The 230,686-nt window shown below is 66.5% G+C and carries 184 protein-coding genes, 3 pseudogenes and 1 riboswitch (2 of these 188 only partly in view); of the genes and pseudogenes, 104 read left to right on the top strand and 83 right to left on the bottom strand.

Features of this window, described 5'->3' with window-relative positions; genetic code table 11:
* Together ACZ9C1_RS07105 and ACZ9C1_RS07100 are read left to right on the top strand one after the other, a co-directional pair.
* Positions 1–618, top strand: partial view of an AraC family transcriptional regulator gene (locus tag ACZ9C1_RS07105; RefSeq protein ID WP_258600696.1) — the 3' portion only. 150 nt of this gene lie to the left of the window's left edge; only the last 618 of its 768 coding nucleotides appear in the window; its start codon lies off the left edge, out of view; its stop codon occupies positions 616–618.
* Between the two features lie 79 nt (positions 619–697).
* Positions 698–1,447 carry a FadR/GntR family transcriptional regulator gene (locus ACZ9C1_RS07100; protein ID WP_110704040.1) on the top strand — a complete coding sequence of 250 codons (750 nt, stop codon included), beginning with the start codon at positions 698–700 and terminating at the stop codon, positions 1,445–1,447.
* A gap of 50 nt (positions 1,448–1,497) precedes the next feature.
* Here ACZ9C1_RS07100 and ACZ9C1_RS07095 read toward each other — a convergent pair whose 3' ends face one another.
* The 5 genes from ACZ9C1_RS07095 to ACZ9C1_RS07075 form a co-directional block, all read right to left on the bottom strand.
* Positions 1,498–3,078 carry an aldehyde dehydrogenase (NADP(+)) gene (locus ACZ9C1_RS07095; RefSeq protein ID WP_476253806.1) on the bottom strand — a complete coding sequence of 527 codons (1,581 nt, stop codon included), beginning with the start codon at positions 3,076–3,078 and terminating at the stop codon, positions 1,498–1,500.
* 122 nt (positions 3,079–3,200) lie between these two features.
* Complete coding sequence (gene garD, locus ACZ9C1_RS07090; RefSeq protein ID WP_277504461.1) at positions 3,201–4,754, bottom strand: galactarate dehydratase; 1,554 nt, start codon at positions 4,752–4,754, stop codon at positions 3,201–3,203.
* Between the two features lie 73 nt (positions 4,755–4,827).
* Positions 4,828–6,177, bottom strand: coding sequence for an MFS transporter (locus ACZ9C1_RS07085; protein WP_457378941.1), 1,350 nt, complete (start codon positions 6,175–6,177; stop codon positions 4,828–4,830).
* Between the two features lie 102 nt (positions 6,178–6,279).
* Positions 6,280–7,191, bottom strand: a complete 912-nt coding sequence (kdgD, locus tag ACZ9C1_RS07080) for a 5-dehydro-4-deoxyglucarate dehydratase (RefSeq protein ID WP_476253805.1) — start codon at positions 7,189–7,191, stop codon at positions 6,280–6,282.
* A 380-nt stretch (positions 7,192–7,571) separates the two neighbouring features.
* On the bottom strand, positions 7,572–8,381 hold the full coding sequence (locus ACZ9C1_RS07075; RefSeq protein ID WP_457378943.1) for a gamma-glutamyl-gamma-aminobutyrate hydrolase family protein: 810 nt from the start codon (positions 8,379–8,381) through the stop codon (positions 7,572–7,574).
* Between the two features lie 1,701 nt (positions 8,382–10,082).
* Between ACZ9C1_RS07075 and ACZ9C1_RS07070 the strand changes: the two are divergent.
* The 10 genes and pseudogenes from ACZ9C1_RS07070 to ACZ9C1_RS07025 form a co-directional block, all read left to right on the top strand.
* Positions 10,083–10,485 (top strand): annotated as a pseudogene (locus ACZ9C1_RS07070) (transposase); the annotation flags it as partial.
* Between the two features lie 280 nt (positions 10,486–10,765).
* The gene (locus tag ACZ9C1_RS07065; protein ID WP_277505622.1) at positions 10,766–12,316 is read left to right on the top strand and encodes a ShlB/FhaC/HecB family hemolysin secretion/activation protein; all 1,551 of its coding nucleotides are present in this window, start codon (positions 10,766–10,768) and stop codon (positions 12,314–12,316) included.
* Between the two features lie 40 nt (positions 12,317–12,356).
* Entirely contained in the window at positions 12,357–14,159 is a 1,803-nt protein-coding gene (locus ACZ9C1_RS07060; RefSeq protein WP_476253804.1) for a DUF2341 domain-containing protein, read from the top strand.
* Positions 14,160–14,169: 10 nt separating this feature from the next.
* The gene (locus ACZ9C1_RS07055) at positions 14,170–14,595 is read left to right on the top strand and encodes an ExbD/TolR family protein (protein ID WP_046855393.1); all 426 of its coding nucleotides are present in this window, start codon (positions 14,170–14,172) and stop codon (positions 14,593–14,595) included.
* 8 nt (positions 14,596–14,603) lie between these two features.
* Positions 14,604–15,278 carry an energy transducer TonB family protein gene (locus ACZ9C1_RS07050; protein ID WP_046855394.1) on the top strand — a complete coding sequence of 225 codons (675 nt, stop codon included), beginning with the start codon at positions 14,604–14,606 and terminating at the stop codon, positions 15,276–15,278.
* A gap of 38 nt (positions 15,279–15,316) precedes the next feature.
* Entirely contained in the window at positions 15,317–17,014 is a 1,698-nt protein-coding gene (locus ACZ9C1_RS07045) for a putative porin (protein WP_214501748.1), read from the top strand.
* Between the two features lie 15 nt (positions 17,015–17,029).
* The gene (locus ACZ9C1_RS07040) at positions 17,030–17,677 is read left to right on the top strand and encodes a DNA repair protein (protein WP_277504452.1); all 648 of its coding nucleotides are present in this window, start codon (positions 17,030–17,032) and stop codon (positions 17,675–17,677) included.
* A 28-nt stretch (positions 17,678–17,705) separates the two neighbouring features.
* On the top strand, positions 17,706–18,182 hold the full coding sequence (locus ACZ9C1_RS07035; protein WP_038706233.1) for a YbjN domain-containing protein: 477 nt from the start codon (positions 17,706–17,708) through the stop codon (positions 18,180–18,182).
* Positions 18,179–19,135, top strand: a complete 957-nt coding sequence (locus ACZ9C1_RS07030; RefSeq protein WP_476253803.1) for a peptidylprolyl isomerase — start codon at positions 18,179–18,181, stop codon at positions 19,133–19,135. The genes ACZ9C1_RS07035 and ACZ9C1_RS07030 overlap by 4 nt, the downstream gene beginning before the upstream one ends.
* A 99-nt stretch (positions 19,136–19,234) precedes the next feature.
* Complete coding sequence (locus tag ACZ9C1_RS07025) at positions 19,235–20,155, top strand: LysR substrate-binding domain-containing protein (protein WP_476253802.1); 921 nt, start codon at positions 19,235–19,237, stop codon at positions 20,153–20,155.
* Positions 20,156–20,168: 13 nt separating this feature from the next.
* On the opposite strand, the gene alkB is transcribed toward ACZ9C1_RS07025, so the two are convergent.
* Together alkB and ACZ9C1_RS07015 are read right to left on the bottom strand one after the other, a co-directional pair.
* The gene (gene alkB, locus ACZ9C1_RS07020; protein WP_198755586.1) at positions 20,169–20,813 is read right to left on the bottom strand and encodes a DNA oxidative demethylase AlkB; all 645 of its coding nucleotides are present in this window, start codon (positions 20,811–20,813) and stop codon (positions 20,169–20,171) included.
* Between the two features lie 81 nt (positions 20,814–20,894).
* Positions 20,895–22,985: a TonB-dependent siderophore receptor gene (locus ACZ9C1_RS07015; RefSeq protein ID WP_277504446.1), complete on the bottom strand. Its 2,091-nt coding sequence runs from the start codon at positions 22,983–22,985 to the stop codon at positions 20,895–20,897.
* Between the two features lie 133 nt (positions 22,986–23,118).
* Between ACZ9C1_RS07015 and ykgO the strand changes: the two genes are divergently transcribed.
* On the top strand, positions 23,119–23,265 hold the full coding sequence (gene ykgO, locus ACZ9C1_RS07010) for a type B 50S ribosomal protein L36 (protein WP_023632134.1): 147 nt from the start codon (positions 23,119–23,121) through the stop codon (positions 23,263–23,265).
* Between the two features lie 50 nt (positions 23,266–23,315).
* Here the strand turns inward: ykgO and ACZ9C1_RS07005 are convergent, their stop codons facing one another.
* The 3 genes from ACZ9C1_RS07005 to ACZ9C1_RS06995 form a co-directional block, all read right to left on the bottom strand.
* The gene (locus ACZ9C1_RS07005) at positions 23,316–24,770 is read right to left on the bottom strand and encodes a PepSY domain-containing protein (protein ID WP_476254562.1); all 1,455 of its coding nucleotides are present in this window, start codon (positions 24,768–24,770) and stop codon (positions 23,316–23,318) included.
* A 5-nt stretch (positions 24,771–24,775) separates the two neighbouring features.
* The gene (locus ACZ9C1_RS07000) at positions 24,776–26,926 is read right to left on the bottom strand and encodes a TonB-dependent receptor (protein WP_476253801.1); all 2,151 of its coding nucleotides are present in this window, start codon (positions 26,924–26,926) and stop codon (positions 24,776–24,778) included.
* Between the two features lie 71 nt (positions 26,927–26,997).
* The gene (locus ACZ9C1_RS06995) at positions 26,998–27,387 is read right to left on the bottom strand and encodes a DUF2946 family protein (protein WP_102685002.1); all 390 of its coding nucleotides are present in this window, start codon (positions 27,385–27,387) and stop codon (positions 26,998–27,000) included.
* Positions 27,388–27,530: 143 nt separating this feature from the next.
* Positions 27,531–27,734, top strand: a riboswitch (cobalamin riboswitch).
* 90 nt (positions 27,735–27,824) lie between these two features.
* On the opposite strand from ACZ9C1_RS06995, the gene ACZ9C1_RS06990 reads away from it, so the two are divergent.
* Genes ACZ9C1_RS06990 through ACZ9C1_RS06980 form a run of 3 tightly spaced genes read left to right on the top strand, consistent with a single transcriptional unit; the run spans position 27,825 to position 31,436 of the window.
* Positions 27,825–29,780 carry a TonB-dependent receptor plug domain-containing protein gene (locus ACZ9C1_RS06990; RefSeq protein ID WP_476253800.1) on the top strand — a complete coding sequence of 652 codons (1,956 nt, stop codon included), beginning with the start codon at positions 27,825–27,827 and terminating at the stop codon, positions 29,778–29,780.
* Positions 29,781–29,791: 11 nt separating this feature from the next.
* The gene (locus tag ACZ9C1_RS06985) at positions 29,792–30,520 is read left to right on the top strand and encodes a (2Fe-2S) ferredoxin domain-containing protein (protein WP_476253799.1); all 729 of its coding nucleotides are present in this window, start codon (positions 29,792–29,794) and stop codon (positions 30,518–30,520) included.
* On the top strand, positions 30,513–31,436 hold the full coding sequence (locus ACZ9C1_RS06980) for an ABC transporter substrate-binding protein (RefSeq protein WP_476253798.1): 924 nt from the start codon (positions 30,513–30,515) through the stop codon (positions 31,434–31,436). The genes ACZ9C1_RS06985 and ACZ9C1_RS06980 overlap by 8 nt, the downstream gene beginning before the upstream one ends.
* A gap of 45 nt (positions 31,437–31,481) precedes the next feature.
* On the opposite strand, the gene ACZ9C1_RS06975 is transcribed toward ACZ9C1_RS06980, so the two are convergent.
* The gene (locus ACZ9C1_RS06975) at positions 31,482–32,840 is read right to left on the bottom strand and encodes an 8-oxoguanine deaminase (protein WP_102684998.1); all 1,359 of its coding nucleotides are present in this window, start codon (positions 32,838–32,840) and stop codon (positions 31,482–31,484) included.
* 569 nt (positions 32,841–33,409) lie between these two features.
* Between ACZ9C1_RS06975 and ACZ9C1_RS06970 the strand changes: the two genes are divergently transcribed.
* Positions 33,410–36,286 carry an HD domain-containing phosphohydrolase gene (locus ACZ9C1_RS06970; RefSeq protein WP_457377696.1) on the top strand — a complete coding sequence of 959 codons (2,877 nt, stop codon included), beginning with the start codon at positions 33,410–33,412 and terminating at the stop codon, positions 36,284–36,286.
* A gap of 32 nt (positions 36,287–36,318) precedes the next feature.
* Positions 36,319–36,849, top strand: a complete 531-nt coding sequence (locus ACZ9C1_RS06965; protein WP_102684996.1) for an MgtC/SapB family protein — start codon at positions 36,319–36,321, stop codon at positions 36,847–36,849.
* Positions 36,850–37,387: 538 nt separating this feature from the next.
* Here ACZ9C1_RS06965 and ACZ9C1_RS06960 read toward each other — a convergent pair.
* The 3 genes from ACZ9C1_RS06960 to ACZ9C1_RS06950 form a co-directional block, all read right to left on the bottom strand.
* Positions 37,388–38,287, bottom strand: a complete 900-nt coding sequence (locus ACZ9C1_RS06960) for a hydroxymethylglutaryl-CoA lyase (RefSeq protein WP_139670579.1) — start codon at positions 38,285–38,287, stop codon at positions 37,388–37,390.
* 20 nt (positions 38,288–38,307) lie between these two features.
* Complete coding sequence (locus ACZ9C1_RS06955) at positions 38,308–38,709, bottom strand: MerR family transcriptional regulator (RefSeq protein ID WP_023631568.1); 402 nt, start codon at positions 38,707–38,709, stop codon at positions 38,308–38,310.
* 83 nt (positions 38,710–38,792) lie between these two features.
* Complete coding sequence (locus ACZ9C1_RS06950; RefSeq protein WP_476253797.1) at positions 38,793–39,665, bottom strand: helix-turn-helix domain-containing protein; 873 nt, start codon at positions 39,663–39,665, stop codon at positions 38,793–38,795.
* Between the two features lie 171 nt (positions 39,666–39,836).
* Here ACZ9C1_RS06950 and pobA point away from each other — a divergent pair, with 171 nt between their 5' ends.
* Positions 39,837–41,024, top strand: coding sequence for a 4-hydroxybenzoate 3-monooxygenase (pobA, locus tag ACZ9C1_RS06945; protein ID WP_102684993.1), 1,188 nt, complete (start codon positions 39,837–39,839; stop codon positions 41,022–41,024).
* 8 nt (positions 41,025–41,032) lie between these two features.
* Here pobA and ACZ9C1_RS06940 read toward each other — a convergent pair whose 3' ends face one another.
* Positions 41,033–41,695, bottom strand: a complete 663-nt coding sequence (locus tag ACZ9C1_RS06940; RefSeq protein ID WP_457377693.1) for an ankyrin repeat domain-containing protein — start codon at positions 41,693–41,695, stop codon at positions 41,033–41,035.
* 157 nt (positions 41,696–41,852) lie between these two features.
* Between ACZ9C1_RS06940 and ACZ9C1_RS06935 the strand changes: the two genes are divergently transcribed.
* Entirely contained in the window at positions 41,853–42,734 is an 882-nt protein-coding gene (locus ACZ9C1_RS06935) for a LysR substrate-binding domain-containing protein (RefSeq protein WP_023631572.1), read from the top strand.
* A gap of 12 nt (positions 42,735–42,746) precedes the next feature.
* On the opposite strand, the gene ACZ9C1_RS06930 is transcribed toward ACZ9C1_RS06935, so the two are convergent.
* From ACZ9C1_RS06930 to ACZ9C1_RS06900, 7 genes are all read right to left on the bottom strand, one after another.
* Entirely contained in the window at positions 42,747–43,475 is a 729-nt protein-coding gene (locus ACZ9C1_RS06930; RefSeq protein ID WP_476253796.1) for a DUF899 domain-containing protein, read from the bottom strand.
* Between the two features lie 1,001 nt (positions 43,476–44,476).
* A complete protein-coding gene (locus ACZ9C1_RS06925; RefSeq protein ID WP_476253795.1) occupies positions 44,477–45,259 on the bottom strand; it encodes an amino acid ABC transporter ATP-binding protein in 783 nt (260 codons plus the stop codon).
* Between the two features lie 23 nt (positions 45,260–45,282).
* Entirely contained in the window at positions 45,283–46,527 is a 1,245-nt protein-coding gene (locus ACZ9C1_RS06920) for an NAD(P)/FAD-dependent oxidoreductase (protein WP_258600738.1), read from the bottom strand.
* Between the two features lie 16 nt (positions 46,528–46,543).
* Entirely contained in the window at positions 46,544–47,254 is a 711-nt protein-coding gene (locus tag ACZ9C1_RS06915) for an ABC transporter permease (RefSeq protein ID WP_102685465.1), read from the bottom strand.
* Positions 47,251–47,970 carry an ABC transporter permease gene (locus tag ACZ9C1_RS06910; protein WP_102685466.1) on the bottom strand — a complete coding sequence of 240 codons (720 nt, stop codon included), beginning with the start codon at positions 47,968–47,970 and terminating at the stop codon, positions 47,251–47,253. Before ACZ9C1_RS06910 ends, ACZ9C1_RS06915 begins: the two co-directional genes overlap by 4 nt.
* 101 nt (positions 47,971–48,071) lie before the next feature.
* Positions 48,072–48,824, bottom strand: a complete 753-nt coding sequence (locus ACZ9C1_RS06905) for a transporter substrate-binding domain-containing protein (protein ID WP_023632571.1) — start codon at positions 48,822–48,824, stop codon at positions 48,072–48,074.
* Between the two features lie 26 nt (positions 48,825–48,850).
* Positions 48,851–49,723: a MurR/RpiR family transcriptional regulator gene (locus ACZ9C1_RS06900; RefSeq protein WP_102685467.1), complete on the bottom strand. Its 873-nt coding sequence runs from the start codon at positions 49,721–49,723 to the stop codon at positions 48,851–48,853.
* A 143-nt stretch (positions 49,724–49,866) separates the two neighbouring features.
* On the opposite strand from ACZ9C1_RS06900, the gene ACZ9C1_RS06895 reads away from it, so the two are divergent.
* The 5 genes from ACZ9C1_RS06895 to ACZ9C1_RS06875 all read left to right on the top strand — a co-directional run bounded on the left by ACZ9C1_RS06895 (position 49,867) and on the right by ACZ9C1_RS06875 (position 94,465).
* Positions 49,867–50,892, top strand: a complete 1,026-nt coding sequence (locus ACZ9C1_RS06895; protein WP_110701411.1) for an Ldh family oxidoreductase — start codon at positions 49,867–49,869, stop codon at positions 50,890–50,892.
* Between the two features lie 326 nt (positions 50,893–51,218).
* Positions 51,219–76,664, top strand: a complete 25,446-nt coding sequence (locus ACZ9C1_RS06890; protein ID WP_476253794.1) for a non-ribosomal peptide synthase/polyketide synthase — start codon at positions 51,219–51,221, stop codon at positions 76,662–76,664.
* Positions 76,661–91,195, top strand: coding sequence for an amino acid adenylation domain-containing protein (locus ACZ9C1_RS06885; protein ID WP_476253793.1), 14,535 nt, complete (start codon positions 76,661–76,663; stop codon positions 91,193–91,195). The genes ACZ9C1_RS06890 and ACZ9C1_RS06885 overlap by 4 nt, the downstream gene beginning before the upstream one ends.
* A 109-nt stretch (positions 91,196–91,304) precedes the next feature.
* Positions 91,305–92,459, top strand: a complete 1,155-nt coding sequence (gene macA / locus ACZ9C1_RS06880) for a macrolide transporter subunit MacA (RefSeq protein ID WP_110701405.1) — start codon at positions 91,305–91,307, stop codon at positions 92,457–92,459.
* Between the two features lie 2 nt (positions 92,460–92,461).
* Positions 92,462–94,465: a MacB family efflux pump subunit gene (locus ACZ9C1_RS06875; RefSeq protein ID WP_198754343.1), complete on the top strand. Its 2,004-nt coding sequence runs from the start codon at positions 92,462–92,464 to the stop codon at positions 94,463–94,465.
* Positions 94,466–94,536: 71 nt separating this feature from the next.
* Here the strand turns inward: ACZ9C1_RS06875 and ACZ9C1_RS06870 are convergent, their stop codons facing one another.
* Positions 94,537–95,184, bottom strand: a complete 648-nt coding sequence (locus ACZ9C1_RS06870; RefSeq protein ID WP_434729391.1) for a helix-turn-helix transcriptional regulator — start codon at positions 95,182–95,184, stop codon at positions 94,537–94,539.
* Positions 95,185–95,408: 224 nt separating this feature from the next.
* Between ACZ9C1_RS06870 and hisN the strand changes: the two genes are divergently transcribed.
* Together hisN and ACZ9C1_RS06860 are read left to right on the top strand one after the other, a co-directional pair.
* Positions 95,409–96,200, top strand: a complete 792-nt coding sequence (hisN, locus tag ACZ9C1_RS06865; RefSeq protein ID WP_476253792.1) for a histidinol-phosphatase — start codon at positions 95,409–95,411, stop codon at positions 96,198–96,200.
* Positions 96,201–96,224: 24 nt separating this feature from the next.
* Complete coding sequence (locus ACZ9C1_RS06860; protein WP_476253791.1) at positions 96,225–97,271, top strand: metal-dependent hydrolase; 1,047 nt, start codon at positions 96,225–96,227, stop codon at positions 97,269–97,271.
* An 80-nt stretch (positions 97,272–97,351) separates the two neighbouring features.
* Here the strand turns inward: ACZ9C1_RS06860 and ACZ9C1_RS06855 are convergent, their stop codons facing one another.
* On the bottom strand, positions 97,352–97,534 hold the full coding sequence (locus ACZ9C1_RS06855; RefSeq protein WP_102683888.1) for a hypothetical protein: 183 nt from the start codon (positions 97,532–97,534) through the stop codon (positions 97,352–97,354).
* Positions 97,535–97,635: 101 nt separating this feature from the next.
* Complete coding sequence (locus tag ACZ9C1_RS06850; RefSeq protein WP_038706052.1) at positions 97,636–97,977, bottom strand: hypothetical protein; 342 nt, start codon at positions 97,975–97,977, stop codon at positions 97,636–97,638.
* A 161-nt stretch (positions 97,978–98,138) separates the two neighbouring features.
* Between ACZ9C1_RS06850 and ACZ9C1_RS06845 the strand changes: the two genes are divergently transcribed.
* Positions 98,139–98,960 (top strand): shikimate 5-dehydrogenase, encoded by an 822-nt coding sequence (locus ACZ9C1_RS06845; protein WP_111532764.1) that lies wholly within the window; start codon positions 98,139–98,141, stop codon positions 98,958–98,960.
* A gap of 108 nt (positions 98,961–99,068) precedes the next feature.
* Here ACZ9C1_RS06845 and ACZ9C1_RS06840 read toward each other — a convergent pair whose 3' ends face one another.
* The 3 genes from ACZ9C1_RS06840 to ACZ9C1_RS06830 form a co-directional block, all read right to left on the bottom strand.
* The gene (locus ACZ9C1_RS06840) at positions 99,069–99,314 is read right to left on the bottom strand and encodes a hypothetical protein (protein ID WP_046855428.1); all 246 of its coding nucleotides are present in this window, start codon (positions 99,312–99,314) and stop codon (positions 99,069–99,071) included.
* A 96-nt stretch (positions 99,315–99,410) separates the two neighbouring features.
* Complete coding sequence (gene gloA, locus ACZ9C1_RS06835) at positions 99,411–99,938, bottom strand: lactoylglutathione lyase (protein WP_023630254.1); 528 nt, start codon at positions 99,936–99,938, stop codon at positions 99,411–99,413.
* 206 nt (positions 99,939–100,144) lie between these two features.
* Positions 100,145–100,501: a histone-like nucleoid-structuring protein, MvaT/MvaU family gene (locus tag ACZ9C1_RS06830; RefSeq protein WP_046855429.1), complete on the bottom strand. Its 357-nt coding sequence runs from the start codon at positions 100,499–100,501 to the stop codon at positions 100,145–100,147.
* 346 nt (positions 100,502–100,847) lie between these two features.
* On the opposite strand from ACZ9C1_RS06830, the gene ACZ9C1_RS06825 reads away from it, so the two are divergent.
* The gene (locus tag ACZ9C1_RS06825) at positions 100,848–102,137 is read left to right on the top strand and encodes an OprD family porin (protein ID WP_476253790.1); all 1,290 of its coding nucleotides are present in this window, start codon (positions 100,848–100,850) and stop codon (positions 102,135–102,137) included.
* A gap of 64 nt (positions 102,138–102,201) precedes the next feature.
* A complete protein-coding gene (gene cobF / locus ACZ9C1_RS06820) occupies positions 102,202–102,951 on the top strand; it encodes a precorrin-6A synthase (deacetylating) (RefSeq protein ID WP_457377682.1) in 750 nt (249 codons plus the stop codon).
* Between the two features lie 69 nt (positions 102,952–103,020).
* Here cobF and ACZ9C1_RS06815 read toward each other — a convergent pair whose 3' ends face one another.
* Positions 103,021–103,326 (bottom strand): hypothetical protein, encoded by a 306-nt coding sequence (locus ACZ9C1_RS06815; RefSeq protein ID WP_139671325.1) that lies wholly within the window; start codon positions 103,324–103,326, stop codon positions 103,021–103,023.
* 161 nt (positions 103,327–103,487) lie between these two features.
* Between ACZ9C1_RS06815 and ACZ9C1_RS06810 the strand changes: the two genes are divergently transcribed.
* The 3 genes from ACZ9C1_RS06810 to ACZ9C1_RS06800 are packed head-to-tail and all read left to right on the top strand — an operon-like array spanning position 103,488 to position 105,609.
* Positions 103,488–104,132: a secretin and TonB N-terminal domain-containing protein gene (locus tag ACZ9C1_RS06810; RefSeq protein ID WP_476253789.1), complete on the top strand. Its 645-nt coding sequence runs from the start codon at positions 103,488–103,490 to the stop codon at positions 104,130–104,132.
* Positions 104,129–104,671 carry an RNA polymerase sigma factor gene (locus ACZ9C1_RS06805; RefSeq protein ID WP_102683893.1) on the top strand — a complete coding sequence of 181 codons (543 nt, stop codon included), beginning with the start codon at positions 104,129–104,131 and terminating at the stop codon, positions 104,669–104,671. Before ACZ9C1_RS06810 ends, ACZ9C1_RS06805 begins: the two co-directional genes overlap by 4 nt.
* Before the next feature lie 29 nt (positions 104,672–104,700).
* Positions 104,701–105,609, top strand: coding sequence for a FecR family protein (locus ACZ9C1_RS06800; RefSeq protein ID WP_476253788.1), 909 nt, complete (start codon positions 104,701–104,703; stop codon positions 105,607–105,609).
* Here the strand turns inward: ACZ9C1_RS06800 and ACZ9C1_RS06795 are convergent.
* On the bottom strand, positions 105,602–106,195 hold the full coding sequence (locus ACZ9C1_RS06795) for a type II secretion system protein GspJ (RefSeq protein WP_476253787.1): 594 nt from the start codon (positions 106,193–106,195) through the stop codon (positions 105,602–105,604). The genes ACZ9C1_RS06800 and ACZ9C1_RS06795 overlap by 8 nt on opposite strands.
* Positions 106,192–106,626, bottom strand: coding sequence for a GspH/FimT family pseudopilin (locus ACZ9C1_RS06790; RefSeq protein WP_457377679.1), 435 nt, complete (start codon positions 106,624–106,626; stop codon positions 106,192–106,194). Before ACZ9C1_RS06790 ends, ACZ9C1_RS06795 begins: the two co-directional genes overlap by 4 nt.
* Positions 106,627–106,742: 116 nt before the next feature.
* On the opposite strand from ACZ9C1_RS06790, the gene ACZ9C1_RS06785 reads away from it, so the two are divergent.
* Positions 106,743–107,183: a type II secretion system protein N gene (locus tag ACZ9C1_RS06785; protein ID WP_476253786.1), complete on the top strand. Its 441-nt coding sequence runs from the start codon at positions 106,743–106,745 to the stop codon at positions 107,181–107,183.
* Here ACZ9C1_RS06785 and ACZ9C1_RS06780 read toward each other — a convergent pair.
* Complete coding sequence (locus ACZ9C1_RS06780; protein WP_139671307.1) at positions 107,165–107,644, bottom strand: GNAT family N-acetyltransferase; 480 nt, start codon at positions 107,642–107,644, stop codon at positions 107,165–107,167. The two genes, ACZ9C1_RS06785 and ACZ9C1_RS06780, sit on opposite strands and share 19 nt — an antisense overlap.
* A 187-nt stretch (positions 107,645–107,831) precedes the next feature.
* Here ACZ9C1_RS06780 and ACZ9C1_RS06775 point away from each other — a divergent pair, with 187 nt between their 5' ends.
* The 5 genes from ACZ9C1_RS06775 (at position 107,832) to ACZ9C1_RS06755 (ending at position 112,978) form a co-directional block, all read left to right on the top strand.
* Positions 107,832–108,302 (top strand): REP-associated tyrosine transposase, encoded by a 471-nt coding sequence (locus ACZ9C1_RS06775; RefSeq protein ID WP_139671304.1) that lies wholly within the window; start codon positions 107,832–107,834, stop codon positions 108,300–108,302.
* A 408-nt stretch (positions 108,303–108,710) separates the two neighbouring features.
* Positions 108,711–109,331 (top strand): LysE family translocator, encoded by a 621-nt coding sequence (locus tag ACZ9C1_RS06770; RefSeq protein WP_476253785.1) that lies wholly within the window; start codon positions 108,711–108,713, stop codon positions 109,329–109,331.
* A gap of 18 nt (positions 109,332–109,349) precedes the next feature.
* Positions 109,350–110,222, top strand: a complete 873-nt coding sequence (locus ACZ9C1_RS06765) for an alpha/beta fold hydrolase (RefSeq protein WP_476253784.1) — start codon at positions 109,350–109,352, stop codon at positions 110,220–110,222.
* Between the two features lie 121 nt (positions 110,223–110,343).
* Positions 110,344–111,480, top strand: coding sequence for an HlyD family secretion protein (locus ACZ9C1_RS06760; protein WP_476253783.1), 1,137 nt, complete (start codon positions 110,344–110,346; stop codon positions 111,478–111,480).
* Positions 111,470–112,978 (top strand): MDR family MFS transporter, encoded by a 1,509-nt coding sequence (locus tag ACZ9C1_RS06755; RefSeq protein ID WP_139671295.1) that lies wholly within the window; start codon positions 111,470–111,472, stop codon positions 112,976–112,978. Before ACZ9C1_RS06760 ends, ACZ9C1_RS06755 begins: the two co-directional genes overlap by 11 nt.
* Before the next feature lie 3 nt (positions 112,979–112,981).
* On the opposite strand, the gene ACZ9C1_RS06750 is transcribed toward ACZ9C1_RS06755, so the two are convergent.
* Together ACZ9C1_RS06750 and ACZ9C1_RS06745 are read right to left on the bottom strand one after the other, a co-directional pair.
* Entirely contained in the window at positions 112,982–113,587 is a 606-nt protein-coding gene (locus ACZ9C1_RS06750) for an START domain-containing protein (protein WP_102683900.1), read from the bottom strand.
* Between the two features lie 80 nt (positions 113,588–113,667).
* Positions 113,668–114,504 carry a bifunctional allantoicase/(S)-ureidoglycine aminohydrolase gene (locus ACZ9C1_RS06745; protein ID WP_046855442.1) on the bottom strand — a complete coding sequence of 279 codons (837 nt, stop codon included), beginning with the start codon at positions 114,502–114,504 and terminating at the stop codon, positions 113,668–113,670.
* A gap of 235 nt (positions 114,505–114,739) precedes the next feature.
* On the opposite strand from ACZ9C1_RS06745, the gene ACZ9C1_RS06740 reads away from it, so the two are divergent.
* Positions 114,740–115,648, top strand: coding sequence for an NHL repeat-containing protein (locus tag ACZ9C1_RS06740; RefSeq protein WP_277504375.1), 909 nt, complete (start codon positions 114,740–114,742; stop codon positions 115,646–115,648).
* 184 nt (positions 115,649–115,832) lie between these two features.
* Complete coding sequence (locus ACZ9C1_RS06735) at positions 115,833–117,404, top strand: TerC family protein (RefSeq protein WP_277504374.1); 1,572 nt, start codon at positions 115,833–115,835, stop codon at positions 117,402–117,404.
* Here ACZ9C1_RS06735 and rarD read toward each other — a convergent pair.
* Both rarD and ACZ9C1_RS06725 read right to left on the bottom strand, forming a co-directional pair.
* On the bottom strand, positions 117,367–118,254 hold the full coding sequence (rarD, locus tag ACZ9C1_RS06730) for an EamA family transporter RarD (RefSeq protein WP_110699269.1): 888 nt from the start codon (positions 118,252–118,254) through the stop codon (positions 117,367–117,369). The genes ACZ9C1_RS06735 and rarD overlap by 38 nt on opposite strands.
* Positions 118,255–118,288: 34 nt before the next feature.
* A complete protein-coding gene (locus ACZ9C1_RS06725) occupies positions 118,289–119,875 on the bottom strand; it encodes an EAL domain-containing protein (protein WP_277504370.1) in 1,587 nt (528 codons plus the stop codon).
* Positions 119,876–120,187: 312 nt separating this feature from the next.
* On the opposite strand from ACZ9C1_RS06725, the gene hppD reads away from it, so the two are divergent.
* The gene (gene hppD, locus ACZ9C1_RS06720) at positions 120,188–121,264 is read left to right on the top strand and encodes a 4-hydroxyphenylpyruvate dioxygenase (protein ID WP_457377675.1); all 1,077 of its coding nucleotides are present in this window, start codon (positions 120,188–120,190) and stop codon (positions 121,262–121,264) included.
* Positions 121,265–121,354: 90 nt separating this feature from the next.
* On the opposite strand, the gene ACZ9C1_RS06715 is transcribed toward hppD, so the two are convergent.
* The gene (locus ACZ9C1_RS06715; protein WP_457377674.1) at positions 121,355–122,044 is read right to left on the bottom strand and encodes a type 1 glutamine amidotransferase domain-containing protein; all 690 of its coding nucleotides are present in this window, start codon (positions 122,042–122,044) and stop codon (positions 121,355–121,357) included.
* 145 nt (positions 122,045–122,189) lie between these two features.
* Here ACZ9C1_RS06715 and ACZ9C1_RS06710 point away from each other — a divergent pair, with 145 nt between their 5' ends.
* Positions 122,190–122,639 carry a nucleoside deaminase gene (locus ACZ9C1_RS06710; protein WP_457377673.1) on the top strand — a complete coding sequence of 150 codons (450 nt, stop codon included), beginning with the start codon at positions 122,190–122,192 and terminating at the stop codon, positions 122,637–122,639.
* Positions 122,640–122,712: 73 nt separating this feature from the next.
* Positions 122,713–124,692, top strand: coding sequence for an ATP-binding protein (locus tag ACZ9C1_RS06705; protein WP_476254561.1), 1,980 nt, complete (start codon positions 122,713–122,715; stop codon positions 124,690–124,692).
* 9 nt (positions 124,693–124,701) lie between these two features.
* On the opposite strand, the gene ACZ9C1_RS06700 is transcribed toward ACZ9C1_RS06705, so the two are convergent.
* Positions 124,702–125,757 (bottom strand): HEAT repeat domain-containing protein, encoded by a 1,056-nt coding sequence (locus ACZ9C1_RS06700; protein ID WP_457377672.1) that lies wholly within the window; start codon positions 125,755–125,757, stop codon positions 124,702–124,704.
* 231 nt (positions 125,758–125,988) lie between these two features.
* On the opposite strand from ACZ9C1_RS06700, the gene ACZ9C1_RS06695 reads away from it, so the two are divergent.
* From ACZ9C1_RS06695 to ACZ9C1_RS06655, 9 genes are all read left to right on the top strand, one after another.
* Entirely contained in the window at positions 125,989–127,185 is a 1,197-nt protein-coding gene (locus tag ACZ9C1_RS06695) for an amino acid aminotransferase (RefSeq protein WP_139671268.1), read from the top strand.
* 304 nt (positions 127,186–127,489) lie between these two features.
* Positions 127,490–128,770 (top strand): serine/threonine transporter, encoded by a 1,281-nt coding sequence (locus tag ACZ9C1_RS06690; protein ID WP_023631759.1) that lies wholly within the window; start codon positions 127,490–127,492, stop codon positions 128,768–128,770.
* A gap of 165 nt (positions 128,771–128,935) precedes the next feature.
* A complete protein-coding gene (gene tpx, locus ACZ9C1_RS06685) occupies positions 128,936–129,436 on the top strand; it encodes a thiol peroxidase (protein WP_028692156.1) in 501 nt (166 codons plus the stop codon).
* Between the two features lie 202 nt (positions 129,437–129,638).
* A complete protein-coding gene (locus ACZ9C1_RS06680) occupies positions 129,639–130,919 on the top strand; it encodes an MdtA/MuxA family multidrug efflux RND transporter periplasmic adaptor subunit (protein ID WP_457377670.1) in 1,281 nt (426 codons plus the stop codon).
* On the top strand, positions 130,916–134,014 hold the full coding sequence (locus tag ACZ9C1_RS06675; protein ID WP_111532355.1) for an MdtB/MuxB family multidrug efflux RND transporter permease subunit: 3,099 nt from the start codon (positions 130,916–130,918) through the stop codon (positions 134,012–134,014). Before ACZ9C1_RS06680 ends, ACZ9C1_RS06675 begins: the two co-directional genes overlap by 4 nt.
* The gene (locus ACZ9C1_RS06670; RefSeq protein WP_476253782.1) at positions 134,011–137,121 is read left to right on the top strand and encodes a multidrug efflux RND transporter permease subunit; all 3,111 of its coding nucleotides are present in this window, start codon (positions 134,011–134,013) and stop codon (positions 137,119–137,121) included. The genes ACZ9C1_RS06675 and ACZ9C1_RS06670 overlap by 4 nt, the downstream gene beginning before the upstream one ends.
* Positions 137,118–138,602 (top strand): efflux transporter outer membrane subunit, encoded by a 1,485-nt coding sequence (locus tag ACZ9C1_RS06665; RefSeq protein ID WP_102683915.1) that lies wholly within the window; start codon positions 137,118–137,120, stop codon positions 138,600–138,602. Before ACZ9C1_RS06670 ends, ACZ9C1_RS06665 begins: the two co-directional genes overlap by 4 nt.
* A gap of 136 nt (positions 138,603–138,738) precedes the next feature.
* Positions 138,739–139,548 (top strand): substrate-binding periplasmic protein, encoded by an 810-nt coding sequence (locus tag ACZ9C1_RS06660; RefSeq protein ID WP_110699243.1) that lies wholly within the window; start codon positions 138,739–138,741, stop codon positions 139,546–139,548.
* A gap of 116 nt (positions 139,549–139,664) precedes the next feature.
* Positions 139,665–140,345 (top strand): alpha/beta hydrolase, encoded by a 681-nt coding sequence (locus ACZ9C1_RS06655; RefSeq protein ID WP_139671258.1) that lies wholly within the window; start codon positions 139,665–139,667, stop codon positions 140,343–140,345.
* Position 140,346: 1 nt separating this feature from the next.
* Here ACZ9C1_RS06655 and ACZ9C1_RS06650 read toward each other — a convergent pair whose 3' ends face one another.
* A complete protein-coding gene (locus ACZ9C1_RS06650) occupies positions 140,347–140,628 on the bottom strand; it encodes a hypothetical protein (RefSeq protein WP_046855739.1) in 282 nt (93 codons plus the stop codon).
* Positions 140,629–140,948: 320 nt separating this feature from the next.
* Here ACZ9C1_RS06650 and ACZ9C1_RS06645 point away from each other — a divergent pair, with 320 nt between their 5' ends.
* A complete protein-coding gene (locus tag ACZ9C1_RS06645; protein WP_476253781.1) occupies positions 140,949–143,036 on the top strand; it encodes a putative bifunctional diguanylate cyclase/phosphodiesterase in 2,088 nt (695 codons plus the stop codon).
* On the opposite strand, the gene ACZ9C1_RS06640 is transcribed toward ACZ9C1_RS06645, so the two are convergent.
* A complete protein-coding gene (locus ACZ9C1_RS06640; RefSeq protein ID WP_110699237.1) occupies positions 143,033–143,296 on the bottom strand; it encodes a DUF1652 domain-containing protein in 264 nt (87 codons plus the stop codon). The genes ACZ9C1_RS06645 and ACZ9C1_RS06640 overlap by 4 nt on opposite strands.
* A 291-nt stretch (positions 143,297–143,587) precedes the next feature.
* On the opposite strand from ACZ9C1_RS06640, the gene ACZ9C1_RS06635 reads away from it, so the two are divergent.
* Positions 143,588–144,817: a pyridoxal phosphate-dependent aminotransferase gene (locus ACZ9C1_RS06635; RefSeq protein ID WP_198754329.1), complete on the top strand. Its 1,230-nt coding sequence runs from the start codon at positions 143,588–143,590 to the stop codon at positions 144,815–144,817.
* On the opposite strand, the gene ACZ9C1_RS06630 is transcribed toward ACZ9C1_RS06635, so the two are convergent.
* Positions 144,734–145,390, bottom strand: coding sequence for a DUF1345 domain-containing protein (locus ACZ9C1_RS06630; protein ID WP_102683921.1), 657 nt, complete (start codon positions 145,388–145,390; stop codon positions 144,734–144,736). The two genes, ACZ9C1_RS06635 and ACZ9C1_RS06630, sit on opposite strands and share 84 nt — an antisense overlap.
* Positions 145,391–145,459: 69 nt before the next feature.
* Positions 145,460–146,641, bottom strand: a complete 1,182-nt coding sequence (locus ACZ9C1_RS06625; RefSeq protein ID WP_476253780.1) for an NnrS family protein — start codon at positions 146,639–146,641, stop codon at positions 145,460–145,462.
* Positions 146,642–146,854: 213 nt separating this feature from the next.
* Here ACZ9C1_RS06625 and ACZ9C1_RS06620 point away from each other — a divergent pair, with 213 nt between their 5' ends.
* Entirely contained in the window at positions 146,855–147,769 is a 915-nt protein-coding gene (locus tag ACZ9C1_RS06620; RefSeq protein ID WP_277504355.1) for a site-specific integrase, read from the top strand.
* Positions 147,770–147,792: 23 nt separating this feature from the next.
* Here the strand turns inward: ACZ9C1_RS06620 and ACZ9C1_RS06615 are convergent, their stop codons facing one another.
* Both ACZ9C1_RS06615 and gspG read right to left on the bottom strand, forming a co-directional pair.
* Positions 147,793–148,971, bottom strand: coding sequence for a type II secretion system F family protein (locus tag ACZ9C1_RS06615; RefSeq protein ID WP_476253779.1), 1,179 nt, complete (start codon positions 148,969–148,971; stop codon positions 147,793–147,795).
* Positions 148,972–148,982: 11 nt separating this feature from the next.
* Entirely contained in the window at positions 148,983–149,408 is a 426-nt protein-coding gene (gspG, locus tag ACZ9C1_RS06610; protein ID WP_102683924.1) for a type II secretion system major pseudopilin GspG, read from the bottom strand.
* A 186-nt stretch (positions 149,409–149,594) separates the two neighbouring features.
* Between gspG and ACZ9C1_RS06605 the strand changes: the two genes are divergently transcribed.
* From ACZ9C1_RS06605 to ACZ9C1_RS06590, 4 genes are all read left to right on the top strand, one after another.
* Positions 149,595–150,194, top strand: coding sequence for a lytic transglycosylase domain-containing protein (locus ACZ9C1_RS06605; protein WP_277504352.1), 600 nt, complete (start codon positions 149,595–149,597; stop codon positions 150,192–150,194).
* Positions 150,195–150,344: 150 nt separating this feature from the next.
* Complete coding sequence (locus tag ACZ9C1_RS06600; protein ID WP_476253778.1) at positions 150,345–151,790, top strand: ATP-binding protein; 1,446 nt, start codon at positions 150,345–150,347, stop codon at positions 151,788–151,790.
* Positions 151,791–152,083: 293 nt separating this feature from the next.
* On the top strand, positions 152,084–153,577 hold the full coding sequence (locus ACZ9C1_RS06595; protein WP_102685490.1) for a sensor histidine kinase: 1,494 nt from the start codon (positions 152,084–152,086) through the stop codon (positions 153,575–153,577).
* On the top strand, positions 153,546–154,973 hold the full coding sequence (locus ACZ9C1_RS06590; protein WP_476253777.1) for a sigma-54-dependent transcriptional regulator: 1,428 nt from the start codon (positions 153,546–153,548) through the stop codon (positions 154,971–154,973). The genes ACZ9C1_RS06595 and ACZ9C1_RS06590 overlap by 32 nt, the downstream gene beginning before the upstream one ends.
* Positions 154,974–155,141: 168 nt before the next feature.
* Here ACZ9C1_RS06590 and ACZ9C1_RS06585 read toward each other — a convergent pair whose 3' ends face one another.
* From ACZ9C1_RS06585 to ACZ9C1_RS06575, 3 genes are all read right to left on the bottom strand, one after another.
* Entirely contained in the window at positions 155,142–155,441 is a 300-nt protein-coding gene (locus tag ACZ9C1_RS06585) for a hypothetical protein (protein ID WP_258701546.1), read from the bottom strand.
* Positions 155,442–155,549: 108 nt separating this feature from the next.
* Complete coding sequence (locus ACZ9C1_RS06580; RefSeq protein WP_476253776.1) at positions 155,550–156,902, bottom strand: GntP family permease; 1,353 nt, start codon at positions 156,900–156,902, stop codon at positions 155,550–155,552.
* 114 nt (positions 156,903–157,016) lie between these two features.
* Positions 157,017–157,556, bottom strand: coding sequence for a gluconokinase (locus tag ACZ9C1_RS06575; protein WP_102685267.1), 540 nt, complete (start codon positions 157,554–157,556; stop codon positions 157,017–157,019).
* Between the two features lie 207 nt (positions 157,557–157,763).
* Here ACZ9C1_RS06575 and gntR point away from each other — a divergent pair, with 207 nt between their 5' ends.
* A complete protein-coding gene (gntR, locus tag ACZ9C1_RS06570) occupies positions 157,764–158,783 on the top strand; it encodes an HTH-type transcriptional regulator GntR (RefSeq protein ID WP_102685268.1) in 1,020 nt (339 codons plus the stop codon).
* Positions 158,784–158,895: 112 nt separating this feature from the next.
* Here the strand turns inward: gntR and ACZ9C1_RS06565 are convergent, their stop codons facing one another.
* Positions 158,896–159,786 (bottom strand): bile acid:sodium symporter family protein, encoded by an 891-nt coding sequence (locus ACZ9C1_RS06565; RefSeq protein WP_367858549.1) that lies wholly within the window; start codon positions 159,784–159,786, stop codon positions 158,896–158,898.
* Between the two features lie 173 nt (positions 159,787–159,959).
* Here ACZ9C1_RS06565 and ACZ9C1_RS06560 point away from each other — a divergent pair, with 173 nt between their 5' ends.
* Positions 159,960–160,838 carry a Dyp-type peroxidase gene (locus tag ACZ9C1_RS06560; protein ID WP_102685271.1) on the top strand — a complete coding sequence of 293 codons (879 nt, stop codon included), beginning with the start codon at positions 159,960–159,962 and terminating at the stop codon, positions 160,836–160,838.
* Between the two features lie 350 nt (positions 160,839–161,188).
* On the opposite strand, the gene ACZ9C1_RS06555 is transcribed toward ACZ9C1_RS06560, so the two are convergent.
* The 6 genes from ACZ9C1_RS06555 to ACZ9C1_RS06530 all read right to left on the bottom strand — a co-directional run bounded on the left by ACZ9C1_RS06555 (position 161,189) and on the right by ACZ9C1_RS06530 (position 167,239).
* Complete coding sequence (locus ACZ9C1_RS06555; protein WP_476254560.1) at positions 161,189–162,475, bottom strand: alginate export family protein; 1,287 nt, start codon at positions 162,473–162,475, stop codon at positions 161,189–161,191.
* A 168-nt stretch (positions 162,476–162,643) separates the two neighbouring features.
* On the bottom strand, positions 162,644–163,411 hold the full coding sequence (locus ACZ9C1_RS06550; protein WP_476253775.1) for an SDR family oxidoreductase: 768 nt from the start codon (positions 163,409–163,411) through the stop codon (positions 162,644–162,646).
* Positions 163,408–164,199, bottom strand: coding sequence for an SDR family NAD(P)-dependent oxidoreductase (locus ACZ9C1_RS06545; protein WP_476253774.1), 792 nt, complete (start codon positions 164,197–164,199; stop codon positions 163,408–163,410). Before ACZ9C1_RS06545 ends, ACZ9C1_RS06550 begins: the two co-directional genes overlap by 4 nt.
* A complete protein-coding gene (locus ACZ9C1_RS06540) occupies positions 164,196–165,014 on the bottom strand; it encodes a molybdenum cofactor biosynthesis F family protein (protein WP_277504337.1) in 819 nt (272 codons plus the stop codon). The genes ACZ9C1_RS06545 and ACZ9C1_RS06540 overlap by 4 nt, the downstream gene beginning before the upstream one ends.
* Before the next feature lie 75 nt (positions 165,015–165,089).
* Positions 165,090–165,749 (bottom strand): helix-turn-helix transcriptional regulator, encoded by a 660-nt coding sequence (locus ACZ9C1_RS06535; protein WP_102685275.1) that lies wholly within the window; start codon positions 165,747–165,749, stop codon positions 165,090–165,092.
* 2 nt (positions 165,750–165,751) lie between these two features.
* Entirely contained in the window at positions 165,752–167,239 is a 1,488-nt protein-coding gene (locus ACZ9C1_RS06530) for an aldehyde dehydrogenase family protein (RefSeq protein WP_476253773.1), read from the bottom strand.
* 243 nt (positions 167,240–167,482) lie between these two features.
* On the opposite strand from ACZ9C1_RS06530, the gene ACZ9C1_RS06525 reads away from it, so the two are divergent.
* From ACZ9C1_RS06525 to feaR, 5 genes and pseudogenes are all read left to right on the top strand, one after another.
* On the top strand, positions 167,483–168,652 hold the full coding sequence (locus ACZ9C1_RS06525; RefSeq protein WP_277504334.1) for a p-hydroxyphenylacetate 3-hydroxylase oxygenase component: 1,170 nt from the start codon (positions 167,483–167,485) through the stop codon (positions 168,650–168,652).
* A gap of 74 nt (positions 168,653–168,726) precedes the next feature.
* Positions 168,727–169,209 (top strand): annotated as a pseudogene (locus ACZ9C1_RS06520) (flavin reductase family protein); the annotation flags it as partial.
* Positions 169,210–169,645: 436 nt separating this feature from the next.
* The gene (locus ACZ9C1_RS06515; RefSeq protein ID WP_476253772.1) at positions 169,646–171,145 is read left to right on the top strand and encodes an APC family permease; all 1,500 of its coding nucleotides are present in this window, start codon (positions 169,646–169,648) and stop codon (positions 171,143–171,145) included.
* Positions 171,126–171,689 carry a DUF3156 family protein gene (locus tag ACZ9C1_RS06510; protein ID WP_476253771.1) on the top strand — a complete coding sequence of 188 codons (564 nt, stop codon included), beginning with the start codon at positions 171,126–171,128 and terminating at the stop codon, positions 171,687–171,689. Before ACZ9C1_RS06515 ends, ACZ9C1_RS06510 begins: the two co-directional genes overlap by 20 nt.
* A gap of 172 nt (positions 171,690–171,861) precedes the next feature.
* A complete protein-coding gene (gene feaR, locus ACZ9C1_RS06505; RefSeq protein WP_431197027.1) occupies positions 171,862–172,827 on the top strand; it encodes a transcriptional regulator FeaR in 966 nt (321 codons plus the stop codon).
* A 73-nt stretch (positions 172,828–172,900) separates the two neighbouring features.
* Here the strand turns inward: feaR and ACZ9C1_RS06500 are convergent, their stop codons facing one another.
* The 7 genes from ACZ9C1_RS06500 to ACZ9C1_RS06470 form a co-directional block, all read right to left on the bottom strand.
* On the bottom strand, positions 172,901–173,266 hold the full coding sequence (locus ACZ9C1_RS06500; protein WP_023631207.1) for a cupin domain-containing protein: 366 nt from the start codon (positions 173,264–173,266) through the stop codon (positions 172,901–172,903).
* A gap of 30 nt (positions 173,267–173,296) precedes the next feature.
* On the bottom strand, positions 173,297–174,595 hold the full coding sequence (locus ACZ9C1_RS06495; RefSeq protein WP_476253770.1) for an NAD(P)/FAD-dependent oxidoreductase: 1,299 nt from the start codon (positions 174,593–174,595) through the stop codon (positions 173,297–173,299).
* A 392-nt stretch (positions 174,596–174,987) separates the two neighbouring features.
* A complete protein-coding gene (gene cprA / locus ACZ9C1_RS06490; RefSeq protein ID WP_277504328.1) occupies positions 174,988–176,145 on the bottom strand; it encodes a cationic peptide resistance protein CprA in 1,158 nt (385 codons plus the stop codon).
* A gap of 365 nt (positions 176,146–176,510) precedes the next feature.
* Complete coding sequence (gene pdeM / locus ACZ9C1_RS06485; RefSeq protein ID WP_102685247.1) at positions 176,511–177,191, bottom strand: ligase-associated DNA damage response endonuclease PdeM; 681 nt, start codon at positions 177,189–177,191, stop codon at positions 176,511–176,513.
* A gap of 4 nt (positions 177,192–177,195) precedes the next feature.
* Complete coding sequence (locus ACZ9C1_RS06480) at positions 177,196–179,790, bottom strand: ligase-associated DNA damage response DEXH box helicase (RefSeq protein ID WP_476253769.1); 2,595 nt, start codon at positions 179,788–179,790, stop codon at positions 177,196–177,198.
* Positions 179,790–181,445 carry an ATP-dependent DNA ligase gene (locus tag ACZ9C1_RS06475; RefSeq protein ID WP_476253768.1) on the bottom strand — a complete coding sequence of 552 codons (1,656 nt, stop codon included), beginning with the start codon at positions 181,443–181,445 and terminating at the stop codon, positions 179,790–179,792. The genes ACZ9C1_RS06480 and ACZ9C1_RS06475 overlap by 1 nt, the downstream gene beginning before the upstream one ends.
* Positions 181,445–182,455: a ligase-associated DNA damage response exonuclease gene (locus ACZ9C1_RS06470; protein ID WP_277504321.1), complete on the bottom strand. Its 1,011-nt coding sequence runs from the start codon at positions 182,453–182,455 to the stop codon at positions 181,445–181,447. The genes ACZ9C1_RS06475 and ACZ9C1_RS06470 overlap by 1 nt, the downstream gene beginning before the upstream one ends.
* A gap of 173 nt (positions 182,456–182,628) precedes the next feature.
* Between ACZ9C1_RS06470 and ACZ9C1_RS06465 the strand changes: the two genes are divergently transcribed.
* Both ACZ9C1_RS06465 and ACZ9C1_RS06460 read left to right on the top strand, forming a co-directional pair.
* Complete coding sequence (locus ACZ9C1_RS06465; RefSeq protein ID WP_102685251.1) at positions 182,629–183,093, top strand: hemerythrin domain-containing protein; 465 nt, start codon at positions 182,629–182,631, stop codon at positions 183,091–183,093.
* A 45-nt stretch (positions 183,094–183,138) separates the two neighbouring features.
* Positions 183,139–183,288: a hypothetical protein gene (locus ACZ9C1_RS06460; protein ID WP_277504297.1), complete on the top strand. Its 150-nt coding sequence runs from the start codon at positions 183,139–183,141 to the stop codon at positions 183,286–183,288.
* Between the two features lie 21 nt (positions 183,289–183,309).
* Here the strand turns inward: ACZ9C1_RS06460 and ACZ9C1_RS06455 are convergent, their stop codons facing one another.
* On the bottom strand, positions 183,310–184,140 hold the full coding sequence (locus ACZ9C1_RS06455) for an alpha/beta fold hydrolase (RefSeq protein WP_476253767.1): 831 nt from the start codon (positions 184,138–184,140) through the stop codon (positions 183,310–183,312).
* A gap of 121 nt (positions 184,141–184,261) precedes the next feature.
* Here ACZ9C1_RS06455 and ACZ9C1_RS06450 point away from each other — a divergent pair, with 121 nt between their 5' ends.
* Positions 184,262–184,705: a MerR family transcriptional regulator gene (locus ACZ9C1_RS06450; protein ID WP_476253766.1), complete on the top strand. Its 444-nt coding sequence runs from the start codon at positions 184,262–184,264 to the stop codon at positions 184,703–184,705.
* A gap of 32 nt (positions 184,706–184,737) precedes the next feature.
* Here ACZ9C1_RS06450 and ACZ9C1_RS06445 read toward each other — a convergent pair whose 3' ends face one another.
* The gene (locus ACZ9C1_RS06445; protein WP_457377712.1) at positions 184,738–185,688 is read right to left on the bottom strand and encodes an acetoacetate decarboxylase (ADC); all 951 of its coding nucleotides are present in this window, start codon (positions 185,686–185,688) and stop codon (positions 184,738–184,740) included.
* Positions 185,689–185,885: 197 nt separating this feature from the next.
* Between ACZ9C1_RS06445 and ACZ9C1_RS06440 the strand changes: the two genes are divergently transcribed.
* From ACZ9C1_RS06440 to katB, 3 genes are all read left to right on the top strand, one after another.
* On the top strand, positions 185,886–187,112 hold the full coding sequence (locus ACZ9C1_RS06440) for an NADH:flavin oxidoreductase/NADH oxidase family protein (RefSeq protein WP_476253765.1): 1,227 nt from the start codon (positions 185,886–185,888) through the stop codon (positions 187,110–187,112).
* A 46-nt stretch (positions 187,113–187,158) separates the two neighbouring features.
* Positions 187,159–187,572: an alternative ribosome rescue aminoacyl-tRNA hydrolase ArfB gene (gene arfB, locus ACZ9C1_RS06435; protein ID WP_102685255.1), complete on the top strand. Its 414-nt coding sequence runs from the start codon at positions 187,159–187,161 to the stop codon at positions 187,570–187,572.
* A 164-nt stretch (positions 187,573–187,736) separates the two neighbouring features.
* The gene (katB, locus tag ACZ9C1_RS06430) at positions 187,737–189,278 is read left to right on the top strand and encodes a catalase KatB (protein ID WP_476253764.1); all 1,542 of its coding nucleotides are present in this window, start codon (positions 187,737–187,739) and stop codon (positions 189,276–189,278) included.
* A 127-nt stretch (positions 189,279–189,405) separates the two neighbouring features.
* On the opposite strand, the gene ACZ9C1_RS06425 is transcribed toward katB, so the two are convergent.
* From ACZ9C1_RS06425 to ACZ9C1_RS06400, 6 genes are all read right to left on the bottom strand, one after another.
* Entirely contained in the window at positions 189,406–190,311 is a 906-nt protein-coding gene (locus ACZ9C1_RS06425; RefSeq protein ID WP_476253763.1) for a MurR/RpiR family transcriptional regulator, read from the bottom strand.
* 81 nt (positions 190,312–190,392) lie between these two features.
* Positions 190,393–191,157, bottom strand: a complete 765-nt coding sequence (locus tag ACZ9C1_RS06420; protein WP_102685258.1) for an ABC transporter ATP-binding protein — start codon at positions 191,155–191,157, stop codon at positions 190,393–190,395.
* Positions 191,158–191,176: 19 nt separating this feature from the next.
* Positions 191,177–192,289 (bottom strand): succinylglutamate desuccinylase/aspartoacylase family protein, encoded by a 1,113-nt coding sequence (locus ACZ9C1_RS06415; RefSeq protein ID WP_476253762.1) that lies wholly within the window; start codon positions 192,287–192,289, stop codon positions 191,177–191,179.
* 9 nt (positions 192,290–192,298) lie between these two features.
* Positions 192,299–192,997 (bottom strand): ABC transporter permease, encoded by a 699-nt coding sequence (locus ACZ9C1_RS06410; protein WP_102685260.1) that lies wholly within the window; start codon positions 192,995–192,997, stop codon positions 192,299–192,301.
* Positions 192,998–193,009: 12 nt separating this feature from the next.
* Complete coding sequence (locus ACZ9C1_RS06405) at positions 193,010–193,699, bottom strand: ABC transporter permease (protein WP_102685261.1); 690 nt, start codon at positions 193,697–193,699, stop codon at positions 193,010–193,012.
* A gap of 24 nt (positions 193,700–193,723) precedes the next feature.
* Positions 193,724–194,500 carry an ABC transporter substrate-binding protein gene (locus ACZ9C1_RS06400; RefSeq protein WP_102685262.1) on the bottom strand — a complete coding sequence of 259 codons (777 nt, stop codon included), beginning with the start codon at positions 194,498–194,500 and terminating at the stop codon, positions 193,724–193,726.
* Positions 194,501–195,145: 645 nt separating this feature from the next.
* On the opposite strand from ACZ9C1_RS06400, the gene ACZ9C1_RS06395 reads away from it, so the two are divergent.
* The 19 genes from ACZ9C1_RS06395 (at position 195,146) to ACZ9C1_RS06305 (ending at position 210,661) form a co-directional block, all read left to right on the top strand.
* Positions 195,146–197,125: a cytochrome D1 domain-containing protein gene (locus ACZ9C1_RS06395; protein ID WP_277505614.1), complete on the top strand. Its 1,980-nt coding sequence runs from the start codon at positions 195,146–195,148 to the stop codon at positions 197,123–197,125.
* The gene (locus tag ACZ9C1_RS06390; protein ID WP_139671166.1) at positions 197,122–197,775 is read left to right on the top strand and encodes an SCO family protein; all 654 of its coding nucleotides are present in this window, start codon (positions 197,122–197,124) and stop codon (positions 197,773–197,775) included. Before ACZ9C1_RS06395 ends, ACZ9C1_RS06390 begins: the two co-directional genes overlap by 4 nt.
* Positions 197,772–198,428 carry an SCO family protein gene (locus tag ACZ9C1_RS06385; RefSeq protein WP_277504278.1) on the top strand — a complete coding sequence of 219 codons (657 nt, stop codon included), beginning with the start codon at positions 197,772–197,774 and terminating at the stop codon, positions 198,426–198,428. The genes ACZ9C1_RS06390 and ACZ9C1_RS06385 overlap by 4 nt, the downstream gene beginning before the upstream one ends.
* A 4-nt stretch (positions 198,429–198,432) precedes the next feature.
* Positions 198,433–199,944 (top strand): cytochrome c/ABC transporter substrate-binding protein, encoded by a 1,512-nt coding sequence (locus ACZ9C1_RS06380; RefSeq protein WP_476253761.1) that lies wholly within the window; start codon positions 198,433–198,435, stop codon positions 199,942–199,944.
* 19 nt (positions 199,945–199,963) lie between these two features.
* Positions 199,964–200,605, top strand: coding sequence for a SurA N-terminal domain-containing protein (locus tag ACZ9C1_RS06375; RefSeq protein WP_476253760.1), 642 nt, complete (start codon positions 199,964–199,966; stop codon positions 200,603–200,605).
* A gap of 238 nt (positions 200,606–200,843) precedes the next feature.
* Positions 200,844–201,377 (top strand): response regulator, encoded by a 534-nt coding sequence (locus ACZ9C1_RS06370; protein WP_476253759.1) that lies wholly within the window; start codon positions 200,844–200,846, stop codon positions 201,375–201,377.
* Positions 201,378–201,431: 54 nt separating this feature from the next.
* Positions 201,432–203,120, top strand: a complete 1,689-nt coding sequence (locus tag ACZ9C1_RS06365) for a GspE/PulE family protein (RefSeq protein ID WP_476253758.1) — start codon at positions 201,432–201,434, stop codon at positions 203,118–203,120.
* The gene (locus ACZ9C1_RS06360; RefSeq protein WP_139671151.1) at positions 203,101–203,883 is read left to right on the top strand and encodes a hypothetical protein; all 783 of its coding nucleotides are present in this window, start codon (positions 203,101–203,103) and stop codon (positions 203,881–203,883) included. Before ACZ9C1_RS06365 ends, ACZ9C1_RS06360 begins: the two co-directional genes overlap by 20 nt.
* 1 nt (position 203,884) lies before the next feature.
* On the top strand, positions 203,885–204,427 hold the full coding sequence (locus ACZ9C1_RS06355; RefSeq protein ID WP_110704238.1) for a pilus assembly protein: 543 nt from the start codon (positions 203,885–203,887) through the stop codon (positions 204,425–204,427).
* The gene (pilO, locus tag ACZ9C1_RS06350; RefSeq protein WP_198754290.1) at positions 204,414–204,965 is read left to right on the top strand and encodes a type 4a pilus biogenesis protein PilO; all 552 of its coding nucleotides are present in this window, start codon (positions 204,414–204,416) and stop codon (positions 204,963–204,965) included. Before ACZ9C1_RS06355 ends, pilO begins: the two co-directional genes overlap by 14 nt.
* Complete coding sequence (locus ACZ9C1_RS06345) at positions 204,965–205,468, top strand: hypothetical protein (protein ID WP_102685108.1); 504 nt, start codon at positions 204,965–204,967, stop codon at positions 205,466–205,468. Before pilO ends, ACZ9C1_RS06345 begins: the two co-directional genes overlap by 1 nt.
* Positions 205,465–207,342, top strand: coding sequence for a secretin N-terminal domain-containing protein (locus tag ACZ9C1_RS06340; RefSeq protein ID WP_046855690.1), 1,878 nt, complete (start codon positions 205,465–205,467; stop codon positions 207,340–207,342). The genes ACZ9C1_RS06345 and ACZ9C1_RS06340 overlap by 4 nt, the downstream gene beginning before the upstream one ends.
* Positions 207,339–207,812, top strand: a complete 474-nt coding sequence (locus tag ACZ9C1_RS06335; RefSeq protein WP_258600835.1) for a type II secretion system protein — start codon at positions 207,339–207,341, stop codon at positions 207,810–207,812. The genes ACZ9C1_RS06340 and ACZ9C1_RS06335 overlap by 4 nt, the downstream gene beginning before the upstream one ends.
* Positions 207,813–207,817: 5 nt before the next feature.
* On the top strand, positions 207,818–208,192 hold the full coding sequence (locus ACZ9C1_RS06330; RefSeq protein WP_277504265.1) for a type II secretion system protein: 375 nt from the start codon (positions 207,818–207,820) through the stop codon (positions 208,190–208,192).
* Positions 208,167–208,688 (top strand): type II secretion system protein, encoded by a 522-nt coding sequence (locus ACZ9C1_RS06325; protein WP_102685111.1) that lies wholly within the window; start codon positions 208,167–208,169, stop codon positions 208,686–208,688. Before ACZ9C1_RS06330 ends, ACZ9C1_RS06325 begins: the two co-directional genes overlap by 26 nt.
* Positions 208,685–209,080 (top strand): curli production assembly/transport protein CsgE, encoded by a 396-nt coding sequence (gene csgE, locus ACZ9C1_RS06320; protein WP_102685112.1) that lies wholly within the window; start codon positions 208,685–208,687, stop codon positions 209,078–209,080. Before ACZ9C1_RS06325 ends, csgE begins: the two co-directional genes overlap by 4 nt.
* Positions 209,077–209,496, top strand: coding sequence for a curli assembly protein CsgF (locus ACZ9C1_RS06315; protein ID WP_023632251.1), 420 nt, complete (start codon positions 209,077–209,079; stop codon positions 209,494–209,496). Before csgE ends, ACZ9C1_RS06315 begins: the two co-directional genes overlap by 4 nt.
* Before the next feature lie 32 nt (positions 209,497–209,528).
* Entirely contained in the window at positions 209,529–210,380 is an 852-nt protein-coding gene (locus ACZ9C1_RS06310) for a CsgG/HfaB family protein (RefSeq protein WP_102685113.1), read from the top strand.
* A 113-nt stretch (positions 210,381–210,493) separates the two neighbouring features.
* Entirely contained in the window at positions 210,494–210,661 is a 168-nt protein-coding gene (locus tag ACZ9C1_RS06305) for a DUF6021 family protein (RefSeq protein ID WP_173862475.1), read from the top strand.
* 1 nt (position 210,662) lies between these two features.
* Here ACZ9C1_RS06305 and ACZ9C1_RS06300 read toward each other — a convergent pair whose 3' ends face one another.
* A complete protein-coding gene (locus tag ACZ9C1_RS06300; RefSeq protein WP_476253757.1) occupies positions 210,663–211,046 on the bottom strand; it encodes a winged helix-turn-helix transcriptional regulator in 384 nt (127 codons plus the stop codon).
* A gap of 129 nt (positions 211,047–211,175) precedes the next feature.
* Between ACZ9C1_RS06300 and ACZ9C1_RS06295 the strand changes: the two genes are divergently transcribed.
* Positions 211,176–211,730 carry an ester cyclase gene (locus ACZ9C1_RS06295; RefSeq protein ID WP_110704254.1) on the top strand — a complete coding sequence of 185 codons (555 nt, stop codon included), beginning with the start codon at positions 211,176–211,178 and terminating at the stop codon, positions 211,728–211,730.
* 118 nt (positions 211,731–211,848) lie between these two features.
* Here the strand turns inward: ACZ9C1_RS06295 and ACZ9C1_RS06290 are convergent, their stop codons facing one another.
* Positions 211,849–212,823 (bottom strand): polysaccharide deacetylase family protein, encoded by a 975-nt coding sequence (locus ACZ9C1_RS06290; RefSeq protein ID WP_214501645.1) that lies wholly within the window; start codon positions 212,821–212,823, stop codon positions 211,849–211,851.
* Positions 212,824–212,927: 104 nt separating this feature from the next.
* On the opposite strand from ACZ9C1_RS06290, the gene ACZ9C1_RS06285 reads away from it, so the two are divergent.
* The gene (locus ACZ9C1_RS06285) at positions 212,928–213,806 is read left to right on the top strand and encodes a LysR family transcriptional regulator (RefSeq protein WP_102685117.1); all 879 of its coding nucleotides are present in this window, start codon (positions 212,928–212,930) and stop codon (positions 213,804–213,806) included.
* A 190-nt stretch (positions 213,807–213,996) separates the two neighbouring features.
* On the opposite strand, the gene ACZ9C1_RS06280 is transcribed toward ACZ9C1_RS06285, so the two are convergent.
* Positions 213,997–214,248: a hypothetical protein gene (locus ACZ9C1_RS06280; protein ID WP_102685118.1), complete on the bottom strand. Its 252-nt coding sequence runs from the start codon at positions 214,246–214,248 to the stop codon at positions 213,997–213,999.
* A 28-nt stretch (positions 214,249–214,276) separates the two neighbouring features.
* Positions 214,277–214,777 carry a DUF4142 domain-containing protein gene (locus ACZ9C1_RS06275; RefSeq protein ID WP_023631357.1) on the bottom strand — a complete coding sequence of 167 codons (501 nt, stop codon included), beginning with the start codon at positions 214,775–214,777 and terminating at the stop codon, positions 214,277–214,279.
* Between the two features lie 144 nt (positions 214,778–214,921).
* Here ACZ9C1_RS06275 and ACZ9C1_RS06270 point away from each other — a divergent pair, with 144 nt between their 5' ends.
* From ACZ9C1_RS06270 to ACZ9C1_RS06255, 4 genes are read left to right on the top strand one after another with little or no spacing between them, the layout of a single operon-like run.
* Complete coding sequence (locus tag ACZ9C1_RS06270; protein ID WP_139671128.1) at positions 214,922–215,164, top strand: hypothetical protein; 243 nt, start codon at positions 214,922–214,924, stop codon at positions 215,162–215,164.
* Positions 215,161–215,370 carry an endonuclease/exonuclease/phosphatase family protein gene (locus ACZ9C1_RS06265; protein ID WP_476253756.1) on the top strand — a complete coding sequence of 70 codons (210 nt, stop codon included), beginning with the start codon at positions 215,161–215,163 and terminating at the stop codon, positions 215,368–215,370. Before ACZ9C1_RS06270 ends, ACZ9C1_RS06265 begins: the two co-directional genes overlap by 4 nt.
* Complete coding sequence (xth, locus tag ACZ9C1_RS06260; protein ID WP_476253755.1) at positions 215,300–216,118, top strand: exodeoxyribonuclease III; 819 nt, start codon at positions 215,300–215,302, stop codon at positions 216,116–216,118. The genes ACZ9C1_RS06265 and xth overlap by 71 nt, the downstream gene beginning before the upstream one ends.
* Before the next feature lie 43 nt (positions 216,119–216,161).
* On the top strand, positions 216,162–217,730 hold the full coding sequence (locus ACZ9C1_RS06255) for a sensor domain-containing diguanylate cyclase (RefSeq protein WP_476253754.1): 1,569 nt from the start codon (positions 216,162–216,164) through the stop codon (positions 217,728–217,730).
* A gap of 142 nt (positions 217,731–217,872) precedes the next feature.
* Here the strand turns inward: ACZ9C1_RS06255 and ACZ9C1_RS06250 are convergent, their stop codons facing one another.
* From ACZ9C1_RS06250 to ACZ9C1_RS06215, 8 genes are all read right to left on the bottom strand, one after another.
* Positions 217,873–218,832, bottom strand: a complete 960-nt coding sequence (locus ACZ9C1_RS06250; protein WP_476253753.1) for a ribonuclease Z — start codon at positions 218,830–218,832, stop codon at positions 217,873–217,875.
* A gap of 135 nt (positions 218,833–218,967) precedes the next feature.
* The gene (gene hpaI, locus ACZ9C1_RS06245; protein WP_476253752.1) at positions 218,968–219,768 is read right to left on the bottom strand and encodes a 4-hydroxy-2-oxoheptanedioate aldolase; all 801 of its coding nucleotides are present in this window, start codon (positions 219,766–219,768) and stop codon (positions 218,968–218,970) included.
* Between the two features lie 9 nt (positions 219,769–219,777).
* On the bottom strand, positions 219,778–220,581 hold the full coding sequence (gene hpaH, locus ACZ9C1_RS06240; RefSeq protein ID WP_198754282.1) for a 2-oxo-hept-4-ene-1,7-dioate hydratase: 804 nt from the start codon (positions 220,579–220,581) through the stop codon (positions 219,778–219,780).
* 7 nt (positions 220,582–220,588) lie between these two features.
* On the bottom strand, positions 220,589–220,999 hold the full coding sequence (locus tag ACZ9C1_RS06235; RefSeq protein WP_102685125.1) for a 5-carboxymethyl-2-hydroxymuconate Delta-isomerase: 411 nt from the start codon (positions 220,997–220,999) through the stop codon (positions 220,589–220,591).
* Positions 221,000–221,010: 11 nt separating this feature from the next.
* The gene (gene hpaD / locus ACZ9C1_RS06230; RefSeq protein WP_476253751.1) at positions 221,011–221,934 is read right to left on the bottom strand and encodes a 3,4-dihydroxyphenylacetate 2,3-dioxygenase; all 924 of its coding nucleotides are present in this window, start codon (positions 221,932–221,934) and stop codon (positions 221,011–221,013) included.
* Positions 221,935–222,075: 141 nt separating this feature from the next.
* Entirely contained in the window at positions 222,076–223,536 is a 1,461-nt protein-coding gene (hpaE, locus tag ACZ9C1_RS06225; RefSeq protein ID WP_476253750.1) for a 5-carboxymethyl-2-hydroxymuconate semialdehyde dehydrogenase, read from the bottom strand.
* Positions 223,533–224,312 carry a fumarylacetoacetate hydrolase family protein gene (locus tag ACZ9C1_RS06220; protein WP_476253749.1) on the bottom strand — a complete coding sequence of 260 codons (780 nt, stop codon included), beginning with the start codon at positions 224,310–224,312 and terminating at the stop codon, positions 223,533–223,535. The genes hpaE and ACZ9C1_RS06220 overlap by 4 nt, the downstream gene beginning before the upstream one ends.
* Positions 224,309–224,983, bottom strand: coding sequence for a fumarylacetoacetate hydrolase family protein (locus ACZ9C1_RS06215; RefSeq protein ID WP_476253748.1), 675 nt, complete (start codon positions 224,981–224,983; stop codon positions 224,309–224,311). Before ACZ9C1_RS06215 ends, ACZ9C1_RS06220 begins: the two co-directional genes overlap by 4 nt.
* A gap of 164 nt (positions 224,984–225,147) precedes the next feature.
* Between ACZ9C1_RS06215 and hpaA the strand changes: the two genes are divergently transcribed.
* Together hpaA and hpaR are read left to right on the top strand one after the other, a co-directional pair.
* Positions 225,148–226,050: a 4-hydroxyphenylacetate catabolism regulatory protein HpaA gene (gene hpaA, locus ACZ9C1_RS06210; protein WP_198754279.1), complete on the top strand. Its 903-nt coding sequence runs from the start codon at positions 225,148–225,150 to the stop codon at positions 226,048–226,050.
* A gap of 169 nt (positions 226,051–226,219) precedes the next feature.
* Complete coding sequence (hpaR, locus tag ACZ9C1_RS06205) at positions 226,220–226,642, top strand: homoprotocatechuate degradation operon regulator HpaR (RefSeq protein WP_023632900.1); 423 nt, start codon at positions 226,220–226,222, stop codon at positions 226,640–226,642.
* Between the two features lie 119 nt (positions 226,643–226,761).
* On the opposite strand, the gene ACZ9C1_RS06200 is transcribed toward hpaR, so the two are convergent.
* Together ACZ9C1_RS06200 and ACZ9C1_RS06195 are read right to left on the bottom strand one after the other, a co-directional pair.
* Entirely contained in the window at positions 226,762–227,358 is a 597-nt protein-coding gene (locus tag ACZ9C1_RS06200) for a TetR/AcrR family transcriptional regulator (RefSeq protein WP_457377638.1), read from the bottom strand.
* Between the two features lie 5 nt (positions 227,359–227,363).
* A complete protein-coding gene (locus tag ACZ9C1_RS06195) occupies positions 227,364–228,572 on the bottom strand; it encodes a multidrug effflux MFS transporter (protein WP_102685339.1) in 1,209 nt (402 codons plus the stop codon).
* 339 nt (positions 228,573–228,911) lie between these two features.
* Here ACZ9C1_RS06195 and ACZ9C1_RS06190 point away from each other — a divergent pair.
* The 4 genes and pseudogenes from ACZ9C1_RS06190 to ACZ9C1_RS06175 all read left to right on the top strand — a co-directional run.
* Positions 228,912–229,034 (top strand): annotated as a pseudogene (locus ACZ9C1_RS06190) (con-10 family general stress protein); the annotation flags it as partial.
* A 59-nt stretch (positions 229,035–229,093) separates the two neighbouring features.
* Entirely contained in the window at positions 229,094–229,273 is a 180-nt protein-coding gene (locus ACZ9C1_RS06185; protein WP_102685338.1) for a hypothetical protein, read from the top strand.
* Positions 229,274–229,297: 24 nt separating this feature from the next.
* Positions 229,298–230,623 carry an iron-containing redox enzyme family protein gene (locus ACZ9C1_RS06180; protein WP_476254559.1) on the top strand — a complete coding sequence of 442 codons (1,326 nt, stop codon included), beginning with the start codon at positions 229,298–229,300 and terminating at the stop codon, positions 230,621–230,623.
* On the top strand, positions 230,623–230,686 hold the beginning of the coding sequence (locus ACZ9C1_RS06175) for a methyltransferase (RefSeq protein WP_476253747.1). Its footprint extends 893 nt past the window's final position; only the first 64 of its 957 coding nucleotides appear in the window; it begins with the start codon at positions 230,623–230,625; the stop codon falls past the right edge of the window. The genes ACZ9C1_RS06180 and ACZ9C1_RS06175 overlap by 1 nt, the downstream gene beginning before the upstream one ends.

Below are 230,686 nucleotides of genomic sequence, written 5' to 3'. Positions count from 1 at the left end.
ACCGACGATGGCGCCTGGGTCATTCCACCCGGCAGCGGCGTGTGGATTCCTCCCGGCAAGCCGCATCAGGTGCGCATGCGCGGCGTGAGTACCCGCAGCCTGTACATCGAGCCGACAGCGCTGCCCCGCCCGAGCCGGCTATGCGAGGCATTGCGTGTCGAGCCGCTGCTGCACCAGCTGTTGCTGGCCAGCGCCGAGGTGCCGGCCCTGCATGATGAGGCGGGGCGCGACGGCCTGCTGCTGGGGCTGCTGCTGCACGAGCTGGGCCAGGCCGAGCGCCTGCCGCTGTTCGCGCCGATGCCGACGGAGCCACGTTTGGCGGCCCTGTGCCAGGCGTTCCTGGCGCAGCCGTTGATCCATGCCCGCGCCGAGGCCTGGGCGCGTCAACTCAACTGCAGCCCGCGCACCTTCAGCCGGCGTTTTCGCGAGCAGACCGGGCTGTCGTTCGGCCAATGGCGCCAGCAGGCCTGCCTGATGGCGGCGGTGACACGCCTGGCGGCGGGCGAGGCGGTGACGGCCATCGCCCTGGACCTGGGCTACGAGAGCCCCAGCGCATTTTCCAGCCTGTACCGCAAGGTCATGGGCCACACGCCCTCGACGGCGCGGCAGGGCGCATGAAAACCCGCCCGGACGTATGTGATCGTACAACTGCTTGCGCTATCATCCCGCCTGTCTTCCACAACCAGACAGACAGGGCATGACAGAGCAGCAGGTACAGGCACGGACCCGGCGCAAGCCACGCAGTCTGGCCCAGGAACTGGTCACGGTGCTGACCGAGCGCATTCGCAGCGGCCAGCTCAAGCGCGGCGACAAGCTGCCCACCGAATCGCAGATCATGGCCGAGGAAGGGGTCAGCCGCACCGTGGTGCGTGAGGCGATCTCGCGGCTGCAGGCCGCGGGCCAGGTCGAGACCCGCCACGGTATCGGCACCTTTGTGCTGGACGCCCCAAGCACCGGGGGTTTTCGTATCGACCCGGCGACCATCGTCACCCTGCGCGAGGTGCTGGCGGTGCTGGAGTTGCGCATTGCCCTGGAGATCGAGTCGGCGGGCCTCGCGGCCGAGCGTCGCAGCGACGAGCAACTGGCCGGCATGCGCGCCGCGCTGGACGAGCTCAACGAGGGCGCGGCCCATGCCTCCGATGCGGTGTCGGCGGACTTCCAGTTCCACCTGCGCATCGCCCAGGCCAGCGGCAATCACTACTTTGCCGACATCATCAATCACCTGGGCACCAGCATCATCCCGCGTACCCGGCTCAACTCGGCGCGCCTGGCCCATGACGACCAGGCGCATTACATGAGCCGGTTGATGCACGAGCACGAAGCGATCTACGAGGCTATCGCCCGACGCGACAGCGAAGGCGCCAAGATGGCCATGCGCATGCACTTGAGCAACAGCCGCGAACGCCTGCGCCAGGCCCATGAAGAGGCCGAGGCGCAAAGGGACTGATCACCTTGGTAGGGGCTGCGTAGCAGCCCCAAGTGACGCTTTCAGGGCGCTCAAATCGCCTGATCGGACCACTGCCCATTCACCAGGCGCCGCACGCCCAGCGGGTTGCCGTCACGCAACGCCTCCGGCAGCAAAGCCTGCGGGTAGTTCTGGTAGCACACCGGCCGCAGGAAGCGATCGATCGCCAGCGTTCCCACCGAAGTGCCACGGGCATCCGAGGTCGCCGGGTAAGGCCCGCCATGGACCATGGCGTCGCACACCTCGACCCCGGTCGGGTAGCCATTGACCAGGATGCGCCCGACCTTCTCTTCGAGCAGAGGCACCAGCCAGGCAAAGGCTTCGAGATCCTCCGGCTCGCCGATCAACGTGGCGGTGAGCTGGCCGCGCAGGCCGAGCAGGGCGGCGCGCAACTGTGCCTCGTCGGCAACCTCCACGGCCACCGTGGCCGGGCCGAACACCTCCTCCTGCAGCAGCGGGTCGGCCTCTGCCAGCAGGCGGGCATCGGCCTTGAACAGCTGGGCGCGGGCCTGATCGCCTTGCTGCGGCTGGCCCGCCAGATGCTGGATGCCGGCGTGGGCCTGCAGATGCTCCAGGCCGCCGACATAACTGCGCAGGCCGCCGGCATTGAGCAACGTCTGCCCGGCCTGCTGATCCAGGTGTCGGCCCAACTCGCCCAGCAGTTGGCTGAAGCCTGGGGACTGCAAGCCGATCACCATCCCGGGATTGGTGCAAAACTGGCCGGCGCCCAGGCACACCGAGCCTGCCAGTTCGCGGGCGATGGCCTCGCCGCGCTTGGCCAGGGCGCCGGGCAGGACGATCACCGGGTTGATGCTGGACATCTCGGCGAACACCGGAATCGGTTGCGGCCGCTCGGCGGCCATGCGGCACAGCGAGTCGCCGCCCTTCAGCGAGCCGGTGAAGCCGACGGCCTGGATGGCCGGGTGCTTGACCAGCCATTCGCCGACACCACCGCCGAACACCATGTTGAACACGCCCTTGGGCATGCCGGTGCGGTCGGCGGCGCGCAGGATGGCGCAGGCCACCAGGTCGGCGGTGGCCATATGGCCGCTGTGGGCCTTGAACACCACCGGGCAGCCGGCGGCCAGGGCCGCGGCAGTGTCGCCACCGGCGGTGGAGAAGGCCAGCGGGAAGTTGCTGGCACCGAACACCGCCACCGGGCCGACCCCGATGCGCATCTGGCGGATGTCCACCCGTGGCAGCGGCTGACGCTCGGGCAGCGCCAGGTCGATGCGCGCGCCGAGGTAGTCGCCGCGACGCAGCACCTGGGCGAACAGGCGCATCTGGCCGCTGGTGCGGCCGCGCTCGCCCTGGATGCGCGCGGCGGGCAGGGCGGTTTCACGGCAGACGATGGCGACGAAGTGGTCGTCGAGTTCGTCCAGTTCGGCGGCGATGGCTTCGAGGAACTCGGCGCGGCGGGCCGGGGGCAGTTGGCGGAACGCGCTGAAGGCGTCGGCGGCGGCGCGGGCGGCACGGTCGACTTCGCCCTCGGTGGCCTGGGCGAAGCTGTAGGGCAGGGCTTCGCCGCTGGTGGCGTCGAGGCTGTGCAGGCGTTGCGGGCCAAGGGCGCTGCGCTGGCCGGCGATGAAGTTGTGGCCGAGGATTTCGGGCATGGAATGCTCCTGTAGATGAATGGCTGGGTTCAGGGCACTGGGCGAGTGCTACGCACTCGTTTCGCCGGCAAGCCGGCTCCCATAGGGGGCGTGTTGTCGGCGAAGGGCCCAGGCACGCTTCGTCAGGTGATGGGGGCCGGATTGAACAGGGTGATGTCGTTGTGCAGCTGGTGTTGTTCGGCCCAGGTCTGCCTGCGGCCACTGGCCACGTCCAGGTAGTAATGGAACAGCTCCCAGCCCAGCTCCTCGATGCTCGCCCGGCCGCTGGCGATGCGCCCGGCGTCGATGTCGATGAGGTCCGGCCAGCGCTGGGCCAGCTCGCTGCGGGTGCACACCTTGACCACCGGCGCCATGGCCAGGCCATAGGGCGTGCCGCGACCAGTGGTGAACACATGCAGGTTCATCCCGGCCGCCAGCTGCAAGGTGCCGCAGACGAAGTCGCTGGCCGGGGTGGCGCAGAAGATCAGGCCCTTGCGCGTTACCCGCTCGCCGGGCCCGAGCACGCCCTGGATCGCGCCGCTGCCGGACTTGATGATCGAGCCCAGGGCTTTTTCGACGATGTTGGACAAGCCGCCTTTCTTGTTGCCCGGCGTGGTGTTGGCGCTGCGATCAGCGGCGCCCTGCTGCAGGTAGCGGTCGTACCAGTCCATTTCGCGCACCAATGCTTCGGCGACCTCCGGCGTTTCGGCGCGGGAGGTGAGCATGTAGATGGCGTCGCGCACCTCGGTAACTTCCGAGAACAGCACCGTCGCGCCGGCGCGCACCAGCAGGTCGGCGGCATAGCCCAGCGCCGGGTTGGCGGTGATGCCGGAGAAGGCGTCGCTGCCGCCGCACTGCATGCCGAGGATCAGTTCGCTGGCCGGCACGCTCTCGCGGCGGCGCTGGTCGAGCTTTTTCAGGCGGGTCTCGGCCAGGGCCATGATCTGCTCGATCATCTCGCCAAAGCCCAGCGTCGCATCCTGCAGGCGGTACAGCCACGGCTCGCTGAGGTCCACAGACGGATCGCCGTCGTGCATCACCTGGCCGGCCTGGAGCTTTTCGCAGCCCAGGCTGATGACCAGCGCCTCGCCGCCTAGGTTGGGGTTGCGCGCCAGGTTGCGCACGGTGCGGATCGGGATGTAGGCGTCGCGGGCGTTGATCGCCACGCCGCAGCCGTAGCTGTGGGTGAGGGCGACCACATCGTCGACATTGGGGTAGCGGGGCAGCAGTTCGGCGCGGATACGCTTGACCGCGTGGTCGAGCACGCCGGTCACGCACTGCACGGTGGTGGTGATGCCGAGGATATTGCGGGTGCCGACGCTGCCGTCGGCGTTGCGGTAGCCCTCGAAGGTGAAGCCGTCGAGTGGCGGCAGGGCGGCGGGCACGGCGTCGCAGCGTGGCAGGCTGGCAAGCTCGGGCGCGGCCGGCATCGCCAGTTGATCTTCCTTGACCCAACTGCCCTGGCGCAGGTCGGCCAGGGCATGGCCGATGACCTGGCCATAGCGGCGCACCGCCTCGCCCTTGCGGATGTCCACGGTGGCAACCTTGTGGCTCTGCGGCACGCCCTCGACCAGGGTCAGGCCATCGGCAAAGCGCGCGCCTTCGCCCAGGCCGCCGTCGTTGACCACCACCACGACGTTGTCGTCGGGGTGCAGGCGCACGTAGCGGGGCGACTCGGAATGTTCGATCAACTGCATGGTCAGGCCCTTCTTGTCTTGTCTCTCAGGCGTGGTGCTGTCGCCAGCGCCGTTGGGCGCCGACGTGTCCGGCTTACTGGCGGGCCAGTTCGGCGTCGGGCGTAGGTTCGCGCTTGGGCGGCTCCTTGAGCTCGATGCGCTTGATCGGGCCGACGATCACCAGGTAGCTGAACACTGCCACCAGGGCGTTGGCGCCCACATACACCAGGGCCCATTTGAACGAACCGGTGGCGCTGATGATGTAGCCAATGACGATCGGCGTGGTGATCGAGGCGATGTTGCCGAAGGTGTTGAACAGCCCGCCCGACAGGCCGGCGATCTGCTTGGGCGAGGTGTCGGCGACCACCGCCCAGCCCAGGGCGCCGATGCCCTTGCCGAAGAACGCCAGGGTCATGAAGCCGACCACCATCCACTCGGCCTCGACGTAGTTGCAGAACACCATGGTGGTCGACAGCAGCAGGCCGCAGACGATCGGCAGCTTGCGCGAGAAGGTCAACGAGTTGCCGCGGCGCAGCAGCCAGTCCGACAGCACCCCGCCCAGCACCCCGCCGATGAAGCCGCATACCGCTGGCAACGAAGCGATGAAGCCGGCCTTGAGGATGGTCATGCCGCGCTCCTGCACCAGGTACACCGGGAACCAGGTGAGGAAGAAGTAGGTGATGGCGTTGATGCAGTACTGGCCGAGGTAGACGCCCAGCAGCATGCGGCTGGTCAGCAGCTGCTTGATGTAGCCCCATTTCGGGCCGTCGCCGCCGCGTTTCTGGTCCATGTCCACCAGGCCGCCGTTCTGTTCGATGTGCTCGAGCTCACTGCTGCTGATGCGTGGGTGCTGGCGCGGGTTGTAGAGGGTCTTCATCCACACCGCCGAAAACACGATACCCAGTACGCCCATGACCACGAACACATGTTCCCAGCCGAAGGTGAAGACGATCCAGCCCATGATCGGGGCGAACAGCGCGGTGGCGAAGTACTGCGCCGAGTTGAAGATCGCCGAGGCGGTGCCGCGCTCCTGGGTGGGGAACCAGGCCGCGACGATCCGCGCGTTGCCGGGGAACGACGGCGCTTCGGCGAAGCCCACCAGGAAGCGCAGGGTGAACAGCGTGACCACCGCCCAGGCCACCGGCAGCCCGCCGACGAAGCCCTGCAGCAGGGTGAACAGCGACCAGGTGAAGATGCTGAAGGCGTAGACGTTCTTCGAGCCGAAGCGGTCGAGCAGCCAGCCGCCGGGGATCTGCCCGGCCACATAGGCCCAGCCGAAGGCGGAGAAGATGTAGCCGAGGGTAACCGCGTCGATGCCCAGGTCTTTCTGCAGGCTGGAACCGGCGATGGCGATGGTGGCGCGGTCGGCGTAGTTGATGGTGGTCACCAGGAACAGCATCAACAGGATCAGGTAGCGTACATGCGTCTTTTGCGTCGCTTGCATGCTGGTTACTCCCACTCGTTATTTTTATACGGGGATCGGTTGTCGGCCGGAGCGAGTCGAACCTGCTCCGGCGGCGGCATTGGCAGGCCGCGGGGCGCTCGCTTATTGCGGGCCCATCTTGTCCATCAGCGCGGCGAGCATCTCGTACTCCTGCGCGGTGAGGTCGGTCAGCGGCGTGCGCACAGGGCCCGCGTCGTAACCGGCGAGCTTCGCCCCGGCCTTGACGATGCTCACGGCGTAACCGGCCTTGCGGTTGCGGATGTCCAGGTACGGCAGGAAGAAGTCGTCGATCAGCTTGGCCACGGTGGCGTGATCGTCGCGGGCGATGGCGTGGTAGAAGTCCATCGCGGTCTTGGGCACGAAGTTGAACACCGCCGACGAGTACACCGGCACGCCGAGCGCCTTGTACGCCGCAGCATACACCTCGGCGGTGGGCAGGCCACCCAGGTAGCTGAAACGATCGCCCAGGCGGCGACGAATCGACACCATCAGCTCGATGTCGCCCAGACCGTCCTTGTAGCCGATCAGGTTCGGGCAGCGCTCGGCCAGGCGTTCCAGCAGGTCGGCGTTCAGCCGGCAGACGTTGCGGTTGTATACCACCACGCCGATGTTAACTGCCTTGCACACCGCCTCGACATGGGCGGCGACGCCGTCCTGGCTGGCTTCGGTGAGGTAGTGGGGCAGCAGCAGCAGGCCCTTGGCGCCCAGGCGTTCAGCCTCTTTGGCGTATTCGATGGCCTGGCGGGTCGAGCCGCCGACGCCAGCGAGGATCGGTACCGAGGTGGCGCAGGTGTCGACGGCAGTCTTGATCACCTGGCTGTACTCGCTGGCGGCCAGGGAGAAGAACTCGCCGGTGCCACCGGCGGCGAACAGCGCGCTGGCGCCATACGGGGCGAGCCATTCCAGGCGTTTGACATAGCCTGCGGGGTTGAAGTCGCCGGCCGCGTCGAAGTCGGTGACGGGGAACGACAGCAGGCCGTGGGAGAGGATGGATTGCAGTTCTTTTGGGGTCATTGTTGTAGGCATCCTGTGGCGCTTGGAAGGAGGAGGTACCAAGGTGAGAGGTAAGTTATCGTACAACTATTGAGATGACTAGACCCTGGACACGGAATTTTTTGGACGCACGGGACGGATGACCTCATCGCGGATGAATCCGCTCCTACAGGATCGCGCGAATCTGTAGGAGCGGATTCATCCGCGATGAGGCCAATGCAGGCGAGACGACTTTTTCAAGTCATCGTATCTCTTAAGGGAAGGAAAAAAGATCGCGGAGACAGGCACAAGCCCGCCGCCCGCTTCCACGGGAGGTGTTCTGGGACCAGCAGAGGGTGACCGTGGGAAACGGGGGCGACCTTGCGCCGCCCCGCGATCAAAGCTAACGAAGCTTCAGAGGGTCAGGCGGCCTGGTTGCGCTTGACCTGGGACTTGCGGACCTGGGCGCGGCAGGCGTCGCCGAAGGCCTGGAACATCTTGATCGAGTCGGGGTTCTTCGCCGCCTGCCACTCCGGGTGCCACTGCACCGCGAACAGGAAGGGCGAGATGCTCGGGGCGTGGATCGCCTCGACCAGGCCATCCTCGGCATGGGCGATCGGCTCGAGGCCGGCACCCAGGTTGCGCAGGCCCTGGCCGTGCAGCGAGTTGACGCGAATTTCGTCGCTACCTAGGGTGTCGCGCAGCCAGCTGCCCGGCTTGATCTTCACTCCGTGCACCTGGGCGTACTGGACCTCGACCGGATCTTCCGGGTTTTCCCGGTGGTCGTTGAAGCCTGGCTCGGCGTAGACCTTCTGGTAGATGTCGCCACCGAGGGCCACGTTGATTTCCTGCATGCCGCGGCAGATGCCGAAGATCGGCAGGCCACGCTTGATCGCCGCTTTGACCAGCGGGATATCGAACAGGTCGCGGTCCTTGTCCTGGCCCTTGCCGGGGGTCTGGTTGTCCTGGCCGTAGAGGGCCGGGTCGATGTTGCTGCCGGCACCGGTCAGGTACACGCCGTCGGCCATGTCCAGGTAGGTCTCGAGGTCTTCGACGCCGCAGCAGGTGGGCACCAGGACCGGGACACAACCGGAGAACTCGACCAGCGGGGAAATATATTTGTGGGTCATGACCTGATAGTCATGGCCTTTGCGCTCTTGGCTGCCCATGGTCATCAGGACGACGGGTTTGCGCAGGGAAGGTTGCTTGTTGCCAATGTTGCTGTTGGACATATGTCACCTTGAGACAGGTCATGCCTGTCGTTGTTGTGCAGGCGCACGGCCGGGGCCTTGAGTGCTGCCTGAAGCCCCGAGCACTGCCGGCTCGCCCTGCAGGCGATGTCGGTCGGGGCCTGACTCATAGCTTGCCAGAGCCGTTCGATATGTCAAACGAGTGACGAAGCCCCAAGCCGCCATTTTACGGGGGCTGTAGGCCGTCGGAGCCTTGAGTGACAAGGGTTTGGCGCAAGCGAGGTCAATAATATTTAACGACGCAGTCGGCTCTTTGCACCAATGCAATGTCATGCAGGCATGCTCCGCAAGATCATTACGTCCAGTCCAGCCCAAGTCCAGCCCCAACCCAGCTTTTGCCTTTGCCCTTGCTGTTGCTTCTAAGCGCGCGATAGTTCAGGCGACACAAATTGCGACTTCAGGAGGCCGAACGGAGGGCTTGCGCAGGGAGGTGACGGGCATGGATGCCCGTCAAGCGCCGATTAGGCCATGGATGGCCCGTCGGCGCGTCCACCCGGAGCGAGCCCGGAGTGAGGGGACCCCGGAGCGAAGCGTAGGGGCCGGATGAATGGAGCCGAACGGTTTTGCCTCCTTTTCCCAAGAGAAAAGGAGGTCGCCGTAAAGGCGAAAAGGTGAGTATGCGTCGACATGGCGAATGAATGCGCATATAAACTTTTAAAACACACGCTGTGTATGTCAAAGTCAAAGTCAAAGTCAAAGTCAAAGTCAAAGTCAAAGTCAAAGTCAAATGCGATCGGCGTGGGTTTTCACAGTTTTAAGCGCATTCATTTGCTATAATGACGCATAGTCACCTTTTCGCCCTTACGGCGAGTCACTTTTTGTCAAACGCGACAAAAAGTAACCAAAAAACGCTGCGCTCCATTCATCCGGCCCTCCGCTTCGCTCCGGGTCCCCTCACTCCGGCCTTGCTCCCGGGAGGACCGCGCTGAACGCCCCATCCTGGGGCGCAGCGCTTGACGGGCATCCATGCCCGTCACCTCCCTCCGCAAGACCTCCGTTCGGCCTCCTGAAGTCGCGAAGTTACGGGCGGCGCCTGGACTAACGCAGCTAGTCGCTAGTTGCCATCGTGGGAACTCTAGATCAACATCGCGGGGCAAGCCCGCTCCCACGATAGTTTGACTACGTTGTTCAACGTGGGAGCGGGCTTGCCCCGCGATGGTGTAATGAAGAACAACACTTCATCCACTAATAATCCAAAATGTCTGCTCTTGATCTTGCTTCTAAGCGCGCGGTAGTTCAGGCGACACAAATTGCGACTTCAGGAGGCCGAGTGGAGTTCTTGCGTAGTGGGGCGACGGCCATGGATGGCCGTCGAGCGCTGCGCCCCAGGATGGGGCGTACAGCGCGGTACCCACGGGAGCAAGAACGGAGCGAGGGAACCCCGTAGCGAAGCGTAGGGGCCGTATGAACGGAGCCGAACGGTTTTGCCTACTTTTGTCAAGACAAAAGTAGGTCGCCGTAAGGGCGAAAAGGTGACTAAATGTCGACATCTTCTACGAATGCGCAAACAAACATCAAAACAATCACTTCCGACCCCAACCCCCTCGAAACCACCCCCTCTGATGAACCTTTCATGACAAAACTTCGGTAGCAATCCGCCACCCCCGTCAAAGCCATGGACACCAACAAGGCACCTGGCCATCAGGCCGATGAAGCCTTGAGAACCGGCCTGGGAGCGGGGCAATGGGCACTATGGAACGCTACACGAAAGTGGGAATGCAGGAGCTCGACCAGCGTCTGGCCAAGATCGTCGAGGCCGCCCGCAAGCAGCCCGTCTCGGTCTACCGCTACGGCGCCCCCTGGGTATGGATCGTCTCCCAGGACGACTGGCAGGGCGCCCTGCGCGAGGTGGCCAGCTGCGTGCCGCCCGGCCATTCGCTGGCGCTGCTCAAGCCGCGCATAGAGGCATTGCTGGACGCGCACCAGCCCGCGCTGGCGCTGCTGGCCGAACAGCAGGGCATGATCATCGCCCCGCGCACGCTGATGCATGTGCTGCTGCTGCAGCTGCTGTATTCGGTGCCCAGCGAAAAGCAGCTCTACGAACAGCTCAACTACAACCTGCTGTTCCGCTGGTTCACCGGCCTGGAGCTGAAATCGCGGGTGTGGAACTTCAGCCTGTTCAGCCATGACCTCGGCGTGCTGCTGGGCAGCGCCATGGCCGTTTCGCTGCTGCAGCGCATGGTCGACGAAGTGCTCGGCGCGAGCCTGCAGGCCATGCCCGAGTTCAGCCTCAACCTGGCCCTGTTGCACAGCTGGCTGGCCCGCCACCAAGGTCAGGCCGCACCCAGCGACAACCACTAGCAAACCAACGAATTCCTGGCGCTCAAGGGGGCGGTGTGGAGCATTTTTTCTTCAAGCGATGCGGCATGGGCGCAGGGGCGCTGCTGTGCCTGCTGGCGGTCGAGGTGGCCGCGAACGAGGCGCAGCGCCGGGTCGAGATCAACGAATACGTGGTGCGCGGCAACACCGTGCTCGACGCCCAGGCCATCGAAGAGGCGGTCTATCCCTACCTGGGGCCGGACAAGACCCTGGCCGACCTCGAAGGCGCCCGCGAGGCGTTGCAGAAAAGCTATCAGGCCCGGGGCTACCAGTCGGTGTTCGTCGAGCTGCCCGAGCAGAAGGTCGAAGGCGGCGTGGTCTACCTGCAGGTGAGCGAAACCAAGGTCGGGCGGGTACGGGTGGTGGGTGCCAAGCATTACTCGCCGCTGGAGATCCGTGAACAGGTGCCGGCGTTGGAGGAGGGCAAGGTCCCCGATTTCGCCCAGGTACAGAACGAGCTGGCCACGCTCAATCGTGCCCCGGGGCGGCAGGTCATGCCACTGGTGCGCGAAGGCCAGCGCCCGGGCACCATGGACGTCGACCTGCAGGTCGAGGACAAGCAACCCTGGAACCTGAGCCTGGGCCTGAACAACGACCACAGCGCCGATACCGAGAAGCTGCGCAGTGTCGTCAGCCTGGGCTACAACAACCTCTGGCAGGCCGGCCACAGCGTCTCGCTGACCTGGTTCACCGCGCCCCAGGACCGTGACAACGCCGAGGTCTGGTCCGGGTCCTACGCCGCGCCGCTGAACGAGCGCTGGACCGTGCAGTTCTCCGGCTACCACTCCGACAGCAACGTCGCCACGGTGGGCGGTACCAATGTGTTGGGCAAGGGCCATTCCTACGGCGTTTCGGCGATCTATAACCTGCCGGGCGTCGGCGCCTGGGCCAACGCCCTGTCGATCGGCGTGGACTTCAAGGACTTCGACGAACAGGTCGGCCTGGGCGGCAGCAGCGACAAGGTCCCGCTCAAGTACGCCCCGATCACCCTGGGCTATACCGGCTACCGCTTCACCGAACAGGACCAGCTGAGCCTCGGCCTGAGCCTGGTGGCCGGGACGCGCAGCCTGCTGGGCTATGGCAGCGACGATTCCGAGTTCGATTACAAGCGCTACCGCGCCGACTCCAGCTTCGCCGCGCTCAAGGGCGACGGCAGCTACACCTTCGACTTCGCCGGCGCCTGGCAGAGCGCCTCCAAGCTGGCCTTCCAGCTGGCCTCGGGGCCGTTGGTGTCGAACGAACAGTTTGCCGCCGGTGGCGCCACCTCGGTGCGCGGCTATCTCGCCGCCGAACGCACCGGGGACGACGGCCTGCTGTTCTCCCAGGAACTGCGCACCCCCTCCATTGGCCGCTACGTCGGCAGCTACATCAGCGACTGGCGCTTCTACCTGTTCGCCGAGGGTGCCCAGTTGCGCCTGCAGGACGCACTGCCCGAGCAGGACGACAGCTACAGCCTGGCCAGCGTCGGCGTCGGCACCCGCGCCACGCTCAACGACTGGTTGTCCGGCAGCCTCGACTGGGCCGTGCCGCTCAAGGACGGCCCCAACACCGACAAGAACGCTTCCCGCGTGCACTTCAGCGTGCAGGCGACTTTCTGAACGATTGACCTACTGACCGGCATCGGCCTGGAGACCTCTCATGCAACGCCTGATATTGACCTTGCTGCTGTGCCTGGGCTTCGCCCTGCCGGGCAGCGCCAGTGCCTGGTGGCAGGACGACTGGATGTACCGCAAGCAGATCGCCGTGGACACCACGCCCCAGGGCGCCGGCCTGACCCAGGCGCTGGGCCGCACCGCGCTGCTGGTGCGCCTGCACACCGGCAACTTCAGCTTCGACGGCGTCAGCGAAACCGGCGCGGACATCCGCTTCGTCGCTGCCGACGACAAGACCGTGCTCAACCACCATGTCGAGCAGTTCGATCCACTGATGGGCATGGCGCTGATCTGGGTCGACGTGCCGCGTATCGAGCCTGGCCAGCGCCAGGACCTGTGGATGTACTACGGCAACCCCAAGGCCCAGGCACCCGCCGGCCAGCCGAGCTTCGACGCCGACTACACCGCGCTCTACCACTTCGACGGTGCCACCGCCCGTGACGCCAGTCCTTACGGTAACCAGCTGCAAGGACCAACGGTCAGTGTCGATGGTGTGATTGGCCGGGCCATCCAGCTCGGGGGACAAGCCTTGCAACTGCCCGCCAGCGCCTCGCTGCAACTGCCGGCGGGCGCGGCGTTCAGCTTCAGCACCTGGCTGCGCCAGGACCAGGCGGTGGGTGAGCAACTGCTGCTGGCACGCCGCGAGGCCGGCCACAGCCTGCTGCTCGGCCTGGCCGAAGGCGTGCCCTTCATCGAGGTGGACGGCCAGCGTGCCGCCGCCAATCAGGCGCTCGGCGCCGGCCAATGGCAGCATCTGGCGCTGGTGGGCGAGGGCAACCTCACGCTGCTGCTCGAAGGCCAGCCGGTCGCGCGACTGGCCGCGAGCCTGGCGGCCTTCAGCGGCGCCATCGGCATCGGTGGCGACCTGCCCGCGGCCGAGGGCGAGGCCGCCGGCCACTACGCGACCTTTGTCGGCGCCCTGGACGAGCTGCGTGTTTCCCGCGTCGCCCGCAGCCAGGCCAGCCTGCAGGCCGACGTGCTGGCCCAGGGTGCCGAGTCGCGCCTGGTGGTCTATGGCGTCGACGAGGAACAATCCGGCTTCGGCTTCGGTGGCCTGGGCTTCCTGCTCAAGGCGGTGCCGGTGGACGCCTGGGTAATCATCGCTGTCCTGGTGCTGATGATGGTGCAGTCGTGGGTGATCATGCTGCGCAAGCAGCGCACGCTCAACCGCGTCACCGCCGCCAATACGCGCTTTCGCGAGCGCTTCGCCACGGTCGGCACGCGCCTCGAGCAGTTCGCCGACGATCAGGACCTGCATAAGCAACTGACTGACTCCTCGCTGTGGCGCCTGTACCTGGTGGCGGTGCAGGAAATCCGCACCCGCCGCGCCCAGGGCGCCGACACCCGTGAAGTGTCCGCGGCCACCATCGAGGCCATCCGCTGCTCCATGGACGGCGTGCGCACCCGCGAGAACCAGGCGCTGTCGGCGAAACTGTCGACCCTGTCCAACGCCATCGCCGGCGGCCCCTATATCGGCCTGCTGGGCACGGTGCTGGGGATCATGGTGGTGTTCCTCGGCACTGCCATGGCCGGCGACGTCAACATCAACGCCATCGCCCCGGGCATGGCCGCGGCGCTGCTGGCCACCGCCATGGGCCTGTTCGTCGCCATCCCCGCGCTGTTCGGCTACAACCGCCTGACCACGCGCAACCGCGAAGTCAGCGCTGACATGCGGGTGTTCGTCGACGAGTTCATCACCCGTCTGGCCGAGCTGCACGGCGAGGGCCAGGCCGGTGAAGCGGCGCTGCGTCCGGCCGGGCGCAGCGTCAACCCGTCGATCCCGGCGTGAGGAGGCAGCCATGGCATCCGTGAACAACGCCCAAGACGACGACGCCGACGCCGCGGTCGATAGCATCAACATCACCCCGCTGGTGGATGTGCTGATGGTGGTGCTGGTGATGTTCATCCTCACCGCCACCGCGCAGGTCTCCGGGATCCAGGTGCAACTGCCCAAGGCCAGCGCCACGGTGTCGCTGGCCCAGCCCAAGACCAAGGCGATCTCGATCAACGATGCCGGCCAGGTATTCCTCGACGCCTACCCGGTGACGCTGCAGGAGCTGGAGGACCGCCTGCGCAGCGAAAAGGCGCGCAGCCCGGATTTCCCGTTGATCGTGCGCGGTGACGCGGGTGTGCAGTACCAGAAAGTGGTCGAGGTGCTCGACCTGCTGCGCCGTCTCGAACTGGCCCAGGTCGGGCTGGTCACCGGCAAGCCGAACCAGGGGTGAGGGCAGGCATGGAACCTAAAGCCAACTTCCGCCGCCTGCTGACCTGGGCCGTGCTCGCCGTCGCTGGCGCGGGCCTGGCCTGGCTGCTGTGGCAGTGGGCCAACGACATGGCCGGGGTGCGCCGCGAGGCGCCCAAGGTGCCGGCGATCATCCCGCTGCCGCCGCCTCCACCGCCGCCCCCGCCCGAGCCGCCCAAGGAGCCTGAACCGCCGGTCGAGGAAAAGATCGTCGAGCCGCAGCCGGTGCCTGAGGCCGAGGAGGTCAAGCCCGCCGAGGACGCGCCGGACCCGGCCCAGGACCTGGCCGACCCCATGCAGATGGACGGCGACGCCCAAGCGGGCGGCGACAGCTTCAACGTCGGTGCTGGCAAGGGCGGCGGCATGGCCGGTGGCGGCGGTGGCGGCCTGGGCAGCGGCACCTACAGCCAGTACCTGGCCTATGCCTTCCAGCGCCTGCTGCGCGACAACCCCGAGCTGCGCAACCTGGTGTTCAACCTGCAGGCCGAGATCTGGCTCAGCGCCGCCGGCGAGATCACCCGGGTCGAGCTGCTGCGCGGCAGCGGCGAGCCGGAGGTGGACGCCCAGGTGCTCGCCGCCCTGCGCGGCGCCCGCGCCCTCGACCAGCGCCCGCCCGCCAACCTGACTTTGCCGGTGAAGATCGCCCTGCAGGGGCGCCGGCCATGAACAACGAAGCACGACTGACCCACAGGAGCTGCAAACCCATGAAGTGCCCAGTCAACCGATTGACCCTGGCGCTCGGCCTGCTGGCCGCCGCCACCGCGGTCGGTCCGGCCGTCGCCCACGCCGCGCCGTCGGAGAACGCGACCGTCAACCTGATCCGCCTGCTGGTGGAGCAGGGCGTGCTCAAGCAGGACAAGGCCGATGCGCTGATCGCCCAGGCCGAGCGCGAGGCCCAGCAGGCGCGGGCTGTCAGCGCCGCGCCGATCGTCGCCCAGGCCCCCGCGGCCAACGGCGAAGTGCGCGTGCAGTATGTGCCGGCCATCGTCCGTCAGCAGATCCGCGACGAGATCAAGGCCGAGGTGATGAACACCGCCAAGCAGGAAAACTGGGCCGCGCCCAACACTTTCCCCGACTGGGCCTCGCGCATCAGCTTCGACGGCGACCTGCGCCTGCGCTACGAATCGCGCGGCTACGCCGATGGCAACAGCAACGAGATCGTCGACTTCGCCAAGCTCAACGACAAGGGCCCGTACGATGTCAACGCCAACAGCGGCTCGACCCTGCCGCCGCTGCTTAACACCCGCGAGGACCGCGACAGCCTCCTGCGCCTGCGCGCGCGCTTCGGCCTCAAGGCCCAGCTGGCGGACAACTGGGTGGCCGGCATCCGCGTCGCCACCGGCTCCAACAACAACCCGGTGTCGACCACCCAGAACCTCGGTGGCGGCTTCGGCAAGAAGGACATCTGGCTCGACCAGGGCTATGTCACCTGGACGCCCAGCGAGCGACTGACGTTGACCGGCGGGCGCATCGCCAATCCGTTCATGTCCACCGACATCCTCTATTCCCACGACCTCAACTTCGATGGCGTGGCGGCGATCTTCGACCAGCCGCTGAACCGCGACCTCAGCCTGTTCGGCACCGTCGGCGCGTTCCCTGTGCAGTACAGCGACGACAGCGCCAGCAGCAACGGCCTGGACAAGGAGGACAGCGACAACAAGTGGCTGTACGGCGCGCAGCTGGGCGCGAAATGGGCGCTCAACGACCATCACCGCCTCAAGGGCGCGATGGCCTACTACCGCTTCGACGACATCGCCGGCGAGCGCTCCAGCCCCTGTGCGCCCTGGGATGGCCAGCCGGCCTGCGACAGCGACGAGACCCGCCCGACCTTCATGCAGAAGGGCAACACGGTGTTCCTGCTGCGCGACATCACGCCCAATCCGGCCAACCCGGCGGCCACGCCGCAGCCGCAGTTCGTCGGCATCGCCTCGGAGTTCGAACTGCTCGACCTGAACCTGGTGTGGGATGCCGACCTGCCCCATGACTTCAAGCTGCGCAGCCAGGCCGACTACATCCACAACCTGGCCTACGACGAGGGCGACATGCGCAAGCGTTCGGCCGGCCAGCTGGCCAACAACATCGACGAGAACGGCAACATCAAGAGCGGCGGCGACGCCTGGATGTTGCAGTTCACCCTGGGCAACGCCCTGGACATGCGCAAGGCCGGCGACTGGAACCTGTTCGCCGGCTACAAGCGCATCGAGCCTGACGCACTGCCGGACGGGTTCAACGACTCGAGCTTCCACCTCGGCGGCACCAACGCCAAGGGCTATTTCCTCGGTGGCAACTACGGCCTGGCCGACAACGTCTACGCTACAGCCCGTTGGTTGAGCAGCGAGGCAGTCTACGGCGCGCCGTTTGACATCGATGTGCTACAACTTGAAGTCAACACGCGGTTCTAGGGAAGGAGCACGGGCATGAACAAGGGAGTCTATCGCCATCGTTGCGCCTGGTTGATGCTGGCGCTGGGCGCAAGCCTGGCCGCCTCGGCGTCGGCCGAAACCCTCGAAGAGCGCCTGCGCACCCAGCTGCGCAGCACCACGCAACAGCTGCAGGCCCTGCAGAGCGAGCAGGCCCAGGCCAGCGCCGCCCGCCAGGCGGCGGAACAGCAACGCGACGCGGCCCTGGGCCAGGTGCGCGAGCTGACCGCGCAACTGGCCAAGGCGCGCGGCCAGGGCGAACAGCTCGCCGGCCAGCAGCAGGCCGTGCACAGCCAGGCCCAGGCGCTGGTGGCCAGCAGCAACGAACAACTGCACAAGTACAAGCAGGCCTATGACGAACTGCTGGGCATGGCGCGCGCCAAGGAAAGCGAGCGTGCCGGCCTGCAGGCACAACTGGCCGAGCGCGATGGCCAGGTGCAGCAGTGCCAGGCGCGCAACCAGCAGATGTACGGGGTGGCCAAGGAGATGCTGGCCGCCTTTGAGAAGGTCGATATCGCCGATGTGATGAAGATGCGCCAGCCCTTTGCCGGCTCGGCCCGGGTCCGCTTCGAGGAGCTGGCCCAGGCCTATGGCGACAGACTCTACGAAAGCCAGTTCGACGCCCCTACGGGCGTGACCCAGTGACGTTTTCTCAACGCAAGGAAGTAAGCACATGACCGAAGTCACCCTGATCGAAACCGTTAGCGCCGACTCCCTGACCAAGCTGCTGCAGGATGCCGGCTGCCGGGTCAATCGCACCGAGCAGAATGCCGTGGTGCAGTTGCTCAGCGCCAGCCAGGGCGTGGGTTACGCCGTACGTTTCGGCAACCGGGCGCTGAACCAGGAAGGCGAGTTCCTCGATTTCACCTTCAGTTGCGCGCTGCGTATCCAGGGCGAGCTGCCCGCGGGCCTGGCCGAGCGCTGGAACGCCACCCGGCGTTTCGCCCGCCTGTCGGTACAGGGCGAGTTCCTGGTAATGGAGAAGGACGTGGTGGTTGCCGACGGCGTCAGCGAGAAGCACCTGCTTGGCAGCCTGTTGCTGTGGGATCGCCTGCTGCAGGAATTCATCGTCTACCTGCGTGACTACAGCCGCAATGTCGCCGAAACGGCGCCCGAGCAGGTGGCCAGCGATGCGGTGAGCGCTTCGTGACGGCGCGAACCCTGTGGGCCGGCGCTGGCGCGCTGGCCGTTGTCGCGGTGGCAGTCGCCCTGGCATTGCGCCCGGGCGACGAGCCGGTGGCAGCGGCGCGCCCGGCTTCGCCCGCTACCCTGGTGGCCACCGACAACGGCCCGGTGCTGGCGCGCCTTGGCGAGCAACAGGTGGGCAGCGGCGAGCTCAAGGCGCTGTTCGCCCAGTTGCCCGAAGAGGCCCGCGCCAGCCTGCGCGGCGACCGACCGGCACTGGAGGCCTGGATCCGCGCCCGCTTGGCGGAAAAGGCCCTGTACCAGCAGGCCGAGGCGCAAGGCTGGCTGCAGCGTCCGGAGATCCAGGTGCAGACCCGCGCGGCCACCGAGCAAATTGTCCTGCGCGACTACCTCGACTCGGTGAGCAAGGTGTCCGATGACTACCCCACCGAGGCCGAGCTCAAGCAGGCCTACGAGGCAGGCAAGGCTGGTTTGCAACTGCCGGCACGCTATCGCCTGAGCCAGATCTTCCTGCGGGTGGAAAACCCCAAGGATGACGAGGCCGTGCGCAAGCAGGCCCAGGCCCTTGCCAAGCAGGCCCAGGCCGCGGATGCGGACTTTGGCGCATTGGCCCGCGAGCATTCGCAGGATGCCGGCACCGCCGCCAACGGCGGGGATACCGGCCTGCAGGCCTTGGCGCAACTGTTGCCGGAGGTGCGCGGGGTGGTGCCGAAACTCAAGGTGGGCAGCGTCAGCGAACCGGTGCAGAGCGCGGCGGGCTATCACATCATCAAGCTGGTGGAACAGCAGCCGGCCCGGGCGGCGACCTTCGACGAGGTGGCCCCGCGCCTGCGCCAGGTGCTGCGTGCCCAGCGCCAGGATCAGGTGGCCAAGGCCTATGTCGAGGGCATGTTCGACACTGCCACCCTCAGCATCGACGGCGCGGCGCTCAACCAGGTGCTGGAAAGCAGCCGCTAGTCGCCTACAACCATGGAAGAAGCGGGCCTGCCAAGGCGGGCCTGCGGGAGGCGAGGGATGCCTATCGATCTGTCCCGGGGGCGAGCCCCGGATACCAGCGTGCCCGTCGTTCGCCCCCAGGTGCCGCTGGCCCTGGACGAACAGACCCTGAACTGTTTTCTGGTCACCGCGCGCTGCGGTTGTTTCATGCAGGCGGCGCGGCGGCTCAACCTGAAGCCTGTGGCCTTGCGAAAACGCCTGGCGGCGCTGGAGGCACGCCTGGGCTACAGCCTGTTCGTCAACCGCAACAACAACCCGGTGCTCAGCCAGCAGGGCGAGCGCCTGCAGCAGGTGCTCCAGGCCCGCGAACCGGTGGTGCCAGCGCCGCGGGAAGCCAGCGCCAGTGTGCGCCTGGCCGTGGCCGAACCACTGCTGCAGGACCTGCTGGGCCGCAACCTGATCAACTTCGTGCGCCAGCATGCCGGCATGCGCCTGGAGGTGGCCACGCTCGATGGCCGCCAGGTACCCGAGCAGGCCGCGGATGTGGCGTTATGGCTGGGCGACCTTGACCAGGGCGCCCGCAGCGGCTGTTTTGCCGACACCACCGCCGAAGCCCTGGCCACCCTCGAATACCTGCCGCATATCGCCAAGCGTTATGCCCGCGAGGCCAACCGCCCGACCAGCCTGGCGCACCTGCAGGACTACATGCTGGTGCAATGGCAAGGCGAGGTCGGCGTGCAGGCGTTGACGCCCTGGCAGACGCTGTTGAGCACCCGCTCGGCCGGCGTGACGCAGATCCAGGACTACGAGATGTACTGCCAGCTGATCAAGTGCAGCGCCAGTGTCGGTTTGCTGCCGCACTACGCGGCGCATCTGGATCGTGGCCTGCTGGCCTTGCCGGGGTTGTTCCGCGAGCCGATGCGCCGGCGCGTGTGGCTGGCGGTCGATGAGCGCACCGAAGCCGACCCGTTGGTGCAGGTGATGGTCGGGGCGATCCGCGCCGCGTTCGAGGAACGCCGGGAATGGTTTGCCGGCCGTTAGGGGCAGCCTAGGGTCAGCCGGCCTTGCGCAGCGTCAGATTGATCCGCCGTTCGCCCATGCGCGGATGCACGCCAGGCTTGATCGGCAGCACGCCATGAAAGCGCAGGCGGTCCTCGCCGCCCCACACCAGCACGTCGCCGTGGTTCAGCGGTATGCGCCGGGTACGGTCCGAGCGTTGCAGCCCGCCGAACAGGAACACTGCGGGCAGGCCCAGCGAGATCGAGACGATCGGATGGGCGTAGTCCTGCTCGTCGCGGTCCTGATGCAGGCTCAGGCGGGTACCCGGCAGGTAGTGGTTGATCAGGCAGGCATCCGCCACGAAACCCTCGAACCCGGCCTGGGCGGCAGCGCGCGAGGCCAGCTCGACCAGCACCCGGGGCAGGGCAGGCCAGGGCTTGCCACTGACCGGGTCGGTGGCGGAGTAACGATAGCCGCTTGCGTCGCTGACCCAACCCAGCGCGCCGCAATTGCTCAGCGCCACGGCCATGCGCAGGCCGCCGGGGGTCTGCATGTGGCGAAACGGCGCCGCGCGCAGCACCGGGCGCAAGGCATCGAGCAGGGGCTCGAGCTCCGCCAAGGCGAAACCTGGCAGCAGCGTGGTGTGCGCGGCCAGCTGCTGGGGGTGTGCGTCGAACAGATCGAGATCGGACTGGATCATGCCAGGGGCTGCTTGGGTGGTGTCCGCACAGTGTATCGCGATGCCCCGGTGCGTGGGGCATCGCGAGCCACTGCGCCGGCCTCAGAGGCTGAGCGTCAGGCTGACACTGACATTGCGCGGCTCGCCCGGCAGCACCCATGAACTGTTGTACGAGCGCTCGTAGTACTTGCGATCGAACAGGTTGTTGAGGTTCAGACCCACAGTGACCTGCTCGCTGGCCTTGTAGTGCGCCAGCAGGTCGACCGTGCTGTACGAGGGCAGGGTGAAGGCGCTGCCGGCCTGACCGGAGCGCTCGCCGACATAGTTGAACGCCGCGCCCAGGTCCGAACCGCGCAGGGCGCCATTCTGGAACTCATACACGCCCATCACGCTGCCGCTGTTACGGGCAATGCCCAGCAGGTCGCTGCCCTTGGGCAGGCTGGCATCGCCCTTGGTGACCTCGGCATCGATGTAGGCATAGGCGCCGATCACCCGCACCGCCTCGCTGAGCTGGCCGCTGAACTGCAGGTCCAGGCCCTGGCTGCGCGCCTTGCCGGCCGCGATGCTCTCGCCCAGGGCATCGGTGGTGATGACGTTCTCCTTGTCGATATGGAACAGCGCCACCGTGGCGCCCAGGCGGCTGTCGAACAGGTCGAGCTTCAGGCCGGTCTCGTAGCCGAGGCCTTTCTCGGGCTTGTACACCTGCCCTTGGGTGCCGATGGTGTTGGGCTTGAACGACGTCGATGCGTTGGCAAACACGCCGACCTGCGGCGTCAGCTGGTACAGCAGGCCGACGCGGGGCGTGGCGACATCCTTGGCCTGGCTGTTGCTGATACCGCTGCTGCGGTTCTGCGAGGTCTGCTCGATGCGCTCCAGGCGTACCCCGACCAGCCCGCGCAGGCGCTCGCTGAAGGCGATCTGGTCCTGCAGGTTGAGGGCATGGCTTTCGGTGCGTTCGAAGAAGTCATTGGCGCGGGTGAGGGCCGGCTTGGGCTTGCCGTACACCGGGTTGCGGATGTCCAGGCCATAGCTGGCCAGGGTCGCGCTCTGCGGGTACTTCTGGCTGTTGCGGTAGTTCTCGTATTCCAGGCCGATCAGGCTCTGGTGCTGCCAGCCGAGCAGCTCGAACTGGCCGTGCAGCTCGGCTTGGGTGATGTTGTCGTTCCACTCGAAGTCGCGCTCGCGGTAGAAGCGCGTGAGCGTGTTGCCGACCAGGGCCTGGGGCTCGGAGCTGTTGCCCTTCAGTGTGCCCTGGGTGTAGTGGTTGGCCAGGCGCAGTTTCCAGTTGTCGTCGAGGAAGTGCTCCAGGGCCAGGTCGACGGTCTGGTTGTCGTTGCGGATCTTGCCGTCGTTGGGCTCGCCCATGAACGCCGAGCGCTGCACCGAGCCCATCTGGCCATTGACCGCCGGGATGCCGCGGTCGAACACCGATTCGGTGCGGGAAAACTCGGTGTCCAGCAGCAGGCGGGTGTCGGGCGACAGTTGCCAGCTCAGCGACGGGCTGACGATCCGTCGCTCGCTGTTGACGTGATCGCGGAAGCTGCCGTTGTCCTCCACCGCCAGGTTGACCCGGCCCAGCAGGTTGCCTTGGCTGTCCAGCGGCGCGTTGGCGTCCAGCGTGCCGCGGTAACGGTCCCAGCTGCCGGCGCTCAGGTTCACGGTGCTGAACGTCTCGGCCTGGGGCCGCTTGCTGACGATGTTGACCAGCCCGCCGGGGTCGCCGCGGCCATAGAGGCTCGCGGCCGGGCCCTTGAGCACCTCGATGCGCTCGATGCCGGAGGTGTCGGGCGCGCTGTAGCTGCCGCGGTTGACGGCGAAGCCGTTCTTGTACAGCTCCCCTGTGGTGAAGCCGCGCACGCTGTAGTTGAGAAAGGTCAGGCCACCGAAGTTGTTCTGCCGCGACACGCCGCCGGCAAAGTCCAGGGCGCGGTCGATGCGGGTGGTGTTGAGGTCCTTGAGTACCTGGGCCGGCACCACTTCGATGCTCTGCGGGGTGTCGCGGATATCGGTGTCGGTGCGCGTGGCGGTGGCCGAGCGGGTGGCCCGATAACCCTGGACCGGGCCGTCGGCGCGTTCTTCGAGGTAGGCGTCGGTGATCGAGGTTTCGTCCAGCACCAGGGGTTGGGCCGCAGCGAGCGGTTGACCGAACAGGCCCAGGGTCAGGCCGGCCAGAAGGGGAGCGCGAGGGTTCAAGGGGGATCTCCGTTAAATACGTAATAACATTACATTATCGTTCCAGTCATCGCCAGAAGAAGGTGTGACAGGGCGGTTGCGCGATGAGAATGATTTGCGTTAATGTTATGTTATTACGTATCTGGAGGTTTTTATGCAAGTACTGTCCTCACTCAAGCAGGCCAAGCGCCGTCATCGTGACTGCCAGGTAGTCAAGCGCCGTGGGCGGATCTATGTGATCTGCAAGTCCAATCCGCGGTTCAAGGCCAGGCAGGGCGGGGTAAAGAAAAAGCGCGGGTAGCCGGTCAATGGCAGTCAGGCGAAAGGGGCTGCTCAGCAGCCCCAATGACGCTATCGAAGCGTCCTGCGCAGGCGTCGCCAGCCCAGTACCACACCACTGAGGGCTATTACCAGGCCGCCGCTACTCAGGCTGATGATCAACCCTTCGCGCAACAGCGGCCGCGCCAGCAGCGGTTGCCAATCCCAGCTGTGCAACAGGTTGAACAACCAGCGCCCGGCACGTTGCGCCCGGTCGTGGCTGGCCACCAGCGTGCCGCTGGCAGGGTCCAGGTAGGCCCAGGTGTCCGCCGCGTCGGCGAAGCGCAGGCGCAGCACGGGCAGTGGGCGCGCCTGGGAACCGTACATGCTCTGTGGCTCGCGGGCGAAGTAGTGGAAGTCGTAGGCGCTCTGCCAGTCATCCGCCACCGTCACCCCCGGAGCCATCGCTTGCGCGGCCGCCTGCAGCCTTTCCCGGCTGAAGGTACGCGCCGGCGGGGCGTGTGCTTCAAGGATGCGGCTGTCGCCGTCGGCGCTGCGGGCCACTGCATAGGTGACGTCGGCCAGGCGTTGCCATTGCAACTCCACTGCGGTGAACCCGGTTTCGTCGCGCAAGCGGGCCAGTGCCGTGGCAATCGGCAGTTGCAGGTCGTTGGCACGCAGCGGCGCTTGTTGCAAGGCGATCTGCGAGCGGCTGTCGGTCACGCCCCAGGGGCGCATCGACATCAACCCGCTGAACACCCACAGCACCAGCATCCCACCGAACAGCAGCCCGCCGATGTGGTGCCAGCGCAACCAGCCGCCGGGGTAGGGGCTGCACGATCCGCTGCGGTAGCGTTTGCGCAGCCGCAGGCGCAGGATGCCCACCGCGATGCCCATGAGCGCCATCAGCGTGCCGAGCAGTGAAAGGCCGATCACCAGGGTGCGCCAGCCATTGTCGAAGCCCAGGCCGCCACGCAACGGATAGAGCCAGTGCAACCAGGCACCGATCCAATTCCAGGCGCGCTCGCGGCCGCTCGCATCGCGCACCACCTCGCCGGTGCGTCCGGACAGGTACAGCCAGGTGCCGGCCGCATCGTCCACTTGCACCCGGTGCAAGGGGCGATCGCTGTCCAGGGCCCGGGAGTGGGTCCACATGTCCTCGTCCAGCGTGCCCTGGTAAGCCAATGCCGCGCTGCCGGCGTACTGCCGGGCATTGGCCAGGGCCCAGGCCGCGTCGGCGTTGGCCAGGGGCTCGCCGTTGGCTGCATCGAGGGTGACGCGGCGACCGTCCGCCAGCTCCAGCAAATAGTACGGTTGCCCGCCCAGGCTGGTAAGGCGCAACGCCTTCAACGGCTGCTCAGCCCATTGCGCCGGCAACTCGGCGCAGCATCCCGCCGGCAAGGCCAGCAGGTGGGCCAGGCGCTCGGCCGTGGTCAGCTTGGGGTAGCCGACATACAGCATGACCACCCCGGAGACGAACCACAGCGCCATGAACAGGCAGGCGACGATGCCCAGCCAGCGATGCCACAGGTACAGCTGGCGCTTCAGGCCCATCAGTAGCGCCACTGCACAGCGACTTCCAGGCTGCGCGGCTCACCCAGGTAGTACTGGGTGTTGGTCTGGTGAATGAAGCGGGCGTAGACCTCGTCGGTGAGGTTGCGCAGGCGGGCGCTGAGTTGCACGTGCTGGTCCAGGTCGTGGGTCATCGACAGCCCGTAGACGGTGTACGAAGGCACCCACTGGGTGTTGGCGGTGTTGGCGTAGACCGCCGAGACGTAGCGGGCGTCGGCGCCGATCTGCCAGCCCGGCGCCAGGTCGTACGTCAGCCAGAGGTTGGCCACCCGGTCGGGGATGTTCACCGGATTCTTGCCCTTGCGCGAGTACACCACGCCGCCGATGGTCTCGTTGAACTCGTCGTATTCGGCGTTGACCCAGCTGAAGTTGCCCGCTGCCAGCAGCTTGGGCGTGACCTTGAACGACGCCGCCAGCTCGATGCCGGTGGAGGTCTGCTGGCCGGCCTGCTCGGTGGTGTTGGGCACGGTCGAGGAGGGCACCGAGATGTTCTTGCGCACGATGCGGTAGGCCGCCGCCGTGGCCGAGCCGCGCCCGTCGAGGAAGTCCACCTTGCTGCCCACTTCCACCTGCCTGCCGGTGCTCAGGTCGAAGTCGCCGACCTGGCTGAGCGAGGCGCCAGTGAGCGAGCCCCCTGGCGGCTCGGCCGAGGTGCTGTACTGGGTGTAAAGGCTGACATTGGAGGTCAGGTCGTAGACCAGCCCCAGGCGCCCGGTGAAGGCATCCCAGCGCCGATTCAGCTTGGCCCGGGTCACGTGGTCGACCACGTCGAAGTCGATATGGTCGTAGCGCAGCGCGGTGACCAGCGACAGCTGGTCGGTCAGGCGGGTACGGTTTTCGACGAAGCCCGCAGTGGTGTCGGTGGTGGTGCTGCGCCCCTTGGCGCGTGGAGCGTCCATGCCAGGGATGTCGAGGAAGTGGTCGGGCTGGAAACCGTTGGGATCGATGCTGTCGAACGCGCCCTTGGACAACGGGTAGGCGGTCTGCTGGTTGCGGTTGTAGTCCACGCCGAACGCCCAGTCGCTGGCCAGGCTGAACAGCTGGCCCTGGTGGGTCAGCTCGACGCGGTTACCGTTGACCTCCTGGTCGTGGCGCTGGCGGTAGCCGCCGGAGCGGGCGATGGCGGTGTTGCCGGGGTTGTAGCGGTACACCTCGAGGTTGCGGTAATCGCGCTGGCCGTTGTAGTGGTAGAAGGTGTTGCGCAACTGGTTGCTGTCGTCGATGCGGTAGTCGGTGATCGAGCGCAGCCAGCGGGTGCGCTGCTCGTAGCGGCCGTCCTCGACGTTGTAGTTGTCGAAACGGTGGTGCTTGTCGATGTGTAGGGTGCCGCTGGCCGGTTGCAGCACCGGCGCGCCCCAGTAGGGGCTGTCTTCCTTCTCTTCGAGGTACTCGATGGCCAGGGTGTGCGACAGCTGGTCGTTGATGTCGCTGAGCAGCGAGAAGGCCAGGTTGCCTGCCCCGTTCTCCTGGCGGTCGATATAGCCATTGGTGTTGGTGCGGCTGTAGTCGAGCCGCGCGTAGTGGCGTGGGCCGTCACCGCTGTTGAGCGCCTTGTTGAAGCCGACCGAGGTTTCCATCGTGTCGTAGCGCCCGTAGCTGACGCGGCCCTCGAAGGTGTCCTCGTCGCGGTTGGCCAGTTTGGTGATCATGTTCAGGCTGCCGCCCACGGCGCCGCTGCCGTTGAGGAACGACGACGGCCCGCCGAGCAGTTCGACACGGTCGTAGATCCATGCCCCGACCGGGCGCCCGGCGGCGCCGTACTGCAGGTTGATGCCATTGAACAACTGGCTGACCTGGGCACCGTTGAAACCACGGTACGACACGTAGCCGCCCCAGCCGGGCGGTGCCGAGGCGTTGACCCCGGGCAGGGCGTTGGCGGCGTCCTGGAAGTTACGCGCGCCGATGCGTTCCATGGTCTTGCGGTCGGCGACGCTGACCGAGGCCGGGTTTTCGCGGGCGCTGAGGTTGAGCCGCGAGCCGCTTGCGATAGGCCGGTCGAGGTCCAGGGTGGTGGCTTCTTTGGGGGCGGCGGTGGCCGTGACGTTGCTGGCGGGCAGGGTGAGGGTGTCGTCCTGCGCCCAGGCGCAGGTTGCGCTGCCAACGAGCAGCGCCAGAGTGGTCATGCGGAACATGCAAGGCTTCCTGGCTGAAATCAATGAGCGCACGCCCGCTGCCGATCAGGCAGCACGAGAGCGTGGCGATGTCAGAACGCGAGAAGCGAAGCGGGAGAGGCGCGGGGATTGACCAGGGGCCAACGCTGCTTGGGCAGGGTCGGCGCGGGTTGTCTGGGTAAGGGTTTGCTCGACTCCCCGGCGAGCAGGGCCAGCAGGCCGAAGAACACCGCCAGCAGGGTGGCGCTGAACAGGCTGGCGATCACGCAGTCGCCGCCGGCGGGCAGCACCGGGTCGGTGACGTCCTGATCGCCCTTGAACACGCCGCTGCTGTCGGCCGCGCACCAGGCGGCGTCATCCAGGCCGGCCAGGCGCAAGCCTGCCATCTGTCCATGGCCCATGGCGCACAGCAACGAGCCGAACAGGATGCTGAAATACAGCACCCAGGCGACTTGCGATCGTGTGTGGCGGGCCAGCTTCATCGGCAAAGCTCGAAGGGAATGGGAATAGATTGGGCGTGCGGATTCTACAACTTTTGACACATCTGCCTAGAGTGATTGGCAGATAAAAAACACGCGAAACGATTCACCGGCCTTTGCTTGACGCACCTTGCCCCAAGGTGTTCAGATGCCGACCGATTTCAGGTGTCCCATGCCGCCGCGCATGGGGTGAAACGGGAAACCGGTACGCGCTTCGCGCCAGTCCGGTGCTGCCCCCGCAACGGTATGCAAGTGATGCCTTCGACAGACCACTGTGGCCCGCGCGTCATGGGAAGGTGAAGACATCTTGTCTTGCGAGCCCGGAGACCGGCCTGGAATGTTGTAGGCAAACTCCTGCGGTGGGCGGGCATGGGCCGGTATTGGCGTGTGCGCGATCCGTGCTCCTGCGTGCTTCTGCGAAAGTCACTTTCGAGAAGAGCATGATTGCTGTGATTCACTCCCGACGTCGTTTCCCCAAGGCCCGGACCTTGTTCCTGGGCTGCCTGGCCAGCCCCCTGGCACTGGCCGAAAACACCCCCCTGATCCTCGACCAGCAAATCGTCGCCGCGCCGTCGGTGGAGTCGACCACGGTCGCCGCCATGGCCCAGTACGGCAGCAAGGTCGAGATCATTAGCCGCGAGCAGATCGAGCGCGCCGGCCCCGGCGCCGACATTACCCGGGTGATGCAGATGTTCATCCCCGGCTTCTATGTCGCGCCGAAGAACGGCCCGTTCGACTACGGCACCTACTCGCTGCTCGGCGGGCGCAACGACGACACCCTGATCCTGCTCGACGGTGTACGCCTGAACAACCGCCTGTACGGCGGCCTGTACCTGGACACCCTGCCGGCCAACGCGGTGGAGCGCATCGAGGTGCTCAAGGGCGGCCAGAGCCTGTTGTTCGGCACCCAGGCCGTGGCGGGAGTGATCAACATCGTCACCCGCAGCCCGCAACGCCGTCAGGCTTCAGGTGAGGTCAACCTGGGCCTGGACAGCTTCGCCGGCAGCAGCAAGGACGCCCGCGTCGAGCAGATCTTCAGCAATGGCTTCGGCGACCTGGGCCTGCTGGCCTATGTCAGTCACAACGTCTCCGACGGTTACCAGCCGTTTCGCAACCGCGACTACAGCGGCAACGTCAGCGACAAGAAGCGCGGCTACGAGGTGACCACCTTCGGCGGCAAGGCGATCCAGGCCTTCGGCGACGATGCGCGGCTGGAGCTGTTCTACCAGTACACCGACGCCAACCTCGATTTCGCCCGACCGGTGAACAATTACAAGACCACCAATGACCGCGTGCAGCAGATCGCCACGGCCACCTTCGAACAGCGCATCAGCGAACGCCTGAGCTACTTCGTCAAGGGCCACGTCAACGACTGGGACACTCGCTACACGCGCATCAACAACCGCGCCGACGGCTCCCGCGACGTGGTCAACCACAACGACTACTGGGGCTTCACCGATTGGGGCGTGCAGGCCGAGGGCAAGGCCGAACTCGACGGCGGCCACGTGCTGGTGTTCGGTTCCGACAACCAGTGGTTCAAGGGCCAGGACGACGTGCTGGTGATCGACGACAACGAGGCCCAGGCCAATGCGTTGTACGCCCAACTGCGGCCCAGGATCGAGACCTTGCCCAACTGGCACCCGAGCCTCGGCCTGCGCCACGAGGCCATGAGCGGCGGCGACAGCGCCACCGTCGGCATGCTCACCTCGCTGTACGACCTGAACGACAACTGGCAACTGCGCGGCCAGTATGGCAGCGCCTACAAGTTGCCGAACGCCGAGCAGCTGTTCGTCAACGAGCCAGGCGACGAGATCGGCAACCGCGACCTCAAGCCCGAGAAGAGCCGCAATGCCGAGCTTGGCCTGGACTACCACGGCCTGCTGCTGGAGCGTGAATTCAGCGCCAGCGTCACCGTGTTCCGCCGCAAGATCACCGACTTGATCACCCTGGACGGTAGCCAGTGGGTCAACGGCCAGGGGCAGGTACAGATGCGTGGCTTCGAGGCCGATGCGCGTATCCAGCTTGACGATCAATGGAGCCTGCAGGCCGACATGACCCGCAACCTCACCGAGTCGCGCACCGGGGCAACGATCAACGACGTGCCGAGTTTCTTCGCCCGTTCGCGGCTCGGCTACGAATCGGCAGACCGCAGGTGGGGGGCCGGGGGCGCCATTCGCTATATCCGCGACGTGGTCAGCTCCAAAGGCGTCGACTACGGCCATTACTCGGTGGTCGACGCCGATGCTTATCGCTACCTGGACGGCGCCCGCCAGCACCGGCTGAGCCTGCTGGTGGAGAACCTGTTCGACCGCGACTATGTCACCAGTCGGGCGAGTAACGTTGACAATCTCGGGCGGCCGTTCACCAGCGAACTGCGCTACACCTACACCTTCTGAGGGGCGTGAGCATGGACTACCAGCGCGTGTTGTTCGTCGGCCCCGGCCTGGGTGGCGGCTCGGCGGCGGAAGCTTTTGGCGCCGAGATTCGTGACCTGCGTGGCCACGAGGCGGGCCGGGATATCGTCGACACCCTGGAGGGGTTCGACGGGCTCTGGGCGGTGGTCCGCGAGGCCCTCGACCAGGGCGTGGAACGCCTGCTGGTGGTGGACCTGGAACCCACCTCGGACAGCGCCTACCTTGACTGGCTGCGCGATGAGCTGGGGCGCCTGGCGCAAGGTCGGGCCGGCGTCTGGGTCACGGCCCAGGCCCTGGGGCGGCGCGGCCTGGATGCGCGAGCGGCCTGTGCCAGCATCGACGAACCTGTCCGCCACCTGGCGTGCGACCAGGTCAACGCGGTGGCCAGCGACCCGGACTGGTCGCGGGTGCCCGAGCATGCCCGCCAGGTGTTCCTCTGCACCGGCCCCCGTTGCGTGCGGCGCGGCGCCTTGCCGTTGTGGAAACGCCTGCGCCGGCGGTTGCTGGAGCGTGACCTGATCGAGACCCCGGGTGGCGTGCTGCTGACCCGCACCGGTTGCCAGTTTCCCTGCAACCTGGGGCCAGTGTTGACGGTGCATCCGGACGGCTGCTGGTATCGGGTACGTGATGATCGGGAGGTGGAGGAATTGGTGGAAACGCATCTGCAGGGTGGAAGGATCGCCGAAGGACTGTTGATCAAGGGAAGGGCGTGCGATGCGTAAAGCCTGGCTACTGTCCCTCGCCTTGTGCTGTGGCGCACCAGCCCTGGCCAGCAGCTATCGCAACTGCGGGCAGGACTGGCAACGGCCCGCTGCGGCGCCTGCGCGTATCGTCGCCCTCAATCAGCACGCGGCCGACCTGCTGCTCGCCCTCGGCGCGGGTCCGTCGATGGTCGGGGTGGCCTACCTGGACGACAACGGCGCCGCCTACAAGCAGGGCCGCTACCAGGGTGTGCCAGTGATTGCCCGGGAGTATCCGGCCAGCGAAGTGTTGTACGCGCAAAGGCCGGATCTGGTGGTCGGCGGATTCGCCACGGCATTTGGCGATGGGATCACCTCGCGCAGCAGATTGGCCGGCAACGGGATTGCCACCTACCTGCTCGAGTCGGCCTGTAACGGCCACTCGCTGGACTACTACGGCCATGTCCGGCGTGACCTGACTGTGTTCGGCGAGCTGTTGGGCAGACAGGCGAGGGCGCAGGCGTTGATCGAGGCGATGGAGAACGACCTGGCGCAGGCCAGGGCGATCGCACCCAGCGGCAAGCCACTGTCGGTGTTCTACCTCGACAGCGAGGTGCGGGGGCTGGACAGCGAAGGCGGGCGCGGGTTCGTCACGCCGTTGCTGGCCGCCGCCGGGGCGCGCAATGTGCTTGCCGGGATCGACCAGTACCGCGTGACGATCAACCGCGAGGCGCTGCTGAGCAGCGACCCCGACGTGATCCTGCTGGCCGACGCCCTGTGGTCGCCGGCCAGCCGCAAGCGTCAGCTGCTGACCCGCGACCCGGTGCTCTCGAGCCTGCGGGCGGTGCGCGAGAACCGCATGATCGATATCCCGTTCACCCAGCTGATGCCCACGCCGGCCAGCGGGCGGGTGGCCCTGGAACTGGCGCAGCGGCTCAGGGGGATGGCTGTTCCATAGCAGGCCCTTGAGCTGATCGCGAAGCCTGGCGCGGGAGCGGCTGTGCTACTCGCCGCTGACCAACTGCCGCGCCAGCTGGTTGTGACGCTCCAGTACCCGCGGCAAGTCAACGGTGGCGATGCGCCCGTCCTGAACCACCACGCGCCCGTTGATCACGCTGGTGTCAACATGGGTCGGGGTGCAGAACACCAGCGCCGCCAGCGGGTCGTGGAGGGCGCCGGCATAGGCCACATGGCCAAGGTCGAAGGCGACGAAGTCGGCGACCATGCCCGGTGCCAGGGCACCGATATCGTCACGGTTGAGTACCTTGGCGCCGCCCAGGGTGGCAATTTCCAGCGCTTCGCGGGCGGTCATCGCATCCGGGCCAAAGCCGACCCGTTGCAGCAGCAAGGCCTGGCGTACCTCGCCGATCATGCTGGCGCCGTCGTTGGATGCCGAACCATCGACCCCCAGCCCCACCGGCACGCCGTGGTCGCGCATCTTGCGGATCGGCGCTATCCCTGAGGCCAGGCGCATGTTCGAGCACGGGCAGTGGGCGACCCCGGTGCCGGTGCGGGCGAACAGCTCGATGCCGTGCTGGTCGAGCTGCACGCAGTGGGCGTGCCAGACATCGTGGCCGACCCAACCCAGGTCCTCGGCGTACTCGGCCGGGGTCATGCCGAACTTCTCGCGGCTGTAGGCGATGTCGTTGACGTTCTCGGCCAGGTGGGTATGCAGCGACACGCCGTACTCCCGGGCCAGGACCGCTGCTTCGCGCATCAGGTCGCGGCTGACAGAGAACGGCGAGCAGGGCGCCACCACCACGCGCCGCATCGAGCCATGGCTGGCGTCGTGGTAATCCTCGATCAGACGCTGGGATTCCTTGAGGATGTCGCTTTCCTTTTCCACCACCGAGTCCGGCGGCAGGCCGCCCTGGCTGCGGCCGACGCTCATGCTGCCGCGAGCGGCGTGGAAGCGCATGCCGATTTCCTCGGCGGCGTGGATGCTGTCGTCGAGCTTGCAGCCGTTGGGGTAGATGTACAGGTGGTCGCTGGAGGTGGTGCAGCCCGAGAGGATCAGTTCGGCCATGGCCGTCTGGGTCGAGACCGCGATCATCTCCGGGGTCAGTCGCGCCCAGATCGGATAGAGGTTGGTCAGCCAGTTGAACAGCTCGCCGTCCTGGGCCGCCGGCACCACGCGGGTAAGGCTCTGGTACATGTGGTGGTGGGTGTTGACCAGGCCCGGGATGACCACCTTGCCGGTCATGTCGAGGATCACGTCGGCGTTTTGCGGCAGCGTTTCGCTGGGGCCGACCTGGCGGATCACGTTGTCTTCGATGTACAGGCCACCGCGTTTGATTTCACGGCGTTCGCCGTCCATGGTCACCAGCAGTTCGGCGTTCTTGACCAGTAGGGTCTTGGGCATGTGTGTCCCCTCCCGTTTGGGATGTGTTTTCTGATTGTAGAGAGGCGCCTGGTGCATGGGCCGGGCGCACCAGGGCCGTCAGGCGCCGCGGCGTGGCCGGGCGTCGATGACAGGGGCGAACGGTTCACCGCGCACGTGCGAAGGCTGCGCCATGGCGGGCGCATCGGGCAGGTGGGCAGACGGTGACAAGGCGAATGCGGCAAGCGGCATTCGGGAAGGATGCCCGGTGAAGGCGGGCGGTAGTGGATGTCGCATGGCTTGAGCCTGTCGCAATACGCAACGGCGATGACCGTTGTCGTAGGCGCGAGGCAGTGTAAACAGAATTCGCTTGTTTTGTATACGATGGATTGTTTCATCTAACCGCGCCCTGCAATCGCTCCGGAAAAGTTCATGCAGTCTTGCATGGCATCATGCCACTATCTGGCTGTCTCGCGGCCAGCGGATATCTCGGGCCAGCACGTTCGCATGGGCTGATTACACTGTGGAAATCGCCACACGGGAGTAACTGGGATGGGCTGCGCGATGATGAGGCAGATGGCTGGACGGGTGTCCGCTCGAAGTAGACGGCCATGAACAACCGTGGCCGGAGCATTTCCCTGCAGTGGCTGGTGGCATTGGCGATCATGCTGGGCATGCTGGCACTGGGCGCGGCCCTGGCCTGGCAAGGCTACCTGGGCGTGCGCCAGGCCCTGGTGGCCGCCGCCGGCGATGCCGCCCAGCAGGTCGGCCGAACTATCGACGAGCGCGCCCGGCGCCTGGTCGACCCGGTGCAGAGCAGCATTCGCCTGCTGGCCTTCAGCCCGGCGTCGGGTACGTTGGCCGAGCGCCTCGAGCAATTGCCGCAACTGGTCGAGAGCCTGCGTGCCAACCGCATGCTCAGCGCCGCCTACGTCGGTTACCCCAATGGTGAATTCCTGCTGGTCCGCCGCTTGCGCGACCCGCAGCTGTTGCAGCGTTTCGCGGCACCGGCGGACACGGCGTTCCTGGTGCAGACCGTCACCCAGGGCGCCGATGGCGCGATGCAGGGCGAGTGGCGCTTCTATGACTCGCTACTGACCCTGTTGCAGCGCCAGAGCAAGCCCGACTACCAATACGATCCACGCCAACGGCCCTGGTTCATCGAAGCCAGCGCGCAGCCCGAGACCGTACTCACTCGTCCCTACGTATTCTTTACCACCCGCGAGATCGGCCTGACCATGGCCCAGCGCAGCGCCGAGGGCACGGCGGTGATCGGCATGGATGTCTCGGTCAATGACCTGGCCAGCGAGAGCCGCGACCTGCGCATCACCGCCGGCACCGAGATCGCCGTGGTCGACGATCAGGGCAACGTAGTGGCCTACCCGGACCTGCAACGGGTTGTCGTGCGCGAGGGTGAGAGCGTGCGCCTGTCGCGCATCGGCGAGCTGGGCATCGGCAGCCTTGCGCATATCTACGCCGACATGCCCCAGGGCGCGAGCCCGCAGCCGTACCAGGTCGAGGGGCAGACCTGGTACGGCATGCGCCTGCCGCTTACCTCCATGGCCGGGCAGGACCTGCAGGTGCTGATCGCCGTGCCGGCCCACGAACTGCTGGCCGGGGCGCGCAAGGTGCTGTTCGAGCAATTGCTCTGGGCCGTAGCCGTGGCAGCTGTGTTGTTGTTGCTTGGCGGGCTACTGGGCCGACGCATCGGCCGTCCGTTGCGCCGGCTGACCGAGCAGGTGCAGGGCCTGGCCAGTTTCGATTTCAGCCGTGAGGTGGGCGTTGTCTCGCGGGTCTGCGAAGTGCGTGAGCTGAGCCGGGTGCTGAGCCGTATGTCCGGCACCATCCGCAACTTTCAGGCGATCACCCTTACGTTGAGCCGCGAGACCCAACTCGAAAGCATGCTCGACGGCGTGCTCAATCACCTGGTGGCGGCAGCGGGCGTCAGTGCCGGTGCGGTGTATCTGTACGACGACAACAGCCGGTTGCGCCTGGCCGCCGCCAGTCGCGGCCATGACTACCCCGAGGAACTGACGCTACCTGAAGGCGAGCGGCAGGACCTGGCCAGCGCGGTGACCCAAGCCCTCGCATGGCAAGGGCGCAGCCTGGCGGTGGTGCTCAATGACCGCGGCCAGGCGCTGCTCGGCATCCTGGTGCTGCAACTCGCCGATGCGAACGCGGCCGTGGGCCAACCGTTCCAGCGCTTTGTCGAGGAACTGTCCGGTGCAGCCGCCGTGGCCATCGAGACCCGTCAGCTGGTCGAGGCCCAGCAACGCCTGCTGGACGCCATGATCAAGTTGTTGGCCGACGCCATCGACGCCAAGAGCCCCTATACCGGCGGCCATTGCGAACGGGTGCCGCAACTGGCGCAGATGCTCTTGGACCAGGCCGTGCAGGCTGACAGCGGCCCCTATGCCGACTTCAGCATGAGCGAGGCCGAGCGCTACGAATTCCGCGTGGCCGCCTGGCTGCACGACTGCGGCAAGATCACCAGCCCCGAATACGTGGTGGACAAGGCGACCAAGCTCGAGACCTTGTACAACCGCATCCACGAGGTGCGCATGCGCTTCGAGGTGCTCTGGCGCGATGCCGAAATCGCCTACTGGCAAGGCGTGGCCAACGGCGATGATGAGCCGGCGCTGCGGCGCACGCTGGAGGCATGCCGGGCAACCTTGCAGGAGGACTTCGCCTTCGTCGCCAACGCCAACATCGGTGGCGAGTTCATGCAGGAGGCCGACATCGAGCGCCTGCGCACTATTGGCCAGCGCCGCTGGCGGCGGCACTTCGACAACCGCCTGGGCATCTCCCGCGACGAGGCAGCGCGGTTCACCGACACCTCGGCGGCAACCTTGCCAGTGGACGAGCCACTGCTTGCCGACCGCGATGAGCACCGGGTGCCCTGGGGCGCTCGTACGCCGCCGGTGGCCAAGGACGACCCGCGCAACCACTGGGGTTTCGACATGCGCCTGCCGGCCCATGCCAGCAACCACGGCGAGCTGTACAACCTGTCGATCCGCCGCGGCACGCTCAACGACGAAGAGCGCTTCAAGATCAACGAGCACATCGTGCAGACCATCATCATGCTCAGCGCGCTGCCGTTCCCGCGCCAGCTCAGGCGCGTGCCGTCAATCGCCGGCAACCATCACGAGAAGCTGGACGGCAGCGGCTACCCGCGCAGGCTTGGCAAGGAGGCGCTGAGCATCCCCGAGCGGGTGATGGCGATTGCCGACATCTTTGAGGCACTGACCGCGGCGGACCGGCCCTACAAGGCGCCGAAGACCCTGTCCGAGTCGGTGAAGATCCTGGTGTTCATGGCGCGGGACAAGCATGTCGACGGGCAGTTGCTGCGCTTGTTCCTGAGTAGAGGGGTGTACCGGCAATATGCCGAGCGCTTCCTGCGCCCCGAGCAGATCGACGAACTGGACGTGGCGTACTGGCTGGAGCAGTTGCAGGGTTTCACGCCTGAGCAATCCACCTACACTCCTTGAGACCTGTTCGGCGGGATCTCTGGAGACATCCGATGGAAGCATTCTGGCAAGCCTTTTTGGCGACGTTGCACACCGAATTCGCCGATGTTGCCGACGAGCGCGAGGTCTCGCGGATCCTCATCCGCCTGCTGATGGCGGCCTTGCTGGGGGCGGTGCTGGGCTTCGAGCGCGAGAGCAAGGGCAAGTCGGCCGGCGTGCGCACGCACATGCTGGTGTCCATGGGCGCGGCCTTGTTCGTCCTGGCGCCGAGCATGGCCGGGGCGGACGAGCAGGCGTTGAGCCGGGTGATCCAGGGCATCGTCGCCGGTATCGGCTTTCTCGGCGCGGGCACGATTCTCAAGGGCAACGGCCGCGACACCAGTCACGTCAAGGGCCTGACCACCGCCGCCGGGCTATGGATGACCGCCGCCATCGGCACGGCTGCAGGGATGGGGCGCGAGGCCACGGCACTGATCAGCACGGTGCTGGCGCTGTTGGTGCTGGCAAGCATGCCGTTGCTGGTGGACAAGGTCGAAGGCGAGCATGAGGACAAGCGCGAGGAGGAGGAGGGCAGGAAGCACTGAGGGGAGCCGAAGCTCCCCTCATAAGCGTTGTTGCCTGCTCTTTTCTTATTATTGGAGACTGGCCTGTTGTTGTTTTTGTCGGCTGTCGTCTCTGCACTGCGGGGCCCCCAACCGGGGCCAAGAGCAAACGTATTTTTTTGAGCGCTGACCTGCGTTCATCCAACGTGATCCAACCTTGACTGCCGCTACCTCGGAGGTAGTTTTATTGTTCTTGCCAGGTTGCGAGGCCGGAACCCCTGGAATGCACGTCGACTCCAAAAAAATCTGCTTGCTACGCCTCTGCCGTGTTGTTCTTGTTATGTCAGAGCCGTTTACTGTTGTTTTTATTGGGTATCGCGTTTTTTGTTCTTGTTATGCCAAAAGATATAGCAGGTGGCGTGCCAACTTTTACAAACCCTTTAAAATCAATGGCTTGGTGATTTTGCAGAGTGGATTGGCACGTGAAAATTTGTCGAATTGTTTCCCTGTTACCCGATTTTCTTCTGCACAGCGTGTAGGCGGTAACACTCCACCCACACCTGTGTGACAACCGTGTGACTCAGCGAATGCCGCGGGCCTTCGCCACCCGCGATCCGGTGACGCGCCCGAGCACTTCGCTGATACGCAGGCCCGCGGCGATGAGTCGGTCCAGGTCGATGCCCGTGTCGATGCCCAGCCCTTGCAGCAGGTACACCACATCCTCGCTGGCGACGTTACCGGTGGCGCCCTTGGCGTAGGGGCAGCCGCCCAGGCCGGCCACCGAGCTGTCGAACACGCTGATGCCCTCGAGCAGGCTGGCATAGACGTTGGCCAGCGCCTGGCCATAGGTGTCGTGGAAGTGCCCGGCCAGTTGCGCGCGGGGCACCTGAGCCGAGACCACCTCGAACAGGCGGCGGGTGTCACCGGCGGTGCCGGTGCCGATGGTGTCGCCCAGCGATACTTCATAGCAGCCCATGTCGTGCAGGGCCTTGGCCACTGGTGCCACCTGCTCGGCGCTGATGCGTCCCTCGTAGGGGCAGCCGAGCACGCAGGAGACATAACCGCGCACCCGCACACCCTGGCTGCGGGCGGCCTCCATGATCGGCTCGAAACGCTTGAGGCTGTCACTGATCGAGCAATTGATGTTGCGCTGGGAGAACGCTTCGGACGCCGCCGCGAACACCGCCACTTCCTTCACCCCGGCGGCCAGGGCATCCTCGAAACCGCGCAGGTTGGGCGCCAGCGCCGCATAGGTGACCCCCTCGCGCTGACGGATACCGGCGAACACTTCGCCGGAGCCGGCCATCTGCGGGACCCATTTGGGCGAGACGAAGCTGCCCACTTCTATGTAGGCGAGCCCGGCGTCGGTGAGGTCGTCCACCAGGCGCACCTTATCGGCGACGCTGATGGGCTGGGCTTCGTTCTGCAGGCCGTCGCGCGGGCCGACTTCGACCAGGCGGACATTCTTGGGCAATGACATGGCGGGCTTCCTGTGGCGGATCAACGGTGGGTGTGCGGCGGGTTCAGGGTAGCGGCCAGGGCCTGCTCGCAACGCTCCTGGGCGGTGTCCAGCTCCAGGTGCATCTGCTGGATGTCGAGCATCTGCTGTTCGAGCTGGGCGCGGCGTTCGGCGATCTTCGCCAGCATGCTGGTGAGCTGTTTCTGGTTGCCGCCGGAGGGGTCGTAGAGTTCGATCAGTTCACGGCATTCGGCCAGCGAGAAACCGATGCGCTTGCCGCGCAGGATCAGTTTGAGCGTGACCTTGTCGCGGGCCGAGTAGATGCGTTCCAGGCCGCGTCGTTCAGGGCTGAGCAGACCCTGCTCCTCATAGAAGCGGATGGCGCGGGTGGTGATGTCCAGTTCGCGGGACAGGTCGGAAATGCTGTAGGTCTGGCTGCTCATGCTTGCGCTCGGGGGAGGGAATGCGAGTAACCTAATGCCAGGTTGACGTATACGTCAAGCAAGGGCTGCGCTCGCCGGCCCGTTCAGGCATTCACGGACTTGCGGTAGGCCTTGGGCGTCTGCCCGTCGAGCCGTTTGAAGAACCGCGCAAAGTAGGTCGGGTCGCTGAACCCCAGTCTGTCGGACAACTGGCCGATGCTCATGCGCGTGTAGGCAAGATTGCGCCGTGCTTCGAGCAGCAGGCGCTGGTGGATCACCTGCAACGCCGATTGCCCGGCCAGTGCCCGGCACAGCTGGTTCAACAGCAGGCTGGTGATGCCCAGGCGCGCGGCGAAATCGTCCACGGCAAGGTGCTCGCGGTAATGCGCCTCGACCAGGCGCAGGTAACGGCCGAGCAACTGCTGGTCCCGTTCGTCCTGGCTGCGCGCTGGCAAGGCGGCTTGCTGGCGGTTGATCCACACCATCAGCGCGGTGACCAGTGCCTGCAGCATGGGGCCGCGGGCCGGGGCGCAGCCCTGGTACTCCTGCTGCAGCGTGTCGATCAGGCCGTGCAGGCGCAGGCGGTCCTTGCCCAGCGGGTAGCACCGCGCCGCCGCCAGCACGCTCAGGGGGGCGCCGAGGCGCTTTTCCAGATCGACCACCAAGGCCGTGCCGAACGTCAGCACATGCCCCTGGATATCGGCACTGAAGCGAAAACCATGGACAGTCAGCGGCGGCACCACCTGGATCGCCGCCTCGCGAATCACCCGGCGCTCGCCCTCGATCTCCACCTGCACCTCGCCGCGCTGCACATAGAGCAGCTGGAACAGTTCTGCGTGTCGGTGCGGCTTGATCTCCCAGTGGTGCAGACGGCTGCGTGCCGGGATCGACTCGCAGTGCAGCAGGTCGGTATCCGGCCAGGCACGGTGCTCGCCATACAGCTGGAACAACGGGATGCCAGGAAGGGGGCTGTGCATGGGGTGGGACCTGTCCGTTAATCGAACGAATTTCAGGAAAGTGCAGTTTTCAAAACGGATTTCGCACGTTCTGCACGTTTTTCAGCAGTAAAAATACAGGTGCAAACCCTAACAGCAGATGCGCGGCCATTGCCAGTGCAAAGCCGGCATCGTCATCGTGAGACAACAACAATGAAGACTCAGGTTGCAATCATCGGCGCCGGCCCGTCCGGCCTGCTGCTCGGCCAGCTGCTGCACAACGCCGGCATCGATACGCTGATCGTCGAGCGCCAGACCCCGGACTATGTGCTGGGGCGCATCCGTGCCGGCGTGCTCGAACAGGGCACGGTCGAGTTGCTGCGCGAAGCCGGCGTGGCCCAGCGCATGGATCGCGAAGGGTTGGTTCATGAAGGGGTCGAGTTGCTGGTCGGTGGCCATCGCCAGCGTCTTGACCTCAAGGCACTGACCGGTGGCAAGACGGTGATGGTCTACGGCCAGACCGAGGTCACCCGCGACCTGATGCAGGCTCGCGAGCAGAGTGGGGCGCCGATCATCTATGCGGCCAACAATGTCCAGCCCCATGACATCGAGGGGCCGCGGCCTTACCTGACGTTCGACAAGGACGGTCGCCAGCACCGGGTGGAGTGCGATTACATCGCCGGCTGCGATGGCTTCCATGGCGTGGCCAGGCAGAGCATCCCGGCCAGCGTGCTGAAGGTGTACGAGCGGGTCTATCCGTTCGGCTGGCTGGGACTGCTGGCCGATACCCCGCCGGTCAACCATGAGCTGATCTACGCCCATCACGAACGCGGTTTCGTGCTGTGCAGCCAGCGCTCGCAGACGCGCAGCCGCTACTACCTGCAGGTGCCACTGCAAGAGCGGGTGGAGGACTGGTCCGATGAACGCTTCTGGACCGAGCTCAAGGCGCGGCTGCCACAGGCGGTGGCCGAGCAACTGGTGACCGGGCCTGCGCTGGAGAAAAGCATCGCGCCGCTGCGCAGCCTGGTGGTCGAGCCGATGCAGCATGGCCGTCTGTTCCTGGTCGGCGACGCCGCCCACATCGTGCCGCCCACCGGCGCCAAGGGCCTGAACCTTGCGGCCTCGGACGTCAACTACCTGTACCGGATCCTGGTCAAGGTCTACCGCGAGGGGCGCACCGACCTGCTGGCGCAGTATTCGCCCATGGCGTTGCGGCGGGTATGGAAGGGCGAGCGCTTCAGTTGGTTCATGACCCAACTGCTGCATGACTTCGGCGAACACCAGGATGATTGGGACCGTAAGATGCAGGCGGCCGATCGCGAGTACTACCTGGGGTCGGCGGCGGGGCTGGCGAATATCGCCGAGAACTATGTAGGGCTGCCGTTCGAGGCTGTGGAATAACCGGCGCGTCAGCGGCGCCTGGGGCTTTCCAGCAAGGCGACCATCTCGCGATAACCGCGTTGGCGCGCATGCTCCAGCGCGGTCACGCCGTCCTTGTCGGCAATGAGCGGGTCCGCCCCGGCCGCCAGCAACTGGCGCACGATTTCCACATGCCGCGGGCCGCCATCGCCGAGGATCACCGCCTCGAGAAGCGCGGTCCAGTGCAGGCGGTTGAGGTGGTTCACATCGACACCGGCCGCGATCAGCAACTGCACGGTGCTGACATGCCCGCGTTCGGCGGCCGGGATCAGCGCGGTACCACCGTAGCGGTTGGTGCTCTTCAGGTCGGCGCCATGGGCCAGGGTCAGGCGCAGGATGTCGTCCAGCCCCCGTGCGCCCGCGTACAGGTAGGGGCTGTCGTTGATATTGTCCTTGGCGTTGACGTCCGCGCCGGCCTCGATCAGCACCTTGGCGGCTTCCACTTCATTGGCGTGGGTGGCCACCAGCAACGCGGTCTGGCCCTGGTCGTTGCGGGTATCGGCCTGCGCGCCCCGGTCGAGCAGTTGGCGCACGGCAGGGGCATCGCCGCGGCGGGCGGCATCGAGCAACGCTGTGTTCATGGCGGGGGTCTCGGCGTGGCTGGCAAGGCTGGTGGACAGGGTCAGCAGCAAGGCGGTGAGCGGCAGGCGCATGGGGGCGGCTCCTGATAGGACGAGGGTCCATGCTAGGGGGCCTGTGTTTGTAGCAGAAGTGAATAATCTGGATGGAACCCAGTGTATTTGCGCATGTTGCCGGGTATCGGTGCCCGTGGTAGAAGTCAGGCTCGTCATTCAGAAGTCGAATATCAAGATGTCTGCCAGCGTAAAACCAAATAGGGCCTTGTTCGACCTCGACCTGTTGCGCGCCATTGTCGTGGTGGCTGACTGCGGCAGTTTCACCACCGCCGCGGCGCGCCTGCATTCCACGCAGTCGACCATCAGCCAGAAGGTCCGTCGCCTCGAGGACATGGTCGGCCACCGCTTGCTGGTGCGTGGCAACCGCGATGTGCTGCCCACCGATGCCGGGCAGACCCTGCTCGGTTATGCCCGGCACATGCTGGCCCTCAACGATCAGATGCTCGAGGCGTTGGCCGGGGCCATGGTCGGGGTAACCGTGCGCCTGGGCGTGCCGGAGGATTTCGTCGGCGGGCGCACCACCAATGCGTTGTCCGCGTTCAGCCGGCAGCATCCCCAGGTCAAGCTGGAAGTCACCAGCGGGCTGTGCCGCGATCTCAGCCAGGCCTATGACAACGGCGAGCTCGACCTGGTGCTGCTCAAGCAGCGGCGCAACAGCCGCGAGGGCGTGGCCTGCTGGCCGGAGCGCCTGCAATGGATCGACAGCGCGCGCATGCCGTCCTTCGATCTCGACCCGATTCCCTTGGTGACCTTTCCGCCACGCGGGCTGTACCGCGATGACATGATCAGCGCGATCGAAGGCATGGGCCGGCGCTGGCGCATCAGCTTCACCAGCTCGAGCCTCAGCGGTATCCAGGCGGCGGTGGCCGACGGCATGGGCATCAGCCTGCTGCCGCCGCGGGCAGCGCTGCTCGAGCACCGGGTGCTGGGCATCGAGCAGGGGCTGCCGGAGGTGGACAGCTACGAAATCGTCATCGTGCACCGGCCCACGGCGGATGTGATGGTCAAGGCACTGGCCGAGGTGTTGACGGAGTTGCTGGCGGTGCAGGCGATCTGATCCCGCCGGAACTCAATCCTTGCAGCAATGCGGCTTGTCACTGGCACTTTCATAGCGATCATGATGCCGCACCCAGTCCATCGTCCCGTCCTCGTTGCGCCCGAGGGGCGCCAGGTCGAGGAAGTTGTACGCGTTGACCAGGATGTCCAGCCCGCGGGCATAGGTGGAATAGGTGTGGTACAGGCTGCCGTCGCTATCCCGGTAGAACGCGCTGAGCCCGGGCAGCTCCGTTTCGTCGCCGGTGTAGGGTTCGTAGTTGTACTGGGCGCTGCCATCGGTGGCGACAGTGACGCCGAAATCCTGGTTGAAGCGGCTGCCGTGCGAGGAGAACCATGGGAAGTGCCAGCCCATGCGCCGGCGGAACGCCTGGAACTCGGCAAAGGGCGCCCGCGAAACCGCCACCAGGGAAACATCGTGGTGGGCCAGGTGCAGGTTGGCGCCGTCGAAGTGGTCGGCCAGGAACGAGCAGCCCGGGCAGCCTTCGTGCCAGCCGTCGGCGAACATGAAGTGATAGACCAGCAACTGGCTGCGTCCGGCGAACAGCTCGCCCAGGCTTAGATCGCCGTCCGGGCCCTGGAAACGGTAGTCCGGCTCCACCGCTACCCAGGGCAGGGCGCGGCGGGCGGCGGCAAGCTCGTCGCGTTGATGGGTGAAGGCTTTCTCGTGCAGCCAGAGCTGGTGCCGGGCGGCGAGCCACTGGCTGCGGGTTGCCACGGTGTGTTTGGGAGTGGGATGGCTCATGGCGTGACTCCACGCTTGGGGGTTCATCCCGTAGTCGGGTGGCCCTTAGGTAATTCGACAGGTTTTATCCGTTATCGACGAATGGTTGATCCACTGTTTGCTCTTGCTCTTGCTCTTGCTCTTGCTCTTGCTCTTGCTCTTGCTCTTGCTCTTGCTCTTGCTCTTGCTCTTGCTCTGCTTTTGCTTCTAAGCGCGCGATAGTTCAGGCGACACAAATTGCGACTTCAGGAGGCCGAACGGAGGTCTTGCGGAGGGAGGTGACGGGCATGGATGCCCGTCAAGCGCTGCGCCCCAGGATGGGGCGTTCAGCGCGGTCCTCCCGGGAGCAAGGCCGGAGTGAGGGGACCCGGAGCGAAGCGGAGGGCCGGATGAATGGAGCGAGGATTTTTTGGTTCCTTTTTGATCCTTCAAAAAGGGACCCGCCGTAAGGGCGGAAAGGTGATTATGCGTCACCATCGTAACTGAATGCGCATATAACTTTCAAAACGCTCACTGTGTAAGTCAAATTCAAATTCAAATTCAAATTCAAATTCAAATGCGATTGGTGTGGGTTTTCACAGTTGTAAGCGCATTCATTTACTATACTGACGCATAGTCACCTTTTCGCCCTTACGGCGAGTCACTTTTTGTCAAACGCGACAAAAAGTAACCAAAAAACGCTGCGCTCCGTTCATCCGGCCCTACGCTTCGCTCCGGGTCCCCTCACTCCGGCCTTGCTCCCGGGAGGACCGCGCTGAACGCCCCATCCTGGGGCGCAGCGCTTGACGGGCATCCATGCCCGTCACCTCCCTCCGCAAGGCCTGCGTTCGGCCTCCTGAAGTCGCGAAGTTACGGGCGGCGCTTGCACTGGCGCAGCTGTCGCTAGTGAGTTTGAAACTAATCTTGAGATCAAGATCAAGATCAAGATCAAGATCAAGATCAAGATTAAAACCTCATATATTGCAACGCTGTTTTGCCGGAGGCTGACTGGGTTGCGTATATCTGCGCAGGACCACGAACCACTAATGCAGGATCTGCTTCAAAAACGCCTGTGCCCGCGCCGTCCTGGGCTGCCCGAAGAACACTTCCGGTGAAGAGTCCTCAATGATCTGCCCACCTTCGAGAAACAACACCCGCTCTGCCACCTGTCGGGCAAAGCCCATCTCGTGGGTCACGCAGAGCATGGTCATGCCGGTGCCGGCCAGTTGCACCAGCACATCCAGCACCTCGGCCACCATCTCCGGGTCGAGCGCCGAGGTCGGCTCGTCGAACAGCATGATCCTCGGCTTCATGCACAACGCCCGGGCGATCGCCACCCGCTGCTGCTGGCCGCCGGAGAGCTGGCTGGGGTACTTGTGCGCCTGGCTTTCGATACCGACCTTGCTCAGGTACGAGCGCGCCCGTTCCTCGGCGTCCCGCCGCGACAGGCCGCGCACGCTCATCGGTGCCAGCAGACAGTTGTCGAGCACGCTCATGTGCGGGAACAGGTTGAAGTGCTGGAACACCATGCCGATTTCGCTGCGCACCTGGCTGGCTTGGCGGCCAGTGCTGGCAAGGTAGGTGCCAGCCACGCGGATGCTGCCCTGCTGGGCGATCTCCAGGCGGTTGATGCAGCGGATCAGCGTCGACTTGCCCGAGCCCGACGGGCCACAGAGCACGATTCGTTCGCCCTCGCGCACCGACAGGTCGATATCGTGCAGCACATGGAACGCGCCGTAATGCTTGTTCAGGCCCTCGATACGGATCAGCTCCGGGCGCGGGTCGGGGGCAGGGTGCAGGCTGGCAAGGCTCAAGGGTGCGGTCATCTTGTTGTTCTCCCGCTCAAGGTTCAGGCGAAGCGTGCGGCGCTGTAGGGCGCAGGGTCGGTGAAGGGGCGCTCGCCGGTCATCAGCTCCGCCAGCAGGCGGCCACTGACCGGGCCCAGCGTCAGGCCATGATGGGCATGGCCGAAGTTGAACCACAGGTGCTTGTGCAGCGGCGCCGGGCCGATCACCGGGCGCATGTCTGGCAGGCAGGGGCGACGGCCCAGCCAGGGCTTGTCGTCCAGGCGCTCGCCCAGGGCCGGGAACAGCTTGCGCGCCAGGGCCTCGCAGCGGCGCAGCTGGATCTCGTTGGCCGGGGCTTCGCTGGCGGCGAACTCGATGCCGGTGGTCAGGCGCACCCCCCGGGCCATCGGCGCCAGGACATAGCCGCCCTGGGTGTCGCAGATCGAGTGACCCAGTTCGGCGCCGTCGCGGGTCGCGTAGTGCATGTGATAGCCGCGCTTGATCCCCAGCGGAAAGTGGTAGCCCAGCCGTTCATAGAGGTCGGCCGACTGCGGGCCGAGGCAGGCCACCACCTCGTCGGCCATCACCGTGCCCCGGCGGCTGTCCACCTGCCAGCCGCCCTCGACCTGGCGCAGGCTGCGCGCATCGCCGTAGAGGAACTGCCCGCCACGCTGGACGAACAGCGCGGCGTAACCACGGGTCAAGCCGCCGGGGTTGCTCACGGTCTTCGGATCGAGCCAGTGGATGCCACCGATCACCCCACCGTCCAGTTGCTGCTCGCGGGCCTGCAGTTGCTCGCGTTCGAGGATCTCGTAGCGCAGGCCGTAGCGGGCCAGGCCTTGAAGGTCGTGCTTGGCCTGGGCGAACAGCGCGGCGTCGCGGTACACCTCGATCCAACCCTTGGCTTGCACCAGCCCTTGCAGGCCGGCGGCTTCGATCAGCACATCGTGTTCCTCGACGCTGCGCTGCACCAGCGGCAGCATGTCGGCGGCGGCCTTGGCCAGGCGCCCGGGAGCGGACTGGCGCCAGTAGCTGAGCAGCCACGGTGCGGCCTTGGGCAGGTGGGCAAGGCTGTAGCGCACGTCGGGCTGGCGGTTCAGGCCATAGCGCAGCAGGGCGCTGTACTGGCGCGGGAAGGCATAGGGGATCACGCTGGAACGCTCGATCAGCCCGGCGTTGCCATGGCTGGTGCCGCTGCCTGGCTCGTCGCGGTCGATGAGGATCACCTGGCGTCCGCGGGCCTGCAGATGCAGGGCGGTACTGACGCCGACGATGCCGGCGCCCAGGACGATGGTCTGGCAATGCATGGAAGATTTCCTTCAGTCAGTTCAGGTGGCGGCCCAGGCGGGCTTCCAGGTGTTTCAAGGTGCGCCGGACCACCTCGACGATCAGCAGGTAGAGCACTGCCGCCCACAGGTAGATCTGGAAGTCGAAGCTGCGCGAGAAGGCCAGCTTGGTCACCCCCATCAAGTCGTAGATCGTCACCAGCGAGGCAATGGCGCTGGCCTTGATCATCATGATCAGCTCGTTGCCCAGCGGGCCGATGGCCACCAGCAGCGACTGTGGCAGGACCACCTTGAAGAAGGTGGTCGAGCGCTTGAGGTTGAGTGCCTTGGCCGCCTCGTACTGGCCCGGCGCGACCGCCATCAGGCTGGCGCGGAAGATCTCGGCCTGGTAGGCCGCCGTGTTGAGGGTGAAGGCGAGCAGGGCGCAGTACCAGGCCTCGCGGAAGAACCACCAGAGGCCCAGCTCCTGCCAGAAACCCTTGAGCGAACCCAGCCCGTAGTACAGCAGGAACAGCTGGGCCAGCAGCGGTGAACCGCGGAAGAAGTACACGTAGCCAGCCGCCAGGCGCCGCAGCACGCGGCTGGGTGACATGCGCGCCAGCGCCAGGAGCATGCCCAGCAGCGCGCCGAGGGTGAACGAGATCGCCACCAGCTTGGCGGTGACCAGCAGGCCATCGACGAAACGCGCGCCGTAGCGGTCCAGCAAGTCCGGGTCGAGCACGTAGGCCAGCAGTTGCTCCAGGCTCATGGGCGGGCTCCTTGCAGGTGGCGATTGCTGCGCCGCTCGAGCAGGGCAAAGACCCTGCCCGACAGCGCCGAGAACAACAGGTAGACCAGGCAGGCCACCCCGTAGAACAGCATCGGTTCCTTGGTCACGCTGACCGCCAGGTTGGTCTGGCGCATCAGGTCGATCAGCGAGATGGTCGAGACCAGCGAGGTGTCCTTGAGCAGGCTCAGCCAGTTGTTCGACAGGCCCGGCAGGGCGATGCGCGTCAGTTGCGGCAGCACCACCTTGAAAAAACCGGTGCGCTTGCCCAGGCCCAGGGCCGCGCAAGCCTCCAGTTGACCCTTGGGCAGGGTCTTGAAGGCCATCAGCCAGATCTCGCTGGAGAACGCGGCGAACACCAGGCTGAAGGCAGCCATGGCGGCGAGGAAGGTGTTGATCAGCACCTCGCCTTCATAGCCCAGCGCGGCGAGGAGCTTCTGCGCGGCGATCTGGCAGCCGTAGTAGATGATCAACAGGGTGAGCAGTTCGGGCAGGCCGCGAAACACCGTGGAGAAGGTGGTGGCCCAGGCCCGCGGCAGGCGTTTGCGCGAGCGCGCGGCGAGCGCCACCAGCAGGCCCAGTGGCAGGCCGATGGGCAGGCAGGCCAGGGCTAGCGACACGGTCACCAGCGCGCCGGCCAGCAGCGCCTGGCCCCAGCCGCCGCTGGCGAAGGAAAGCAGGGAGAGTTGATCGAGCATGGCTAACCCCCAGGAAACAGGTGCCCCGGTGGGAGCGGGCTTGTCCCGCGATGGCGTGGTTCACTGATCCGCCATCGCGCGGCAGGCCGGCCTCCACGAGATTACTGGTAGATATCGAAGGCGAAATACTTGCTCGCGATCTTCTGGTAGGTGCCATTGGCCACGATCGCCGCCAGCGCCTCGTTCAGCCGGGTGCGCAGGGCCTGGTCGTCCTTGCGCACGGCAATCGCCGCGTCGGCCTTGGTGCCGTCGACATCGCCGAGGATCTTGCAGCAGTCCTTGCCATTCTTGTTCAGCCATTCGTGCAGCGGGAACTTGTCGGCGATCACCCCGTCCAGGCGCCCGGCGGCGAGGTCGGCGTTGGCTTCGTCAAGGGTCGGGTACAGCTTCACGTCCGCGCCGGCCTTGCCGTATACGTCCTCGGCGTAGATCGCCTGGGTCGAGGCGGATTGCGCGCCGACCGTGTAGCCCTTGAAGTCGGTCTGCGCATCGCTGATCGGGCTGTCCTTGGCGACGGCCACGGTCAGTGGGGTGCGGTAGTAGTGGTCGGTGAAGGCGATCTTCCGGCGCCGTTCCTCGGTGTCGATCATCGAGGCCACCACCGCATCGTACTTGCGCGCCATCAACGCCGGAATGATGCCTTCCCAGTCCTGGGCCACCAGGGTGCACTCGACCTTCATCTGTTCGCACAGGGCATGGGTGATGTCGATGTCGAAGCCGTGCAGCTTGTTGTCGGCATCGACGTAGTTGAAGGGAGGATATGCCCCTTCAGTGGCAAAACGCAGGGTCTCGGCACTGGCGTGGCCCGCCAGCAGCAGGGCGCACGCACCCACCACAGCCATGGTTCCTTTCATCTCGCACCTCGGTCATCGCACTCTTGCTATTGTTGTTTGCCCGCCGGCCACGAGGTGTAGCCGACGAACTCGTTATGTAGAGCGGCAGTTGCTTCCAAGCGTTTTTCAACATCCGGTCCGAGCTGCTTGCAGACCTCGTTGACCATCAGGTGCACCCACGACAGCATGGTCGCGGTGGATTCCCAGAACAGGTTGAATTCGGTGGGGATGCGGAACACCTCGTCGGCTTCGGCATCAGCCCAGTCACAGAAGGTGTCGGTGACCAGGGTCACCGGAATGCCCAGCGCACGCGCCTTGTGGCACAGCTGCTGGGCGTGGCGCGAATAGCGGCGCGCCTCGAACACCACTAGCGCGCAGTCCTGCGGGCGCCCCAGCAGTACCTCGCCGAAATGCCCGGCGCTGCCATCGACCAGTTGCACGCCGTCGCGCAGGTACTGCAGCAGGTGGCTCATGCACATGGCCACGCCACGCTCGGTCTGAAAGCCGGCGACGAATACCCGGGGTTTGTCGGCCAGGCGCCGAGCGACCTGTTGCCAGGTTTCGCCGCGGCTGTACTCGTGCACGCGCACCAGCGCGGCCATCTCCAGCTCCAGGCTGCCTGAGCGCTGGTCGTCCTCGGGTTGCTGGCGAAACGCCTGCAGGCGGTCGCCGGCCAGCCACGGGCCGTCGCCCAGGTCGTTCTGCAGGTCGTGCTTGAGGGCCTTGAGGTGGGCATAGCCCAGGGCGCGGCAGAAGCGGCCGACGCTCGATTCGCTCACGCCCAGCTTGGCGGCGATGCTGGCCGAGGTCTGGAACGGCAGCTCATGGAGGTTGGCGAGCATGTAGCTGGCGATCTGGCGGCCCGAGGCGGCAGCGGTGTGCAGGCTGCTTTCCAGGCGTTGCTTGATCGATTGGCTCATGGTCGTTTCCGGCTGATTTCTGGCGTGGAAGCCAAAATGGCTGTTTTCTGTCATCAAGTCAATATTTGACAGATAGCTGTCATTGGCGGGAAAGTCTGTGCAGTTGCGCTGTAGCGATTCCAATTCCAAGAAAGGAGCTCCAGATGTCTTCACCTTCCACCGGCCCTGTCGTGCGCGTGCCTTTTACCGAACTGCGGGCGTTATTGCAGTCGATCTTCGCGCGGCATGGCTGCAGCGCGGCGGTGGCCGCCGTGCTCGCCCACAACTGCGCCAGCGCCCAGCGTGACGGTGCCCACAGCCACGGGGTGTTCCGTATTCCCGGTTATGTCTCGACCCTCGCCAGCGGTTGGGTCGATGGCCACGCCGAGCCGCAGGTAACCGACCTGGCGCCAGCTTATGTGCAGGTCGATGCCAAGGGTGGGTTTGCCCAGCCGGCCCTGGCCGCCGCCCGCGCGCTGTTGGTGGAGAAGGCGCGCACGGCCGGCATCGCGGTGCTGGCGATCCATAATTCGCACCATTTCGCCGCGCTGTGGCCGGATGTCGAGCCATTCGCCGATGAAGGCCTGGTGGCCCTGAGCGTGGTCAACAGCATGACCTGCGTGGTGCCCCATGGTGCGCGCAAGCCGTTGTTCGGCACCAACCCCATCGCCTTCGCCGCGCCTTGCGCGGGGCACGACCCGATCGTCTTCGACATGGCCACCAGTGCCATGGCCCATGGCGACGTGCAGATTGCCGCCCGGGCCGCCGAACAGCTGCCGCCGGGCATGGGCGTGGATGCCGCCGGCCAGCCGACCAACGACCCCAAGGCGATTCTCGAAGGGGGGGCCTTGCTGCCGTTCGGCGGCCACAAAGGCTCGGCGCTGTCGATGATGGTCGAACTGCTGGCGGCAGCGCTGACGGGGGGCCATTTTTCCTGGGAGTTCGACTGGTCCGGGCATCCGGGGGCAAAGACCCCATGGACCGGGCAGTTGCTGATCGTGATCGACCCCACCAAGGCGCAAGGTGAGCGTTTTGCCCAGCGCAGCCGCGAACTGGTGGAGCAGATGCAGGAAGCGGGGCTGACGCGCATGCCGGGGGAACGGCGCTACCGTGAGCGTGAAGTGGCACTGCGCGAGGGCGTGGGTTTGACCGAAGGGGAGTTGGCCGAGTTGCAAGCGCTGGCTGGCTGAACCCGCTCTTTTGTCAATCGGGGAGTCAGGCGCCTGAGCGGCCTGGCTCCCTAGTGTGGTGTTTTGCAAATACGACCAATAAATCGCGAGTGTTTTTTGCGCTCAGGCAAGGCGTCGCGACGAGTCGTAGCCCAGCTACGGCGAGGAGCGACAACGCCGCATGAGCGCAAAAAGCGCCGCGAGTTATGGTCGTTATTTGTGAAACACCACACTAGCGTTGAACCCTTCTGCTCCTGCCGTTGTCCCCCCTTCCCATGTCAGCCCGCCCCCCCGCGATCCATTAGCGTTCCGAGCATTTCCGACTGGCAAAAGCAGGATGCTTACCAATGCTCTTCAGCGAACTCATGGCAGCGCTTTCCACCCGTGCGATCCGACTCCAGCGCGAGGAGGCCGACCTGATCGTCGAGGGCGATGACGACACCCTCGATGACGCGCTGTGGGACGCATTGGCGGCGCACAAGCCAGCGCTGCTAGAGATGCTTGCGGGCCTGGAGGATGGCTGGCTGAGCCCGGCGCTGCGCATCACCCCCGACATGCTGCCCCTGGCCGGGCTCGACCAGGCCGCCATCGACCGCATCGTCGCCACGCTGCCCGGGGGCGCGGCGAATCTGCAGGACATCTACCCGTTGGCGCCGCTGCAGGAAGGCATGCTCTACCACCACCTCACGGCCGCCGAGGGTGATCCCTATGTGCTGCAGGCGCAGCTGCGTTTTGCCAGCCCGGCGCACCTGCAGGCGTTCGCCGAGGCGCTCGACTGGGTGATCCAGCGCCATGACATCCTGCGCACGGCACTGGCCTGGGAATACCTGGACCAGCCGCTGCAGGTGGTGTGGCGCAAGGCGCCCCTGGCTTGCGAGGCAGTCGCAAGCCTGGACGATGACGAGCCGCTGGAGCAATTGCGCGCCCGTTTCGACACGCGTCATTACCGCATGGACCTGGCCCAGGCCCCCTTGCTGCGGCTGGTGCATGGCCAGGATCGCGACGGCCGGGTGCTGGGCTTGCTGCTGTTTCACCACACGGTCATGGACCACACCGGCCTGGACATCGTCCGCCGCGAGATCCAAGCCTATCTCGCAGGTGATGGCGAGCGGCTGCCAGCGCCGGTGCCGTTCCGTGACCTGTTGGCCAGAAGCCGCCAGGCCCAGGACGAACAGGCCCATGAAGCATTCTTTGGCGCCATGCTGGCCGATATCGATGCGCCGACCCTGGCCTTCGGCGTCCAGGAGGTGGCCGGCCAGCCCATGGAGGAAGCACGGATCACCCTGGCGCCCGGCCTCAGCCAACGTCTGCGTGCCCAGGCCCGGTTGCTCGGGGTCAGCCCGGCCAGCATCATGCACCTGGGGCTGGCGCGCCTGCTGGGGGCGTGGTCCGGGCGCGAGTCGGTGGTGTTCGGCAGCGTGCTGCTGGGGCGCATGGCGGCGGGCGAGGGCGGCGAACACGCCCTCGGGATGTTCATCAATACCTTGCCGCTGCGGGTCGACCTGCAGGGGCAGGGTGTGCGCGATGCACTGTTGTTGACCCACCGCCAGCTGACGGCATTGCTCGGCCACGAACAGGCGCCGCTGGCCCTGGCCCAGCGTTGCAGCGGTGTGGTGGCGCCGATGCCGTTGTTCAACAGCATGCTCAACTATCGCCATAGCGCGGCGGGCGACGCCGCCGCGGTGATCGCAGTGGCGCCGGGCATCGATGTGGTCGGCACCGAAGAGCGTACCAACTACCCCTTGAACCTGGCGGTCGACGATCTGGGTGTCGACCTGCGCCTGACGGTCCAGGCCCTCGCCGAATGGGGCGCCGAGCGGCTGTGCGGGCAACTGCGGCAGGTGTTCGAGGGGCTGGTGGAAGCGCTCGAGCGCGCCCCCGACCTGCCCGTGCTGGCGCTGCCGGTGCTGACGCCCGAGGAGCGCCATCAACTGCTGACCGGCTGCAACACCACGGTCGCCGAACACGACCTCGACCTGCCGTTGCACGCGTTGTTCGAGCGCCAGGCGCTGCTGCATCCACAGGTGGTGGCCATCGAGGCGGAAGGTGAACAGCTGACCTATCGGCAGCTCAACGAACAGGCCAACCGCCTGGCCCACCATTTGATCGCCCTGGGCGTGCGCCCCGACGACCGGGTGGCGATCTGCATCGAGCGTGGCCCGTCGATGGTGGTTGGCCTGCTGGCCATCCTCAAGGCCGGTGGCGCCTATGTGCCAGTGGACCCGAGCTACCCGGCCGAGCGCATCCGCCACATGCTCGTCGACAGCGCGCCGTTGGCGGTGCTGGTGCACGCGGCCACCCGCGAGGTGCCGGGCAAACTGGCCGTGCCGCGTGTCGACCTCGACCAGGCGGGCTGGGAAAGCCTGCCGGCGACCGACCCACGGGTGGTCGGGTTGACCTCGCGCCACCTCGCCTATGTGATCTACACCTCCGGCTCCACCGGGCTGCCCAAGGGCGTGATGGTCGAGCACCGCAGCGTGGTCAACCTGGTGCACTGGAGCGCCGGGCTGTGCCCCGCGACTGCGGACGGCGCGGTGCTGCACAAGACTCCGATCAGTTTCGACGCCTCGGTGTGGGAGCTGTTCTGGCCGCTGGGCAGCGGCCTGCGCCTGGTGCTGGCGCGGCCGGACGGCCAGCGTGACGCGGACTATGTGGCGCGGCGAATCATCGAGTCCAGGGTCAGCGTGGTGCAGTTCGTGCCGGCGCTGTTGCAGCAGTTCCTCGAACAGGCGCGCAGCGCGCAGTGCAGCAGCCTCACCGACATCGTCTGCGGCGGGGGCGAGCTGACCGAAGCCCTGGTGCGCCAGGTGCGCGAGCGTCTGCCGCAGGTGCGCCTGCACAACGTCTACGGCCCCACCGAAACCACGGTCGATTGCAGCGTCTGCACCCTGGAGCCCGATCAGCCCGTGCCGGAAGGCGCGCTGCCGATCGGCCGGCCGATCGACAACACCCGCCTGTACGTACTGGACGGCGCGGACCAGCCGCTGCCCTGGGGCGTGGCCGGGCACCTGCACATCGGTGGCGTGGGCGTGGCGCGTGGCTACCTGGGCTTGGCCGGGCAACAGGCCGAGCGCTTCATCGACAGCCCGTTTGTGCGCGGCGAGCGCCTGTACCGCAGCGGTGACCTGGTGCGCCAGCGCGCCGACGGTTCGTTGCAGTTCCTCGGCCGCAATGATCACCAGATCAAGCTGCGCGGCCTGCGTATCGAACCGGGCGAGATCGAAGCCTGCCTGAACCGCGTGGACGGCGTGCGTGAGGCGCTGGTGCTGGTTCATGAACACCCGCACAGCGGCCAGCGCCTGGTGGCTTACCACACCGGCCTGGATCACGCCGCGCAGTACCTGCGCGAGCGCTTGCTGGAGCAGTTGCCCGAATACATGGTGCCAGCCTTGTTCATCCACTTGGATGACATGCCGCTGACGCCCAACGGCAAGGCCGACCGCAAGGCCCTGCCGACCCCCGAAGCGCCAGTGCGCCAGTACCAGGCGCCCCAGGGCCCGATCGAGACCGCCCTGGCTGCGATCTGGGTGGACCTGCTGGGTGTGGGGCCCGTGGGGCGTGACGACAACTTCTTCGAACTGGGCGGCCATTCGCTGCTGGCGGTCCGCCTGGTGGAGCGCATGCGCCAGCAGGCGCTGGAGGCCGATGTGCGGGTACTGTTCAGCCAGCCCACGCTGGCCGCGCTGGCGGCCTCGGTGGGGGGGCGGGCCGCTGTCGACGTGCCGGCCAACCGTATCCCGGCAGGCTGCACAAGGATCACCCCGGACCTGCTGCCCCTGGCCGACCTCGGCCAGGACGCCATCGACACGCTGGTGCGGCAGATCCCCGGTGGCGTGGCCAACGTCCAGGACATCTACGGCCTGGCCCCGCTGCAGCAGGGCATTCTTTACCATCACCTGGCCAGCGAAGGCGCCGACCCCTATGTGGTGCAGGCGCGTTTCGCCTTTGCCGGGCAGGCCGAACTGGACGCCTTCGTCGCCGCGCTGAACCAGGTCATCGCCCGTCACGACATCCTGCGCACCAGCCTGCATTGGCAGGGCCTGGACGCGGCGGTGCAGGTGGTCTGGCGCGAGGCGCCGCTGCTGCTGAGCCCGGCGCTCGAAACACCGCGCCTCGACCTGGGCCAGGCGCCGTTGCTGCGCCTGAGCAGCCAGCGCCAGGCAGGGCGGCTGGAGGCGACCCTGCTGCTGCATCATATTCTTGTCGACCACACCGCCGTGGAGCAGCTGATGCTCGAGGTGGGGGCGTTGCTGCAAGGCTCCGCAGAGCTGCCTGCCAGCATCCCGTATCGCAACTACGTGGCCCAGGCACGTCTTGGCGCGGACCCGCAGGCCGACGAGGCCCTGTTCCGCGAGCTGCTGGGCGATATCGACGAACCGACCGAGGCGTTCGGCCTGCGCGAGGCCATGGCCGACACCCATTCGGTGGGTGAAAGCCGTTGGCCCTTGGAGCCGGCGCTGGTCGCACGTCTGCGCGGGCAGGCCAGGGCGCTGGGGGTCAGTGTCGCCAGCCTGGTGCACCAGGCCTGGGGCCAGGTGCTGGCGCAGATGTCCGGGCGCGAAGAGGTGGTGTTCGGCACCGTGCTGCTCGGTCGCCTGCTGGGCGGCGAGGGTGCCGATCGGGCGTTGGGCATGTTCATCAACACCCTGCCGCTGCGGGTCAGCGTGGGCAGCGGCGGTGTGGCCGAAGGCGTGCGCCTGACCCATCAGCGCCTGGCGCGCCTGCTGGCCCATGAACAGGCCTCCCTGGCCCTGGCCCAGCGCTGCAGCGGCGTGCCGGCCTCGCAGGCGCTGTTCAGCAGCCTGCTGAACTATCGCCACAGTGCTGGCCAGCCTGCGCAGGGGCCGGTCTGGCCGGGGATCGAACTGTTGACCGCGCAGGAGCGCAGCAACTACCCGCTGGTGGTCAGTGTCGACGACTATGGGGATGATTTCCGGTTGACGGTGCAGGCCGTGGCGTCGGTCGATGGCGAGCGCGTCTGCCGCTTGCTGCAGTGGGCCTTGACGCAGTTGGTCACGGCGCTGGAGCAGACCCCGCAGGTCGCGCTGCACAGTCTGCATGGATTGCCCAGGGTCGAGCGCGACTGCGTGCGGGGTCGCTTCAATGCCACGGCACGCGACTACCCGCGCGAGCTGGCCGCCCACCGCCTGTTCGAAGCCCACGCCGCGAGCACGCCAGAGGCGCTGGCGGTGATTCACGGTGAACGCCAGTGGAGCTATGCCCAGCTCGATGACCAGGCCAATCGCCTGGCGGTCTACCTGCTCGAGCAGGGCGTGCGCGCCGGTGATCGCGTGGCCTTGTTGCTGCCACGCTCCTTCGACCTGCTGGCGGCCCAGCTGGCGGTGAGCAAGTGCGCGGCGGTGTTCGTACCGCTGGACGGCAATGCCCCGGCTGAGCGCCAGGCGTTCATGGTCGGCGACAGCGGGGCGGCGCTGCTGCTGACCCACAACGATCAGCCCGAAGTGGCGGGAGCGCGCCGGGTCGAACTCGACCGGCTCGACCTGAGCACCTATGCGGCTGCGCCGCTGGGCCTGGCGGTGGACGCCGGCAGCGCGGCGTACATCATGTACACCTCCGGCTCCACCGGCACGCCGAAGGGCGTGCAGGTGCCGCACCGGGCCATCGTGCGCCTGGTGATCAACAACGGTTTTGCCGACTTCAATAGCCAGGACCGCGTGGCGTTCGCCTCCAACCCGGCGTTCGACGCCAGCACGCTGGAAGTCTGGGCGCCGCTGCTCAACGGCGGCGCGGTGGTGGTGATCGACCAGGACCAGGTGCTGTCGCGCCAGGGCCTGCGTGAGGTGCTGCTGGAGCAGGGCGTCACGGTGCTGTGGCTGACTGCCGGGCTGTTCCACCAGTTCGCCGACGACCTGCTGCCGGCGTTCCGTGGCCTGCGTTACCTGATGGTCGGTGGCGACGTGCTGGACCCGGCGGTGATCGCCCGGGTACTGCGTGACGGCGCGCCGCAGCACCTGCTCAATGGCTACGGCCCGACCGAGGCCACCACCTTCAGCACCACCCACGAAATCACCGCGGTGGGTGAGGGCAGCATTCCCATCGGCAAACCGATCGGCAACAGCCGCTGCTATGTGCTCGATGCCCGCCAGCAACTGCTGCCGGTGGGGGCGGTGGGCGAGCTGTATATCGCCGGCGACGGCGTGGCCCTGGGTTACCTGGGCCAGCCGGAACTCACGGCCGAACGCTTCCTGCCCGACCCGTTCAATAGCGGCACGATGTACCGCAGTGGCGACCTGGTCAGCTGGCAGGCTGACGGCACCCTGCGTTACCTGGGCCGAGCCGACCAGCAAATCAAGCTGCGTGGCTTCCGTATCGAGCTGGGCGAGATCGAGGCGCGTCTAGGCGAATGCCCGGGTGTGCGTGACGCGGCGGTGATCGTGCGCGAGGACGCGCCGGGAGACAAACGCCTGGTGGCGTACTTCACCGGCGAGACCCCGGCCATCGGCGAACTGCACGAGCGCCTGCAAGGTGTGCTGCCGGACTACATGCTGCCGTCGGCTTATGTGCGACTTGAAGCCTTGCCATTGACCGCCAACGGCAAGCTCGACCGCCGCGCCTTGCCGCAGCCAGGCAGCGAGGCCGTGGTCAGCCGCGCCTTCGAGGCGCCGCAGGGCGAGGTGGAGACGGCACTGGCCGCGATCTGGGCCGAGGTGCTCAAGGTCGAGCAGGTCGGCCGCCACGACCACTTCTTCGAACTGGGCGGCCACTCGCTGCTGGCGGTGAGCCTGGTCGAGCGCATGCGCAAGGCCGGCCTGGCTGCCGACGTGCGCGTGCTGTTCGCCCAGCCGACCCTGGCCGCGCTGGCAGCGGCGGTGGGCGCTGGACGAGAGGTGGCCGTGCCCGAGAACCGTGTCCCCCACGATGCGACCCGGATCACCCCAGAGATGCTCAGCCTGATCGAACTGGACCAGGCCCGCATCGACCGCATCGTCGCCGGCGTGCCGGGCGGCGCCGCCAACGTGCAGGAGATCTACCCGCTGGCACCGTTGCAGGCGGGCATCCTTTATCACCACCTGAGCGCCGAGCAGGGCGATCCGTACCTGCTGCAGTCGCGTCTGGCCTTTGACAGCCTCGAGCGCCTGCGTAGCTGGGCAGCGGCCTTGCAACAGGTCATCGACCGCCACGACATCCTGCGCACTTCGGTGGTCTGGGAAGGCCTGGCGGAGCCGGTGCAGGTGGTCTGGCGCCAGGCCAACCTGGCGCTCAGCGAAGTCACCGGCCTGGGTGAGGAGTCCGTGATCGAGCAGTTGCTGGCGCGTTTCGATGCCCGCCAGCAGCGTCTGGACCTGACCCGGGCACCCTTGCTGCGACTGGTCTATGCCGAGGATCCGCGCCAGGGCGAGTGGGTGGCGCTGTTGCAGTTCCACCACCTGACCCTCGACCACGCCGCGATGGCCGTGGTCGGCGAGGAGATGCAGGTGCTGCTGGACGGTCGTGGTGCCACGCTGCCTGCCGCGGTGCCGTATCGCAATTATGTCGCCCAGGTCTGCCTGGGCGACGATCAGGCCAGCCATGAGGCGTTCTTCCGCGCCCAGTTGGGGGATGTCGAAGAACCGACCCTGCCCTTTGGCCTGGCCGATGTGCAGGGCGATGGCGGACGGGTCGAGCATGCCGCCCTGATGCTGCCTGAGGCCCTGGCCCAAGGCCTGCGCGAGCAGGCCCGGCAGCGTGGCGTCAGCGCCGCGAGCCTGGTGCACCTGGCCTGGGCGCGGGTGGTGGGCGTGCTGGCAGGGCGTCGCGATGTGGTGTTCGGCACCGTATTGATGGGCCGCCTGCAAGCCGGCGAGGGCGCCGACCGCGCCCTGGGCATGTTCATCAACACCCTGCCACTGCGGGTGGACACCGCGCTGCCGGTGGAGCAGGCCGTGCGCGTCACTCATCAGCGCTTGTCGGCCCTGCTCGGTCACGAGCATGCGCCCTTGGCGCTGGCCCAGCGTTGCAGCGGCGTGGCGGCTTCGGCGCCGTTGTTCAGTGCCTTGCTCAACTACCGGCACAGCGCCGAGGCGGCCCGGGACGGTGAAGGTATTTGGCAGGGTGTGCGCCTGCTGGGCGGCGAGGAGCGCAGCAACTACCCGTTGACCCTGAGCGTCGATGACCTGGGCGAGGGTTTCTCGCTGAGCGTGCTGGCCGCCGAGGGATTGCCTGCGGCGCAGGTCGGCACGTGGATGGTCAATACGCTAGGCCAACTGTTGCAGGCGCTGGAGCGGGCGCCGGGCCAGGGACTCGATCATCTGCCGATGCTGGATGACGAGGCTTTGCGCCAGGTGGTGGAGGGCTTCAACGCCACGGCCGTCAATTATCCGCAAGGGCACACCGTGCATGCGCTGGTCGAGGCCCAGGCGCCCGAGGCGCTGGCCGTGGTGCAGGGCGAGGTGAGCCTGAGCCATGGCGAGCTGAACCAGCGCGCCAATCGTCTGGCCCATTACCTGATCAAGCGTGGCGTGGTCCTGGGGGATCGCGTGGCGCTGTGCCTGCCGCGCGGTCCGCAGCGGCTGGTGGCGATGCTGGCCGTGCTCAAGGCCGGCGCGGCCTATGTGCCGGTCGATCCGGGTTATCCGGCGGAGCGTATTGCCTATCTGCTCAGTGACAGTGCGCCGACGCTGGTGCTGGTCGAATCGAGCACTGAGTCGCTGGTGGACGCGGTGGCCAAGGTCGCACTGGATGGCGATGACTGGCTGGACCAGGCCGATGACAATCCGGTTGTCCAGGGCCTGGACGAGCATCAGCTGGCCTATGTGATCTACACCTCCGGTTCCACCGGCCAGCCCAAGGGAGTAATGGTCGAGCACCGCACCCTGGCTAACTTGGTCCACTGGCATTGCCAGGCCTTCGACCTGGGCGCCGGCAGCCACACCTCCAGCGTCGCCGGCTTCGGCTTCGACGCCATGGCCTGGGAGGCCTGGCCGGCGCTGTGCGCCGGGGCGGTGCTGCACCTGCCGCCGGCGCAGATTGGCGGCGAGCACGTGGACGAACTGCTCGACTGGTGGCTGCAGCAGCCGCTGCAGGTCAGCTTCCTGCCGACCCCGGTGGCCGAGCAGGCGCTGCGCCGCGAACGCCAGCACCCGACCCTGCACACCTTGCTGGTGGGCGGCGACCGTTTGCGCCAGTTCGACCGTGATCCGGGCTTCGTGCTGGTCAACAACTACGGCCCGACCGAGACCACGGTGGTCGCGACGTCTGGTCAACTTCAGCCGGGTGGCGCGCTGCATATCGGCAAGCCGACCGCCAATACCCGCGTCTATGTGCTGGATGCGCAGCGCCAGCCGGTGCCGGTCGGCGTGACCGGCGAGCTGTACATCGGTGGCGCGCAGGTCGCCCGTGGCTACTTCAACCGCCCCGACCTCACCGCCGAGCGTTTCCTCGACGACCCGTTCGCCGCTGGCCGGATGTACCGCAGCGGCGACCTGGTGCGCTGGAACGCCGACGGCACCCTGGAGTACCAGGGGCGCAACGACGACCAAGTGAAGATCCGCGGTGTGCGGGTCGAACTGGGCGAGATCGAGGCCGCGCTCAAGGCCCAGCCGGGCATCGCCGATGCCGTGGTGCTGGTGCGCGACGAGCGCCTGCTGGCGTGGTTCACCGAAGCGGCAACGGTCGATATCGAGCGCTTGCGCGAGGGCTTGCAGGCCAGCCTGCCGGCGCATCTGCTGCCGCAAGCCTTGGTCCGCCTGGACGCACTGCCACTGACCAGCCACGGCAAGCTGGACCGCAAGGCGTTGCCGCAACCGGCCATGCTCGCCGCCCAGGACTACGTCATGCCGCAAGGTCCCGTGGAAACCGCCATCGCCGGGCTCTGGGCCGAAGTGCTGGGTATCGAGCAGGTCGGTCGCCACGACAACTTCTTCGAGCTCGGCGGCCACTCGCTGCTGGCGGTCAACCTCACCGCGCGCCTGCGCCAGGCCGGCCTGCAGGCCGACGTGCGCACCCTGTTCGGCCAGCCGACGGTGGCGGCGCTGGCGGCGACCCTGGGCCAGGGCCGCCGGGTCGAGGTCCCGGCCAACCGGATCCCGGCCGGCTGCACCCAGATCACCCCGCACATGCTGCCACTGGTGGAACTGGAACCGGCCGCCATCGAACGCATCCTCGCCACGGTGCCGGGCGGCGCGGCCAACGTGCAGGACATCTACCCGCTGGCGCCGTTGCAGGAAGGCATCCTCTACCACCACCTCAGCTCGCCGCAGCACGACCCCTATGTGCTGCAGTCGCCCATGGCCTTCGACAGCCTGGCGCGGCTCGAAGCCTTCGCCGCTGCGTTGCGCCAGGCCATCGCACGCCACGATGTGCTGCGTACCGCCGTGCTCTGGGAGGGCCTGGCGCAACCGCTGCAGGTGGTCTGGCGCGAGGCGCCGCTACTGGTCGCACCGCTCGAAGGGCAGGACCTGCAACGCCTGGACCTGAGCCAGGCACCGCTGATTCGCCTGCTGTACAGCGCCGATGCCGGCAGCCAGCGGGTCGAGGCACTGCTGCAGTTCCACCATATCGTCCTCGACCACACCGCCCTGGAGATCATCGGCGCGGAACTGCTGGGCTACCTGCAAGGCACCACGGCACCGCTGCAGGCCCCGGTGCCTTACCGCAACTACGTGGCCCAGGCGCGTCTGGGCGTCAGCCAGGCCGAGCACGAGGCGTTCTTCCGCGAGCTGCTGGGCGATATCGACGAGCCGACGCTGCCCTACGGCCTGAGCGACGTGCAGGGCGATGGCCAGGCTATCGAGGAAGCCCAGCTGTGGCTGGACGAGACCTTGGCCGCGCGCCTGCGCCAGCAGGCCCGGCAACTGGGCAGCAGCCCCGCGAGCCTGTTCCACCTGGCCTTCGCCCGCCTGCTGGCCGCCACCAGCGGCCGCGACAGCGTGGTGTTCGGCACCGTGCTGCTGGGCCGGCTGGAGGCCGGCGAGGGCGCCGAGCGGGCGCTGGGCATGTTCATCAACACCCTGCCGCTGCGCCTGGACCTGCAGGGCGCGGCCCTGCCCGAGGCGGTGCGCCATACCCAGCAGCGCCTGAGCGCCTTGCTGGTCCACGAGCATGCGTCGCTGGCCCTGGCCCAGCGTTGCAGCGGCGTACCGGCGCCGGCGCCGCTGTTCAGCGCCATGCTCAACTACCGCCACGGCCAGGAGGCCAGCGAGGCCCGGCGCCTTGACTGGCAGGGCATCGAGTTCCTCGACGGCCAGGAGCGCAGCAACTACCCGCTGAGCCTCAGCGTGGACGACATGGGCCAAGGGTTCCGCCTGGTGGCCATGACCCCGGCGACGGTTGGCGCCCAGCGGGTCTGCGGGCAGCTGCGGCAGGTACTGCTGGCGTTGGTCGAAGGCCTGGAGGCGCAAGCCGGGCAGACGGTGCTGCAACTGCCGGTGCTGCAGGACGAGGAACGCGCCTACCTGTTGCAGGGCTGCAACGCCACGGCGCGGGCCAATGATTCCGAGCAGCCGATCCAGGCGCTGTTCGAGCGGCAAGCCGCACGCGCCCCCGAAGCGATTGCCGTGCACGCTGAAGCGGGGCAACTGAGCTACCGTGAGCTCAACGCCCAGGCCAACCGCCTGGCTCACCACCTGATCGCGCTGGGTGTGAAACCCGACGACCGGGTGGCGATCTGCGTCGAGCGCGGCCTGCCGCTGCTGGTCGGCCTGCTGGCGATCCTCAAGGCCGGTGGCGCCTACGTGCCGCTCGACCCGGACTATCCGGCCGAGCGCCTCGGCCACATGCTCGCCGACAGCCAGCCGCGAGCGTTGCTGGTGCAACAGGCCACCCGCGCCCTGGTGGGTTCGTCGGCGACGTTGGTCGACCTCGATCAGCCGACGTGGGGCGACCTGCCGGACAGCAACCCGCAAGTGCCTGGCCTGACCTCGCAGCACCTGGCCTATGTGATCTACACCTCCGGCTCTACTGGCGTGCCCAAGGGGGTGATGGTCGAGCACCGCAACGTGGTCAACCTGGTGCACTGGAGCGCCGGGCTGTTCCCGAGCGAAGGCGTGGTGCTGCACAAGACCCCGGTGAGCTTCGACGCCTCGGTGTGGGAGCTGTTCTGGCCGCTGTGCACGGGCCTGCGCCTGGTGCTGGCGCGCCCGGATGGCCAGCGCGACCCGCAGTACCTGGCGGGGCTGATCGAGCGGCAGCAGGTCAAGGTGGTGCAGTTCGTGCCGGCCTTGCTGCAGCAGTTCCTCGACGAGGACGCCAGCGCCGCCTGCGCCAGCCTCACCGACATCGTCTGCGGTGGTGGCGAGCTCACCGAAGCCCTGGCCCGCCAGGTACGCGAGCGCTTGCCGCAGGTGCGCCTGCACAACGTCTATGGCCCCACCGAGACCACGGTGGATTGCAGCGTCTGGACCCTGGAAGCGCGGGATCCGTTGCCGACGGGCGCATTGCCGATTGGCCGGCCGATCGACAACACCCGCCTGTACGTCCTCGACGCCCACGACCAGCCCGTGCCGTACGGCGTTGCCGGTCAGTTGCACATCGGCGGGGCCGGGGTGACGCGGGGCTACCTGGGCTTGCCGGAGCAACAGGCCGAGCGTTTCATCGCCAGCCCGTTCGTCGACGGTGAGCGCCTGTACCGCAGTGGCGACCTGGTACGCCAGCGCCACGACGGCGTGCTGGAGTTCCTCGGCCGCACTGACCACCAGATCAAACTGCGCGGCCTGCGCATCGAACCGGGCGAGATCGAGGCCTGCCTGAACCGGATCGCGGGTGTGCGTGAAGCGCTGGTGCTGGTGCACGCGCATCCGCACAGCGGTGCGCGCCTGGTCGCCTATCACCGGGGTGAACCACAACAGGCCGACGCGCTGCGCCGGGCCTTGCTGGCACAGCTGCCGGAGTACATGGTGCCGGCGCTGTTCATCCATCTCGACAGCTGGCCACTGACCCCGAACGGCAAGCTGCAGCGCAAGGCACTGCCGCTGCCGGATCTGCAGGCGGGCGGCTACGAAGTGCCACAGGGCGACACTGAAACCCTGCTGGCCGAAATCTGGGCGCAGTTGCTGGGTGTCGAGCGGGTAGGGCGTCACGACAACTTCTTCGAACTGGGCGGCCATTCGTTGCTGGCCGTAAGCCTGACCGCGCGGCTGCGCCAGGCCGGCCTGCAAGCCGACGTGCGCACGCTGTTCGGCCAGCCGACGGTGGCGGCGCTGGCAACCACCCTGGGGCACAGCCGCCAGGTGCCGGTTGCGGCCAACCTGATCCCGGCCGATTGCACCCGTATCACCCCGGACATGCTGCCGTTGGTTGCGCTGGAGCAGGCCGCCATCGACCGTATCATCGCCACGGTGCCGGGCGGCGCGGCCAACGTGCAGGACATCTACCCGCTGGCACCGTTGCAGGAAGGCATCCTCTACCTGCACCTGAGCAGCGCGGACGCCGATCCATATGCCTTGCGCGCGCAATTGCGCTTCGACAGCCCGGCGCGCTTGCAGGCGTTCGCGCAGGCCCTGGAGCAGGTCATCGCCCGGCATGACATCCTGCGCACCGCGGTGCTCTGGGACGGCCTGGCGCAACCGGTGCAAGTGGTCTGGCGCCAGGCGCCGCTGCAACTGGCGCCGCTCGACGCGCAGCACCTGGCACGCCTGGACCTGGGCCAGGCGCCGCTGATCAGGCTGCTGCACCGCACCGTGCCGGGCAGCCAGCGGATCGAGGCGGTGCTGCAGTTCCACCATATCGTGCTCGACCACATCGCCATGCAGGCGGTGCAGGCCGAGCTGCGCGGCTATCTGTCGGGCCACGACGAGCCGCTGCCACCGTCGGTGCCGTACCGCAACTATGTGGTGCAGGCGCGCCAGGGCGTCAGCGAGGCCGAGCATGAAGCGTTCTTCCGCGCCCGCCTGGGCGATATCGACGAGCCGAGCCTGCCGTTCGGCCTGCGCGAGGTACAAGGCGAAGGGCTGGCGCTCGATGAGGCCGAGGTCGAGTTCGAGGGGGCCCGCTATGGCCGCCTGCGTGACCAGGCTCGCCAGCTGGGGGTGAGCACCGCGAGCCTGGTGCACCTGGCCTGGGCGCGCCTGCTGGGCAGTGCCTGCGGCAAGGACCAGGTGGTATTCGGTACCGTGCTGTTGGGCCGTCTGCAGGGCGGCGAGGGCAGCGAACGGGCGTTGGGCATGTTCATCAATACCTTGCCGCTGCGGGTCGACCTGGGTGAGCTCGGCGTGCGCGAAGGCGTGCTGGCCACGCACTGCGAGCTTTCGGCGCTGTTGCTCCACGAGCACGCCTCGCTGGCCCTGGCCCAGCGCTGCAGCCAGGTGGCGGCGCCGCTGCCGCTGTTCAGCGCCTTGCTCAACTACCGCCAGAGCAGCCGGGCCGCGCCGCAGGCGCAAGCCTGGGAAGGTATCGAGGCGCTGGGCAGCGAGGGGCGCACCAACTATCCGCTGAGCCTGAACGTGGATGATTTCGGCGACGGCCTGCGCCTGGGCGTGCAGGTGTCTGCCCAGGTTGGCGCGAAAAGAGTCTGCACGCAGATGCTGCAGGTACTCGACGGTCTGCTGCTGGCGCTTGAACAGCACCCCGAGGAGCAACTGCAGCGCCTGCCCGTGCTGAGCGCCGATGAACGGCGCCAGGTGCTGGGCGCTTTCAACGACACGACCCAGGCCTACGACCTCGACCAGACCCTGCACGGAATGATCGAGGCCCAGGTGCGGCGCACCCCTGATGCCGTGGCGGTAAAGGCAGAGGAGGGCGAGTTGAGCTATCGCCAGCTGGATGAACAGGCCAACCGCCTGGCCCATCACCTGATCGCCCTGGGCGTGAAACCCGACGACCGGGTGGCGATCTGCGTCGAGCGGGGCCTGGCGATGGTGGTCGGCCTGCTGGCCACCCTCAAGGCTGGTGGCGCCTATGTGCCGGTGGACCCGGAGTACCCGGCCGAGCGCATCCGGCACATGCTCGGCGACAGCGCCCCGCTGGCGGTTCTGGTGCACGCGGCCACACGCCATGTGCCGGCGGCCGGCGCGGTGCCGGTGATCGACCTCGACCTGCCGACCTGGCTGGAGCAACCGGCACAGGCGCCACAGGTGGCCGGGTTGACCCCGCGCCACCTGGCCTACGTGATCTACACCTCCGGTTCCACCGGCCTGCCCAAGGGGGTGATGAACGAGCACGCCGCAGTGGTCAACCGCCTGCTGTGGATGCAGGACGCCTATCGCCTGGGCGCTGACGACGTGGTACTGCAGAAGACCCCGTTCAGTTTCGACGTGTCGGTGTGGGAGTTCCTCTGGCCGCTGCAGACCGGGGCACGCCTGGTGATGGCGCGCCCTGGCGGGCACCGCGACCCCGAGTACCTGCGCGAGGTGATCCGCGCCGAGCAGGTCAGCACCTTGCACTTCGTGCCGTCGATGCTCGATGTGTTCCTCGCCCATGGCGATGTCCTGCCGCACCGCCTCAAGCGCGTGTTGTGCAGCGGCGAAGCCTTGCCCGGCAGCCTGGTGCGGCGCTTCCAGGCACAGCTGCCGACGGTCGAGCTGCACAACCTGTACGGCCCGACCGAAGCGGCGGTGGACGTCAGCGCCTGGCACTGTGTGACGGCGCCGGACAACACGCCGATCGGCAAGCCGATCGCCAATACCACGCTGTACGTGCTCGATGCCCACGGCCAGCCCGTGCCGCGGGGCGTGGCCGGCGAGCTGTATATCGGCGGCGTGCAGGTGGCGCGTGGCTACCTCAACCGCGAGCAACTGACTGCCGAGCGCTTCCTCGACGATCCGTTCGCCAGCCAGGCCGGTGGTCGCCTGTACCGCACGGGCGACCTGGCCCGGCATCTGCCCGACGGCAACCTGGAGTACCTCGGGCGCAACGACGACCAGGTGAAGCTGCGCGGCCTGCGCATCGAGCTGGGCGAGATCCAGGCCTGCCTGACCCGCGTCGACGGGGTCAAGGAAGCCGTGGTGCTGGCCCGCGACCAGCGCCTGCTGGCCTACTACACCGGCGCCCGGCAGGCGCCGGAGGCCTTGCGCGCGGCACTGCTCGGCCAATTGCCGGAGTTCATGGTGCCAGCCTCGTTCACCTACCTCGAGACGCTGCCGCTGAGCCCCAACGGCAAGCTGGACCGCAAGGCGCTGCCGCAGCCAGAGGCGCCGCAGCAGGTCTACGAGGCGCCGCAAGGCGAGGTCGAAACCCTGTTGGCGCAACTCTGGCGTGAGTTGCTGGGTGTCGAACCGGTCGGTCGCCACGACAACTTCTTCGAGCTCGGCGGCCACTCGCTGCTGGCCGTTACCCTGACCGCGCGCATGCGCCAGGCGGGCCTCGCGGCGGATGTGCGGGTGCTGTTCGGCCAGCCGACCCTGGCGGCGCTGGCGGCGGCGGTGGGTGGCGAAGTGGTGGTGGAGGTGCCGGCCAACCGCATTCCGGCCGATTGTCAGCGCATCACTGTCGATATGCTGCCACTGGCGAAACTGGACCAGGCGGCGCTCGACCAGGTCGTGCGGCAGATCCCCGGCGGCGCGGCAAATGTCCAGGACCTCTATGCCCTGGCGCCGTTGCAGCAGGGCATTCTCTACCACCACCTGGCCAGCGCCGAGGTCGACCCCTATGTGCTGCAACTGGGCTTCGCCTTCGCCGGCCAGGCCGAGCTGGACGCCTTCGTTTCCGCGCTGAACCAGGTCATCGCCCGTCACGACATCCTGCGCACCAGCGTGCACTGGCAGGGGCTCGATGAGGCCGTGCAGGTGGTCTGGCGCCAAGCGCGCCTGGACATCCAGCCAGCACTGGACAGCGTGCGCCTGGACCTGGGGCGCGCACCCTTGATGCACCTGAGCAGCAGTGTGGAGCATGGTCGATTGCAGGCAACCCTGCTGCTGCACCATATCCTCCTCGACCATGCCGCCATGGAGCTGCTGGTGGCGGAGGTCGGCGATGTGCTGCTGGGCCGCGAGCCTCAGGGCGACAGCGTGCCGTACCGCAACTATGTGGCCCATGCGCGACTGCGCGATGACAATCAGGCGCAGGAGGCAATGTTCCGCGAGCTGCTGGGCGATATCGACGAACCGACCGAGGTGTTCGGCCTGCGTGACGCGCTGGGCGATGGCAGCCATGTGCTCGACCATCGCCAGTACCTGGACGACAGCCTGGCGCAACGCTTGCGCGGTCAGGCGCGGGCGCTGGGGATCAGTGTCGCCAGCCTGGTGCACCAGGCCTGGGGGCAGGTGCTGGCGCAGTTGTCCGGCCGTGAAGAGGTGGTGTTCGGCACCGTGCTGCTTGGCCGCCTGCAAGGCGGCGAAGGGTCCGAACGGGCGCTGGGCATGTTCATCAACACCCTGCCGTTGCGGGTCAGCGTGGGTGACATGGACGTGGTCGCAGGCGTGCGCCTGACCCACCAGCGCCTGGCGCGCCTGCTGGCCCATGAACAGGCCTCCCTGGCCCTGGCCCAGCGCTGCAGCGGTGTTCCGGCCTCACAGGCACTGTTCACCAGCCTGCTGAACTACCGCCACAGCGCGGCTGGCGGCACGGAGCAGGCCCAGGCCTGGCAGGGGATCGAACTGCTGGCCGCCCATGAGCGCAGCAACTACCCGCTGGTGGTCAGCGTTGACGACCTGGGGGATGGGTTCGCCCTGACCGTGCAGGCGGTGTCGGCCGTGGACGGCGGCTTGGTCTGCCAGTTGTTGCAGGAGGCCCTGGCTCGCTTGGTCGAGGCATTGGCGGATACCCCGGCAATGCCACTGAGCCGGCTGCATGGCTTGCCGGAAGCCGAGCGCGAGCGGGTGCTGCGCCAATTCAACGCCGGCGGGCGCGACTACCCACGTGATCTGCCCGTGCATGTGTTGTTCGAGGCGCAGGCCAAGGCCAGCCCGGATGCGCTGGCGGTGGCCCATGGCACAAGGCGCTGGAGTTACCAGGCCCTCGACCAGCAGGCCAACCGGCTGGCCGGGTATCTGCTGGAACTGGGCGTGCGTGCCGGTGATCGCGTGGCCTTGTTGCTGCCACGCTCCTTCGACCTGCTGGCGGCCCAGCTGGCGGTGAGCAAGTGCGCGGCGGTGTTCGTGCCGCTGGACGGCAATGCCCCGGTCGAACGCCAGGCGTTCATGGTCGGCGACAGCGGGGCGGCGCTGCTGCTGACCCACAGCGACCAGCCCGAAGTGGTGGGGGCGCGCCGGGTCGAAGTCGACCGGCTCGACCTGAACACCTATGCGGCTGCGCCGCTGGGGCTGGCGGTGGAGGCCGGCAGCGCGGCGTACATCATGTACACCTCCGGTTCCACCGGCATGCCGAAAGGCGTGCAGGTGCCGCACCGGGCCATCGTGCGCCTGGTGATCAACAACGGTTTTGCCGACTTCAATAGCCAGGACCGCGTGGCGTTCGCCTCCAACCCGGCGTTCGACGCCAGCACGCTGGAAGTCTGGGCGCCGCTGCTCAACGGTGGCGCGGTGGTGGTGATCGACCAGGACCAGGTGCTGTCGCGCCAGGGCCTGCGTGAGGTGCTGCTGGAGCAGGGCGTCACGGTGCTGTGGCTGACTGCCGGGCTGTTCCACCAGTTCGCCGACGACCTGCTGCCGGCGTTCCGTGGCCTGCGTTACCTGATGGTCGGTGGCGACGTGCTGGACCCGGCGGTGATCGCCCGGGTACTGCGTGACGGCGCGCCGCAGCACCTGCTCAATGGCTACGGCCCGACCGAGGCCACCACCTTCAGCACCACCCACGAAATCACCGCGGTGGGTGAGGGCAGCATTCCCATCGGCAAACCGATCGGCAACAGCCGCTGCTACGTGCTCGATGCCCGCCAGCAACTGCTGCCGGTGGGGGCGGTGGGCGAGCTGTATATCGCCGGCGACGGCGTGGCCCTGGGTTACCTGGGCCAGCCGGAGCTGACGGCCGAGCGCTTCCTGCCGGATCCGTTCAATAGCGGCACGATGTACCGCAGCGGTGACCTGGTCAGCTGGCAGGCCGACGGCACCCTGCGTTACCTGGGCCGCGCCGACCAGCAAATCAAGCTGCGTGGCTTCCGTATCGAGCTGGGCGAGATCGAGGCGCGTCTGGGCGAATGCCCGGGTGTGCGTGACGCGGCGGTGATCGTGCGCGAAGACGTGCCGGGAGACAAACGCCTGGTGGCGTACTTCACCGGCGAGGCCCCGGCCATCGGCGAACTGCACGAGCGCCTGCAAGGTGTGCTGCCGGACTACATGCTGCCGTCGGCTTATGTACGTCTGGACGCGTTGCCCCTGACCGCCAACGGCAAGCTCGACCGCCGTGCGCTGCCGCAGCCAGGCAGCGAGGCCGTGGTCAGCCGCGCCTTCGAGGCGCCGCAGGGCGAGGTGGAGACGGCACTGGCCGCGATCTGGGCCGAGGTGCTCAAGGTCGAGCAGGTCGGTCGCCACGACCACTTCTTCGAACTGGGCGGCCACTCGCTGCTGGCGGTGAGCCTGGTCGAGCGCATGCGCAAGGCCGGCCTGGCTGCCGACGTGCGTGTGCTGTTCGCCCAGCCGACCCTGGCCGCGCTGGCGGCGGCGGTGGGCGCTGGACGAGAGGTGGCCGTACCCGAGAACCGTGTCCCCCACGATGCGACCCGGATCACCCCAGAGATGCTCAGCCTGATCGAACTGGACCAGGCCAGCATCGACCGCATCGTCGCCAGCGTGCCGGGCGGCGCCGCCAATGTGCAGGAGATCTATCCGCTGGCGCCGTTGCAGGAAGGCATCCTCTATCACCACCTGAGTGCGGAGCAGGGTGATCCCTATCTGCTGCAGACCCGCCTGGCCTTCGACAGCCTGGAGCGGCTGCAAGCCTGTGCCGGTGCCTTGCAACAGGTCATCGACCGCCACGATATCTTGCGCACTTCGGTGGTCTGGGAAGGTTTGGCGGAGCCGGTGCAGGTGGTCTGGCGCCAAGCCCGCCTGGACGTGCACGAAGTCACTGGGCTGGGCGAGGAGGCGGTGATCGAGCGCCTGCACGATCATTTCGACGCACGTTCGCAGCGCCTGGACCTGACCCAGGCGCCACTGCTGCGCCTGACCTACGCCATGGACCCGGCCGGGCAGCGCGTGGTCGCGGTGCTGCACTTCCATCATCTGGCCCTGGACCACACGGCGATGGAGGTCATTGTCCATGAAATGCAGGCGTTGCTGTCCGGGCGCCAGCACCTGCTGAGTCCTCCTGTGCCGTACCGCACCTACGTGGCCCAGGTGCGCCTGGGCGCCGCGCAGGCGGGGCACGAAACGTTCTTCCGCGACATGCTCGGCGATGTCGAGGAGCCGACCCTGCCCATGGGCCTGGCCGATGTGCAGGGCGACGGGCGTGATATCGAGGAAGCCCGCCTGCCACTGGACCCCGCCTTGTCGCGCCGGGTGCGCGAACAGGCGCGGGCGCAGGGTGTCAGTGCCGCGAGCCTGATGCACCTGGCCTGGGCCCGCGTGGTGGGCGTGCTGGCGGGGCGTCACGACGTGGTGTTCGGCACCGTGCTGATGGGCCGCCTGCAGGGCGGCGAGGGCGCCGACCGTGCGTTGGGCGTGTTCATCAATACCTTGCCGTTGCGCATCGACACGGCCAAGGGGGCCAGTGACGCGGTGCGGCTTACCCACCAGCGGCTGTCGGCGCTGCTTGGCCATGAGCACGCGTCGCTGGCCTTGGCCCAGCGTTGCAGTGGCGTGGCGGCCTCGTCGCCGTTGTTCAGTGCGTTGCTCAACTACCGTCACAGCCCGGTTGATGTGACCGCGGCTGATAGCGACAGCTTCCAGGGCATGCATCAGCTGGGCGGCGAGGAGCGCAGCAACTATCCGTTGACCCTGAGCGTGGATGACCACGGCGAAGGCTTCACCCTCAGTGTGCTGGCCCTGTTGGGTATCGGCGCCGAGCGGGTCGCGGGCTGGATGAACTCGGCGGTGGCCGGGCTGGTCCTGGCGTTGGAGCAAGATGGCGCGGTGCAGGTCGACACATTGCCCATCCTCGATCACACAGCGCAGGTCCAAGTGCTCGAAGGCTTCAATGCCACGGCTGCGAGCTACCCGAAAGGCCACACCGTGCATGCGCTGGTCGAGGCCCAGGCGCCCGAGGCGCTGGCCGTGGTACAGGGCGAGGTGAGCCTGAGCCATGGCGAGCTGAACCAGCGCGCCAATCGTCTGGCCCATTACCTGATCAAGCGTGGCGTGGTCCTGGGGGATCGCGTGGCGCTGTGCCTGCCGCGCGGTCCGCAGCGGCTGGTGGCGATGCTGGCCGTGCTCAAGGCCGGCGCGGCCTATGTGCCGGTCGATCCGGGTTATCCGGCGGAGCGTATTGCCTATCTGCTCAGTGACAGTGCGCCGACGCTGGTGCTGGTCGAATCGAGCACTGAGTCGCTGGTGGGCGAGGTGGCCAAGGTTGCGCTGGATGGCGATGACTGGGCTTATGAAGCCGACAGCAACCCCGTCGTTACCGGCCTGGACGAGCATCAGCTGGCCTATGTGATCTACACCTCCGGCTCCACCGGCCAGCCCAAGGGCGTGATGGTCGAGCACCGCACCTTGGCCAACCTGGTCCACTGGCATTGCCAGGCCTTCGACCTGGGCGCCGGCAGCCACACCTCCAGCGTCGCCGGCTTCGGCTTCGACGCCATGGCCTGGGAGGCCTGGCCGGCGCTGTGCGCCGGGGCGGTGCTGCACCTGCCGCCGGCGCACATTGGCGGCGAGCACGTGGACGAACTGCTCGACTGGTGGCTGCAGCAACCGCTGCAGGTCAGCTTCCTGCCGACCCCGGTGGCCGAGCAGGCACTGCGCCGCGAACGCCAGCACCCGACCCTGCGCACCTTGCTGGTGGGCGGCGACCGCCTGCGCCAGTTCGACCGTGATCCGGGCTTCGTGCTGGTCAACAACTACGGCCCGACCGAAACCACGGTGGTCGCGACGTCCGGTCAACTTCAGCCGGGTGGCGCGCTGCATATCGGCAAGCCGACCGCCAATACCCGCGTCTATGTGCTGGATGCGCAGCGCCAGCCGGTACCGGTCGGCGTGACCGGCGAGCTGTACATCGGTGGCGCGCAGGTGGCCCGCGGCTACTTCAACCGCCCCGACCTTACCGCCGAGCGTTTCCTCGACGACCCGTTCGCCGCTGGCCGTATGTACCGCAGCGGCGACCTGGTGCGCTGGAACGTCGACGGCACCCTGGACTACCAGGGGCGCAACGATGACCAGGTGAAGATTCGCGGTGTGCGGGTCGAACTGGGCGAGATCGAGGCCGCGCTCAAGGCCCAGCCGGGCATCGCCGATGCCGTGGTGCTGGTGCGCGACGAGCGCCTGCTGGCGTGGTTCACCGAAGCGGCAGCGGTCGATATCGAGCGCCTGCGCGAGGGCTTGCAGGCCAGCCTGCCGGCGCATCTGCTGCCGCAAGCCTTGGTTCGCCTGGACGCCCTGCCGTTGACCAGCCATGGCAAGCTGGACCGCAAGGCGCTGCCGGATCCCGATCCCTCGGCCCTGGTTCGCCACGCCTATGTCGCGCCGACCGGTGCTTCCGAGGTGGCAATAGCCGCGATCTGGGCCGAAGTGCTGGGTATCGAGCAGGTCGGTCGCCACGACAACTTCTTCGAGCTCGGCGGCCACTCGCTGCTGGCGGTCAACCTCACCGCGCGCCTGCGCCAAGCGGGTCTGCAGGCCGACGTGCGCACCCTGTTCGGCCAGCCGACAGTGGCGGCGCTGGCGGCGACCCTGGGCCAGGGCCGCCAGGTCGAGGTCCCGGCCAACCGGATCCCGGCCGGCTGCACCCGGATCACCCCGGACATGCTGCCACTGGTGGAACTGGAGCCGGCCGCCATCGAACGCATCGTCGCCACGGTGCCGGGCGGCGCGGCCAACGTGCAGGATATCTACCCGCTGGCGCCGTTGCAGGAGGGCATCCTCTACCACCACCTCAGCTCGCCGCAGCACGACCCCTACGTGCTGGCCTCGCGCATGGCGTTCGCCAGCCAAGAACGCCTGCACGCCTTCGTCGATGCCCTGGGCAAGGTGATCGCCCGCCACGACGTGCTACGCACCTCGGTGCTGTGGGACGGCCTGCCCCAGGCGGTGCAGGTGGTGTGGCGCCAGGCCGCTCTGGCGGTGTTCGAGGTGGCGGATGAAGCCGCGGTGCCGCACGCCCTGGCCCTGGAGCAGGCCCCGCTGGTGCGCCTGTACCACTGGTCGGACCCGCAAGGTCCAGGGTTGCTGGCCGCGTTGCAATTCCACCATATCGTCCTCGACCATACCGCTCTGGATGTACTGGGCCGCGAGCTGGTCGGTTACCTGCAGGGCGCAGCGGTGCCCGCCGGGCAGGGCGCGCCGTACCGCAACTACGTGGCCCAGGCGCGCCTGGGCGTCAGCCAGGCCGAGCACGAGGCATTCTTCCGCGAGCAACTGGGTGATATCGACGAGCCGACCTTGCCCTACGGCCTGGGCGACGTGCAGGTCGATGGCCAGGGCATCGAGGAGGCCCAGCTGTGGCTGGACGAGACCCTGTGCGCAGACCTGCGGCAACAGGCCCGGCGGTTGGGTGTCAGCGTCGCCAGCCTGTTCCACCTGGCCTACGCCCGCCTGCTGGCCGCCACCAGTGGCCGCGACAGCGTGGTGTTCGGCACCGTGCTGCTGGGCCGGCTGGAGGCCGGCGAGGGCGCCGAACAGGCCTTGGGCATGTTCATCAACACCCTGCCGCTGCGCCTGGACCTGCGCGCCACGACCTTGCTGGACGGCGTGCATCAGACCCAGCAGCGCCTCAGCGCCTTGCTCGCCCACGAACATGCGTCGCTGGCCCTGGCCCAGCGCTGCAGCGGCGTACCGGCGCCGGCGCCACTGTTCAGCGCGATGCTCAACTACCGTCACGGCACCCAGGCGGACGAGGCCCAGCGCCTGGCGCTGCAGGGTATCGAGACCCTGCAGAGCAACGAGCGCAGCAACTATCCGCTGAGCCTGAGCGTGGACGACATCGGTGCAGGCTTCCGTCTGGTGGCCCTGGCCCCGGCGGCGGTCGGCGCCGCGCGGGTCTGTGAGCAACTGCGGCAGGTGCTGCAGGCCATGGTCGAAGCGCTGGCATGCGAGCCACGCCAGGCGTTGCTGAAACTGCCGGTGCTGTCGCTCGATGAGCGCCGTCAGCTGGTGCACGACTGCAACCACACGGCGCGGCCTCACGAGCTGACCCAGACCCTGCAGGCGCTGTTCGAGGCCCAGGCCCTGCGTACGCCCGAGGCCGTGGCCATCTGCGCGGAGCAGGGTGAGCTGAGTTATGCCCAGCTCAATGCCGAGGCCAACCGCCTGGCCCATCACCTGATCGCGCTGGGTGTGAAACCCGACGACCGGGTGGCGATCTGCGTCGAGCGCGGCCTGCCGTTGCTGGTCGGCCTGTTGGCGATCCTCAAGGCCGGTGGCGCCTACGTGCCGCTCGACCCGGACTATCCGGCCGAGCGCCTCGGCCACATGCTCGCCGACAGCCAGCCGCGAGCGTTGCTGGTGCAACAGGCCACCCGCGCCCTGGTGGGTTCGTCGGCGACGTTGGTCGACCTCGATCAGCCGACGTGGGGCGACCTGCCGGACAGCAACCCGCAAGTGCCTGGCCTGACCTCGCAGCACCTGGCCTATGTGATCTACACCTCCGGCTCTACTGGCGTGCCCAAGGGGGTGATGGTCGAGCACCGCAACGTGGTCAACCTGGTGCACTGGAGCGCCGGGCTGTTCCCGAGCGAAGGCGCGGTGCTGCACAAGACCCCGGTGAGCTTCGACGCCTCGGTGTGGGAGCTGTTCTGGCCGCTGTGCACGGGCCTGCGCCTGGTGCTGGCGCGTCCGGATGGCCAGCGCGACCCGCAGTACCTGGCGGAGCTGATCGAGCGGCAGCAGGTCAAGGTGGTGCAGTTCGTGCCGGCCTTGCTGCAGCAGTTCCTCGACGAGGATGCCAGCGCCGCCTGCGCCAGCCTCACCGACATCGTCTGCGGTGGTGGCGAGCTCACCGAAGCCCTGGCCCGCCAGGTACGCGAGCGCTTGCCGCAGGTGCGCCTGCACAACGTCTATGGCCCCACCGAGACCACGGTGGATTGCAGCGTCTGGACCCTGGAAGCGCGGGACCCGCTGCCGTCGGGCGCATTGCCGATTGGCCGGCCGATCGACAACACCCGCCTGTACGTCCTCGACGCCCACGACCAACCGGTGCCGTTCGGCGTTGCCGGTCAGTTGCACATCGGCGGGGCCGGGGTGACGCGGGGCTACCTGGGCTTGCCGGAGCAACAGGCCGAGCGTTTCATCGCCAGCCCGTTCGTCGACGGTGAGCGCCTGTACCGCAGTGGCGATCTGGTACGCCAGCGCCATGACGGCGTACTGGAGTTCCTCGGCCGCACCGACCACCAGATCAAACTGCGCGGCCTGCGTATCGAACCGGGCGAGATCGAGGCCTGCCTCACTCGTGTGGCCGGGGTGCGCGAAGCCGTGGTGCTGGTGCACGACACCCAGCCGGCCGGCCCGCGCCTGGTGGCCTATGTCACCGGCGACGTGCCGCCGGCCGAGGCCTTGCGCGAAGCGTTGCTCGGGCAACTGCCGGAATACATGGTGCCCGCACTGTTCATTCCGCTGCCGGCCCTGCCGCTGACCGCCAACGGCAAGCTCGACCGCAAGGCGCTGCCGGCAGCTGACCTGCCGAGCCGCGACTACGAGGCGCCGGCCGGCGATACCGAACAGCTGCTGGCGCGGATCTGGAGCGAGCTGCTGGGCGTGGAGCGGGTAGGGCGCCATGACAACTTCTTCGAACTGGGTGGCCACTCGCTGCTGGCGGTGACCCTCACCTCGCGCCTGCGCGAAGCGGGCCTGGAGGCCGACGTGCGCAGCCTGTTCGAACACCCGACGCTGGCAGGCTATGCCGCCATCACAGACAGAATGGAGATCGTCCTGTGAGCATCAACGAACTACTGGCGACACTGACCGCCAACAATGTCCAGCTGGCCCTCAAGGATGGCCAGCTGGTGGTCCAGGGCAATCGCCAGGCCCTGACCGACACGGCCCTGGTGGCACGCTTGCGCGAGCACAAGCCGGCGCTGGTCGCCCTGCTGGAGCGCGGTGAATACGTGGCGGCGCGCCAGGGCAGCGTCGAAGTGCCGGAGAACCGCATCCCCGCCGATTGCGAGCGCATCACGTCCGCCATGCTCAGCCTGGCCGACCTCGACCAGGACAGCCTCGACCAGCTGGTCGCGGCCATCCCCGGCGGGGCGGCCAACGTGCAGGACATCTACCCGCTGGTGCCGCTGCAACAGGGCATGCTGTTCCACCACGCCAGTGCCGGCGAGCATGATCCCTATGTTATGCAGGCGCGCTTCGTGTTTGCCGACAGCAGCCGGGTCGAGGCCTTCGCCCAGGCGCTGCAAGGGGTGATCGAGCGGCACGACATCCTGCGCACCTCGGTGCACTGGAAAACCCTGGAAACGCCGCTGCAGGTGGTCTGGCGCAAGGCCCGGCTGCGTGTCGTGCAACTGGCTCCCGGCGCGTTGCCCGACACTGGCTTCGACCTGACCCAGGCCCCGCTGATCCGCCTGCAGTGCCAGGCGCCGGAGCCCGGCGGGCAGGTCTACGCCACCCTGCAGTTCCACCACGTGGCCATGGACCACAGCGCCCTGGAAGTGGTGCGCCACGAAATGCTCGCCTTCCTGCTCGGCGAGAGTGCCCATCTGGGCCGGCCGGTGCCGTTTCGCAACCACGTGGCCCAGGCCCTGCTGGGCGTGAGCGAGGCCGAGCACGAGGCGTTTTTCCGCGACATGCTCGGGGGCGTCGATGGGCCGACCCTGGCCTATGGCCTGGGCGATGTGCAGGGTGACGGCGCGGCGCTGGACGAGCACGCCCTGGATCTCGACCTGGCGTTGTGCCGCGACCTGCGTAGCCAGGCGCGCAGCCAGGGGGTGAGTGTCGCCAGCCTGTTCCACCTGGCCTGGGCGCGGGTGCTGGGTGGCCTGACCGGGCGCGAGCAGGTGGTGTTCGGCACCGTGCTGATGGGGCGCCTGCAAGGTGCCGAAGCCACCGACCGGGCGCTGGGCATTTTCATCAATACCTTGCCGCTGCGGGTCGACCTGGATGCCGTCGACCTGCCCACGGCGATCAAGGCTACCCACCAGCGCCTGAGCACGCTGATGCGCCACGAGCATGCGCCTCTGGCCCTGGCCCAGCGCTGCAGCGGCGTGGCGGCACCGACGCCATTGTTCAACGCCTTGCTCAACTACCGCCACAGCGCGCCCTCGGGTTCCGAGGCGGTGCGCCGGGCAGGCTGGGCAGGTATCGAGATCGTGCATGCCGCCGAGGCCACCAACTACCCGTTGACCTTGAGCGTCGACGACTTCGGCGAAGCCTTCCGCCTGACCTTGCTGGCCAGCCCCGAAGTGCCGGCGCAACGCGTCTGCGCCTATCTGGAGCAGACCCTGCGCAGCCTGCTCGCGGCCTTGGCGCAAGCTCCCGCTGTTGCCGTCCGCGCGTTGCCGATGCTGCCGGACGAAGAGCGCGAGCACATACTGGGAACTTTCAACCAGACCCCTGGCGCCACAGACACTCATGGGCCGTTGCACCGGCGCATCGAGGCCGTGGCCCAGGCCCATCCGCAGGCCCTGGCCGCCACCTGTGACGACCAGTCGCTGAGTTACCAGCAGTTGAATCGGCTCGCCAACGCCCTGGCCCATCAGCTGATAGGCCTGGGCGTGCGCCCCGACGACCGGGTGGCGGTGTTCGCCCGGCGCGGCCTGGACACCCTGGTCGGCCTGCTCGCGGTGCTCAAGGCCGGCGCCGCCTACGTGCCGGTGGACCCGGCACACCCCGACGAGCGCGTGCGTTACCTGCTGGATGACAGTGCGCCAGTGGCCGTGCTGACCCAGCAGGCGCTGCGCGGCCGCCTGGGCACAGGCGCGGTGCCGGTGCTGGCACTCGACCAGCCGGACTGGCCGGCGCGCTGTGACGATCCCCAGGTGAGCGGCCTGAGCCCGGCGCACCTGGCCTATGTGATCTATACCTCAGGCTCCACCGGCCAGCCCAAGGGGGTGATGGTCGAACACCGCAACCTGAACAACCTGGTGGACTGGCACTGCCGCGCGTTCGACCTGTGCCAGGGGCGTCACACCTCGAGCCTGGCCGGCTTCGGCTTCGACGCCATGGCCTGGGAAGTCTGGCCGGCGCTGTGCGCGGGGGCGACCCTGCACCTGGCCCCGTCCAGCGAAGGCCACGAAGACCTTGACGCGCTGCTGGCCTGGTGGCGCGCCCAGCCGCTGGATGTCAGTTTCCTGCCCACGCCGGTGGCCGAGTATGCCTTCAGCCACCAGCTCGAACACCCGACCCTGCGCACCTTGCTGATCGGCGGCGACCGCCTGCGCCAGTTCAACCGCACCCAGACCTTCGCCGTGGTCAACAACTACGGCCCCACCGAGACCACCGTGGTGGCCAGCTCCGGCGTGGTGGAGGCGGGCGGCGCCCTGCACATCGGCGGCGCCGTGGACAACGCCCGCCTGTACGTGCTCGATGCGTACCTGCAGCCCGTGCCCCTGGGTGTGCCCGGCGAGCTCTACATCGGCGGCGCCGGGGTTGCCCGCGGCTACCTGGACCGTGCGCAACTGACCCGCGAACGCTTCCTCGACGACCCGTTCAGCACGACACCCGGTGCACGCATGTACCGCACCGGCGACCTGGTGCGGTGGCTGGCCGACGGCACCCTCGATTACCTGGGCCGCAACGACGACCAGGTGAAGATTCGCGGCGTGCGCATCGAACTGGGTGAGATCGAAAGCCGCCTGAACGGCTTGCCGGGCATCGGCGAGGCGGTGGTGGTGGCCCGCGAGGACCAGCCCGGCCAACCGCGGCTGGTGGCCTACTTCACCGCCCAGGCGGGCCTGGAACCGGCCCAGCCTGAGCAACTGCGCGGGCAGTTGCTGGCCCATCTGCCGGAATACATGGTGCCGGTTGCGTATGTGTCGCTGGACGCACTGCCCCTGACTGCCAATGGCAAGCTCGACCGCCGTGCGCTGCCGGCGCCAGAACGTTCGGCCTTGTTCGAGCGCACCTACGTGGCTCCCGAAGGCGAACTGGAAGAGGCCCTGGCCCAGGTGTGGGGCGAGCTGCTGCACGTGGAGCGGGTTGGCCGGCATGACCACTTCTTCGCGCTGGGCGGGCATTCGCTGCTGGCCATGCGCATGGTTTCCCAGGTGCGGCTGCGCCTTGGCGTGGAACTGGCCCTGGCCGATCTGTTCGCCAATCCCGAGCTGGCGGCGGTGGCCCAGGTGCTGGCCGGCGCCGGGCGCAGCGAGCTGCCAGCGCTGGTCGCGGTGCCTCGGGAGCAACCCTTGCCGCTGTCGTTTGCCCAGCAGCGCCTGTGGTTCCTCGCTCAACTGGAAGGCGGCAGCCAGGCCTACAACGTGCCGCTGGCGTTGGGCCTGCGCGGAACACTGGATGCCGACGCGCTGGAGGCCGCCTTGCTGCGCATCGTCGCGCGCCACGAGAGCCTGCGCAGCCGCTTCGTGCCCTGTGGCGACAGTGCCGAGGTGATCATCGCCGCGCCCCCGCAACCCGGCTGGCTGCAGCGCCGGACGCTGGCGCCGCAGGCACTGGCCGGGCACCTGCGCGACGAGGCCTCCGCCCCCTTCGACCTGACGACGGGGCCGTTGCTGCGGGCCAGCCTGCTGCGCCTGGGTGAGGCGCACCATGTGCTGCTCCTCACCGTGCACCATATCGTCGCCGATGGCTGGTCCCTCGGCGTGCTGACCCGCGAATTGAACGCGCTGTACCCGGCGCTGCGTGAGGGCAAGGACGACCCGCTGCCGGCGCTGGCCATCCAATATGGCGACTACGCCGTGTGGCAGCGGCGCTGGCTGGCCGGTGAGCAACTGCAACGTCAGGCCGACTATTGGCGCCAGGCCCTGGACGGCGCGCCGACGCTGCTGAACCTGCCCAGCGACCGGCCACGACCGGCGCGCCAGGATTTCAGCGGCGCCAGCCTGGCGCTGCAGCTGGATGCGCGCCTGGGGGCCGGCCTGCGGGCCTTGGCCCAGCGACACCAGGTGACGCTGTACATGGTTATGCTCAGCGCCTGGGCCGCCACCCTGGCCCGGCTTTGCGGGCAGGCCGAGGTGGTGGTGGGCTGCCCGGTGGCCGGGCGCGGCCGCGCCGAACTGGAGCCGTTGGTCGGCCTGTTCGTCAATACCCTGGCCCTGCGTATCGATACCGCGGGCGCGCCGAGCACCGAGCGCCTGCTGGCGCAGGTCAAGGCCCGCCTGCTCGACGCCCAGGCGCACCAGGACCTGCCCTTCGAGCAGGTGGTGGAGATCGTCCGGCCGGCGCGCAGCCTCGGCCATACCCCGCTGTTCCAGACCACCCTCAACTGGCTGGCCACCGAGGGCGCCGCGCCGACCCTGGCGGGGCTGCAGCTGGAAGGCGTGGAACAGGTCGGCCAGGTAGCCAAGTTCGACCTGTCGCTGAGCATGGGCGAGCAGGGCGAGGCACTGGTCGGCAGCCTCGAGTACGCCACAGCGCTGTTCGATGAAAGCACCGTGCGCCGCTTCGCCGGGTATCTGGACAGCATGCTGCGCGCCATGGTGGCCAATGACCAGGCGCCGCTGGCCGAGGTCGAACTGGTGGGCGGGGCCGAGCGCAAGCGCCTGCTGGACACCTTCAATCGCAGTGCCCTGGCGTTCCCGAACGGGCAGACCGTGCATGGCCTGATCGAGGCCCAGGCGGCCCGCGCACCGCAGGCACTGGCCGCCAGCCAAGGCGACATGCCCCTCTCCTATGGCGAGCTGAACCTGCGCGCCAACGCCCTGGCCCATTACCTGATCGGGCAAGGTGTCGGCCCCGACGAGCGGGTGGCCGTGGTGGCCCGCCGAGGCCTCGACACCCTGGTGGCGTTGCTTGCGGTGCTCAAGGCCGGTGGCGCCTACGTGCCGGTGGACCCGGCGCACCCGGACGAGCGGCTGCGCTATCTGCTCGAGGACAGCGCCCCGGTGGTGGTGCTGGCGCAGCAGGCGTTGCTGGTGCGCCTTGAAGGGCTGGGCGTGGCGGCGCAGGCACTGGACAGGCCGCACTGGCCGGAGCGTGCGGACAACCCCGAGGTCGCCGGCCTGCAGGCCAGCCACCTGGCCTACGTGATCTACACCTCCGGCTCCACCGGCCAGCCCAAGGGCGTGATGGTCGAGCACCGCACCCTGGCCAACCTGGTGCACTGGCACTGCAAGGCCTTCGAGCTGGGCGCGGGGGATCACACCGCCAGCGTCGCCGGCTTCGGTTTCGACGCCATGGCCTGGGAAGTATGGCCGGCGCTGTGCGCCGGGGCGGTGCTGCACTTGCCACCAGCGCAGTTGGGCAACGAGCAGCTCGACGGTCTGCTGGCCTGGTGGCTGGAGCAACCCCTGAAGGTGGCGTTCCTGCCGACCCCGGTGGCCGAGTACGCCTTCACCCAGGGGCTGCGTCATCCGACCCTGCGCACCTTGCTGATCGGCGGCGACCGCCTGCGCCAGTTCACTAGCGACCCCGGCTTTGTCGTGGTCAACAACTACGGCCCCACTGAGGCGACCGTGGTCGCCACCTCGGGCCTGGTGCTGCCGGGCGGCGTGCTGGACATCGGCCGGCCGATCGCCAATGCCCGCGTGTACCTGCTGGATGATGCGCGGCAGCTGGTGCCGTGCGGTGTGGCCGGCGAACTCTACGTGGGCGGAGCCGGTGTGGCGCGCGGCTACCTGAACCGCGCAGACCTGAGCGCCGAGCGTTTCCTCGAAGATCCGTTCAGCGAGGTGCCCGGCGCACGCATGTACCGCACCGGCGACCTGGCGCGCTGGAATGCCGACGGCACCCTGGACTACCTGGGCCGTAACGACGACCAGGTGAAAGTGCGCGGCCTGCGCATCGAACTGGGGGAAATCGAGGCGCAGCTGCTCGCCCTGGAGGGGGTCGCCGAAGCGCTGGTGGTGGCCCGCGAGGACCAGCCCGGGCAGCCGCGGCTGGTGGCCTACTACATTGCCGGCGCCGAGGCGCAGCCGGTCGGTACCCTGCGTGCCGCGCTGCAACAACGCCTGCCGGCCTACATGGTGCCGGCGGCGTGGGTACAACTGGATGCCTGGCCACTGACCGCCAACGGCAAGGTCGACCGCCGGGCCCTGCCGTTGCCCGAGCGCGAAGCGGACAGCCAGGCCTACGAGGCCCCGGCAGGGGCCTTGGAGGTTGCCCTGGCCGAGCTGTGGTGCGAGCTGTTGCAGCTCAAGCGGGTGGGGCGTCAGGACCGCTTCTTCGAGTTGGGCGGTCATTCGCTGCTGGCCATGCGCATGGTGGGCCAGGTGCGCACGCGGCTGGGCCTGGAACTGTCGCTGGGCGAGCTGTTCGCCGACGACCGCCTGCTGACGGTGGCGGCGACCCTGGCCAAGGATCGCCACGACGTGCTGCCGGCCATCGAGCCGGCGCCGCGCGGGCAGTCCCTGCCGCTGTCGTTCGCCCAGCAACGGCTGTGGTTCCTGGCGCAGATGGACGATGCCAGCGCCGCCTACCATATTCCCCTGGGCCTGGCCTTGCGCGGCCCGCTGGACCGCGAGGCCCTGGAGCGGGCGCTGGAGCGCATCGTCGAGCGCCACGAGAGCCTGCGCAGCCACTTCACCCAGACAGGCGCCGAGGCGCGGGTACGGGTGGCGCCCGGACGGGGCGGCTTCGCCCTGGCCTGGCATGACCTGCGCGGCGCGGCGCAGCAGTTGCCCGAGCTGATGCAGGCCGAGGCGATGCTGCCATTCGACCTGGCGCACCAGCTGCCGGTGCGCGGCCGCCTGCTGTGCCTGGCGGCGGACCACCATGTGCTGTTGCTGACCTTGCACCATATCGTTGCCGACGGCTGGTCGATGGGGGTGTTCACCCAGGAGCTGGCGACGTTGTACCAGGCCTTCAGCGAAGGCCGCGACGACCCGCTGCCGGCGCTGGCGATCCAGTACGGCGACTACGCCCTGTGGCAGCGTCGCTGGCTGAGCGGTGAGGCCTTGCAGCGCCAGGGCGACTACTGGAGCCAGGCCCTGGCCGGTGCGCCGGTGCTGCTGACCCTGCCCACCGACCGGCCACGACCGGCCCGTCAGGACTACCTTGGCGACCGCGTAGAAGTGCGCCTGGATCGGCGCTTGAGCGAAGACCTGCGGGCGCTGTGCCTGCGTCATGGGGTCACCCCGTTCATGCTCTTCGCCGGCGCCTGGGCGGTGTTGCTGGCGCGCCTGTCCGGCCAGGCCGAGGTAGTGATCGGCACCCCGGTGGCCAACCGCCGGCAGGCCGAGGTCGAGGGGCTGATCGGCTTGTTCGTCAACTCCCTGGCGCTGCGCATCGATACCGCCGGCAGCCCCGATGTCGGCGCGCTGCTGGCCCGGGTCAAGGCCTGCGTGAGCCAGGCCCAGGACCATCAGGACCTGCCGTTCGAACAGGTGGTGGAACGCTTGCACCCGCCGCGCAGCCTGGCCCACACACCGCTTTACCAGGTATCGCTGGCGTGGAACGGTGTGCCGGGCGAGGCCCTGCGCCTGGGTGGGCTGCAGCTGGAGGCGCTGGGTGGCACGCAGACCTTCGCCAAGTTCGACCTGACCCTGAGCCTGGGCGAGACCGCCGACGGCTACGGCGGCGCCCTGGAGTTCGCCACCGCGCTGTTCGACCGGGCGACCATCGAGCGGCACCTGGGTTACCTGGAGCAACTACTCTGGGCGATGGCGGGCAGCGACCAGGCCGTGCCGGCGAAGGTCGAGCTGCTCGGCGCCGCCGAACGTCGCCAGGAACTGGTGGCCTGCAACGCCAGCGAGCGGATCGGCGGCCTGCAGCAACCGCTGCACGCGCTGTTCGAGGCGCAGGTGGCGCGTACGCCGCAGGCCATCGCGGTGCAGGCCGAGGACGGGCAACTGACCTACGCCGAATTGAATGCGGCGGCCAACCGCTTGGCCCACCGCCTGATCGAACAGGGCGTGGTCGCCGACAGCCGGGTCGCCGTGTGCCTGGCGCGGGGGCCACGGTTGCTGGTCGGGCTGCTGGCGGTGCTCAAGGCCGGTGGCGCCTACGTGCCGCTGGATCCGGGCTACCCGGATGAGCGCCTGGCGTACATGCTCGAAGACAGCGCGCCGCTGGCGTTGCTGGTGGATGCCGCCAGCAACCGGCGCTTCAGCGACAGCCCGGTGGCGCGGCTGGACCTCGACCAGCCGGACTGGACCGAGCAGTCGCCGGACAATCCACAGGTGCCGGGCCTTGGCGCCCGCCACCTGGCCTACGTGATCTACACCTCCGGCTCCACCGGCACGCCGAAAGGGGTGATGGTCGAGCACCGCAGCCTGTGCAACCTGGTGCACTGGAGTTCGCGGCTGATCGCCCCGAGCGCATCAGGTGCGCTGCTGCACAAGACCCCGGTGAGCTTCGATGCGTCGGTATGGGAGCTGTTCTGGCCGCTGTGTGCCGGCCTGCGCCTGGTGCTGGCGCGCCCGGATGGCCAGCGCGACCCGGACTACCTGGCGGCGCTGATCCAGCGCCAGCGGGTCAGCGTGGTGCAGTTCGTGCCCGCACTGCTGCAGCAGTTCCTCGCCCTGGAGGCCAGCGCGGCCTGCGACAGCCTCACCGATGTGGTTTGTGGCGGTGGCGAGCTGACTTCGGCGTTGCTGCGCCAGTTGCGCGAGCGCCTGCCGCAGGTTCGGCTGCACAACGTCTACGGCCCCACCGAGGCCACCGTCGACTGCTGCGTCTGGACCCTCGAGCCCCGGCAGCCCGTGCCCGAAGAGGCGCCACCGATCGGTCGGCCGATCGCCAACACCCGCCTGTATGTGCTCGACAGCAACGGCCTGCCGGTACCGCGGGGCGTGGTGGGCGAGTTGTACATCGGTGGTGTCGGCGTGGCGCGTGGCTATTTGGGCCTGCCGGCGCTGGAGGCCGAACGTTTCGGCGCCAGCCCGTTCGTGGTCGATGAGCGCCTGTACCGCAGCGGCGACCTGGTGCGCCGCCGCGCCGATGGCGAGCTGGAATTCCTTGGTCGCAACGATTTCCAGGTGAAACTGCACGGTCTGCGCATAGAGTTGGGCGAGATCGAGGCCTGCCTGGCCAGCCATCCGGGTGTGCGCGAAGTGGCGGTGCTGCTGCGCGGCGAGCGCCTGGTCGCCTGGTTCACGGCCGACGATGCGGTGCCGGGCGTGGCGGTATTGCGCAAGCATGCCCAGGCGCGCTTGCCGGACTACATGGTGCCGTCGGCCTATGTGGCATTGCCGGCCATGCCATTGACGGCCAATGGCAAGCTCGACCGCCAGCGTCTGCCCGACCCTGGTGCCGACGCGGTGCTCAGCCGTGCCTACGAGGCGCCGCAAGGCGAGGCCGAGCGCCATCTGGCGGCGCTATGGGCCGAGTTGCTCAATGTGCCGAGGGTAGGGCGCCAGGACCATTTCTTCGAGCTCGGTGGCCACTCGCTGCTGGCCGTGACCCTGATCGCCCGCTTGCGTGCCGAGGGCCTGGACGCGGACATCCGCGTGCTGTTCGCCGAACCGACCCTGGCCGCCGTGGCCGCGAGCCTGAGCCAGCATGGCGGAAGCCGGGTGCCGGCCAACCGCATCGGCAGTGATTGCCGGCGCATCACGCCGGACTTGCTGCCGTTGGTGGCGCTGGAGCAGTCGCACATCGAGCGGATCGTCGATCAGGTGCCTGGCGGTGCCGCCAATGTACAGGACATCTATCCGCTGGGGCCGTTGCAGGCGGGGATCCTCTATCACCACCTGGCCAGCGAGGGTGACGATCCCTACCTGCTGCAGGCGCGTTTCGCGGTGGCCGACCAGGCCCGGTTGGAGGCGTTGCGCCAGGCGCTGGACCAGGTAATCGCCCGGCACGACATCTTGCGCTCTTCGTTGTACTGGGAAGGTCTGGCGCAGCCGGTGCAGGTGGTATGGCGCCAGGCGGCGTTGCCCGTGCAGGAACTGGCCGCGGATGAGCCGATCAGCCTGCGCCTGGACCTGACCCGCGCGCCGCTCCTGCGCCTGGTGCACCGCCAGGACCCGAGCAGCGGGCGGATCACCGCCACCTTGCTGTTCCACCACCTGGTCATGGATCACGTGGCCCAGGACGTGTTGCGCGCCGAACTGGAGGCCTGCCTGCTCGGCGAGCAGCTGCGCTTGCCGCCGCCGGTGCCGTACCGCAACTACATCGCCCAGGTGCTGCAGGGTGCCGGCGAGGCCGAGCATGAGGCATACTTCCGCGAGCAGTTGGGTGATATCGACGAGCCGACCCTGGCCTACGGTCCGCATCCGCTGGCCCACGCCGACGCCGTGGCCGAAGCCCAGCACTGGCTGGACGACGAGCTGGCGCGGCGGGCCCGCGAACAGGCGCGGCTGCTGGGTGTGGGCGCGGCCAGCCTGATGCACCTGGCCTGGGGCCTGGTGCTGGGGCAATTGTCGGGGCGCGACAGCGTGGTGTTCGGCACCGTGCTGCTTGGTCGCCTGCAGGGCGGTGAAGGCATGGAGCGGGCCTTGGGCGTGTTCATCAACACCTTGCCGCTGCGCCTGGACGTGGGCCGCCTGCCGGTACGTGAGGCGCTGCTCGACACCCACCGCCGGCTGACCGGGCTGTTGGTGCACGAGCATGCGCAACTGGCCCTGGCGCAGCGCTGCAGTGCCTTGCCGCCCGGTGCGCCGCTGTTCAGCGCCTTGCTCAACTACCGCCACAGTGCCGCCGCGCTGGCCCATGACACTGCCAATGGGCGTGCCTGGCAGGGCATCGAGCTGCTGCATGCGCAGGAACGCAGCAACTACCCGCTGGCCCTGAGCATCGACGACCTCGGGGAGCGCTTCAGCCTGACCGCGCAGTGCGCGGCGGGCCTGGACGCCCGGCGGCTGTGCGGTTACCTCGAGCAGGCTCTCGCACACCTGGTCGAGGCCCTGGCACATGATCCCGAGCAAGGCCTGGAGCGGCTGGACATCGTGCCGGCCGAGGAGCGTCGTCGATTACTGGATTACAACGCCACGCAACGCGCCTACCCCAGGTCGGTGCCCGTGCACCGCCTGTTCGAGCAGCAGGTGGCGCGCCATCCGTTGGCGCTGGCGGCGCTGCATGACGAGCGCCAGCTCACCTACGCCGAGCTCAATGAGCAGGCCAACCGCCTGGCGCACTGGTTGATTGGCGAGGGGGTGGCGGCCGGCGATCATGTGGCGATCCTGCTGCCTCGCTCGCTGCCGTTGCTGGTCGCGCAGTTGGCCGTGCTCAAGTGTTCGGCGATCTACGTGCCGCTGGATATCAACGCCCCGGCCGAGCGCCAGGCGTTCATGGTCCAGGACTGCCAGGCCGCGGTGTTGCTGACCCTTGGCAGCCTGGCCGCGGATTGCGAGGCGCGGCGCATCGACCTGGACTGCCTGGCGCTGGACGAGCAGCCCACGCACAACCCGGGCCTGGCCCAGGAGGCCGACGCGGTGGCGTACGTGATGTACACCTCCGGCTCCACCGGCACGCCGAAAGGGGTGCGGGTGACCCATCGCGGCATCGCCCGGCTGGTGCTGAACAACGGCTATGCCGACTTCAACGCCACGGACCGTTTCGCCTTCGTCGCCAACCCGGCGTTCGACGCCGCGACCATGGATGTCTGGGGCGGCCTGCTCAACGGAGGCCAGGTGCTGGTGATCGATCACCAGACCCTGGTCGAGCCGACGCAGTTCGCCGCCGCCCTGCGCCAGGGCGGCGCCAGCGTGATGTTCGTCACCACGGCGCTGTTCAACCAGTATGTGCAACTGATCCCCGAGGCGTTGGCCGGGCTGCGCATCCTGTTGTGCGGCGGCGAGCGCGGCGAGCCCGCCAGCTTCCGCGCCTTGTTGGCCCAGGCGCCGCAGTTGCGCCTGGTGCACTGCTATGGGCCCACCGAGACCACCACCTTCGCCACCGCCAGTGCGGTGCGGGCGGTGGTCGACGGCGCCGAGCATGTGCCGATCGGCGGCCCGATCGGCAACACCACGGCCTATGTCCTCGATTGCCACGGGCGCTTGCTGCCCGAGGGCGTCACCGGCGAACTGTACATCGGCGGCGACGGCGTCGCCCTCGGCTACCTGAATCGTCCGCAGCTGACCGCCGAACGCTTCCTCGACGATCCATTCGCCGCAGGTGCCGGGGCGAGGTTGTACCGCACCGGTGACCTGGCCCGCTGGCGCGAGGATGGCCAGTTGGAATGCCTGGGCCGCACCGACGACCAGGTGAAGATCCGCGGCTTTCGCATCGAGCTGGGCGAGGTCGAGCAACACCTCACCCAGTGCCCGGGCCTGGAAGAGGCCGTGGTCATGGCCCTGCGCCTGGAGCAGGGGCCGTTGCGCCTGGTGGCGTGGTACACCCGTACCGACATGGCCCTGGACGGTGCGGCGCTGCGTGCTTTCCTGCGCGATCGGTTGCCGGAGTACATGCTGCCGGCGGCGTTCGTCGCACTTGAGGCGCTGCCGCTGACCAACAACGGCAAGGTCGATCGTCGGGCCCTGCCACTGCCGGGCGCGCAGGACCTGGCCGTGGCGGTGTTCGAGGCGGCGGTGACGCCGGTGGAGCAGGCCTTGGCGGCGCTGTGGGCGCAGGTGCTCGAGGTCGAGCGGGTCGGGCGGCATGACAGCTTCTTCGAACTGGGCGGGCATTCGCTGTCGGCGATCCGCCTGATGGGCGAGATGCGCCAGGCTGGCCTGCACATGACCCTGGCCCAGTTGTTCCAGCACCCGACCATTGCCGCCCTGGCGCCGCTGCTCGACGAGGTGGCGGCTGAGGACGAGGCGCAAGGCCTGCTCACGGTGCGTGCCGCAGGCAGCCAGCCTGCGCTGTTCCTGATCCATGAGTTCAGTGGCCTGGACCTGTATTTCCCGGTCCTGGGGCGGCATATCGAAGGTGATTTCCCTATCTATGGGCTGGCCGGCGTCGCCGTCGGGCAGGTGCAATTGAACACCATGGAGTGCCTGGCTGCGCGCCTGGTGCGGCAGATTCGCGCCGTGCAGCCACACGGGCCGTATCGCCTGGCTGGCTGGTCGTTCGGCGGTGTGCTGGCCTACGAGGTAGCGGCGCAATTGCTGGGCGCGGACGAGCCGGTGGCCTTCGTCGGCCTGATCGACACCTACGTGCCGCGCCTGAGCGACCAGGGCAAGGCGCGCTGGCAAGGGCCGCATCTGGTGCAAGCGCAGTTGCTGCTGCATTGCCGCGTGCACTGGCAGGCGCAGGGCGAGGCGGGGGCTACGCAACTGGCCGAGATCGAGGCGTTGCAGCCGGGCGCATTGCCCTTCGAGGCACTGCTTGCCCACTGCCGTGAGCGGCAGTTGCTGGTGCCCGGCCTGGCCCAGGCCAGCGATGGACAGTTGCGTCACTTCTTCGAGCGTCACCTGGCCCATGGCCATGCCCTGGCTCACTATCGCCTGGCGCCGTTGCCGGTGCCGCTGCACTTGTTCATCGCCGAACAGCGCAGCGCCGGTATCGTCACCGACAGCCCGAGCCTGGGCTGGGCCGAGGCCTTGCCTGGGCAGGAGCTGAAGTGCCTGAGCGTGCCGGGCGATCACCAGAGCATGGTGCAGGACCCGCAAGCCGCCGTGCTCGGCCAGGCCATCGCCCAGGCGATGCAGGCCGCGTCGGCGCTCGCGCCGGCGGCGCACCAGCCGCTACTGGCAATCCAGAGTGGCGTGCCGGGCCATGTGCCGGTGTTCTGCGTGCCGGGCGCCGGCGACAGCGTGACCAGCTTCATCGGCCTGGCCGAGGCGCTGGGGCCGGACTGGCCGGTGCATGGCCTGCAGGCGCGTGGCCTGGCTGCGGGTGAAGTGCCCCATTGCTCGGTCGAGGTGGCTGCGGCGTGCCATGCCCAGGCCATCGAGGCGCTGTACCCCGAAGGACCGTTGAACCTGGTCGGGCATTCGTTCGGTGGCTGGGTGGCCCATGCCATGGCGATACGCCTGCAGGCCAAGGGGCGCGAGGTGCGCTCCCTGACCCTGATCGACAGCGAGGCGCCGGGCGCGGGGGGCAGTTGCGGCAAGCCGTACACCTTTACCCAGGCCCTGCAGCGGCTTGTCGAGTCGTTGCAACTGTCCACCGGCAAGACGTTGGGCATCGAACCTGTAGCCTTCGCTGAAATCGACGATCAGGAACAGCTGCGTCAGTTGCACGCGGCGATGGTACGGGTCGGCCTGATGCCGTCGCGCTCTTCGCCGCAGGCGCTTGAGGGCGTGGTGCGAACCTTCGCCACGGCGCTGCGCACGGTGTATCGCCCCGAGGGTGGATTCGATGGTCTGGCGCGGCTGGTGCTGGTGGCCGATCCGAGCCTGGACGCGGCCGGCAACCAGGGCGAGCAACAGGTGATGGAAGACGGCTGGCGTGAATGGCTACCGCAGTTGGAGGTGTGGCAGGGGCCAGGCAACCATTTCAGCATCCTCAAGGTGCCGGATGTGTTCAGCCTGGCCGCCTGGTGGCATGACGGGCAGGCCCTGTATCACAGCAGGGTGAAGCAGTAACACCGTCGTGAGAGCGGGCTTGCAAAGTGATGGCGTCACCTTGGAGTGGCGTTATCGCGGGGCAAGCCTGCTCCCACGGGACCTCATCAGCTTCAGGAAGAACGGTTTTATGGAAAAGACGAAGTTTCGCAAGATCACCCTCGGTGTCGCCGCGGCCCTGGTCGCCGGCATCGTGCTGTACGCGGTGCAGGCCCCGGCCAAGCCGCCGCAGTACATCACCGCCACGGTCGAGCGTGGCGATATCGAAAACGCGGTGCTGGCCACCGGCACCCTGGAAGGTATCCGCCAGGTGGACGTCGGCGCCCAGGTCTCAGGGCAACTCAAGTCGCTCAAGGTGAAGCTTGGCGACAAGGTCGCCGAAGGCCAGTGGCTGGCCGAAATCGACCCGCTGGTGCCGCGCAACTCGCTGCGCCAGGCCGAGGTCGACGCCGAGAAGCTGCAGGCCGAGCGGCGCTCGGTGCAGGCCAAGCTCAAGCAGGCCAAGCGGGTCTACGAACGCTACGACGTGCTCCAGGCCGACGAGTCGATCTCGCGCCAGGACTTCGAGAACGCCGAGTCCGAGTTCGAGGTGCAACAAGCCAACCTGCGCTCGCTGGACGCGCAGATCAAGAGCGCCCAGGTGCAGATCGACACGGCCCGGGTCAACCTCGGCTACACCCGTATCGTCGCGCCGATCGATGGCCATGTGGTGGGTATCGTCACCCAGGAAGGGCAGACGGTGATCTCCAACCAGCTGGCGCCGGTAATCCTCAAGCTCGCCGACCTCGACACCATGACCATCAAGGCCCAGGTGTCCGAAGCCGATGTGATTCATATCAGCCCCGGCCAGCAGGTGTACTTCACCATCCTCGGTGACGACAAACGTTACTACGCCAAGCTGCGCGGCACCGAGCCCGCGCCGCAGAACTACCTGGAAAGCAGCGACAAGAGCGGCGGCGCCGCCAAGCAGGCCAGCGCGGTGTTCTACAACGCGTTGTTCGAGGTGCCCAACCCCGAGCACCGCCTGCGCATCTCGATGACCGCCCAGGTGCGTATCGTCCTCGACACCGCCCTGGGCGTGCTCACCGTACCGGTGGCGGCGCTGGGGCCGCGTGACGCCGACGGCAGCTTCCCGGTGCGGGTGCTCGATGGCAAGGGCTTCGCCCAGGTGCGCAAGGTCCAGGCGGGGATCAACAACAACGTCAAGGTGCAGGTCAAGGACGGCCTGGCCGAAGGCGACCGCGTGGTGATCGGCGAGCCGGTGTCGGGCGAGGCGGGGGCGTGAGCATGAACATGAACGTGGAACTGTCGCCGGCACGGGCGGTGTCGGCACTCGAGGAGCAGCCGTTGCTGCGCCTGGACGGGGTCAGCCGCAGCTTCATGGCGGGCGACCGCGAGTTCCTGGCGCTCAAGGGTATCGACCTGGAGATCCATGCCGGCGAGCTGGTGGCGATCATCGGCGCCTCGGGTTCGGGCAAGTCGACGCTGATGAACATCCTTGGTTGCCTGGACCATGCCAGCGCCGGCAGCTACCAGGTCAGCGGCCAGGAAACCCGTGATCTCGACGACGACGCCCTGGCCGCGCTGCGGCGTGACCATTTCGGTTTCATCTTCCAGCGCTACCACCTGTTGCCGCACCTGGATGCCCTGCGCAATGTCGAGATCCCGGCGGTGTACGCCGGCGTGGCGCAGGCCGGACGCCATGCCCGGGCGCGGGAGCTGCTGGGCCGCCTGGGCCTGGGCGGACACCTGGCGCACCGGCCCAGCCAGCTGTCGGGGGGCCAGCAGCAGCGGGTCAGTATCTGCCGGGCGCTGATGAACGGCGGCGAGGTGATCCTCGCCGACGAGCCGACCGGAGCGCTCGATACCGCCAGCGGCAAGGAAGTGATGAACATCCTGCTGGAACTGCACGGCGCCGGGCACACGGTGATCCTGGTGACCCACGACCCCAAGGTCGCCGCCCACGCCGAGCGGATCATCGAGGTCAGCGACGGGCAGATCGTCAGTGACCGGCGCACCCGCGCCGAGCCCACTGCACCGGCCGCCGAGGCGGCGCCCGCTCGCGAGCAGGCGCCACGGCGGCTGGTGGCCAGCCTCGGGTTGTTCCGCGAGGCCTTCAAGATGGCCTGGATCGCCCTGGTCTCGCACCGAATGCGCACCCTGCTGACCATGCTCGGGATCATCATCGGCATCACTTCGGTGGTGTCGATCTCGGCCATCGGCGAGGGCGCCAAGGGCTACGTGCTCAAGGACATCCAGGCGATCGGCAGCAACACCATCGACATCTACTCCGGCACCAGTTTCGGCGACAGCCGGGCCAAGGCCATCGAGACCCTGGTGCCGGCTGACGTGACCGCGCTCAACGAACTCTACTACGTCGACAGCGCCACCCCGGTGATCGGTCAGAGTTCGCTGGTGCGCTACCGCAACATCGACGCCGATGTGCAGCTAAACGGTGTCAGCGAGCAGTACTTCCAGGTGCGCAACATCCCCTTGGCCGCAGGGATCGTGTTCAGCGCCGATGATGCCCGGCGCCAGGCACAGGTGGTGGTGATCGACCACAACACGCGCAAGCGCCTGTTCGGCGATGGGTTCAACCCGCTTGGGCAGGTGATCCTGGTCGGCAACTTGCCGTGCACGGTGATCGGCGTGACCGCCGAGAACAAGAACCTGTTCGTCGCCGGCAACACCCTGAACGTGTGGATGCCCTACGAGACCGCCGCCGGGCGCGTGCTTGGCCAGCGCCACCTGGACAGCATCAGTGTGCGGATCAAGGACGGCATGCCGAGCAAGCGGGTGGAGGAGGAGGTCAACAAACTGATGCTGCAGCGCCACGGCACCAAGGATTTCTTCACCAACAACCTCGACAGCATCATGCAGACCGTGCAGAAGACCAGCCGCTCGCTGACCCTGCTGTTGTCGCTGATCGCAGTGATTTCGTTGGTGGTGGGGGGGATCGGGGTGATGAACATCATGCTGGTGTCGGTTACCGAGCGCACCCGCGAGATCGGCATCCGTATGGCAGTGGGGGCGCGGCAGTCGGATATCCGCCAGCAGTTCCTGGTGGAGGCGGTGATGGTCTGCCTGATCGGCGGGGTGATCGGGATCGGGTTGTCCTATGGGATCGGGTATCTGTTCGCGCTTTTCGTCAAGCAGTGGGAGATGGTGTTCTCACTGGGATCGGTGGTCACGGCGTTCGTCTGCTCGACCTTGATCGGCATCGTGTTCGGCTTCGTGCCGGCGCGCAATGCGGCGCGGCTGGACCCTATCGAGGCGTTGGCACGGGACTAGGCCTGAGCGCTCGGGATCGAGCGCCGCCTGCGCGGTGCTCGATCTTGCGTGCCTGTGGGCATGCGGTCTGGCTAGATCTCTGCATACATCCAGCGCATCAGCGAGTGGCGTCCGCTGATGCCCAGCTTGATCGCCGCCCGGCGCAGGTAACTTTCCACCGTATTGACCTTGAGCCGCAGATGCTCGGCCTGCTGCGGCGCCGTGCGCCCGGCCAGCAAGCCTTCGCACACCTGCATTTCGCGCTCGGACAGGCGGATGCCGGTCTGACGCAGGCGTTCGAGAAAACGCTGTTCGAGGCTGTCGGGGTCTGCGGGTACCGGCGCGGCAGGCTGCAGGGCATTGATGTGTTTTTCCAGCATGGGCAGCAGCAAGGGCGAAATGTCCTCCAGCCGGCTGCGATCGGTAGCTGAGAAGCCAACGCGGGTGTCGGCCCGCAATACCGTGATTTCGTAGCGGAAACCATCCTTGCGCCGGGCCAGGTGCAGGCGCGCCGGGTCGTCGAAGCCGTCACCCGTATCGCCGGCGCTGAACACCGTCTCGCTGATCAGGGTCGCGTCTGGCTGGCTGGCGCAGGCCGGGTTGATGCGCAGTTGGCGGATATGCGTGGCGTCGATGGTCAGGTGGGTCTGGATCAGGTCGTGCAGGTGCCGGGGGAAATGGCGGCTGCCGGTACTGGCTATGACTTTACCGATCTGCGGAAAAAGCAGGTGCGAATTCATCGTGTCATCCATGATAGGCGGTGGAACGGAGGCCCTTGCGCCAGCAACCAGCATCCTTGACTGTCGGCCGGGCCATCGGGGCTGCTAGCTATCCTAGTACAACGAATCAGTGACGGTTAAATGAAGCAGCGATAATGGCATAACAATATCATGGGTGACGCCGCAGGTGTGTCCGCGCACGACTCGGGTATGATGCGCATCCCATCCCACAACGAGACCGCCCCATGTCCCTGAGCGCTGAACAGATCGGCGAATTCCGCTCTTTCTCCGAGCAACTGGCCGATGCCGCCGCGGCGGCGATCCAGCCTTACTTTCGTGCCAGCCTGGATGTCGAGGACAAGGGGGGGCGCCTGTACGACCCTGTGACCATCGCCGACAAGGCCGCCGAAGAGGCCATGCGCGCGCTGATCCAGGCTCACTATCCCACCCACGGCATACTGGGTGAAGAGCAGGGCGCGGCACTGGGCAGCAGCCCGCTGACCTGGGTACTCGACCCGATCGATGGCACCCGCGCCTTCATCACCGGCCTGCCGCTGTGGGGCACGCTGATTGCTCTCAACGACGGTACCCGCCCGGTGCTCGGGGTGATGAACCAGCCGTTCACCGGCGAACGCTTCATCGGCACCCCGCACGGCGCCTGGGGCAATGGCACGGCGCTTAAGACCCGCGCCTGCGCCGACCTGGCGTCGGCCACGCTGATGTGCACCACCCCCGACATGTTCGACACCCCGGCGCGCAAGGCGGCGTTCGAGGCGGTCGCCGGCAAGGCCCGGCTGATGCGTTATGGCGGTGATTGCTATGCCTACTGCATGCTGGCGTCCGGATTCGTCGATGTGATCGTCGAGGCCAGCCTGCAGCCGTACGACGTGCAGGCGTTGATGCCGATCATCGAAGGCGCGGGTGGGGTCATCACCTCCTGGGATGGCGGCTCGGCCCAGGACGGGGGCTGCGTGGTGGCGTGTGGCGATCCGGCGCTGCATGCGCAGGTACTGGCGATGTTGCGTCACGCCATCTGATAGACCCTGCACGAGACGTTTGCCGTGGACTCAATCACCCAAGCCGTGCTCGGCGCGGCCCTGCAAGGCGCCGTACTGGGCCGTATCCAGGGCCGCCGCTCGCTGATCTACGGCGCCGCCCTGGGGACATTGCCCGACCTGGATGTGGTGATCCGCTACGCCGACCCGGTGTCGCAGATGACCTTCCACCGTGGCTTTTCCCATTCGATCTTCGTCCTGACCGGCCTGGCCCTGTTGCTTGCCTGGCTGGTCGCCTGGCGTTGGCCAGGCCGAGGCTATACCCCAGGCAGGCTGTTCCTGGCCTTCTGGCTGGCGCTGGTCACCCACCCGGTGCTCGACGCCTTCACCGTTTATGGCACCCAGCTGTTCTGGCCCCTGCACCTGACGCCGGAAAGCTGGGCGGCGGTGTTCATCATCGATCCGGTGTATACCGTGCCGTTGCTGCTGGCGGTGGGCTATGCGGCGATCAGGGGCCTGAAAGGCAGGGCGACCGCGATGCTGTGCCTGGCACTGGGATGCAGCACGCTCTACCTGGGCTTCGGCCTGGCCGGGCGCATGGCCGCCGAGCAACGTTTCCACCTGGCCTTGCAGGCGCAGGGGGTCGAGGCCAGTGAGGTCCGCGCGGTGCCCATCGCCTTCAACAGCCTGATCTGGCGGGTGCTGGCGAAAACCCCGGATGGCGGTTACTACGAGGGCGTGAGCAGCGGGTTCGATCGCGAACCTCCGGAGATGCTGCACCAGTCGCGCAATCTGGAGGCTGCCAAGGTACTGGCGGGCTCGCCACTGTACGAGCGCCTGCGCTGGTTCACCGATGACTGGCTGCGCTACGACATCATGGGTGACTCGCTGGTGGTCACCGACCTGCGCATGGGCATGCCAGGCAACTACAGTTTCCGCTTCGAAATGGCCCGGCGTGATGCCGCAGGGCAATGGACGGTGATCCAGCCCAGGGGCTGGATTGGTGGCGGTGCCGCCTCCCTGTTCGATGGCGAGCGGTTGAGCTTGATCTGGCGCCGTATCCTCGACCAGCAACCGCCACTGCCACTTGCCGTGTGGGCGGGGCATTTGTAGGTGGCTGGCTGGCGAGCAAAAAAAGCCCGCCGGGTGGCGGGCTACAAGGGCTTAGGGAGCAACACACAACAAATTCGGGGTCAGGCGACCCAGGTCTGGTCGAGCAAGCGGCCGGCCAGGGTCTCGGCGCAGCGGCGGCTGGTCAACGGGCCGCTGATGGCTTCACCGTCGCGCAGCAGGTACCAGCAGGCCAAAAGGCCCTGTTGGCGCAGGCTGCTGGGGACTGCGCTGCCGACAACGGACATGATCTGGATCGGGGCCATGGCGGATCTCCTCTCGAACATGGCCCTACCTTACCCAGGCGTCTTCAGGGTTTGAAATCAATGTCCTCGATAGTGGTCATTGCTTTTATCAACTATGCCGCTTACCAGCGCGGCGGGCCGTAGTACACCGGCGGCGGGCCATAATAGCGGCGGTAGACCGGCGGCGGGGCGGGCACATAGCGCTCGACCACATAGGGCTGGTAATACACCGGCGGTGGCGGCGCCTGCACATAGACCGGTGGCGGTGGATAGTAGGCCGGCTGGCGTTCGACGTAGACAGTGCGGTCGTGGCCGCCCGATACGGCCGCCCCGACCACCGCGCCCACCACGGCCGCGCCGATCACCGGCCCCGGGCCGTACCAGCCGCCACCATGGGCCGAGGCTTGCCCGCTGATTGCCAGCGCGCCGACCAGCAGGGCGATTCCGGGGATGAAACGCTTCATGGCGACACCTCGCAAGACAACCCCACGTTCGGGGTCTGTCTACTATGACCGCACTCTCGGTCAACCGCGCCATGGCAAAGGGTAAAGGTTGTGTAAGGGGCGACCGGCGGCGGGGTCTGGTACGCTGGCGCAATCGATTCAGCCATGACAGAGGAACCGCGATGAGCCATTCACCGAGCAGGGACACCGTGTTGTGCATTTCCCTGGCCGGGCGCCCCGGTACGTTCGGCGTGCGCTTTCACAACCATCTGTATCAGCAGTTGGGCCTGGACTATTACTACAAGGCCATGACCACCCAGGACCTGCCGGCCGCCGTGGCCGGCATCCGCGCCCTGGGTATTCGCGGTTGCGGCGTATCGATGCCCTACAAGGAAGCCTGCCTGGCGTTGGTGGACGAGGTCGACCCCTCGGCGGCGGCCATCGACTCGGTGAACACCCTGGTCAATACCGCAGGCCATCTGAAGGCCTACAACACTGACTACCTGGCGGTACGGCAGCTACTGGCCGAGCGGCGGGTCGACCCGGCGACCGGCTTCGCCCTGCGCGGCAGCGGTGGCATGGCCAAGGCGGTGGCCAGCGCGCTGCGCGACGCTGGTTTTCGCGACGGCATCATCGTCGCCCGCAACGAGCAGGCCGGGCGGCAACTGGCGGATGTTTGCGGCTACCGTTGGCTGCCTGAACTGCAGGACCGTTGCCCGCCGATGCTGATCAACGTCACGCCGATCGGCATGGCCGGGGGTCCGGAGGCCGACCAGCTGGCCTTCAGCGAAACCGCAATCGCGGCGGCCGAGCGGGTATTCGATGTGGTTGCCCTGCCTGCACGCACACCGCTGATCCGCGCCGCCGAGGCGCTGGGCAAACCGGTGATCACCGGCCTCGACGTCATCGCGCTTCAGGCGCTGGAGCAGTTCGTGTTGTACACCGGGGTCCGGCCGACAGCCGAACAGGTGGCGGCTGCCGTGGCGTATGCCCGTGAAGGATGATTGGGTATAGAAGGGCGCCGTATCGCCGGCAAGCCGGCTCCCACACTGCTCGCTTTGCCTGTGAGCGAAGCGCAATCTCTGTGGGTGCTGGCTGCTGGCGTGGGGTTATCAGAACACCCGCTGATCCTTCTCATCCAGCTGCTGGTCAACCAGCGCCCGGCCATGGGCCAGGGACACGTGCTGGGCGTTCTCCAGGTCGGCGAAGAATTTCATCGGCATCGATAGTCGCCTGCTGCTGTGGCCGGCAGGGTCGGTGATCACGCAGCCTGCAGCATAGGGCAGGGGAGAGTCGGGGTGGGGCATCACGCTGGCGGTGATGGTGTGGTCGCGGTATTCACAGTGAAGGGTTTGCATCGTCCTTACCTCGCTGTGGCTTGGAACAGGCGTTACTTCCATATACCACAGCGAGGGGCCGGGAGTTCCCGGCCCGACGAGCGCGACCGGTGGGTATCAGCCCTTGAGTTCGGTCGGCTGGATGACCTCGACCCAGTAGCCGTCCGGGTCCTTGACGAAGGCCAGGTGGTTCATGCGGCCATCCTGCAGGCGCTTCTGGAACGGGACGTCCAGCGCCTCGAAGCGGGCGCAGGCAACACGTACGTCCGGTACCGAAATGCAGATGTGGCCGAAGCCGCGCGGGTCGGTGTTGCCATTGTGGTAGGCGAACTCGGGGTCGTTCTCGGTGCCGTGGTTGTGGGTCAGCTCGAGTACGCCGGGGATCGATTTCATCCACTGATGGCGCTCGGCGTCATCGGCAGGAATCTGCGCCGGGTCGACCAGGGCCAGGAAATACAGGCTGAAAGCCGCTTCCGGGAAGTCGCGCTTGTCCACCAGGCGAAAGCCCAGCACGCGGGTGTAGAAGTCCAGGGACTTCTCGATGTCCTTGACCCGCAGCATGGTGTGGTTGAACACGAATTGGGCGGTGGCGGTGTCTGGTTGGGCGGTCACGCCGGGGAGGGTTTGCAGATCGTGCAGGCTCATGGGTACTCCGGAATCAGGGCCTTGAATAGGTTTGCCATGATACGGAAGTCAACCAGCAGCGCAAATGAAAGCGCCCCGCACGAGTGCGGGGCGCCGGAATTAGAGGCCCGCATGTGCGGGCGCGTGATGGGGTCGCTAGTCCTTTAGCTGGTTCGATACTGAGCCTGCGGGTGTGAAAAAAGTGTGAAGCAGGTGTCGAGGTTTCATCAGCGCACCCAACTTTCCACCGTCTGCGCCCCGTACTGTTCCTTCCAGGCTTTCAGCCCGCGGTGGTTGCCGCCTTTGGTCTCGATCCGCTCGCCGGTATGGGGGTTCGCGTAGACCTTCACCACCCGCGGGCGGCGTTGCTGCTTGACCGCGGCCGGGGCGCGGGTCACGGCTTTCGGGTCGAGAATGGCGATGATATCGCGCAGGCTCTTGTCATAGCTTTTCATCAGGCCGACTAGTTTCTGCTCGAATTCGATTTCGCGTTTAAGGCCGGCATCCTTTTTCAGCGCTTCCAGTTGTGCCATCTGTTCCTTGAGCGCTTTTTCGGCAGCACGAAACTCTGCAAGTCTGGACACTGTCTTCACTCCTGTAAGTCTGCCGTGGCGGGACGTGACGAACATGAAACCAGACTGAACGCCGGCCACGTGGATGGGTAAAGCTGTTCGCTAAGCGAGAGTGTAGTAGTCGCTTGCGAGTGGGTAAACAGCAAACTTTCTATCAATTACTCGGGAACTTTGCCGATTTTTTACGCGTTATTCGAAAAGACCCGGCCAACCACCTTAGACCATGGTCCCATGGCTTAGGCTAGAGCCTTTGGCGGAAAATTATGGATGATGGTCGAAGTGTATTCGTTCATCGCGTAGTGCCGGTGCAGATGACTGCCCGGATGGTTTTTCGTCTTTCTTCTGGATGTTCCTTCGCATGTTTGCCCCTTTCCCCCTCGCCCCCGGGCGCCGAGTTGCCGGCTTGTTCTTCCTGTGTGCCGGTGTCAACGCCCAGGCCGCCGGTTTTCTTGAAGACAGCAGTGCCAAGGTCGAAGCACGCAATGTCTATTTCAACCGGGACTTCCGTGACGGCCACACCAGTTCCAAGCAAGGCGCGTCGAAGCGCGAAGAGTGGGCGCAGGGCTTTATTCTCAATGTTCAGTCCGGTTATACCCAGGGACCGGTCGGGTTCGGCGTGGATGCGCTGGGGATGATTGGTTTCAAGCTCGACTCCAGTCCCGCCGACAGCAATAGCGGCCTGTTGCCGTCGTCCGGGCACGACCCGCGCCATTCCGCCGACCAGTACGCCAAGATGGGCATCGCCGGCAAGGTGAAGGTGTCCAACACGGTATTAAAGTACGGTTCGATGATGCCGGACGTGCCGCTGCTCAAGTACAACGACGGGCGCCTGCTGCCGACCATGTTCCATGGCGCCTGGTTGACCTCCGAGGAAGTGCGCGACCTCAAGTTCACCCTGGCACGCCTGAACCAGTACACCGCGCGGGACTCCACCGACCGCCAGGACATCCGCGTGCACTGCAAGAACAAGCGCTATGCCTGCGATATCGAGGCCGATCATTTCGACCTGGCCGGCGTCGACTACCGCTTCAACGACCGCGTCAGCGCGCAGTACCAGGTGTCCAAGCTGGAAAACATCTACCGCCAGCACTTCCTCGGGCTGGTCGCCAGCCAGCCGCTGGAAGTCGGCACGCTGTCGGCGGACCTGCGGGTGATCAAGAGCGACGACATCGGCAATGCCCGTGCCGGGCGCATCGACCACCGCGCCTTCAGCGGCATGCTTGGCTACAGCCTGGGTGGGCACAAGCTCAGCGCCGGCTGGCAGCGCATGTACGGCGACAGCGCCATGCCGTACCTCGACGGCACCAACCCCTACCTGGTCAACTATGCCCAGGTCAACGACTTCGCCGCCGCCCAGGAGCGCTCCTGGCAGGTGCGCTACGACTACGATTTCAAGGCTCTGGGCGTACCCGGCCTGACCTTCTTCACCCGCTACATCAATGGCGACAATGTGAAGGTCCCTGGCAGCAACGCCGAAGGCAAGGAATGGGAACGCGACAGCGAGCTGAAGTACCAGGTGCAGAGCGGCACCTTCAAGGACGTCAGCGTGCGCCTGCGCAACTCCACCTACCGCAGCAACTACGAGAAGTGGGCGCGTGACATGGACGAAACCCGGGTCATTGTCAGCTACAACTTCTCGATCCTCTGACCCGTTTTGCCAAACGACCGGTGGTCGGTCGACAATGACCACCGGCAACCAGGCAGGGCAGGCGATGAAACAGCTTCTACTGATCGGCATCGGACCGGGCGATCCTCGCCAGGTCACCTACGAGGCGGTGGAGGCGCTGCGGCGCGCCACGGTGTTCTTCGTGCTCGACAAGGGCAGCGACAAGGACGACCTGGTGCGCCTGCGCCGGGCCATCCTCGAGCGCTACCTGCCCGAGGGCAGTTACCGCCTGGTGCAGGTCGAGGACCCGCGCCGGGACGGCCAGGCGCCGGATTATGTCGGCGCCGTGCAGGACTGGCACGCCCAGCGCGCCGCATTGTACGCCCGGCTGATCGAGGATGAGCTGGGCAGCGATGATGTCGGCGCGTTCCTGCTTTGGGGCGAGCCGGCGTTGTACGACAGCACCCTGCGTATTCTCGACCTGGTCCGCGAACGCGGCCTGACGCTGGCCTTGCAGGTGATTCCCGGCATCAGCAGCATCCAGGCGCTGGCCGCCCGTCACCAGATCCCGCTCAACCGTATCGGCGAGCCGCTGACCGTGCTGCCGGGGCGACGCCTGGGCGAACAGACGCGGATCGACAATGTGCTGGTGATGCTCGATGGCCAGTGCGCGTTCGCCGCCCTGGATGATCCGCAACTGGTGATCTACTGGGGCGCCTACCTGGGCACGCCGGACGAGCTGCTGGTGAGCGGGCCGTTGCAGGCGGTGAAGGGGCGCATCCTTCAGTTGCGCGATGAGGCGCGGCGGCGCAAGGGGTGGATCATGGATACCTATCTGTTGCGCAGGGAGGGGTAGTGGTTGGTGACTGGCGGGAGAGTTGCAGCGCCTGTGAGATCAAGCGCTGTAGATCCATCGTCAGACCCATCAAGGCCGCTGTGGCAACACCGAACTGCCAAAGCTGTTGCCCATGCGCGTCGAGGTCGCTGCCGGTGTCGCCAAGCCCATCTGGTTTGGTGCCCTGCGTTGCATCTGCCTGACCGGGTCGAGCTGATCGCGCAGGCCCTTGGCGGCGCGCGGATCGGCCCCTTGCAGCTGTCGGGTCAGACAATCGTAGGCCAGTGCCCGCGATTGCCCGACCTGCACGTCGATGCAGCCCTTGGACGGTTCGGCCAGCGCCGGCAGGGCGCAGGCCAGCAGCAGCGGCAAAGTGATCAGCGACAGTCGAATCATGGTGCTTCTCCGTGCAGTCATTCCTTGCGCCAGTCTATTCGCTGCCAGCATGGGACGGGGTGAAGCTTTGATTGCCGAGGCCTGTCACCACAGCGTCATACACAGGCCCCAGGATGACGTTTCCCCCGGCGACGGCGGCCAGCAAGGAGGCCTGATCTCCCGTGCGTGCATTGCTTGTGGCCGGCGCGCTGATACTGGCCTGGCTGGTGGCGGCGCCAGGGGCGCGTGGCCAGTCGTTACTGACCTTCGACCTACCGGCGCAGGCGCTGGACCGGGCGCTGGACAGCTTCGGCCGGCAGAGTGGCCTGGCGGTGCTGGTCGACCAGGCGTTGCTCGCCGGCCAGCGCTCCAGCCCGCTGCGCGGCCGCTACACGCCGCGCGAGGGTTTGCAGCGCTTGTTGCAAGGTACCGGTCTGCAGGCGCGCCACGGCAGCGGTGGATTCACCCTGCAACCGTTGCGCCTGCGCACAACGCCCGGGCGTGGTCGGAGTGAAGGCCCGGCGTCGGGCAGTTATGCGGTGGCATTGCAACACGCGGTCGAGCGCGCCCTGTGCGCTTGGCCGTCGACCCGCCCGGGCAGCTACCGGGCGGCCGTGCAGGTCTGGATCGATGCCAGCGGGCAGCTGGTGCAGAGCCGGCTGCTGGCCTCCACGGGCGACTTTGCCCGCGATGCCGCGCTGGTCGAGCGGCTGCGGGCGGTGCGCCTGGAGCAGGCGCCGCCGACTTCACTGGCACAGCCGCTGACCCTGTTGCTGCGCCCGGAACCTATGGATTGCCCTCTTTCGCAAGGAGCTGCGGCGGCATGAACAAACCTCGGGACAGTGCGCTGGTCAAGCTGTTTCTGACCTCCTACGACACCTTCAGGGTCCGTCTGAGGCGGCGGCTCGGCTCGGACGACCTGGCCAACGACGTGCTGCAGGAAACCTACTTGCGCGTGGATCGCATGGACGCCGCGCACGACCTGCACAAGCCTGGTGCCTACCTGTACCGCATGGCCTTGAACGTTGCCGCCGACCGCCGCGAGGCCGATGCCCGGCTGCTCACCGGCGCGGAGATCGAAACGCTGCTGCAGGTGGCCGAGGACCAGGACCCGGCACGCATCGTCGGCGGTCAGCGCGAGATCCAGAGCCTGTTGGGCGCGCTCTACGAGCTGCCGGCCCGACGTCGGCGGATCTTCATCGCCGCGCGGCTGGAGGAGGCCTCGCACCAGGAAATCTCCCAGCGCTTCGGCATTTCCACACGCACCGTGGAGAAGGAACTCAAGGCGGCACTGGGGCATTGCGCGATGCGTCTGGACAGAAAAGTGTTTCAGCGCTTCGGTCCCGGCGCGGGAAAACCGTCTTGAACGATAGTCGACCTCTTCATGTGAGCATCATGCCCCAGATTCCGCCCGATCCCGACTTGCAGCGCCAGGCCCAGGGCTGGCTGTTGCGGCTGACCTCCGGCCAGGCTACCCAGGCCGATGCCCAGGCCCTGCGCCAGTGGTGTGCACGCAGCCCGGCGCACGCCGAGGCGTTCGCCCAGGCGCGTCAGCTCTGGTGTTTGCTCGGGCCAGCGGCGCAGCAAGCCAGCCAGGCGCCATCGGCGCCGCTGCTCGGGCGCCGGGCGTTGTTGGGCGGGGCGCTGGCCGCGTCACTGGCGGTGGTTGCCTGGCGTGGCGGCTGGCTGGACGAGGCCATGGCGCCGCCTGCGGCGTTCGCCACCCAGGTGGATGAGCAGCAGCGGGTCGAACTGGCGCCTGGCATCGAACTGGAACTGAACGTGCGCACACGCGTCAGCCGCGAGGCACAGGGTATCGCCCTGCTGGCAGGCGAAATCGAAGTGCAGGCCCGCCAGCCCATGCAGGTGCGGGCGCAGGAAGGGGTGATCAGTACCGAGCAGGCCCGATTCAATGTGCGCGAGGACGACGATGGCGTGTGCGTCACCTGCCTGAGTGGCGAGCTGCGCATCTTTGCCCAGGGCCGGCTCGAGGCGCTGCCGGCCGGCCGCCAGTTGCGTTATGGCGCGCAAGGCGTCGGCGTGCCCGAGGCCTTCGACATTGGCCAGGTGACGGCCTGGCGCGAGCGCATGCTGGTGTTCCGTGATGCACCATTGACCCAGGTAATCGACGAGATCAACCGCTACCGCCCCGGGCGCCTGGTACTGCTCAACCCATCACTGGGGCGCCGCAGGGTGCAGGCGCGGTTCAGTTTCGATCAGTTGCGCCAGGCCGCCGAACTGATCCGTGTCGCCTATGGCGCGCGCTGCCTGGAACTGCCCGGCGGGGTGGTGCTGGTCAGTTGAATGGCCCCAGCACCTGGCGGTAGTGTTCCTCGCCCTGGGGACCGCGCCGGTTCAGGCGCACCTCGAGCCCGACGGGGTTGTCGTCGGCCTCGCTGGCCGGGGAGCGCCAGCCGCCCTTGGCCTGCCAGGTGCGCAGGCTGAATGCGCTGACGTTGTCCAGCACCGCCACCGCGGCTTTCGGTGCGGGCAATGGGAAGCCTTCGCGCAGTGGCGCGGCGGCGCGGTACAAGGTGCTGCCGCGCACATACCAACGCACCCGCTGCAGGCCGCTGCCAGACACGGCACCGGCGCGCACCAGCTCCAGGCGCTCGGCGCGGACACGCATGGCGGGCAGCAAGGGCTTGCCCGACGGCTCGTGGCCGGGCAAGACCGGCTCGACCAGTTCCACCGTGGCACGCAAGGCCAGGTCGCGCTCCAACTGCTGCAGCACACGCATCACCGCCTGATGGTCATCGCTGGCCTGGCGCAGGTGCTGGTCGGCGCGGCTGACGCTGTCCAGGCCACGCCAGGCGATCAGGCTGACCACCGCCATCAGCAGGATGGCGATCATCACTTCGATCAGGGTAAAACCGCGTTGGCCGGTCATGGAGGGCTCACCCGCACCTGCCCGGCGGCGTTGCGCGCCAGTTCCAGCCGCAGCGTGCCGCTGTGCAGGCGCAGGGTCAGGGGGGCGCCGATCCACTCGCCATCGAGCCATACCGCGCCACGGGGCTCGGCCTGCACCTTCACCGTCTCGGCCTGCCAGCGGCGCGGCTTGAGTGGTCCCTCCGCCAGCACCTGGCCATCGGCGCGCACGAAGCGGTAGCCGTCGCGGTCGCTCTGCCAGCGCAGCGGCTGACCGTCGGCCTGGGCTTCGCTTTGCGCCAGCTCCAGCAAGCGCGCCAGGCGCTCGCCATCTGCGCGCAACTGCTTGCCCGGATCGGGGCGGATGTTCAGGCTGATGGCGGCGCTGGCGATGCCGACAATCACCAACACCACCATCAGTTCTATCAGGGTGAAACCACGTTGTCCGTTCACGGGGCGCTCCTTGTCCTGGCAAGGCAGCTTGCCCGAGCAAGATGATCGGCGTGTGAAACAAAACCGTGAGAATCACCCGGTATGCTTGGGCGCAGGCACACAAGGAGCGCGTGACCATGCGTATCGTTCGTCCCAACTTGTCACTCGGGCTGTTGTTGCAGGCGCTGGGGCTACTGGTCGCGATGGCCGGGCTGGCGACCTGGGGGCAACTGTTGTGGCCGCCAGCGGCGAGTCAGGCCACGGCCCGGGCTGCCGACACCCCGGTAGTAGCCGAAACAGCGGCCGGGCGATGGTTTGCCGATATTCCCCAGCAGGTGCAGATCCAGGTCAGCGGGGTGATGGCCGGCAGCCAAGGCGCCGTGGCCATCGTCAGCCTCGACGGCGGCCCGGCACGCGCCGTGCGCAGTGGCGAGGAGCTGGCTCGCGGGGTGCGCCTGATGGCTATCGAGGGTCGCGGCCTGGTGATCGAGCGCGGCGGCCAGCGCAGCCGCGTCGAGGTGCCGGTATTGGCCCAGACGGCGTTTCCGGGCGAGGCGCGTCAGCCCTCGGCGAACTGACGCAGGCGCTCGCCGTCGAGACGATAGCGGATCCACTCGTCCTGTGGCTCGGCGCCCAGAGACTGGTAGAAACCGATGGCCGGCTCGTTCCAGTCCAGCACGCTCCACTCCAGGCGCCCACAGCCGTTTTCCACCGCCTCCCGGGCGATATGCCGCAGCAGCTTGCGCCCCGCGCCGTCACCGCGTTGCTGCGGGGTGACGTAGAGATCCTCGAGGTAGATACCGTTGCGCCCCAGCCAGGTGGAGTAGCTGTAGAAATACACGGCGAACCCGATGGCCTGGCCGTCGCGCTCGCAAATCAGGCTACGCACCGTGCTGCCTGCGTCGAACAGGCTGTGCTCGATGTCGGCGAGGGACGCCACCACTTCGTGGCGGGCGCGCTCGTAGTCGGCCAGCTCGGTGATGAAGGCCAGGATCTGGGCGGCGTCGGCCAGCACTGCGGGGCGGATGGTCACGGACATGATGGGGCTTCCTTGTACGGGAGAGGGTGCGAAGGCGGTCAGTAGTGTCAGGGACGGCCGCCAGTTGCCTGGTAGATGATTTGCTGTGCCTCAAGTCGCCTTCGAAAAGTATTGAAAAGACTCCTCTGTCCAGTCCGTGATCGCTAGCACTATGCTGGTTCGGTGTACGCCATTCAGGACGACCCACATGCCAACCCCAAAAGGTAGCCACCTCCGTCGCGGCAGATACTCAGAGTTCGGTAGGTTCTATCTGCTGACCACAGTAACTCATCGTCGCCGACCCTTGTTCGTCGATCTCCGCCACGCGCGTACGGTAGTCAAGTATCTGCGCCTGGCTGACCAGGAAGGTAGTTGCCAGTCACTGGCCTGGGTAGTGATGCCTGACCATCTTCATTGGTTGGTTGATTTGAAAAATGTGACGCTGGGCACGTTGATGCGTTACTTCAAGGCACGATCCAGTCATGAACTGCATAAAGTTGGGCTCAGATCAACACCCGTCTGGCAAGCCGGTTATCACGATCGTGCCTTACGAAAGGAGGAAGATGTAGTCATGGTTGCAAGGTACATCATTGCTAATCCGTTGCGAGCCGGGTTAGTGGACAGGGTGGGTAGCTACCCGCACTGGGATGCGATCTGGGTAAAGGGGTGTTCGACTTGAGATTTCAGCGCCTGTGAGATCGAGCGCCGCCCGCGCGGCGCATCGCGGATGAATCCGCTCCTACATTCGTTGCAACGTGCCGAACCTGTCAGGCCATGGTTGCCAGCTTTGGCGCATGTCATGAGATGAGTGGGGCGGCGGCAATGCCCAGCGAAACATCGCGGCGAGCGCACAAGGCTAACAACCATGGCCTATCAGGCATGGTCACGTTGCAACAAATGTAGGAGCGGATTCATCCGCGATGCGCCGCGCGGGCGGCGCTCGATCTCAAGACAAACAGAGGCTTCAAGCCATACAACCAGCTCAGAAATGTGTATCCACTGAATTTCATGCAACTGTACCGGTCATTCCCCCCAGCCCTCCGCTACCGTGGCATTTCGATAATCAGAAAAGCCGGAAACTGCCGCCATGCTTGCCTCGCTCGATCTGCTCAGCGCGTTCGTCCTGTTCGCCTTCGTCTCTTCCATTACCCCCGGTCCGAACAACACCATGCTGCTGGCCTCGGGGGTCAATTTTGGCGTGCGCCGCACGATTCCCCACGCGCTGGGCATCAGCGTCGGCTTCATGGTGATGGTGCTGGCGGTTGGTCTTGGGCTTGGCGAGGTGTTCAAGGCCTGGCCACCGTTGTACAGCATCCTGCGCTACGCGGGCGCGGGCTACCTGTTGTACCTGGCCTGGAAGATTGCCACCTCAGGGCCGATGTCCGGCGACACCAATGGCAGCCGCAAACCGCTCGGATTCTGGGGAGCCGCGGCGTTCCAGTGGGTCAACCCGAAGGCCTGGGTGATGGCGATCGGGGCGATCACCACCTACACCCCGGCCCAGGGCTACGTGTTCAACGTGATCGTCATCGCCACGGTGTTCGCCCTGGTGAACCTGCCCAGCGTCGGCATCTGGGTGATGTTCGGCAGTGCCTTGCGCAACCTGCTGCGCAATCCGCGCGCGGTGGTGCTGTTCAATGTCCTGATGGCCGTGCTGCTGGTGATTTCACTGTATCCGTTGCTGTTTGTAGAATCGGCGTTTTCCTAGAACTGATGAGTGCAGTCGATGGAGTTGATTCCCTGGTCCCATGAATGCGCCGAAGGCTTCACCCTGCGCGGATGGCGCACCCCCGCCAGTGGCAGGCCGCTGCTGCATTTCCTGCATGGCAATGGCTTCTGCAGCCTGGCCTACCAGCCCATGCTGATGCGTCTGGGCGAACATTTCGACCTGTGGCTGAGCGATGTCCAGGGCCATGGCGACAGCGACCATGGTGGCGTGTTCCTTGGCTGGAACCGCACCGCAGCACTGGCGGTGGAGGCCTTCGAGGCCGGCCGCGGCGAATACGGCGACGTGCCGCGCTTTGCCTTGGGCCACAGTTTCGGCGGCGTGCTCACCGGCTTGATCCTGGCCGCCGAGCCGCAGCTGTTCCGGCGTGCGGTGTTGCTGGATCCGGTCCTGTTCAGCCGGCGCATGATCGGGGTGATGGGGGCCGCCGCCATGGTCGGCTTGCATCGGCGTCATGCCCTGGCGCGCAAGGCGGCCACCCGCCGCAGTCATTGGCCCGACCGTGAGGCGGCCCAGGCCTCGCTGCAGGGGCGCGGTATCTTCAAGGGCTGGACCGATGCGGCCTTGCAGGCCTATGTGGAGCATGCCATCGGCGATTGCGGGGAGGGAGTGGTGCTCAAGTGCCGGCCCAGCCGTGAGGTGGAGATCTTCAGCTCGTTCCCTGAGCGCATGTGGCAGCAACTGAGCCGTATCCACACGCCGACGCGGATCCTGTACGGCGAGCACACCTATCCGTTCGTGCCGCACTCGGTGCAGCGCCTGGTGGCGCTCAATGGCCAGGTGAGCGCGCAGCAGGTAGCGGGTGGGCACTGCTTCATGCAGGAAGATCCGATAACGGCCACAGAGCAGGTGGTGGCATTCTTGCAACATTGAAAGTGGTCCGCTCGGAGGGTTGATCTGCTGTCCATTTTGCGACGATCAAAAGCCTATTCGCGAGCGAATGACAATCTCAGATTCCGTACTCTGGCGCTCCCCCCATCGGATGGAGCCCAGCATGAACCAGGCGGTCAGCCCAGATCCCCAGCACACCCTCGAGCAAATCCGCGCCAGGCGCCGCCAGCGCCTGCTGCGCTTCGGCCTGGCCGGGGGCCTGGGGTTGCTGGTGGCGGCCTATGGCGCCTACTGGTGGCTCGACGGGCGTTTCCTGGAACAGACCGACGACGCCTACGTGCGCGCCGACTGGGCGCCAATCAGTGCCCGGGTCAGTGGCTACGTGGCCGAGGTGGCGGTGGCGGACAACGCCACGGTCAAGGCCGGCGACCTGTTGGTACGCCTGGACGAGCGCGATTTTCGCGACCGCCTGCGCAAGGCCGAGGCGCACTTGGCGGTCAGCGAGGCGGCGTTGCAGGTGCAGCGTATGCGCCTGCGTGCTTTCGTCGCCGAGCAAGATGAACAGACTCACGCCATCGCCCGCGCCGATGCCGAACGCGGTGGTAGCCGTGGCGAGGCGCAGCGGGCCGAGGCCGACTGGCAGCGTTACCAGCACCTGGCGCAATGGCAGGCGGTCAGTGTGCAGCGGATGGAGCAGGCCCGCGCCACCCGCATCCAGTCTCAGGCGCTGCAGCGCGCCGCCGATGCCGAACTGGCCCGCCAGCACGCACGCAAGGCCATGCTCGAGCAGCAGGGCAAGCAGCTGGAGGCCGAGTTGCTGCAGCGCCAGGCCGACCTCGACCAGGCTGCTGCCGAGGCCGACCTGGCCCGCAGCGCCCTGGCCGACACCGAAATCCGCGCGCCCTTCGATGGCGTGGTCGGCCAGCGCAAGGTGCGCCAGCAGCAGTACATCACCCCCGGCCTGCCGCTGCTGGCGGTGGTGCCGGTGGCGCAGGCGTACGTGGTGGCCAACTTCAAGGAAACCCAGCTGGCGCAGATGCGCCCCGGCCAGCCGGTGACGCTTGAGGTTGACACCTTCGGCCAGCACTGGCGCGGCACGGTGGACAGCGTATCTCCAGGCTCCGGCGCGGTGTTCGCGCTGCTGCCACCGGACAACGCCACCGGCAATTTCACCAAGATCGTCCAGCGCTTTCCGGTGCGCATCCACCTCGATCCGCAGGGCGAGGACAGCCCACGGCTGCTGCCCGGCATGTCGGTGGTCGCCACCGTCGACACCCGGCAGGCCCGCCATGAGCGCTGAGGACAAGGTCTCCCTGCGCGCCTGGGTGGCGGTGATCGGCGGCCTGTTCGGCTGTTTCATGGCTGGCATGAACGTCCATGTCACCAGCGCCGCCCTGCCTGAGATCGAGGGGGCGCTGGGGGCGAGCTTCGAGGAAGGGTCGTGGATCTCGACCGCGTACCTGGTCGCCGAGATCAGCATGATTCCGCTGACTGCCTGGCTGGTGCAGGTGTTCTCCTTGCGCCGGGTAATGCTGGTGGGCTCAGCGGTGTTCCTGGTCAGCTCGGTGAGCTGCGCCCTGGCCGGCAGCCTGGAGGCGATGATCAGCCTGAGGGTGATCCAGGGCGCCTCGGGCGCGGTGCTGATCCCGCTGTCGATGCAACTGATCATCACCGAGCTGCCGGCCAGCCGCCTGGCGCTGGGCATGGCGCTGTTCAGCCTGTCCAACAGCGTGGCCCAGGCCGCCGGGCCGTCGATCGGCGGCTGGCTCACCGACATGTACTCCTGGCGCTGGATCTTCCTGCTGCAGTTGCCGCCGGGGGTGGCGCTGCTGGCGGCGGTGGCCTGGTCGATCAAGGGCCAGGCCGGAGACCGCGGCGCTTTGCGCCAGGCCGACTGGCTGGGCATCGTGGCCATGGCGCTGGGGTTGGGGGCATTGCAGGTGGTGCTGGAGGAGGGGGGGCGCAAGGACTGGTTCGAGTCCCGCTTCATCGTCGGCTTCAGCCTCGTCGCAGTGATCGCCCTGGCGCTGTTCATCCAGCGTCAGTTGTGGGGCGCGCGGCCGTTCATCAACCTGCGGCTGCTGGGCAGCTACAATTTCGGCGTGTCGAGCCTGGCCATGGCGGTGTTCGGCGCGGCCACCTTCGGCCTGGTGTTCCTGGTGCCCAACTACCTATCGCTGGTGCAGGGCTACAGCGCCAGCGAGATCGGCAAGAGCCTGATCGCCTACGGCATGGTCCAGCTACTGCTGGCGCCGCTGCTGCCCCGGCTGATGCGCTGGCTCAACGCCAAGCTGCTGGTGGCCAGCGGCTTTGCCATCATGGCCCTGGGCTGTTGGCTGGGATCGACGCTGACAGTGGACTCGGGCAGTAATGTGATCATCCCCTCGACCGTGGTGCGCGGCATCGGCCAGCCGCTGATCATGGTGGCGCTGTCGGTCCTGGCGGTGAAAGGCTTGGACAAGGCCCAGGCCGGCTCGGCCTCGGCGCTGATCTCGATGCTGCGCAACCTCGGCGGCGCGCTGGGCACGGCGTTGCTGACGCAACTGGTGTCGCAGCGCGAGCGCTTTCATTCGGTGCGGGTCGGCGAAGGGCTGACGCTGTTCGACGGCGCGCTGCAACAGCGCCTGCCGGGCGGCATGGTCGACCCGCAGTCGCCACAGGTCATGCAGACGCTGGCGTTGATCGACCAGAGCGTGCGCGAGCAGGCGTACCTGATGGCCTATTCGGATGCGTTCTACCTGTCGTGCGTGGCGCTGCTGGCCTGCGCTGCGGCGTCGCTGCTGCTGCGCAGCCGCTGAGCTTTACGGCTGGCGTTCGGCCACGGCGCGCAGGGTGCGCAGGGTGACCATCGGCGCATCCACCACGAAACGGTTGGCCAGCCAACCCGGCACATCACCGGCCGGGTCGGCACGCAGCTGATAGGTGACTTCGGTCTCGCGCTCGCCCAAGGGGCGCATGGTCCATTCGCCGCTGAGGCGGCGCACGCGGATCAGCCCGGGCTCGGTCGGTACCCGCCCAGGCTCGGCGCTCAGATGGCGGATCAAGGTGTCGTCGTCCAGGCGCTCGGTGCGCACCTTGAGCACCATGTCTCTGGGCTTGGCTGGCCAGGGCAGGGCGGTGGTCAGGTAGACCCAGGTGGTATCGCCGTCCACTTCCAGCAGGCGCATGTCGGCGCAGGCGTACAGCCATTTGCAGGCCACGCGCAGGTTTTCCTGCAGGTCGCTCAGGGTACGGACACTGGCCTTGATCCGGGTGACGCCGCGAAACTGCTGGTAGGCCGAACCGCTGACGCTGGCCAGGTAGACGTCGATGCCATCTTCCTGGTGCGCGAGTTGCCAATCGTCTGCCCACGGCAACGCGCCCGGCAGCAGGAGCAGCAGGACAAGAAGAAGGCGATGGAAGGTCATGGCGGGAAGCCGGAAGAGGATTGTCCGCTCAGTATGGCTCAAGACTGCAGGAGCGGCGGGCTGCCGCTCCTGCAAGGTCATCAACGCTGCGGGTTGAGCGTCAGGTGCACGTGACGGTTGACGTCCTTGTACAGCAGGTAGCTGAACGGACCCGGGCCGCCGGAGTAGCAAGCTTGCGGGCAGAAGGCGCGCAGCCACATGAAGTCACCGGCCTCGACCTCGACCCAGTCCTGGTTCAGGCGGTACACCGCCTTGCCTTCCAGGACGTACAGGCCGTGTTCCATGACATGGGTCTCGGCGAACGGGATCACGCCGCCGGGCTGGAAGGTCACGATGTTCACGTGCATGTCGTGGCGCATGTCGGCCATGTCGACGAAACGGGTGGTCTTCCAGGCGCCATCGGTGCCCGGCATCTCGATGACGGTGGCGTTGTCGCGGTGGGTGACGAACGACTCGGGAACCGGCAGACCCTCGACCTTCTGGTAGTGCTTGCGCAGCCAGTGGAAGGTGACGTTGGCCTTGCTGTTGTTGCGCAGGCTCCAGTCGGCGCCGGGGGCGAGGAAGGCATAGCCGCCCGGCACGAGGGTATGGTGCTTGCCTTCGACGGTGACGTCGATCTCGCCTTCGACCACGAACAGCACCGCTTCGGCGTTCGGGTCCAGTTCAGGGCGCTCGCTGCCGCCTTCGGGAGCGACTTCGACGATGTACTGTGAGAAGGTCTCGGCGAAACCGGTCAGCGGGCGGGCGATGACCCACATGCGCATCTTGTCCCAGAACGGCAGGTGGCTGGTGACGATGTCACGCATCACGCCCTTGGGGATTACGGCATAGGCTTCGGTGAACATGGCACGGTCAGTCAGCAGCTCGGTCTGAGCCGGGTGCCCACCGTGGGGGGCGAAGTAGGAGGATTTCGACATGAACGGTCTCGACTTTGTTGTTCTCTCCCCATGCCTTGGACCACACCGGCCGGTGCGTGCAGGGGATGCCGGGACAGCATAGGGGGCGGGCGCTGTCATCCACAAATTAAATGTTGAAATACTCGGTATCCATTTGCTGAATGATGTGTGTAGGAAAATGCCTGGAAATCGTGGCATCGACATTTTTTTCACATCACCTTGCTAGCATCGCCCGCACTTTCCAGGAGCCGATTTGATGATGCATGTGCAACGCAAGCGCGGTGTCCGCCTCGCCCTGGCGGTCACCACCGGCCTGGTGGCCTGTAGCGTGGGCTTTTTCGCCTGGCAGAGCTTCTACCCGGTGCAGGCCGCCGAGGGCTGGAACGTGCAGGTGCTGCACAACTCGGTGACCCGGGCCGCTTCGCTGCTGCCTCAGGACGACGGCAGCCTGCTGGTCAGTCGCGAGCTGAACGGCGGCAAGGGCAGCATCCTGCGCATTACTGCCGAGGGGGACCGGATGGTAGTGCTCGAAGGCCTGTCCAAGCCGGACGGCATGGTCGCTGTCGACGGTGGCTGGGCGTTCAGCCAGGAGATCGGCGGGGCACCGGTCAGCGTGTCGCGCGATGGCCAGGTCAGTCAGCTGTTTGACGGCAACAACGTGCAGGGGCTGTATAACGATGGCCTGCATCTTTACGCCATCGAGGACCGCAAGGGGGATGGGCGGTTGATGCGATATGATTGGCAGAGCGGCGAGCTCGACGTGTTGCGCTCGGGACTCACCGAAACCGAGGGCCTGACCCGTTGCGCCGACGGGCGTCTGCTGTATACCGAAAAGGCCACCGGCAAGATTCGTGCGTTGAGCGAAGGCGGGAATGACCCGGTGGTGATCGAAGGTCTGCGCAACCCGACCTTCCTGCTCTGCGACCAGCGCGGGCTGTGGATCAGCGAGGATTCGACCCATCGTGCGCGGCTGTTGCGTATCGATGGTGATGGTACGCGCCACACGGTTCTCAGCTACCTGAAGGCGCCGCAGGCCATCGTCCCGGATGGCAAGGGTGGATACCTGCTCGCCGAGGGCGGCCGCGACCGGGTGCTGCGCCTGACGCCACCGGCCAACGCCAGGACTGCGCAGGCCGAAGCCTCCCCGCGGGGGCCTGAAGCCTGAGTCAAACCCTTTACAGCTTTTGTAATAGTTTTGCGCTATCGGAAAATTCTGCTTCGATTGTAGGATCGTCGTCCCTAATTGTTATCAAGGTCCCTATGAGCACCTTCGCGGAGCCCCCCAGTCCCTGGCCATCCCGGCCCTCCTTCCCCCGTCCTCGTGACGCATCCCCTGTGAGTACCCGCTAATGGAATGGCTAGCCGACCCCACGGCCTGGCTAGGCCTGCTGACGCTTATCGTCCTCGAGCTGGTGCTTGGTATCGACAACCTGGTGTTCATCGCCATCCTTGCCGACAAGCTGCCGCCGCACCAGCGCGACCGCGCCCGGGTGATCGGCCTGTCGTTGGCGCTGATCATGCGCCTTGGCCTGCTGGCCAGCATCTCGTGGATGGTGACCCTAACCGCGCCGCTGATCGAGGTGTTCGGCAAGACCTTCTCCGGCCGTGACCTGATCATGCTGTTCGGTGGTGTGTTCCTGTTGTTCAAGGCCACCATGGAACTGCACGAACGCCTCGAGGGCCATGTTGCCCAAAGCGGCGGCGTGACCCGCCATGCCGCGTTCTGGCCGATCGTGGCGCAGATTGTCGTGCTGGATGCGGTGTTCTCGCTGGATGCGGTGATCACCGCCGTGGGCATGGTCGAGCACTTGTCGGTGATGATGATCGCGGTGATCTTCTCCATCGGCATCATGATCGTCGCCAGCAAGCCGTTGACCCGTTTCGTCAACGCCCATCCGACAGTGATCATGCTGTGCCTGGGCTTCCTGATGATGATCGGCTTCAGCCTCACCGCCGAAGGCCTGGGCTTCCATATCCCCAAAGGCTACCTGTATGCGGCCATCGGCTTCTCGTTGCTGATCGAGCTGTTCAACCAGCTGGCCCGTGCCCGCCGCAAACGCAGTGTGCAGCAGCACCGGCCGCTGCGTGAACGCACCGCCCATGCCGTGCTGCGCCTGATGGGCGGGCGCCGGGTGGAGGCTGACGAGGTGGGCGAGGAAATCGCCGACCTGGTCGAGGGTGGCGAAGAACAGGTGGTGTTCGACCGCCGTGAGCGGGTGATGATCAGCGGTGTGCTGAATCTGGCCGAGCGGCCGATCCGCACGGTGATGACGGCCCGCGCCAAGGTCGATGCCATCGACCTGTCGCAGCCGGGCGAAGCCATCACCCAGGCGCTGGTCAACTCGCCGTACTCGCGCCTGCCGCTGATCCGTGACGGCCACATCGAGGAACCGCTGGGCTTCGTGCACAAAAAGGAGCTGCTCAAGGAGCTGCTGTCCGGCAGCCAGCCCGGCCTGGAAGCCCTGGCCCGTGCGCCGCTGAACCTGCTGGAGAGCTTCAGCATCCTTAACGCCCTGGAGCAGATGCGCGGGCAGTCGACGCACATCGCCTTCGTGGTCAACGAGTTCGGTGATTTCATCGGTGTGTTGACCATGACCGATATTCTCGAGTCGATTGCCGGCGAACTGCCGGACGCAAGCGAGGTGGAGGGGCCAGGTGTGATCGAGGAGGCGGACGGTTTTGTGGTCAGCGGTGCCTTGAACCTGGCCCAGGTCCAGGCGCGCACCGGCTTTGCCGCCCGTGCCACCGAGGACTACCAGACCCTGGCGGGCCTGGTGATGAGCTTGCTGGACCGCTTGCCGGTGGTGGGTGATCACCTGGCCTGGAATGGCTGGAGCATGACCGTGGTGGCGGTGGAGGAGCGCCGGGTCCGCCAGGTACGCCTTACACCGAACGCCGACGCTGGCGCAGCAGGTGCTTGAAGCCCTCGAGCACCAGTACCAGCACGGCGGCCCAGATTGGCAGGTAGGTGAGCCACTGGTCGGGGCCGATGGTCTCGCCCAGTAGCAGGGCCACGCCTACCAGCAACACCGGCTCGACGTAGCTGAGCAGGCCGAACAGGCTGAACGGCAGCAGGCGGCTGGCCAGCACGTAGGCGATCAGGGCGCAGGCGCTGATCGCCCCGAGCAGCGGGATCAGGCCGTACAAGCCTGGATGCTCGGCCAGATCGGTTGCCGACAGCGGGCCCTGGATGACGAAGTACAGGGCCCAGGGCAGTAACAGGCACATGTCGCACCACAGGCCGCCCAGGTGGTCGGTGCGGCAACGCCGCCGCAGGACGAAGTAGATCGGGTAGCCGATCATCACCAGCAGGGTTTCCCAGGCAAAACTGCCGTGCTGGTACAGCTCGTGGCCAACCCCCAGCGCGGCAAAGCTCACCGCGACCTTCTGCAGGCGCGACAGGCGCTCGCCATAGACCACGCGCCCGGTCAGCACCATGGCCAGCGGCAACAGGAAGTAGCCCATGGATACCTCCAGGCTGCGCCCGTGCAGCGGCGCCCAGAGGAACAGCCACAATTGCACGCCCATCAACCACGAGGTGCCGACCATGCCGAGCAACAGCAGCGGCGTGCGGCGCACCCGCCCGAGCAGCTCGCCGACCCGCTTCCAATCCCTGGATGCCAGCATGAACAGCGTCAGGCAGGGCAGGGTCAGCAGGGTCCGCCAGCCGAAGATCTCCTCGCCGTCCAGGGGCTTGAGGAAGGAGGTATAGAAATACATCACGGCGAACAGACAGGACGCCATGACCGACGAAATAATGCCTTTTGACACGAATGCCTCGGAAAACGGAAAGTGAGCGGGTGGATCAGCCGCGCATGATCTCAGGGGCACTGTCTTGCGGCAACTGCGGGCTGCCCGGGCGGGCGGCCAGGGCCAGCAGCAGCTCGCTGGCGGGCATGGGGCGGGCGAACAGGTACCCTTGCTGGAAGTCCACGCCATGGCGAGCCAGGTAGTCGCGCTGCACTTCGGTTTCCACGCCTTCGGCGACGATGCCCAGGGCCAGCTTGGCCGACAGTTCGATGATGGTGTCGAGAATGTGCTGCGACAGGGCGTCACCGCCGATCATGGCGACGAAACTCTGGTCGATCTTCAGGTAGTCGACGTTGAACTGGCGCAGGTAATTGAGGCTGGATTGGCCTGTGCCGAAGTCGTCCAGGGCGATCATAACGCCCATGGCGTGCAATTTCTCGAACAGGTCAAGGGTTACCGGAGTGGGCTCGATCAGCTTGCGCTCGGTCAGTTCCAGGGTCAGTACCACCCGCCCGGGCGGGAAGTGCTGGAGGAAGGTCTGGCAGTCGTCGAGCAGGCCCAGGTCGCGGCAGTGGTCGGCGGTGATGTTGATGCCGATGTGAAAACCGTCCTCGAGCAACGCCGCATGCGGTGCCAGGGCCTGGGCCGTGTGCAGCATCAAGCCGCGGGTCATGGCGACGATCTGGCCGCTGTGCTCGGCGTAGGGGATGAACAGGTCGGGGCGCACCAGTCCTTCGCGGGGGTGCTGCCAGCGCATCAGCACTTCGACCCCGGCCCAGCGGTAGTCGCCCTTGCGCACCACTGGCTGGAAGTAGGGCAGGAACTCGTCGGCCTCCAATGCCCTGGCCAGTTCGGCGCGGGGCGAGCTGGCGCGGCGGATCTGCCAGCGACAGGCGCCTCCGGCCACCGCCCCAAGCACCAGCAGCAGGCTCAACAGCGCAGGATAGCGTGAACGCATCAGCTCGCCGGGCTTGTCGGGGCCAAAGCCGCCGTGCACGCTGAACGGGTAGTGTGTGGAAGAGAACGTCACCGGCGCGCTGGCTGCAACCGGCGGCGTGCCGGCCCGCACCCGGCCGTCGGCGCCCATCCAGTGGTTGCCGACCTGTACTTGCAACTGGCCGTCCTTACCGATCAGGCGCAGGGCCGTGAGCAGGTGGCGGCCATCGACCGTGGCGATCGCCCCCTTGTCACCCTGGCTGGCGCGGTAGGCCAGCAGCGGTTGGCCTGGTGTGACGGAGTTGCCGTCCATCAGCCACAACTGACCGTCGGTATAGTTGCTGGCGTCGACCGGCTCGTCGAAATCACCAAACAACGAGGTGCAGTACAGGGTGTCACGATCGAACAGGTTGGTGGAACGCACGAAAGCATTGCGCGTGACTTCTATGCGCAACGCCAATTGCGCCTGTTCGCAGGGCTGGCCGGCCTTGGGCAGCAGGTGCCGTGCCGTGCTGGACAAGCTGTCGAGTACCGCCTCTATATGGACCACCACTTCGCGAGCCGTGACGCGACTGTCGGCGTTCAGCTCCTGTTCGATCTGCCAGCGCGTCAACGCCAGCCCGCACAGTAGCGGCAAGACACTGATCAGCCAGGGCAGCAGCGCGCGCCAGCTCCAGCGGGCAGGGCGTTTGGTGTTCAAGGGCATGCGCGGGTGGACCTTCTGCAAGGCGGTAGGTGATGCAGAGAATAGCCGTTTGTCGGAACAACCTGCGAACTAAAGCGCGACAAACAAATTTACGCACTGTAGAATCGGGTTACGAATACAACAATAAGGTTCTCCGCCTCCCGGGGAATCAAGCCCGCCGAGAATGGGTCCATATGACATACCATGGGTTCAAGCTGATCATTGGTGACTTCCTGGCCCGCAGCGTGCGCGGGATCCCGTGCTCACCACCACGCCATCTCCACATCGAAAGCCTGTAATCAACCGTTTTTCGCTGCAGATGAGGAAAAGAACATGGCAGATATCTTCGAAAACCCGATGGGCCTGGAAGGCTTCGAATTCATCGAGCTCGCCTCGCCGACCCCTGGCGTGCTGGAGCCGGTATTCCAGATTCTCGGTTTCACCAAGGTGGCTACCCACCGCTCCAAGGATGTGCACCTGTATCGCCAGGGCGGCATCAACCTGATCCTCAACAACGAACCCAAGAGCGCCGCCTCGTACTTCGCGGCCGAGCATGGTCCTTCGGTGTGCGGCATGGCATTCCGCGTGCGCAACGCCCATGAAGCCTATGCCCGCGCCCTGGAACTGGGTGCCCAGCCGGTAGAGATCGAGACCGGCCCGATGGAGCTGCGCCTGCCGGCGATCAAGGGTATCGGCGGCGCGCCACTGTACCTGATCGACCGTTACGAAGAAGGCAGCTCGATCTACGACATCGACTTCAAGTTCATCGAAGGCGTGGACCGCAACCCGGTCGGCGCGGGCCTGAAGATCATCGACCACCTCACCCACAACGTCTATCGTGGGCGCATGGCCTACTGGGCCGGCTTCTACGAGAAGCTGTTCAACTTCCGCGAGATCCGTTACTTCGACATCAAGGGCGAGTACACCGGCCTGACCTCCAAGGCCATGACCGCGCCAGACGGCATGATCCGCATCCCGCTCAACGAGGAGTCGTCCAAAGGGGCGGGGCAGATCGAAGAGTTCCTGATGCAGTTCAACGGCGAGGGCATCCAGCACGTGGCCTTCCTCACCGACGACCTGCTCAAGACCTGGGACGCGCTCAAGGGCTTCGGCATGCGTTTCATGACCGCGCCGCCGCAGACCTACTACGAGATGCTCGAGGAGCGCCTGCCAGGGCATGGCGAGCCGGTCGATCAGTTGCAGGCCCGCGGCATCCTGCTGGACGGCGCCTCCGAGGCTGGCGACAAGCGCCTGCTGCTGCAGATATTCTCGGAGACCCTGCTGGGCCCGGTGTTCTTCGAGTTCATTCAGCGCAAGGGTGACGACGGCTTCGGTGAAGGCAACTTCAAGGCGCTGTTCGAGTCGATCGAGCGTGACCAGGTGCGTCGTGGCGTGTTGAGCACCGAGTAATCCGTCGAGCACACACTCGCGGGGCAAGCCCGCTCCCGCGCCGGAAGGTGGCGGGAGCGGGCTTGCCCCGCGCTGCGTTGTGGCGAACGTTTACTGCTGCCTGTTCAGGTAGCCGATCACCGCTTGGGCTACCTCGGCGCTGGAGGCCGGATTCTGTCCGGTGATCAAGCTGCCGTCCTCCACTACATGAGCTGCCCACGGGTCGTCTGCCTTGCTGTACTCGCCACCGCGAGCGCCCAGTTCGTTCTCGGTGAGGAACGGCACCACCTTGTCCAGCTCAGCCAGTTTTTCCTCGGTATTGGAAAAGCCGGTAACCTTGCGCCCCTTGAGCAGCAAGCTGTTGTCGCTGAGCTTGATATTGAGCAGGCCCACCACCCCATGGCACACCGCGGCGACCGCGCCGCCGTGCTCATGGATGCGCCGTGCCAGCTCCTGCAATGGCTGATTGTCGGGAAAGTCCCACATCACCCCGTGGCCACCGGTGTAGTAGATCGCGCTGTACTGGTCGGCCTTGACCTGGCCAGGGCTCAAGGTGGCGCCAAGGCGGTTCATGAACGCTTTGTCGTTGTACCATTGCCAGTCCAGGTCAGGCGCCATCTGCAGGCTGTGTGGGTCGATCGGTACATAGCCGCCCGCCGGGCTGACATAGTCGACGGTAAAACCCGCTTTTTGCACTGCGTCGACAAAGTGCACGGCCTCGCCCAGCCACAATCCTGTGGCGCGGTTGATATCGGGGTACTTGGCGGTATTGGTCAGCACGACCAGGAGCTTCTTGTTCATGTGCGCATGCCCGTCGAATCCATGGGAAAACGTTTGGCCAGCAAGATCAAAAGCCATTTGAGCATAGCCCCCACCACGCAATGCGCCATGGGCACGGGCGCTGTGCTAGGCTGCTGCAAAAGTGGACGCACTACCGGGAGACGCCATGGAACAGGACACTTCCAGATTTATGCAAGCCGCCATCGACGAGGCCCGCAAGGGGCTCGAGGAAGGCGGCATTCCGATTGGCTCGGTACTGGTGCACGAGGGCAGGATCATCGGCCGTGGCCACAATCGCCGCGTGCAGCAGGGCAGCGCCATCCTGCATGGTGAAATGGATGCACTGGAGAATGCCGGCCGACAGCCGGCCCGGGTTTACCAGCAGGCCACCCTCTATACCACCTTGTCGCCCTGTGCCATGTGCAGTGGCGCAATCCTGCTGTATGGCATCAAGCATGTGATTATCGGCGAGAACTTCACCTTCATGGGCGAAGAGCAGTTGCTCGGCGACCGGGGCGTGCGTCTGGAGGTGCATGACGATGAAACCTGCAAGGCGCTGATGCGCCAGTTCATCGACGCCAACCCAGAACTGTGGAACGAAGATATTGGCCACTGACCTGACCACCCGGGGCGCGGAGGTCCAGGTCATTCATCTGGCACCGCCATCATCCTCTCTGGTCGAGGAGGGCATGCCCATCGCCGGCTTTGACTGGAGCGCGACGCCTTTGGGGGCGTTGACCTCCTGGCCGCCCACCCTGCGGATCGCCGTCGACATGGTACTGATGTCACCGTTTCCCTGTGCGTTGGTCTGGGGGGCGGCCCTGACAGTCATACACAACGATGCCTACCAGGCCCTGCTGGGCGGTGCTGTCGACCACCAGGGGCGTGCCTTCGACGCGCTCTGGGAGCAATCCTGGGAGAGCATGGGGGCAACCGTCTTCAAGGTGTTGCAGGGGCAGGGTAGTCTAATCGAGGATGCCCCATTGCTGGTGAATCGAGAGGGTATCGCGGCGACCGCGTGGGTCACTGGCTGCTTCTCGCCCATCCGCGACGATCAGGGCGTGGTTGCCGGGTTCCTCCACGCGCTGATAGAGACCACTGCCAGTGTCGGGGCCAGCCACGAATGGCGCGAGCTGGCGCAGTCCTTCGAAGCGCGCCTGGTGCAGTACCTGGCCGATCCAGAACATACCTGGCAGTTGTCGCCCGATGTGATGCTGATGCTCGAGGCCGATCTGCGCGTGCGCACAGCCAACCCTGCCTGGGATCGGCTTCTGGGCTGGGGTGAGGCTGCGCAGTTGCAAGTCACCCTGCTCGAGTTGTTCCATCCCGCGGACCGTACCGAAGCGCAGCTGGCGCTGATGGCGCTTGTCCAGGGGCGCGGCGCGCCGCCCTTCGAGGGGCGGGTTCGCCATAGCGACGGCCATTACTGCTGGTTCCGTTGGGTCGGCAACGCTAATCAGGCATTGCCGACGCTGGTGGGGAGGGACATCACCGAGGACCGCAATGCGGTCCAGCGCCTGGCCGAGGCGGCAGTGCGCGACAGCCAGCGCATGGAGGGTGTTGTAAAGGTGGCGGGCGGGTTGGCGCACGAAATGAACAACGTACTGTCCGGCGTCGGTAGCAGCCTGGAATTGCTCGAGCGACGCCTCGCCCAAGGGCGGATGGACCGCGTGGAAGAGTATGTGCGGATGGCCCGGGAATGCGCCCAGCGAGCCATCGGCCTGACCCAGAACCTGCTGGCCTTTGCGCGTAGCCAACCCTTGGCGCCCAATCCACTGAACATCAACCACCTGCTGCAGGACGCGGAGCCGATACTGCGTCAGACCCTGGGCTGTGAGATAGACCTGAACATGCAGCTGGATGTGGCGCCCTGGCCTTTACAGGTCGACCCGGATACGTTGCGCAGCGCCCTCCTGCATCTGTGCGGCAACGCACGCGATGCCTGCCTGGGCAAGGGCAGGCTGACGATCCGCACCGCCAACGAACGGATGGCACTGCCCTGCGAGGGGGCGGCAGCCTTGCTGCCGGGGGACTATGTCATGCTGCAGGTCGAGGACGATGGCCATGGCATGAGTCGCGAGGACCTGGCAAGGGTATTTGAACCGTTCTTCACCACCAAGCCCCTGGGGCAGGGGGCAGGCCTGGGGCTGCCCATGGTGCATGGCTTCGTGCAGCAGTCGGGCGGCCAGATGTGGATTGAGTCGACGATCGACCAGGGTACCCGGGTCGTGATGATGTTCCCACGCTACCAGGGAATATTGCCGGAGAGTCCCGCTCGGGATGCACTGCCGCGACAGGTCCAGGGTGAACGATTGTTGCTGGTCGATGATGAAGAAAACCTGCGTGGCCTGATAGAGGAGGCGCTGGTCGATTGCGGCTTCGAGGTGTGTGCCGTGCCCGATGCCAACAGCGCGCTGGGGCAGTTCAGGCATGCAGGGCCGTTTGATCTGGTGATCACCGATATCGGTCTGCCGGGGGGCTTCAGCGGCCGCCAGGTGGCCAAGGCGCTGCGCATGATCGAGCCCGAACAGAAGATCCTGTTCATCACTGGCTTCACCGCTGATCCGGTGGAGCAGGCCCTGCTCGACCAGCCGGGCACGGCATTGATGTTCAAGCCGTTCTCGCTGCAGAAGCTGGTGGTGCAGATTCAGCACATGCTGCAGGCCTGAGGCCGGTGATCACAGCCCCTGCTGCAGGAAAGGGTCGTCCGGGTTCTGCCGCTCCAGCTCGGCCAGCAGGACCTGGACATTCTGCAATTGGCCGGTTTCCTTCCAGTACTCGATCAGCAGTACCCGCACCCGGCGATTGGCCGGTTGGCGGTTGAGCACGGTTTCCAGCTGCTTTTGCGCGGCATCGAGCTGTTCCAGCTGGTGCAGGGTGATGGCCAGGGTGTAGCGATAATCGTTGTTTTCCGGTTCCAGCTCGACAGCCCGCGAGAGGGCGAGCAGGGCGTATTCCTGCTGCTCATGGCGGGTCAGCCACAGGCCCAGTTCGTATTGCAGGAACGCCGAGTCCGGGCGCAGTGCCAGGGCCTTGGCGAGCACCTCGCGGGAGGCGTCGTGCTGGCCCTGTTGCTCCAGCAGGCGGACCTGGGTGGCCAGGGTGTCCAGGCCTTCAGGGGCCAAGGCCAGGCTGCGCTGCAGGGCCCGGGAGGCTGCCTCGTAGGCTTGTTCATGCATGTATAGTCGGGCCAGGTGCAACTGGGCGGCGGCGTCGTCGGGCTGTTGTTCCAGGGTCTGCTCGTACTGCTCCAGGGTATCCTGCAAGGGGCCGAAGTACAGGCCGATGGCGTCGGGGTCGAGACCCAGCAGGGCGTCCACCGCGGCGAAGCGCACGCTTTGCTCGTCATCTTCCAGCAATGGACCCAGCACCAGGCTGCGCTGGGCCGCCGGCAACAGCCGGCGGATACTGGTGATAGCGGCGCGGCGTACCAGCGGGTCGGCGTGCTCAAGGTCCTGGCTGGCCAGTTTCAACGCCTGTGGCGAGGGGTAGTTGGGCAGTTCGGCATGCAGCGCGGCGCGACGGATGGGGGGCAGGTCGTCGCGTTGCAACTGCTGGTACAACACCCGCGCAGCGCCCGGCAGGCCATCGTGTGCCTGGCGCAGGGCCTTGGCGTAGCTGTGGGGCGGCAGGCTGGGCGGTGCGGGCTGGCGGTCACGCCACAGGTAACCGATCGCCGCGGGCAGCACGAGTAACAGCAACAGGGCGATCAGGAGAGGGCGACGTCTGGGCATCTCGCGGTCCGGGGTGGCATTACGGCAGAGCTTGGGGCAGGCAGGTGGCAAATGCAACGACCAGGGTGCGATCCTGGGGCCGCGCCGCGTGGCAAAATCCGTGTGCTGCGGGTTCGGCCTTGCAAACCTGCAGGGTCTCCTTGCACATCGGTGATGTTCCTCGTGGCGCTCTGCGGTTATCCTCGCCTGAGCCTTTCCTGAACTGTCCTGATCTCCAAGGAGCTGCACGCTGTGTTCAAACATGTCGATGCCTATGCCGGCGACCCGATCCTCTCGCTGATGGAAACCTTCAAGGCCGACCCGCGCGCCGCCAAGGTCAACCTGAGTATCGGTCTGTACTACGACGAAGCCGGCGTGGTGCCGCAGCTGGCGGCGGTGGCTGAGGTGGAGAAACGCCTGGCCGGCCAGCCCCATGAAGCCTCGCTGTACCTGCCGATGGAAGGCCTGGCCGCTTACCGCCAGGCGATCCAGGCCTTGCTGTTCGGCGCCGAGCACCCGGCCGTCGCCGCTGGTCGCGTGGCCACCGTGCAGACCGTCGGCGGCTCGGGCGCGCTGAAAGTCGGTGCCGACTTCCTCAAGCGTTACTTCCCAGGCTCCGAGGTCTGGGTGAGCAACCCGACCTGGGACAACCACCGGGCAATCTTCGAAGGTGCAGGTTTCAAGGTGCACACCTACCCGTACTTCGACCCGGACACCCGTGGCGTCGACTTCGCCGGCATGCTGGCCAGCCTGCAGGCCTTGCCGCAGAACAGCGTGGTCCTGCTGCATCCGTGCTGCCACAACCCCACCGGCGTTGACCTGGACCAGCAGCAGTGGCAACAGGTGGTCGAAGTGGTCAAGGCGCGCCAGTTGATCCCCTTCCTCGATATCGCCTACCAGGGCTTCGGCGAAGGCCTGGTCGAAGACGCTTATGCGATCCGCGAAATGGCCCGTGCCGGCGTGCCTTGCCTGGTCAGCAACTCGTTCTCGAAGATCTTCTCGCTGTACGGCGAGCGGGTAGGGGGCTTGTCGGTGGTCTGCGACGATGCCGCCACCGCTTCCAGCGTGCTTGGCCAGCTCAAGGCCACCGTGCGCCGCAACTACTCCAGCCCACCCGCTTTCGGCGCCCAGCTGGTGGCCGGCGTGCTGGGTGACGCCGCGCTCAACGCCCAATGGGCCGCGGAAGTTGAAGCAATGCGCAAGCGCATCCTCGACATGCGCCAGGGGCTGGTCGACCTGCTCGGCGAGCTGCTGCCAGGCCAGGACTTCCAGTTCTTCCTGCGCCAGCGCGGCATGTTCAGCTATACCGGCTTCAGCGTGGAACAGGTGCGTCGCCTGCGTGACGAGTTCGGCGTGTACCTGATCGACAGTGGTCGGGTGTGCATGTCCGGCCTGCGCCCGGCCAACCTGCGCCAGGTGGCCGAGGCGTTTGCCGCCGTTCAGCGGTAACCTGCCTGGGGCCGCTTTGCGGCCCTTTCGCCGGCGCCGGCTCCCACCCCTATCGCCTGCATTGCCTCTTTGAGTCCCTGTGAGGTCCGGCTTGCGGTGGCGACAAACCGCGGCGAAAGGGCTGCGTAGCCCCATCCAGCACAACCTGCTTGTAAAGACAAGTGCAACCGTCCCTCGGGCGGGGCTTCCCCAAGTGCAACCTTTGCATGCACAATCGCGTCCCTCTTCCCCGGTTGAGTTGGGCGAATCGTCTATTTCGCCATTCTCAGCCTGTTGCAGTCTTGCGAGTGGAGCTTCACCCGGAATGAATGAGCAGGCCCCAAGCGTTGAACAACGCTTTGTAGAATCGACCCCCGCCACCCTCGGTAGCTGGTCGCGTCAAGACACCACCTGGATGCTGGGCCTGTTCGGCACGGCCATCGGCGCCGGAACCCTGTTCCTGCCCATCAACGCCGGCCTTGGCGGTTTCTGGCCGCTGCTGGTCCTGGCCTTGCTGGCCTTCCCCATGACCTACTTCGCCCACCGCGGGCTGACCCGTTTCGTGCTCTCGGGCAGCAAGGGCGGCGATATCACCGACGTGGTCGAGGAGCATTTCGGCATCACCGCCGGTGCGCTGATCACTGTCCTGTACTTCTTCGCCATCTTCCCGATCCTGCTGATCTACAGCGTGGCGCTGACCAACACCGTCAGCAGCTTCATGGAGCACCAACTGCATATCGCGCCGCCGCCGCGGGCGATCCTGTCGTTCGTGCTGATCCTCGGCCTGCTGGCCATCGTGCGCTGCGGCGAACAGGCCACGGTCAAGGTCATGAGCCTGCTGGTGTATCCGTTCATCGTCGCCCTGGCGCTGCTGGCCCTGTACCTGGTGCCGCACTGGACCGGTGGTATCCTCGACACTGCCACCCAGGTGCCGTCCGGCTCGGCCTTCCTGCACACCGTGTGGCTGGCCATTCCGGTGATGGTGTTCTCGTTCAACCATTCGCCGATCATCTCGGCCTTTGCCGTTGATCAGAAGCGCCGCTACGCCGAGCACGCCGACGAGCGCAGTGGTCAGATCCTGCGACGCGCCCATCTGCTGATGGTACTGATGGTGCTGTTCTTCGTGTTCAGCTGCGTGCTGACCCTGAGCAGCGCCCAGCTGGCTGAAGCCAAGGCGCAGAACCTGTCGATCCTGTCCTACCTGGCCAACCACTTCGAGCAGCCGGCCATCGCTTTCGCCGCTCCGCTGATCGCCTTCATCGCCATCGCCAAGTCGTTCCTGGGCCACTACATTGGTGCCAGCGAAGGCCTCAAGGGCATGATCGTCAAGACCGGCATGCGTCCGGGCGCCAAGGCCCTGGACCGCATCGTTGCCGCGCTGATGCTGGTGGTGTGCTGGATCGTCGCCACCCTCAACCCGAGCATCCTCGGCATGATCGAATCCCTCGGCGGCCCGATCATCGCGGTACTGCTGTTCCTGATGCCGATGTACGCCATCCGCCGCGTGCCGTCGATGCGCAAGTACAGTGGTGCGCTGTCCAACGTGTTTGTGGTGGTAGTCGGCCTGGTGGCCTTGACTTCGGTGGTGTACGGCCTGCTGGCCTGAATGCTCGCCACGTAGGAAAAGCGCCCGGGCCGACGCCAGTCACCCGGGCGTTTGTCTACAGGAATTGGCCGAACGTAGGACAATTTCATCTTTGCCCATAGGCACTTGCGCTGCTTCATGCTTAACTCTGAATCCTTTTCAAACCCCCGCATAAGGATTTCCGCCATGGCTCAAGTGACTCTCAAAGGCAACCCGGTTCAGGTCAGCGGTGAACTGCCAAAGCAAGGCGCCGCGGCACCTGCCTTCTCCCTGGTCGCTGGCGATCTGTCGAACAAGTCGCTTGCCGACTTCGCCGGCAAGCGCAAGGTGCTGAACATTTTCCCAAGCGTCGACACCCCGACCTGCGCCACCTCGGTGCGCAAGTTCAACGCCCAGGCCAATGACGTGGCCAACACCGTGGTGCTGTGCATCTCCGCCGACCTGCCGTTCGCCCAGGCGCGCTTCTGCGGTGCTGAAGGCCTGGAGAACGTGAAGAACCTGTCGACCCTGCGTGGCCGCGAGTTCCTGGAAAACTACGGCGTGGCCATCGCCGATGGCCCGCTGGCCGGCTTGGCCGCCCGCGCCGTGGTGGTGCTGGACGAAAACGACAAGGTGCTGCACAGCGAGCTGGTGGGCGAAATCGCCGACGAGCCGAACTACGAGGCGGCGCTGGCTGTCTTGAAGTAAGTGTTCGCCGGCTTGCCGGCGAACCAGGTAACACCCGGTAACGGCCTGGACCCTGTTCCAGGCCGTTTTCATTTAAAGTTCACGCCTTTGCCAACGTCAGCCGAAGGTAAAGCACTGGTAAAGCCCCTTTGCTAAAACGATGCCAGTGCTTATCGTTCACGCTCTCCACGCCGTCATTCTCTGAACAAGGTTCGTTCGACCCATGCAAGCCTCCAATTCCCGTTCCCCTCGTCGCTGGCTGTTCGGCCTGCTGATCCTGCTGCTGGTGGCCCTGCTGGCCTGGTGGCTGTGGCCCGCAACGACCGCCCATAAAGAGGGTGAAGGGCATCGCCCGGGCAAAGGCATGGGTGGGCGGCCGGGTTTCGGCGCCTCCACCGAAGCGGTGCCGGTGCGCGTCGAGCCTGCGCGGGTGGGTGACTTCCCGCTTTACTACAAGGCCCTTGGCACCGTGACCGCGACCAACACGGTCAATGTGCGCAGCCGGGTGGCTGGCGAGCTGGTGAAGATTCATTTCAAGGAGGGCCAGCAGGTCAAGGCCGGCGACCTGCTCGCCGAGATCGACCCGCGCAGCTACCGTATCGCCCTGCAGCAGGCCGAAGGCACCTTGGCGCAGAACCAGGCTCAACTGAAGAACGCCCAGGTCGACCTGGCTCGTTATAAAGGCCTGTATGCCGAAGACAGCATCGCCAAGCAGACCCTGGACACCGCCGAGGCACAGGTCGGGCAATTTCAAGGGCTGGTCAAGACCAACCAGGCGCAGGTCAACGACGCGCGCCTGAACCTGGAGTTCACCCAGATCCGTGCGCCGATCAGCGGTCGCCTGGGCCTGCGCCAGCTGGACGTGGGCAACCTGGTCGCCGCCAACGACACCACGGCGCTGGTGGTCATCACCCAGACCGAGCCGATCAGTGTCGCCTTCACGTTGCCGGAAACCCAGCTCGACACCGTGCTCGCCCGCTACCGCAGTGGCGCCAGCCTGCCGGTGGAAGCCTGGGATCGTGGCGACCAGAAGCTGCAGTCCACCGGCGTGCTGGGCAGCCTCGACAACCAGATCGACACCGCCACCGGCACCCTGAAGTTCAAGGGCACCTTCCAGAACGCCGACCATGCCCTGTTCCCCAACCAGTTCGTCAATGTGCGCCTGCTGGCCGACACCCTGAAGCAGGTGGTACTGGCCCCGGCCGCGGCCATCCAGTTCGGCAATGACGGCACCTTCGCCTATGTGGTCAACGCCGAGAGCACGATCAACATCCGCCCGCTCAAGGTCGGAGCCAGTGATGGCGAGAATAGTGTGATCGTCGAGGGCCTGGCCGCCGGTGACCGCCTGGTGCTGGAAGGCACCGACCGCCTGCGCGAAGGCTCCAAGGTCGAGGTGGTCGAAGACAGCTCGCAAGTGCCGACCACCCCCGGCCAGCACCTGCAGGGGCAGGGCGCCAAAGGCTCGGCGCAGACTGGTGAACCAGGCTCCAAGGCGGGCGCATGAACCTCTCGCGCCTGTTCATCCTGCGGCCGGTCGCCACCACGCTGAGCATGCTGGCCATCGTCCTGGCCGGCCTGATCGCCTACAAACTGCTGCCGGTGGCGGCCTTGCCCCAGGTCGATTACCCGACCATCCGCGTCATGACCCTGTACCCCGGCGCCAGCCCCCAGGTCATGACCAGCGCCGTCACCGCACCCTTGGAGCGTCAGTTCGGGCAGATGCCGGGCCTCGAGCAGATGGCCTCGACCAGCTCCGGCGGCGCCTCGGTGCTGACCCTGCGCTTCAACCTCGACATGAACATGGATGTCGCCGAACAGCAGGTACAGGCCGCGATCAACGCCGCCAGCAACCTGCTGCCCAGCGACCTGCCGGCGCCGCCGGTGTACAACAAGGTCAACCCGGCCGACACGCCGGTGCTGACCCTGGCCATTTCCTCCAAGACCATGCCACTGCCCAAGCTCAACGACCTGGTCGATACCCGCGTGGCGCAGAAGATCGCGCAGATCAGCGGCGTCGGCATGGTCAGTATCGCCGGTGGCCAGCGCCAGGCCGTGCGGATCAAGGTCAACGTCGACGCGCTGGCCGCCAACGGCCTTAACCTGGACGACGTGCGCACCCTGATCGGCGCCTCCAACGTCAACCAGCCCAAGGGCAACTTCGACGGCCCGACCCGGGTGTCGATGCTCGACGCCAACGACCAGCTGCGCTCGCCGGCCGAATACGCCAATCTCATCCTCAAGTACAACAATGGCGCGCCGCTGCGCCTGAAGGACGTCGCCGAGATCGTCGACGGCGCCGAGAACGAGCGCCTGGCCGCCTGGGCCAACCAGAACGAGGCGGTGCTGCTGAACATCCAGCGCCAGCCCGGCGCCAACGTCATCGAGGTGGTCGACCGGATCAAGGAGCTGCTGCCGTCGATCACCGACAACCTGCCGGCGGGCCTCGACGTCAGCGTGCTCACCGACCGTACCCAGACCATCCGCGCCGCCGTGCGCGACGTGCAGCACGAGTTGCTGTTCGCCATTGCCCTGGTGGTGATGGTGACCTTCCTGTTCCTGCGCCGGGTCTCGGCCACGATCATCCCGTCGATCGCCGTGCCGCTGTCGCTGATCGGCACCTTCGGGGTGATGTACCTGGCCGGCTTCTCGGTCAATAACCTCACGCTGATGGCCCTGACCATCGCCACCGGTTTCGTGGTGGACGATGCCATTGTCATGCTGGAGAACATCTCCCGGCATATAGAAGAGGGCGAGACACCGCTGCAAGCCGCGCTCAAGGGCGCGAAACAGATCGGTTTTACCTTGATATCGCTGACCTTCTCGCTGATCGCGGTATTGATCCCGCTGCTGTTCATGGCCGACGTGGTCGGGCGGCTGTTCCGCGAGTTCGCCATCACCCTGGCGGTGGCCATCCTGATTTCCCTGGTGGTGTCACTGACCTTGACGCCGATGATGTGCGCCCGGCTGCTCAAGCGCGAGCCCGAGGAGGAGGAGCAGGGCCGCTTCTACCGTGCCAGCGGCGCCTGGATCGACTGGCTGATCAAGCACTACGCCAGTGCCCTGACCTGGGTGCTCAAGCGCCAGCCGTTGACGCTGCTGGTGGCCGTGGCAACCCTGGCGCTGACCGTTGTGCTCTACCTGATGGTGCCCAAGGGCTTCTTCCCGGCCCAGGACACCGGGGTGATCCAGGGTATTTCCGAGGCACCGCAGTCGACTTCGTTCGCCGCCATGAGTCAACGCCAGCAGGCCCTGACCGAGGTAATCCTGCAGGACCCGGCAGTGCAGAGCCTGTCTTCGTACATCGGTGTGGATGGTGACAACGCCACCCTCAACAGCGGCCGCCTGCTGATCAACCTCAAGCCCCATGGCGAGCGCGACGTGACGGCAGCCGAGGTGATCAGTCGGTTGCAGCCGCAGCTCGACAAGCTGGTCGGCATCCGCCTGTTCATGCAGCCGGTGCAGGACCTGAGCATCGAGGATCGGGTCAGCCGCACCCAGTACCAGTTCAGCCTCAGCTCGCCGGATGCCGACATGCTCGCCGAGTGGAGCGGCAAGCTGGTGCAGGCACTGAAGGACCGCCCGGAGCTGCAGGACGTGGCCAGCGATCTGCAGGACAAGGGCCTGCAGGTGTACCTGGTGATCGACCGCGACATGGCCAGCCGCCTCGGCATCACCGTGGCGCAGATCACCAACGCCCTGTACGACGCCTTCGGCCAGCGGCAGATCTCGACCATCTACACCCAGGCCAGCCAGTACCGCGTGGTGCTGCAGTCCCAGACCGCGGCCAGCCTCGGCCCGCAGGCCCTGGAAGCGGTCCACGTCAAGGCCGCCGACGGCGGCCAGGTGCGCCTGTCGGCCCTGGCGCGCATCGAGCAGCGCCAGGCCCAGCTGGCCATCTCGCACATCGGCCAGTTCCCGGCGGTGATGATGTCGTTCAACCTGGCCCATGGCGCGTCCCTGGGCGAGGCGGTCAAGGTGATCGAGCAGGTGCAGCAGGACATCGGCATGCCGATCGGCGTGCAGACCCGTTTCCAGGGCGCCGCCGAGGCGTTCCAGGCCTCGCTTTCGAGTACCTTGCTGCTGATCCTTGCCGCCGTGGTGACCATGTACATCGTGCTCGGCGTGCTCTACGAGAGCTACATCCACCCGGTGACCATCCTCTCGACGTTGCCTTCGGCGGCGGTAGGGGCGTTGCTTGCGCTGCTGCTGAGCGGCAACGACCTGGGCATGATCGCCATTATCGGCATCATCCTGCTGATCGGCATCGTCAAGAAGAACGCGATCATGATGATCGACTTCGCCCTCGAGGCCGAGCGTCATCAGGGCATGAGCCCGAATGATGCGATCTACCAGGCTGCGCTGCTGCGCTTCCGGCCGATCCTGATGACCACCCTGGCTGCGCTGTTCGGCGCGGTGCCGCTGATGCTCGCCACCGGTTCCGGCGCCGAGCTGCGCCAGCCGCTAGGTCTGGTGATGGTCGGCGGCCTGTTGGTGAGTCAGGTGCTGACCCTGTTCACCACGCCGGTCATCTACCTGTACTTTGACCGCCTGGCACGTCGCTGGCGCCCGGTTGACGATGCGCGGCAGGCCGAAGCATGAACCTGTCCGGACCGTTCATTCGCCGGCCAGTGGCCACCATGCTGCTGAGCCTGGCGATCATGTTGCTGGGTGGGGTGAGTTTTGGCCTGCTGCCGGTGTCGCCGCTGCCGCAGATGGATTTCCCGGTGATCGTGGTGCAGGCCAGCCTGCCTGGGGCCAGCCCCGAGGTCATGGCGTCCACCGTGGCCACGCCGCTGGAGCGCAAGCTCGGCGCCATTGCCGGCGTCACTACCCTGACCAGCAGTTCCAACCAGGGCTCGACCCGGGTGATCATCGGCTTCGAGCTGGGCCGCGACATCGATGGCGCGGCACGCGAGGTGCAGGCAGCGATCAACGCCACTCGCAACCTGCTGCCCAGCGGCATGCGCAGCATGCCCACCTACAAGAAGATCAACCCGTCCCAGGCGCCGATCATGGTGCTGTCGCTGACCTCGCAGGTGCTGTCCAAGGGCAAGCTGTACGACCTGGCCGACACCATCCTGTCCCAGAGCCTGTCGCAGGTCAGCGGGGTTGGGGAAGTGCAGATCGGCGGCAGTTCGCTGCCGGCGGTGCGCATCGAGCTCGAGCCGCAGTTGCTCAACCAGTACGGCCTGTCCCTGGACGATGTGCGCACCGCCGTGGCCAATGCCAACCAGCGCCGGCCCATGGGCTTCGTCGAGGACAGCGAACGTAACTGGCAGGTACGCGCCAACGACCAGCTGGAGCAGGCCGAGGACTACAAACCCATCGTCATCCGCCAGCAGAATGGCTCGATCCTGCGCCTGTCGGACGTGGCCAAGGTCAGCGATGGCGTGGAGAACCGCTACAACAGCGGCTTCTTCAACGACGAGAGCGCGGTGCTGCTGGTGGTCAACCGCCAGACCAACGCCAACATCATCCAGACCGTCGAGCAGATCAAGGCCGAGCTGCCGGCGTTGCAGTCGCTGCTGCCGGCCAGCGTCAAGCTCAACGTGGCCATGGACCGCTCGCCGGTGATCAAGGCCACCCTGAAGGAGGCCGAGCACACCTTGCTGATCGCGGTGGTGCTGGTGATCCTGGTGGTGTACCTGTTCCTCGGCAACTTCCGCGCCTCGCTGATTCCGAGCCTGGCGGTGCCGGTGTCGCTGGTGGGCACCTTCGCGGTCATGTACCTGTGCGGGTTCTCGCTGAACAACCTGTCGTTGATGGCGCTGATCCTCGCCACCGGCCTGGTGGTGGACGATGCCATCGTGGTGCTGGAGAACATCTCCCGGCATATCGAGAAGGGCGAGAGCCCGATGCGGGCCGCCTACAAGGGCGCGCAGGAGGTCGGTTTCACCCTGCTGTCGATGAACGTCTCGCTGGTGGCGGTGTTCGTCTCCATCCTGTTCATGGGCGGGATCGTGCGCGGGTTGTTCAAGGAGTTCTCGATCACCCTGGCGGCGGCGATCATCGTCTCGCTGGTGGTGTCGCTGACGCTGACGCCGATGCTCTGCTCGCGCTGGCTCAAGGTACATGGCCCGCAGCAGCAGACCCGCCTGCAACGCTGGAGCGACCGTATCCACCAGCGCATGGTCGCCAGCTACGACCGGAGCCTGGGCTGGGCGCTGCGCCACAGGCGCCTGACCCTGCTCAGCCTGCTGGCCACCATTGTGCTCAACATCGCCCTTTACGTGGTGGTGCCCAAAACCCTGATGCCGCAGCAGGACACCGGCCAGCTGCAAGGCTTCATCCGCGGCGACGACGGCCTGTCGTTCACCGTGATGCAGCCGAAGATGGAAATCTACCGCCGCGCTCTGCTCGCGGACCCGGCCGTGGAGAGCGTCGCCGGCTTCATTGGCGGCAACAGCGGCACCAACAACGCCTTCGTGCTGGTGCGCCTGAAGCCGATCGGCGAGCGCAAGGAAAACGCGCAGAAGGTGATCGATCGCCTGCGCAAGGAATTGCCGAAGATCCCTGGCGGGCGTCTGTACCTGATGGCTGACCAGGACCTGCAACTCGGTGGCGGCGGTCGCGACCAGACCACCTCGCAGTACCTCTATACCCTGCAGAGCGGCGATCTGGCCGCTCTGCGCGAGTGGTTCCCCAAGGTCACCGCCGAACTGCGCAAACTGCCCGAGCTGACCGCCATCGACGCCCACGACGGCGCCGGCACCCAGCAGGTGACCCTGGTGGTCGACCGTGACCAGGCCAAGCGCCTGGGCATCGACATGGACATGGTCACCGCAGTGCTCAACAACGCCTACAGCCAGCGGCAGATCTCGACCATCTACGACAGCCTCAACCAGTACCAGGTGGTGCTGGAGATCAACCCGAAGTACGCCTGGGACCCAAGTACCCTGGAGCAGGTAAAGGTGATCACCGCCGACGGCGCCCGGGTGCCGCTGTCCACCTTCGCCCGCTACGAGAACAGCCTGGCCAACGACCGCGTCAGCCACGAAGGGCAGTTCGCCTCCGAGGACATCTCGTTCGATGTCGCCGAAGGCTACAGCCCAGACCAGGCCCTGGCCGCGCTGGAGCGGGCGGTGGCCAAGCTCGGCCTGCCCGAATCGGTGATAGCCAAGCTCGGTGGCGATGCCGACGCGTTCACCAAGACCGCCGAAGGCCAGCCGTTCATGATTCTTGGCGCCCTGGTACTGGTATACCTGGTGCTGGGCATTCTCTATGAGAGCTACATCCACCCACTGACGATCCTCTCCACACTGCCTTCGGCCGGGGTCGGCGCCTTGTTGGCGCTGTACCTGACCGGTGGCGAATTCAGCCTGATCTCGCTGCTGGGGCTATTTCTGCTGATCGGCGTGGTGAAGAAGAACGCCATCCTGATGATCGACCTGGCCCTGCAGCTGGAGCGCCATGAAGGCCTGTCACCGGAGGAGTCGATCCGCCGTGCCTGCCTGCTGCGCCTGCGGCCGATCCTGATGACCACCCTGGCCGCGATCCTCGGCGCGCTGCCGCTGCTGCTCAGCCGCGCCGAGGGCGCCGAGATGCGCCAGCCGCTGGGCCTGACCATCATCGGCGGCCTGGTCTTCAGCCAGATCCTCACCCTCTACACCACGCCTGTGGTCTACCTGTACCTCGATCGCCTGCGCCACCGGTTCAACCGCTGGCGCGGCGTGCGCACCGACGCTGCCCTGGATACCCCGCTATGAACTTTGCCCACACCCGAATCCATCGTGCCCTCAGGCTGCTGACCCAAGGGCGCGGCTCGCGCCTGGTCAGCGCCGGGTTGTGCGTGGCCATGCTCAGCGCCTGTACCTTGAGCCCGGACTATCACCGCCCGGAGATCAGCACCCCGGCGCAGTTCAAGCAGGCCCAGGGCTGGACCCAGGCCAACCCGTCCGATGCCATCGCCCGCGGGGCGTGGTGGGAGCTGTATGGCGACAAACAGCTCGATGCCCTGGTGGAAGAGCTCAACCGCAGCAACCAGACGGTGGCGCAGTACGAGGCGCAGTACCGCCAGGCCCAGGCACTGGTGCGCAGCAGCCGCGCCGCGCTGTTCCCCTCGTTGAACCTCACCGCTGGCAAGAACCGTTCGGCCCAGGGCACCGGGAGCTCCAGCTCGAGCCTGTCGAACAACAGCAGCGGCATCCGCAACACCTACAACGCGCAACTCGGCGTGAGCTGGGAGATCGACCTGTGGGGCAAGCTGCGTGAAGCCATGAACGCCAATGAAGCCAGTGCCGACGCCAGCTTGGCCGATATGGCGGCCATTCGCCTGAGCCAGCAGTCGGAACTGGTGCAGAACTACCTGCAACTGCGGGTGATCGACGCGCAGAAACGCTTGCTCGAGGCCACGGTAGCGGCCTATGAGCGGTCATTGAAGATGAACGAGAACCAGTACCGCGCCGGGGTTGCCGGGCCAGATGCCGTAGCCCAGGCGCGGACCCAGCTCAAGAGCACCCAGGCCGACCTGATCGACCTGGCCTGGCAGCGCGCGCAGTACGAGAACGCCATTGCCGTGTTGATGGGCAAGGCACCGGCCGACTTCGCCCTGGCGGCGACCCGCGACATTCCGGCGTTGCCGCAGGTGCCGGTGTCGCTACCGTCGCAGTTGCTCGAGCGCAGGCCCGACATCGCCTCGGCCGAGCGCAAGGTCATGGCGGCCAACTCCAATATCGGCGTCTCCCGGGCAGCGTACTTCCCCGACCTGTCCCTGAGCATGAATGGCGGGTACTCCAGTAGCAGTTTCAACAACTGGATCGAGCTGCCCAACCGCTACTGGTCCGTCGGCCCGCAGTTGGCGTTGACGCTGTTCGATGCCGGCAAGCGCAGCGCCGAGGTGGACCGCACCGTGGCGGTGTACGACCAGACCGTGGCGCAGTACCGGCAGACGGTGCTGGATGGCTTCAAGGAGGTGGAGAACTACCTGGTGCAGCTCAAGGTGTACGGCGACGAAGCCGTTGTCCGGCAGGAAGCGCTCGAGGCGGCGCGGGAGTCGTTGCGCTTGACCGAGAACCAGTACAAGGCCGGGTTGATTGGTTACCTGGACGTGGTGAACGTGCAGACCACGGCGCTGAGCAGTGAACGCAGCGTGTTGACGCTGTTGCAGGGGCGGCTGGTGGCGAGCGTGCAGTTGATCGCAGCGCTGGGCGGAGGCTGGGATGCCCGGACGGAGTTGGCCGAGCAGTGACCTGCTGTTGGCGACTTTGCCCGTGACGCTGCACCGCATCACAGATCGCCACATGGCACGTGGCGTTCGGCCATTTCTCGTGCAAACTGTGTAAGGCCACGTCGTCGGTGGCGTAATCCATTGCACGAGGAGCGCCATGAGCGGACGTTGTCTGGGCCTGTCTGTGTGGTTGTCGTGCCTGCTGGCCGTGGTTCCACTGCGCGGCTTTGCCGCGGACAACTGCCAGCACCTCACCGCCACCGGCAACCCGGAGTACCCACCTTATCTCTGGCGCGACCCGCATAACCCCGCGCAACTGATCGGCGCCAATGCCGACTTGCTGAAGCAGGTGGCCAAGGACCTCGGCCTGGTGGTGGATGTGATGTATGTCGGGCCGTGGTCCAGGGCGCAGGAGGAAGTGAGCAGCGGGCGCATCGACATGCTGGCCGGCTACTTTCGCACCCAGGCGCGCGAACTGCTGACCGACTTCATCAGCCCGCCATTCCTGTTCAATTCCAGCGTGGTCTGGGTGCGCAAGGGCGAAGGCTTCGCCTACAGCGACTGGTCCGACCTGAAAGGGCGACGAGGCGGGACGCTGGTCAACAACAGCCATGGCCAGGCGTTCGACGACTACGCCCGGGCGCAGCTCGACCTCGAAGCGGTGCCCAGCGTTACCCAGGCTTTCCAGAAGCTGCTGCTCAAGCGCAGCGACTACGTGATCTTCGAGCAGTACCCCGGCATGGCCCTGGCGCGCGCGCTGGGCAAGGAAAAGGAACTGGAGGTACTTGAGCCGCCGGTGTCCAGCGAAGGGCTGTACCTGGCGCTATCGCACAAGTCGGGTTGCAACCAGCCGGCGCTGCGCGAAGCGCTGGCGCGCAAGATGCGGGAGCTGGTGGCGGGGCCCTTGCCCGAGCAACTGGTGGCCGAGAACCTGGAGCGCTGGCAGCGTCAGCAGGCCGGCAAGTGAAGCGATTGCGTCATTAGTCGGCACCCTGTCCGATGCCTTTGATCTAAGGCCACGTTCTCTTGGGCCTATGCTGTTGTGGCGAAACCCCATCCTTGTTTTCTCGCGAAGGTATTCTCATGAGCCAGCCTACTGTCGTGCTTGTACACGGTTTTTGGGGCGGGGCCGCCCACTGGGGAAAGGTGATTGTCGAGCTGGCGCGCAAGGGCATTAAAGACGTGCGCGCCGTGGAGCTGCCTCTGACGTCCTTGGCCGACGATGCCGAGCGCACCCGCAAGATGGTGGCGCAGGCGCCAGGCGAGGTGCTGCTGGTAGGGCACTCTTACGGTGGGGCGGTAATCACCGAGGCCGGCAACGCCGCGAACGTGAAGGGACTGGTCTTTATCGCGGCCTTTGCCCCAGACGCGGGTGAAAGCCCTGGTGGGCTGACACAGCAGCATCCACCCATCGCGGTAGCGAACCTTGCGCCGGACAGCGATGGCTATCTGTGGATCAAGGCCGACAAGTTCCACGAAAGCTTTTGCCAGGATCTGTCGGTGGATGAGGCATGGGTCATGGCGGTGACGCAGAAGGCGCCGCTGGCGAGTACCTTCGCTGACACCATCAGCGACCCGGCCTGGAAGCACAGGCCCTCGTGGTATCAGATTTCCAGCCAGGACCACATGATCGCCCCGGTCAATCAGCAAATGATGGCCGCGCGCCTGCAGGCGCGCAAAGTCATCACCTTGGATGCCAGCCACGCGTCGCTGGCTTCGCGGGCAGGTGAGGTGGCCGCGCTGATCGAAGAAGCGTTAGGGTAGTTCAGCTCTTGCACTTGGCCACGACGACCTGGCAGGTCCGCGGCGTGCCCCCGGACCTGCCGGCATAGCGCATGCAACTGTCCAGCGACTTCCTGCTCGCCATGGCCAGTGTCGGACCGAATGCCAGGCCACCTTCGCCGCTGCTGGGCAGCGCCTTGGCATAGCAGTTGGAGCCTTGGGCGGCGTAGCGGGTGCTGGCGTGCTTGTTCGAACAACCGGTCGAAAAGGACAGGGTGATGGCGAGCAGGGCGAGCGGCACTGCATGCCTGGGCAGGGTGGCCATTGCAGGCTCCGGGAACGGCGTGGTGGTGTGTTGAGCTTAGCCGGAGTCGCTTCGCTTGGCTTGGTGTTTCTCATGGTCAGGGATCTGCAGGAGGTGCCTGATCAATGGGTTTGCCCGCGATCAACGCCATGAGCAGAAGCAAACGACAAGTGGCAATATGCCTTCAGCTACTCGCGCAAAGGCTCTAACCCCTTCACTGCGGGGCTTGCGAGCGGCTTTTGGATCCATCGAGAAGCGCGAAAACCCCGTGCGTTTCAGCAAAGCTTGAGTACAATCATCGGCTTTTCCCGGGCCTCCCCGGTTCGTTCCTGGACGTGCGAATGCTGATCGGTAGCTACTCCTCCTCGCTGGTGTTGATCTCGCTGTGCGTGGCCATCCTTGCCTCTTACACGGCCCTGGACCTGACCGGGCGCATTGCCACGGCCAAGGGCCGGGCGGTGTACCTGTGGATGGGCGGCGGGGCATTGGCCATGGGTATTGGCATCTGGTCGATGCACTTCATCGGCATGCTGGCGTTCAGCCTGCCCATCGAGCTGGGTTACGACACTGCGCTGACTGGCCTGTCGTTGTTGATCGCGGTGGCTTCGTCGGGCTTCGCCCTGTGGCTGGTGAGCCAGCCGAAACTACCGTGGTTGCAACTGGCCTTCGGTGCCTTGATCATGGGCACCGGCATCGCCTGCATGCACTACATGGGCATGGCCGCACTGCGCATGCAGCCGGGCATCGACTACGACCCGACGCTGTTCAGCGCCTCCCTGGCCATTGCGGTGGGCGCTTCGGCGGCGGCGCTATGGATAGCCTTCCGCCTGCGCCAGCACACGCCCTATGTACGGCAGATCCGTGGCGTGGCGGCGGTGGTGATGGGGGGCGCCATCGTCGGCATGCACTACACCGGCATGGCGGCGGCCAACTTCCCGGCGGGCAGCTTCTGCGGCGCACTTGCCACGGGGCTCGCGGGCGACGGCCTGGATTACCTGGTGCTGATCACCACCCTGGCAGTGCTGGCGGTGGCCTTGCTGACTTCGGTGCTTGACGCTCGGCTGGAGGCGCGCACGGCGGAATTGGCGCGCTCGCTGACCCTGGCCAACCAGGAACTGACCCAGCTGGCCCTGCATGACACCCTGACCGGGCTGCCCAACCGCTCGCTGCTGGCCGACCGTATCGACCAGGCCGTCGGCCGCGTGGCGGAGCAGGGCGGCTGCTTCGCGCTGATGTTTATCGACCTCGACGGCTTCAAGCCCGTCAACGATGCCTTCGGCCACCATGTTGGCGACCTGCTGCTCAAGGCAGTGGCGGCGCGTTTGCGCGGCCACCTGCACAGCCAGGACACCCTGGCGCGCATCGGCGGCGACGAATTCGTGCTGCTGGTGGAGCTGGACGAGCCGGACGACGCCATGAATGTCGCGGCCAAGCAGGTCAACCTGATGGCCAGGCCGTTCCGTGTGGCCGAGCACGACCTGCAGCTGTCGGCGAGCTTGGGCATCGTGCTGTATCCCGGCAATGGCCTGGACCAGCACGAACTGCTGCGCAACGCCGACGCCGCCATGTACCACGCCAAGAGCGCCGGCAAGAACGGCTACAGCTTCTTCGATGCGTCCATGAACAGTAACGCGCGCCAGCAGCTGCAACTGCTGCAGGACCTGCGCACGGCCCTGGAACACGGCCAGTTCCGCCTGCACTACCAGCCCAAGTTCGACGCCGTGCAGCGTCTGCCCATCGGTGCCGAGGCCTTGCTGCGCTGGGAGCACCCGCAACATGGGTTGATGCTGCCGGACCGTTTCATCGGCCTGGCGGAAAAGACCGGGCTGATCATCCCGATCGGCGAGTGGGTGCTGGGTGAAGCCTGCCGGCAGATGCGCCAGTGGCTGGATCAAGGTAATGAAGGGTGGCGGATCGCGGTCAACCTGTCGGCCATTCAGTTCTGCCACGCCGGGCTGGTCGACAGTGTGGCAAGGGCGCTGGATGTAAATGACCTGCCAGCCAATCGCCTGACCCTGGAAATCACCGAGACCACCGCCATGCGCGACGCCGACGCCAGCCTGCACGTACTGCAGCGCCTGTCGGACATGGGCGTGGACCTGTCCATTGATGATTTCGGCACCGGCTACTCAAGCCTGATGTACCTCAAGCGCCTGCCGGCCAACGAACTGAAGATCGACCGTGGCTTTGTGCGGGACCTGGAGCAGGACAGCGATGATGCGGCGATCGTCTCGGCCATCGTCGCCCTGGGCCAGGCACTGGGTCTGCGCATTGTCGCCGAAGGCGTGGAAACCGACCGCCAGCAGGACTTCCTCACCCGCCTGGGTTGCGATTCGCTGCAGGGTTATCTGCTCGGCCAGCCGGTGCCGCCGGAGCAGTTCATGGCAGGGCTCCAGGCGCTCAAGGCACGCCAGGCCCAGGTAGGCTAGACCACGCTGCGCAAAGGGCTGGCAAGCAGGTCGAAGGTTTCCATCTCGGCCTCCACGGCCTCGATGATGCGCTCGACATCGGCGGCGTGCATGATGGTTGCGCAGGGGATGCCGGCAATGGCCAGCAGGGTTTCGCCGGTGGCACGGTCGAACAGCCGGGCGACCATGCTGCGCGGGGCATCCATGCTGGCTTCGAAACCCAACGGATGAAAATGCCAACGCATCACCTGGCAGGCGTTGGGGAACGTCATCTTGTTCATGCCAGCCTCCTTGTTCGTGAACGTGGTGATTGCAAAGCGGTAACAGCCTGGGCCGTCCTGGCCGTCAGGACTCTAACCTTAGCACCTGCCATGGCAGTATTCGCTGGAAAATATGGCAGATGTACTAATGCATGACGGCGGTCACAGTCCTGTCACGATGAACGGTGGGCGCGTAGGGCCAGGCAAACGTTTTCCTCGTGGGCCTGCGCCTGGCAGCCAGCAGCGCTCTGCTATGTTTACCGTCAGCGCTTTTCGGACCAGCGGTGCGGGCCGGCAGACAGGGAGACAGTCATGCGGTATTCCACGCTCACCCAACGCATCGCCGGTCACGCAGCCGCGGCCTGGGATATTCACTACCAGGCCCTTGAGCAGCGCCGCCAGGGGCGCGAGATCTTCCTGCTGTCGGTGGGCGATCCAGACTTCGACACGCCAGCCCCGGTGGTCGAGGCCGCCATTGCCAGCCTGCGTCGGGGCGAAACCCATTACAGCGATGTGCGCGGCAGCCTCGCCCTGCGCCAGGCGGTGGCGCGCCACAGCCAGCAGACTATTGACGCCGAGCGGGTGGTGGTGACCGCCGGGGCTCAGTGCGGGCTGTTCGCGACCTTCCAGTGCCTGTTCGAGGCCGATGACGAGGTGATCGTCGCCGAGCCCATGTACGTCACCTATCACACGGTATTCGGTGCCTGCGCCGCGCGCGCCGTGCAGGTGCCGGTGCGGCCGGAGCAGGGGTTCCGCCTGGACCCAGCGGCCGTGGCCCGGGCGATCACGCCGCGTACTCGCGGGCTTCTGCTCAACAGCCCGCACAACCCCACGGGGGCGGCAATCGGCCTGGCCGATCTGAAGTGCCTGGCGCGGTTGTGCGAGGAACACGACCTGTGGCTGATCTGCGACGATGTCTACCAGTCACTGCTGTACGACGGCGAGGCACCGAATCCGCTGGGCCTGCCGGGCATGGCCGAGCGCTGCGTGTCGATCGGCAGCCTGTCCAAGTCCCACGCCATGAGTGGCTGGCGCGTCGGCTGGGTGATCGGGCCGCCGCAGTTCGCCCGGCACCTCGGCAACCTGGTGATGAGCATGCTGTTCGGCCTGCCGGAGTTCGTCATGCAGGCGGCCTGCGTGGCTCTGGATCAGGTTGGAGATGAGGTACGGCGGATGCGAGAGGTGTACCGGGCGCGGCGCGACCGGGTGTGTGCCTCGCTTGAGGACTGCCCCGGCATCCATGCGCATCAGCCAGCCGGGGGCATGTTCGTGATGCTCGATGTCCGTGGCACCGGGCTCAGCGCCCAGGCATTCGCCCAGCGTCTGTTGAACGAAGAGGGTGTGGCGCTGTTGCCGGGTGATGGTTTCGGGCCCAGCGCAGCGGGGCATGTGCGGCTGGGACTGGTGCTCGAGGCGCAGGTGCTGGCACAGGTATGCCAGCGCATCCGCAACTGTGCCTCACGCGCCCTGGCCGAGCAACCCGGCCGCGATATTGATGGTGAAGCCCAGGATCGCCGTATTGAACACGAAGCCTACCAGTGAATGGGCCAGCACCACCCGACGCATGGCCCGTCCGCCGACGCCGATGTCGGAGGTCTGCACGGCGACATTGATGGTGAACGAGAAGTAGTGAAAGTCCCAGTAGTCCGGGTTGCGCTCGCCATCGGCAAAGCGCAGCGGGGGCTCATGGCGGTCACCGGTGTAGAACAGCCGGGCATAGTGCAGGCTGAAGATGCAGCCGATCAACAACCAGGAACCAGCCACCGTCAGCCCGGTGTACAGGTAGTGCAAGGCCAGGGCACTGCCTTCCAGGCCGCGGCTGGACACCAGTTGCAGGGTGACCGCCGCCAGGCTGGCGATGGCCGAGACGCACACGGTGATCAGCACCAGGCCGGCGTTTTCATCTTCGATGCGGGCGACCTTGCGTACCCGCTCGGCATTGGCCCGCAGGCTCAGCCACAGGACCATGGCCAGGTAAAGCCAGACGCCGATGTTCCAGCCGACGAGGATATGCTGCACGGTATCGCCGGCGGGGATCAGCCAGCCGCCGAGCAGGCCGGCCAGGGTGGCGATACTCAGGCGTGGGTGAGTGCGGGTGAGGTGGTGGAAGGCCATGCGGTCCCTTGGCGGTTGAACGTGGCTTCAACTGTAGACCAGATGCGGCCATGGCGCGGGGCAAGCCCGCTAGCCCGGCATGCCGTCCACCCGCGCACGCAGCAGGATCGGCAAGTAGTGCCAGAGGAACAGCAGCAATGCCGCGCTGCCGAACAATACCGACAACCCCAGCCCCAGCGGCGTGAACGGCGCCACGATCACCCGGGCCAGTGCCGCCAGCTGGATCAGCGCGAATGCCCAACTCATGCTGCGGGGTACCTGAAGAGGGCGCCCGGTATGCCCCAGGCTGACCCGCGCCATCATCGCCACGATCAGCCCGGTCATGGCGCCGACCGTCAGCGCATGGGCGGCCAGGCTAGGGTTGATCGGCACCCCGGCATGCCACAGCGCCAGCCCCAGGCAGGCGGGAATCAGCCAGGCATAGCCCAGGTGCAGCGACCACAGCAACGGCACATGCCACAGACCACGGTCGTGCCACAGCACCAGACGTATGCCATGCAGCACGGCCAGGGCGGCGAACAGGACGGCCATCAGGGGGTGTGATGCATCGTTGAGCCCGAACACATAGGTCAGCGGCAGCGCCACGCTGCCCAGCAGGCAGGCGCGGTCCAGCCAGGGCCGGGCCGGTGCCGGGCTCATGTTGCCCAGGCCGCGGCGGGTGAAGAACGGGATGACCCGGCCGCCGATCACGCTCATCATCGCCGCCACCAGCCACAGCCCGGCCAGCACGCCTCGCCGTTGCCACAGCGGGTCGTCGCGCAGCCAGCCTACAAGGGTCAGCCACTGGCAAGCCGCGAGGAGCAATACCAGGCCGATGATGGGGTAGTTGTTGCGCAGCCGACGCTGGATGATCGGCCGTGCCAGGGCCAGCGCCACCAAGGGCAGGAACGCGCCCTCCATCAGCACCAGGAGCCAGGCGGGCAAGGGCAGGAACCAACTTGCCCGGCCCAGCAGCCAGAGCAGGAACAGCCCCTGCAGCGGTCGGCCACTGAGACCCGGGATGCCACTCCAGTTCTGCACCGCCGTGAGCAGGAAGCCGGCAACGATGGCCACAGCGAAGCCGAACAGCATTTCGTGGCGGTGCCAGGCGAGCATTCCGCCGGCCGGCTCGAGCGCGTAAGCGCCGACCAGCACGCCGGCCCACAGCAGCAGGGCAACCAGGGCGAACAGGCTTCCGCCGAGGAAGAAGGGTCGAAAACCCAGGGCCCAGAGGGCCTGACGGGGGCGGGCGGTGATCGGCTGGACGAGCATGGCGAGGACCTTGGTTCGATCGAAACGGTTGAATGGGGTACCATCACGAACCATGCCAGCGTTCAAAAGCCTTGAATATCAAGGTGATGGCACTTTTGCAGTCATTATGACCTCATTTCTATGTTGTCATTTTGACCTTTGTCATGGTTGAAATGACTCGCTTTGCGCCGCCTTGCCTCGATCGCCAGGGCGGCTTGCTACAGGATCCCCGTTGTGACCGACCTCCTGCGCAATCCGCTGCTGCAGTACCTCGCCCGGTTGGCCCCGTCCAGCCAGCTGACCATGCGCTACATCCTGCAGGACGCCGCCGACCGCCTGGGGTTTGCCGACTGCGATATCGCCGAGGTGCCCTGGCACCGCCTGGAACCCGGCCATGTGATCGCCCTGGTCGCGGCGCTGCGCGCCGATGGCTATGCGCCCAACACATCGTCGTTGTACGTCAATGCCGTGCGTGGAGTGATGAACGAGGCCTGGCGCCAGGGTTTGATCGAGCACGAACAGTTGTTGATGATCCGCGAGGTCAAGCCAGCGGGCGGTAGCCGCCTGCCGCCGGGACGCAACCTGCGGCGCAGCCTGATTCGCGAGCTGATGGACGTGTGCGCCGCCGACCCGCGTCCTCAGGGTGTGCGTGACGCGGCCATCCTGGCGTTGCTCTACGGCACCGGGATGCGCAAATCGGAATCGGTCGATGTGAACCTTGACCAGGTGGATTTCCAGGAGCGCAGCGTGCACGTGCTGGCCAAGGGCAACCGTCAGCTGGTCAAGTATGCCCCGGCGTGGGCCTTCGACAAGCTGCAGGCCTGGCTCGACCTGCGCCGCCAGCACCTGCCGGCCGGCGAGCGCGACGACAGCTTCCTGTTCAATCGCATCCGCCGTGGCAGCCACATCACCCGCGCGCGCATCACCAAGCACGCGATCTACTACATCGCCCGCCAGCGCGGGGCGCAGGTGGGGGCGAAGATCATGCCGCATGATTTTCGCCGGGCATTCATCACCCGGGTGATCGAGGAGCACGACCTGTCGATCGCGCAGAAGCTGGCGCACCACGCCAATATCCAGACCACGGCCGGGTATGACCGACGGGACGACAACGAGCGGCGCAGGGCGGTGGAGCGGTTCGACTACTGAACCGCTGCATTTTCTTGCGAGCATCAGTGAATGCTCGATGCCAGCTCGAAAATTGGCATGTACATCAGAATCACGATCAGCCCGATCAGCAGGCCGATAAAGGTCATCAACAACGGCTCGAACAATTTCACGAACCACTCTACCCAGCGCCCGATCTCCTGGTCGTGGAAGTCGGCACAACGCTCAAGCATCTCACCCAGGTTGCCCGACTGTTCGCCGGCACGCAGCAGGCGCAGCGAGACGGGGGTCACCAGTTGGCCGGCCTGCAGCGCATCGGATAACGGCAGGCCCTCGGCGACCCGTTGACTGGCCTGCTCCAGGCCCTCGGCCGCGGTGCTGCCCAGCAGGCCGCGGGCCATGCCTAGCGCGGTGAGGATGGGGATGCCGCCTTGCAGCAGAATCCCCAGCGAACGGTAGAAGCGCGCCAGCTCGTACATCATCAGGCGTTGGTGCAGCGCGGGCAGTCGGCGCAACAGGCGGCCGGCGCCACGGCGCACGGCCGGGTGGCGGCGCAGGGCGACCAGGGCGCCGACGCCGGCAAGCATGCCCAGTCCCAAGGGCAGTTGCTGGGCATGCAGGAACAGGCCGATCTGCATCAGCGCCCGCGACAGCCACGGCAGTTCGGTGGCCATCCCCTCGAACACCAGGCTGAAGCGGGGCACCACGTACCCCAGCAGGAACAGCACCACGCCACCGCCCACCAGCAATAACAGCAGCGGGTAGACCGAGGCACCGACCAGCTTCTGACGGACCAGATCCAGCCGCTGGCGATAGCCGATGTAGCGGGTGAGGGCGTCGCCCAGGGCACCGGTGCGTTCGCTGGACTGCACCAAGGCCACGTACAGGGTCGGGAACACCCGCGGCTGCAGGGCCAGGGCCTGGGACAGCGAGCGCCCCTCGTAGAGCTGGCGCACCAATTGCTCCAAGGTCTTGCGCGTGGCGCCGCCCGGGGCTTTCTCGGCCAGGCTCTCGAGGGCATCGATCAACGGCAGGCCGGCACCGAGCAAGGTGGCCAGCTCCTGGCTGAACAGCATCAGGTCGAACGCCGTCGTGCGCCGTCGCAGGGCCAGGCCCTGGCTGCGCACGCTGAGCACGCGCAGCCCCTGGTCCTCGGCCTGGCGCCGGGCCTGGTCGCTGTCCTCGGCCTCCACCTGCAATTGCACCACGCCCTGGCTTCCCAGGGCCTTGAGCTGATAGCGCATGGCCGGGCTCCTCATTGCCAACTGGTGATCTCGGCGTTTTCACCGTCACCACCGGGTTGGCCGTCCTTGCCCATCGACAGCAGGTCGTACTCGCCGCCGTTCTCGCCGGGCTGTTTGTAGATGTAGGGGCGGCCCCAAGGGTCCTGTGGCACGGTCTTCTGCAGGTAGGGGCCCGACCAGCGCGCTTCGCCACCAGGCGCGACCACCAGGGCTTGCAGGCCCTGCTCGCTGCTGGGGTAGTGGCCGACCTCCAGGCGGTAGAGGTCCAGGGCCTTGCCCAACCCCTCTATCTGTGCCCGGGCAACCTTGGCCTCGGAGCGTCCCAGTTGGCTGAAGTACTTGGGCGCGACGATGCCGGCCAACAGGCCCAGCACCACCAGCACCACCAACAGTTCGAGCAGGGTGAAGCCGCGTTGGGGACGGATGCTGCGTTGCATGGTGAAACCCTCCGTTGCATTTATCCCTGATATGCAACAGCCGTGCACGTCTGCGCCGGGCCCTTGCGCCATGGGCTGCGGCGGGCGGCACGCGGCTTGCGTCGCAGTCGAAAAGCCCGGGTTAACGGGGCATCTCCCCCACATCGGGGGCCACGCTTGGGTTATTTGCGGCGGGAGGCGAACGACATGCGAGGACTGATCCTGGGATTGGCGGCGGGGCTGATGGCGTTCGGCGCCCAAGCCGACATCTATGTCTCCAGCGACGGCAAGGGCGGCTTCGTGCTGTCCAACGTGCACCGGCCGGGCCGGCATTACGACCGGGTCATCAGCGAACGTCCGACAGCGGGCGGGCCGGTCAATGCGCAACTGATCACCGGGCGACCCTACGCCGACCTGGTGGCGGCCGCGGCGTTGGCCCACGGTGTGCCCCCGGCGTTGCTGCACGCGTTGATCAAGGCCGAGTCCGGCTACAACCCCAAGGCGCGCTCGGCCAAGGGCGCGGCGGGGCTGATGCAACTGATGCCGGACACGGCGAAGGAGATGGGCGTCAAGGATGTACTCGATCCACAGGCCAACGTGCAGGGAGGGGCGCGCTACCTCAAGCGCATGCTCACGCTGTTCGACAACGACATCACGTTGGCCGTGGCGGCATATAACGCGGGGCCTGAGGCGGTTCTCAGTCGTGGACGGGTGGTGCCGCCGTTCGCCGAGACCCTGCGCTACGTGCCGAATGTGTTGCGCGACTATCGCCTGCTGCGCGGGCTGGCTGGGGATGCGCCGCTTTGAGCGGCAAGGTGTTCTCCGTGATCCTTGCGGCGCCTGTAAGGGTTGCGGTGAGCACCTGGCGGCCCTCACGCGCTCAATAGCCTCACCTCACCCATGCTTTCCCCAACTCTGGGCTATAACCTGTAGAGGTGCCCAGCCGCGGAGCCCGCCATGGACCTCGCCCCCCGTCCCGACACATTGCTGCCCGCCGAAATCGGCCAGGCGCGCAAGCCGTTCGACCTGCTGCGCTGGTACGCCTGGGTCAGCCTGGCGATCATCCTGTCGGTGGGGGTTGGCCTGGGCCTGATCTCAAGCCGCTTCATCATTGACGAGAGCGTCGAGCGCGATGCCTTGCTCACCGCCCAGTTCATCACTTCCATCGCCGACGCCGAAGTGCGCCATGTCTCGATTCCCAACGTGCGGACCATGGGTGAGCTGCTTGATCCGCGCACCGACCATGCCTTGCCCGATGTCGACCCTGAGGCCCGGCGCCGGGCCCGTGGCGAGTTCCTCGACCATATCGCGCACCTGCCGGACATGCTCCTGGCCAACATCTACGCCCCTGATCGCACGGTGATCTGGTCGAGCAACCCGGCGCTGATCGGCAAACTGATCGAATCGGACGACGACCTCGACCGGGCATTCGAGTACAAGATGCGGGTGTCGGCCAGCTACCACAACTTCGAGCAGGCGCGCAGCGAGCAGAAGTTCGTCACCCCGCCCGAGCAGCTATTCATCGAGAACTACATCCCCTTGTTCGACGCCGACGGCGAAAACGTCATGGCGATGGTCGAGATCTACAAGGAACCCCATGATCTGATCGTGCGTATCGAGCACGGCCTGCTGCTGATCTGGCTGGCCATCGCCGCGGGTGCCGGCCTGGTGTATGTCGGTCTGTACGGCATCATGCGCCGCGCCGCCCGGCTGGTGGCGGTGCAGCAGAAGCGGCTGATCGGCAACGAAACCTTCGTGGCCCTGGGCGAGGTGTCGTCGGCGGTGGCCCACAGCCTGCGCAACCCGCTGGCCAGCATCCGCTCCAGCGCCGAGCTGGCCCAGGCCTTCGACGATGGCCCGGCGCAGAAGAACATCAGCGACATCATCAGCCAGGTCGACCGCATGTCGCAGTGGGTGCGTGAGCTGCTGCAATCGCTGCGCCCGCTTGGCGATGAAGCCGTGGCGGTGGATGTAGCCCAGAGCCTGCGCGACAGCTTGCAGGCGTTTGCCCACGCGCTGGAGCGCGGCGGCGTGCGGTTGCTGCTGCCTGAGCTGCCAAGCGTGCAGGTGCTGGGCCAGCCGGCGCTGCTCGGACAAATCTTCAGCAGCCTGATCGCCAACGCCCTGGAGTCGATGGAGGCCGGTGGCGAGCTGCGTGTTGAAGTGGTGCGCAATGATCGGCGTAATCTGAGCCTGCGGCTCTCGGATACCGGCAAGGGCATGAACGAGCAACAGCAGCGCATGGCCTTCCGGCCATTCTTCACTACCAAGCAAGGCGGCGTGGGCGTGGGGCTGATGCTGGTGAAAAGGATCATGGAGCGCTTCGGCGGCTCGGTGCGGTTGAGCAGTCGTGAGGGGGCAGGGACCCGGGTACAGCTGAATTTTCGGGTGGCATCAACTTAACCTTAAGCTATAGATATTGAGTCCAATACACTGATTTATAAGGATATTATAAAAAATGGGTGGCCGTTACCCAAAAGTGGGGAATTATCCAACAAGCAAGATTAATAATGATCTTCAACATAATGATTTATAAAGAAAAATCATAAATTCAAGTTGCTGGCTGGTTTTTTGCTAGACCTCTCGCAAGCCCGCGCTGACACCTTCAGCAAAGGTTCGATGGAATCACTTTGCTACCACCGGTAGCAGAGCAGCATGCCGGTGAACCTCATCGGCGTTCAGGTGGGAACGATGCGATGCAGACGCTCGAAAACGGTGCCCCCGACAAGGCCGCGCCTCCCGCCAGCGGGTTGGCAACGCCGCTGCACGAGTTCAACCTGCTGCGCTGGTTCTCGCTGGTCAGCCTGCTGATCATCGCCTCGGTCGCCGGTGGATTGGGCTATGTGTCGACACGTTTCGTGGTGCGCGACAGCGTCGAGCGCGATGCCATGCTCACCGCCCAGTTCATCCAGGCCATGGCCCAGGCCGAGGTGCGGCACTCGCAGCTGCCGCCGGGCATCACCATGGGCGAGTTGCTCGATCCGCGCCTCGACCAGCAGCACCTGCAGTTCACTCCGCAGTTGGCCGAGTCGACCCGGGTGGAGTTCCTCGACCACGTCGAGCACCTGCCCGACACCTTGCTGGCCAATGTCTATGCCCGCGACCGCACGGTGGTGTGGTCGACCAACCCGCACCTGATCGGCAAGCGCATCGATGAAGATGACGATCTGGAGCGGGCCTTCCGCTCGCGCAAGTCGGTGTCGGCCAGCTATCACAAGGCCGACGAGGACCGCGAAGAACAGAAGTTCCAGCGCGAGCCCCGGCACCTGTTCATCGAGAATTACATCCCGCTGTTCGACAGCCAGGGCGAGCAGGTGCTGGCGATGGTCGAGATCTACAAGGAGCCGCATGACCTGGTGCGGCGCATCCATCGCGGTTATGTGCTGATCTGGGCTTCCACCCTGGTCGGAGGGGCGTTGATCTACTTCGGCCTGTTCTGGATCGTGCGCCGCGCCGCCAGCCTGCTGCATCACCAGCAAGACCGCCTGGTGGCCAGCGAGACCTATGTGGCCCTGGGCGAGATGTCCTCGGCGGTGGCTCACAGTTTGCGCAACCCATTGGCCAATATCCGCTCCAGCGCAGAACTGGCCCAGGACATCGCCAGCCCGGCGGCGCAGAAGAACATCGGTGACATCATTACCCAGGTCGATCGCATGTCGCGCTGGGTCCGCGACCTGCTGGTATCGCTGCGCCCGACCAGCGACGAAGCCGAGTCGGTCGACCTGGTGGCGGCCATCGAGGATGCGCGGCAGGCCTTCGCTCCGCAGATCGAGCGCAACAACGTGCGCTTCGCCTTCGTCGGGCCTGCGACGCAATGGGTGGCCAGCCAACCGTTGCAACTGACGCAGATCCTCAACAGCCTATTTGCCAATGCCCTGGAGGCCATGCCCCAAGGCGGCGAGCTGCGCGCCGAGGTGCGCCAGCTGGAGGGGCAGCAGGCGCAACTGCAGCTCAGCGATACCGGGAAGGGCATGAGCGAGCAGCAGCGGCGCATGGTGTTCAAGCCGTTCTTCACCACCAAACAAGGCGGCCTGGGGGTTGGTCTGGCCCTGGTCAAAAGGATCATGGAACGCTTTGGCGGCGCGGTCGAACTGACCAGCCGCGAAGAGGAAGGAACCCGCGTCAGCCTGACTTTCAATATTGCAGCGGGAGGGGACCATGGAGCACAGCATCCTGGTGGTCGAGGATGATGAAATCCTTGCCGACAACATTCGCACCTACCTGAACCTCAAAGGGTTCGAGGTCACGGTGTGCCACAGCGCGGAACTGGCGCTGGAGCAGATCAAGCGCGCCCGGCCTGACGCCGTGCTGACCGACAATTCGCTGCCCGGCATGAGCGGCCACGACCTGTTGCGCTCGCTGGTAGCCCAGGCGCCGGAGCTCAAAGTGATCATGATGACCGGCTACGGCAACGTCGAAGACGCCGTGCTGGCCATGAAGGAGGGCGCGTTCCACTACCTCACCAAGCCGGTAGTGCTGGCCGAGCTCAAGCTGATGCTGGACAAGGCCCTGGCCGCCGAACGCATGGAGCGCACGCTGTCGTTCTACCAGGAACGCGAGGCGCAGAAGTCCGGTTTGCAGGCATTGATCGGCGAGTCGCCGGCCATGCTAGAGCTCAAGCACACCTTGCAGCAGCTGCTCGATGCCGAACGGCGCATGGCCAGCGGCGACCTGCCGCCGGTGTTGGTCGAGGGCGAGACCGGTACCGGCAAGGAACTGGTGGCGCGCGCCCTGCATTTCGACGGCAGCCGGGCCAAGGGGCCGTTCATCGAGTTCAACTGCGCCTCGATTCCCGCCAACCTGCTGGAGGCCGAACTGTTCGGCCACGAAAAAGGCGCGTTCACCGATGCCAAGGAGCGTCGCGTGGGCCTGGTCGAGGCGGCTGACGGCGGCACCCTGTTCCTCGACGAGATCGGCGAGATGGACCTGGTGCTGCAGGCCAAGCTGCTCAAACTGCTGGAGGACCGCACCATCCGCCGCATCGGCGCGGTCAAGGAGCGCAAGGTCGACCTGCGCGTGATCAGCGCCACCAACTGCAACCTGGAGCGGATGGTCCAGCAGGGCAAGTTCCGCCGCGACCTGTTCTTCCGCCTGCGCATCATCGCCCTCAAGGTGCCGCGCCTGTTTGCCCGTGGCCAGGACATCCTGCGCCTGGCCCGGCACTTCCTGGCCCACCACGGGCGGCGCTATGGCAAGCCCAACCTGCGCTTCTCGGCCGAGGCCGAGGCGCTGATGCTGGGTTACAGCTGGCCGGGCAATGTGCGCGAACTGCGCAACATGCTCGAACAGACGGTGTTGCTGGCGCCCAGCGAGGTGATCGGCGCCCACCAGCTGAACCTGTGCATGACCCTGGTCGACGAACCGCTGGCACAGCCGGCGCAGGTGCTGGCATTCGAGGCGCCGCGCCACGAGCCCCCGGCAGCGGCAAGCTTGCCGGACATGGAGCGCGATATGGTCTGTCGTACCCTGGATCGCACCGACTGGAACGTCACCAAGTCGGCGCGTTTGTTGGGGTTGTCGAGGGATATGCTGCGCTACAAGATCGAAAAACTTGGGCTGACACGGCCGGACAAGCGGCAGTGGTGAGCGGGCGGGTTGATTGCCTGTCAGTTTCGCGTTTGTGGGGCTGCCATGCAGCCCATCGCCGGCAAGCCGGCTCCCACAGGTACAGCGCAGAATTCAGCAATTGCGCGGTCCCTGTGGGAGCCGGCTGGATTTTCCTACTGTGCTGAGTAACGCCTGGTTTCACAAAGCTTAGGGCTTGCCGCCGTTGCCCGACCCTCCGCCATCACGCCCCATCCCCTCCGAGCCGCTGTCCCCCATCCCCGGCAGATCACGATCATCGTTCTGCTCAGCTGGCGGGCTGTCCGGGTCATTGCCTTTGATCCGCGGGTCGGTATCCCGTGGCATGGGCTTCTCGATCGGGTTGAGGGTGCTGTCCACGCCGGGCTTGGGCGCCGGGTTGTGCGGGTCGTCAGGGTAGGTGGCGCCGGTACCGGCGGCGAAGGCCAGGGGCGAGGCGAGCAGGGCGGCAAGCAGGAAGGAACGGTTCATGCGGGCAAGCTCCTTTGCGATGACAAGAAGTCGGCCCCGCCTGCGCAGGGCCTCGTTCTCATATGGGCCATGGCCCCATCAGCAAGGTGCCATCACGGCGACCAACGGTCACACCACCATCGACAGCAGCATGATGAAGATGATGCCGACCACCGAGAGGATGGTTTCCATCATGCTCCAGGTCTTGAACGTCTCGGCCACGGTCATGTTGAAGTACTGCTTGACCAGCCAGAAGCCGGCGTCGTTGACGTGGGACAGGATCAGCGAGCCGGCGCCGGTGGCCAGCACCAGCAGTTCGCGGTTGACGCCCGGCACCAGGTCGATCACCGGGGCGACGATGCCGGCGCCGGTGATGGTGGCCACCGTGGCGGAGCCGGTGGCGATGCGGATCACCGCTGCCACCAGCCAGGCCAGCATGATCGGCGAAATCTCGGCCTGCACCGCCATCTGCCCGATCACGTTGCCCACGCCGGTGTCGACCAGCATCTGCTTGAAGCCACCGCCAGCGCCGACGATCAGCACGATGGCGGCGGTGGGGGCCAGGCTCTGGTCGAGCATCTTCATGATCTGTTGGCGGTTGAAGCCACGGGCCGAACCGAAGGTGTAGAAGGCCAGCAGCAGTGCGGCGAGCAGTGCGGTGATCGGGTGGCCGATCAGGTCCATCCACTGACGCACGATGTGCTCGGCCGGCAGCACCACGTCGGCGAAGGTCTTGAGCAGCATCAGCACCACCGGCAGCAGCACGGTGATCAGGGTCACGCTGAAGCTGGGCAGGTTCTGCTGGTTCGACTCGCGGGCGATCTGGTCCATCAGCTCCTGGGACGGGTTGCCCGGGATGTAGCGCGAAATGAAATTACCGAACAGGGGGCCGGCAATCACCGCCGTGGGCAGGGCCACCAGCAGGCCATAGAAGATGGTCTTGCCGATGTCGGCGTGGAAAATGCCGATCGCCAGCAGCGGGCCCGGGTGCGGCGGTACCAGGCCGTGCACCACCGAAAGGCCCGCCAGCAGCGGGATGCCGATCTTCACCAGCGATACGCCGGAGCGGCGGGCGACGCTGAACACCAGCGGGATCAGCAACACGAAGCCGATCTCGAAGAACAGCGGGATGCCCACCAGGAAGGCGGCGAACATCATCGCCCAGTGCACCTTCTGCTTGCCGAAGGCGCGGATCAGGGTCTGGGCGATCTGGTCCGCGCCGCCGGAGTCGGCCATCAGCTTGCCGAGCATGGTGCCCAGGGCCAGGACGATGCCGACGAAGCCGAGCACGCCGCCGAAGCCGTCCTGGAACGACTTCATCACCTTGGCCACCGGCATGCCGGAGGTCAGGCCGAGAAAGCCCGCGGCTATGGTGAGGGCGACGAAGGGGTGGACCTTGAAATGGGTGATCAGCAGGATGAGCCCGACGATGGTGACCAGCGCGTCGAGTAGCAGGAAGGTATCGGTAGCCAGTCCGAACATGGTTCGTGAACCTCGGTCTTTTCGTTGTTGTTTTGGTATCGCATGTCTTGCGGTAATCAGCCTTGAGAGGCCTGGAGACAGCGCTGTCTTTGGTGAGCCGGAAAAACCGCCGGGTCAGGCAGTCCGCGCCAGCGCCTGCTCACCGCAAGGCTTTAGCCACTGGTGCACGTCCTCGGCCAGCGTGGGCAGCGGGCGGGTGGCGTCCAGGGCCAGGGTCAGGGGCTCTGCGTGCGGAGGCTCCAGCGCTGCGAACTGGCTGTCGATCAGGCTGGCCGGCATGAAGTGACCGGGGCGCGCCAGCACGCGCTTCTCGGCTTCCTGCGGGGTCAGCTCGAGAAACACGAAGCACAGTTCGGGCACGGCCAGGCGCAGGGTGTCCCGATAGCGGCGCTTGAGGGCCGAGCAGGTGAGGATCGGGCGTTCACCCGCAGCGAGGGTGGCCTGCAGCTCCTCGCCCAGGCGCACCAGCCAACCGGCACGGTCGTCGTCGTTCAGGGGAATGCCGGCGCTCATCTTGGCGATGTTGGCGGCGGGGTGGAAGGCATCGCCTTCGATCAGGCGGCCGCCGCTGCGGGTGGCAATGGCAGCGCCGACGCTGCTTTTACCGCAGCCGGCCACGCCCATGACCACGATCGCGGACAGGGAAGGGTTCATCTGTACCTCCTGCTGGGTGAGATAGCGCTGTCTCGGTCGCGACGAGCCGAACACCATGCGCCACCCTCCCGGGTGTTATTGATCTTGTCTTTGGCAGTATGGACGCTGAACGCATGCCTGCTACCAAGATTGCATTGCCTGCATCCAGAGACAGCGCTACCTTAGTGACCGTTCCCCATTCCTGCAAGCAGTAAAATTACAATACTCATGTCCCGTACTGGCTCGCGTACTACCGGTCGTCCCACCCTGGCGGAAGTCGCCAGGCTTTCCGGGGTTTCCCCGATCACCGCCTCCCGCGCCTTGCGTGGCGTCAGCACCGTCGCGCCGGAGCTGGCACAGAAGGTCATGGCCGCGGCGGCAAGCCTCGGCTATGTCGCCAACCCGGCCGCCCGTGCCTTGGCGTCGGCGCGCAGCCAGTCGGTGGTGGTGTTGATCCCCTCACTGTCCAACCAGCTGTTCATCGACACCCTCGAGGCCATTCACGAGGTGATGCGCCCCCGTGGCCTGGAGGTGCTCATTGGCAACTATCACTACGATGTCGCCGAGGAAGAGAACCTGATCCGCAATTACCTGGCCTACCAGCCGTGCGGCGTGTTGCTCACCGGCTTCGAGCGCAGCGAGGCCTCGCGGCAGATGCTGGCCGCGAGCCAAGTACCGTGCGTGCACATGATGGAGCTGGGTGGCGAGGGCGATGCCTTGTCGGTAGGGTTCTCCCAGCACGCGGCCGGGCGAGCCGCGGCGCGGCACTTGATCGAGCGTGGCCGCCGACGTCTGGGGTTCATCGCCGCGCAGCTCGACCCTCGGGTGATGCAGCGCGCCGAAGGCTTCCGTCAGGCGCTCGCCGAGGCCGGTCTGCAAGCCCCCGAGCTTGAAGTGCTCGACCCGCAACCCTCGTCCATCGGCCTGGGCGGCACGCTGTTCAGCCGCCTGCTGGCCCAGGCGCCGGATGTCGACGGTATCTTCTTCTGCAACGACGACCTGGCCCAGGGCGCGGTGCTGCAGGCCCTGCGCGAAGGCATCGAGGTGCCGCGCAGGGTGGCGATGGTGGGCTTCAACGACCTGCCGGCCTCGGCGCACATGGTCCCGCGCCTGACCTCGATCCGCACCCCGCGCGCGGCGGTCGGGCGCGGCGCGGCGCAGGCGCTGCTGGCGTTGCTCGATGGCAAGCGGGTGGCTACCGGTCAGCAGGACCTGGGGTTCGAGCTGATGGTGCGGGAGAGTTCCTGAACGGCCACAGGCGCTCTACCTGCACAAGATGCGGATATCCCCACCCATGGACCTGACCCGGCCTGAACATTAACGTTCGAGGCTCTGGTCATGTCCCTGGGATTCGACTATCTCACGATGGCTGCTCTGCCACGTTCTCCAGTGCTTGCCCGCGGCTGACCCACCAGCCGAACCCCGCCGCGGTGAAGAACATGATCAGGCTGTAGATCGCCGCCGGCACCGCCATGGTCGCGTTGTTCAGCAGCGACGGGCTCAGGGCCAGCGCGATGGCCAGGGTGCCGTTGTGGATGCCGATCTCCATGCCGATGGCGATCGCCTGGCGTTTCGGAATGTTCAACAGGCGTGGCACCCAGTAGCCCACGCCAAGGCTGAGCAGGTTGAACAGCAACGCGGCGCCACCGACGATCGGCGCGTACTCGACCACGGTCTGCCAGTCCTTGGCCAGGGCCAGGACGATGGTGAAGGCCAGGAACAGCGCCGCGACGATCTTCATCGGCTTCTGCATGCGCGCGGCGAAACGCGGCGCCCAGTGACGGATCAGCATGCCCAGCGCCACCGGCAGCAGCACGATGGCGAACACCTGCATGACCTTGGCGAATTGCAGGGGAATGGCCTGGTCCGATGCCATGAACCACATCAGCGACAGGTTCACCAGCAGTGGCATGGTGAGGATGGCGATCAGCGAGTTGACCGCGGTGAGGGTGATGTTCAGCGCCACGTCGCCGTGGGCCAGGTGGCTGAACAGGTTGGCCGTGGTACCGCCGGGCGAGGCGGCCAGCAGCATCAGGCCCACCGCCAGCGCCGACTCGAGGCCAAAGCCGTTGGCGATCAGGAAGCACACCAATGGCAGCAGCAGGATCTGGCAGGCCAGGCCGATCACCACCGGCTTGGGGTACTTCACCACCCGGGCGAAGTCGGCGAGGGTCAGCGACAAGCCCAGGCCGAGCATGATGATGCCCAGGGCCAGCGGCAGGAGGGCGGTGAGCAAGGGGGAGGCGGTCATGGGCGGTCTCTCGGGCGAAGGATCCCGAGGAGTGTAGGTGGGGGCGCAATGATAGCTAATCGTGTCTGCACGATCTTGGTAACCGTTTGTTACTGGCCTGGTGACGCCATGTCGCGTTGCGATGCCGGGCCTGTGGCAGTAGCATTCGCGCTTTTGCCGAGGATTAGCCCGTCATGCCGTTCCAGCAAGGTCTGCTTGCCACCCCGGTGCCGGCCCACGCCCGTCACCTGTTCTTTGCCCTCGATTCCCTGGAAGCACTGCCCGCGGTACTGGATCAGCTGTTGCCGCAGGTCGATGGCCACAGCCTGATCCTGGCCGTCGGCGCGCCACTGGCCAAGGCCCTGGGCCGCGAGGTGCCGGGCCTGCGCAGTTTCCCGCAACTGGACGCGGTGGTGGAGAATCCGGCGACCCAGCACGCCCTGTGGCTGTGGCTGCGCGGTGCCGAGCGCGGCGAGCTGTTCCTGCGCGCCCAGGCCTTGCAGCAGGTAATGGCGCCGGCCCTGCGCCTGGTCGACAGCGTCGAGGGTTTCCTGCACCGCGGCGGCCATGACCTGACCGGCTACGAGGACGGCACCGAGAACCCGGTGGACGCAGACGCCGTCGCTGCCGCCATCGTGCCGGGCGACATCCCAGGCCTGTCGGGCTCGAGCTTTGCCGCCTTCCAGCTGTGGAAGCACGACCTTGGCTACTTCAAGTCGCTGCCCCAGGCCGAGCAGGACAACATCATCGGTCGCCGCCTGAGCGACAACGAAGAACTCGACGACGCCCCCGAATCCGCTCACGTCAAGCGCACCGCCCAGGAGAGCTTCGCCCCCGAGGCGTTCGTGGTGCGTCGCTCGGTGGCCTGGACCGATGAACGCGGCGCGGGCCTGGCGTTCGTCGCCCTGGGCTTCTCGCTGGACGCCTTCGAGGTGCAGCTGCGGCGCATGAGCGGGCTGGAAGATGGCGTGGTCGATGGCCTGTACCGCTTCAGCCGGCCGTTGAGCGGCGGCTATTACTGGTGCCCGCCGCTGGGTGAGCAGGGCGCCGACCTGAGCCTGTTGCTGGGCTGATGGATCCTGGGGTGCGATCAGGTGTCCGCCGCAAACCCAGCAGCGCCTATGCGACCGAGCGCCGCCCACGCGGCGCATCGCGGATGAATCCGCTCCTACATCTGTTGCAACGTGGCCATGCCTGATAGGCCATGGTTGTTAGCCTTGTGCGCTCGACGCGATGTTTCGACGGGCATTGCCGCCGTCTCACCTGTCTTGAGCCCTGCGCCAGGGCTGGCAACCATGGCCTGACAGGTTCGGTACGTTGCAACGAATGTAGGAGCGGATTCATCCGCGATGCGCCGCGCGGGCGGCGCTGGATCTGATAGGCGCTGCAACACCAACGTTGTACACCTCGAAAGGGCTGCCCTTCAGAACGGCACCGCCACCGTCAGCTGGCTATAAACGTTGGTCCCGCTACCCACCTGGTTGCCACCATTGCTTTCATCCTTGCGCGGCTTGAACAGCCCCAACAGCGGGGTGACGATCAGGTGCTCGTTGACCGCCCATTCCACATACAGGTCCAGCTCCTGCGCATCGAGGTCCAAGGTGTCGCGGGTACGCACCGTGTCGAAGTCGAAGAACAGCGCGCCGAGGGTCAGATTGTCCCGTGGCGTGGCCTTCAGGCCGACATGGTGGATGCCGCTGTTGGTGTTGAACGGCCCGGCATAGTTGCCGGCGACCTCGCCCTGGATCCAGGTGCCGTAGCCGCGGGAAAGCCCTGTGAACAACAGGTCCCAGCCTGCGGAGTAGCGGGTGTAGCGGTAGGTCAGCTGCGGCGTCCAGGGGGTGTTGGCGAAGGTGTAGGCCGCTTCGGCGTACCAGGCCGTCTCATGCCCGCCGCGCTTGTCCTGCCAGGCATATTCGAAGGCCAGCCGGGTGTTTGCCAGGCCCGCGCCGCCTTCGCCGCGCAGGCTGTAGACATCCATGCCTTCGCGGGCCTTCTGGAATTCGCTGGCCCACTGGTCGGTCACGTCGATGCCGTGGATGTAGGTCAGGCCCAGAGTGCCCAGGTCATGGGTGTAGTCCAGGGTGCCGGCCGCCAGCTCGGTTTCGGCCTGGGCACGGTTGTCGGACTTGAGCCACAGCACGCTGCCATGCAGCCCCTCCTGGCCGCCCAGGCGCAGCACCGCGGTGCGGTCGAAGGCGTGGCGCGCGCCCAGGTAGAAGGCGCCGCCGCGGTTGAGCTGGCCGTCGGCCGGGCCCTTGCCCAGGTTGGGGCCGTCGTCGTTGACCAGGAAGCCGCTGCCCAGGCGGATCACCTGGCGGCCGCCGGACAGGTCCACGCCATCCTTGCCCAGCAACGGGAACAGGTCGCCCGAGCGCCAGCCCAGGTAGGCGTCCTCGATCTTGGTGGTGCGTTCGGAGCCGTCCTGGTTGCCGCCGGCGTCGCCGTCGCCCCAGGCGCCTGAGCTGACCCAGTTGAGGGCGCCATACAGGCTGCCGTTGCCGGCCAGGCCCTGGTCGCCGCTGAGGCCGTACTTGATGAAACCTTCGCGCCAGGTCGAGCCGCCCGGGGTGCCGTCGTAGTTGTGGCGGCTGTTGAACATGCCCCAAACCGCGAGCAGATCGGCGTTCAGGTGGCTGTCGTCGTCGGCGTACAGCTCGTAGGCCGGGCTGGCCTGGCCATGGACCAGCAGGGTCAGTGCCGTGACCATTGCGGTGTGACGTGGAGTGAGACGCATGGATCGATCCTCGTTTTTTGTGTGCGGTCTTGAGTGCCGCGTTGTTGTGGAGGCAGTGTCGAAAGGCGACGGGCTATTAGCGCGTGGAACGCTGGCAGTGGTCTTGCCCGTGGCTGCCAGCGCCCTTGCATGTCGCCGCCATCACAGGCGTGCGGCGGTCTCCGGCAGGGTGGCGCCGCCGTCGACCACAAGGGTCTGGCCGGTGATGTAGCGGGCGGCGTCGGAGGCCAGGAACAGCATCGCGGCAGCGATATCGGCGGGTTCCCCCAGTCGTCCCAAGGGCACGCCGGCGGCGATCCGGGCGTTTAACTTGGTATCGCCGAGGTTGCTCATGGCCGGGGTGCGCACCATTCCCGGTTCCACGCCGTTGACCCGTACATTGAATTGCGCCAGTTCCAGTGCGGCGTTGCGGATGAAGCCGTTGACCCCGGCCTTGGACGCGGCGTAATGGCTCAGGCCCGGATAGGCCACCCGTGGGCCGGTCACCGAGGAGGTAGCCAGCACGCATCCGCCACCTTGGCGGCGGAACAGCGGCAAGGCACCTTGGGTGAGCCAGAACAACGCCCCCAGGTTCACCGCCAGAGTTCGTTGCAGCAGCGCCGGGTCGATCTCGGCGAACGTGGTGAGTGGGAAGTACGCGGCGTTGTGCACCAGCACATCCAGGCGTTCGAGCTTGGCCAGCAAGGTGCCGATCGCACTGGGGTCGGCCAGGTCCAGCGTTTCCCCACGCAAGTCGTGACCCAGGGCCCGCTGTGCGTCCAACAGGCGCCTGAGTGCTGGCGAATCGAGGTCCACGGCCAGCACCTGGGCACCGCCTCGGGCGAAACCCTCGACGATGGCCTGACCGATCCCGCCCGCCGCGCCGGTGACCAGCACCGTGCGCCCCTCGAAGTCGTAGCGCGTGTTCATGCCGACGGCTCCAGGTGGGTAAAGGCCAGGGTCGGCACGTCGACCACGGTCGCGCCGCCGTCGGCGGTGATCACTGCGCCGGTGACGATGCTGGCCTCGACGCTGACCAGGAACTGGCACACGGCGGCGATCTCGGCGCTACTGGCCGGGCGGCGCAGCGGCACGTCGGCGGTGACCCGGCGGTAGGCGGCGTCGAGGTCTTCCTGGTAGTAATCCATCAGTGGCTGCATCTCCAGGTCCGCCATGGGCGTGCGCACCCAGCCTGGACAGACGCAGTTGACCCGTACGCCGAACGGTCCATAGTCGCGGGCCAGCGAGCGGGTCAGACCGACCAGGGCATGCTTGGCGGTGGTGTAGCCGCACACCTCTGGCCCGGCCGCCAGTGAGGCGATGGAACCCAGCAGCACCAGGCTGCCACGCCGTTCGCGCAGCAGCGGCAGGCAGGCCCGGGCGGTGTGGAAGGCGCTGTCGAGATTGCCGCGCAGGGCCTCGCGCCAGGCGCTGTCGCTGGTCTGCTCGGCCGCTCCCAGGCCATGACCACCTGCGCAGGCGATCACCGCGTCGAGGCCGCCGAAGCGGGCGCGTACCTGCTCGATGAACCCCACCCAGCTGGCACTCTGCGCGGCGTCGCCGGCCAGCACCAGGCCATCGCACTGCTGCGCGACACGCTGCAACGCCTCGCGGCGGCGGCCCACCAGCGCCACCTGCCAGCCCTGGCGGGCCAGGCGCAGGGCGCAGGCTTCACCGATGCCGCTGCCGGCCCCGGTGACCAGCACGCTGCGGCTCACTGCGCATGCTCCGTGCGGTTGAGCACTCGGCAATGGGATGACACCGGGAAGTTGGCCAGCGCATCGAAGCCGCCGCCCTGGTAGCCGAAGATCTTGCCGTCGCTGCGGTGCCGCGCCAGGTCGATCATCACCAGGCCCAGGGTGGGCACGATCTTCTCGCACCAGACGAACAGGTACAGCTGCTCGGCGATCTTGTAGTAGTACGCCCGGTCGGTGTCGCACAGGCCTTGCTCGACACCCTTCAGGCATTGCCAGCTGTAGTAGTCGGCATTCAGGTAGACGTGCTCGTATTCCTCGGTGGGGCTGTAGCGGTAGTGGTTGCGCAGGCCCACCAGTTCGGTGGTCGGCGCGTGGGGGCAGGCGCCGGCCTGCCAGGGGCGGTCGAGGCTGCCGTGCAGGAAGCGCGCTTCGACGCCGGTCAACGTCTCGCCGGCCAGGGCCAGTGCGTACAGGCCGCGCTGGGTGCGCGCCTGATCGGGCAAGCGGCCGAGCACGGCGGTGAAGGCCTGGTTGTGGCTGTCGAGCACCAGCGACAGCGACCAGGCCTGGCCGGCCTCGTACTTGATGAAATCGACCAGGTAGATGCCGGGGCGCACCGAAGTGGCTCGGTAGCCGGCGCTGCCGCTGCTGTGGCCGTCTGCCGCATGCCAGTGCAGGCGCTCGCTGTCGAAGCGATGCTCGATGATCCAGCCATTGGCGAAGTGCAGGGTGAGCGTGCGCCCGGCCAGGTCGGCCAGTTGCGGCAGGATGAAGGCCTCGGGCGCGAAGCCCTCGGCGAGGGCGCCCACGGTGATCCAGTCGGCTGGGTTCGGCATGCTGTTGACTCCTGTGTTGGGATGCCGACAGCGTGCCGCGCCGTTTCGCACGGGGGTATCAACCGGAAGGTTGAGTCACAGGTAGAGGGCCGCCACCAGCTCGGTGCGGTTGCGCACGCCGACCTTGCGGAACAGGTTGATCAGGTGGGTTTTCACCGTCGGCAGGCCGACGCCCAGGGCGCGCGCAAGCAGTTTGTTGCTGGTGCCCAAGCGCAGCAGTTCGGCGATCTGCCGTTCGCGTGGGGTGAGTTCGACGTGCCCGTGGCCGGCGCTCAGCGGCTGGCTGGCCACGGCTAGCTGCATCAGCCCGTGCAGGGGCAGCAGGCGTTCAAGCTCGTCGCGCTGGAACTCACCCAGGCTTGGGCTGCGCAGCAGCGAGACGCCGGCCACGGGGCGGCCATCCGCCTGGGCGATGATCTCCACCACGTCCACCACCTGGTGCTGCGCAAGGAAGCGGCGGTAGGTCCGGCCCTGTGCTTCGGGCAAGCAGGCCAGGCCCTGGCGCAACGACACCACGGGCCGGCCGATGGCCAGGCAGCGCCCGGGCTGTAACGGGTCGAACGCCCGGTAGTGCGCAAGGTAGCGGGCGTGCATTGGCGCCTGCAGGTCCTGCAGCAGGAAATCGCAGGCCTGCTGCCCGGCATCGATACGGTAGAACGCCGCCAGCGACGCCGGTACCTGCTGACTGAAGGCCTGCAGGCAGTAGCGGCCCAGGTCGTGGTTGGCGCCGGCCATGGTCAGTAGCGGATCATCACTGACTTCAGCTCGGTGAAGTCGTCGATGAAGGCCGAGCCGAATTCGCGGCCGATACCGGAAGCCTTGATGCCGCCGAACGGCACCGCCGGGTCGAGCAGGGTGTGCATGTTGACCCACAGGGTGCCGGCCTGGATCTGCGGGATCAGGCGCATGGCCTTGCCCAGGTCGTTGCTCCACAGGCTCGCGCTCAGGCCGTAGGGCGAGGCGTTGATCAGCTGCAGCAACTCGTCCTCGTCGTCATAGGGCAGGAAGGTCGCCACCGGGCCGAAGGTTTCCTGGTTGAGCAGGGTATCGCCCGCGCTGTTGGCGAGGATCACGGTAGGCTCGACGAAGCAGCCCGGGCCTTCGCCAAGGCGCCCGCCATGAACGATGCGGTTGCCTTCGGCACGGGCGGTGGCGAACAGCTCGCCGAGCCTCTGTTGATGCGGCTTGTTGGCCACAGGGCCGAACTGAGTGGTTTCGTCCAGCGGGGAGCCGATCTTCAGTTGGCCCAGGCGCTGGGACAGCGCGTCGAGCAATGGGTCAAGGCGTGAGCGATGCACGTAGAAACGCTCGCCGGCGGCGCAGATCTGCCCGGAGTGCAGGAAACCGGCCTCGATGATGCCGTCCAGCGCCTTGTCGAGGTCGACATCGGGCAGGAACGCCACGGCGTTCTTGCCGCCCAGCTCCAGGGTCGCCCGGGTCAGCCGGGCGCCCATGGCCGCCTGGCCGACGGCGATGCCGGTGGGCACTGAGCCGGTGAACGACACCTTGTCGGTGCCGGGGTGCTCGACCAGCGCCTTGCCCACCTGGCCGCCACCGGTCAGCACATTGAGGGCGCCCGGAGGCAGGCCGGCCTCGCTGGCCAGTTCGGCGATGCGCAACAGGGTCAGCGGGGTGAACTCGCTGGGCTTGAGCACGATGCTGCAGCCGGTGGTCAGTGCCGAGGCCAGCTTCCACAGGGCGATCATGGTGGCGAAGTTCCACGGCACGATGCCCACCACCACCCCCACCGGCTCGCGCAGGGTAAAGGCGCTGTAGCGCTCGCCGGCGAAGGAGGGCAGCGACGGGGTGATGGTCTGGCCGGTGATCTTGGTGGCCCAGCCGGCGTAGTAGCGCAGGAAGTGCGCGGCCTGCTCCACCTCGAAGGCGCGGGCGATGCCGATCAGCTTGCCCGATTGCAGGGTTTCCAGCTGGGCCAGCTCCTCGCGGTTGGCCTCCAGCAGGTCGGCCAGGCGCAACAGCACCGCGGCGCGGACGGCGGGGTTGGTGTGCGACCAGCTGGCAAATCCCTGGCGGGACGATGCGACGGCGCGCTCGATATCGGCCGGGTTGGCGTCGGCGACCTGGGCGATGGCTTCGCCGTTGGCCGGGTTGTACACGGTGATGCGGGCGCTGGATTGGCTGGTCACCGTTGCGCCGTGGATGTACAGGCCGTGGTCACGGGCGAGGAAGGCGCTGACGCTGGGGAGGAGGGGGATATCGCTCATGACAGGGCTCCGGATGGGCCGCAGCGGCCCGATTTGCGCAGGTTAGAGCGCGGCAAACCGGCGTTCTTGTCTGCCCATGCCAGCCACCATGACCCAGCCTGCCAGGCCCATGAAAAGTGCAATCCGAGGTGCGGAAGTTGCATTTTCCGGCCTGCCCATGGCTCCCATACTGACCCGGCATTCATCAGCGAACGCCCGCTTCCAGGCACCGTTCGCCAGGGTCCAATAACAATGAGCCAGACCATGAAAAAGCCAAACTCCCTGCTCGAAGACCTCAAGCCCCTGTTGCCGGCCATCGCCGCCCGCGCCGACCAGGCCGAGCGCGAGCGCAGCGTGCCCGCCGAAAACATCGCCGCGCTCAAGGCCATCGGCCTGCACAAGGCATTCCTGCCCAGACATTACGGCGGCCTGGAAATCAGCCTGCCGCAGTTCGCCGAATGCATCGCCGCGCTGGCCGGCGCCTGTGCCAGCACTGCCTGGGCGATGAGCCTGCTGTGCACCCACAGCCACCAGTTGGCGATGTTCCCGGCACGCCTGCAGGACGAGATCTGGGGCCACGATCCGGACGCCACCGCCAGTAGCAGCATCGCCCCGTTCGGGCGTACCGAAGAGGTCGAGGGCGGCGTGCTGTTCAGTGGCGAGATGGGCTGGAGCAGCGGCTGCGATCATGCCGAGTGGGCGATCATGGGCTTTCGCCGGACCAACCCCGAAGGCGGTCAGGACTACTGCTTCGCCGTGCTGCCGCGCAGCGACTACCAGATCCGCGACGACTGGTTCGCCGCCGGCATGCGCGCCAGTGGCAGCCGCACGCTGATCGTCGAGCGCGCCTTCGTGCCCGAACATCGCATCCAGAAGGCCCGGGACATGATGGAGGGCCACTCGGCGGGCTTCGGGCTGTATCCGGACAGCGCGATCTACTTCAACCCGTACCGGCCGTATTTTGCCAGCGGCTTCTCCACGGTCAGCCTGGGCATCGCCGAACGCATGCTCGAGGCGTTCAAGGACAAGACCCGCCACCGCGTGCGCGCCTACACCGGCGCCGCCGTCGGCGCGGCCACCCCGGCGCTTATGCGCCTGGCCGAGTCCACCCATCAGGTCGCTGCGGCGCGCGCGCTGCTGGAAAAGAGCTGGGAGCAGATCGCCGAATACAGCGCCCGCCGCCAGTACCCGACGCGCACGGAGCTGGCCTACTGGCGTACCAACCAGGGCTATGCGGTCAAGCTGTGCATCCAGGCCGTGGATCGGCTGATGGAGGCGGCCGGCGGTGGCGCCTGGTTTGACGGCAACGAACTGCAGCGGCTGTTCCGCGATGCGCACATGACCGGGGCGCACGCCTATACCGACTATGACGTCTGCGCGCAGATCCTGGGGCGCGAGCTGATGGGGCTGGAGCCGGATCCGGCGATGACCTGAGCTTCAACCGATGAACATGGCTGGAGCAATGTGAGAGCGACCCAGCCAGCCCAATAACAATGATGGAGCCTTGCATGTCCACTCCCTTCGATAGCCGCGCCTTCCGCCGCGCCCTGGGCAACTTCGCCACCGGCGTTACCGTGATCACTGCCACCGACCCTGCGGGGCGCAAGGTCGGGGTCACCGCCAACAGCTTCAACTCGGTATCCCTCGAACCGCCGCTGGTGCTCTGGAGCATCGACAAGCGCTCCAGCAGCCATGCGGTGTTCGAGGCTGCCGGGCACTTTGCCGTGAATGTGCTGGCGGCCGACCAGGTCGACCTGTCCAACACCTTCGCCCGCCCCAGCGAAGACCGCTTTGCCGGCATCGAGCACGAGACTGGCGAGGGTGGCGCGCCTTTGTTGCCAGGCTGCTCGGCGCGTTTTCGCTGCGAGAAGTTCCAGCAGATCGACGGCGGTGATCACTGGATTCTCATTGGCCGGGTACTAGCCTTCGACGACCTAGGCGGGGCGCCGCTGCTCTATCACCAAGGCGCCTATTCCAGGGTCCTGCCGTATGCCTTTCAAGGTGTTTGACGCAAGTATTGCGGCGCCTGCCGGATCGAGCGCCGCCCGCGCGGCGCATCGCGGATGAATCCGCTCCTACATTTTTTGCAACGTACCGACCCTGTCAGACCATGGTTGCCAGCCTTGCCCGCCGAAAAATCGCGTCGAGCGCACAAGGCTTACAACCATGGCCTATCAGGCATGGCCACGTTGCAACAGATGTAGGAGCGGATTCATCCGCGATGCGCCGCGCGGGCGGCGCTCGATCTCAAGAGCGCTGCAAGGCTATCGCCTGGCACCTGGCAACACGGATCAAGATCGGCGGCAGCCAGTGGCAAGACCTGCCTGGGTGAAGGCCGCAAAGTGACGGAGAAGACCCGGCGCACGCCAGCACTTGCGGCGCGCCGGGTAAGCGGTCATCTTTCTCTCGTCCACCCAGGGCCCACCCATGACATCCAATAATAAGCTCACCGAGCACTTGAACCGCGGCAGCGTCGGCTTCCCCACCGCGCTTGCCAGCACCGTCGGCCTGATCATGGCCAGCCCGGTGATCCTCACCGCGACCATGGGCTTCGGCATCGGCGGCAGCGCCTTCGCCGTGGCCATGCTGATCGCCGCAGTGATGATGCTGGCGCAATCGACCACCTTCGCCGAGGCGGCGGCGATCCTGCCCACCACCGGCTCTGTCTATGACTACATCAACTGCGGCCTGGGCCGATTTTTCGCCATCACCGGTACCCTGTCGGCGTACCTGATCGTGCATGTGTTCGCCGGCACCGCCGAGACCATCCTGTCCGGGGTCATGGCCCTGGTGAACTTCGAGCACCTCAATACCCTGGCCGAGTCGGCCGGCGGCTCCTGGCTGCTGGGGGTGGGCTTCGTGCTGGTGTTCGGCGTGCTCAACGCCTTTGGCGTGAGCGCTTTCGGCCGCGCCGAGGTGGTGCTGACCTTCGGCATGTGGACCACGCTGATGGTATTCGGCGTGCTCGGCCTGATCGCCGCGCCCGCCGTCGAGCTGGAAGGGCCATTCGGCGTGTCGCTGGTCGGCACCGACCTGATGACCATCCTGTCGCTGGTGGGCATGGCCATGTTCATGTTCGTCGGTTGCGAGTTCGTCACCCCCCTGGCCCCGGAACTGCGCCGCTCGGCCTGGGTGATGCCCAAGGCCATGGCGCTGGGGTTGTTCGGCGTGGCCAGTTGCATGTTCATCTACGGCGCGGCGATGAAGCGCCAGGTGGAGAACGTGGTGCTCGATGCGGCAAGCGGCGTGCACCTGCTGGACACCCCCATGGCCATCCCGCGTTTCGCCGAGCAGGTGATGGGCGATATCGGCCCGGTGTGGCTGGGCATCGGCTTCCTGTTCGCCGGCGCGGCCACCATCAACACGCTGATGGCCGGGGTGCCGCGGATTCTCTACGGCATGGCGGTGGATGGGGCGTTGCCCAAGGTGTTCACCTACCTGCACCCGCGCTTCAAGACCCCGCTGCTGTGCATCCTGGTGGTGGCGCTGATCCCCTGCCTGCATGCCTGGTACCTGGGTGGCAACACCGACAACATCCTGCACCTGGTGCTGGCGGCGGTATGTGCATGGAGCACCGCGTACCTGCTGGTGACCCTGTCGGTGGTGATCCTGCGCATCCGTCGCCCGGACCTGCCGCGGGCCTATCGCTCGCCGCTGTTCCCGCTGCCGCAGATCGTCTCCAGCATCGGCATCCTGCTGGGGATGTGGTTCATCACCCCGCCGGGCATGAACCCGGCCGATGTCTATGTGCCGTTCGCCGTGATGCTTGGCGCCACCGCCGTCTACGCGCTGTTCTGGACCCTGTGCGTGCAGAAGGTCAACCCGTTCCGGCCGGCCAGGGTCGAGGATGTGCTGGAGAAGGAGTTCGCCGCCGAGCCCGGTCAGCCTCATAGCGAGCAGGTGCGCCATGTCGGCAAGCTGGCTTGAGCGCCTGACCGGGCCACGTGCTCCGGCCGGGTATCGGCCCGGGGCGACCCTGGCGCGTCTGGGGTGCAACCTCGGAATGCCGGATTTGCAATCCGCAGCATCCTTTACCTACCGCGAGGATGGTCCGCGTATCGAGGTGCGTGAGCGCACCGAAAGCCACCTGCTGATGCACCTGGTCATGTGCGAGTTCATCCTGCGCGTGCCAGCCAGTGGCCAGGGCACGCTGCGCGCCGAACTGCACCACACCGGCATGCTGCGGCGCAGCGGGCTGGGCTGCCGCCTGCGCAGCGGTGACCGGCTATTGTTCGAAGCACTCAAGGCGCGTCTGGCAGCAATGCAGGCCGCCCTGATGCCCTTGGACTTCAAGCGCCTGGCCATCGACTGCAGTAACAGTCAGTGGCAGGTGACCCTGGAGCACATGGGCGCTAGCGAAGTGGTCAACCGGATGCCCGCCTTGCGTCGCTATATCCCCCTCACAACCGAACAGCGCCACCATCTCTGGCTGGCGTTCGACGGGTTGGCGTACGCCCTGCGCGACCTCTGAATCCTGTAGGAGCGGCTTTAGCCGCGATCACCCGCAAAGCGGGTGCCAGGCACCGCGACACCTGCATCGCGACTGAAGCCGCTCCTACAAGAGATGACAGTTGTACGTTCATTGATAACATGTTAACAATTACTCCATAACAACAACCGTTGCTGTGGAGGTCGCCATGCCCATGCCCCAGCCCGCTTCAGTTCACAGCGCAAGCCCGCCCCAGGACGGCCTGGAGCGCTGGACGACGGCCATGCAGAAAGTCTGCGGCCAGTTCCAGACCGAACTTGCCTTCAACCGCTCGCTGTTCATCGGCGAGATATCGACCTACAACCGCGCCGGCCTGGCCCTGGCCAATCTGCGCACCAATGCCGGCAATATCCGCCGCCTGGGCGACAACCCCGACCGCGACGACGACCAGCATTGCTTTCTGGTCAGCCAGCGCATGGGCTACTCGCAAATCACCCAGGGCGGCGCGAGTATCCAGCTTTCGCCAGGCGAGCTGCTGTTGATGGATTCGGTGGGCCCGTGCGAGATCACTCCGTTCGGCCTGATCGAGCATGTTTCGCTGTCACTGTCCCGCGAGCAGGTGCGCAAGCATCTTGCGAAGCAGGGCGCGACCTTCGGCAAGATCTCCTCGACCAACGCCTGCGGGCGCATGCTGCACCTGCTGATGGACCAGCTGTGCCGTGAAGGCGACGAGGCCGGGGCAACCCAGGGTGAGGCGCTGCAGGCGGCGTTCATCGCTCTGCTGGAGCCGGGCTTCGAGCGCGGTGATGACAACCCCGGCTCGCTGGCCAGGCTCGGCGGCGTCAGCCTGCGGGGCTATGTGCAAAAGGTCATCGACGAGTCGCTGGGCCAGCCCGGGTTGACCCCGGCAAACCTGGCCGAGCGCCTGAGCATTTCGGTGCGCCATCTGTACCGGTTGTTCGAGGAGGAGGGTGACAGCGTGTGCCGTTACATCCAGCGCTCGCGGCTCAAGCGCAGCGCCGATGATCTGTCCAACCCGTTCCTCAAGCGCGAGTCGATCACCTCGATCGCCTACAAGTGGGGGTTCACCGATTCGGCGCATTTCAGCCGAGCGTTCAAGAAGCAGTTCGAGCAGTCGCCGAAGGATTTCAGGGCGATGGCGTTGACGGCAGGGCGCTAAAAGCATCGCCGGCAAGCCGGCTTCCACAGGGCTATGCGTCCTCTGTGGAAGCCGGCTTGCCGGCGAAGCGGAATCAGGCTAGCGCAAGGTAATGCTTCACAAAGGTCTCACTCAGCACCTCCCACAGCACCGGCGTGCCCTTGGTCACGAACCAGGCATCACCCGCTTTGTAGCGCGTCACCTGCCCGGTGGATTCATCGGTCAGCTGGATCTCGCCGGTCACGATCACCGCCTGCTCGCTGAACGGATAGACCATACGGAACTTGCCCTGGGTGGTGCCGAAATAGGCGCTGCTGACCGGGTCGGTCGGGGCGCCGTGGGTCATCTTGCCGTAGCACTTGACCTCGCCTTCGAGGATGGTCGAGCCAAGGTCGGCAACGGTGCCCCAGGCGTCGAGTTCGGACAGCTGCACACCCTGGCGGACGGCGGTGAGGGTCATGGTGGTTCTCCTGGTCTTGTTCAAAAGGAATCAACGGCGGCCGTTGAAGAAGCCCGACAGCTGATGCACGGTCTTGCCGGCGGTCAGCAGCAGTGGGCGGATATGGTCCTTGCCGAGGATGCGCGCGTGCTTGACCGAACTGATCAGGTCGTAGCGGGCCGAGCCTTCGCTCATGCCTTCGGCGAGGATCTTGCAGATGATGTGGCTGGGGGTGACGCCGAAGCCCGAGTAGCCCTGCACGTAGAAGGCGTTGGGGCGGTTGCTCAGGGTGCCGATCTGCGGGAACAGGTTGGCGCTGGTGGCCATCGGCCCGCCCCAGGCCAGGTCGATGCGCACGTCCTTGAGATAGGGGAAGATCTTCAGCATCAGGTTGCGGTTCCAGGCCTTGAGGTCCTTGGGGATGTGCTCCACGAACGGCGTGGCGGCACCGAACAGCAGGCGGTTCTCGCGGGTGACGCGGTAGTAGTCGATCACCGGGCGGATATCGCTGTAGGCGCCGCGGATCGGGCTGATGCGCTGGATGAGCTCGTCCGATAGTGGCTCGGTCATCAGCTGGAAGGCATAGGTGTTGACGGTGCGCGCATGCAGTTCGGGTTCGAGCTTGTTGAGGAAGCTGTCGCAGGCCCACAGCAGCTTGCTGGCGTTGACCGAGCCGCGCCCGGTGCGCACGGTGATGCGCTCGCCGTAGTGCACCTCCAGTGCCGGGCTGTGCTCGAAGATCCGCGCACCGTGGCCGACCAGGGCCTGGGCCTCGCCAAGCAGCAGGTTCAGCGAATGCACGTGGCCGCCGCCCATGTGCAGCAGGGCGCTGCTGTAGGCGTCGGAGCCGATGATCTGCCTGACCTCCGAGCCACCGAGGAAGCGGATCTCGTCCTTGCCGTTGATGGCCTTGAAGTCCTTCTCCCAGGCGCGCAGGGTCTTTTCCTGGCGGGCGTTGAAGCCCATGTAGCCGTAGCCGTGGCAGAAGTCGGCGTCGATCTGGTAGCGGGCGATGCGCGCCTTGATGATGCCGGCGCCCAGCTCGCTGATCTCGAAGATCTCGCGCAGGCCTTGGTCGCCCACGCTGCTCTTGATCTTCTCCAGGTCGTGGCCGATGCCGGCCATGATCTGCCCGCCGTTGCGCCCGGTGCCGCCGAAGCCCAGGTAGCGGGCCTCGAGCACGACGACATTGGTGATGCCTTGCTCGGCCAGTTCCAGGGCGGTGTTGATGCCCGAGAAACCGCCGCCGATCACCACGACATCGGCTTCGATGTCGCTTTCCAGGGTGGGGAAGCTGAGGTTGTACTTCTTGGTGGCGGTGTAGTACGTCGGCGTTTCGATGTTGATCATGGCGCAGCCTGGACAGTTGGAATTGTTGGACAGCACGGCTTGCACAAGCGCTGGCGGTTACAGGTATTGAGCACCTAACGACAGGTAGGTGTCTTGCCTGGGACTGCCAGGGTTTTGCTTCAGGCTGCCACGTTGTCCATCGCGTCCAACACCGTAGGCATACGGCGGCAGCATGACCTCCACGGGAGAAGTGGTGATCATGCGCCTCATGAATATGTTAAGTAAATCAACCTCTGTGGCTAACGCGAGTCAGTTTAGCGATAGGGGCCGCTTTGCGGCCCATCGCCGGCAAGCCGGCTCCCACAGATACAGCGCAGGCCTTACTAATTGCGCGGTCCCTGTGGGAGCCGGCTTGCCGGCGATAGGCTGCGTAGCAGCCCCTGTGACGCTTATTACTTGAAATCCCACTGCATCTGCGTGGCGATGCTCACACCGCTGGACGACCTGACACAGACGTCCAGGTAGTCGGTGAAGCGTGGCGGCATGGCAATGCCTTCTTCCAGCAGCCGGCTGTTGTCGAACAGGTAGTTGAGGTCGGCAAAGCCGCTGTACAGGCGCAAGGCACGCAGCACCAGCCGTGGGTTGGCCGGGCCGATGCGGGTTTCGAAATGGCTGGCGAGCGATTTGAGGTCGTCCGCCTCGACCTTGCGATAGCGCTTGCCCACCGGCTCCGCGCCATTGGCCAAGGCGAAAGCCTGGTCGATCTCGGCGAAGGTGCAGGCCGAATGATGGCCGGCGGAGATATGGTAGAGGTCATGACCCAGGCGGGGCTTGAGCGCCAGGCCGATCAGCGCTTCGGCGCAGTAGTCCACCGGGATCACGTCGATCTGCTCGTCCAGACCGCAGGTGAAGCTTTCCAGGGCGAAGCCCATGCGGAACACCCAGAAGATGCTGCCCGAGGCCTGGCAGCCGAGGCTGCGGTGGCCGACCACGATGGATGGCCGCGCCACCACCAGCGGCAGGCTGGGCAGCTCTTCACGCATGCGCCGTTCGATCTCCGCCTTCGAGGCGGTGTAGTCCACCAGTTGCTGCGCGGCCTCGGGAAACTCCCACGATTCGCTGATCGGTGACTCGCGCTGTGGGCCGCAGCACATGGCGGTGCCGACGTGGAGGAAACGCTTGAGACGGCTGGAGCGGCTCAGCACCTGGGCAAAGGCGTAGGTGCCCTCGACGTTTACCGGCCAGATATTGGGGTTCTTCGAGAACGAGGCCACGGCGGCGCAATTGATCACTCGGTCGAGCTGCATCAGACGCGGCGTCTCGCGAGCCAGCCAGGCGGTGTCGAGGAAGTCGCCGCAGAGGATCTGCGCTTCGCTCAGGGCCTGGCCCTGGCTGTCGTCGACACCATGCTGGCGCAGGTTGTCGCGCAGGCGTTGCAGGCCCTGCGCCGGGTTATCGGCGCGAACGAGGAAGCACAGGGCCTCGGCATGCCCTTCGGCGATCATCTGGGCGGCGACGGCGCCACCGAGAAAACCTGTGGCACCGGTCAGCAGAATACGCTCCTGGGCTGGACACGGGAGGGTGGGCGTATGAATGGCGGGGGTGTTCATAGGTTTCCTCGGCAAGTAATTTGCCACTTTTCATTCTTTGGAATGGGTGTGAAAGTTGCGTGAAAAGTTTGCTCGTGCGACTAATTCAAGTCCGGAGCTATTGGTTTTTTGATAAACATGGCGCGAGCCGATATCACGTCGGAAAGCGCGTCGTATGGGAATCATGGCCTTGCACCGCGCAGGCAGATAGCGGCGAAGAGCAGGGCGGCGAGACATTGTCTGGCGGGCCGATGGTTATTTCAATTAACTGTTGGCGCAGTTATGCAGGTTTTTGGTGAAACAATTTTAATGGGCTATTAGCAGATGTAAGCAGCTGTATCAAATGTGTAAATATATTTAAATTTTCACGCGGTTAATTGTTGGTGTCACTTCAATTGTCCGGGCACTTCCCAGATCCCTCCATCACCGATGACATAGACCCGCTGACCCGTTCCCGGCTGCAGCGTCATCGCGCCGGTGAAGCTGCCGAACGACGGCAACAAGGTCAGGTGCTCGCCGACCAGGAAACAGGGCAGGCGCACCTGTTGGCGGCCACGGCCGCGCAGGCGGTACGCCGGATGCACATGGCCCGCCAGTACATGCCGCTGCGGGTGCGCGCAGGGCTCGTGGTGCAGGGCGAACGGGCCGAGCGGCAGCGGCTCGGCCACCACCTCGATGCCCAGCCCGGCCGGCGGATCACCGGCCTGTCGGTCATGGTTGCCACGCACCAGGGTGATGGGCAGCGCCGCATGGCGGGCGCGCCACTCGGCAAGCGCTGCCAGGGTTCGCGGGGTCCTGCCTTTGGCGCTGTGCAGGAAGTCGCCGAGAAATACCAGGTGCTGGCAGGCAAAGCGCTGCAGCAGGGCATCCAGGCGTTGCAGGTTGCAGGCGGTGGTGCCACTGGGCACTGGCTGGCCCAGTGCCCGGTAGCCGGCTGCCTTGCCCAGATGAAGGTCGGCGATCAGCAGGGTCCGCCGCTCTGGCCACCACAGGGCTTTTTCCGCCAGCAGGCAGAGTTCGGTGCCGGCCACCTTTACGCTGATGTGCGAAGGAAGGGTGCTGGCCATGGCCTCAGGACCGCTGCCTGGCCGGGCGTGGCCGGCCGTCCTTGCTGCGCCTGGCCTTGTGCGCGCGGCCAGGTTCACGCGTGTCATCCTCGACCATCAGCGTGGTCAACGCCGCAGGCACCTGTGCCCCGGCACCTGCGGCCTGCTCCAGGTCGCTGACCATGCGCCGGATCCGGTCGGCGAGTTTTTCCGAGCTGAGGCTCTCGCGAAAGCGCTCGACCATCAGCGGAAAGGCGAACGGTGTGGCGCGCCTGATGCTTCGCAGTTGCAGCGGCAGAGGCTGCAAGCGCTGCAGGGTCTGGCGCAGGCGTTGCACATCCAGTTCCTGGCTCAGCACCTCCTGGCGGGCCTGGGTCAGCAGCAGGTTGTCCGGGTCGTGCTGCCTGAACACATCGAAGTACAGCCCGCTGGAAGCCTGCAACTGGCGCGTGCTCTTCGGCGCACCGGGGTAGCCGGTGAACACCAGCCCGGCGATCCGGGCGATCTCGCGAAAGCGCCGGCGCGCCAGCTCGCCGGCATTGAGACTGGCTAGCACCTCGGGCAACAGGTCTTGGCTGTCGAACAGCGCCGGGGTCAGGGCACCGGCGTAGTCGATGGCGCTGGCGCACAGCAGTTCCAGGCCGTAGTCGTTGACCGCGATGGAGAAACTCAGCGGTGTATCCCGGGCCAGGCGCCAAGCCAGCAGGCTGGCCAGGCCCAGGTGCACCGAGCGTCCGGCGAAGGGGTAGAGAAACAGGTGCCAGCCTTCGCGGGACTGCAGGGTCTCGGCCAGCAGGACGTTTTTGCCGGGTAGCGCCGACCAGGCTTTCTGCACCTCCAGCAACGGGCGCAGCAGGCGCATTTCCGGGCCTTGGAAGACACCCTGGTCCGCCGCGTCCAGTTCGGCCAGCATCGCCTCGGCCAGTTCGCCCGAGAGCGGCATGCGCCCGCCGTTCCAGCGCGGGATGGCGGCCTTGCGGTCGCTGGCGCGGCGCACGTAGACAGTCATTTCGCGCACCTCTACCAGCTCCAGGGTGCGGCCGGCGAACAGGAAATGGTCGCCTGGGCGCAGGCGGGCGATGAAGCCTTCCTCGACGCTGCCCAGCGATCCGCTGCCACCGCGCGCCCAGAACTTCACGGTCAGGCTGGCATCGCTGACCAGGGTACCGATGCTCATGCGGTGACGCCGTGCCAGGCGTGCATCGGGCACCCGCCAGCGGCCTTCTGCGTCCGGCTCGGCGCGGCGGAAATCGGGGTAGGCCGTGAGCGAGAGACCGCCGTGGCGGATGAACGCCAGGGCCCATGCCCATTGCGTGTCGCTCAGGTCGCGGTACGACCAGGCGCTGCGCACTTCGGCGAGCATGTCCTGGGCCTCAAAGCCATCGCCGAGGGCCATGCTCACCAGGTGCTGGACCAGCACATCCAGTGGCCGCTCGGGGGCCTGGCGCGCCTCGACCTTGCCCTGGGCCACCGCCCTGCGTGCGGCTGCCGCCTCCAGCAGTTCCAGGCTGTGGGTCGGCACCAGCGTGGCGCGCGAGGGCCGGCCGGGGGCGTGGCCGGAGCGCCCGGCGCGCTGCATCAGGCGCGCCACTCCTTTGGCCGAGCCGACCTGTAGCACGCGCTCCACGGGCAGGAAGTCGACCCCCAGGTCCAGGCTGGACGTACAGACCACCGCCTTCAACTGGCCTTTCTTCAAGGCCAGCTCCACCCAGTCGCGCACCTCACGCGACAGCGAACCATGGTGCAGTGCCAACAGCCCAGCCCAATCGGGCCGCGCCTGCAACAGCGCCTGGTACCAGGTCTCCGCCTGCGAGCGGGTGTTGGTGAACACCAGCGTGGTGGCGCTGCCTTGCAATTGCTCGACGACCTGCCCGAGCATGCGCAGGCCCAAGTGCCCGGCCCAGGGAAAGCGTTCGATGGCGGGCGGCAGCAGGGTGTCGATACGCAGGTCCTTGGCGTCGTGCCCCTGCACCAGGCGGCCCGCCGGCATCAGCACTTGCCGCGCGTGATCCAGGTTGCCCAGCGTGGCCGAAAGCGCCCAGACCAGCAGCGACGGCTGCCAGTAGCGCAGGCGGGCGAGGGCCAGTTGCAACTGCACGCCCCGTTTGTTGCCGAGCAACTCGTGCCACTCATCCACCACCAGCATGCGCAGGCCGGCGAACGCCTCGCGCGCATTGGCCTGGGTCAGCAGCAGCGTCAGGCTTTCCGGAGTGGTGATCAGGACGCTGGGCAGGCGCCGTGCCTGGCGGGCGCGTTCGGCGCTGCCGGTGTCGCCGGTGCGCAGGCCGATGCTCCAGCCGATCCCCAGGTCGTCCAGGGGGGCCTGCAGCGCCCTGGCTGTGTCGGCAGCCAGGGCTCGCATGGGGGTGACCCACAGCAGGGTCAGCGGCGCCATGGCGGGCTTGGCGCGACGTGCCGGCATGGGCTGGGAGGCATACTGCCCGGCGAAGCGATCCAGCGCGGCGAACCACACGGCATAGGTCTTGCCGGCGCCGGTGGCGGCGTGCAGCAGCCCCGATTCGCCGTCGGCCACGGCTTGCCAGACGGCCTTCTGGAAGGTGAACGGCTTCCAGCCGCGCTCGGTGAACCAGCGGCTGGAGGGCTGGCGGCGCTTGACCATCACAGCAGCCCCTGCAAGGTGGCCAGCGTGTCAGCCTGTTCGATGGTCTTGTCGGTGCGCCAGCGCAGCATGCGTGGGAAACGCACCGCGATGCCGCTCTTGTGGCGCTTGGACAGGGCGATGCCTTCGAAACCCAGTTCGAACACCAGGGTCGGGGTGACGCTGCGTACCGGGCCGAACTTGTCCACCGTGGTCCTGCGCACGATGGCGTCGACCCGGCGCATCTCTTCGTCGGTCAGGCCAGAGTAGGCCTTGGCGAAGGGCACCAGCACCCGCTCGCCCGGGGCACTGTCGTCCCATACCGCGAAGGTGTAGTCGCTGTACAGGCTGGCACGCCGGCCATGGCCGCGCTGGGCATAGATCAGCACCGCATCGATGCTGAACGGGTCGATCTTCCATTTCCACCACAGGCCCAGGTCACGGGTACGGCCCACGCCGTACAGCGAGTCACGGCGCTTGAGCATCATGCCCTCGACACCCAGCTGGCGCGAGGCCTCGCGCTGGCGGGCGAGCGCCTGCCAGTCGTCGCCGGTCACGCGCGGCGACAGGCGCAAGCGGGCATCGCCGATGCTATCGACCAGCGCCTCGAGCTGTGCCCGACGCTGGTCCTGGCTGCAGCTGCGCCAGTCTTCGCCTTCCCATTCCAGCAGGTCGTAGGCCAGCAGCGCCGCCGGCAACTCGTCCAGCAGCTTCTTGCCCAAGGTCTTGCGCCCGATGCGTTGCTGCAGCAGGGCGAACGGCTGGATGCCAAATGCCTGTTCGCCGCTGTCGGGTGGCGGCTTCCAGATCACCAGCTCGCCATCGAGCACGGTGCCGTCGGGCAGAGCGGCGGCGAGTTGCGCAATCTCGGGAAAACGCTCGGTGATCAGATCCTCGCCCCGCGACCACAGCCAGGCACGCCCATCGCGTTTCACCAGCTGGGCGCGGATGCCGTCCCACTTCCATTCCACCAGCCACTCCTGGGGCGGGCCGAGCACCGCGTCGAAACGCTCGAGCGGCTCTTGTAGCGGGTGCGCCAGGAAGAACGGGTAGGGCTGGCCGCCGCGCTGGGCATGTTCCTCGGCGGACTCCTGGGCGACCAACGCCAGGTAGCGCTGGGGCGTCGGCTGGTGCGCAAGGTCGGTGTAGCCGACCATGCGCTGCGCCACGCGCTTGGCGTCGACCCCGGCCAACGCGGCCAGGGCGCGGGTCACCAGCAGTTTCGAGACGCCGACGCGAAAGCCACCGGTGAGCAGCTTGAGGCTGACCATCAGGCTTTGCCGGTCGAGCCGCGCCCACAGCGCCTGCAAGCGCGGCGCGAGTTCCTCGGGGGGCAGGCCGCGCAGTGGCAGCAGTTGCTCCAGCCACCACTGCAGGCTTTCATCCGCGACCTGGGTGGACTCTGGCAGCAACAGCGAAAGGGTTTCGGCGAAATCGCCGACGGCCTGGTAGCTCTCCTCGAACAACCACTCGGGCAGGCCGCACAGGCGGATCGCCAGGTCGCGCAGCACACGGGTCGGCACCACCTGCCGGGGCCGTCCGCCGGCGAGGAAGTACACCGCCCAGGCGGCATCGGCAGGTGGTGCGGCGGCCAGATACTCTTGCAGCGCGGCGAGCTTGGCATTGCTCGAGGTGGTGGCATCGAGCCGGGCGTAGAGTTCGGCGAAGGCTCTCATCAGTTGGTCGGCTCCAGGCTGTCGTCTTCCTCGCCGTACTCGGTCTGGAAGGCTCGGGCATCCAGGCCGCGTTCGGTCAGGTAGCGAACCAGCACGTTGACCTGGCCGTGAGTGACCATCACCCGCTCGGCGCCGCTCTGCTCGATGGCCCAGAGCAGGCCGGGCCAGTCGGCGTGATCGGAGAGCACGAAGCCGCGATCGACGCCGCGTCGACGCCGCGCCCCGCGCAGCAGCATCCAGCCGCTGGCGAAGGCATCGCTGTAGTCGCCGAAGCGGCGCATCCAGGTGCTGCCCCCCGCCGAGGGCGGGGCGAGGACCAGTGCCTGGCGCAGCAATGGGTCGCCCTTGCTGGTCGCCGTGGCGGGCAGGGTTTCCGGCAGGCGCACACCGGCGGCGCGGTAGACCTGGTTCAGCGGCTCCACCGCGCCATGCACCAGCACCGGGCCAATGCTGGCGTCGATGCCGTGGAGAATCCGCTGGGCCTTGCCGAAGGCGTAGGCGAACAGCACGCTCGGACGCCCGGCGGCGGCATTGGCGCGCCACCAGGCGTCGATGTCGGCGAAAACGCAGGCCTGGGCTTGCCAACGGTAGATCGGCAGGCCGAAGGTCGATTCGCTGATGAAGGTGTGGCAGCGCACCGGTTCGAAGGCTTCGCAGGTGCCGTCCGGCTCGACCTTGTAGTCGCCAGAGGCGACCCACACCTCGCCGCGGTATGCCAGGCGCACCTGGGCCGAGCCGAGCACGTGGCCGGCGGGGTGAAAGCTCAGGGTCACGCCGTGGTGCTCAAGCGGCGTGCCGTAGGGCAGGGTCTGCAGGTCGATGTCCTCGCCCAGGCGAGCGCGCAGTATCCCGGCGCCGGGCGTCGCGGCGAGGTAGTGGCGATTGCCGCGCCGGGCATGGTCACCGTGAGCGTGGGTGATCACTGCCCGATCGACCGGCCGCCAGGGGTCGATGTAGAAATCACCGGGTGGGCAGTACAGCCCTTCGGGGCGCGCGACGATCAGCTCCATGGCTCACCTTGGCCTGGGTGTTAACAGCTCAGAGCGTCGGCAGGCGCATCAGGTTCATAGTTCGTTGCAGGCAATGCACGTGCTGCCACCGTTCATCGTCTCTGTCGAACACCTCGGGCGGGCGTGGCTCAACCGGAGGCAATGCCCATTCTTGATAACCGACGAGGTCTGCCATGAATGCCATCGAATTGCTGGAGCAAGACCACAAGAACGTGAAGAAGCTGCTCGACGAGCTGGCGGCCACCACCGAGCGCGCGGTAAAGAAACGTGGCGAGTTGCTGGCGCGTATCGAGCAGGAGCTGAAGATCCACACCGAGCTCGAAGAGCGCATCCTCTATCCGGCCATCAAGCAGGCCGGGGGCCGAGAGGAGGCAAAGATGTACCACGAGGCCAAGGAGGAGCACCGCACGGTCGATTCGCTGGTCCTGCCCGACCTGCTGGGTACCGCCACCGACACCGTCGAGTTCGCAGGGCGGGTCAAGGTGATGAAGGAGTTGCTCGAGCACCATATCGAGGAGGAAGAGGGCGAACTGTTCCCGACCGCCAGGAAACTGCTCGGCAAGCAGGCGCTGGAGGACATGGGGCAGGCCATGCAAGCGCAGAAGAAACTGCTTGGCGCCGCGCAGTCTGCGGCCTGACACCGGGCAGGGCTGGCCATTGTCAACAAAGCCTGGGAGAAGGCCATGAAACAGCAGGATGATCGTCGCCAGCGCAAACCTGCGGGCGAAGCCGAGCGTGACAATGACGCCCATCGGCCGGACGGCTCCACCGGTACCCAACATGACTCGACGGCGCAGAAGGCCGCGCGCGGCAAGGGCCGGCGCCCGGGCTGACGCCGGCGCCGGCCCGGCCTGTCAGCTACGGAAGAAGGCGAGCAGGTCCTGGTTGATCACGTCCGCGTGGGTAGTGGGCATGCCATGGGGATAGCCCTTGTAGGTCTTCAATGTGCCCTTGGCCAGCAGCTTGGCCGACAATGGCCCCGAGTTCTCGTAGGGGACGATCTGGTCGTCGTCGCCATGCATGACCAGCACCGGCACCGTCACTTTTTTCAGCGATTCGGTGAAATCGGTCTGGGAGAACGCGACGATGCCGTCGTAGTGCGCCTGGGCGCCGCCCATCATGCCCTGGCGCCACCAGTTGAGGATCACGCCCTGGTTCGCCTTGGCGCCGGGGCGGTTGTAGCCGTAGAACGGCCCCGCCGGGATATCGTGGTAGAACTGCGCGCGGTTGGCCTTGAGCTGGGCCTGAAGGTCGTCGAACACTGACTTGGGCAGGCCACGGGGGTTGCTGGCGGTCTGGACCATCAGCGGCGGCACGGCGGCGATAATGGCGGCCTTGGGCACCTTGTCCTCGGGATGGCGGGCCATGTAGTGGATCACCTCGCCACCGCCGGTGGAGTGCCCGACATGAATCGCCCCCTCGACACCCAGGTGCTTGACCACCGCCGCCACGTCGTCGGCGTAGTGGTCCATGTCGTGGCCGTCCCAGACCTGGCTCGAACGGCCATGGCCACGGCGGTCATGGGCGACCACGCGGTAGCCTTCGGCGACGAAGAACAGCAGTTGCGCGTCCCAGTCGTCGGCGCTGAGCGGCCAGCCGTGATGGAAGAAGATCACCTGGGCGTCCCGCGGGCCCCAGTCCTTGTAGAAGATCTCGAGTCCTTCCGGGGTTGTGACGTATGCCATTTCGCGTCTCCTGATTCTTGGGTGAGGAGCTGGTGAAGGTGGGCAGTGAGGGGGCACTGGCCACCGGACAACTCTAGGATTAAAGTGCACTTCAAGGTCAATGCATTTGCAAAGGTGCCGCATGAGAATAGGAGAGCTGGCCAAGCTTACGGGCCTGGCCCCTTCGCGTATCCGCTTCTACGAGGCCAGTGGGCTGATCAGCTCGGTCGAGCGCAAGGCCAATGGCTACCGCGACTACGACGCCGAAGCGGTGTGGGTGCTGGAGATGATCACCAACGCCCAGGCCGCCGGGTTCTCGCTGGAGGAGATCCGCCAGTTGTTGCCGGCCAAGGCCAAGGCCAAGGGCTGGCAGCACGATGAATTGCTCGGTGGGCTCAGGCGCAAGGTCGAGGAAATCGAACGCCTGCAGGCGCGCCTGGCACGCAACAAGGCGCAGTTGTTGCTGGTGATCGAAGGGATCGAGAGCAAGCCCGAAGGCATGCAGTGCGTGGACAATTCGCAGCGGGTGCTGGAGCGGCTGCGTGAGGAAATGGCCCAGGAAAAGGCGCGGGTCGCGGACCTGTAGCAGCGCCGCTGCCACAGGGGGCCTGCATCGTTTCAGTCAAGCGCCGCCAATGGCTTGGGCGCATACAGCGCGCTCTGGAACTCGGGCACATACTCGTACTTGACCATCCGCCCCAGCTGCAGGTCACGGATATAGCGCGACAGCTCGCCATCCCCCAGCACCAGTTCCACTGAATCAGCCTTCATGCTGGAGGCATGGCTGACCTGCCGCGAGGTGGCGTAGCCGTAGGCCAACCGGCTCTGGTGATCGAGGTTGGTGAAACTGTTGGTCACAAGGCCTGGCTCGTGGGACAACCCGTCGAGCTTTCTGGCCCTGAACACCACATCCACCTTGCCGGTTCGCGCATCGACGATATCGTAGGTCACCGCCTGGGCATCCTCGCGCCGGTCGATCCCGGTCAGCCACTTGGGCAGGTTGTAGCCCACCACGCCGCGCACCCGAGCAAGCTCGGTGTTGACCGGCAGCTTGAGCACATAGCCCCAGAAATCATTGGCCATCGATTGTCGCACCAGGCTTAAAGGCCCCAGGTTCGCTGAGCCGGGCCTGTTGGTAATGATCGACACGGCCACCTCGTTGTAGCTGTCGTTGTCGCAGTAGTCGTAGGTGTAGGCGGTGAACGCCACCAGGCCGCGCCCCAGCCACACCTGCAGGGGCTGCACCTGCTCCAGCACGGCGGCGGGCATCAGCGCCCGCAGGCGTTCGAGATCGGCGGTGTAGACGGCGGTGACACGGCTGTTGCGGTAGTAGAAGTTCGGCGAGTACGACGCGAAACCCATGTCGACCCGAGTCTTCTCCAGGCCCTTGAACCAGCTCAGGTCAATGTCCGGCGCCTCGGCCTGGATCACTGGCAGCGGCGGGTTGGAGCGGTAACGGTCGTACAGCCCGCCCTTGAGCACGGGTACCGGGTGCCCGGCGATGTCGATCTGCGTTGTGGTGGCGTGCTCAGGGAGGCCATTGGCGGCGTGGGTGACGGGTATCAGCAGGGCGCCGGCCAGGGCGGTGGCGGTTCCGAGTTTCACGGTGCTGTATCTCCAGGGTAGATGATGTCGGGGCTGCGTAATCACCCTAACGTTCAACCCAACTTGAGAGTCAATGGCGAAATTTTTGCCGGTTCAGGGCTTGACCTTAAAGTTGACTTTAAAGCTAACGTCTGCGGCACCTACTTGTTGAGGTATTGCCGATGGACGTGTTCTCCCCCCTGACCCTGCCCAATGGCGCGGTCATTCCCAACCGCATTGCCAAGGCCGCCATGGAAGAAAACATGGCCGACGCCAACCATGCGCCCTCCGACCGACTGATGCGCTTGTACAAGGCTTGGGCGCAGGGTGGCGCCGGCCTGCTCATCAGCGGCAACGTCATGGTCGACAACCGCGCCATGACCGGCCCCGGCGGCGTGGTGCTGGAGGATGACCGGCACCTGGCGCGTTTTCGCCAGTGGGCCGCCATCGGCCGCTCGAAGGGTGCGCAGTTCTGGTTGCAGATCAACCACCCCGGCCGGCAGATGCCTGCGAGCCTGGGCCAGGAAACCTGGGGCCCGTCGGCCGTGGCGCTGGACCTGGGCAGCATGTCCAGGCATTTTTCCACCCCGCGGGCGATGACCCACGAAGTAATCGACGATGTGATCCGCCGTTTTGCCAACACCGCGCGGCTGGGGGAGCAGGCGGGTTTCAGTGGGGTGGAAATCCACGCGGCCCATGGCTACCTGCTCAGCCAGTTCCTTTCGCCCCTGAGCAACCAGCGTACCGACCAGTGGGGCGGCGCCTTGGAAAATCGCGCGCGACTGCTGCTGGAGGTGGTCAAGGCGGTGCGTGCAGTGGTGTCCCCCGGCTTCGCCGTGGCCGTCAAGCTCAACTCGGCGGACTTCCAGCGCGGCGGCTTCAGCGCAGACGATGCGCGGCAGGTGGTGGCCCTGCTCAATGAGCTGGCGGTCGACCTGGTGGAGCTGTCCGGTGGCAGCTACGAAGCCCCGGCGATGCAGGGCCAGGCCAGGGATGGCCGCACGCTGGCGCGCGAGGCGTACTTCCTCGACTTCGCCCGGGACATCCGCACGGTGGCGAAGATGCCGGTGATGGTCACCGGGGGCATCCGCCGCCGACCGGTCGCCGAGCAGGTGGTGCACAGCGGGGTCGAGATGGTCGGTATCGGTACCGCGCTGGCCATCGCGCCGGCCTTGCCCCGTGACTGGCAGGCGGGGGAGGAGGCGGTACCGGAACTGCGCCCGATCACCTGGAAGAACAAGGCGCTGGCCTCGCTGGGCAATATGGCGATGGTCAAGTTCCAGTTGCGCAGGCTGAGCGAAGCCAAGGCGCCCGATCCGCAGGTGGCGCCCTGGTGGGCGCTGCTGCGCCAGCAATGGAGCGACGCCGCCCGTGCCAGGCAATATCGGCGGCACATGGCGCGGCAGTGAAGCCAAGGAGATGTGATAATGGCCGGGCTATCACAAGAGGCACACCATGCTGACCATCTCCAACAACGTGCAGGTACCGGATGCCGAGATCGAGCTGAGCTATATTCGCGCGCAGGGCGCCGGCGGCCAGAACGTCAACAAGGTCTCCAGCGCCGTGCACCTGCGCTTCGACATCGCGGCCTCGTCGCTGCCCGCCTTCTACAAGGAGCGACTGCTGGCATTGCGTGACAGCCGCATCACCGCTGACGGCGTGCTGATCATCAAGGCCCAGCAGTACCGCACCCAGGAACAGAACCGCATCGACGCCCTGGAGCGTCTGGCCGAACTGATCATCGGCGCCGGCAAGGTCGAGAAGAAGCGCCGGCCGACCAAGCCGACCCTCGGTTCAAAGACCCGCCGCCTCGACTCCAAGTCCAAGCGCGGCACGATCAAGGCGGGGCGCGGCAAGGTGGACTTCTGAGCTTGGCCAGGCCACCTATGCCTGCCTGTAGCATTCATGAATAAAAAACAGGATTGAAATTACCAATTGCACTGATGAGCAGGATCAATTTAGGGATCGGTCACGGGCTACTTACCCTTTTCGAGGCGCATCAAGACGCCTGAAAGAACCTTTAGGAGTACCGCATGATCCCTTTGCTCAAGCTGTTCCAACCCGGTCGCCTGCTGGTGGCGAGCAGTCTCGCCGCCAGTCTGCTGTCACTGTCCGTGCAGGCCGCGACCCTGACCCGTGATAACGGCGCGCCGGTGGGTGACAACCAGAACTCACAGACTGCCGGCCCCAACGGCTCGGTGCTGCTACAGGACGTGCAACTGCTGCAGAAGCTGCAGCGTTTCGACCGTGAACGCATCCCCGAGCGCGTGGTGCACGCACGCGGCACCGGTGCCCATGGCCAGTTCACCGCCAGTGCCGACATCAGCGAGCTGAGCATGGCCAAGGTGTTCCGCCCCGGCGAGAAGACCCCGGTGTTCGTGCGCTTCTCCTCGGTGGTGCACGGCAATCACTCGCCGGAAACCCTGCGTGACCCGCGCGGCTTCGCCACCAAGTTCTACACCGCCGACGGCAACTGGGATCTGGTCGGCAACAACTTCCCGACCTTCTTCATCCGCGACGCGATCAAGTTCCCGGACATGGTTCACGCCTTCAAGCCCGACCCACGGAGCAACCTCGATGACGACTCGCGTCGCTTCGATTTCTTCTCCCATGTACCGGAAGCTACCCGCACCCTGACCCTGCTGTACTCCAACGAAGGCACGCCGGCCAGTTACCGCGAGATGGACGGCAACAGCGTGCACGCCTACAAGCTGGTCAACGCCAAGGGCCAGGTGCACTACGTGAAGTTCCACTGGAAGAGCCTGCAAGGGCAGAAGAACCTCGACCCGAAACAGGTCGCCCAGGTACAGGGCCGCGACTACAGCCACATGACCCACGATCTGGTCGGCGCGATCAACCAGGGCAAGCTGCCGAAATGGGACCTGTACATCCAGGTGCTCAAGCCCGAGGAGTTGGCCAAGTTCGACTTCGACCCGCTGGACGCGACCAAGATCTGGCCCGACGTGCCGGAGCGCAAGATTGGCCAGATGGTGCTCGACCGTAACGTCGACAACTTCTTCCAGGAGACCGAGCAGGTGGCCATGGCGCCGTCGAACCTGGTACCGGGTATCGAACCGTCCGAGGACCGCCTGCTCCAGGGACGGTTGTTTGCCTACGCCGATACCCAGATGTACCGGGTTGGCGCCAATGGCCTGAGCCTGCCGGTGAACCGCCCGCGTGCCGAGGTCAACACCGTCAACCAGGATGGCGCGATGAACGCCGGGCACACCGACAGCGGCGTGAACTACCAGCCGAGCCGTCGCCAGCTGCGTGACGAGCAGGCCGACGCCCGTTATGTGCAGACCCCGCTGAGCGGCAGCACCCAGCAGGCGAGGATCCAGCGCGAGCAGAACTTCAAGCAGGCGGGCGAGCTGTTCCGTTCCTACGGCAAGAAGGACCAGACCGACCTGATCAACAGCCTCGGCCAGGCCCTGGCGACCGCAGATGAGGAGAGCCGCTACATCATGCTGTCGTTCTTCTACAAGGCGGATGCGGACTACGGCACCGGCCTGGCCAAGGTGGCCAAGGCCGACCTCGAGCGGGTCCGGCAGTTGGCGGCGAAGCTGCAGGACTGAGCGGCCACTGCTGCCCAGATCCATTGACATGACATGAACCTGCGGGAACGGATTCATCGGGGCAGCCGGATCGCCGCGACCACCGGTAAATCCGTTCCCGCACGACGACCATGTTGTCCGGCGCGTCTTATTTTCTGGTGAGCTTGTCACCCGGCACATGCAGATACGACATCACGCTTTCGGTCAGCTCCGTGGCCAGTTTCACCGCCTCCTTGTTGCGCGCCATGACCCCGGCCACCAACCCTTCGATCAATGCCAGCACGGCGATGTTGGAGCTGGTCAGCACCGGATGATCGGCGGGCGCGTACAACACATGGTGGGCCATGGGCGCCAGCGGCGAGGCGGGTGAGTCGGTGATCGCCAGTACCGTTGCGTTGCGCTCATGGGCGAAACGCGACAGTTGCAGGGTGTCCTGCGAATAGCGTGGCAGGGCGATGGCCAGCAGCACGTCCTGCTCGGTGATCGCCGCCAGGCGGTAGGCGGCATTCTCGTTGCCACCTTCCATGCTGATGGCACAGGTGTCCATGCAGAACGGCACCAGGGTCGAGGCGGCCAGCCCGGCCAGGTATACGCTGTTGCCGAAGCCCAGCACGTAGACCTTGCGCGCCGCGATCAGGCTGTCGACGAACGCCTCGAAGGCATCGGCCTGGTTGTTGCTGGCGGTGGTCGCCAGGTTGCTGGTGGCGCTCTGGATCTGCTCATGCAAGCCAAAGTCGCCGCCCGGGCGTTGGGCCAGCTCGTTACGCAGCTTGTCCACCGGCGAGACCATCTGTTGCAGGGTGCTCACCAGCTCGGCCTTCATGCCGCTGTAGCCGCCCAGGTCCAGGGCCTTGGCCAGGCGATTGACCGCCGCCGGCGAGGTCGCGGTAGCCTGGGCCATGTCCTCGATGGTCAGGGTCGCGGCCTTCAGCGGGTGGCGCAGGATGTACTCGGCGACCTTGCGCAACGACGGTGGCAGTTCGGCCAGGCTCTCCGACAGCTTGCGCATGACCGGCGCGGCGTAGACCGTGGTGTTCTTGGTATGGCTCGACATCCGGCGCGAGGCTCCCTGTGAATTGCCGGGTAGTGTATCCCAAGGCGCTCTGCGGCGGGCCGCCACAGCGCGCCACGGGGGTCACTTCAGGCTGCCGGCGAGGAACTGGCGCAGGCGCTCGGACTGCGGCCGCGCCAGCACCTCGCGCGGGTCGCCGCGTTCCTCGGCCAGGCCCTGGTGGAGGAATAGCAGCTGGTTGGACACCTCGCGGGCAAAGCCCATCTCGTGAGTGACCACGACCATGGTCCGGCCCTCCTGGGCCAGGTCCTGCATGACCTTGAGCACATCACCGACCAGTTCCGGGTCGAGCGCCGAGGTCGGTTCGTCGAACAGCATCACCTCGGGCTCCATGGCCAGCGCCCGGGCAATGGCCACCCGTTGCTGCTCGCCACCGGACATGTGCGCCGGGTAGGCGTCGCGGCGATGGCTGACGCCGACCTTGGCCAGGTAGTGCTCGGCTTTCTCGCGGGCTTCCTTGCGGTTCATGCCGAGTACGTGCACCGGGGCTTCCATGACGTTGTCCAGGGCGCTCATGTGCGCCCACAGGTTGAAGTGCTGGAAGACCATGCTCAACCGCGCCCGCAGGCGCTGTAACTGGCGTGGGTCCGCCGCGCGCAGCCCGCCACGGGGGCACTCGCGCAGCTTGAGCTGTTCGCCGTTGACCAGGATCTGCCCGGCGTTGGGTTGCTCGAGCAGGTTGATGCAGCGCAGGAAAGTGCTCTTGCCCGATCCGCTGGAGCCGATGATGCTGATCACGTCGCCGGCATCGGCCTGCAACGAAACGCCCTTGAGCACCTGGTGGTTGCCGTAGCTTTTGTGCAACTCGTGGATATGCAGTTTGTTCATCAGACGGTACTCGCAGGGTTCAGTCGCTGAGCAGGCGACCTTGGCGGATGGAGGTGTTGCCGGCAACCTTGGCCAGCCACAGGCCGGGCTGGGCGAAGCGCAGGCGTTCACGGGCATAGAGGATGCCGTCGGTGGTGGCCCTGACCACGCTGTGGCGGTCGCTGAGCGGGTCGAGCACTTCGAACAGCGGATCACCCACGCGCACCAGCGCGCCTAGCGGCTGCAGGTAGCTGACCACGCCCGCGTGCTCGGCGTAGGCGTATTGCGCGCCAGCGAAGGGCGTGGCTTGGCAGCAGTGTTGCGGGGCGGCCGGCCAGGGGCCGCGGATCATGCCCTGGTCGGCGAGGTAGCCGAGGATCTGCTCGGCGCTGGCCTGGCATTGCTCACGCCCGGTGTCGGCCATGCCGCGCAACTCGATGGTGGTCGCAACGCAGGCCAGGGGGATCTCGGCATCAGGGTAGTACTCGCGCAGGTGCAGCCAGGGCGCGGCGCAGGCCTCGTCGAAGGCATCGCCACCGGCGCCCTCGGCCAGCAGCGCCGCTTGCGCGCCGAGGCGAGCCGCCAGCGGACGCAGCTGCGCCCAGTGTTGCGGCATGGCGTACAGCAGCATCACCGACTCGAAATCGCAGTGCAGGTCCAGCACCAGGTCGGCGTCGCAGGCATGGCGCAGCAGCAGGCGGCGCAGGCCATCGAGCTCCGAGTGTGGCGCGGGCAGTTCATCAAGGAGTTCGAGCATGGCCCGGCGGATAGTCGTGACGTTGGCCTGGCCATCGCCGCCCAGGCGGCCTTCGAGGTGCGCGGCCAGCGCTTCGGTCAGTGCCGGGAAATCGCGATTGAAGTTCTTGCCGCTATTGAACTCGAAGCGGCCCTGGTGGGTGGCTTGGAACATCTGGCCGATACCGATCGGGTTGGCCAGGGGCACCAGTTCGATCACCGCGTCCAGCAGGCCCTGCGCCTCGAGCTCCAGCAACCTGCGCTTGAGTTCGATGGCCACGCGCATCCCGGGCAGTTCATCGGCGTGCAGCGAAGCCTGGATATAGGCCTTGCGCGGGCCGTTGCCAAAGCGCAGCACGCGCAGCGAACGCTCGGTGCCGCAGGCGCTCCAGGGCAGGGTATGGTCAATGTGCTGCATGAAAGCTCCTTAGTGCTTGCGCGGTGCCAGGTAGGCCAGCCAATGGCGCTCGGCCAGCTTGAACAGGCGCACCAGCATGAACGTCAGGGCCAGGTAGATCAGCCCGGCGGTGATGAAGGCCTCGAAAGGCAGGTAATAGCGTGCGTTGAAGGTCTTCGCCGCCCCGGTGATGTCCACCAGGGTGACGATCGACGCCAGGCTGGTGGTCTGCAGCATCATCAGTACTTCGTTGCTGTACTGCGGCAGGGCGCGGCGCAAGGCCGAGGGCAGCAGGATGCGCCGGTACAGCGTCAACCGTGACATGCCCATGGCACGGGCAGCCTCGACCTCGCCCCGGGGCGTCGAGCGCAGGCTCCCGGCCAGCAGCTCGGCGCTGTAGGCGCTGGTGTTGAGGGCGAAGGCAAGGCAGGTGCAGAACGTCGCGCTGGAGAGGTAGGGCCACAACGGGCTCTGGCGCACGGCCTCGAACTGGGCCAGGCCGTAGTACACCAGGAACAGCTGCACCAGCATCGGCGTGCCGCGGATCACGTAGGTGTAGAGCCAGGCGGGGTAGCCCAGCAGGCACGTGCGCGAGACACGCATCAGCGCCAGGGGGATCGCCAGCGCCAGGCCGCAGGCCAGCGAAATCAGCAGCACCTTGAGGGTCAGGGCAACGCCGTTCAGGTACAGCGGCAGGTTCTGCCAGATCAGTTGATAGTCGAGCGTCATCGGGCAGCTCCCCTAGAGTTCGGCGGCTTTGAAGCCGACCGAGTAACGTTGTTCAACACCGCGCAACAGCAGCAGCGACACGCTGGTCAGCAGCAGGTACAGCGCGGCCACGGCGAGGAAGAAGGTGAACGGCTGGTGGGTGGCGTCGGCGGCGTTCTTGGCCTTGAACATCATGTCCTGCAGGCCGATCACCGAGATCAGCGCGGTGGACTTGGTCAGCACCAGCCAGTTGTTGGTGAAGCCCGGCAGCGCCAGGCGCACCATCTGCGGCAGGCTGATCCGCCAGAACACGTGCAGGCCGCTCATGCCGTAGGCGGCGCCAGCCTCGGCCTGGCCCTTGGGGATCGCCAGGAAGGCGCCGCGAAAGGTCTCCGAGAGGTAGGCGCCGAAGATGAAGCCCATGGTGCACACCCCGGCAACGAACGGGTTGATGTCGATGTACTGTTCGTAGCCCAGCGCCAGTGCCAGGCGGTTGACCAGGTCCTGGCCGCCGTAGAACACCAGCAAAATCAGCACCAGGTCGGGGATGCCGCGCACCACCGTGGCATACACCTCGCCCAGTGCCGCCAGCCATCGCAACGGTGACAGCCGGCAGGCCGCACCGAACAGGCCCAGGCCGATGGCCAAGGCCATCGCCAGCAGTGCCAGGCTGATGCTCAGCCAGGCGCCATCGAGAATGCTCGATCCATAGCCATGAAGCATGATGAAAACCCTCGTCGGCCGGCGTTACTGGCCGTAGATGTCGAACGGGAAGTACTTGCCCTGCACCTGCTGGTAGATGCCGTTGGCGCGGATCGCGGCGATGGCGGCGTTGAGCCGCGCGAGGTTGGCGGTGTCGCCCTTGCGCACGGCAATCCCGGCGCCGCGGCCAAAATAGTGAGGGTCGCCGATGTCCGGGCCGACCAGGGCGAAGCCTTGGCCCGCCGGGGTCTTGATGAAGCTTTCCTCGGTGTTGACGATATCGGCGAGGGTGGCGTCCAGGCGCCCGGAAACCAGGTCGAGGAAGGCTTCGTTCTGCGAGGCGTAGCGCACGATCTCGACGCCCGCCGGTTCCAGTTGTTCGGTGGCGAAGCGGTCATAGGTCGAGGCCCGCTGCACGCCCACTTTGCGGCCCTTCAGGTCCACCATCGGGGTGTCCAGGCGGCTGCCGGCCTTCATCGCGAACTTGCCGGGGGTGTGGTAGTACTTGTCGGTGAAATCGACCGATTTCAAGCGATCCTCGGTGATCGACATCGACGACAACACAGCGTCTATCTTGCGTACCTTCAGCGACGGGATCATGCCGTCGAACTCCTGGATCACCCACTGGCACTTGACCTGCATCTGCGCGCACAGCGCGTTGCCGATGTCGTAGTCAAAGCCGGCGAGCTCACCTTCTGGGGTGCGGTAGGAAAAGGGCGGGTAGGCGGCCTCGATGCCGATGCGCAGGCTGGCATCGTCGGCCTGGGCGAAGGCGCTGCAGGCACAGAGTGCCAGCGCGCCGAGAAGTCCGGTTTTATTCATTTTGTTGGCTCCGGTGGGGGCGTTACCAGCCATGGCCCGAAAGGAACCATGGGTTGGGTGCGGCCTGAAAATGACACGATTCATATCACAAATCAATATAGTGAAAATAAATGTGTCAGATCAGCGCTCGCCTTGAGGTCGCCGTCCTTCTTCCTGAGCTGCTCGATCTTGCGGATCACACCCAGCGTTCTGGCCTCCAGCCTGCCGGCGGTTTCCAGATACTGCTCGAGATCGATAGGACACATTGCGCTGAATTGGGGGCGGAATGCCTTCGGCTGATGCTACATGGTACGTACTGCAACTGCCTGAAAATGGCCTGAATAAGTCAATTGTTTCATGCTTGATACGTACTGTTGGTGTACTGAACGGTAGGCTCGCCTGCACCACCAGATCGAGTGTGGGAATGGACAAGCATGGCGCCGGGTCAGGCAAATGAGCAGGGTCTTCTTATAAAGCGCGGGCCCGGCAGACAGCCCCCGGTATTGGGGCCGCCTCCCCAATGTTCTCGGGTTGTTTGGCTAACCCGTTGATTTAAGGGCGTTTGTTTAATGGCATAACGCTTGCTTCCCCCTCCACAGAACCGTGATTCCTGTGGAGGTGCAGCATGACCATTCCCCTCGAAGGCGCTACCCCATGCGTGCCGGCATGAACCGCAAGCTGCGCCCTGCATACCTGGGCTTGCTGCTGGGCACCGCGCTGATCGGCCTCGGCGTGGCCTACGAAAAGCTCTGGTGCGACCCCCGCGAACTGCTGCAGGAGGCCGCCGATCCCCAGGCCCTGCACACGCTCAGCCGCGATGGCGTCACCGTTGAGTTCGAGGCGCGCCCCCTCAGCGGCGGTGAACTGCGTGAGGGCGACTTTGCCAATATCCGCTTCAAGGTCAGCGACCAGACCAGCGGCCAGCCGCTGTCGGGCATGGCCCCCGGCGCCTGGCTCGACCCCGCGCAGTCGGCACCGGTCGGCGACCGCGACAGCAGTTGCAAGGCGCGCGTGGCGTTGTTTCTCAAAAGCAGCATCGGCGCTCGTCCTTTGCTCGATCTGAACAGCTACTTCCTGCTGGTGTTGAACAAGGACGCCAGCCTGACGGTGATCGACCCGACCGTGTCGGTGGGCGGGGTCACCAGCACGCTGGCGCGCATCGACCTTCCGGGGCGGCCCATGGACTGGGTGGCCACCGGCGATGACAAGCAGGTGTTCGTGTCCATGCCCGAACGCAACCAGGTGGCGTTGATCGACACCGAGACCTTCACCCGCGTTGCCACCCTGGAGGCCGGCGAGCAGCCGCTGCGGGTGGCGCTGCAACCCGACCAGCGCCTACTGTGGGTGGGCAACAACAGCCATGACCCGGCCAAGGGCGGGGTGACGGTGATCGACGTGCCCAGCCGGGCCAAGCTCAAGTCGTTCGTCACCGGCTCCGGCCACCACGAGATAGCCTTCAGCGCCGATTCGCGCTTTGCCTTCGTCAGCAACCGCGACGGCGGCACCCTGAGCGTCATCGACACCGCCCAGATGCGCCTGGTGAAGACCCTCGAAGTCGGCCCGCATCCGTTGTCGGTGGCTTACTCGCCCTTGTCGCAGGCAGTGTACGTGGTCGATGGCCAGGAGGGCACGGTACGGGTGATCGACGCCCGCAGCCACACCCTGCGCCACACGGTCAAGGCCGAGCAGGGCCTGGGGCCGATGCGCTTCAGCCAGGATGGTCGTTATGGCGTGGTGCTCAACACCCTGGAGAACCAGGCGCTGGTGATCGATGCCAGTACCGACCAGGTGCTCCATCGGATACCGGTGGCCGCCGAGCCGTACCAACTGACCTTCACCAAGGCCTACGCCTATGTGCGTGGGCTGGCTTCTTCGAAGGTGAGCATGATCAACCTGGCAAGCCTCGGGCAGGGGCGCGAACCGATCGTCCAGGGCTTCGAGGCCGGCCCGGCTGCGCCGCGCCAGGCCGGCGACCTGCCGTTGGCCCAGGGGGTGAGCATTTCCCGCGACGACAACTCGGTGTTCGTGGTCAACCCCGTGGACAACACCACCTACTTCTACGCCGAGGGCATGAACGCGCCGATGTCGGGCTACAACAACCGCGGCCACCAGGCCCGCGCCGCGCGGGTCATCGATCGCAGCTTGCGCGAGCTGGCGCCCGGGGTGTACGGCTCGACGGTGAAGCTGCCGGCCGCCGGCACCTTCGACGTCGCGTTCCTGCTCAATCAGCCGCAGATCATCCACTGCTTCAGCACCGAAGTCGCGGCGTTGCCGCAGTCGGGCGTGCCCAAGCGTGCCCGCGCCGAGTTCATCGGCACCGACCAGCCGCTGCTGCAGCACACCCCCTACCTGGCCCGGGTGCGCATCCTCGGCGAGGACGGAAAACCACGCCCTGGGCTTGGCGACCTGAGCTTGCGCTACTTCCTGGCGCCTTCGTCGCTGCCACGCAACGTGGCACTGGTCGAAGTGGGCGAGGGGCTCTACCAGGCGCCGCTGGAGCTGGCCGAGGCCGGCGCCTGGTACCTGCACGTACAGTCGCCGAGCCTCGGGCGTGCCTTCACCGAAGAAAACTACACCAGCCTGCGCGTCCTGCCGGCCGCCGAGGCGCCCACCGCTTCCCAAGGGGAACCCAGGAGTGTGCGATGAACCGTCTGCAGGGTGGAAAACTGCTGGGCCTGAGCCTGCTGTTGGCGAGCAACCTGGCGCTGGCCCACGCCGGCCACGATCACGGCGGCACGCCCGCGCAACCACCGGCCGCTCACCAGGAGAAAGCCAGCGTGCGCTTCGCCGATGTGGCGCTGCTCGACCAGGACGGCATGCCGGTGCGCCTGGAGAAGGACCTGGTGGGCGATCACCTGGTGGTCATGGGGTTCATCTACACCAGCTGCACCACGGTGTGCCCGGTGGTGTCGTCGATCATGAGCAAGGTCCAGCAGCAGTTGGGTGGGCGGGTGGGTGAGGAGATCCGTCTGGTGTCGATCAGCGTCGATCCACAGCGTGACGATTCCAGGCGCCTGGCCGGTTACGCCCGGGCATTCCAGCACGGGCCGGGGTGGAGCTGGCTGACCGGTTCACCCTATGCCATCAGCGAAACGCTCAAGGGGCTGGGCAGCTTCAGCGCCAACCTCAGCGAGCACCCGCCGTTGATCCTGGTGGGTGATGGGCGCAGCGGGCACTGGACGCGCTACTACGGCTTCACCGACCCCAACGTACTGATCGGTGAGGTCAACCGCCTGAGCGCGCGTCGCGTGCACGCCAAGAGCACCGCCATCGCCGGCCAGGAGGTACAGCCATGAGCGCCCACACCTCCCGCCATGCCAGCATGCGCAGCCTTGACTGGCTGGTGCTCGGCGCCTGCCTGTGGATCCTCGCCTCGGTGGCGTTCGCCCACGAGGGCCACGCGCCGACGCCACAACCGGCGCCGCAGACCATGACCAGCGGCGGTGGCACCCGCGATGCGCAGACCTGGTTCACCGACACCGTGCTCAAGGACCAGGACGGCCGAGAGCTGCGTTTCTACAGCGATGTGCTCAAGGACAAGGTGGTGATACTCAACGTGATCTTCACCCACTGCAACGATGCCTGCCCACTGATCACCCGCAAATTGCGCGAGGTGCGCGAGGCCATGGGCCCGGCACTGGCGGCGCAGGTGACGTTCGTGTCGCTGAGCAGCGATCCTCTGAACGACACGCCAGAGGTACTCAAGGCGTTTGCGCAGAAGCAGGGGGTGGATGGTCCGAACTGGCTGTTCCTGACCGGCGACAAGGCCAGCGTCGACCTGGTGCTGGGGCGGTTGGGCCAGTTCCTGCCCAGCCCCGAGCAGCACTCGACGCAGTTGATTGCCGGTGACGTGGCGGGCAAGCGCTGGAGCAAGATCCGCCCCGACGCGCCACCCGCGGCGATCGCCCAGCGCATGCAACTGCTGGCACAGCCGTTGGCGGGGCGCTGACATCATGGCCGCCGCTGCCAAGTGGGTCCTGCTCCTGTTGTGGTGGTGCCTGTGCGGGGCAGTGCAACTGAGCGAGCAGGAACTCGCCGGCAAGCGCCTCTACCGCGAAGGCGTCTCCAGCAGCGACGCCCAGTTGCTGGCCCGGGTCGGCCCCGGGGACATGCGCGTGCCGGCCAGCGTGCTGCCCTGTGCTGGTTGCCATGGCAACGACGGGCGCGGCCGCAGCGAAGGCGGAGTGCGCCCGCCGAGCCTGGACTGGCAACGCCTGGCCCTTGGCTCCGGCAATCGCGAGGCCAACAACCGGCGCTACCCGGCCTACACCGATGCCAGCCTGGCGCGGGTCATCCGCAGCGGCACCGACCCCGCCGGCAATCGCCTCGACCCGGCGATGCCACGCTTCGACCTGAGCCTGGCCGACCAACGCAATCTCACCGCCTACCTCAAGCGCCTGGGTGAAGACCGTGACCCCGGCGTGGAGGAGGGCACCTTGCGCCTGGGCACCTTACTGCCCGAACAGGGCCCGCTGTCCGAGGCCGGGCGGACAGTGCGGGCAGTGCTGGAGGATGGTGTCGCGCAGTTGAACCAACAGGGAGGCATCCATGGGCGACGCCTGCAACTGGTCGCGCTGGACCCCGGGCAGGACCCGGCCAGCACCGCACAGGCACTGGACACGCTGACGCAACGAGAACGGGTGTTCGCCCTGGTCGCGCCCCTCGCACCACTGCTCGACAGCCGCCAGCTGGAGCAGGCCGGCCTGCCCCTGATCGGTGCCACGCCGCGTAGCGGTGGCAGTGCGCAGGTGTTCGATCCCTTGCCGGGCGTGCCCGCGCAATTGCTCAGTGTGGCGCTGCATGCCCGTGATGCCCTTGGCCTGGCGCCCGCTGCCTTGCGGGTGGTGTATGCCGGCGCAGAGCAGGCCGATGCGGCGCAGGTGCTGCAGCAGCGTTTGCTTCAACTGGGGGGCGCTACCGCGCCGCCCCTGGCGTTCATGGGCCAGGCCCCGGACGGCGAGGGTATCCTCTTCCTCGGCCACGCCCAGGCGTTCACCGCGCTGGCGTCGAGCCTGCAAGCAAGCGGGCGCAATCCTTACCTGTTCGCCGCGTCGGGCCAGGTGGCTGGTGCCGTGCCGGGGTTGGCGCCGTCGTGGTCGCAGCGGGTGCTGCTGGCCTATCCCTTCGTACCCGGCGACTGGACCGCGCAAGGCCGGGCGACCCTTGCCGGGGTGCAGTTGCGCCAGGGGCTGGAGCCGCGCCAGGCATCGTTGCAGGTCACTACCCTGTGCGCCTGGCAGTTGTTGGTCGAAGCCTTGAAGCTGATAGGGCGCGACGCCAGCCGTGAGCAGTTGCTGGTCGCCCTGGAGCAGTTGCATGACATCGATACTGGCCTCACGCCGTTGCTCGGTTTCGGCCCCGGACGCCGCCACGGCATGACAGGTGCGCATGTGGTGGAGGTAAGCCTGCCGGGGCCTGGTTTCATTGAAGTGGCGCCGTACCGAGCGGTGCCGGATAGCCCTTGAGATTCAGGAGAAGATCACCATGCGCACCCTGATTGCCTGCCTGTTGTCGCTGCTCGCCCTGGCCAGCCACGCCGACACCCCGGCGGCGCGGGTCAATGGCGTGGAGATCGGGGTGCTACGCCTCGAACGCTACTTCAGCGAATACCTCCAGGCCCAGGGGCGGGCGGTGGCGAGCATCCGCAACCCTAATCTTTACCAGCGCCTGCGCGCGCAGGCCCTGGATGAACTGATCGACAAGGAACTGCTTTGGCAGGAGGCCCAGCGCCAGGGCATCGACATCAATGATGCGCAGGTGACGGCGCGGGTCAGCGAGGTTGAGGCGGCCTTCGGCAGCCCCGCGGTGTTCGAGCAGCGCCTGGCGCAAGCCGGCTTCGATCGGGCAGGCTTCGCTGACTACACTCGACATGAGATGGCCGCCCAGCAGGTTTTTGCCCGGCTGAGTGCAATCAAAGAACCCAGCAGCGCCGAAGTTGCGGCCTTCCATCAGGCCAACTGGCAAAGACTGCAAGGAATGCAGAACCAAAGTGATAATACTTCTGTCCTACCAGAACACGGCCTGCGCCTGGCCAGGGACGCGCTCGTCGCGCAACTCCAGGCCCAGGCCCGGCAAGCCGTACGCCAACGTTTGCGTGATTCCGCTACAGTGGAGCGCGTCGACTGAGGGGCGTGCAGGGCTTTCCCCATAGTTGGGGAAACCCTTCAGGGCAATGTGCCATCATCTTCCCCGATTATGGGGAACGGCCAGCCGACAAGGTCTGGGGTGACCGACGAGCTTCAACGATATCAGCGACTTGAAAGCGGTAAGCAGTGAATTTTCATGCCTGGCACGAAGCATGCTCAAGCCTCTACAAGGCCGCACTTCGCAGACCGGGAGACCGGGCAGTTCATGGGAGTGGACCTTGGTGAACAGAGTATTGGTAGTCGATGACGAACAGACCCTTGCGCAGAACCTGCAAGCCTATCTGCAGGCGCAAGGCCTGGAGGTCCATCTCGCCCACGACGGTACCACGGGTATCGAAGAGGCCGAGAGACAGGTACCGGACGTGATCGTGCTGGATTACCGCTTGCCCGACATGGAGGGGTTTCAGGTCCTGGAGACCGTGCGCAGGAACAGGCAATGCCATTTCGTGCTGATCACCGCCCACCCGACCGCCGAGGTCCGTGAGCGGGCCGCCGAACTGGGCGTGACCCATGTCCTGTTCAAGCCGTTCCCGCTGATGGAACTGGCCCGCGCCGTCTTCGACCTGATGGGCATCGAGCGCCAGCGCAGGAGCACCGACCAGCCGGCCGAAGGGTACGTCGAACGACGCCAGAACAGGAACGAGTCGTTCCCCTTGCAGTTGTACGATGGCAGCTGGGTCCTGGCCGACCGCCGACGCAATGGCGACAAGCCTGGCAAACCTGACGACGAACAACTGCTCACCGGGGAATAGCGGCGCCCAAGGCCCCCAGGCCCGCGGCGCCGCCCCTGAGCGGAGTCGCAGGCCATGTCCCAGGCATTCGATAAAGACCCACTGGACCCATCGCGGGGCTACCCCCGCGAACTCCTGGCCCAGGCCCGCCAGCAAGCCGGCCAAGAGCGTCTTCTGGCCTGCCTGGAACACCTGTCCAGCGACACCCCGGCCACCTTCACCCAGCGCCTGGCCACCACCCTGCATTACCCGGTGCTCGCCACCCAGGCCCTGTTCGCCTGCGCTCCGGCCTTCGACCGGGTCAGCCTGGCGCAGTGCCTGAAACACGAATTCGCCCTGGTCGAACACGACGGCGAGCGGGTCGGTGTGTTCGCCGACCCCTTCGACAGCGCCCGCCTGGCCTGGATCGACGACCGCCTGCAGGGCGCGCCGCTGTACCTGGCCCACGCCGCCGACCTGGCCGCGTTCCTGGCCCGCCACGAGGAAAGCTTCCACGCCGTAGAGGCCCTCGGCCACGAGGCTGAACCCGGCAGTGAGGCCGACCCGCTGCAGCGCCTGTCGCTGACCAGCATCAGCGAAGACCAGAGCCGCGTGGTCAAGCTGGTCAACTCCACCCTGTACGACGCGCTCAAGCTGCACGCCAGCGACATCCACTTAGGGATGACCGGCCAGGGCCTGACCATCAAGTACCGTATCGACGGCGTGCTCAACGGTGCCGGCAAGGCCAGCGGCAGCGCCTTCGCCGAGCAGGTGATCTCGCGGATCAAGGTAATGGCCGAGCTGGACATCGGCGAGAAGCGCGTGCCCCAGGACGGTCGCTTCAAGGTGGCCATCGGCGAGCGGCAGATCGATTTCCGCGTCTCGATCATGCCCAGCATCTTCGGCGAGGACGCGGTGCTGCGGGTGCTGGACAAGCAGGACCTGTCCGACCAGGTCAGCGGCGTGCAGCTGCAGGCCCTGGGGTTCGAGGCGCAGACCTTGCAGGCCCTGCGCCGGCTGGCCGCCGAGCCCTACGGCATGATCCTGGTCACCGGCCCCACCGGCAGCGGCAAGACCACCACCCTCTACGCCATGCTCAGCGAGATCAACCATGGCATGGACAAGATCATCACCATCGAGGATCCGGTCGAGTACCAGCTGCCCGGCGTGCTGCAGATCCCGGTCAACGAGAAGAAGGGCCTGACCTTCGCCCGCGGCCTGCGCTCGATCCTGCGCCACGACCCGGACAAGATCCTCGTCGGAGAGATCCGTGACCCGGACACCGCGCAGATTGCCGTGCAGTCGGCGCTGACCGGGCACCTGGTGTTCACCACCATCCACGCCAACAACGTGTTCGACGTGATCGGCCGCTTCAGCCAGATGCAGGTCGACCCCTACAGCTTCGTCTCGGCGCTCAATGCCGTGCTGGCCCAGCGCCTGGTGCGCCTGGCCTGCCCGCACTGCGCGCAGGCCTGCGACCCGGATGACGACTTGCTGGCCGCCTCGGGCCTGACCCGTGATGCGGTGGCCGGCTGGCGCTTCGTGCGCGCCCAGGGCTGCGGCCAGTGCCGTGGCAGCGGCTACCGCGGGCGCAGCGCGATTGCCGAACTGTTGCACCTGGACGACGACCTGCGGCAGATGATCGTCGAACGTCGCCCGCTCTCGCAGATCAAGCAGCTGGCCTGCCAACGCGGCCTGCGCCTGTTGCGCGCTTCGGCCGTGGACCTGGTCCGCGATGGCCGTACCACACTCGAGGAGATCAACCGTGTCACATTTATCGCCTGATCGGTATTGCGCGGTGCTCGGCGCCGAGGGTGTCGGCCTGGGCCATTGGCACGGCCGGCAGCATCAATGGCTGGGCAGCCGCGCGTTCGCCTGCGACGCCGCCCAGCCGGCCTGGGCCTCGGCACTCCAGGCCCTGGCCGGGCTGCTGGGTGAGCATCCGGCACGCGGCGCGCAGTTGCGCGTGCTGCTCTCGGCCCGCTACAGCCGCTTCTGCCTGGTGCCCTGGAGCGATGCCATCGGTACCCCGCGCGAACTCGAGGCCTACGCGCGGGCCTGTTTCGAGAACCTCTACGGGCAGCCTCTGGATGACTGGCGCATCGTTCTATCGCCGGAGCCGGCCGGCGCCGCGCGCATCGCCACGGCGCTGCCCGAGGCGCTGCTCCAGGGCCTGCAGGCACTGGGGCGGGAAAGCCGCCTGAGCCTGCGCTCGGTGCAGCCGTACCTGATGGCCGCCTACAACCGCTGCTCGGCGCAACTGGCCCAAGGCGACTTCCTGTTCGTGCTGGCCGAGCCGCGCCGCAGCGTGCTGCTGCTGGCTTCAGGCGGTGCCTGGCAGCAGGTGCTGGCCCAGGGCTGCGCCGACAACGACCAGGCCCTGCAGGCGCTGATCGAGCGTACCTGCGAACTGTATGGCGAGCAGTTGCCTCGGGTGTACCTGCACGCACCGGGGCGCACGGCAGCCTCGCAACTGGCCGCGGTGCAGCTGTGCGCCGCCAGCGCCGAAGCCGATCCGTTGTGCGCCATGTGGCGGGCGGTGGCCTGACATGCGCCGCCTCGACCTGGAATTCCAACCCCGCCACAGCAGCCCCCTGGCCTGGTCGTTGCTGGCCCTGGGTGGCGCCGTGCTGGCCGTGCTGGTGCTGGCCCAGCAGCAACTGGTGAGCGAGCAGGTGCACCTGGAAGGCCGCGTGCACCAACTCGAACTCAAGCTTGGCCGGCGCCCGGCCACCGCCGCGGGGCAGAGCAGCGCGGTGATCCGCGAGCAGGCCGAGCGCCTGGCGCAGATGCGCAGCGTCTCGCAGCAGTTGCAGCGGCCATGGCAGCAGCTGTTCGCCATGCTCGAGGCGATGCCGCAGGAAGACGTGGCGCTGCTCAGCCTGACCCCCGACGCCCGCAAAGGCCAGGTACGCATCAGTGCCGAGGCGCGCAACCTCGAGGCCATGCTGCAGTACCACCAGCGCCTGGAGCGCAGCGCCGAGCTGTCGGACGTGTCGCTGCTCAACCACGAGGTGGTGGCCGGGCAGGTCGAGCATCCGGTGCGCTTCAACCTCACCGCCACCTGGGAGACCGGCCATGCGCGTCCGTAGCCTGATCGTCCATGAAGCGCTGCGGCGCCTGGGCCGGGCAGGGCTGGCCGCGGTGCTGGTCGGCGGCCTGGCCCTGGCAGTCGCCCTGGCCGGGGTGCTGCCCCAATGGCAAGCGGTGCGCGAACTGCGTGCCAGCGAGGCAGATGCCAGCGTCCAGGTGCAGCGCCTGGCGCGTGGCGAGCTCAAGGTGCAGGCCAAGCCCGAGCAGCAGGCGCTGGACGACCTGCGCCAGCAACTGCCCGGCCAGCCCCAGGCCAGCGAGCTGATCGAGCGCCTGTACCACCTGGCCAGCGCCGAGCGCATCAGCCTGGCCCGGGGCGAGTACGCCCTGGGCGTGGACCCGAAGACCCAGCTGGCGCGCTACCAGATCGTCCTGCCGGTGCGCGGCAGCTACCCGCAGATCCGTGGCTTTCTCAAGGCACTGCTCGGCCAACTGCCGACCTTGGTGCTGGAAGACCTCGAACTGCAACGCAAGCGGATCGGTGACCGGGAACTGACCGGCCGTGTGCGCATGACCCTTTACCTGTCGAGGTCGTGATGAACACTCAGCGTGCGGTGATGTGGGCCGGGTTCCTGGGGTTGAGCGCGGCGCTGGCCTGGGCGCCGGGGCGCTGGTTCGGCGTGGTGGAGGATGAGCTGGCAGGCCCTGTCGCGGAGCAAACCCGCCCCCAAGCGACACCCACGAACGTGGCAGCGGGCTTGCCCCGCGATGAAGCCAAAAGCCCTTCACGCGACCTGTTCCCCAGCCAGCAATGGACCCCACCCCAGGCCCTGGCCACCGTCACCGAACAACCCGTGGTCACCACCCCGGAGCCCGCCGCACCTACCGCCCCGACGCTGCCGTTTCGTTTCATCGGTCGCATGGGTGAGCGCGACGACCTGCAGATCTTCCTGCAGAGCGGCGAAAAGCTCTACGTCGTGCGCCAGGGCGATGTGATCGACGACACCTACCGTCTGGACCGCGTCTCGGCCACCGAGCTGAGCCTGGTCTACCTGCCACTGCATCAGCCACAGACCCTGTCTGTCGGGAGCGCACCATGAAACCGTCGAAGTTGTGCAAGCCTGCGCCGTTCGTGCTCCTGGCCCTGTGCGTGGCCATCGCCGGATGCGGCTCGAGCGCCGCGCGCAAGGACAGCCAGGAACTGATCAAGGAAGGCCAGTACGAGGCCGGTATCGCTCGCCTGGAAGAAGCCCTGCGCGAAGATCCGCGCGACACCGAGCTGAACATCGCCCTGGCCCACGGCCGCCAGGCCGCGGTCGAGGCGCTGCTGACCCAGGCCGACAGCGACCGCGTGCGCCACGACTTCGCCGGCGCGCGCATGGGCTACGGTCGGGTGCTGACCATCGAGGCCAACAACCGCCGCGCCCAGGAGGGCATCCGCCAGCTGGAGCTGATCCGCACCCTCGACGACCGTGTCGCCCTTGGCCAGGCGGCGTTGCGCCAGGGTGATCTGTTCGGCGCCGAGCGCTACATGCGCGAGGTGCTGCGCCTCGACCCGCAGAACCAGAAGGGCCAGATGCTGCGCAGCGACATCGAGAACGTCCAGGCCCGTACTGCCACGCCTTACCCGCAACTGCGCAGCAAGCTGGAGCGCCCGGTCACCCTGGAGTTTCGCGATGCCGACCTGAAGACCATCTTCGAGGTGCTGGCCCAGGTCGCCGGGATCAACTTCATCTTCGACAAAGACCTGCGCCCGGACATGAAGGCCACCATTTTCGTGCGCGAGGTGCGCATCGAGGATGCCGTGGCCCTGCTGCTGGAGCAGAACCAGCTGCGCCAGAAGATCGTCAACGACAACACCTTGCTGCTCTACCCGGACTCGCCGCAGAAGACCAAGGACTACCAGGAACTGGTCATGCGCACCTTCTACCTGACCAGCATCGACGCCAACACCGCGCTGAACATGGTCAAGACCATGCTCAAGACCCGCGACGTGTTCGTCGACGAGCGCCTCAACACCCTGACCATGCGCGACACCCCCGACGCCGTGCGCATGGCCGAGAAGCTGCTGCAGTCCCAGGACCAGTCCAACCCCGAGGTGGTGCTGGAAGTGGAGGTGATGGAAGTGGCCACTTCGCGCATCCTCGACCTCGGCCTGCAATGGCCCAACACCTTCGGCGTGCTGACCAGCGACGGCAAGTCGGTGAGCGTGCTCGACCAGCTGCGCGGCATCGACTCCAGCCGTATCAGCATCTCGCCGGCGCCGCAGGCCAAGATCAATGCCCAGGACAAGGACATCAACACCCTGGCAAGCCCGGTGATCCGGGTCAGCAACCGCGAACAGGCGCGCATCCACATCGGTCAGCGGGTGCCGATCATCAGCGCCACCTCGGTGCCCTCGACCCAAGGCCCGGTGATCACCGAAAGCGTCACCTACCTGGATGTCGGCCTCAAGCTCGAAGTGCAGCCCACCGTGCACCTGAACAACGAGGTGGCGATCAAGGTGGCCCTGGAAGTGAGCAACGCCACGCCCCTGGAGGCCACGCGCCAGGGCACCATTCCGGTCCAGGTCGATACCCGCAACGCCCAGACCAGCCTGCGCCTGCACGATGGCGAGACCCAAGTGCTGGCCGGCCTGGTGCGCAACGACCACAACGCCAGCGGCAACAAGATCCCGGGACTGGGAGACATTCCCGGCCTGGGCCGGCTGTTCGGCAGCAACAAGGACGACATGAGCAAGTCCGAACTGGTGCTGGCGATCACCCCGCGCATCGTGCGCAACCTGCCTTACCAGAGCCCGTCTGACATGGAGTTCGCCACCGGCACAGAATCGGCCCTGCAGGTGCGCCAACTGGCGCAACCGGCGCCGGCCAGCGCGCTGCCCGCCGACGCCCCGGCTGACGAGCCAGCCGCGGCGCCGCTGGTAGAGGGGCAGATGGCCGTGGTGCCTGCCGCCGCGAGGCCACGGCCATGACACGCCGCCAGCAGGGTTTCAGCCTGATCGAAGTGGTACTGACCCTGGCATTGCTCGGGCTGCTCGCCACCATGGCCGCGCCCTTGACCGAGACCGTGGTGCGCCGGGGCAAGGAGCAGCAGCTGCGTGAGGCCCTGTATCAGCTGCGCGACGCCATCGACGCCTACAAGCGCGCCTTCGACGCCGGCTACATCGAGAAGCGCCTGAACGCCAGCGGTTATCCGCCGAACCTGCAGGTGCTGGTGGACGGCGTGCGCGATGTGCGCAGCGCCAAGGGTGCGAAGTTCTACTTCCTGCGTCGCATCCCCCACGACCCGCTGCGCGCCGCCAAGGACGACGACCAGGGCGGCTGGGGCCTGCGCGCCTACGACAGCGCGGCCGACAGCCCGCGTGAGGGCGAGGATGTGTTCGACGTGTATTCCAAGGCCAGCGGCAAAGGCCTGAACAACGTGCCCTACGGGCAATGGTGACGGCGATGAAAGCGAGCAGAGGCTTCACCCTCATCGAGCTGCTGGTGGTGATGGCGATCATCGCCACCCTGATGACCATCGCCATGCCGCGCTACTTCAACAGCCTGGAGGCCTCCCGCGAGGCCACCTTGCGCCAGAGCCTGGCGGTGCTGCGCGAGGCCCTGGATCACTACTACGGCGACACCGGGCACTACCCCGATTCGATCGACCAGCTGGTGGAGCAGCGCTACCTGCGCAACACCCCGGTCGATCCGATCACCGAGCGGCGCGATGCCTGGCAGCTGGTGCCGCCGCCCGAGGGCGTTTCCGGCGCGGTGGCCGACATCAGGAGCGGAGCAACCGGGAGGGCGCGCGATGGCAGCCTCTATGCCGAATGGTGAAGCCGGCTTCACCTACCTGGGCGTGCTGCTGCTGATCGCCGTCAGCAGCATGGCCCTGGCGGCCACCGGCACCCTGTGGGCCACCCGCGTGCAGCGCGAGCACGAGCGCCAGCTGCTGTGGGTGGGCGGCCAGTACGCCCAGGCCCTGCGCAGCTACTACCGCGCCTCGCCGGGCCTGGCCCAGTATCCGCAGGACCTTGGGGAGCTGGTGGAAGACAACCGTTTCCCGTCGCCGCAGCGCCACCTGCGTCGGCTCTACCCGGACCCTGTCGGTGGCGGCGAAGAATGGGGCCTGTTGCGCGCGGTCGATGGCCGCATCACCGGGGTGTACAGCCGCTCTGACGCCGCGCCGCTCAAGCGCAGTGGATTCGATGCCCAGTGGAGCGCCTTCGAGGGGCTGGAGCACTACAGCGACTGGCAGTTCGTCGCCGAGCAGGCCTTTGCCGAGAGCGCCGCTGGCGCCCGTCCACACGCCGGCCTGGGAGAGGCGCCATGAAACGCCTGGCCGCGCGGGTGTGCCTGTGCCTGGCCCTGTTGCATGGCCAGGCGCAGGCCGGGGCCGAGGACGAGATGATGGGTTTCATCGTCGACAACACCATCTCGCACATCGGCCACGACTTCTATCACGCCTTCAGCGACCGGCTGCGCGCCACCAGCCGACTCGACTTCAACCTGGTGGTGCGCGAACGCCCGGATGCCCGCTGGGGCAGCCTGGTGACGGTGGAGTACGAACGCGAGGTGCTGTACCGGCGCTTCCTGCCGCCCAACACCACGCAACTGAATGACGAGGCCATCGCGGCCGCCGACCTGGTCAGGCAGCAGATCATCCAGCGCAAATTGCAACGGCTGCTGCAGGACACAACCGATCTGGAGAGGGACGAGCTATGAGCAACCACCTTGCACGACGCATCGCCGCCTGCCTGCTGGCCGCCGGCCTCGGTGGCCAGGCCTTGGCCACGGAGCTGGTGTACACCCCGGTCAACCCGTCCTTCGGCGGCAATCCGATCAATGGCGCCTGGCTGTTGAACAACGCCCAGGCGCAGAACGACTACGACGATCCCGACCTCAAGGACCGCAGCTCGGCATTCGCCGGCACCTCGGCCCTGGAGCGCTTCAGCAACCAGCTTGAGTCGCGCCTGCTCGGGCAGTTGCTGGACAACATCAGCAACGGCAACACCGGCAGCATGTCCACCGACGCCTTCCTGATCGACGTGATCGACGATTCCGGGGCGCTGAGCATCAAGGTCACCGACCGGGCCACCGGGGAAGTCTCGATCATCGAGGTCAGCGGCCTGAACCCCTGAGAGGGACGGGTCTTTACTGGGGAGAGAACGCCATGAAACGCCTGCTGAGCACACTGCTGATCCTCACCGCCCTGGCTGGCCTGCAAGGCTGCGGCCTGCGTGAGCCGATGCCCGCCGAACAAGACCCTGAGACCCCGACGCTGACACCGCGGGCCTCGACCTACTACGACCTGGTCAACATGCCCCGGCCCCGCGGCCGGCTGATGGCGGTGGTATACGGCTTCCGCGACCAGACCGGGCAGTACAAGCCGACTCCGGCCAGCTCGTTCTCCACCAGTGTCACCCAGGGGGCGGCGAGCATGCTGATGGACGCCCTCAACGCCAGTGGCTGGTTCGTGGTGCTCGAGCGCGAGGGCCTGCAGAACCTGCTGACCGAGCGCAAGATCATCCGTGCCTCGCAGAAGAAGCCTGACGTCGCCGAGAACATCCAGGGCGAACTGCCGCCGTTGCAGGCGGCCAACCTGATGCTCGAGGGCGGCATCATCGCCTACGACACCAACGTGCGCAGCGGCGGCGAGGGCGCCCGCTACCTGGGCATCGGCCTGTCCCGCGAGTACCGGGTCGACCAGGTCACGGTCAACCTGCGGGCGGTGGACGTGCGCACCGGGCAGGTACTGGCCAACGTGATGACCAGCAAGACCATCTACTCGGTCGGGCAGAACGCCGGGGTGTTCAAGTTCATCGAGTTCAAGAAGCTGCTCGAAGCCGAGGTCGGCTACACCACCAACGAGCCGGCGCAGCTGTGCGTGTTGTCGGCCATCGAAGCCGCGGTGGGCCACCTGCTGGCCCAGGGCATCGAGCGGCGGCTGTGGCAGGTGGCCGGGGACGGGGCGGGGGACAAGGCGGTGCTGGACAAGTACCTGAGTCAGTATCAGCAGCAGTAGCGGGCAACGGGGGCACGTGGTCCGTCGACGCCCCCGGCAGTCGGCATTTCAAAGCAAATCAAACTTTGCAGCCGTGGCGGTATCTCCATTGAACGCAACCAGGAGAAATCACCATGTCAGATCCACGCCAATCGCCGGCCAAGCAGGGCCCGCACTCATCCGAGCAGGCCACCGCGCCCGACGACCTCGGCTTCGACCCGGACTCGCCGGATGTCGATGACCCGCAGGTTGATCCCCAGGGGCCGGCTAAGCCACCGAGGGATGTCGAAAAGGAGGCCTGAATCATTCGGCGCATTGGTCATACAGCCGGCGTGCCAGAAGAATCGCCGGCATGTTCGACTCCGCCCACTGCGCCAGACGCTCCACCGTACCGCCCAGTGTCGCGCCCAGTTCGGTGAGGGCGTATTCGACGGTGGGCGGTACGGTCGGATGCACCTGGCGCTCCACCAGACCGTCGCGTTCGAGCCGCTTCAGGGTTTGCGACAGCACCTTCTGCGATACACCGGCGATATCTCGGCGCAGCTGGTTGAAGCGCACCCGCTCACCGGCGCTGAGGCGGTCGATGAGCAACAGCACCCATTTGTCGGCGAGGCGGTCGAGCACCAGGCGGGCCGGGCAATTCGGGGCGAACACGTCGTAGGCGGGGCATTCGCGGTAATGGGCCATGGGTTACTCCAAGGTAATCAGGTGAGTGAAAAGTGCCTTCTTGAGCGCCTGGGCGGGACTGGTTAGGCTTTTATCCATGGTTCGCGGCCGCGCCATACACACCCGTTGAACGCACTGAAGGAAACTGAGATGAACACCGAACCCAAGGCTTCGGCGCTGCGTGCTGGCCGCTGGATCACCCTGTTGCTGCTGAGCGCGGCGGCCAATCCGGGCAATGCCGGCGAGCTGGTGACTCCGGCCACCCTGGTCGTGGACCGGAGCCTGCCCAAGGCCCAGTTGGAGCAGCAGATCCTCGCCGCCCGCCGCTACGACACCTTCTGGAACACCGGCGACGAGGCCATGGCCCGCGCCGCGCTGGCCAGCGACTTTCGCGACAACACCCTGCCACCGGGACGGCCACAGGGCGTGGAAGGGCCATTGAGCGCTTCCAGGGCATTCCGCGCAGCGGTGCCGGACCTGCGCTGCGAGGTGCTGCAGATGATCGTTGCAGGTGACCGGGTCACCGCGGCGCTGCGTTTCACCGGACACTTCAGCGGCAAGCTGGGCAACCACCAGGGGCAGGGCCAGGCCATCGATTTTATTGCCATGGATATCTACCGTGTCGCCGAGGGCCGGATCGCCGAGGACTGGCATCTCGAGGACAACCTTGCGTTCATGCGGCAGGCGGGGTTGGTTGAGCGTTGAACAACTGGCCCCATCGCCGGCAAGACCGCTCCCACAGGTACAGTGCACGGCGTGACATTTGCGCGGTCGGTGTGGGAGCCGGCTTGCCGGCGAAAGGGCGCGAAGCGCCCCCGGTCAGTCAGTCGAACACACGTGGCGGATTGACCGGCGTATCGGCCTGGGCAAGGGCCCAACGGGCAATCTCGTCCTTGCGCATGAACGCCACGCCGGCATGGCCGCGGGCATAGGTGAAGAACTGGTCCAGCGCGCGCACCACGGTAGGTGTGCCGCCGATGCGGTCATGCGCCGACAGCGACATCAGCCGGCGCCGTTGGCGGCCTTCGGCATAAAGCACGTCGAACTCGTCCTTGAGCTCCTGCAACAGCGCGGCGCCGGTCATCGCCGTGGACCCGGCAATACGACCGATGTCGTTGTTGCGCAGGGTGTAGGGCACTACCGCAAAAGGCTTGCCGCGCACCGGGATGATCGAGGGTTCGTCGCGGGCCAGGTCGTCGATGTGGTAGAGAAAGCCGAGGTCCTGGAGGATGTTCAACGTTTCGCGGGAGTGACGCATCCAGAACGCGTTGAAACCTACCGGGCGTTGGCCGGTGACGCGCTCGATGATGGTGCTGGCCAGCTCGTACTGGCGACGCTCCTCTGCCGGCGTCAGGCTGTACTGCGGTGCCCAGTGCAGGCCGTGGCCGGCGGCTTCGTGGCCGCGCCTGACCACCTCGGCCGCCAGCTCCGGGTAAGCCTCCACAGCCTTGCCGACCATGTGCGAAGTGACCTTGATGCCATGCCGGTCGAACAGCGCGAGCAGGCGCGGCACGCCTTCCAGCGGGCCGTAGCGGTACCAGCTGGGGGCGATGGTGTCGGGATAGCGCGAATCCAGGGGCGGGAAGGGGCTTTCGGCGTGTTCCGGCTGGCCACCGGATTCGAATTGCAACGACACGGAAATCACCAGTTGCGCGCCATTGGGCCAGAACCCCTTGCCCTCGGCGCTATCGGGCGGCGCCCCGGTGCTGCCGCCTGGCTCTTTCGCCAGTACCGCGCCCGCCGCCACGGCGATGCCGCCGGCGAGGGTGCCTTTCATGAAATCTCTTCTGCTGGTCATCGGGTTGCTCCTGTGCGGGTGTCGATGCCGGGCAGTGTAATTAGCGAGGAAATCACCAATAATCAGGCGAAAGTCAAAATCATATTTCGGAAAAATCGAAAAGCATGCTGGATAACCTGGCGTTGTTCCTGACCATCATCGAAAAAGGCAGCCTGTCGGCGGCAGGCCGCGAGCGCGGGTTGTCACCGGCCACGGTGTCCGAGCGCCTGGCGGCGCTGGAGGCACACTACGGGGTGGCGCTGCTGACCCGCAGCACCCGTTCGCTGAGCCTCACCGACGCCGGCCGGCAACTCGCCGAGGGCGCACGGCGCCTGCTGGCCGAGGCCGACGAGCTGGAAAGCCGTCTCAGAGACGGCCAGCAGAAGATCTCCGGGTTGGTGCGCCTGAGCGCGCCGGTGGACCTTGGCCAGCACTGCATCGTGCCGCTGCTCGACCGTTTCCTGGCCGAGCATCCGCAAGTCTCGATCGACCTGGACCTGACCGATGGCTACGTCGACCTGGTGGGGCAGGGCATCGACTTCGCCATCCGCTACGGCACCCTGGCCGACAGTTCCCTGCGCGCACGGCCCCTGGGCGACAACCGCCGGGTGGTGTGCGCCGCGCCCGACTACTTGCATCGCCACGGCACGCCACTGCACCCGGACGACCTGGCCCACCACGATTGCATCGTCATGCGTTTCGGCATCCACGCCGAACGGGTCTGGCCATTTCGCCTGGACGGCGCGGCTTACCCGGTCGGCGTGCGCGGCCGGCGGGTTGCCAACAGCGGCGAGCAGGTGCGCCGCTGGGCGCTGGATGGGCACGGGCTGTGCCTGAAATCGCTTCGCGATGTGCGCGACGACCTCGACAATGGCCGATTGGTCGAAGTGCTGGAGGACTTCAGCGCCGGGCAGGTGGCGCTGCAGATCGTCTACGCGCCGACGCGGGTGCAGCCACGGCGGGTGCGGGCGTTGATGGAGGCGATCATCGAAGGCCTGCGGTAGGGTCTGTACGACATGTATCTGCACTCGCCCATACTGCGTTGAAACGGGGCTCGGAATGCTCATGTACTCCAGTACACTCCGCTTCCTCCCCCCGTTTCGCCTTGTCTGGCCTTCGCGCAGACACATTTCGTACAGACCCTGGCACGCCCTGTGGCAGTTGGCCGAACCATTGCCACAGGGCGGACCAGCATCAGCCTTCGGCTTGCCTGGCGGCCTCGACACCGGCGGACGACAGCTTGATCGGGTAGTTGACGCTGAGCGCGTGTCCGGATTCGACATTCACGCTGCCATCGTGGATCAAGCCTTGCTCCTGCAGGGTCTTGAGCATGCCGGCCACGGCTTTCTCGCCGCGGTAGTTGTCCAGCACTTCCTTGCCCAGCCCTTGTGGGTGGGCGTGCAACAGGCGGGTCAGGACTTCCGAACGCAGTGCATCATTGCTCATGGGAGCCTCGCTTTTTCAGTGGGGCGGGTTACTGGCCGTGCTTGGCCTGTAGTTCCTTGGCATGCTTCAAGTGCTCTTCGAGCTTGGGCAGGGTCTCGCCGGCGAAAGCCTTGAGTTCGGCCTTGTCGGACGAGGCAGCCTCCTTCCTGAACAGTTCCACGGCTTTCTCGTGGGCCTCGACCTGGTTGTTGACATAGGAGCGGTCGAACGACTCGTCACGCCACTCCAGGATCATCTTCTTGACCTTGTCGGTCAGCGCCGCTTCATCGGGCACGCTGATGTCGAGTTTGCGGGCGATGTCGCCGAGCTTCTGGTTGGCCTGTGTGTGATCGGTGACCATCTGCTGGGCGAAGGTCTTGATTTGCGGGTCCTTGCTCTTGTCCAGCGCCAGCTTGCCGGTCACCACCTCGGCGATGCCGGCCTCGGTGGCGGCGTCGACGAAGTCGTCCGACGAGGCGGCCATGGCCTGTAGCGACGCCATGCCCAGCACCATGGAAAACCCGACCCGCTTGAGGAACAGATTGCTCATCTGTGACTCCTTATCCGTTGGCGCGACGTCAGTGTCGCGTACGGTTGAGGGCCGGCGGCGGGCAAAGGTTTAATTTTTCTGCGCGCTTTGAACCGATGATGACAAGCAAGGCTCACACCTTCAAAGGTGCAGAGGAACCCGACCATGAGCATCGAACGCAGCATTCCCGAACTCGAGGCCTGGTACGCCCAGTACGACGATGCCAGCTATCGGCGCGAATCGCCCGACGCCTATCACCATGAATTGCTGCGCACGGCCGAGGCGCTGCGCGATGATGGCGCGATCGACTGGGACGACTGGCTCAAGCTCAAGGAGCTGGCCGACCAGGCCCACCTGGGGGCACTGCAAGACGCGGTGCAGGCCCACGTGGACGACCCCGACGCATGAAAGCGCTGAAGATAGCCACATTCAATGTCAACGGCATCCGCAGCCGGCTCGACAACCTGCTGGCCTGGCTGGCGCGTGAGCAGCCCGACATCGTCTGCCTGCAGGAACTCAAGGCCAGCGACGCGCAGTTTCCCGGTGAGGCCATCGAGGCTGCCGGCTACGGCTGCCTGCACTTCGGCCAGGCGTCATGGAACGGGGTCGGCTAGCCGGCTCGACAACCTGCTGGCCTGGCTGGCGCGTGAGCAGCCCGACATCGTCTGCCTGCAGGAACTCAAGGCCAGCGACGCGCAGTTTCCCGGTGAGGCCATCGAGGCTGCCGGCTACGGCTGCCTGCACTTCGGCCAGGCGTCATGGAACGGGGTCGCCATCCTCGCCCGCGCCAGCCAGCCCCTGGAGGTGCGCCGCGGCTTGCCGGGCATGGAGGATGACGGCCAGAGCCGTTATATCGAGGCGGCGGTGCACGGCGTGCAGGTGGCCTGCCTGTACCTGCCCAACGGCAACCCGCAACCGGGCCCGAAGTTTGCCTACAAGTTGCGCTGGTTCGAATGCCTGATCACCCATGCCGACACGCTGCGCGGCGCCGATCACCCTGTGTTGCTGGCGGGGGACTTCAACGTGGTGCCCACCGACCAGGACATCTACAACCCGAAATCGTGGCTCAAGGACGCGCTGCTGCAGCCCGAGTCACGCGCTTGCTACCAGCGTTTGCTGGCGCAGGGCTGGAGCGATGCGTTGCGGCAGTTGTACCCGCACGAGCGGGTCTACACCTTCTGGGACTATTTCCGTAACCACTGGCCGCGCAACGCCGGGCTGCGCATCGACCACCTGCTGCTCAACCCGGCCCTGGCGCCTTACCTGAAGGACGCCGGGGTCGACGCCTGGGTGCGCAACGAGGCGCACGCCAGCGACCACGCGCCGGTGTGGATCAGCCTCGGCACACGCAAGCGGCGCTGAACTATAGTCATTGGCGGCCAAGGGTCGATGACAAGGGACTTCAATGCGCGCAGTCAGGAAACAGACCGAGGACGGCCTCTTCCCGGTGACCGGCGAGGGCCGCGCCGTGTCGCTGTTCCGCCTGATGCTCAGCTTCATGGCGGTGGTGATGCTGGCTTTCGTGCTGGTCGAGGGCTGGCGGATCTGGCGCGACTACCGGCAGGTGTTCACCAATGCCGAAAACGCGGTCAGCAACCTGGCCCGGGCCACCGCCCAGCATGCCGAGGATGCCATCCGCCAGGTGGACGCGATCACCGCGGCCTTGGCCGAGCGCCTGGAGGGCGATGGCTTCGCCCATGTCGACCGACCGCGCCTGCACGCGTTGCTCAAGCAGCAGGCGCAGATCATGCCGCAACTGCATGGCCTGTTCGTCTATGGCCCCGACGGCGGCTGGATCGTCACCGACAAGGATGACGTGCCAGCGGGTGCCAACAATGCCGACCGAGATTATTTCATCTATCACCGCACCCATCCCGACCGTCAGGTGCGTATCGGCACGGTGGTGCGCAGCCGCTCCACGGGTGACCTGATCATCCCCATCTCGCGGCGCCTGGAAAATGCCGACGGCAGCTTTGCCGGGGTGTTGCTGGGGACCATCAAGGTCGACTGGTTCGTGCGCTACTACGGCGACTTCAAGATCGACGAACGTGGCGCCCTGGTGCTGGCCAAGCGCGACGGCACCATCCTCGTGCGCCGGCCGTTCGTCGAGCTGGTGATCGGCCGCAGCCTGGCGGCCAGCGACATCTTCCGCAAGTACCTGCCCCATGCCAGCGAAGGGGTGGCCGAGGCGGTGGCGGTGGTCGATGGCACGCCGCGCCTGTACGGGTTTCGCGCACTGAGCAGCTACCCGCTGGTGGTGGAGGCGGGGTTGTCGCGCGAGTCGATCATCGCGCCGTGGCGCCATGACATGATCAAGTCGGTGGCGGTGCTGGTCCTGGTACTGATCGGCCTGGCCGGCTTCGGCTGGATCGTCCTGCGCCAGTTGCGCGAGCGCATCGCCATCGAGCGTGCCCTGCACCAGGCCCACCAGACCCTCAAGGCGCTGGCCCTGACCGACAGTCTGACCGGGCTGGGCAACCGCAGGCGGCTGGATGCGGTGCTGGAACCGGAGATACGCCGGGCGCGGCGACAGGGCTATGCCCTGGCCCTGGTGATGCTCGACCTGGACTGCTTCAAGTCCTACAACGACCGCTACGGGCATCCGGCCGGCGACCAGTGCCTGCGCCGCTTCGGCGAGCTGTTGCGCCAGGCGCTGAAACGCCCGGGCGACCTGGCGGTGCGTTATGGTGGCGAAGAGTTTACCTTGCTGCTGCCCGATACCGATGCCGCGGGGGCCAGCCAGATCGTGCAGGAGATCCTGCAGTTGCTGCGCCGGCAGGCCATCGAGCACGGTGGCAGTCCGTTCGGCCATGTCACAGCCAGTGCCGGGATCGCGGTAGGCGCGCCGACCTTGGAGAAGGTGACCCCGGAAAACCTGATGGCGGCGGCCGACGCGGCGCTCTACCAGGCCAAGCGGCAGGGGCGCGATCGCTACTGCCTGGCGGCCAGTGTGGAGCAGCATCCGGCGCATTGAAGTCCAAGGCTACGGCCCAAGTATCACCAGCGTTGCGCGGTCTGTCGTGGGAGCGGGCTTGCCCCGCGATAGCGTCCGATCAGGCAATGAAGGTGCCTGGTAAGGCCTAGCCCGCTCCGACGATAGGTCCCCTTCCGGGGCCTTACTCCACCTCGACCAGCACCCCGTCACGGCCAATCCGATAGCGCGCCAGGTCCCGGGCCAAGGTCAGGTGCCCCTTGTAGTACGCCAGCGCCTCTTGGCGTACCTCTTCGATGGAACCGCCGCGCCCGCCGCCTGACTGGTAGCGGGCGCTGAAGTGCGTCAGCACCAGGTTCTTCACCGCCGCCATCTCGGCAAAGCGCGCCACCGCAGCCGCGGTGCTGTGCCCGAAGCTGGCCTGGGTGCGTTCGACCAACGGTTGGGTGAAGGTAGCTTCGTGGACCAGGACGTCAACGTTGGCGGCCAGTTCGCTCAACAATTCGGGGCGGTCGTTGTCACCACAGACGATGATGCGTTGCGCCGGGCGCGTCGGTTGCAGGTAGGCCTGCGGGTCGATCTGGCGACCTTCGTGCTCGACCGTTCGGCCACGGGCGATCTGCCCCCACAGCGGCCCGGCGGGGATGCCGTCGGCGCGCAGGCGCTCGGTGTCCAGGTGCGGTTGCGGGTCGCGCTCCTCGAACACGAAGCCGTAGGAGGGTACCCGGTGCGACAGCTCGACCACGCCGACCTGGATGTTACCGTGGCTCAAGCCACCAAAGGTCTCCAGCGCCTGCATCTGCAACTCGAAGGGCAGGTAGGTGTCGCTGACCTCCAGGCTCTGCCGGACCCAGGGGTGCAGGTCGGCCGGCAGGACCAGCACCAGTGGCTCCTTGCGCCCTGACATGCCGGCGCTGGCCAGCAGCCCCGGCAGGCCGAAGCAATGGTCGCCGTGTACATGGGTGATGAAGATGGCGCGCAGGTCGCGCACCGACAGCGGGCTGTGCAGCAGCTGATGCTGGGTGCCTTCGCCGCAATCGACCAGGAACCAACCGGTGCCGGTGGCCTCGATGACCGCGGTCGCGCTGACGTTGCGGGCCTTGGTGGGCACCCCGGAGGAGGTGCCCAGAAACTGCAGGTCCATTGCCTGACTCCTTGATTCGACGTTGTCGCGACCCCGCAGGGCGGGGCGCGCGGAGGCTAGCATGGTGCTGCCGGGCGAGCCAGCAGTGCTTCACCGGATCGCCCCAACATCGAGCTTACGCGCTACAAGGCCAGGCTAGTAGACACCGCCCTGGGCGATGGCGGCGGTCCCTGCCTTGAACGTGCCCGCCAACCCCTGCAAGCCGCGCATCAGCACCGTGGTGTCGACCCCCACCGCGACGAACGCCGCGCCCAGTTCGATGTAACGTCGGGCCAGCGTCGTGTCGGCGCTGAGAATACCCGCCGCCTTGCCGGCCCGCGCGATGCGCACGATGGCATCCTCGATGGCCGCCTGGACCTCAGGATGCCCCGGATTGCCCCGCTGGCCCATGGCGGCGCTGAGGTCGGCGGGGCCGATGAACACGCCATCGACGCCTTCGACGGCGCAGATTGCATCGAGGTTGGCCAGCCCTTCGCGGTTTTCCACCTGCACCAGCAGGCACATCTGCTCGTCGGCCTGGTCCAGGTAGCCGGGGATGCTGTTCCAGCGCGACGCCCGCGCCAGCGTGCTGCCGACACCGCGCACGCCGTGGGGCGGGTAGCGCATCGCCCGCACCAGCTGACGTGCCTGCTCGGCGCTTTCGACCATGGGCACCAGCAGGGTCTGCACGCCGATATCGAGCAACTGCTTGATCAGCGCGGTATCGCCGATCACCGGGCGCACGATGGGCTGGGCCGGGTAGGGCGCCACCGCCTGCAACTGGCCGAGCAAGCTGCGCAGGTCGTTGGGCGCATGCTCGCCATCGAGCAGCAGCCAGTCGAAGCCGGCGTTGGCCGCCAGCTCCGCGCAATATGGGTCGGCCAGGCCGAGCCACAGGCCGATCTGTGCCTGGCCGTCGCGCAGGCGTTGCTTGAAGGTGTTGATGGGCATGTCCATGGGCGCTCCTCAGACGAAACGGCAGGCGATAGAGCCAAGCTGGTCGTAGTCGACGTGAAAGGTGTCGCCGGGACGGGCGGCCACCGGGCGGGTGAACGAGCCGCCGAGAATGAGCTGGCCGGCTTCCAGGCTCACGTCATGTGCCGCCAGCTTGTTGGCCAGCCAGGCCACGCCCTTGGCGGGGTGGTTGAGCACCGCCGCCGACACGCCGGATTCCTCGATCACGCCGTTGCGGTACAGCACCGCCGGGACCTTGCGCAGGTCGATATCGCCCGGCCGCACCGCACGCCCGCCGATGACCACGCCAGCGTTGGCGGCGTTGTCGGAGATGGTGTCGAAGACCTTGCGGGTGACACCGCTGAGTGGGTCGACCTGCTGAATGCGCGCATCGATGATCTCCAGCGCCGGGATCACCCACTCGGTGGCGTCGAGCACCTCGAACAGGGTCACGTTCGGCCCCTTGAGCGGCTTGCCGAGGATGAACGCCAGTTCCACCTCGACCCGGGGCACGATGAAACGCTCGAAGGGAATGTCGCTGCCTTCCTCGAACAGCATGTCGTCGAGCAGCGCGCCGTAGTCTGGCTCGGTGATGTTCGAGGAGACCTGCATGGCCCGGGAGGTGAGGCCGATCTTGTGGCCGACCAGCTTGCGGCCATCCTTGATCTTCTGCGCCACCCAGGCACGCTGGATGGCGTAGGCGTCCTCGATGCCGATCGAGGGATGTTCCAGGGAAAACTGGCCGACCTGTTCGCGGGTGCGTTCGGCCTGGTCGAGGCGGGCGGCGGCTTGCTGGATGATGCGGGCGTCGAGCATGGAGACCTCAGGGCTGGCGGGTGAACAGAGGGTGCAGGCTGCTGTGCTTGGCGTCGTAAACCTGGGCCTGGCTTTCGTCGATCTGCAGGGTCACGCCGACCGGGCGACGTTCCAGCAGCGCGTCCAGGTGCCGGCGCAACACCGCCAGCAGCGCGTCACCGACCTGCTGGTGCACAGCGGCGCTGCGGCCAGCGCCCATGCGCAGGTTGGCGTAGACGAAACCGTAGGCACCGCGGCCATCGGCGATTGCCGCATGGGCGGCGGGGTAGGCCAGCACACGGGTGCCGCCGGTGGGGAACACCTGGCGATGGTGTTCGTCGCGCTGGGCGAGCATGCAGTCGGCCAGGGCGCGGCATAGGCCTGGCATATCGGCGTCGGCTTCGATATCCGGGCTGTAGAGCAGGACCAGATGGGGCATGGTGATGCTCCTTACAGGCGGCTTGTGGAGGTGACGCCGGCCCGGTTCGAGGCCTGGGCGGCAGGGATCGCGCTGCCATCCTGCGGGGTGACCGGGAAGATCGCGTTGATCTGGCCGGTGCCGGAGGAGCCGAAGTACGGCGTCACCACCTCGGCCTTGCCGTCGTATTTCGACCAGCCGAGCGCGCCGAGCAACATGGCGGTGTCGTGCATGAAGCCTTCGCCGTGGCCCTTGACCGCGTACTCGGGCAGCATTGCGCAGAAATCGGCCCAGTCGCCGTCCTGCCACAGGCGCACCACGCGGTGGTCGAGGGTTTCCAGGAACGGGCTCCAGACCTTGGTGGCAAAGTCCGGGGCCTGGCCGTTCTGGGCGAAACGGTGCGACAGCGAGCCGCTGGCCAGGAAGGCCACGGTGCCGTCGTAGTGTTCCTCGACCGCCTTGCGCATGGCCCAGCCCAGGCGCGCGCTGTCGTTGAGGTAGTGCGAGGTGCACAGCGCCGAGACCGAGATCACCTTGAAGTGCTGGTCGGTGTTCATGTAGCGCATCGGCACCAGGGTGCCGTACTCAGGCGCCAGCGTGGTGGCGTCGTGGGCCATGGTTTCCACGCCCAGGCGATTGCACTCGTCGGCGAGGATGCGTCCCAGCTCGGGGTTGCCGGGGAAGCCGTAGTTCATGTTGGCGATGAAGTGCGGCAGTTCGTTGCTGGTGTACAGGCCTTCGAAGTGCGCGGCGCAGTTGATGTGGTAGTTGGCGTTGACCAGCCAGTGGGTGTCGAACACGACGAGGGTGTCGACGCCCTGTTCGCGGCAGCGCCGGCCGATCTCGAGGTGGCCGTCGATGGCCGCCTGGCGAAAGCCCTGGCGCGGGCCGGGCAGTTCGGACAGGTACATCGACGGCACGTGGGTGATCTTGGCGGCGAGAGCGAGTGTGCCCATGGGAGTCTCCGGTAACGAGTTGTTGTTATGTATCCATGGCGAGGGCTTCGCCCTCGTTTCGCCGGCAAGCCGGCTCCTACAGTGTGCGGTGATCCCTGTGGGAGCCGGCTTGCCGGCGATGGGCTGCTCAGCAGCCCCGCGTTACACCCCCCAGCGCGGAATGTGGTGGCTACCCATGGATATACACACGTTCTTGATCTCGGCGAAGACCTCGAAGCTGTATTGCCCGCCTTCGCGGCCGGTGCCCGAGCCCTTGACACCGCCGAACGGCTGGCGCAGGTCGCGCACGTTCTGGCTGTTGATGAACACCATGCCTGCCTCGATGCCACGGGCCAGGCGGTGGGCCTTGCCGATGTCCTGGGTCCAGATGTACGAGGCCAGGCCGTACTCGGTGTCGTTGGCCAGTTGCAGCGCCTCGGCCTCGTCCTTGAACGGGATCAGGCACACCACCGGGCCGAAGATCTCTTCCTGGGCGATGCGCATCTTGTTGTTCACATCGGCGAACACCGTCGGCTGGATGAACTGCCCCTTGGCCAGGTGCGCCGGCAATCCGGCCGGGCGTTCCAGGCCACCGGCCAGCAGGCGCGCGCCTTCTTCCAGGCCGATGCGGATATAGCCGGTGACCTTGTCGTAGTGCTGCTGGGTGATCATCGAGCCGACCTGGGTCTTCGGGTCGGTCGGGTCACCGACGATCAGGCGCTTGGCACGGGCGGCGAACTCGGCAACGAACTGCCGGTACACGCTCTGCTGGATGAAGATGCGGCTGCCGGCGGTGCAGCGTTCTCCGTTGAGCGAGAAGATGGTGAACAAAGCAGCGTCCAGCGCACGCTCGAGGTCGGCGTCCTCGAAGATCAGTACCGGCGACTTGCCGCCCAGTTCCATCGAGTACTTCTTCAGGCCGGCCGTCTGCATGATCTTCCGGCCGGTGGCGGTGCCGCCGGTGAAGGAGATGGCGCGCACGTCCGGGTGACGCACCAGGGCATCGCCGGCGGTGGCGCCGTAGCCCTGGATGACGTTGAGTACGCCATTGGGGATGCCGGCCTCGACCGCCAGGCGCCCCAGCTCATTGGCGGTCAGCGGCGACAGCTCGCTCATCTTCAGTACCGCGGTATTGCCCAGGGCCAGGCACGGCGCGGTCTTCCAGGTGGCGGTCATGAACGGCACGTTCCAGGGCGACACCAGCGCGCACACGCCCACCGGCTGGTACAGGGTGTAATTGAGCATCTGGTCGTCCACCGGGTAGCTGTGGCCGTCCATGCGCGTGCACACCTCGGCGAAGAAGTCGAAATTGTGCGAGGCGCGGGGAATCAGCACGTTGCGCGTCTGGTGGATCGGCAGGCCGGTGTCCAGGGTTTCCAGCTCGGCCAACTGCGGCACGTTCTGCTCGATCAGCTCACCCAGGCGGCGCATCAGGCGCGCGCGCTCCTTGGCGGGTGTATTGGCCCATTTCGGGAAGGCTTGCTTGGCCGCGGCCACGGCCAGGGCGACTTCCTCGGCGCCGCCACTGGCGACTTCGCCGATGGCCTCGCCGGTGGCCGGGTTGTAGTTGACGAAGGTGTCGCGGCTTTCGACTTCGCGGCCATCGATCCAGTGCTTGATCATGCTGTTGCCTCTTGTGCGTTGCGGGCGAAGAACTCGGCTTCGCTGACGATCCGATTGACCAGGCGGCCGACGCCTTCCACTTCCACCACCACCTCGTCGCCCGGGACCACGTCGGCCAGGCCTTCCGGGGTGCCGGTGGCGATCATGTCGCCGGGTTGCAGAGTCATGAAACTGGAGAAGTATTCGATCAGGTAGGGGATGTCGAAGATCATGTCGGCCGTGGTGCCTTGCTGTTTCAGCTCGCCGTTGATCCAGGTGCGCAGGGTCAGGTTCGACGGGTCCGGCACATCGGCGGTGTCGACGATCCATGGGCCCAGTGGGGTGGTGGCGTCGCGGTTCTTCACCCGCAGGTTGGGGCGGTAGTAGTTCTCCAGGTAATCGCGGATGGCGTAGTCGTTGCACACCGTGTAGCCGGCCAGGTAGTCGAGGGCGTCCTCGCGCTTGACGTTGCGCGCCGGCTTGCCGATCACCGCCACCAGTTCGCACTCGTAGTGCATGTACTTGACGTTGTCCGGGCGCCAAGTGACCTGCTTGTGCCCGGTGTAGGTGCCGGGCGACTTGACGAAGGCCAGCGGCTCGGTGGGCGGGGTGAAGGCCAGCTCGGCGGCGTGGTCGGCGTAGTTCAGGCCCAGGGCGAACATGCTACCGCTGGCCGGCGGCAGCCAGGTGACCTGGTCGGCGTCGACCACACGGCCATCGGCCAGGCGCAGTCGCTGGTCGTTTTCGACGGTGACGGCGTGGACCTGGCCGTCGAACTGGATACGGGCGTGCTTCATGGGACGAGTCCTTGTTCGGCGACGATGGAGTTGGTCAGCTGGCCGAGGCCGTCGATCTCGACCGTCACCTGGTCGCCGGGCAGCACATCGACACGGCCTTCCGGGGTGCCGGTGATCAGCACGTCGCCGGCATGCAAGGTCATGAACTCGCTGATCTCGGCGATCAGCCGGGCCACGCCGCGCACGCAGTTGGCGGTGTTGTTCTGCTGGCGCAGCTCACCGTTGACCCACAGGCGAATGCCCAGCGCGTCGGGGTTGCCGACCTGCGCGGCCGGCACCAGTTGCGGGCCGAGCGGGCAGAAACCGTCGCGGCATTTGGCCTTGACCGCCGGGCGGTAGTAGCTGTCTTCGGGCAGGCTGAACTCGTTGACGATGGTGTAGCCCGCCACGTGGTCCAGGGCGTTGTCCAGGCTGACGCGACTGGCGTTCTTGCCGATGACCACGCCCAGTGCAGGGCCCGCTTGCAGGCGTTCGACTGCCGAGGGGTAGGTCACTGGCTGGGCGTGACCGTTGCGGGTGTTGGGCGTCTTGATGAACAGCACCGGCTTGACCGGCGGTTGCTGGTACGGCGCTTCGTGGAAGGACGCCAGATGCTTTTGCAGCAGGCCCTGGTAGTTCAGGGCGACGCCGAACAGGCTGCCGCTGGCGACCTCGTGCAAGGCACGGCTCATGCATTTCTCCTGCGGTGGGCGAAGCGACCGGGGGCGCTTCGTGGTGTTTTTGTTAATGTGTTAACGTTATATTTAATATGTTAACGATCGTCAAGGCATTCGCCGCTGGTCGGTGGTGCTAGGATGATTTCCCCCCGGCGCGTTTCACCGCTGCGAGAACAACAATGAAAGAACGACAGCCGATCCCCAACATCAACATCGGTCAGGTCTACGACCAGCGCTACAGCGACAGCGAGGTGCATTACGACCGGCTGGGCAACCTGGCCGGATTCTTCGGCCGCAACATGCCGGTGCACCGGCACGACCGTTTCTTCCAGGTGCACTACGTGAAGACCGGCAGCGTGCGGGTGTACCTGGACGAGCAGCGTTACCACGAGTCCGGTCCGATGTTCTTCCTCACCCCACCCACCATTCCCCATGCTTTCGTCACCGAGCCCGATGCCGACGGCCATGTGCTGACCGTGCGCCAGCAACTGGTCTGGCAACTGCTGCAGGCCGAACCCGGGCTTGCGCTCGGGCCGCGCCTGCAACCGGCGTGCGTTGCCCTCGGCCACCTGCAGGGGGCGGCGGCCGAGGAGGTGCAGCGCCTGGAGCAATTGTTCGACTTGCTGGGCGGCGAACTGGGTCATGGCCAGGCCGGGCAGGGCACCGCCGTGCAGGACCTGGCCCGCCTGGTGATGATCAGCCTGCTGCGCCTGTGCGCCAATTCGCTGGAGGCCACGCCCGCGCGGCACGAGGACCTGCAGTTGTTTCACCGTTTCAACGAACTGATCGAGCGCCACTACCTCGACCACTGGACCCTGCCGGCCTACGCGGCAGCCCTGGGCGTGACCGAGGCGCGCCTGAACGACGTGTGCCGGCGCATGGCCGACCTGCCGTCCAAGCGCCTGGTGTTCGAGCGGCTGATGCAGGAGGCGCGGCGCTTGCTGCTTTACACCGGCGGCTCGGCCAACGAGATCTGCTACCGCCTGGGGTTCAAGGACCCGGCGTACTTCAGCCGCTTCTTCCAGCGCCATGCGCAAATGACGCCGGGCGAGTATCGCCAGCGCCAGGCGGGGTTGCGTTGACATGCGGCGACGGGTCCGGGCGGTGGGCTGTCGGCAGATCGTGCTACGGGGAAGGCATCGCGGGAATGGGTGATTGCCAGGAGCGCTGGTACTTTTCACAGGGCTGGACAGCCCGGGTGAAAATGTATTTCACTTTATTAATATCTTAATAAAACAGCCCTTGATCCTGATGACCCAACCAAGACCCTCCCTGACCTTGACCCTGCTGCAGGCCCGCGAAGCGACCATGGCGTTCTTCCGCCCGGCCCTGAATGCCCACGACCTGACCGAGCAGCAATGGCGGGTGATCCGTATCCTGCGCCAGCAGGGCGAGCTGGAAAGCCACCAGTTGGCCGACCAGGCCTGCATCCTCAAGCCGAGCATGAGCGGCGTGCTCAAGCGCCTGGAGCGTGACGGCCTGGTGGCGCGGCGCAAGTCGCCGGAGGACCAGCGGCGCATCTTCATCAGCCTGACCGTGCGTGGGCAGCAGGCGTTCCTGGCGATGAGCGAGGAGATGGAGCGCAACTACCAGGAGATCCAGCGCCAGTTCGGCGCGGACAAGCTGGAGCAGTTGATGGGGTTGTTGAACGAGCTGAAGAAGGTCAGGCCCTGAAATCAAGGGGGCCGCTGTGCGGCCCATCGCCGGCAAGCCGGCTCCCACAGGGTTGGCAGTTGGCGCGGACATTGTGGGAGCCGGCTTGCCGGCGAGGGGTTGCACAGCAACCCCATGGTTTACTGTCCAGCCAATTGCAGCGAATCATCGAGAATTTTCAGCAATGACGCTGCCCGCCGCGCATAAACCGCCGGGGGCGCGTACAGCAGCTCTACATGCAGGCTGTCGATGATTCCCAGGTACGCATCGCCGTACAGCTCCAGCTTGTTGCCATCGCTGCGGGCCCAGGCGTGGCGCTCGCGCAGGGCCTGGCAGAAGCCCAGGCGGATCCGCTCCAGGTACGCCTCGAAGCCGGTGGTGACAGTCGAGCGGATCGGCGCCGGCGGCAGGAATGCACTGCGCAGCACGAAGCGCAGGTTGGCCGACGCCGCGTAGCGCTCGGCCAGGTGCAGCGGATGCCAGTGCCCCGGCGCCTCGCGGCCTGCCGCTTCATGGCCGAAGCCCGCCTCGACGTAGGCGGTTTCGTCGGCCAGGGCCCGTTCGAAGGCGCACACGAATAACGCGTCCTTGTTGGCGAAGTGGGCGTACAGCGAGGCTTTGCGCATGCCTGCCAGGGCGGCGATCTCGTTCAGCGACGAGCCGTCGTAGCCGTGCTCGGCGAAATGCTCCACGGCATGCTCGCAGATGCGCGCGGCGGAAGGGGTCAGGGCTTTCAAGGCGGTCACTCCGGGTTGACGCAGCAGGGCGAGGCGCTGATTGTCTTTGCCACGGCGGCGCGGGTCAAACCGACGATGACCACGGCCGCCGCCGCCAGCAACCAGGCCCAGGCCAGCGGGCCCAGGGTGGCCAGGTGCCCGGCCAGGGGCGTGGCGCTGGACGAGATCACCAGTTGCAGCGCGCCGAGCAGGGCCGCCGTCGAGCCGACATCGCGCTGCTGCGATGACATCGCCAGGGCCATCAAGGTGGCCTCGCAAACCCCCAGGCCGAACAGCGCCAGCACCACGCCCGCCAGCAGCAGCGGCAGGCCCGCGGTGGACAGGCCGGCAATTACCGCCAGGGCTGCGCCGGCACCCATGCACAGCGCCCCCCACCAGGCCACCTGGGCCACGCCGTGCCGGCTGACGCAATAGCCGGACAGCGCCGCGCCGAGCAGGATGGCAACGCCGCAGCCGCCGAACAGCAGGCCGAAGTGCGTGCTGGAGAGGCCGAAGTGCTGCTGGTACACATAGGCCGAACCGGCGATGTAGGCAAACAGGAAGAAGAACACCGCCGACAGGGCCAGGGCCGGGCGCAGGAAAGCGCCGTCGGCGGCTATGCGGCCATAAGTACGCCATACCGTTGCCGGTGCCAGGCGTACTCGATGCGTCGGCGGCAGGGTTTCACCGAGTGTCACGGCCGAATTGACCAAGGTCAGCAGACCGAGGCCGGCCAGTACCAGCATGATCGCCCGCCAGCCGTACGCAGCGTCGATCACCCCGCCCAGCGCCGGGGCGAGGATCGGCGCCAGGCCCTCGATGGTCATCAGCAGGGCGAAGATCTGTGCCGCCCGTGCGCCATCGGCGCTGTCGCGGACCATGCTCATGATCACCACCAACGTCAGCGCGCTGGCCAGGCCCTGCACCAGGCGCGCCACCAGCAGCGCGTCCAGCGACGGCGCGGCCGCCGCGGCCAGGGAGGCGATGCAGAACACCAGCAGGCCGGCGAGCAGCGGGCGACGCCGCCCCAAGGCATCCACCAGTGGCCCGAACAGCAGTTGCCCGGCGCCCATGGCCAACAGGAACACGGTCAGCGTCAGCTGAACCTGGGTATAGCCGGTGGCGAAGTCGCGGGCCATTTCCGGCAGGCTGGCCAGGTACATGTCGATGGCAGACGGGCCAAGGGCGCCGATCAGGGCGAGGGAGGCGGCGAAGCGCAAATGTGAAGCGGGCATGAGCGAGGATCCGTGAAAGCAAAATATAAGCCTACCGACCGGTAGGTTGGCGAAGTATGCCAGATATCTGCCGGGGGTCAACGCAAAGTCTGCCCACCGGGGATCCGCTTGCGCCCCAAATACACCGTCGCCGCTTGTTTAGCGCCACCGGTCCGATCCGCTCGGAATAATCCGAATCCCTCTTTATCGCCGTACTCCCAATCCATGTACGGCACCTCGCCGTGCAACCCTTAGCCACACGAGGTTTTTGCAACCATGGCCAACAAAGACAGCAACATGACCGGTCGCCAGGACACCAACAAGCAGGACGCCAACAAGACCGGCAGCCAGGGTGGAACGAAGAACCCAGGCAATTTCGCCAATGACCGCGAAAAAGCGTCCGAAGCCGGTCGCAAGGGCGGGCAGAGCTCCGGCGGCGGCAATCGCCAGAGCGAGTCCGGCCACAAGGGCGGCCGCTCGTAAGTGAGGGCACGCGGTGCCGGGTTCGCCTGGCACCGCGCACACCCCACCAGGAGGTTCCCATGCGTATCGCACCTCTGATCTGCCTGTTGGGTAGCCTGAGCCTGCTGGCTGGCTGCTTCGACCGCGACAATGACCATCCGGCGAAAGACGCCGACCCGAGCAAGCCCTCGCTGCAGATGCAGCAACCCGATTCCCCGACCAGCAACCCGTCTCCCGAAACCAAGCCCCAGAATCCATAGCGCGAGGTGACCGGCATGGTGGCGATGATCCGTGAAGGCGTGCGTTCGCAAGCCAGGCACGACATGACTGATGACGTGGCGCATCGCTACCAGGCGTTGCTGGCGGGACGCGATGCCACTGCCGAGCACTGGCTGGAAACACAACTGCGCCGTGTTCGTGACCGGGAAGACGACCTGCCGGAAGAGCCGAACCTGTTGCCCCAATGGGCCGAAAACCATGCCGCCCAGGTCGCCCACGACCATGCGCATTACCTGCGGCAGCGGCGTGAAGGAGCGCCCCGACGCTATTTCGCCACCCGCGCCCAGGCCTTGTGGTTCCTGCAGCAGGTAGCGCCGACCAAGGCGGTCGACGGTGCCTGGCTGCACGGTACCCTGCGGCACTGGCGCGACCCGCGTTACCACGGGTTGATCCGCACCTTTCTCGAAGAACTGGGCGACGGCGACCCACGCTGCAACCATGTGCTGATCTACCAGCGCCTGCTCAGCCGCCTGGGGTGCCTGCAAGGGCTGCCACTGGAGCCCTCGCGCTTCGTGCAAGGCGCCGTGCAATTGGCCCTCGGCCAGCACTGCGAGCGCTTCCTGCCCGAGGTGATCGGCTACAACCTGGGATATGAGCAGCCACCGCTGCACCTGCTGATCACCACTCATGAGCTGGCCGAACTGGGTATCGACGCCCATTACTTCCAGTTGCATGTGACCATCGACAATGCCGCCAGCGGCCATGCCCGGCGTTCGCTGGAGAGCCTGCGGATGTTGGCGCCAGCGGGCGATGAAGATTTCTATGGGCGTGTCAGGCACGGCTACCGGCTCAACGACCTGGGTCTCGACACACCTTCGCTGATCGCCAGCTTCGACCTGCAGGGCGAACTGCTCGCCGCGCTGGAGCGCAAGCGCGTGTTCGGCCAGTTCATGCACTCCGATCGCTGCCGCCTGCAAGGGCGCACCATCAACCAGTGGCTTGCCGAGCCGGGGGCGATGGCCGGGTTTCTGGAGGCCCTGCAAGCCCAGGGGTGGATCAAGCGTGACAGCGACCCGATGCAGAGCCGCTTCTGGTCACTGATCGACGGCCCCGGCGCGGCAATGTTCGGCGTGTTCAGCGCCTACGAGAAACAGCTGTGGCATGACTGGATCGCCGGTAGCTGGCAAGGGGCCGGGCGTCGTCGGGTGCCGCCAGGGCAGTGGGAACAGGCATTGGCCCTGCAGGCGGAGGCGCCCGGCCGGGCCCAGTCCTCGGAGATCGCCACGCTGATCGAGGCCATGGCCGGTAACCGGCACGCCGAACCTGCGGGCCTGCGTGCCACACGCGACTACATCGCTGCCACCGGGCTGTACCAGGGAGGGCCGCGGTGATGCAACTCGACCAGAACCAGATTCGTGCCGACGAGGCCCTGTTGCGACTGGGCTGCAGGCTGC

This window comes from Pseudomonas sp. TE21435, assembly GCF_056279265.1.
The sequence above is the reverse complement of the archived record's forward strand: the minus strand, read 5'-3'. Positions and strand labels throughout refer to the sequence as shown.

Coding starts and splice junctions, on each gene's coding strand:
- ACZ9C1_RS06515 (WP_476253772.1), top strand. CDS start 169,646: ATGACATCCAATAATAAGCTCACCGAGCACTTGAACCGCGGCAGCGTC.
- hppD (WP_457377675.1), top strand. CDS start 120,188: ATGGCAGATATCTTCGAAAACCCGATGGGCCTGGAAGGCTTCGAATTC.
- ykgO (WP_023632134.1), top strand. CDS start 23,119: ATGCAAGTACTGTCCTCACTCAAGCAGGCCAAGCGCCGTCATCGTGAC.
- ACZ9C1_RS06265 (WP_476253756.1), top strand. CDS start 215,161: ATGAAAGCGCTGAAGATAGCCACATTCAATGTCAACGGCATCCGCAGC.
- ACZ9C1_RS06395 (WP_277505614.1), top strand. CDS start 195,146: ATGAACCGCAAGCTGCGCCCTGCATACCTGGGCTTGCTGCTGGGCACC.
- ACZ9C1_RS06235 (WP_102685125.1), bottom strand. CDS start 220,999: ATGCCCCATCTGGTCCTGCTCTACAGCCCGGATATCGAAGCCGACGCC.
- ACZ9C1_RS06330 (WP_277504265.1), top strand. CDS start 207,818: ATGAAAGCGAGCAGAGGCTTCACCCTCATCGAGCTGCTGGTGGTGATG.
- ACZ9C1_RS06215 (WP_476253748.1), bottom strand. CDS start 224,983: ATGAGCCGTGCCTTGCACGAGGTCGCCAGCGGCAGCCTGTTCGGCGTC.
- ACZ9C1_RS06420 (WP_102685258.1), bottom strand. CDS start 191,157: ATGAACAAACTGCATATCCACGAGTTGCACAAAAGCTACGGCAACCAC.
- ACZ9C1_RS06325 (WP_102685111.1), top strand. CDS start 208,167: ATGGCAGCCTCTATGCCGAATGGTGAAGCCGGCTTCACCTACCTGGGC.
- ACZ9C1_RS06910 (WP_102685466.1), bottom strand. CDS start 47,970: ATGCTCGATCAACTCTCCCTGCTTTCCTTCGCCAGCGGCGGCTGGGGC.
- ACZ9C1_RS06315 (WP_023632251.1), top strand. CDS start 209,077: ATGAGCAACCACCTTGCACGACGCATCGCCGCCTGCCTGCTGGCCGCC.
- cobF (WP_457377682.1), top strand. CDS start 102,202: ATGAAACAGCTTCTACTGATCGGCATCGGACCGGGCGATCCTCGCCAG.
- ACZ9C1_RS06470 (WP_277504321.1), bottom strand. CDS start 182,455: ATGGAGCTGATCGTCGCGCGCCCCGAAGGGCTGTACTGCCCACCCGGT.
- ACZ9C1_RS06740 (WP_277504375.1), top strand. CDS start 114,740: ATGATGCATGTGCAACGCAAGCGCGGTGTCCGCCTCGCCCTGGCGGTC.
- ACZ9C1_RS06840 (WP_046855428.1), bottom strand. CDS start 99,314: ATGCAAACCCTTCACTGTGAATACCGCGACCACACCATCACCGCCAGC.
- ACZ9C1_RS06870 (WP_434729391.1), bottom strand. CDS start 95,184: ATGAATTCGCACCTGCTTTTTCCGCAGATCGGTAAAGTCATAGCCAGT.
- ACZ9C1_RS06185 (WP_102685338.1), top strand. CDS start 229,094: ATGCGTATCGCACCTCTGATCTGCCTGTTGGGTAGCCTGAGCCTGCTG.
- ACZ9C1_RS06700 (WP_457377672.1), bottom strand. CDS start 125,757: ATGCCCAGACGTCGCCCTCTCCTGATCGCCCTGTTGCTGTTACTCGTG.
- alkB (WP_198755586.1), bottom strand. CDS start 20,813: ATGATCCAGTCCGATCTCGATCTGTTCGACGCACACCCCCAGCAGCTG.
- ACZ9C1_RS06590 (WP_476253777.1), top strand. CDS start 153,546: ATGGAGCACAGCATCCTGGTGGTCGAGGATGATGAAATCCTTGCCGAC.
- ACZ9C1_RS06530 (WP_476253773.1), bottom strand. CDS start 167,239: ATGAGCGATATCCCCCTCCTCCCCAGCGTCAGCGCCTTCCTCGCCCGT.
- ACZ9C1_RS06995 (WP_102685002.1), bottom strand. CDS start 27,387: ATGAAGCTGGCCCGCCACACACGATCGCAAGTCGCCTGGGTGCTGTAT.
- ACZ9C1_RS06715 (WP_457377674.1), bottom strand. CDS start 122,044: ATGAACAAGAAGCTCCTGGTCGTGCTGACCAATACCGCCAAGTACCCC.
- ACZ9C1_RS06220 (WP_476253749.1), bottom strand. CDS start 224,312: ATGAAGCACGCCCGTATCCAGTTCGACGGCCAGGTCCACGCCGTCACC.
- ACZ9C1_RS06615 (WP_476253779.1), bottom strand. CDS start 148,971: ATGCGCTATCAGCTCAAGGCCCTGGGAAGCCAGGGCGTGGTGCAATTG.
- pdeM (WP_102685247.1), bottom strand. CDS start 177,191: ATGGCCAGCACCCTTCCTTCGCACATCAGCGTAAAGGTGGCCGGCACC.
- ACZ9C1_RS06595 (WP_102685490.1), top strand. CDS start 152,084: ATGCAGACGCTCGAAAACGGTGCCCCCGACAAGGCCGCGCCTCCCGCC.
- ACZ9C1_RS06950 (WP_476253797.1), bottom strand. CDS start 39,665: ATGCACAGCCCCCTTCCTGGCATCCCGTTGTTCCAGCTGTATGGCGAG.
- ACZ9C1_RS06310 (WP_102685113.1), top strand. CDS start 209,529: ATGAAACGCCTGCTGAGCACACTGCTGATCCTCACCGCCCTGGCTGGC.
- ACZ9C1_RS06380 (WP_476253761.1), top strand. CDS start 198,433: ATGGCCGCCGCTGCCAAGTGGGTCCTGCTCCTGTTGTGGTGGTGCCTG.
- ACZ9C1_RS06585 (WP_258701546.1), bottom strand. CDS start 155,441: ATGAACCGTTCCTTCCTGCTTGCCGCCCTGCTCGCCTCGCCCCTGGCC.
- ACZ9C1_RS06920 (WP_258600738.1), bottom strand. CDS start 46,527: ATGCATTGCCAGACCATCGTCCTGGGCGCCGGCATCGTCGGCGTCAGT.
- ACZ9C1_RS06780 (WP_139671307.1), bottom strand. CDS start 107,644: ATGTCCGTGACCATCCGCCCCGCAGTGCTGGCCGACGCCGCCCAGATC.
- ACZ9C1_RS06850 (WP_038706052.1), bottom strand. CDS start 97,977: ATGAAGCGTTTCATCCCCGGAATCGCCCTGCTGGTCGGCGCGCTGGCA.
- pilO (WP_198754290.1), top strand. CDS start 204,414: ATGCGCGTCCGTAGCCTGATCGTCCATGAAGCGCTGCGGCGCCTGGGC.
- gloA (WP_023630254.1), bottom strand. CDS start 99,938: ATGAGCCTGCACGATCTGCAAACCCTCCCCGGCGTGACCGCCCAACCA.
- ACZ9C1_RS06415 (WP_476253762.1), bottom strand. CDS start 192,289: ATGCAGCACATTGACCATACCCTGCCCTGGAGCGCCTGCGGCACCGAG.
- tpx (WP_028692156.1), top strand. CDS start 128,936: ATGGCTCAAGTGACTCTCAAAGGCAACCCGGTTCAGGTCAGCGGTGAA.
- ACZ9C1_RS06180 (WP_476254559.1), top strand. CDS start 229,298: ATGATCCGTGAAGGCGTGCGTTCGCAAGCCAGGCACGACATGACTGAT.
- ACZ9C1_RS06975 (WP_102684998.1), bottom strand. CDS start 32,840: ATGCCCAAGACCCTACTGGTCAAGAACGCCGAACTGCTGGTGACCATG.
- ACZ9C1_RS07040 (WP_277504452.1), top strand. CDS start 17,030: ATGAACAAGGGAGTCTATCGCCATCGTTGCGCCTGGTTGATGCTGGCG.
- ACZ9C1_RS06645 (WP_476253781.1), top strand. CDS start 140,949: ATGCTGATCGGTAGCTACTCCTCCTCGCTGGTGTTGATCTCGCTGTGC.
- ACZ9C1_RS06285 (WP_102685117.1), top strand. CDS start 212,928: ATGCTGGATAACCTGGCGTTGTTCCTGACCATCATCGAAAAAGGCAGC.
- ACZ9C1_RS06755 (WP_139671295.1), top strand. CDS start 111,470: ATGAGCGCTGAGGACAAGGTCTCCCTGCGCGCCTGGGTGGCGGTGATC.
- ACZ9C1_RS06955 (WP_023631568.1), bottom strand. CDS start 38,709: ATGAGCAGCCAGACCTACAGCATTTCCGACCTGTCCCGCGAACTGGAC.
- ACZ9C1_RS06875 (WP_198754343.1), top strand. CDS start 92,462: ATGAACATGAACGTGGAACTGTCGCCGGCACGGGCGGTGTCGGCACTC.
- ACZ9C1_RS06845 (WP_111532764.1), top strand. CDS start 98,139: ATGAGCCATTCACCGAGCAGGGACACCGTGTTGTGCATTTCCCTGGCC.
- ACZ9C1_RS07035 (WP_038706233.1), top strand. CDS start 17,706: ATGACCGAAGTCACCCTGATCGAAACCGTTAGCGCCGACTCCCTGACC.
- ACZ9C1_RS07000 (WP_476253801.1), bottom strand. CDS start 26,926: ATGTTCCGCATGACCACTCTGGCGCTGCTCGTTGGCAGCGCAACCTGC.
- ACZ9C1_RS06725 (WP_277504370.1), bottom strand. CDS start 119,875: ATGCCCTTGAACACCAAACGCCCTGCCCGCTGGAGCTGGCGCGCGCTG.
- ACZ9C1_RS07060 (WP_476253804.1), top strand. CDS start 12,357: ATGCAACGCCTGATATTGACCTTGCTGCTGTGCCTGGGCTTCGCCCTG.
- cprA (WP_277504328.1), bottom strand. CDS start 176,145: ATGAACACCCCCGCCATTCATACGCCCACCCTCCCGTGTCCAGCCCAG.
- ACZ9C1_RS06935 (WP_023631572.1), top strand. CDS start 41,853: ATGTCTGCCAGCGTAAAACCAAATAGGGCCTTGTTCGACCTCGACCTG.
- ACZ9C1_RS06390 (WP_139671166.1), top strand. CDS start 197,122: ATGAACCGTCTGCAGGGTGGAAAACTGCTGGGCCTGAGCCTGCTGTTG.
- ACZ9C1_RS06465 (WP_102685251.1), top strand. CDS start 182,629: ATGAATGCCATCGAATTGCTGGAGCAAGACCACAAGAACGTGAAGAAG.
- ACZ9C1_RS06305 (WP_173862475.1), top strand. CDS start 210,494: ATGTCAGATCCACGCCAATCGCCGGCCAAGCAGGGCCCGCACTCATCC.
- ACZ9C1_RS06825 (WP_476253790.1), top strand. CDS start 100,848: ATGTTTGCCCCTTTCCCCCTCGCCCCCGGGCGCCGAGTTGCCGGCTTG.
- ACZ9C1_RS06760 (WP_476253783.1), top strand. CDS start 110,344: ATGAACCAGGCGGTCAGCCCAGATCCCCAGCACACCCTCGAGCAAATC.
- pobA (WP_102684993.1), top strand. CDS start 39,837: ATGAAGACTCAGGTTGCAATCATCGGCGCCGGCCCGTCCGGCCTGCTG.
- ACZ9C1_RS06655 (WP_139671258.1), top strand. CDS start 139,665: ATGAGCCAGCCTACTGTCGTGCTTGTACACGGTTTTTGGGGCGGGGCC.
- feaR (WP_431197027.1), top strand. CDS start 171,862: ATGCCCCAGCCCGCTTCAGTTCACAGCGCAAGCCCGCCCCAGGACGGC.
- hpaI (WP_476253752.1), bottom strand. CDS start 219,768: ATGGACATGCCCATCAACACCTTCAAGCAACGCCTGCGCGACGGCCAG.
- ACZ9C1_RS06270 (WP_139671128.1), top strand. CDS start 214,922: ATGAGCATCGAACGCAGCATTCCCGAACTCGAGGCCTGGTACGCCCAG.
- ACZ9C1_RS06990 (WP_476253800.1), top strand. CDS start 27,825: ATGATTGCTGTGATTCACTCCCGACGTCGTTTCCCCAAGGCCCGGACC.
- ACZ9C1_RS06355 (WP_110704238.1), top strand. CDS start 203,885: ATGCGCCGCCTCGACCTGGAATTCCAACCCCGCCACAGCAGCCCCCTG.
- ACZ9C1_RS06475 (WP_476253768.1), bottom strand. CDS start 181,445: ATGAGAGCCTTCGCCGAACTCTACGCCCGGCTCGATGCCACCACCTCG.
- ACZ9C1_RS06605 (WP_277504352.1), top strand. CDS start 149,595: ATGCGAGGACTGATCCTGGGATTGGCGGCGGGGCTGATGGCGTTCGGC.
- ACZ9C1_RS06550 (WP_476253775.1), bottom strand. CDS start 163,411: ATGAACACGCGCTACGACTTCGAGGGGCGCACGGTGCTGGTCACCGGC.
- ACZ9C1_RS07095 (WP_476253806.1), bottom strand. CDS start 3,078: ATGCCCGAAATCCTCGGCCACAACTTCATCGCCGGCCAGCGCAGCGCC.
- ACZ9C1_RS06440 (WP_476253765.1), top strand. CDS start 185,886: ATGGACGTGTTCTCCCCCCTGACCCTGCCCAATGGCGCGGTCATTCCC.
- ACZ9C1_RS07050 (WP_046855394.1), top strand. CDS start 14,604: ATGGAACCTAAAGCCAACTTCCGCCGCCTGCTGACCTGGGCCGTGCTC.
- ACZ9C1_RS06890 (WP_476253794.1), top strand. CDS start 51,219: ATGCTCTTCAGCGAACTCATGGCAGCGCTTTCCACCCGTGCGATCCGA.
- ACZ9C1_RS06625 (WP_476253780.1), bottom strand. CDS start 146,641: ATGCTCGTCCAGCCGATCACCGCCCGCCCCCGTCAGGCCCTCTGGGCC.
- ACZ9C1_RS06375 (WP_476253760.1), top strand. CDS start 199,964: ATGCGCACCCTGATTGCCTGCCTGTTGTCGCTGCTCGCCCTGGCCAGC.
- hpaE (WP_476253750.1), bottom strand. CDS start 223,536: ATGATCAAGCACTGGATCGATGGCCGCGAAGTCGAAAGCCGCGACACC.
- ACZ9C1_RS06960 (WP_139670579.1), bottom strand. CDS start 38,287: ATGTCATTGCCCAAGAATGTCCGCCTGGTCGAAGTCGGCCCGCGCGAC.
- ACZ9C1_RS06510 (WP_476253771.1), top strand. CDS start 171,126: ATGTCGGCAAGCTGGCTTGAGCGCCTGACCGGGCCACGTGCTCCGGCC.
- ACZ9C1_RS06500 (WP_023631207.1), bottom strand. CDS start 173,266: ATGACCCTCACCGCCGTCCGCCAGGGTGTGCAGCTGTCCGAACTCGAC.
- ACZ9C1_RS06410 (WP_102685260.1), bottom strand. CDS start 192,997: ATGACGCTCGACTATCAACTGATCTGGCAGAACCTGCCGCTGTACCTG.
- ACZ9C1_RS06555 (WP_476254560.1), bottom strand. CDS start 162,475: ATGGTCACGGCACTGACCCTGCTGGTCCATGGCCAGGCCAGCCCGGCC.
- ACZ9C1_RS06400 (WP_102685262.1), bottom strand. CDS start 194,500: ATGAATAAAACCGGACTTCTCGGCGCGCTGGCACTCTGTGCCTGCAGC.
- ACZ9C1_RS06525 (WP_277504334.1), top strand. CDS start 167,483: ATGAAAAAGCCAAACTCCCTGCTCGAAGACCTCAAGCCCCTGTTGCCG.
- ACZ9C1_RS06450 (WP_476253766.1), top strand. CDS start 184,262: ATGAGAATAGGAGAGCTGGCCAAGCTTACGGGCCTGGCCCCTTCGCGT.
- ACZ9C1_RS06650 (WP_046855739.1), bottom strand. CDS start 140,628: ATGGCCACCCTGCCCAGGCATGCAGTGCCGCTCGCCCTGCTCGCCATC.
- ACZ9C1_RS06900 (WP_102685467.1), bottom strand. CDS start 49,723: ATGAGCCAATCGATCAAGCAACGCCTGGAAAGCAGCCTGCACACCGCT.
- ACZ9C1_RS06805 (WP_102683893.1), top strand. CDS start 104,129: ATGAACAAACCTCGGGACAGTGCGCTGGTCAAGCTGTTTCTGACCTCC.
- ACZ9C1_RS07065 (WP_277505622.1), top strand. CDS start 10,766: ATGGGCGCAGGGGCGCTGCTGTGCCTGCTGGCGGTCGAGGTGGCCGCG.
- ACZ9C1_RS06930 (WP_476253796.1), bottom strand. CDS start 43,475: ATGAGCCATCCCACTCCCAAACACACCGTGGCAACCCGCAGCCAGTGG.
- ACZ9C1_RS06335 (WP_258600835.1), top strand. CDS start 207,339: ATGACACGCCGCCAGCAGGGTTTCAGCCTGATCGAAGTGGTACTGACC.
- ACZ9C1_RS06680 (WP_457377670.1), top strand. CDS start 129,639: ATGCAAGCCTCCAATTCCCGTTCCCCTCGTCGCTGGCTGTTCGGCCTG.
- ACZ9C1_RS06905 (WP_023632571.1), bottom strand. CDS start 48,824: ATGAAAGGAACCATGGCTGTGGTGGGTGCGTGCGCCCTGCTGCTGGCG.
- ACZ9C1_RS06775 (WP_139671304.1), top strand. CDS start 107,832: ATGCCAACCCCAAAAGGTAGCCACCTCCGTCGCGGCAGATACTCAGAG.
- gspG (WP_102683924.1), bottom strand. CDS start 149,408: ATGCAACGCAGCATCCGTCCCCAACGCGGCTTCACCCTGCTCGAACTG.
- ACZ9C1_RS06250 (WP_476253753.1), bottom strand. CDS start 218,832: ATGGACCTGCAGTTTCTGGGCACCTCCTCCGGGGTGCCCACCAAGGCC.
- macA (WP_110701405.1), top strand. CDS start 91,305: ATGGAAAAGACGAAGTTTCGCAAGATCACCCTCGGTGTCGCCGCGGCC.
- ACZ9C1_RS06635 (WP_198754329.1), top strand. CDS start 143,588: ATGCGGTATTCCACGCTCACCCAACGCATCGCCGGTCACGCAGCCGCG.
- ACZ9C1_RS06970 (WP_457377696.1), top strand. CDS start 33,410: ATGAACAACCGTGGCCGGAGCATTTCCCTGCAGTGGCTGGTGGCATTG.
- hpaD (WP_476253751.1), bottom strand. CDS start 221,934: ATGGGCACACTCGCTCTCGCCGCCAAGATCACCCACGTGCCGTCGATG.
- ACZ9C1_RS06765 (WP_476253784.1), top strand. CDS start 109,350: ATGGAGTTGATTCCCTGGTCCCATGAATGCGCCGAAGGCTTCACCCTG.
- ACZ9C1_RS06195 (WP_102685339.1), bottom strand. CDS start 228,572: ATGCCCGCTTCACATTTGCGCTTCGCCGCCTCCCTCGCCCTGATCGGC.
- ACZ9C1_RS06690 (WP_023631759.1), top strand. CDS start 127,490: ATGAATGAGCAGGCCCCAAGCGTTGAACAACGCTTTGTAGAATCGACC.
- ACZ9C1_RS07045 (WP_214501748.1), top strand. CDS start 15,317: ATGAAGTGCCCAGTCAACCGATTGACCCTGGCGCTCGGCCTGCTGGCC.
- ACZ9C1_RS06535 (WP_102685275.1), bottom strand. CDS start 165,749: ATGGCCGGCGCCAACCACGACCTGGGCCGCTACTGCCTGCAGGCCTTC.
- ACZ9C1_RS06815 (WP_139671325.1), bottom strand. CDS start 103,326: ATGATTCGACTGTCGCTGATCACTTTGCCGCTGCTGCTGGCCTGCGCC.
- ACZ9C1_RS06425 (WP_476253763.1), bottom strand. CDS start 190,311: ATGTCGAGCCATACCAAGAACACCACGGTCTACGCCGCGCCGGTCATG.
- ACZ9C1_RS06600 (WP_476253778.1), top strand. CDS start 150,345: ATGGACCTCGCCCCCCGTCCCGACACATTGCTGCCCGCCGAAATCGGC.
- hisN (WP_476253792.1), top strand. CDS start 95,409: ATGTCCCTGAGCGCTGAACAGATCGGCGAATTCCGCTCTTTCTCCGAG.
- ACZ9C1_RS06345 (WP_102685108.1), top strand. CDS start 204,965: ATGAACACTCAGCGTGCGGTGATGTGGGCCGGGTTCCTGGGGTTGAGC.
- ACZ9C1_RS06275 (WP_023631357.1), bottom strand. CDS start 214,777: ATGAGCAATCTGTTCCTCAAGCGGGTCGGGTTTTCCATGGTGCTGGGC.
- ACZ9C1_RS06455 (WP_476253767.1), bottom strand. CDS start 184,140: ATGGCATACGTCACAACCCCGGAAGGACTCGAGATCTTCTACAAGGAC.
- ACZ9C1_RS06495 (WP_476253770.1), bottom strand. CDS start 174,595: ATGATCAACATCGAAACGCCGACGTACTACACCGCCACCAAGAAGTAC.
- ACZ9C1_RS06300 (WP_476253757.1), bottom strand. CDS start 211,046: ATGGCCCATTACCGCGAATGCCCCGCCTACGACGTGTTCGCCCCGAAT.
- kdgD (WP_476253805.1), bottom strand. CDS start 7,191: ATGACCCCAAAAGAACTGCAATCCATCCTCTCCCACGGCCTGCTGTCG.
- ACZ9C1_RS06915 (WP_102685465.1), bottom strand. CDS start 47,254: ATGAGCCTGGAGCAACTGCTGGCCTACGTGCTCGACCCGGACTTGCTG.
- ACZ9C1_RS06630 (WP_102683921.1), bottom strand. CDS start 145,390: ATGGCCTTCCACCACCTCACCCGCACTCACCCACGCCTGAGTATCGCC.
- ACZ9C1_RS06735 (WP_277504374.1), top strand. CDS start 115,833: ATGGAATGGCTAGCCGACCCCACGGCCTGGCTAGGCCTGCTGACGCTT.
- ACZ9C1_RS06940 (WP_457377693.1), bottom strand. CDS start 41,695: ATGCGCCTGCCGCTCACCGCCTTGCTGCTGACCCTGTCCACCAGCCTT.
- ACZ9C1_RS06925 (WP_476253795.1), bottom strand. CDS start 45,259: ATGACCGCACCCTTGAGCCTTGCCAGCCTGCACCCTGCCCCCGACCCG.
- ACZ9C1_RS06405 (WP_102685261.1), bottom strand. CDS start 193,699: ATGCTTCATGGCTATGGATCGAGCATTCTCGATGGCGCCTGGCTGAGC.
- gntR (WP_102685268.1), top strand. CDS start 157,764: ATGTCCCGTACTGGCTCGCGTACTACCGGTCGTCCCACCCTGGCGGAA.
- ACZ9C1_RS06580 (WP_476253776.1), bottom strand. CDS start 156,902: ATGTTCGGACTGGCTACCGATACCTTCCTGCTACTCGACGCGCTGGTC.
- ACZ9C1_RS06575 (WP_102685267.1), bottom strand. CDS start 157,556: ATGAACCCTTCCCTGTCCGCGATCGTGGTCATGGGCGTGGCCGGCTGC.
- ACZ9C1_RS06800 (WP_476253788.1), top strand. CDS start 104,701: ATGCCCCAGATTCCGCCCGATCCCGACTTGCAGCGCCAGGCCCAGGGC.
- ACZ9C1_RS06560 (WP_102685271.1), top strand. CDS start 159,960: ATGCCGTTCCAGCAAGGTCTGCTTGCCACCCCGGTGCCGGCCCACGCC.
- ACZ9C1_RS06670 (WP_476253782.1), top strand. CDS start 134,011: ATGAACCTGTCCGGACCGTTCATTCGCCGGCCAGTGGCCACCATGCTG.
- ACZ9C1_RS06710 (WP_457377673.1), top strand. CDS start 122,190: ATGGAACAGGACACTTCCAGATTTATGCAAGCCGCCATCGACGAGGCC.
- ACZ9C1_RS06665 (WP_102683915.1), top strand. CDS start 137,118: ATGAACTTTGCCCACACCCGAATCCATCGTGCCCTCAGGCTGCTGACC.
- ACZ9C1_RS06365 (WP_476253758.1), top strand. CDS start 201,432: ATGTCCCAGGCATTCGATAAAGACCCACTGGACCCATCGCGGGGCTAC.
- ACZ9C1_RS06540 (WP_277504337.1), bottom strand. CDS start 165,014: ATGCCGAACCCAGCCGACTGGATCACCGTGGGCGCCCTCGCCGAGGGC.
- hpaR (WP_023632900.1), top strand. CDS start 226,220: ATGACCCAACCAAGACCCTCCCTGACCTTGACCCTGCTGCAGGCCCGC.
- ACZ9C1_RS06895 (WP_110701411.1), top strand. CDS start 49,867: ATGTCTTCACCTTCCACCGGCCCTGTCGTGCGCGTGCCTTTTACCGAA.
- ACZ9C1_RS06965 (WP_102684996.1), top strand. CDS start 36,319: ATGGAAGCATTCTGGCAAGCCTTTTTGGCGACGTTGCACACCGAATTC.
- ACZ9C1_RS07055 (WP_046855393.1), top strand. CDS start 14,170: ATGGCATCCGTGAACAACGCCCAAGACGACGACGCCGACGCCGCGGTC.
- ACZ9C1_RS06290 (WP_214501645.1), bottom strand. CDS start 212,823: ATGACCAGCAGAAGAGATTTCATGAAAGGCACCCTCGCCGGCGGCATC.
- csgE (WP_102685112.1), top strand. CDS start 208,685: ATGAAACGCCTGGCCGCGCGGGTGTGCCTGTGCCTGGCCCTGTTGCAT.
- ACZ9C1_RS07085 (WP_457378941.1), bottom strand. CDS start 6,177: ATGCAAGCGACGCAAAAGACGCATGTACGCTACCTGATCCTGTTGATG.
- katB (WP_476253764.1), top strand. CDS start 187,737: ATGATCCCTTTGCTCAAGCTGTTCCAACCCGGTCGCCTGCTGGTGGCG.
- ACZ9C1_RS06675 (WP_111532355.1), top strand. CDS start 130,916: ATGAACCTCTCGCGCCTGTTCATCCTGCGGCCGGTCGCCACCACGCTG.
- ACZ9C1_RS06795 (WP_476253787.1), bottom strand. CDS start 106,195: ATGACCGGCCAACGCGGTTTTACCCTGATCGAAGTGATGATCGCCATC.
- ACZ9C1_RS06640 (WP_110699237.1), bottom strand. CDS start 143,296: ATGAACAAGATGACGTTCCCCAACGCCTGCCAGGTGATGCGTTGGCAT.
- arfB (WP_102685255.1), top strand. CDS start 187,159: ATGCTGACCATCTCCAACAACGTGCAGGTACCGGATGCCGAGATCGAG.
- ACZ9C1_RS06340 (WP_046855690.1), top strand. CDS start 205,465: ATGAAACCGTCGAAGTTGTGCAAGCCTGCGCCGTTCGTGCTCCTGGCC.
- ACZ9C1_RS07075 (WP_457378943.1), bottom strand. CDS start 8,381: ATGTCCAACAGCAACATTGGCAACAAGCAACCTTCCCTGCGCAAACCC.
- hpaH (WP_198754282.1), bottom strand. CDS start 220,581: ATGCTCGACGCCCGCATCATCCAGCAAGCCGCCGCCCGCCTCGACCAG.
- ACZ9C1_RS06745 (WP_046855442.1), bottom strand. CDS start 114,504: ATGTCGAAATCCTCCTACTTCGCCCCCCACGGTGGGCACCCGGCTCAG.
- ACZ9C1_RS06705 (WP_476254561.1), top strand. CDS start 122,713: ATGCCCATCGCCGGCTTTGACTGGAGCGCGACGCCTTTGGGGGCGTTG.
- ACZ9C1_RS06460 (WP_277504297.1), top strand. CDS start 183,139: ATGAAACAGCAGGATGATCGTCGCCAGCGCAAACCTGCGGGCGAAGCC.
- ACZ9C1_RS06980 (WP_476253798.1), top strand. CDS start 30,513: ATGCGTAAAGCCTGGCTACTGTCCCTCGCCTTGTGCTGTGGCGCACCA.
- ACZ9C1_RS06480 (WP_476253769.1), bottom strand. CDS start 179,790: ATGGTCAAGCGCCGCCAGCCCTCCAGCCGCTGGTTCACCGAGCGCGGC.
- ACZ9C1_RS06255 (WP_476253754.1), top strand. CDS start 216,162: ATGCGCGCAGTCAGGAAACAGACCGAGGACGGCCTCTTCCCGGTGACC.
- ACZ9C1_RS06770 (WP_476253785.1), top strand. CDS start 108,711: ATGCTTGCCTCGCTCGATCTGCTCAGCGCGTTCGTCCTGTTCGCCTTC.
- ACZ9C1_RS06855 (WP_102683888.1), bottom strand. CDS start 97,534: ATGGCCCCGATCCAGATCATGTCCGTTGTCGGCAGCGCAGTCCCCAGC.
- ACZ9C1_RS06660 (WP_110699243.1), top strand. CDS start 138,739: ATGAGCGGACGTTGTCTGGGCCTGTCTGTGTGGTTGTCGTGCCTGCTG.
- ACZ9C1_RS07100 (WP_110704040.1), top strand. CDS start 698: ATGACAGAGCAGCAGGTACAGGCACGGACCCGGCGCAAGCCACGCAGT.
- ACZ9C1_RS06985 (WP_476253799.1), top strand. CDS start 29,792: ATGGACTACCAGCGCGTGTTGTTCGTCGGCCCCGGCCTGGGTGGCGGC.
- ACZ9C1_RS06280 (WP_102685118.1), bottom strand. CDS start 214,248: ATGAGCAATGATGCACTGCGTTCGGAAGTCCTGACCCGCCTGTTGCAC.
- ACZ9C1_RS06750 (WP_102683900.1), bottom strand. CDS start 113,587: ATGACCTTCCATCGCCTTCTTCTTGTCCTGCTGCTCCTGCTGCCGGGC.
- hpaA (WP_198754279.1), top strand. CDS start 225,148: ATGAAAGAACGACAGCCGATCCCCAACATCAACATCGGTCAGGTCTAC.
- ACZ9C1_RS06295 (WP_110704254.1), top strand. CDS start 211,176: ATGAACACCGAACCCAAGGCTTCGGCGCTGCGTGCTGGCCGCTGGATC.
- ACZ9C1_RS06385 (WP_277504278.1), top strand. CDS start 197,772: ATGAGCGCCCACACCTCCCGCCATGCCAGCATGCGCAGCCTTGACTGG.
- ACZ9C1_RS06565 (WP_367858549.1), bottom strand. CDS start 159,786: ATGACCGCCTCCCCCTTGCTCACCGCCCTCCTGCCGCTGGCCCTGGGC.
- garD (WP_277504461.1), bottom strand. CDS start 4,754: ATGCAGTTGATCGAACATTCCGAGTCGCCCCGCTACGTGCGCCTGCAC.
- ACZ9C1_RS06785 (WP_476253786.1), top strand. CDS start 106,743: ATGCGTATCGTTCGTCCCAACTTGTCACTCGGGCTGTTGTTGCAGGCG.